Source organism: Agromyces sp. GXS1127, from assembly GCF_050565425.1.
Taxonomy (GTDB): Bacteria; Actinomycetota; Actinomycetes; order Actinomycetales; family Microbacteriaceae; genus Agromyces.
Genome location: NZ_JBOCIG010000004.1, coordinates 173,015 through 402,274 on the forward strand (window position 1 = coordinate 173,015; position 229,260 = coordinate 402,274).

211 protein-coding genes, 4 tRNA genes and 1 other RNA gene (1 of these 216 running past the window's edge) are annotated in these 229,260 nt (G+C 71.9%); 88 read left to right on the plus strand and 128 right to left on the minus strand.

The window, feature by feature from the left end:
* Both ACQ393_RS08795 and ACQ393_RS08800 read left to right on the plus strand, forming a co-directional pair.
* On the plus strand, positions 1-990 hold the 3' portion of the coding sequence (locus tag ACQ393_RS08795; protein ID WP_430646449.1) for a glycoside hydrolase family 3 N-terminal domain-containing protein. 210 nt of this gene lie to the left of the window's left edge; the window shows 990 of its 1,200 coding nt (coding positions 211-1,200); its start codon lies off the left edge, out of view; the stop codon is at positions 988-990.
* A 75-nt stretch (positions 991-1,065) separates the two neighbouring features.
* Positions 1,066-1,632 carry a YceI family protein gene (locus tag ACQ393_RS08800; protein WP_430646450.1) on the plus strand — a complete coding sequence of 189 codons (567 nt, stop codon included), beginning with the start codon at positions 1,066-1,068 and terminating at the stop codon, positions 1,630-1,632.
* A 108-nt stretch (positions 1,633-1,740) separates the two neighbouring features.
* Here ACQ393_RS08800 and ACQ393_RS08805 read toward each other — a convergent pair whose 3' ends face one another.
* Positions 1,741-2,859: a winged helix DNA-binding domain-containing protein gene (locus ACQ393_RS08805; protein WP_430646451.1), complete on the minus strand. Its 1,119-nt coding sequence runs from the start codon at positions 2,857-2,859 to the stop codon at positions 1,741-1,743.
* 110 nt (positions 2,860-2,969) lie between these two features.
* On the opposite strand from ACQ393_RS08805, the gene ACQ393_RS08810 reads away from it, so the two are divergent.
* Genes ACQ393_RS08810 through ACQ393_RS08820 form a run of 3 tightly spaced genes read left to right on the plus strand, consistent with a single transcriptional unit; the run spans position 2,970 to position 5,137 of the window.
* Positions 2,970-4,568 carry an ABC-F family ATP-binding cassette domain-containing protein gene (locus ACQ393_RS08810; protein WP_430646452.1) on the plus strand — a complete coding sequence of 533 codons (1,599 nt, stop codon included), beginning with the start codon at positions 2,970-2,972 and terminating at the stop codon, positions 4,566-4,568.
* Positions 4,569-4,613: 45 nt separating this feature from the next.
* Complete coding sequence (locus ACQ393_RS08815; protein ID WP_430646715.1) at positions 4,614-4,811, plus strand: hypothetical protein; 198 nt, start codon at positions 4,614-4,616, stop codon at positions 4,809-4,811.
* Complete coding sequence (locus ACQ393_RS08820) at positions 4,784-5,137, plus strand: DUF2200 domain-containing protein (RefSeq protein WP_430646453.1); 354 nt, start codon at positions 4,784-4,786, stop codon at positions 5,135-5,137. Before ACQ393_RS08815 ends, ACQ393_RS08820 begins: the two co-directional genes overlap by 28 nt.
* 51 nt (positions 5,138-5,188) lie before the next feature.
* Here the strand turns inward: ACQ393_RS08820 and ACQ393_RS08825 are convergent, their stop codons facing one another.
* The 3 genes from ACQ393_RS08825 to ACQ393_RS08835 are packed head-to-tail and all read right to left on the minus strand — an operon-like array spanning position 5,189 to position 6,764.
* Positions 5,189-6,097 (minus strand): SURF1 family cytochrome oxidase biogenesis protein, encoded by a 909-nt coding sequence (locus ACQ393_RS08825; RefSeq protein WP_430646454.1) that lies wholly within the window; start codon positions 6,095-6,097, stop codon positions 5,189-5,191.
* A complete protein-coding gene (locus ACQ393_RS08830; RefSeq protein ID WP_430646455.1) occupies positions 6,094-6,366 on the minus strand; it encodes a hypothetical protein in 273 nt (90 codons plus the stop codon). Before ACQ393_RS08830 ends, ACQ393_RS08825 begins: the two co-directional genes overlap by 4 nt.
* A complete protein-coding gene (locus ACQ393_RS08835; protein WP_430646456.1) occupies positions 6,363-6,764 on the minus strand; it encodes a DUF3099 domain-containing protein in 402 nt (133 codons plus the stop codon). The genes ACQ393_RS08830 and ACQ393_RS08835 overlap by 4 nt, the downstream gene beginning before the upstream one ends.
* A gap of 186 nt (positions 6,765-6,950) precedes the next feature.
* Here ACQ393_RS08835 and fabG point away from each other — a divergent pair, with 186 nt between their 5' ends.
* Complete coding sequence (gene fabG / locus ACQ393_RS08840) at positions 6,951-7,661, plus strand: 3-oxoacyl-ACP reductase FabG (protein WP_430646457.1); 711 nt, start codon at positions 6,951-6,953, stop codon at positions 7,659-7,661.
* A 16-nt stretch (positions 7,662-7,677) separates the two neighbouring features.
* On the opposite strand, the gene ACQ393_RS08845 is transcribed toward fabG, so the two are convergent.
* The 3 genes from ACQ393_RS08845 to glgC all read right to left on the minus strand — a co-directional run bounded on the left by ACQ393_RS08845 (position 7,678) and on the right by glgC (position 10,615).
* Positions 7,678-8,631 (minus strand): SMP-30/gluconolactonase/LRE family protein, encoded by a 954-nt coding sequence (locus tag ACQ393_RS08845; protein ID WP_430646458.1) that lies wholly within the window; start codon positions 8,629-8,631, stop codon positions 7,678-7,680.
* Positions 8,632-8,708: 77 nt separating this feature from the next.
* Positions 8,709-9,371, minus strand: coding sequence for a phosphoserine phosphatase SerB (gene serB / locus ACQ393_RS08850; protein WP_430646459.1), 663 nt, complete (start codon positions 9,369-9,371; stop codon positions 8,709-8,711).
* Positions 9,368-10,615, minus strand: a complete 1,248-nt coding sequence (gene glgC / locus ACQ393_RS08855) for a glucose-1-phosphate adenylyltransferase (RefSeq protein ID WP_430646460.1) — start codon at positions 10,613-10,615, stop codon at positions 9,368-9,370. The genes serB and glgC overlap by 4 nt, the downstream gene beginning before the upstream one ends.
* Positions 10,616-10,694: 79 nt before the next feature.
* On the opposite strand from glgC, the gene glgA reads away from it, so the two are divergent.
* From glgA to ACQ393_RS08870, 3 genes are all read left to right on the plus strand, one after another.
* Positions 10,695-11,885 carry a glycogen synthase gene (gene glgA / locus ACQ393_RS08860; RefSeq protein ID WP_430646461.1) on the plus strand — a complete coding sequence of 397 codons (1,191 nt, stop codon included), beginning with the start codon at positions 10,695-10,697 and terminating at the stop codon, positions 11,883-11,885.
* Between the two features lie 51 nt (positions 11,886-11,936).
* On the plus strand, positions 11,937-12,725 hold the full coding sequence (locus tag ACQ393_RS08865; protein ID WP_430646462.1) for an ABC transporter ATP-binding protein: 789 nt from the start codon (positions 11,937-11,939) through the stop codon (positions 12,723-12,725).
* A gap of 109 nt (positions 12,726-12,834) precedes the next feature.
* Positions 12,835-13,083, plus strand: a complete 249-nt coding sequence (locus tag ACQ393_RS08870) for a type B 50S ribosomal protein L31 (RefSeq protein WP_129233276.1) — start codon at positions 12,835-12,837, stop codon at positions 13,081-13,083.
* A 55-nt stretch (positions 13,084-13,138) separates the two neighbouring features.
* On the opposite strand, the gene ACQ393_RS08875 is transcribed toward ACQ393_RS08870, so the two are convergent.
* Together ACQ393_RS08875 and ACQ393_RS08880 are read right to left on the minus strand one after the other, a co-directional pair.
* Positions 13,139-13,621, minus strand: a complete 483-nt coding sequence (locus ACQ393_RS08875) for a hypothetical protein (protein WP_430646463.1) — start codon at positions 13,619-13,621, stop codon at positions 13,139-13,141.
* Positions 13,622-13,674: 53 nt separating this feature from the next.
* The gene (locus ACQ393_RS08880) at positions 13,675-14,376 is read right to left on the minus strand and encodes an exonuclease domain-containing protein (RefSeq protein WP_430646464.1); all 702 of its coding nucleotides are present in this window, start codon (positions 14,374-14,376) and stop codon (positions 13,675-13,677) included.
* A gap of 61 nt (positions 14,377-14,437) precedes the next feature.
* On the opposite strand from ACQ393_RS08880, the gene ACQ393_RS08885 reads away from it, so the two are divergent.
* Together ACQ393_RS08885 and ACQ393_RS08890 are read left to right on the plus strand one after the other, a co-directional pair.
* A complete protein-coding gene (locus ACQ393_RS08885) occupies positions 14,438-15,346 on the plus strand; it encodes an alpha/beta fold hydrolase (protein ID WP_430646465.1) in 909 nt (302 codons plus the stop codon).
* Positions 15,343-16,443 (plus strand): glycosyltransferase family 4 protein, encoded by a 1,101-nt coding sequence (locus ACQ393_RS08890; RefSeq protein ID WP_430646466.1) that lies wholly within the window; start codon positions 15,343-15,345, stop codon positions 16,441-16,443. The genes ACQ393_RS08885 and ACQ393_RS08890 overlap by 4 nt, the downstream gene beginning before the upstream one ends.
* Before the next feature lie 73 nt (positions 16,444-16,516).
* On the opposite strand, the gene ACQ393_RS08895 is transcribed toward ACQ393_RS08890, so the two are convergent.
* On the minus strand, positions 16,517-17,296 hold the full coding sequence (locus ACQ393_RS08895; RefSeq protein ID WP_430646716.1) for a Sir2 family NAD-dependent protein deacetylase: 780 nt from the start codon (positions 17,294-17,296) through the stop codon (positions 16,517-16,519).
* A gap of 151 nt (positions 17,297-17,447) precedes the next feature.
* Between ACQ393_RS08895 and ACQ393_RS08900 the strand changes: the two genes are divergently transcribed.
* Complete coding sequence (locus ACQ393_RS08900) at positions 17,448-18,245, plus strand: TrmH family RNA methyltransferase (RefSeq protein ID WP_430646467.1); 798 nt, start codon at positions 17,448-17,450, stop codon at positions 18,243-18,245.
* Between the two features lie 23 nt (positions 18,246-18,268).
* Positions 18,269-19,579: a D-alanyl-D-alanine carboxypeptidase family protein gene (locus ACQ393_RS08905; RefSeq protein WP_430646468.1), complete on the plus strand. Its 1,311-nt coding sequence runs from the start codon at positions 18,269-18,271 to the stop codon at positions 19,577-19,579.
* Positions 19,580-19,594: 15 nt separating this feature from the next.
* On the opposite strand, the gene ACQ393_RS08910 is transcribed toward ACQ393_RS08905, so the two are convergent.
* The gene (locus ACQ393_RS08910; RefSeq protein ID WP_430646469.1) at positions 19,595-20,404 is read right to left on the minus strand and encodes an SGNH/GDSL hydrolase family protein; all 810 of its coding nucleotides are present in this window, start codon (positions 20,402-20,404) and stop codon (positions 19,595-19,597) included.
* Positions 20,405-20,508: 104 nt separating this feature from the next.
* Here ACQ393_RS08910 and ACQ393_RS08915 point away from each other — a divergent pair, with 104 nt between their 5' ends.
* The 6 genes from ACQ393_RS08915 (at position 20,509) to ACQ393_RS08940 (ending at position 30,012) form a co-directional block, all read left to right on the plus strand.
* Complete coding sequence (locus tag ACQ393_RS08915; RefSeq protein WP_430646470.1) at positions 20,509-22,329, plus strand: DEAD/DEAH box helicase; 1,821 nt, start codon at positions 20,509-20,511, stop codon at positions 22,327-22,329.
* A 387-nt stretch (positions 22,330-22,716) separates the two neighbouring features.
* Complete coding sequence (locus tag ACQ393_RS08920; RefSeq protein ID WP_430646471.1) at positions 22,717-24,129, plus strand: glycosyltransferase; 1,413 nt, start codon at positions 22,717-22,719, stop codon at positions 24,127-24,129.
* Positions 24,126-25,967, plus strand: coding sequence for a right-handed parallel beta-helix repeat-containing protein (locus tag ACQ393_RS08925; RefSeq protein WP_430646472.1), 1,842 nt, complete (start codon positions 24,126-24,128; stop codon positions 25,965-25,967). Before ACQ393_RS08920 ends, ACQ393_RS08925 begins: the two co-directional genes overlap by 4 nt.
* The gene (locus ACQ393_RS08930) at positions 25,964-27,076 is read left to right on the plus strand and encodes a right-handed parallel beta-helix repeat-containing protein (protein WP_430646473.1); all 1,113 of its coding nucleotides are present in this window, start codon (positions 25,964-25,966) and stop codon (positions 27,074-27,076) included. The genes ACQ393_RS08925 and ACQ393_RS08930 overlap by 4 nt, the downstream gene beginning before the upstream one ends.
* 53 nt (positions 27,077-27,129) lie before the next feature.
* Positions 27,130-28,542 (plus strand): UDP-glucose dehydrogenase family protein, encoded by a 1,413-nt coding sequence (locus tag ACQ393_RS08935; protein ID WP_430646474.1) that lies wholly within the window; start codon positions 27,130-27,132, stop codon positions 28,540-28,542.
* 69 nt (positions 28,543-28,611) lie between these two features.
* The gene (locus ACQ393_RS08940) at positions 28,612-30,012 is read left to right on the plus strand and encodes an MFS transporter (protein ID WP_430646475.1); all 1,401 of its coding nucleotides are present in this window, start codon (positions 28,612-28,614) and stop codon (positions 30,010-30,012) included.
* On the opposite strand, the gene ACQ393_RS08945 is transcribed toward ACQ393_RS08940, so the two are convergent.
* Positions 29,958-31,193 (minus strand): trans-sulfuration enzyme family protein, encoded by a 1,236-nt coding sequence (locus ACQ393_RS08945; RefSeq protein ID WP_430646477.1) that lies wholly within the window; start codon positions 31,191-31,193, stop codon positions 29,958-29,960. The two genes, ACQ393_RS08940 and ACQ393_RS08945, sit on opposite strands and share 55 nt — an antisense overlap.
* A 108-nt stretch (positions 31,194-31,301) precedes the next feature.
* Between ACQ393_RS08945 and ACQ393_RS08950 the strand changes: the two genes are divergently transcribed.
* Together ACQ393_RS08950 and ACQ393_RS08955 are read left to right on the plus strand one after the other, a co-directional pair.
* Entirely contained in the window at positions 31,302-31,778 is a 477-nt protein-coding gene (locus tag ACQ393_RS08950) for an Lrp/AsnC family transcriptional regulator (RefSeq protein WP_430646478.1), read from the plus strand.
* A 217-nt stretch (positions 31,779-31,995) separates the two neighbouring features.
* Positions 31,996-33,090 carry a VIT1/CCC1 transporter family protein gene (locus ACQ393_RS08955; protein WP_430646479.1) on the plus strand — a complete coding sequence of 365 codons (1,095 nt, stop codon included), beginning with the start codon at positions 31,996-31,998 and terminating at the stop codon, positions 33,088-33,090.
* 66 nt (positions 33,091-33,156) lie between these two features.
* On the opposite strand, the gene ACQ393_RS08960 is transcribed toward ACQ393_RS08955, so the two are convergent.
* From ACQ393_RS08960 to ACQ393_RS08985, 6 genes are all read right to left on the minus strand, one after another.
* Positions 33,157-34,029: a DUF3097 domain-containing protein gene (locus ACQ393_RS08960; protein ID WP_430646480.1), complete on the minus strand. Its 873-nt coding sequence runs from the start codon at positions 34,027-34,029 to the stop codon at positions 33,157-33,159.
* Positions 34,030-34,109: 80 nt separating this feature from the next.
* A complete protein-coding gene (locus ACQ393_RS08965; protein WP_430646481.1) occupies positions 34,110-35,273 on the minus strand; it encodes an MFS transporter in 1,164 nt (387 codons plus the stop codon).
* 108 nt (positions 35,274-35,381) lie between these two features.
* The gene (locus tag ACQ393_RS08970; protein WP_430646482.1) at positions 35,382-38,882 is read right to left on the minus strand and encodes an error-prone DNA polymerase; all 3,501 of its coding nucleotides are present in this window, start codon (positions 38,880-38,882) and stop codon (positions 35,382-35,384) included.
* On the minus strand, positions 38,882-40,495 hold the full coding sequence (locus tag ACQ393_RS08975) for a DNA polymerase Y family protein (protein WP_430646483.1): 1,614 nt from the start codon (positions 40,493-40,495) through the stop codon (positions 38,882-38,884). Before ACQ393_RS08975 ends, ACQ393_RS08970 begins: the two co-directional genes overlap by 1 nt.
* Positions 40,496-40,503: 8 nt before the next feature.
* The gene (locus tag ACQ393_RS08980; protein WP_430646484.1) at positions 40,504-41,235 is read right to left on the minus strand and encodes a hypothetical protein; all 732 of its coding nucleotides are present in this window, start codon (positions 41,233-41,235) and stop codon (positions 40,504-40,506) included.
* A gap of 282 nt (positions 41,236-41,517) precedes the next feature.
* A tRNA-Leu gene (locus ACQ393_RS08985) sits at positions 41,518-41,602 on the minus strand.
* Between the two features lie 208 nt (positions 41,603-41,810).
* On the opposite strand from ACQ393_RS08985, the gene ACQ393_RS08990 reads away from it, so the two are divergent.
* Together ACQ393_RS08990 and ACQ393_RS08995 are read left to right on the plus strand one after the other, a co-directional pair.
* Positions 41,811-43,151, plus strand: a complete 1,341-nt coding sequence (locus ACQ393_RS08990) for a M20/M25/M40 family metallo-hydrolase (protein ID WP_430646485.1) — start codon at positions 41,811-41,813, stop codon at positions 43,149-43,151.
* A 73-nt stretch (positions 43,152-43,224) separates the two neighbouring features.
* Entirely contained in the window at positions 43,225-44,046 is an 822-nt protein-coding gene (locus ACQ393_RS08995) for an undecaprenyl-diphosphate phosphatase (RefSeq protein ID WP_430646486.1), read from the plus strand.
* 82 nt (positions 44,047-44,128) lie between these two features.
* Here the strand turns inward: ACQ393_RS08995 and ACQ393_RS09000 are convergent, their stop codons facing one another.
* On the minus strand, positions 44,129-45,037 hold the full coding sequence (locus ACQ393_RS09000; protein WP_430646487.1) for a PAC2 family protein: 909 nt from the start codon (positions 45,035-45,037) through the stop codon (positions 44,129-44,131).
* A 77-nt stretch (positions 45,038-45,114) separates the two neighbouring features.
* On the opposite strand from ACQ393_RS09000, the gene ACQ393_RS09005 reads away from it, so the two are divergent.
* From ACQ393_RS09005 to lnt, 9 genes are all read left to right on the plus strand, one after another.
* Positions 45,115-45,789 carry an HAD family hydrolase gene (locus ACQ393_RS09005; RefSeq protein ID WP_430646488.1) on the plus strand — a complete coding sequence of 225 codons (675 nt, stop codon included), beginning with the start codon at positions 45,115-45,117 and terminating at the stop codon, positions 45,787-45,789.
* A complete protein-coding gene (locus tag ACQ393_RS09010) occupies positions 45,786-46,805 on the plus strand; it encodes a tRNA (adenine-N1)-methyltransferase (protein WP_430646489.1) in 1,020 nt (339 codons plus the stop codon). The genes ACQ393_RS09005 and ACQ393_RS09010 overlap by 4 nt, the downstream gene beginning before the upstream one ends.
* 40 nt (positions 46,806-46,845) lie before the next feature.
* The gene (locus tag ACQ393_RS09015) at positions 46,846-47,787 is read left to right on the plus strand and encodes an FKBP-type peptidyl-prolyl cis-trans isomerase (protein WP_430646490.1); all 942 of its coding nucleotides are present in this window, start codon (positions 46,846-46,848) and stop codon (positions 47,785-47,787) included.
* Positions 47,788-47,836: 49 nt separating this feature from the next.
* Complete coding sequence (locus ACQ393_RS09020; RefSeq protein ID WP_430646491.1) at positions 47,837-48,856, plus strand: helix-turn-helix transcriptional regulator; 1,020 nt, start codon at positions 47,837-47,839, stop codon at positions 48,854-48,856.
* Entirely contained in the window at positions 48,853-49,872 is a 1,020-nt protein-coding gene (locus tag ACQ393_RS09025) for a helix-turn-helix transcriptional regulator (RefSeq protein WP_430646492.1), read from the plus strand. The genes ACQ393_RS09020 and ACQ393_RS09025 overlap by 4 nt, the downstream gene beginning before the upstream one ends.
* A 63-nt stretch (positions 49,873-49,935) precedes the next feature.
* Positions 49,936-50,217 carry a twin-arginine translocase TatA/TatE family subunit gene (gene tatA, locus ACQ393_RS09030; RefSeq protein WP_430646493.1) on the plus strand — a complete coding sequence of 94 codons (282 nt, stop codon included), beginning with the start codon at positions 49,936-49,938 and terminating at the stop codon, positions 50,215-50,217.
* Positions 50,218-50,267: 50 nt separating this feature from the next.
* Positions 50,268-51,032 (plus strand): twin-arginine translocase subunit TatC, encoded by a 765-nt coding sequence (gene tatC, locus ACQ393_RS09035; protein WP_430646717.1) that lies wholly within the window; start codon positions 50,268-50,270, stop codon positions 51,030-51,032.
* Between the two features lie 12 nt (positions 51,033-51,044).
* On the plus strand, positions 51,045-53,474 hold the full coding sequence (locus ACQ393_RS09040) for a DEAD/DEAH box helicase (RefSeq protein WP_430646494.1): 2,430 nt from the start codon (positions 51,045-51,047) through the stop codon (positions 53,472-53,474).
* Positions 53,471-55,096: an apolipoprotein N-acyltransferase gene (lnt, locus tag ACQ393_RS09045; protein ID WP_430646495.1), complete on the plus strand. Its 1,626-nt coding sequence runs from the start codon at positions 53,471-53,473 to the stop codon at positions 55,094-55,096. The genes ACQ393_RS09040 and lnt overlap by 4 nt, the downstream gene beginning before the upstream one ends.
* Here lnt and ACQ393_RS09050 read toward each other — a convergent pair.
* From ACQ393_RS09050 to ACQ393_RS09065, 4 genes are all read right to left on the minus strand, one after another.
* Positions 55,093-55,458 (minus strand): RNA polymerase-binding protein RbpA, encoded by a 366-nt coding sequence (locus ACQ393_RS09050; protein WP_129234554.1) that lies wholly within the window; start codon positions 55,456-55,458, stop codon positions 55,093-55,095. The two genes, lnt and ACQ393_RS09050, sit on opposite strands and share 4 nt — an antisense overlap.
* A gap of 85 nt (positions 55,459-55,543) precedes the next feature.
* The gene (locus tag ACQ393_RS09055) at positions 55,544-56,296 is read right to left on the minus strand and encodes a glycerophosphodiester phosphodiesterase family protein (protein WP_430646496.1); all 753 of its coding nucleotides are present in this window, start codon (positions 56,294-56,296) and stop codon (positions 55,544-55,546) included.
* A gap of 5 nt (positions 56,297-56,301) precedes the next feature.
* The gene (locus ACQ393_RS09060; RefSeq protein WP_430646497.1) at positions 56,302-57,267 is read right to left on the minus strand and encodes an SPFH domain-containing protein; all 966 of its coding nucleotides are present in this window, start codon (positions 57,265-57,267) and stop codon (positions 56,302-56,304) included.
* On the minus strand, positions 57,264-57,737 hold the full coding sequence (locus ACQ393_RS09065; protein ID WP_430646498.1) for an NfeD family protein: 474 nt from the start codon (positions 57,735-57,737) through the stop codon (positions 57,264-57,266). Before ACQ393_RS09065 ends, ACQ393_RS09060 begins: the two co-directional genes overlap by 4 nt.
* Before the next feature lie 124 nt (positions 57,738-57,861).
* Here ACQ393_RS09065 and ACQ393_RS09070 point away from each other — a divergent pair, with 124 nt between their 5' ends.
* Positions 57,862-58,629 (plus strand): SDR family oxidoreductase, encoded by a 768-nt coding sequence (locus tag ACQ393_RS09070; RefSeq protein ID WP_430646499.1) that lies wholly within the window; start codon positions 57,862-57,864, stop codon positions 58,627-58,629.
* 71 nt (positions 58,630-58,700) lie between these two features.
* On the opposite strand, the gene ACQ393_RS09075 is transcribed toward ACQ393_RS09070, so the two are convergent.
* Entirely contained in the window at positions 58,701-59,309 is a 609-nt protein-coding gene (locus tag ACQ393_RS09075; protein WP_430646500.1) for an HdeD family acid-resistance protein, read from the minus strand.
* A 203-nt stretch (positions 59,310-59,512) separates the two neighbouring features.
* On the opposite strand from ACQ393_RS09075, the gene ACQ393_RS09080 reads away from it, so the two are divergent.
* Positions 59,513-61,192, plus strand: coding sequence for a RecQ family ATP-dependent DNA helicase (locus tag ACQ393_RS09080; RefSeq protein WP_430646501.1), 1,680 nt, complete (start codon positions 59,513-59,515; stop codon positions 61,190-61,192).
* A gap of 18 nt (positions 61,193-61,210) precedes the next feature.
* Here ACQ393_RS09080 and ACQ393_RS09085 read toward each other — a convergent pair whose 3' ends face one another.
* Positions 61,211-62,275, minus strand: coding sequence for a 1-acyl-sn-glycerol-3-phosphate acyltransferase (locus ACQ393_RS09085; RefSeq protein ID WP_430646502.1), 1,065 nt, complete (start codon positions 62,273-62,275; stop codon positions 61,211-61,213).
* Positions 62,275-63,144, minus strand: coding sequence for a patatin-like phospholipase family protein (locus tag ACQ393_RS09090; protein ID WP_430646503.1), 870 nt, complete (start codon positions 63,142-63,144; stop codon positions 62,275-62,277). Before ACQ393_RS09090 ends, ACQ393_RS09085 begins: the two co-directional genes overlap by 1 nt.
* 101 nt (positions 63,145-63,245) lie before the next feature.
* Here ACQ393_RS09090 and ACQ393_RS09095 point away from each other — a divergent pair, with 101 nt between their 5' ends.
* The 4 genes from ACQ393_RS09095 to ACQ393_RS09110 all read left to right on the plus strand — a co-directional run bounded on the left by ACQ393_RS09095 (position 63,246) and on the right by ACQ393_RS09110 (position 67,677).
* The gene (locus tag ACQ393_RS09095) at positions 63,246-63,689 is read left to right on the plus strand and encodes a helix-turn-helix transcriptional regulator (RefSeq protein WP_430646504.1); all 444 of its coding nucleotides are present in this window, start codon (positions 63,246-63,248) and stop codon (positions 63,687-63,689) included.
* 10 nt (positions 63,690-63,699) lie between these two features.
* Positions 63,700-64,110, plus strand: a complete 411-nt coding sequence (locus tag ACQ393_RS09100) for a VOC family protein (protein WP_430646505.1) — start codon at positions 63,700-63,702, stop codon at positions 64,108-64,110.
* Between the two features lie 78 nt (positions 64,111-64,188).
* Positions 64,189-66,573 carry an ATP-binding cassette domain-containing protein gene (locus ACQ393_RS09105; protein ID WP_430646506.1) on the plus strand — a complete coding sequence of 795 codons (2,385 nt, stop codon included), beginning with the start codon at positions 64,189-64,191 and terminating at the stop codon, positions 66,571-66,573.
* Between the two features lie 258 nt (positions 66,574-66,831).
* The gene (locus ACQ393_RS09110; protein WP_430646507.1) at positions 66,832-67,677 is read left to right on the plus strand and encodes a LysM peptidoglycan-binding domain-containing protein; all 846 of its coding nucleotides are present in this window, start codon (positions 66,832-66,834) and stop codon (positions 67,675-67,677) included.
* A gap of 284 nt (positions 67,678-67,961) precedes the next feature.
* Here the strand turns inward: ACQ393_RS09110 and ACQ393_RS09115 are convergent, their stop codons facing one another.
* The 4 genes from ACQ393_RS09115 to dhaK all read right to left on the minus strand — a co-directional run bounded on the left by ACQ393_RS09115 (position 67,962) and on the right by dhaK (position 70,803).
* On the minus strand, positions 67,962-68,291 hold the full coding sequence (locus tag ACQ393_RS09115) for a hypothetical protein (protein WP_430646508.1): 330 nt from the start codon (positions 68,289-68,291) through the stop codon (positions 67,962-67,964).
* A gap of 136 nt (positions 68,292-68,427) precedes the next feature.
* Entirely contained in the window at positions 68,428-69,141 is a 714-nt protein-coding gene (dhaM, locus tag ACQ393_RS09120; RefSeq protein ID WP_430646509.1) for a dihydroxyacetone kinase phosphoryl donor subunit DhaM, read from the minus strand.
* Position 69,142: 1 nt separating this feature from the next.
* On the minus strand, positions 69,143-69,790 hold the full coding sequence (gene dhaL / locus ACQ393_RS09125; RefSeq protein ID WP_430646510.1) for a dihydroxyacetone kinase subunit DhaL: 648 nt from the start codon (positions 69,788-69,790) through the stop codon (positions 69,143-69,145).
* An 11-nt stretch (positions 69,791-69,801) separates the two neighbouring features.
* A complete protein-coding gene (dhaK, locus tag ACQ393_RS09130; RefSeq protein ID WP_430646511.1) occupies positions 69,802-70,803 on the minus strand; it encodes a dihydroxyacetone kinase subunit DhaK in 1,002 nt (333 codons plus the stop codon).
* A gap of 221 nt (positions 70,804-71,024) precedes the next feature.
* Here dhaK and ACQ393_RS09135 point away from each other — a divergent pair, with 221 nt between their 5' ends.
* Entirely contained in the window at positions 71,025-71,798 is a 774-nt protein-coding gene (locus tag ACQ393_RS09135) for an MIP/aquaporin family protein (RefSeq protein WP_430646512.1), read from the plus strand.
* A gap of 117 nt (positions 71,799-71,915) precedes the next feature.
* Positions 71,916-73,430, plus strand: coding sequence for a glycerol kinase GlpK (glpK, locus tag ACQ393_RS09140; protein WP_430646513.1), 1,515 nt, complete (start codon positions 71,916-71,918; stop codon positions 73,428-73,430).
* Between the two features lie 110 nt (positions 73,431-73,540).
* On the opposite strand, the gene trpD is transcribed toward glpK, so the two are convergent.
* Positions 73,541-74,593 (minus strand): anthranilate phosphoribosyltransferase, encoded by a 1,053-nt coding sequence (gene trpD / locus ACQ393_RS09145; RefSeq protein ID WP_430646514.1) that lies wholly within the window; start codon positions 74,591-74,593, stop codon positions 73,541-73,543.
* A gap of 131 nt (positions 74,594-74,724) precedes the next feature.
* On the opposite strand from trpD, the gene ctaE reads away from it, so the two are divergent.
* Genes ctaE through ACQ393_RS09175 form a run of 6 tightly spaced genes read left to right on the plus strand, consistent with a single transcriptional unit; the run spans position 74,725 to position 80,493 of the window.
* Positions 74,725-75,363 (plus strand): aa3-type cytochrome oxidase subunit III, encoded by a 639-nt coding sequence (gene ctaE, locus ACQ393_RS09150; protein WP_430646515.1) that lies wholly within the window; start codon positions 74,725-74,727, stop codon positions 75,361-75,363.
* A gap of 50 nt (positions 75,364-75,413) precedes the next feature.
* Positions 75,414-76,205 carry a cytochrome bc1 complex diheme cytochrome c subunit gene (gene qcrC / locus ACQ393_RS09155; protein ID WP_430646516.1) on the plus strand — a complete coding sequence of 264 codons (792 nt, stop codon included), beginning with the start codon at positions 75,414-75,416 and terminating at the stop codon, positions 76,203-76,205.
* Between the two features lie 32 nt (positions 76,206-76,237).
* The gene (gene qcrA / locus ACQ393_RS09160) at positions 76,238-77,314 is read left to right on the plus strand and encodes a cytochrome bc1 complex Rieske iron-sulfur subunit (protein ID WP_430646517.1); all 1,077 of its coding nucleotides are present in this window, start codon (positions 76,238-76,240) and stop codon (positions 77,312-77,314) included.
* On the plus strand, positions 77,311-78,915 hold the full coding sequence (gene qcrB, locus ACQ393_RS09165; protein WP_430646518.1) for a cytochrome bc1 complex cytochrome b subunit: 1,605 nt from the start codon (positions 77,311-77,313) through the stop codon (positions 78,913-78,915). Before qcrA ends, qcrB begins: the two co-directional genes overlap by 4 nt.
* Before the next feature lie 32 nt (positions 78,916-78,947).
* Positions 78,948-79,799, plus strand: a complete 852-nt coding sequence (locus ACQ393_RS09170; protein WP_430646519.1) for a methyltransferase domain-containing protein — start codon at positions 78,948-78,950, stop codon at positions 79,797-79,799.
* Positions 79,800-79,839: 40 nt separating this feature from the next.
* Positions 79,840-80,493: an SAM-dependent methyltransferase gene (locus tag ACQ393_RS09175; protein WP_430646520.1), complete on the plus strand. Its 654-nt coding sequence runs from the start codon at positions 79,840-79,842 to the stop codon at positions 80,491-80,493.
* 55 nt (positions 80,494-80,548) lie between these two features.
* Here the strand turns inward: ACQ393_RS09175 and ACQ393_RS09180 are convergent, their stop codons facing one another.
* From ACQ393_RS09180 to ACQ393_RS09200, 5 genes are all read right to left on the minus strand, one after another.
* Positions 80,549-80,971, minus strand: coding sequence for a cytochrome c oxidase subunit 4 (locus ACQ393_RS09180; RefSeq protein ID WP_430646521.1), 423 nt, complete (start codon positions 80,969-80,971; stop codon positions 80,549-80,551).
* Positions 80,972-82,708: an aa3-type cytochrome oxidase subunit I gene (gene ctaD / locus ACQ393_RS09185; RefSeq protein WP_430646522.1), complete on the minus strand. Its 1,737-nt coding sequence runs from the start codon at positions 82,706-82,708 to the stop codon at positions 80,972-80,974.
* Positions 82,705-83,607, minus strand: a complete 903-nt coding sequence (gene ctaC, locus ACQ393_RS09190) for an aa3-type cytochrome oxidase subunit II (RefSeq protein WP_430646523.1) — start codon at positions 83,605-83,607, stop codon at positions 82,705-82,707. The genes ctaD and ctaC overlap by 4 nt, the downstream gene beginning before the upstream one ends.
* A 197-nt stretch (positions 83,608-83,804) precedes the next feature.
* A complete protein-coding gene (erpA, locus tag ACQ393_RS09195; RefSeq protein ID WP_430646524.1) occupies positions 83,805-84,155 on the minus strand; it encodes an iron-sulfur cluster insertion protein ErpA in 351 nt (116 codons plus the stop codon).
* A 97-nt stretch (positions 84,156-84,252) separates the two neighbouring features.
* Positions 84,253-85,686, minus strand: a complete 1,434-nt coding sequence (locus tag ACQ393_RS09200) for a dipeptidase (RefSeq protein WP_430646525.1) — start codon at positions 85,684-85,686, stop codon at positions 84,253-84,255.
* A 42-nt stretch (positions 85,687-85,728) separates the two neighbouring features.
* Between ACQ393_RS09200 and ACQ393_RS09205 the strand changes: the two genes are divergently transcribed.
* A complete protein-coding gene (locus tag ACQ393_RS09205; RefSeq protein WP_430646526.1) occupies positions 85,729-86,310 on the plus strand; it encodes a DUF3043 domain-containing protein in 582 nt (193 codons plus the stop codon).
* 67 nt (positions 86,311-86,377) lie between these two features.
* Here ACQ393_RS09205 and ACQ393_RS09210 read toward each other — a convergent pair whose 3' ends face one another.
* Positions 86,378-87,523 (minus strand): alkaline phosphatase family protein, encoded by a 1,146-nt coding sequence (locus ACQ393_RS09210; protein WP_430646527.1) that lies wholly within the window; start codon positions 87,521-87,523, stop codon positions 86,378-86,380.
* Between the two features lie 79 nt (positions 87,524-87,602).
* Between ACQ393_RS09210 and ACQ393_RS09215 the strand changes: the two genes are divergently transcribed.
* On the plus strand, positions 87,603-90,071 hold the full coding sequence (locus ACQ393_RS09215; protein ID WP_430646528.1) for a DNA gyrase/topoisomerase IV subunit A: 2,469 nt from the start codon (positions 87,603-87,605) through the stop codon (positions 90,069-90,071).
* Positions 90,072-90,195: 124 nt separating this feature from the next.
* On the opposite strand, the gene ACQ393_RS09220 is transcribed toward ACQ393_RS09215, so the two are convergent.
* A complete protein-coding gene (locus ACQ393_RS09220) occupies positions 90,196-92,274 on the minus strand; it encodes a DNA gyrase/topoisomerase IV subunit B (protein WP_430646529.1) in 2,079 nt (692 codons plus the stop codon).
* 146 nt (positions 92,275-92,420) lie between these two features.
* Here ACQ393_RS09220 and ACQ393_RS09225 point away from each other — a divergent pair, with 146 nt between their 5' ends.
* Positions 92,421-92,654: a DUF7455 domain-containing protein gene (locus ACQ393_RS09225; RefSeq protein WP_430646530.1), complete on the plus strand. Its 234-nt coding sequence runs from the start codon at positions 92,421-92,423 to the stop codon at positions 92,652-92,654.
* 81 nt (positions 92,655-92,735) lie between these two features.
* Here the strand turns inward: ACQ393_RS09225 and ACQ393_RS09230 are convergent, their stop codons facing one another.
* The 4 genes from ACQ393_RS09230 to ACQ393_RS09245 form a co-directional block, all read right to left on the minus strand.
* On the minus strand, positions 92,736-93,479 hold the full coding sequence (locus ACQ393_RS09230) for a type 1 glutamine amidotransferase (protein ID WP_430646531.1): 744 nt from the start codon (positions 93,477-93,479) through the stop codon (positions 92,736-92,738).
* The gene (locus ACQ393_RS09235) at positions 93,476-94,732 is read right to left on the minus strand and encodes a Mur ligase family protein (RefSeq protein ID WP_430646532.1); all 1,257 of its coding nucleotides are present in this window, start codon (positions 94,730-94,732) and stop codon (positions 93,476-93,478) included. Before ACQ393_RS09235 ends, ACQ393_RS09230 begins: the two co-directional genes overlap by 4 nt.
* A 7-nt stretch (positions 94,733-94,739) precedes the next feature.
* Positions 94,740-96,107: an RNA polymerase sigma factor gene (locus ACQ393_RS09240; RefSeq protein ID WP_430646533.1), complete on the minus strand. Its 1,368-nt coding sequence runs from the start codon at positions 96,105-96,107 to the stop codon at positions 94,740-94,742.
* 284 nt (positions 96,108-96,391) lie between these two features.
* Positions 96,392-97,309, minus strand: coding sequence for a proteasome assembly chaperone family protein (locus tag ACQ393_RS09245; protein WP_430646534.1), 918 nt, complete (start codon positions 97,307-97,309; stop codon positions 96,392-96,394).
* A gap of 117 nt (positions 97,310-97,426) precedes the next feature.
* Here ACQ393_RS09245 and ACQ393_RS09250 point away from each other — a divergent pair, with 117 nt between their 5' ends.
* The 3 genes from ACQ393_RS09250 to sucB all read left to right on the plus strand — a co-directional run bounded on the left by ACQ393_RS09250 (position 97,427) and on the right by sucB (position 101,992).
* Positions 97,427-98,896 carry a leucyl aminopeptidase gene (locus tag ACQ393_RS09250; protein WP_430646535.1) on the plus strand — a complete coding sequence of 490 codons (1,470 nt, stop codon included), beginning with the start codon at positions 97,427-97,429 and terminating at the stop codon, positions 98,894-98,896.
* A gap of 92 nt (positions 98,897-98,988) precedes the next feature.
* Positions 98,989-100,362 (plus strand): dihydrolipoyl dehydrogenase, encoded by a 1,374-nt coding sequence (gene lpdA, locus ACQ393_RS09255; protein ID WP_430646536.1) that lies wholly within the window; start codon positions 98,989-98,991, stop codon positions 100,360-100,362.
* Between the two features lie 67 nt (positions 100,363-100,429).
* The gene (gene sucB, locus ACQ393_RS09260) at positions 100,430-101,992 is read left to right on the plus strand and encodes a 2-oxoglutarate dehydrogenase, E2 component, dihydrolipoamide succinyltransferase (protein ID WP_430646537.1); all 1,563 of its coding nucleotides are present in this window, start codon (positions 100,430-100,432) and stop codon (positions 101,990-101,992) included.
* Here the strand turns inward: sucB and ACQ393_RS09265 are convergent.
* Positions 101,989-103,620, minus strand: a complete 1,632-nt coding sequence (locus ACQ393_RS09265; protein ID WP_430646538.1) for a hypothetical protein — start codon at positions 103,618-103,620, stop codon at positions 101,989-101,991. The genes sucB and ACQ393_RS09265 overlap by 4 nt on opposite strands.
* Before the next feature lie 112 nt (positions 103,621-103,732).
* On the opposite strand from ACQ393_RS09265, the gene lipB reads away from it, so the two are divergent.
* From lipB to ACQ393_RS09280, 3 genes are all read left to right on the plus strand, one after another.
* Positions 103,733-104,374, plus strand: a complete 642-nt coding sequence (lipB, locus tag ACQ393_RS09270; protein WP_430646539.1) for a lipoyl(octanoyl) transferase LipB — start codon at positions 103,733-103,735, stop codon at positions 104,372-104,374.
* Positions 104,371-105,360 carry a lipoyl synthase gene (gene lipA, locus ACQ393_RS09275; RefSeq protein ID WP_430646540.1) on the plus strand — a complete coding sequence of 330 codons (990 nt, stop codon included), beginning with the start codon at positions 104,371-104,373 and terminating at the stop codon, positions 105,358-105,360. Before lipB ends, lipA begins: the two co-directional genes overlap by 4 nt.
* Before the next feature lie 89 nt (positions 105,361-105,449).
* Positions 105,450-106,172 carry a DUF4191 domain-containing protein gene (locus ACQ393_RS09280; protein WP_430646541.1) on the plus strand — a complete coding sequence of 241 codons (723 nt, stop codon included), beginning with the start codon at positions 105,450-105,452 and terminating at the stop codon, positions 106,170-106,172.
* A 104-nt stretch (positions 106,173-106,276) separates the two neighbouring features.
* On the opposite strand, the gene ACQ393_RS09285 is transcribed toward ACQ393_RS09280, so the two are convergent.
* Positions 106,277-106,708: an RDD family protein gene (locus tag ACQ393_RS09285; protein ID WP_430646542.1), complete on the minus strand. Its 432-nt coding sequence runs from the start codon at positions 106,706-106,708 to the stop codon at positions 106,277-106,279.
* A gap of 138 nt (positions 106,709-106,846) precedes the next feature.
* Between ACQ393_RS09285 and glnA the strand changes: the two genes are divergently transcribed.
* On the plus strand, positions 106,847-108,271 hold the full coding sequence (glnA, locus tag ACQ393_RS09290; protein WP_430646543.1) for a type I glutamate--ammonia ligase: 1,425 nt from the start codon (positions 106,847-106,849) through the stop codon (positions 108,269-108,271).
* A 133-nt stretch (positions 108,272-108,404) separates the two neighbouring features.
* On the opposite strand, the gene ACQ393_RS09295 is transcribed toward glnA, so the two are convergent.
* The gene (locus ACQ393_RS09295) at positions 108,405-111,419 is read right to left on the minus strand and encodes a bifunctional [glutamine synthetase] adenylyltransferase/[glutamine synthetase]-adenylyl-L-tyrosine phosphorylase (protein ID WP_430646544.1); all 3,015 of its coding nucleotides are present in this window, start codon (positions 111,417-111,419) and stop codon (positions 108,405-108,407) included.
* Between the two features lie 13 nt (positions 111,420-111,432).
* The gene (locus tag ACQ393_RS09300) at positions 111,433-112,770 is read right to left on the minus strand and encodes a glutamine synthetase family protein (RefSeq protein ID WP_430646545.1); all 1,338 of its coding nucleotides are present in this window, start codon (positions 112,768-112,770) and stop codon (positions 111,433-111,435) included.
* An 87-nt stretch (positions 112,771-112,857) separates the two neighbouring features.
* On the opposite strand from ACQ393_RS09300, the gene panB reads away from it, so the two are divergent.
* Positions 112,858-113,745, plus strand: coding sequence for a 3-methyl-2-oxobutanoate hydroxymethyltransferase (panB, locus tag ACQ393_RS09305; RefSeq protein WP_430646546.1), 888 nt, complete (start codon positions 112,858-112,860; stop codon positions 113,743-113,745).
* Between the two features lie 25 nt (positions 113,746-113,770).
* On the opposite strand, the gene ACQ393_RS09310 is transcribed toward panB, so the two are convergent.
* Entirely contained in the window at positions 113,771-113,956 is a 186-nt protein-coding gene (locus tag ACQ393_RS09310) for an SPOR domain-containing protein (protein ID WP_344368829.1), read from the minus strand.
* An 11-nt stretch (positions 113,957-113,967) separates the two neighbouring features.
* Between ACQ393_RS09310 and map the strand changes: the two genes are divergently transcribed.
* Entirely contained in the window at positions 113,968-114,831 is an 864-nt protein-coding gene (gene map / locus ACQ393_RS09315) for a type I methionyl aminopeptidase (RefSeq protein ID WP_430646547.1), read from the plus strand.
* A gap of 75 nt (positions 114,832-114,906) precedes the next feature.
* Complete coding sequence (ppgK, locus tag ACQ393_RS09320) at positions 114,907-115,662, plus strand: polyphosphate--glucose phosphotransferase (protein WP_430646548.1); 756 nt, start codon at positions 114,907-114,909, stop codon at positions 115,660-115,662.
* Between the two features lie 21 nt (positions 115,663-115,683).
* Here ppgK and rnpB read toward each other — a convergent pair.
* From rnpB to ACQ393_RS09335, 3 genes are all read right to left on the minus strand, one after another.
* An RNA gene (gene rnpB / locus ACQ393_RS09325) (RNase P RNA component class A) lies at positions 115,684-116,059 on the minus strand.
* 40 nt (positions 116,060-116,099) lie between these two features.
* Complete coding sequence (locus ACQ393_RS09330) at positions 116,100-116,837, minus strand: zinc ribbon domain-containing protein (RefSeq protein ID WP_430646549.1); 738 nt, start codon at positions 116,835-116,837, stop codon at positions 116,100-116,102.
* Between the two features lie 64 nt (positions 116,838-116,901).
* On the minus strand, positions 116,902-117,723 hold the full coding sequence (locus ACQ393_RS09335; RefSeq protein WP_430646550.1) for a Nif3-like dinuclear metal center hexameric protein: 822 nt from the start codon (positions 117,721-117,723) through the stop codon (positions 116,902-116,904).
* Between the two features lie 80 nt (positions 117,724-117,803).
* Here ACQ393_RS09335 and ACQ393_RS09340 point away from each other — a divergent pair, with 80 nt between their 5' ends.
* Positions 117,804-119,021 (plus strand): aminopeptidase, encoded by a 1,218-nt coding sequence (locus ACQ393_RS09340; RefSeq protein WP_430646551.1) that lies wholly within the window; start codon positions 117,804-117,806, stop codon positions 119,019-119,021.
* Positions 119,022-119,034: 13 nt separating this feature from the next.
* Here ACQ393_RS09340 and ACQ393_RS09345 read toward each other — a convergent pair.
* Positions 119,035-119,107, minus strand: a tRNA-Val gene (locus ACQ393_RS09345).
* Positions 119,108-119,171: 64 nt separating this feature from the next.
* Positions 119,172-119,633, minus strand: coding sequence for a redoxin domain-containing protein (locus ACQ393_RS09350; RefSeq protein ID WP_430646552.1), 462 nt, complete (start codon positions 119,631-119,633; stop codon positions 119,172-119,174).
* Positions 119,634-119,793: 160 nt separating this feature from the next.
* Between ACQ393_RS09350 and aceE the strand changes: the two genes are divergently transcribed.
* From aceE to ACQ393_RS09380, 6 genes are all read left to right on the plus strand, one after another.
* Positions 119,794-122,520, plus strand: a complete 2,727-nt coding sequence (gene aceE / locus ACQ393_RS09355) for a pyruvate dehydrogenase (acetyl-transferring), homodimeric type (RefSeq protein WP_430646553.1) — start codon at positions 119,794-119,796, stop codon at positions 122,518-122,520.
* Positions 122,521-122,534: 14 nt separating this feature from the next.
* The gene (locus ACQ393_RS09360) at positions 122,535-123,749 is read left to right on the plus strand and encodes a PucR family transcriptional regulator (RefSeq protein ID WP_430646554.1); all 1,215 of its coding nucleotides are present in this window, start codon (positions 122,535-122,537) and stop codon (positions 123,747-123,749) included.
* A gap of 91 nt (positions 123,750-123,840) precedes the next feature.
* A complete protein-coding gene (locus ACQ393_RS09365; RefSeq protein ID WP_430646555.1) occupies positions 123,841-124,761 on the plus strand; it encodes an ACP S-malonyltransferase in 921 nt (306 codons plus the stop codon).
* Between the two features lie 39 nt (positions 124,762-124,800).
* The gene (locus ACQ393_RS09370) at positions 124,801-125,805 is read left to right on the plus strand and encodes a beta-ketoacyl-ACP synthase III (RefSeq protein WP_430646556.1); all 1,005 of its coding nucleotides are present in this window, start codon (positions 124,801-124,803) and stop codon (positions 125,803-125,805) included.
* Between the two features lie 68 nt (positions 125,806-125,873).
* Positions 125,874-126,122, plus strand: coding sequence for an acyl carrier protein (locus ACQ393_RS09375; protein ID WP_129234072.1), 249 nt, complete (start codon positions 125,874-125,876; stop codon positions 126,120-126,122).
* A gap of 85 nt (positions 126,123-126,207) precedes the next feature.
* A complete protein-coding gene (locus tag ACQ393_RS09380; RefSeq protein ID WP_430646557.1) occupies positions 126,208-127,443 on the plus strand; it encodes a beta-ketoacyl-[acyl-carrier-protein] synthase family protein in 1,236 nt (411 codons plus the stop codon).
* A gap of 178 nt (positions 127,444-127,621) precedes the next feature.
* On the opposite strand, the gene ACQ393_RS09385 is transcribed toward ACQ393_RS09380, so the two are convergent.
* A complete protein-coding gene (locus ACQ393_RS09385) occupies positions 127,622-128,143 on the minus strand; it encodes a DUF3145 domain-containing protein (protein WP_430646558.1) in 522 nt (173 codons plus the stop codon).
* Positions 128,144-128,363: 220 nt separating this feature from the next.
* Here ACQ393_RS09385 and ACQ393_RS09390 point away from each other — a divergent pair, with 220 nt between their 5' ends.
* Complete coding sequence (locus ACQ393_RS09390) at positions 128,364-128,954, plus strand: PadR family transcriptional regulator (protein WP_430646559.1); 591 nt, start codon at positions 128,364-128,366, stop codon at positions 128,952-128,954.
* Here ACQ393_RS09390 and ACQ393_RS09395 read toward each other — a convergent pair.
* Positions 128,933-130,669 carry a bifunctional 3'-5' exonuclease/DNA polymerase gene (locus ACQ393_RS09395; protein ID WP_430646560.1) on the minus strand — a complete coding sequence of 579 codons (1,737 nt, stop codon included), beginning with the start codon at positions 130,667-130,669 and terminating at the stop codon, positions 128,933-128,935. The genes ACQ393_RS09390 and ACQ393_RS09395 overlap by 22 nt on opposite strands.
* Before the next feature lie 146 nt (positions 130,670-130,815).
* Here ACQ393_RS09395 and ACQ393_RS09400 point away from each other — a divergent pair, with 146 nt between their 5' ends.
* The 5 genes from ACQ393_RS09400 to ACQ393_RS09420 all read left to right on the plus strand — a co-directional run bounded on the left by ACQ393_RS09400 (position 130,816) and on the right by ACQ393_RS09420 (position 134,799).
* A complete protein-coding gene (locus ACQ393_RS09400; protein ID WP_430646561.1) occupies positions 130,816-131,577 on the plus strand; it encodes a hypothetical protein in 762 nt (253 codons plus the stop codon).
* Between the two features lie 158 nt (positions 131,578-131,735).
* The gene (locus tag ACQ393_RS09405; RefSeq protein ID WP_430646562.1) at positions 131,736-132,212 is read left to right on the plus strand and encodes an NfeD family protein; all 477 of its coding nucleotides are present in this window, start codon (positions 131,736-131,738) and stop codon (positions 132,210-132,212) included.
* Between the two features lie 90 nt (positions 132,213-132,302).
* Positions 132,303-133,763: a flotillin family protein gene (locus tag ACQ393_RS09410; RefSeq protein WP_430646563.1), complete on the plus strand. Its 1,461-nt coding sequence runs from the start codon at positions 132,303-132,305 to the stop codon at positions 133,761-133,763.
* A gap of 412 nt (positions 133,764-134,175) precedes the next feature.
* On the plus strand, positions 134,176-134,520 hold the full coding sequence (locus tag ACQ393_RS09415; RefSeq protein ID WP_430646564.1) for a hypothetical protein: 345 nt from the start codon (positions 134,176-134,178) through the stop codon (positions 134,518-134,520).
* Between the two features lie 150 nt (positions 134,521-134,670).
* Complete coding sequence (locus ACQ393_RS09420) at positions 134,671-134,799, plus strand: hypothetical protein (RefSeq protein WP_430646565.1); 129 nt, start codon at positions 134,671-134,673, stop codon at positions 134,797-134,799.
* Between the two features lie 22 nt (positions 134,800-134,821).
* Here ACQ393_RS09420 and ACQ393_RS09425 read toward each other — a convergent pair.
* The 3 genes from ACQ393_RS09425 to ACQ393_RS09435 all read right to left on the minus strand — a co-directional run bounded on the left by ACQ393_RS09425 (position 134,822) and on the right by ACQ393_RS09435 (position 137,249).
* Positions 134,822-134,895, minus strand: a tRNA-Ile gene (locus tag ACQ393_RS09425).
* Positions 134,896-134,905: 10 nt separating this feature from the next.
* Positions 134,906-136,147, minus strand: a complete 1,242-nt coding sequence (locus ACQ393_RS09430; protein ID WP_430646566.1) for a glycosyltransferase — start codon at positions 136,145-136,147, stop codon at positions 134,906-134,908.
* A 184-nt stretch (positions 136,148-136,331) separates the two neighbouring features.
* Positions 136,332-137,249, minus strand: a complete 918-nt coding sequence (locus tag ACQ393_RS09435) for a DMT family transporter (protein ID WP_430646567.1) — start codon at positions 137,247-137,249, stop codon at positions 136,332-136,334.
* Between the two features lie 40 nt (positions 137,250-137,289).
* On the opposite strand from ACQ393_RS09435, the gene def reads away from it, so the two are divergent.
* A complete protein-coding gene (gene def / locus ACQ393_RS09440) occupies positions 137,290-137,856 on the plus strand; it encodes a peptide deformylase (protein WP_430646568.1) in 567 nt (188 codons plus the stop codon).
* A 54-nt stretch (positions 137,857-137,910) separates the two neighbouring features.
* Here def and ACQ393_RS09445 read toward each other — a convergent pair whose 3' ends face one another.
* From ACQ393_RS09445 to dusB, 12 genes are all read right to left on the minus strand, one after another.
* Positions 137,911-138,216 (minus strand): AzlD domain-containing protein, encoded by a 306-nt coding sequence (locus ACQ393_RS09445; RefSeq protein WP_430646569.1) that lies wholly within the window; start codon positions 138,214-138,216, stop codon positions 137,911-137,913.
* Positions 138,213-138,929 carry an AzlC family ABC transporter permease gene (locus tag ACQ393_RS09450; RefSeq protein WP_430646570.1) on the minus strand — a complete coding sequence of 239 codons (717 nt, stop codon included), beginning with the start codon at positions 138,927-138,929 and terminating at the stop codon, positions 138,213-138,215. Before ACQ393_RS09450 ends, ACQ393_RS09445 begins: the two co-directional genes overlap by 4 nt.
* 83 nt (positions 138,930-139,012) lie before the next feature.
* A tRNA-Asn gene (locus tag ACQ393_RS09455) sits at positions 139,013-139,085 on the minus strand.
* Between the two features lie 83 nt (positions 139,086-139,168).
* On the minus strand, positions 139,169-140,083 hold the full coding sequence (locus ACQ393_RS09460) for a D-isomer specific 2-hydroxyacid dehydrogenase family protein (protein WP_430646718.1): 915 nt from the start codon (positions 140,081-140,083) through the stop codon (positions 139,169-139,171).
* A gap of 107 nt (positions 140,084-140,190) precedes the next feature.
* Complete coding sequence (locus tag ACQ393_RS09465; RefSeq protein WP_430646571.1) at positions 140,191-141,057, minus strand: ATP-binding cassette domain-containing protein; 867 nt, start codon at positions 141,055-141,057, stop codon at positions 140,191-140,193.
* Entirely contained in the window at positions 141,054-142,748 is a 1,695-nt protein-coding gene (locus tag ACQ393_RS09470) for an ABC transporter ATP-binding protein (protein WP_430646572.1), read from the minus strand. Before ACQ393_RS09470 ends, ACQ393_RS09465 begins: the two co-directional genes overlap by 4 nt.
* Positions 142,745-143,827 (minus strand): ABC transporter permease, encoded by a 1,083-nt coding sequence (locus tag ACQ393_RS09475; RefSeq protein WP_430646573.1) that lies wholly within the window; start codon positions 143,825-143,827, stop codon positions 142,745-142,747. The genes ACQ393_RS09470 and ACQ393_RS09475 overlap by 4 nt, the downstream gene beginning before the upstream one ends.
* 1 nt (position 143,828) lies before the next feature.
* On the minus strand, positions 143,829-144,923 hold the full coding sequence (locus tag ACQ393_RS09480; protein WP_430646574.1) for an ABC transporter permease: 1,095 nt from the start codon (positions 144,921-144,923) through the stop codon (positions 143,829-143,831).
* A gap of 94 nt (positions 144,924-145,017) precedes the next feature.
* The gene (locus ACQ393_RS09485) at positions 145,018-146,652 is read right to left on the minus strand and encodes an ABC transporter substrate-binding protein (RefSeq protein ID WP_430646575.1); all 1,635 of its coding nucleotides are present in this window, start codon (positions 146,650-146,652) and stop codon (positions 145,018-145,020) included.
* Between the two features lie 225 nt (positions 146,653-146,877).
* On the minus strand, positions 146,878-148,947 hold the full coding sequence (dnaG, locus tag ACQ393_RS09490; protein WP_430646576.1) for a DNA primase: 2,070 nt from the start codon (positions 148,945-148,947) through the stop codon (positions 146,878-146,880).
* A 48-nt stretch (positions 148,948-148,995) separates the two neighbouring features.
* Positions 148,996-150,255, minus strand: a complete 1,260-nt coding sequence (locus ACQ393_RS09495; protein ID WP_430646577.1) for a deoxyguanosinetriphosphate triphosphohydrolase — start codon at positions 150,253-150,255, stop codon at positions 148,996-148,998.
* Positions 150,256-150,259: 4 nt separating this feature from the next.
* Positions 150,260-151,414, minus strand: a complete 1,155-nt coding sequence (gene dusB / locus ACQ393_RS09500) for a tRNA dihydrouridine synthase DusB (protein WP_430646578.1) — start codon at positions 151,412-151,414, stop codon at positions 150,260-150,262.
* A 93-nt stretch (positions 151,415-151,507) separates the two neighbouring features.
* Between dusB and ACQ393_RS09505 the strand changes: the two genes are divergently transcribed.
* Positions 151,508-151,993 carry an aminoacyl-tRNA deacylase gene (locus ACQ393_RS09505; RefSeq protein ID WP_430646579.1) on the plus strand — a complete coding sequence of 162 codons (486 nt, stop codon included), beginning with the start codon at positions 151,508-151,510 and terminating at the stop codon, positions 151,991-151,993.
* A 77-nt stretch (positions 151,994-152,070) separates the two neighbouring features.
* On the opposite strand, the gene ACQ393_RS09510 is transcribed toward ACQ393_RS09505, so the two are convergent.
* From ACQ393_RS09510 to recO, 4 genes are all read right to left on the minus strand, one after another.
* On the minus strand, positions 152,071-152,196 hold the full coding sequence (locus ACQ393_RS09510; protein WP_430646580.1) for a hypothetical protein: 126 nt from the start codon (positions 152,194-152,196) through the stop codon (positions 152,071-152,073).
* Positions 152,193-152,858 (minus strand): DsbA family oxidoreductase, encoded by a 666-nt coding sequence (locus ACQ393_RS09515; protein WP_430646581.1) that lies wholly within the window; start codon positions 152,856-152,858, stop codon positions 152,193-152,195. Before ACQ393_RS09515 ends, ACQ393_RS09510 begins: the two co-directional genes overlap by 4 nt.
* An 83-nt stretch (positions 152,859-152,941) precedes the next feature.
* Positions 152,942-153,763 carry an isoprenyl transferase gene (locus ACQ393_RS09520; RefSeq protein WP_430646582.1) on the minus strand — a complete coding sequence of 274 codons (822 nt, stop codon included), beginning with the start codon at positions 153,761-153,763 and terminating at the stop codon, positions 152,942-152,944.
* Positions 153,760-154,497, minus strand: a complete 738-nt coding sequence (gene recO / locus ACQ393_RS09525) for a DNA repair protein RecO (RefSeq protein WP_430646583.1) — start codon at positions 154,495-154,497, stop codon at positions 153,760-153,762. Before recO ends, ACQ393_RS09520 begins: the two co-directional genes overlap by 4 nt.
* Positions 154,498-154,622: 125 nt before the next feature.
* Between recO and ACQ393_RS09530 the strand changes: the two genes are divergently transcribed.
* Both ACQ393_RS09530 and ACQ393_RS09535 read left to right on the plus strand, forming a co-directional pair.
* Positions 154,623-155,369, plus strand: coding sequence for an SDR family oxidoreductase (locus ACQ393_RS09530; protein WP_430646584.1), 747 nt, complete (start codon positions 154,623-154,625; stop codon positions 155,367-155,369).
* A 36-nt stretch (positions 155,370-155,405) separates the two neighbouring features.
* The gene (locus ACQ393_RS09535; RefSeq protein WP_430646585.1) at positions 155,406-156,065 is read left to right on the plus strand and encodes a trimeric intracellular cation channel family protein; all 660 of its coding nucleotides are present in this window, start codon (positions 155,406-155,408) and stop codon (positions 156,063-156,065) included.
* Positions 156,066-156,164: 99 nt separating this feature from the next.
* On the opposite strand, the gene leuA is transcribed toward ACQ393_RS09535, so the two are convergent.
* The 13 genes from leuA to hrcA all read right to left on the minus strand — a co-directional run bounded on the left by leuA (position 156,165) and on the right by hrcA (position 169,488).
* A complete protein-coding gene (leuA, locus tag ACQ393_RS09540) occupies positions 156,165-157,940 on the minus strand; it encodes a 2-isopropylmalate synthase (protein WP_430646586.1) in 1,776 nt (591 codons plus the stop codon).
* Between the two features lie 262 nt (positions 157,941-158,202).
* Positions 158,203-159,603: an FtsX-like permease family protein gene (locus tag ACQ393_RS09545; protein WP_430646587.1), complete on the minus strand. Its 1,401-nt coding sequence runs from the start codon at positions 159,601-159,603 to the stop codon at positions 158,203-158,205.
* Positions 159,600-160,361, minus strand: coding sequence for an ABC transporter ATP-binding protein (locus tag ACQ393_RS09550; RefSeq protein ID WP_430646588.1), 762 nt, complete (start codon positions 160,359-160,361; stop codon positions 159,600-159,602). The genes ACQ393_RS09545 and ACQ393_RS09550 overlap by 4 nt, the downstream gene beginning before the upstream one ends.
* A 91-nt stretch (positions 160,362-160,452) precedes the next feature.
* Positions 160,453-161,121: a response regulator gene (locus ACQ393_RS09555; RefSeq protein ID WP_430646589.1), complete on the minus strand. Its 669-nt coding sequence runs from the start codon at positions 161,119-161,121 to the stop codon at positions 160,453-160,455.
* Positions 161,118-162,308 (minus strand): sensor histidine kinase, encoded by a 1,191-nt coding sequence (locus ACQ393_RS09560; RefSeq protein WP_430646590.1) that lies wholly within the window; start codon positions 162,306-162,308, stop codon positions 161,118-161,120. Before ACQ393_RS09560 ends, ACQ393_RS09555 begins: the two co-directional genes overlap by 4 nt.
* An 82-nt stretch (positions 162,309-162,390) precedes the next feature.
* Positions 162,391-163,284: a GTPase Era gene (era, locus tag ACQ393_RS09565; RefSeq protein ID WP_430646591.1), complete on the minus strand. Its 894-nt coding sequence runs from the start codon at positions 163,282-163,284 to the stop codon at positions 162,391-162,393.
* Positions 163,281-164,600 (minus strand): hemolysin family protein, encoded by a 1,320-nt coding sequence (locus ACQ393_RS09570; protein ID WP_430646592.1) that lies wholly within the window; start codon positions 164,598-164,600, stop codon positions 163,281-163,283. Before ACQ393_RS09570 ends, era begins: the two co-directional genes overlap by 4 nt.
* A 2-nt stretch (positions 164,601-164,602) precedes the next feature.
* Entirely contained in the window at positions 164,603-165,064 is a 462-nt protein-coding gene (ybeY, locus tag ACQ393_RS09575; protein ID WP_430646593.1) for an rRNA maturation RNase YbeY, read from the minus strand.
* Positions 165,061-166,095, minus strand: a complete 1,035-nt coding sequence (locus tag ACQ393_RS09580; RefSeq protein ID WP_430646719.1) for a PhoH family protein — start codon at positions 166,093-166,095, stop codon at positions 165,061-165,063. Before ACQ393_RS09580 ends, ybeY begins: the two co-directional genes overlap by 4 nt.
* A gap of 76 nt (positions 166,096-166,171) precedes the next feature.
* Complete coding sequence (locus ACQ393_RS09585) at positions 166,172-166,528, minus strand: histidine triad nucleotide-binding protein (RefSeq protein WP_430646594.1); 357 nt, start codon at positions 166,526-166,528, stop codon at positions 166,172-166,174.
* Positions 166,529-166,552: 24 nt separating this feature from the next.
* On the minus strand, positions 166,553-167,287 hold the full coding sequence (locus tag ACQ393_RS09590; protein ID WP_430646595.1) for a 16S rRNA (uracil(1498)-N(3))-methyltransferase: 735 nt from the start codon (positions 167,285-167,287) through the stop codon (positions 166,553-166,555).
* Between the two features lie 19 nt (positions 167,288-167,306).
* Positions 167,307-168,410: a molecular chaperone DnaJ gene (dnaJ, locus tag ACQ393_RS09595; protein ID WP_430646596.1), complete on the minus strand. Its 1,104-nt coding sequence runs from the start codon at positions 168,408-168,410 to the stop codon at positions 167,307-167,309.
* Positions 168,411-168,468: 58 nt separating this feature from the next.
* A complete protein-coding gene (gene hrcA / locus ACQ393_RS09600; RefSeq protein WP_430646597.1) occupies positions 168,469-169,488 on the minus strand; it encodes a heat-inducible transcriptional repressor HrcA in 1,020 nt (339 codons plus the stop codon).
* 204 nt (positions 169,489-169,692) lie between these two features.
* On the opposite strand from hrcA, the gene ACQ393_RS09605 reads away from it, so the two are divergent.
* Together ACQ393_RS09605 and ACQ393_RS09610 are read left to right on the plus strand one after the other, a co-directional pair.
* A complete protein-coding gene (locus tag ACQ393_RS09605; protein WP_430646598.1) occupies positions 169,693-170,106 on the plus strand; it encodes a DUF4870 domain-containing protein in 414 nt (137 codons plus the stop codon).
* Between the two features lie 113 nt (positions 170,107-170,219).
* Positions 170,220-170,684, plus strand: coding sequence for a DUF4870 domain-containing protein (locus ACQ393_RS09610; protein WP_430646599.1), 465 nt, complete (start codon positions 170,220-170,222; stop codon positions 170,682-170,684).
* 19 nt (positions 170,685-170,703) lie between these two features.
* On the opposite strand, the gene hemW is transcribed toward ACQ393_RS09610, so the two are convergent.
* The 3 genes from hemW to lepA are packed head-to-tail and all read right to left on the minus strand — an operon-like array spanning position 170,704 to position 174,454.
* Positions 170,704-171,939, minus strand: a complete 1,236-nt coding sequence (gene hemW, locus ACQ393_RS09615; RefSeq protein ID WP_430646600.1) for a radical SAM family heme chaperone HemW — start codon at positions 171,937-171,939, stop codon at positions 170,704-170,706.
* Complete coding sequence (locus tag ACQ393_RS09620; protein WP_430646601.1) at positions 171,939-172,589, minus strand: DUF1990 family protein; 651 nt, start codon at positions 172,587-172,589, stop codon at positions 171,939-171,941. Before ACQ393_RS09620 ends, hemW begins: the two co-directional genes overlap by 1 nt.
* An 8-nt stretch (positions 172,590-172,597) precedes the next feature.
* The gene (lepA, locus tag ACQ393_RS09625; RefSeq protein ID WP_430646602.1) at positions 172,598-174,454 is read right to left on the minus strand and encodes a translation elongation factor 4; all 1,857 of its coding nucleotides are present in this window, start codon (positions 174,452-174,454) and stop codon (positions 172,598-172,600) included.
* Between the two features lie 79 nt (positions 174,455-174,533).
* Between lepA and ACQ393_RS09630 the strand changes: the two genes are divergently transcribed.
* The 4 genes from ACQ393_RS09630 (at position 174,534) to rpsT (ending at position 177,590) form a co-directional block, all read left to right on the plus strand.
* Complete coding sequence (locus ACQ393_RS09630; RefSeq protein WP_430646603.1) at positions 174,534-175,760, plus strand: sensor histidine kinase; 1,227 nt, start codon at positions 174,534-174,536, stop codon at positions 175,758-175,760.
* The gene (locus tag ACQ393_RS09635; protein WP_430646604.1) at positions 175,757-176,383 is read left to right on the plus strand and encodes a response regulator; all 627 of its coding nucleotides are present in this window, start codon (positions 175,757-175,759) and stop codon (positions 176,381-176,383) included. Before ACQ393_RS09630 ends, ACQ393_RS09635 begins: the two co-directional genes overlap by 4 nt.
* A 3-nt stretch (positions 176,384-176,386) precedes the next feature.
* Positions 176,387-177,169 carry an alpha/beta fold hydrolase gene (locus tag ACQ393_RS09640; protein WP_430646605.1) on the plus strand — a complete coding sequence of 261 codons (783 nt, stop codon included), beginning with the start codon at positions 176,387-176,389 and terminating at the stop codon, positions 177,167-177,169.
* Positions 177,170-177,329: 160 nt separating this feature from the next.
* Positions 177,330-177,590, plus strand: a complete 261-nt coding sequence (gene rpsT / locus ACQ393_RS09645) for a 30S ribosomal protein S20 (protein WP_129235614.1) — start codon at positions 177,330-177,332, stop codon at positions 177,588-177,590.
* A gap of 148 nt (positions 177,591-177,738) precedes the next feature.
* Here the strand turns inward: rpsT and holA are convergent, their stop codons facing one another.
* The 9 genes from holA to ACQ393_RS09690 form a co-directional block, all read right to left on the minus strand.
* Complete coding sequence (holA, locus tag ACQ393_RS09650; protein ID WP_430646606.1) at positions 177,739-178,755, minus strand: DNA polymerase III subunit delta; 1,017 nt, start codon at positions 178,753-178,755, stop codon at positions 177,739-177,741.
* Between the two features lie 28 nt (positions 178,756-178,783).
* Positions 178,784-181,189, minus strand: a complete 2,406-nt coding sequence (locus ACQ393_RS09655; RefSeq protein ID WP_430646607.1) for a ComEC/Rec2 family competence protein — start codon at positions 181,187-181,189, stop codon at positions 178,784-178,786.
* A complete protein-coding gene (locus ACQ393_RS09660) occupies positions 181,190-181,891 on the minus strand; it encodes a ComEA family DNA-binding protein (protein ID WP_430646608.1) in 702 nt (233 codons plus the stop codon).
* Positions 181,892-182,002: 111 nt separating this feature from the next.
* A complete protein-coding gene (gene leuS / locus ACQ393_RS09665; protein ID WP_430646609.1) occupies positions 182,003-184,576 on the minus strand; it encodes a leucine--tRNA ligase in 2,574 nt (857 codons plus the stop codon).
* An 81-nt stretch (positions 184,577-184,657) separates the two neighbouring features.
* Entirely contained in the window at positions 184,658-186,172 is a 1,515-nt protein-coding gene (gene pabB, locus ACQ393_RS09670; RefSeq protein ID WP_430646610.1) for an aminodeoxychorismate synthase component I, read from the minus strand.
* Positions 186,173-186,181: 9 nt separating this feature from the next.
* The gene (gene cydC / locus ACQ393_RS09675) at positions 186,182-187,903 is read right to left on the minus strand and encodes a thiol reductant ABC exporter subunit CydC (protein ID WP_430646611.1); all 1,722 of its coding nucleotides are present in this window, start codon (positions 187,901-187,903) and stop codon (positions 186,182-186,184) included.
* The gene (gene cydD, locus ACQ393_RS09680; protein ID WP_430646612.1) at positions 187,896-189,542 is read right to left on the minus strand and encodes a thiol reductant ABC exporter subunit CydD; all 1,647 of its coding nucleotides are present in this window, start codon (positions 189,540-189,542) and stop codon (positions 187,896-187,898) included. Before cydD ends, cydC begins: the two co-directional genes overlap by 8 nt.
* Position 189,543: 1 nt before the next feature.
* Positions 189,544-190,548: a cytochrome d ubiquinol oxidase subunit II gene (gene cydB / locus ACQ393_RS09685; RefSeq protein ID WP_430646613.1), complete on the minus strand. Its 1,005-nt coding sequence runs from the start codon at positions 190,546-190,548 to the stop codon at positions 189,544-189,546.
* A 12-nt stretch (positions 190,549-190,560) separates the two neighbouring features.
* Positions 190,561-191,973 carry a cytochrome ubiquinol oxidase subunit I gene (locus ACQ393_RS09690; RefSeq protein ID WP_430646614.1) on the minus strand — a complete coding sequence of 471 codons (1,413 nt, stop codon included), beginning with the start codon at positions 191,971-191,973 and terminating at the stop codon, positions 190,561-190,563.
* A 113-nt stretch (positions 191,974-192,086) separates the two neighbouring features.
* On the opposite strand from ACQ393_RS09690, the gene ACQ393_RS09695 reads away from it, so the two are divergent.
* The 3 genes from ACQ393_RS09695 (at position 192,087) to ACQ393_RS09705 (ending at position 194,198) form a co-directional block, all read left to right on the plus strand.
* The gene (locus ACQ393_RS09695; protein ID WP_430646615.1) at positions 192,087-192,458 is read left to right on the plus strand and encodes a BlaI/MecI/CopY family transcriptional regulator; all 372 of its coding nucleotides are present in this window, start codon (positions 192,087-192,089) and stop codon (positions 192,456-192,458) included.
* 1 nt (position 192,459) lies between these two features.
* The gene (locus ACQ393_RS09700) at positions 192,460-193,383 is read left to right on the plus strand and encodes a M56 family metallopeptidase (RefSeq protein ID WP_430646616.1); all 924 of its coding nucleotides are present in this window, start codon (positions 192,460-192,462) and stop codon (positions 193,381-193,383) included.
* Positions 193,384-193,448: 65 nt separating this feature from the next.
* A complete protein-coding gene (locus tag ACQ393_RS09705) occupies positions 193,449-194,198 on the plus strand; it encodes a DedA family protein (protein WP_430646617.1) in 750 nt (249 codons plus the stop codon).
* On the opposite strand, the gene ACQ393_RS09710 is transcribed toward ACQ393_RS09705, so the two are convergent.
* The 5 genes from ACQ393_RS09710 to ACQ393_RS09730 form a co-directional block, all read right to left on the minus strand.
* Positions 194,195-195,121 (minus strand): ABC transporter substrate-binding protein, encoded by a 927-nt coding sequence (locus ACQ393_RS09710; protein ID WP_430646618.1) that lies wholly within the window; start codon positions 195,119-195,121, stop codon positions 194,195-194,197. The genes ACQ393_RS09705 and ACQ393_RS09710 overlap by 4 nt on opposite strands.
* Positions 195,118-195,861 carry an ABC transporter permease gene (locus tag ACQ393_RS09715; RefSeq protein ID WP_430646619.1) on the minus strand — a complete coding sequence of 248 codons (744 nt, stop codon included), beginning with the start codon at positions 195,859-195,861 and terminating at the stop codon, positions 195,118-195,120. Before ACQ393_RS09715 ends, ACQ393_RS09710 begins: the two co-directional genes overlap by 4 nt.
* The gene (locus ACQ393_RS09720) at positions 195,858-196,544 is read right to left on the minus strand and encodes an ABC transporter permease (protein ID WP_430646620.1); all 687 of its coding nucleotides are present in this window, start codon (positions 196,542-196,544) and stop codon (positions 195,858-195,860) included. The genes ACQ393_RS09715 and ACQ393_RS09720 overlap by 4 nt, the downstream gene beginning before the upstream one ends.
* Positions 196,541-197,353: an ABC transporter ATP-binding protein gene (locus ACQ393_RS09725; RefSeq protein WP_430646621.1), complete on the minus strand. Its 813-nt coding sequence runs from the start codon at positions 197,351-197,353 to the stop codon at positions 196,541-196,543. The genes ACQ393_RS09720 and ACQ393_RS09725 overlap by 4 nt, the downstream gene beginning before the upstream one ends.
* A gap of 104 nt (positions 197,354-197,457) precedes the next feature.
* Positions 197,458-198,117 (minus strand): TetR family transcriptional regulator, encoded by a 660-nt coding sequence (locus ACQ393_RS09730; protein ID WP_430646622.1) that lies wholly within the window; start codon positions 198,115-198,117, stop codon positions 197,458-197,460.
* A 108-nt stretch (positions 198,118-198,225) separates the two neighbouring features.
* Here ACQ393_RS09730 and ACQ393_RS09735 point away from each other — a divergent pair, with 108 nt between their 5' ends.
* Positions 198,226-199,284, plus strand: coding sequence for an App1 family protein (locus ACQ393_RS09735; protein WP_430646623.1), 1,059 nt, complete (start codon positions 198,226-198,228; stop codon positions 199,282-199,284).
* A 27-nt stretch (positions 199,285-199,311) separates the two neighbouring features.
* Here ACQ393_RS09735 and ACQ393_RS09740 read toward each other — a convergent pair whose 3' ends face one another.
* The 24 genes from ACQ393_RS09740 to ACQ393_RS09855 form a co-directional block, all read right to left on the minus strand.
* Positions 199,312-200,367, minus strand: coding sequence for a quinone-dependent dihydroorotate dehydrogenase (locus ACQ393_RS09740; protein WP_430646624.1), 1,056 nt, complete (start codon positions 200,365-200,367; stop codon positions 199,312-199,314).
* Between the two features lie 44 nt (positions 200,368-200,411).
* Entirely contained in the window at positions 200,412-200,885 is a 474-nt protein-coding gene (gene nrdR, locus ACQ393_RS09745) for a transcriptional regulator NrdR (RefSeq protein WP_129233566.1), read from the minus strand.
* Positions 200,886-200,910: 25 nt separating this feature from the next.
* Entirely contained in the window at positions 200,911-202,224 is a 1,314-nt protein-coding gene (gene hisD / locus ACQ393_RS09750) for a histidinol dehydrogenase (protein WP_430646625.1), read from the minus strand.
* Positions 202,225-202,272: 48 nt separating this feature from the next.
* On the minus strand, positions 202,273-205,803 hold the full coding sequence (gene dnaE / locus ACQ393_RS09755) for a DNA polymerase III subunit alpha (RefSeq protein ID WP_430646626.1): 3,531 nt from the start codon (positions 205,801-205,803) through the stop codon (positions 202,273-202,275).
* Between the two features lie 88 nt (positions 205,804-205,891).
* Complete coding sequence (locus tag ACQ393_RS09760) at positions 205,892-206,812, minus strand: RluA family pseudouridine synthase (protein ID WP_430646627.1); 921 nt, start codon at positions 206,810-206,812, stop codon at positions 205,892-205,894.
* A 1-nt stretch (position 206,813) separates the two neighbouring features.
* A complete protein-coding gene (gene lspA, locus ACQ393_RS09765; RefSeq protein WP_430646628.1) occupies positions 206,814-207,425 on the minus strand; it encodes a signal peptidase II in 612 nt (203 codons plus the stop codon).
* On the minus strand, positions 207,415-208,083 hold the full coding sequence (locus ACQ393_RS09770; RefSeq protein ID WP_430646629.1) for a DivIVA domain-containing protein: 669 nt from the start codon (positions 208,081-208,083) through the stop codon (positions 207,415-207,417). The genes lspA and ACQ393_RS09770 overlap by 11 nt, the downstream gene beginning before the upstream one ends.
* Positions 208,084-208,198: 115 nt before the next feature.
* Complete coding sequence (locus ACQ393_RS09775; RefSeq protein ID WP_166548517.1) at positions 208,199-208,516, minus strand: YggT family protein; 318 nt, start codon at positions 208,514-208,516, stop codon at positions 208,199-208,201.
* Positions 208,517-208,526: 10 nt separating this feature from the next.
* The gene (locus tag ACQ393_RS09780; RefSeq protein ID WP_430646630.1) at positions 208,527-209,003 is read right to left on the minus strand and encodes a cell division protein SepF; all 477 of its coding nucleotides are present in this window, start codon (positions 209,001-209,003) and stop codon (positions 208,527-208,529) included.
* A gap of 39 nt (positions 209,004-209,042) precedes the next feature.
* A complete protein-coding gene (locus tag ACQ393_RS09785) occupies positions 209,043-209,708 on the minus strand; it encodes a YggS family pyridoxal phosphate-dependent enzyme (RefSeq protein ID WP_430646631.1) in 666 nt (221 codons plus the stop codon).
* 46 nt (positions 209,709-209,754) lie between these two features.
* Positions 209,755-210,963, minus strand: a complete 1,209-nt coding sequence (gene ftsZ, locus ACQ393_RS09790) for a cell division protein FtsZ (protein ID WP_430646632.1) — start codon at positions 210,961-210,963, stop codon at positions 209,755-209,757.
* A 147-nt stretch (positions 210,964-211,110) separates the two neighbouring features.
* Entirely contained in the window at positions 211,111-211,980 is an 870-nt protein-coding gene (locus tag ACQ393_RS09795; RefSeq protein WP_430646633.1) for an FtsQ-type POTRA domain-containing protein, read from the minus strand.
* A 211-nt stretch (positions 211,981-212,191) separates the two neighbouring features.
* Positions 212,192-213,598 (minus strand): UDP-N-acetylmuramate--L-alanine ligase, encoded by a 1,407-nt coding sequence (murC, locus tag ACQ393_RS09800; protein WP_430646634.1) that lies wholly within the window; start codon positions 213,596-213,598, stop codon positions 212,192-212,194.
* Positions 213,599-213,641: 43 nt separating this feature from the next.
* Positions 213,642-214,742, minus strand: a complete 1,101-nt coding sequence (gene murG / locus ACQ393_RS09805) for an undecaprenyldiphospho-muramoylpentapeptide beta-N-acetylglucosaminyltransferase (protein WP_430646635.1) — start codon at positions 214,740-214,742, stop codon at positions 213,642-213,644.
* A complete protein-coding gene (ftsW, locus tag ACQ393_RS09810; protein ID WP_430646636.1) occupies positions 214,739-215,986 on the minus strand; it encodes a putative lipid II flippase FtsW in 1,248 nt (415 codons plus the stop codon). The genes murG and ftsW overlap by 4 nt, the downstream gene beginning before the upstream one ends.
* Positions 215,952-217,499, minus strand: coding sequence for a UDP-N-acetylmuramoyl-L-alanine--D-glutamate ligase (murD, locus tag ACQ393_RS09815; RefSeq protein WP_430646637.1), 1,548 nt, complete (start codon positions 217,497-217,499; stop codon positions 215,952-215,954). The genes ftsW and murD overlap by 35 nt, the downstream gene beginning before the upstream one ends.
* Entirely contained in the window at positions 217,484-218,578 is a 1,095-nt protein-coding gene (gene mraY / locus ACQ393_RS09820; protein ID WP_430646638.1) for a phospho-N-acetylmuramoyl-pentapeptide-transferase, read from the minus strand. The genes murD and mraY overlap by 16 nt, the downstream gene beginning before the upstream one ends.
* The gene (locus tag ACQ393_RS09825) at positions 218,575-219,987 is read right to left on the minus strand and encodes a UDP-N-acetylmuramoyl-tripeptide--D-alanyl-D-alanine ligase (RefSeq protein ID WP_430646640.1); all 1,413 of its coding nucleotides are present in this window, start codon (positions 219,985-219,987) and stop codon (positions 218,575-218,577) included. Before ACQ393_RS09825 ends, mraY begins: the two co-directional genes overlap by 4 nt.
* Positions 219,984-221,528 (minus strand): Mur ligase family protein, encoded by a 1,545-nt coding sequence (locus ACQ393_RS09830; protein ID WP_430646641.1) that lies wholly within the window; start codon positions 221,526-221,528, stop codon positions 219,984-219,986. Before ACQ393_RS09830 ends, ACQ393_RS09825 begins: the two co-directional genes overlap by 4 nt.
* Before the next feature lie 13 nt (positions 221,529-221,541).
* Entirely contained in the window at positions 221,542-223,326 is a 1,785-nt protein-coding gene (locus ACQ393_RS09835) for a peptidoglycan D,D-transpeptidase FtsI family protein (protein WP_430646642.1), read from the minus strand.
* A 58-nt stretch (positions 223,327-223,384) separates the two neighbouring features.
* The gene (locus tag ACQ393_RS09840; protein ID WP_430646643.1) at positions 223,385-223,966 is read right to left on the minus strand and encodes a hypothetical protein; all 582 of its coding nucleotides are present in this window, start codon (positions 223,964-223,966) and stop codon (positions 223,385-223,387) included.
* Positions 223,963-224,916, minus strand: a complete 954-nt coding sequence (gene rsmH, locus ACQ393_RS09845; protein WP_430646644.1) for a 16S rRNA (cytosine(1402)-N(4))-methyltransferase RsmH — start codon at positions 224,914-224,916, stop codon at positions 223,963-223,965. Before rsmH ends, ACQ393_RS09840 begins: the two co-directional genes overlap by 4 nt.
* Positions 224,917-225,021: 105 nt before the next feature.
* Positions 225,022-225,453, minus strand: a complete 432-nt coding sequence (mraZ, locus tag ACQ393_RS09850; RefSeq protein WP_129233160.1) for a division/cell wall cluster transcriptional repressor MraZ — start codon at positions 225,451-225,453, stop codon at positions 225,022-225,024.
* A gap of 442 nt (positions 225,454-225,895) precedes the next feature.
* Positions 225,896-226,282: a DUF3040 domain-containing protein gene (locus ACQ393_RS09855; RefSeq protein WP_430646645.1), complete on the minus strand. Its 387-nt coding sequence runs from the start codon at positions 226,280-226,282 to the stop codon at positions 225,896-225,898.
* A 77-nt stretch (positions 226,283-226,359) separates the two neighbouring features.
* Between ACQ393_RS09855 and ACQ393_RS09860 the strand changes: the two genes are divergently transcribed.
* A complete protein-coding gene (locus tag ACQ393_RS09860; RefSeq protein WP_430646647.1) occupies positions 226,360-227,472 on the plus strand; it encodes a polyprenyl synthetase family protein in 1,113 nt (370 codons plus the stop codon).
* A 10-nt stretch (positions 227,473-227,482) separates the two neighbouring features.
* Here ACQ393_RS09860 and ACQ393_RS09865 read toward each other — a convergent pair whose 3' ends face one another.
* Positions 227,483-227,821, minus strand: a complete 339-nt coding sequence (locus tag ACQ393_RS09865; RefSeq protein ID WP_430646648.1) for an Rv2175c family DNA-binding protein — start codon at positions 227,819-227,821, stop codon at positions 227,483-227,485.
* A 134-nt stretch (positions 227,822-227,955) separates the two neighbouring features.
* Here ACQ393_RS09865 and ACQ393_RS09870 point away from each other — a divergent pair, with 134 nt between their 5' ends.
* Complete coding sequence (locus tag ACQ393_RS09870) at positions 227,956-229,191, plus strand: LysM peptidoglycan-binding domain-containing protein (RefSeq protein WP_430646649.1); 1,236 nt, start codon at positions 227,956-227,958, stop codon at positions 229,189-229,191.
* Positions 229,192-229,260: the final 69 nt, after the last annotated feature.

The following is a 229,260-nucleotide window of genomic DNA, read 5'->3' on the forward strand; positions in this document are numbered from 1 at the left end:
TCGCTGCTGATGCTCCACGCGCCGGGCACCGACCCCGACGCGATGCGCGCGCTGCTCGACCAGGGCATCGCCGGCGTCATCCTCATGGGCGACAACATCCCGGGCTCGGAGGCGGAGCTCGCCGCACTCACCGGCGCCCTCCAGGACGACCCCGAGGCGGCGACGCTCATCGGCATCGACCAGGAGGGCGGAATCGTCAGCCGCATCGCCTGGGATCCGGCGCCCGCGCCGTACGACCTGCGCGACGGGCCGGCCTCGGCGACGCGCGAGGCATACGCCGCGCGCGCGGCGGCCCTCGCGGCATCCGGGGTCAACATCAACTTCGGGATCGTGGCGGATGTCACGGACGACGCGGGGTCGTTCATCTACGACCGCGTCCTCGGCACGACCCCGCAGTCGTCGGCCGAGCACGTCGCCGCAGCCGTCGACGGCGAACGGGGGACCGTCGCCAGCACGGTCAAGCACTTCCCGGGGCACGGCGCGGCACCGGGCGACTCCCATGTGTCGGTTCCGTCGGCGCCGTTGACGCTCGACGAATGGCGTGCCGGCCCGGCGCTGCCGTTCGCAGCGGCGATCGACGCCGACGTCGAACTCGTGATGACCGGGCACCTCAGCTATCCCGCGGTGGACGACGCGCCGGCGTCGCTGTCGGCCGCATGGCACGACGTCCTCCGCGACGAACTCGGCTTCGAGGGCGTGCTCGTCACGGATGACATGCTGATGCTGCAGCACAACGGGCTCGCCGAGTACGCCGACCCCGGCGAGAACGCCATCCGGGCGGTCGCGGCCGGCAGCGACCTGCTGCTCTACGTCCTGCCGGCCGACCCGTCGGAGTTCGGGATCAGTGTCGAGGGCCTTGCGGCATCCATCGCCGGCGCGGTGGCCGACGGCCGGATCCCGTCGGATCGCCTCGAGGAGGCGGCGATCCGCGTGCTGGAACTCCGCCGCACGATCGCGTCGGCGCACGGTGAGGCGGCACTCAGGGAATAGATCGCGTCATTCGATACGTTTGCATTCATCGTGGCCATCCGGCCCGGCACCGCAACGACTGGGAGAGAGACCCGAATGACGACGACCGCGACGAACCTCGAGATCCCCGGCTACCGCGCCGGCACTTGGAAGGTCGACCCGACCCACAGCGAGGTGGCCTTCAGCGTCCGCCACCTGATGATCAGCAAGGTCAAGGGCAAGTTCGAGCGCTTCGACGCCAGCTTCGTGACCGGCGAGGACCCGCTCGACTCGCGCGTGACCGCCACGGCCGAGGTCGCGTCCATCAACACCAACGAGCCCAACCGCGACGCGCACCTGCGCACCAACGACTTCTTCCAGGCCGACCAGTACCCGACGATCGAGTTCGTCTCGACGGGCGTCCGGGTCGAGGGCGGCGAGTTCAAGGTGGACGGCGACCTGACGATCAAGGGCGTCACGAAGCCGGTCACGTTCGACTTCGACTTCGGCGGCTTCGGCACCGACCCGTACGGCAACTACAAGGGCGGCGCCACGGCGAAGACCGTGATCAACCGCGAGGACTTCGGCCTCACCTGGAACGCGACCCTCGAGACCGGCGGGGTCCTCGTCGGCGAGCAGGTCACGATCACCATCGACCTCCAGGCGGCGCTCGTCCAGGAGTGATCGCACGTCGCTCGGTTCGTCCGGGCGGATGACGCGACGAGGGGTCGCATCGGCGGACGCCGGTGCGGCCCCTCGGCCGCGTGTGCGGCCTGCTCGGGCGCCCCGCGGTCACGCGACGGTCGAGTCGATGCCCTGCAGGTCGGTGCCCTGGAACCTCGCCCACGCCCGGAGCGGGCGCTCGAACCGGCGTTCCGCCGACGCGGTCGGCGTCTCGAACCACCGCAGCCCGACACGCGGCTTCGCAGCGGTGCCGCTGCGCTTCCACGTGCCCACGACGCGCCCGTCGAGGACCAGCACCGGCTGGAACACGCCGTTGCCGCCGGGGATCACGAGGTCGCCGAATCGCGGGTCGCACACCGGGGAGCGGTCGGCGTAGCCGAGGTAGTACTCGTCGAACCCGGCGAGCGCGAGCGCGCCGCTCGGCCGGGATGCCGCGGCATCCGTCGCACCGGCGCCGACGTACCGGTCGGGCCCGTCATCGGCGGTGCCGTCCACGAAGCGCTCGACCCGCTCGCCCGCCGCATGGAGCGCGGTTCGCGTGTCGCGCACCGTCAGGCCGGTCCACCACGCGAAGTCGGCGAGCGTCGCCGGGCCGTGGCCGCGGAGGTACGCCGTGAACAGCTCGGCGAGCGTCTGCTCGGCCGTCTCGGGCTCGTCTGCCCCCGCGGGCGCCCACTCGTCGAGCAGCGCGAAGTGCTGCACGCGCCCGGCGACCGGGCCGCCGCAGAGCACGCCGTCGAGCGCGAGCCACCAGATCAGGTGGTAGGTTCGCGGACCGGTCGCCTCGATGCCCGCCTCGCTCCACAGCGAGGCGAGTTCGTCGCGCGTCGCGGTGCCGCCCCCGGCGAGCGCGCGCTCGACTGCGTCGCGCGCAGCGCGGTACTCGACGTCACCGAGCTCGAGCCGCTCGTGCCGGAGTCGCGCATTCGCGAGCACCCGGGGCGACGTCAACCGCAGCGTCGGACGCAACAGCCGGGTCGGCAGGATGTGCAGCGTTCCGCGCATCGGCCACGAACGGACGATGCGCCGCCCGGCGAGGGCGGCGTCGATCGACTCCGGCGCGGGCCGCGTCATCCGCGACCCGATCGCCCACTTCGCCGCGCCCAGGTCCTGCGCCTGGACCGCCCCGAGTCGCTCGACGACGCCCACGGCGTCGTCGGCCGGCGTGCGGAACCCGTGCGAGTGCAGGCGCACCGCACGCGTGAGCTGGGACGAACCGGTCGGCATGCGGCCAGTCTGCCGTGCACCGCCGACACGAGGCATCCGCCGCCCCGGCTAGACTGGAGGGCTGTGCCGCTCGGCACGCCACCCCACCCTGTTCCCGCCCGGAGGTCACCGTGCTCGCCGTCCACGATCTCGAGATCCGCGTCGGCGCGCGCGTGCTCATGGAGGACGTGAGCTTCCGCGTCACGGCCGGCGACAAGATCGGGCTCGTCGGGCGCAACGGCGCCGGCAAGACGACGCTCACGAAGACGCTCGCGGGGGAGACCCTGCCGACCGGCGGGCGGATCGACCGTTCGGGCGAGATCGGTTACCTGCCGCAGGACCCCCGCTCGGGCGACCCCGAGATGCTCGCGCGCACGCGCATCCTCGACGCGCGCGGGCTCGGCTCGATCGTCGTCGGCATGCGCGAGGCGTCCGAGAAGATGGGCTCGACCGACCCTGCGGTCGCGGAGAAGGCGATGAAGCGCTTCGGCACGCTGACCGACCGCTTCACCGCGCTCGGAGGCTACGCCGCTGAAGCCGAGGCCGCGTCGATCGCGTCGAACCTGAACCTGCCCGACCGGATCCTCGACCAGCCGCTGAAGACGCTGTCCGGCGGCCAGCGCCGCCGCATCGAGCTCGCGCGCATCCTCTTCTCCGACGCCGACACGATGATCCTCGACGAGCCCACCAACCACCTCGACGCCGACTCCGTCGTGTGGCTCCGCGAGTTCCTGAAGAACTACAGGGGCGGCGTCATCGTCATCAGCCACGACGTCGAGCTCGTCGGCGAGGTCGTGAACCGCGTGTTCTACCTCGACGCGAATCGGTCGCTCATCGACGTGTACAACATGGGCTGGAAGCACTACCTCCGCCAGCGCGCCGCCGACGAGGAGCGCCGCAAGAAGGAGCGTGCCAACGCCGAGAAGAAGGCGTCCGCCCTGCAGCAGCAGGCCGCGCGCTTCGGCGCGAAGGCGTCGAAGGCCGCCGCCGCCCACCAGATGGTCGCGCGCGCCGAGAAGCTGCTCGCCGGCCTCGACGAGGTGCGCGCGGTCGACCGGGTCGCGAAGCTCCGGTTCCCGACGCCCGCGCCCTGCGGCCGCACGCCGCTCACGGCGGCCGACCTGTCGAAGAGCTACGGCTCGCTCGAGATCTTCACCGCCGTCGACCTCGCGATCGACCGGGGCTCGAAGGTCGTCATCATCGGCCTGAACGGCGCGGGCAAGACGACCCTGCTGCGCATCCTCGCCGGCGTCGACCGGCCCGACAGCGGTGTCGTGGAGGCCGGCCACGGACTCCGGATCGGCTACTACGCGCAGGAGCACGAGACGCTCGACGTCTCGCGGACCGTGCTCCAGAACATGGTCAGCGCCTCGCCCAACCTCACCGAGACCGAGGCGCGCAAGGTGCTCGGCTCGTTCCTCTTCACCGGCGACGACGTGCACAAGCCCGCCGGCGTGCTCTCCGGCGGCGAGAAGACCCGCCTCGCGCTCGCGACCATCGTCGTCTCCGGGGCGAACGTGCTCCTCCTCGACGAGCCGACGAACAACCTCGACCCCGCCAGCCGCGAGGAGATCCTCGACGCGCTCGCGCACTACGAGGGCGCGGTCGTCCTCGTCTCCCACGACCCCGGCGCGGTCGAGTCGCTGAATCCCGAGCGCGTGCTCATCATGCCCGACGGCGTCGAGGACCACTGGAGTCGCGAGTACCAGGAGCTCATCGAGTTGGCGTAGGGCACGACGGTGGTCCGGCTCGCGGCGTCGTGACTCTCGACGCACCTGCACGCGGACCACTGCGGCGGGAACCTCCTCTTCGCCGGCACCCCGATCCACGTCCAGCGCCGCGAGCTCGTGGACGCGCGCACCCCGGACGAGTACGGACGACCCCTGGCAGCGCCCCGTAGGCTGACCGAGGCGGGGACCCCGCTTCGACGGAGGAGGAGTCGCACGTGGCCGGACACCGGATCTACGGCATGAGCTTCAGCAGCATCCACCCGCTGTACGTGCAGAAGGTCGAGCGCAAGCACCACAGCAGGGCGGAGGTCGACCAGGTGATCCGGTGGCTCACGGGGTACGACGAGGCCGGCCTCGATGAGGCGATCAGCGACGGGCGCACGCTCGAGCAGTTCTTCGCCGACGCGCCGGCCTTCAACCCCGACGCCGCGCTCATCACGGGGGTGATCTGCGGCATCCGCGTCGAGGAGATCGAGGATCCGCTCATGCAGAAGATCCGCTACATGGACAAGCTCGTCGACGAGGTCGCCCGCGGCAAGAAGATGGCCTCGATCCTGCGCGGTTCGTGAACGGATGCCGCGGCGCGCCTCCCGCGCGAGCGGCGGTGCCGGCGGGGCTCCCTACCGGCGGTCCAGGATCTCGTCTTCGACGTCGGCGTCGGAACGCGCGCGGGCCGGCTTCGCCGGGCGCGCACGCGGCGCGGAGGCCCGAGCCGGCCGGCGGGCCGTGGTGCGATCAGGACCCGAAGGACGCCCGGCGGTCGCATCCGCATCGGCCGACTCCGGTCCCGGGGCATCCGTCGCCAGCGCCCTGCGCTCCTGGTTCGCGAACCAGCCGAGCGCGATGAACGCGAGCAGCGCGAACACGAACCACTGCAGGGCGTAGGAGAGGTGCGGGCCCTCGTCGCGCACCGGCCGGGGGAGGGCGACGGGCGGTTCGCTCGCCTCGGCTCCCGACTGGATGAGGATGCCGTAGGCGCCCGTGTAGGCCGGGACGCCGACGCGGTCGGCGAGCTCGGCGAGGTCGATGGTCGCGAACTCGGCGCCCGACGAGGTGCGGCCCGCGATCCGCCCCTCGCCGGCCTTGAGCCGCGCGGAGATCTCGACCTCGCCGGCGGGCGGCGCAGGGACCTCGGAGGGGCGACCGTCGGAGTCCTGCGGAATCCAGCCCCGGTCGACCATGAAGACCGTGCCGTCCGCGAGCAGGAAGGGCGTGAGCACCTCGAAGCCCGTGCTGCCGCCGCACGGGCGGTTGCGCACCACGACCTCCTCGGAGAGGAGGTACTCGCCGGTCGCCGAGACCACCTGCCACCGCTGGTCGACGTCGAACCCGTCGAGTTCCGGGAGCGCCTCGTCGAGCGGCACCGGGTCGGCGTCGTAGTTGGCGTCGATGCGGGCGACCTCGGCGAGCGCCTCGGCGCGCCGGTTCAGCTGCCAGGTGCCGAGCGCCGAGCACGCGATCGCGAAGACGATCACGAGCGCGAGGTAGCCCGCCCACCGGGGCGAGGCGAGGAACCGCCACTCGGTCACGCGGGACCACCGCCCGCGGACGTGTCGCGGCCGAGTGGCGCCGACGGGGCGGCATCCGTCGTCTCGAACGGCTCGACCCGCACGGGGAACGAGCGGGAGCCGAGGAAGTCGCGCAGGTAGTCGACGTGCTCGTCGCACGCGAGCCAGGTCTTGACGCGATCCTCGGCGTGGATCTTCGGGTTCCGCCAGTCGATCCGCCAGGCGGCGGCCTCGCGACATCCCGCGCGGGAGCAGCCGCCCTGCGGGGCGGCCGAGGAGAGGCCGATCACCGGTCGCCCTCCGCATCGTGATGGCGCTCGGGGCGCTCCGCCCGGTCCGCAGGCGGGGCATCGGGGCCCGGCCCGGCGGCGTCGGCGGGCGGTCCGGCGGCATCCGCTTCGGTCCAGTCGGTGCCGCCGTCGGCGCGGCGCAGTGGGACGAGCCCGCCCGGGCGCTCCACGGCCGAGCCGCGGGTCGTCGCGACGTTGGCGACGACGACCGCGAAGTACGGCAGGAACACCGCGCCGAGTGCGAACACGAGCAGCCACCAGCCGTCCACGAACAGCAGCGCGACGATGCACGCGACACGGATCGACATCATCACCGTGTACTTGATCATCCGCGAGCGGCGCTCGTCGTCGGGCGACGGCGGCAGCGACGTGATCGACTGCAGGGGCTGGTGCTTCATGGTGGTCGCCGTGGACTGCGGCGCTCCTCACCTCAAGCCTACGTCCGCAGCGGGCGACGGATGCCGCGCACTCGGCAACCTCTATGCTGGGACGGTTCGCGCGGCACCGGCCGCGCACCCACCCCTGACGGCCGCGCTGGAATCACCCGCGCTCGCGTCCACCCCCGAGAGAGACGGAGTCACGTCATGACCACGAGCCGCACGGTGCTGGTGACCGGAGGCAACCGGGGGATCGGGTACGCGATCGCCGAGGAGTTCGTGGCGCAGGGCCACCGTGTCGCAGTCACCGCACGTTCGGGCGACGGCCCCACGGGCACGCTCACGGTGCGCGCCGACGTGACCGACGCCGAGTCGATCGACCGGGCGTTCACCGAGATCGAGGCCGAGCTCGGCCCGGTCGAGGTCGTCGTGGCGAACGCGGGCATCACGCGCGACACCCTCCTCATGCGCATGAGCGAGGAGGAGTTCACGAGCGTCGTCGACACCAACCTCACGGGCGCGTTCCGCGTCGTCAAGCGCGCCTCGAAGGGCATGCTGAAGGCGCGCTTCGGCCGCATCGTCCTCATCTCGAGCGTCGTCGGCCTCTACGGCGGCGCCGGTCAGGTCAACTACTCCTCGTCGAAGGCCGCGCTCGTCGGCATGGCCCGCTCGATCACGCGCGAGCTGGGCGCCCGGAACATCACCGCGAACGTCATCGCGCCGGGCTTCATCGAGACCGACATGACGGACGCGCTCCCGGAGGCGCAGCAGGCCGAGTACAAGAAGAGCATCCCCGCCGGCCGCTTCGCGACCCCGTCGGAGGTCGCCAAGGTCGTCTCGTGGGTCTCGGGCGACGACGCGGGCTACATCTCCGGCGCCGTCATCCCGGTCGACGGCGGCCTCGGCATGGGGCACTGACGCCAGCGGACTCGCCTCAGCGGTCGATGCGCACGGCCTGGTAGCTCGTCGACGGCGTCGGCGGCGTTCCGAACCGCGCATTCGGCAGGTACAGCCCGTCGCCGAAGGAGTCGACCGTCGTCGGGACGTCGAAGTCGGGGCTCGTCAGGGTGTCGACGACCTCGCCCGTCGTGCCTGCCGGGTCGAGACGGATCTCGGCGACCCGGTTCAGCTGGTTCTGCACGACGTACAGCGTGCGGCCGATGACGAGCATCCCGTCGCCGTTCGGGAGGCTCGCGCCGCCGAGGTCGACCGCGGTCGCATCGCCGGTGGCCGGGTCGACCCGGTACACCGTGGCCGTCGAGCTCTGCATCACGAGCAGCGCCCGGTGGTCGGGCGTCTCCACGATGCCGTTCGCATCGAAGCCGCCCTGCTGCACCCAGTCCCCGCCGAGCGTGACGGTCTCGACCTCCGAAGGGTCGGGGAGCGCCCCGCCCGGTCCGAGCGGAAGCCGGTACAGCTCGCCCGCGAAGCTGTTCGTGAACCACGCGGCATCCCGCGTCACGATGACGTCGTTGATGAAGGCGGACCCGCTCGTGAGCTGGTACGAGGCCAGGACGTCGCCGGTCGCCGGGTCGATCACGCGCGCATCGCCGGCCGGGCCGCCCGAGACGAACAGCCGCCCGCGCGCGTCGAGGTCGAGTCCGACGGACGGCGTGCCGGGACCCGCGCTGACCACAGCACCCTCGCCGGTCCGGAGGTCGGCCGCGTAGATGTCGCCGTCGGCGAGCGATCCGAAGTAGGCGGTGCCGCCCGGCGCGATCGCGATGCCCTCGGGCTGGAAGCCGTCGGGCAGGTCGATGATCGATTCGACCGCACCACCGCCCGCCGACGACGGCGGACTCGCCACGGCCGGCGATGCGACCGAGAAGAGGAGGAGCGCGGCGAACGCGCCCACGGCGGACGAGCGTGCGACGGTGCGGCCGGTCATGGGGTCAGGCTAGGCACAACCGGAGCGCGCCGCGAGGGGTTCGGATGCGACTCCCAGCCCCGCGCGGACAGCCGCGATCAGCCGCGGAGGCCCGCGAGTGCCAGGACGTCGCTCAGGTCGACGCGATCGATCGCGACATCCGCCTGCGCCCGCACGACCGGCTTCGCGCAGAACGCGACGCCGAGCGCCGCGCGATCGAGCATCCGCAGGTCGTTCGCGCCGTCGCCGACCGCAATCGTCCGCGAGTGCGGGGTGCCGGATGCCGCGGCCCACTCCTCGAGCGAACGGCGCTTCGCCTCCGCGTCCACGATGTCGCCGAGCACTCGCCCGGTGAGGCGCTCGTCGGCCACCTCGAGCCGGTTCGCGCGGCAGAAGTCGAGCCCGAGACGCTCGGCGAGCGGATCGAGGAGCTCGTGGAATCCTCCGGAGACGACCCCCACGCGCCCGCCCGCCGCGTGCACGCCGTCGATGAGTTCCTGCACCCCGGGAGTCGGCGTGAGCCGGTCGCGCGCGGCGAGCACCTCGGCGACGGGGAGCCCGGCGAGCGTCGCGACGCGTTCGCGCAGGCTCGCTGCGAAGTCGAGCTCGCCGCGCATCGCGCGCTCGGTCACCGCGGCCACGTGCTCGAGGCTGCCGGCCGCCTCGGCGAGCAGCTCGATGGCCTCCTCGCGGATCAGCGTCGAGTCGGCGTCGAGCACGACGAGCAGGCCGCCCTCGCGGCCGGTGGTGCCGCGACTCACGCGTGCTTCCGGACGTGGGAGCCCTTGCCCACGACGGTGATGCCGCTGTCGGTGACGACGAACCCTCGGGCGCGGTCCTCGGCGCGGTCGACGCCGATGTGGGCGCCGGCCTCGACGACGACCTCCTTGTCGAGGATGGCGCGACGCACCGTCGCACCCGCCTCGATGCGCGCGCGGTCGAACAGGATCGAGTCCGACACGTTGGCGCCCGACCCGACGATGGCCCAGGGCCCGAGCACGCTGCGCTCCACGTGCGCCCCCGAGATGACGGAGCCGAGGGAGACGATCGAGTCGATCACGGTGCCGAGCGACCCGCGCGCGTCGCGCGTGAACTTCGCGGGCGGCGAGTTCACCTGCTGACTGAAGATCGGCCACTCCTGGTTGTACAGGTTGAAGACGGGGAGCACCGAGATCAGGTCCTGGTGCGCTTCGAAGAACGAGTCGATCGTTCCCACGTCGCGCCAGTAGTACCGATCGCGGTCGGTCGAGCCCGGCACGTCGTTGCCCTTGAGGTCGTAGACGCCGGCCTTGCCCTGCGCCACGAAGGCGGGGATGATGTCGCCGCCCATGTCGTGGCTGGAGTCGGTGCGCTCGCCGTCACGGAGGACGGCGTCGATCAGCGCGTCGGCGTTGAAGACGTAGTTGCCCATCGAGGCGAGCACCTCGCCGGGGGAGTCGGGCAGCCCCTCGGGATCGCTCGGCTTCTCGAGGAAGCGGTGGATGCGCTCGGGCGACTTCGCGTCGACCTCGATCACGCCGAACTGGTTGGCCAGCGAGATCGGCTGGCGGATGGCGGCGACCGTCGCCTCGGCGCCCGAGTCGATGTGGGCCTGGATCATCTGGCTGAAGTCCATGCGGTAGACGTGGTCGGCGCCGACCACCACGATGATGTCGGGCTGCTCGTCGTAGATCAGGTTGAGGCTCTGCAGGATCGCGTCGGCCGAACCGGAGAACCAGCGCTTGCCGAGGCGCTGCTGCGCCGGCACGGATGCCACGTAGGAGCCGAGCATGCCGTCGAGGCGCCACGTCTGCGACACGTGACGGTCGAGGCTGTGGGACTTGTACTGCGTGAGGACGACGATCTGGCGGAGCCCCGAGTTGATGAGGTTCGAGAGCGCGAAGTCGATCAGCCGGTACTGCCCGCCGAACGGCACCGCGGGCTTGGCGCGGTCCTCCGTCAGGGGCATGAGGCGCTTGCCTTCGCCGCCGGCGAGCACGATGCCGAAGATCTTCCGCGTAGCCATGTGCCCCAGCGTAGTCAGCCGGATGCCGCCGCCGACAGGTGGTTGACGGCGCGTGACCGGGACGGGCTAACGTTGCCGCATGCGCGTCGACCTGCTCACCCGCGAGTACCCGCCCGAGATCTACGGAGGCGCCGGCGTCCACGTCGCCGAACTGGTCCGTGCGCTCCGCCGCGACATCGAGGTGCAGGTGCGCTGCTTCGGCGCGCTGCGCGACGAACCCGACACCACGGCGTATCCGACGCCGGCCGAGTTCGCGGCCGCCAACGCGGCGCTGTCGACGATGGGCGTCGACCTCCTGATGGCGCAGGATGCCGGGGGCGCCGACCTCGTGCACTCGCACACCTGGTACGCGAACTTCGCGGGCTTCACGGCGAAGGCGCTCCACGGCATCCCGCACGTCGTCACCGCCCACAGCCTCGAGCCGCTGCGTCCCTGGAAGGCCGAGCAGCTCGGCGGCGGATACCGGGTGTCGAGCTGGGTCGAACGCACTTCGTTCGAGGACGCCGACGCGGTGATCGCCGTCAGCGACGGGATGCGACGCGACATCCTGCGGTCCTACCCCGACATCGACCCGGCGAAGGTCTCGGTCGTCTACAACGGCATCGATCTCGCCGACTGGCGCCCGAACGACGACGCCGACCTCGCGCGGTCGCTCGGCCTCGACCCCGACCGGCCCTCGATCGTGTTCGTCGGACGGATCACGCGACAGAAGGGCCTGCCGTACCTGCTGCGCGCCGCCCGCGAGCTCCCGGCCGACGTGCAGCTCGTGCTCTGCGCGGGCGCGCCGGACACGCCCGAGATCATGGCCGAGGTCTCGGGGCTCGTCGACGAGCTGGCGGCGACCCGCGAGGGCGTGGTCTGGATCGATCGGCACCTGCCGCGGAACGAGCTCACGGCGCTCCTCACCGCGGCGACGGCCTTCGTCTGCCCGTCCGTGTACGAGCCGCTCGGCATCGTGAACCTCGAGGCGATGGCATGCGGCGCCGCGGTGGTCGGGACCGCAACGGGCGGCATCCCCGAGGTCGTCGACGACGGCGTCACCGGCGTCCTCGTGCCCATCGAGCAGGCCGACGACGGCACGGGAACGCCGCTCGACCCGGACCGCTTCGTGGCCGACCTCGCGGCGGCGCTCGAGCGCGTGGTCGCCGACCCCGCCCGCGCTCGCGAGATGGGCGCAGCAGGACGTCGGCGTGCGGAGGAGCGCTTCGCCTGGGACACGATCGCGGCCGAGACGCGAGCACTGTACGAGCGCGTGCTCGTGGGTCGCTGAGGGGTGCCGCCTGGGCGGTCCCGTCACCCGAGTCCCACTAGGCTGGAGACCATGGCGTCTACGGTTCTGCAGTTCCAGCATGTGTCGGTGGTTCGCGATGGCAACACGATCCTCGACGGCATCGACTGGAACGTGGCGTCCGACGAGCGCTGGGTGATCCTCGGGCCGAACGGCGCGGGCAAGACCACGCTGCTGCAGATCGCGGCGGCCGCGATGCACCCCACCAAGGGCTCCGTCGAGGTGCTGCAGGAGTCGCTCGGCAAGGTCGACGTCTTCGAGCTGCGTCCGATGATCGGCTTCGCCTCCACGGCGATGGCCCGGCTCATCCCGCGGAACGAGAGCGTCATCAACACCGTGCTCACCGCCGCCTACTCGGTCACCGGCCGGTGGAACGAGGAGTACGAGTCGATCGACGACCGACGCGCGCAGCGCGTGCTCAAGGAGTGGGGGCTCGACGGCTTCGCCGAGCGGCGCTTCGGCAGCCTCTCCGACGGTGAGCAGAAGCGCGTGCAGATCGCGCGCTCGGTCATGACCGACCCCGAGCTGCTGCTGCTCGACGAGCCGGCCGCGAGCCTCGACCTGGGCGCCCGGGAGGAGCTGGTGGCCCTCCTCGGCGGCTACGCCTCCTCGAAGTCGTCGCCGGCGATCGTCATGGTCACCCACCACGTCGAGGAGATCCCGGAGGGCTTCACGCATGCCCTGCTCCTCGCCGACGGGCAGGTCCGTGCCGCGGGGCCCATCGCCGAGGCGCTCACCTCGGAAACCCTGAGCGAGACGTTCGGCATGCCGATCGAGCTCTCCGAAGACGACGGGCGGTACACGGCGCGCGCTGCGCGGTGACGCACCGAGACGCTCGTCTCTGCTAGAATAGTGTTTTGGCCAACGGCCGACACGCTTCCCTGCCCTCGAGGCGGGGCGACCCCTCCATCCGACCAAGCAAGGATCCTCCATGAAGACCGACATCCACCCCGAGTACAACGCCGTCGTCTTCCGCGACCTCGCCTCGGGCGAGACGTTCCTCACGCGCTCGACGGTGACCAGCGACAAGACCATCGAGCTCGACGGCGAGACCTACCCGGTGATCGACGTCGAGATCTCGTCGGCCTCGCACCCGTTCTACACGGGCAAGCAGCGCATCATGGACTCGGCCGGCCGCGTCGAGAAGTTCAACAAGCGCTTCAAGGGCTTCGGCGCGTAAGACGCTTCACGAAGGGGCGGGCGACTCGGTCGTCCGCCCCTTCGTCATGCCCGGGTCATTCCCGGGTGAGCCCTGCCGCCCAGTCCAGCGCATCGAGCTGCGCCTGGTGCGCCGTGATCCGACCGGCGTCGAGCGCCTCGCCGGCGGCCAGGAGCGCCTCGGCCTCGTCGGGGGTGCCCATGCCCTCGTCGATCACCGACCGCGCACGGTCGACGAGTTCGCGAATCGAGATGCGCTCGTGCAGGAACTGCGCGGCGAGTTCGCGGAGCGCGAGCTGCAGCGTGGCGGGATCGCGCGGGTCGGGCACGCTCGCGCCGAGCTCGACGAGTGCGCGCCCGAGCGCCTCTCGGAGGTCCCACGGCGAATCGGCGTCGGACATGCCGGCGAGTTCGTGCAGCGCCGGCGAGTCGAGCCCTGCGACGGTCGCCTCGACGGCGGCATCGACGAGGAAGCCGGGCGGACTGTCGCCGAGGATCCAGAGCGCGCTCGCTTCGATGAGCGCGTCGGTCGCTGAGCGGACGGGCGGTCGTTCCGACATGGCACAAGGCTCCCACGTCGGACGCCCTCGCGCGACGGACTTCCGGCCCGAACTCAGCGCAGCGGCCACGCACCCGAGGTCGTGAACTCGGGCTCGCCGTTCATGCGACGCCACTCCTGGTAGCTCTCGGCCTGCTCGCGAGACCAGTCGACCTGGCTGGCGTGCAGCTCGGCGATGGTGCGCGCCGCGACCTCGGGGAACGCACGGGCGATGGCCTGTGCGACCCGACCCGCGGCGAGCGCGTCGGCGCCCGCGTCGTGGGCCGCGGTGAGTTCGACGCCGTAGTGCTCGCAGGCCGCCGTGAGCGTGCGCTTGCCGCGACGGAACCGGTCGACGGCCTTGTCGATGACGAGCGGGTCGATCACGAACCCGGGTCCCCGGAACGCCTCGTGGGCGTAGCGCTCGGCCTCGCGATGCAGCACCGACAGGTCGTAGGCCGCGTTGTACGCCACGATCGGGAAGCCCCTGGCCGCCGCGTCCCGCAGGGTGGCGATGATCTCGGCGACGGCCTGCGCCGCCGGCTGCCCCTCGAGACGCGCCCGTTCGGTGCTCACGCCGTGGATCAGGGTCGCCGCGGTCGGGATCTCGACGCCCGGATCGACGAGCCACTGCCGTTGCTCGAGCACCGCGCCATCCGCCCCGATCACGCCGACGTGGGCGGTGACGATGCGGCAGGTGTCGATGTCGATGCCGGTGGTCTCGAGGTCGAACACCGCGAGCGTGTCGGCCCAGGATGCGACGGGGGAGTGCTCCATGCCGGTCACGGTATCGGCGCCCTCCGACAGTGCTCAGGCGCCGCGCCGTAGGATGCTGGGGATGATCGCCTCACCGTACGCCGTCGACCTCGAGCGGATCCCCGTCCGCGAGCACCGTGCCCAGGTCCTGGGCAGTGAGACCGCGTGGTGGGAGTACGGACCGGCGGACGCGCCGGTGATCGTCGCGGTGCACGGCTTCCGCGGCGACCACCACGGGCTCGAGCCCATCGTCGCCAAGCTCCCCGGCTACCGCGTGATCATCCCCGACCTACCCGGGTTCGGCGCCTCGCCGACCTTCGACGGCCGACCGCACGACATCGACGCGTACGCAGACTGGCTCGTCGCGTTCGTCGAGGCCGTGGGGGTGACGGACGGCGAGGCCGCCGCCGACGGATGGACCCTCCTCGGCCACTCGTTCGGTTCGATCGTGACGACCGCCGCCGTGGCATCCGGCCTCGCCCCCGACCGGCTCGTCCTGCTGAACCCGATCGGCGCACCCGCCCTGGAGGGGCCGCGTGCGATCATGACCCGGCTCGCGGTCGCCTACTACCGCGCGGCCGCCGCGCTGCCCGAGCGCGCCGGCTTCGCGCTGCTGCGCAACCGCGCGATCGTGCGGGTCATGAGCGTCACGATGGCGAAGACCCGCGACCCCGAGCTGCGCCGGTTCATCCACGACCAGCACGACCGGTACTTCTCCGCGTTCGACGACCGCGACGCCGTACTGCAGGCGTTCGAGGCGTCCGTCGGGCACGACGTGCGGGAGTACGCGCCCGCCATCCCGACCCCGACGCTCCTCGTCGTCGCCGAACAGGACGACGTGACCCCCCTCGACGCGCAGTACCGGCTGCAGCCGCTCTTCGAGGACGCGACCCTCGCCGTCATCCCCGACGTCGGCCACCTGATCCACTACGAGACGCCCGGCGAGGCGGCGGGCCACATCCGCGTGTTCGTCGAGGGTGAGCGGGCGTGAGGCTCGTCGTCGACTGCCGGTACGTCCGGATCGACCATCACGACGGCATCAGCCGGTTCACGGCCGGCATCGTGGCCGAGCTCTCGAAGCGCCATCCGCTGACCATGCTCATCAGCGACCACCGCCAGCTCGACAAGCTGCCCGCGCTGCCCTGGGAGCTCGTCAGCGGGCCGACGAGCGTGCGCGAGCCGTGGGTCGCCCGGCAGGTCCGCAAGCTCCGGCCCGACGTCGTGTTCTCGCCGATGCAGACCATGGGGTCGTGGGGGCGCGACTACGGCCTCGTGCTCACCCTGCACGACCTCATCTACTACGAGAACCGCACGCCGCCGCGCGACCTGCCCGCGTTCGTGCGCGTGCTCTGGCGCCTGTACCACCTCATGTGGTGGCCGCAGCGGATGCTGCTGAACCGCGCCGACGCGGTCGTCACCGTGTCCGAGACGAGCGCCGGGCTCATCCGGAAGCACCGCCTCACCGCGCGGCCGCTCACGGTCGTGCAGAACGCGGCCGACGAGATCGGCACGCCCGACCTGCCGCGGGCCAGGCCCGAGGGCGGTCGGCTCGTCTACATGGGGTCGTTCATGTCGTACAAGGGCGTCGAGACGCTCGTGCGCGCCGTCGCGCAGCTGCCCGACCACGAGCTGCACCTGATGAGCCGGGTCACCGACGAGCGGCGGCGGGAGCTCACGCGCATCGCCCCCGAGGCGCGCCTGGTGTTCCACGACGGTGCGACCGACCAGGAGTACGCGGACGTGCTCGCCGGCGCGACGGCGCTCGTGACCGCGTCGAAGGCCGAGGGCTTCGGCATCCCGCTCGTCGAGGCCATGCGACTCGGGACGCCCGTCGTCGTGAGCGACATCCCCATCTTCCGCGAGATCGGCGGCGACGCCGCGACCTACTTCCCGGTCGACGATGCGGATGGCGCGGCTCGGGCCGTCCGCGCGCTCGACGCGCCGGGGGAGTGGGAGCGCCGGTCCGCGGCATCCGTCGACGTCGCGGAGCGGTTCACGTGGAGCGCCTCGGCCGAACGCCTGCTCGACGTGCTCACCGAGGTCGGCGGGACCAACCGGCGCGCGGCGCACGCTCGCGGACGGCGCTGAGCGATCCCCGCGATCCCGGTCCAGGGCGACGGACGGCGGCTCGGATGCGTCGGGCCCTGGTCGGGCCGGAACGTCAGGCGAGCGCCTCGGCCATCGCCGTGAGCGTCTCGGTCGCGCCGGCGTCGAGCTTCACCGTCGCCCGGCTGTCGCCCTTCGTGATGCCGCGGTTGACGACGACGATCGGCACCCGACGCCGCCGCGCGATCTCGAGGAGCCGCACGCCCGAGTTCACGACGAGCGACGAGCCCGCCACGAGCAGCACGTCGGCACGCTGGACGAGGGCGGCCGCCTGCCGGTACACGGGCGTCGGGACGAACTCGCCGAAGAACACCACGTCGGGCTTCAGGGTGCCGCCGCACACCGTGCACGCCGGGATCACCATCGACTCGACGTCGTCGACCTCGACGTCGCCGTCCGGTGCCGGCCGGATCGCGACATCCAGGTCGATGTGCGGATTCAGCTCGGCCAGCCGATCGGCGACCGATTCTCGCGCGAAGACCTGCCCGCAGGTCAGGCACACCACGCGATCGGAGGCGCCGTGCAGCTCGACGACGTGCGAGCTGCCCGCTCGCCGGTGCAGGCCGTCCACGTTCTGCGTCACGACCCCGGAGACCACGCCGCCGGCCTCCAGTCGGGCGAGCGCGCGGTGCCCGTCGTTCGGCCGCGCGGTGCCGAAGGTGCGCCAGCCGAGGTGGCTGCCCGCCCAGTAGCGCTTGCGCGCCGTCTCCGACGCGAGGAACGTCTGCACCGTCATCGGCGTGCGCACCGGTGCGCCCTCGCCGCGATAGTCGGGGATGCCCGAGTCGGTGCTGACGCCCGCGCCGGTCAGGACGGCCACGCGCGCGCCGCGCATGAGGCGGACGGCCTCATCGAGCAGCACGTCGGACGGTGCCGGCGCCTCGATCCCAGTGACCACGCGCGTCTCCCTTCGACGGTGCTGCGATTCTAGACGTGCGGCTTTTCCGGGATGTTTCCGGATGACGCGAACCGACCCGGGAGGACCCATGCGCATCGAACACGTCACCGACGCGGCATCCGACGCCGTCGCCGACTACGCGCGGCTCACCGACGTCGCCCTGCGCAGCATCACCGAGCCCGAGCGGGGCGTGTTCATCGCCGAGTCCGCCAAGGTGATCCGCCGGGCGATCGCCGCCGGGTGCAGGCCGCGCTCCGTGCTCATGGAGGAGAAGTGGCTCGCCGACCTCGAACCGGTCCTCGCCCCGTTCGACATCCCCGTGCACCTCGCCGACGCGGCCGGGCTCGAGGCGATCACCGGGTATCGCGTCCACCGCGGTGCGCTCGCCGCGTTCGAGCGGCCGGAGCTGCCCGATCCCGGCGAGCTGCTCGCGACGTCCCGGCGCGTGGTGATCCTCGAGGACATCGTCGACCACACGAACGTCGGCGCGATCCTGCGCTCCGTCGCCGGACTCGGCGCCGATGCGGTGCTCGTCACGCCGCGCTGCGCCGACCCGCTCTACCGGCGGAGCGTGCGCGTCAGCATGGGCACCGTGTTCCAGGTGCCGTGGACCCGCCTTCCCGAGTGGACCGAGGCGCGCGCGCTGCTCACGGCCCGCGGCTTCGAGGTCGCGGCACTCGCGCTGGCCGACGACGCGGTGACGCTCCGCGCGCTCGCCGCCGACCCGCCCGAGCGTCTCGCGCTCGTGCTCGGCGCCGAAGGGGACGGGCTCTCCCGGCAGGCGCTCGCCGCGGCCGACACGATCGTCACCATCCCGATGGCGCACGGCGTCGATTCGCTGAACGTCGCGGCCGCCGCGGCCGTGGCGCTGTACGCGCTCGCATAGGTCGGCTGGGTATCCTGCAACGGATGTCTCGCACGCTCGATCCGGCTCCGCCCGCGCCCCCGCGACCCTCCACGCCGTCACCCGCCGTGTATCGCCGGCGACGGATCGTCGCGTTCGGCATCCTCGCCGTCATCCTCGGCCTCCTGATCGGCGGCGGGGTCTACACGTCCTCGGCGCTGGGCGCCCCGATCCCGGCGGCCGCCCCCGCGATCGACGATCCCGCGCCCGTCGTGGCGGAGACCCAGGCCGTGGTCGAGCCCGGCTTCGGGACGTGGGCGGTCGGCGCGACCGACTTCGACGGGCTCATGGCCGCGGGCGGCGAGGACACGCCCATGCCGATGGCGAGCATCGCCAAGGTCGTCACGGCGCTGGTCGTGCTCGAGGAGCATCCGATCCCCGAAGGGGAGGGAGGCCCCGACATCGCGTACACCGAGGCCGACATCGACATCTACTGGGACATGGTCGCCCAGAACGGCTCGGTCGCGCCGGTCGTCGCCGGGTCGACGCTCTCGCTGAAGGAGAGCCTCGAGGCCATGATGCTGCCCTCGGGCAACAACTACAGCATCTCGATCGCGAACTGGGCGTTCGGCTCGGTGGACGCCTACGTCGACCGGGCCACGGCGTGGCTCGCGAAGCACGGGCTCACCGCGACCCGCGTCGTCGACACCAGCGGTCTCTCCCTCGACGACGTCAGCACGGCCGCCGACCTGGTCCGACTCGGCGGGATCGCGCTCGAGAATCCGACGCTCGCGGAGATCGTGGCGACGCAGTCCGTCGAGATCCCCGAGCTCGGCACGCTCGAGAACTCGAACCGGCTGCTCGGCACGCACGGGGTCGACGGCATCAAGACGGGCACGACGGATGACGCGGCGAACCTGCTGTTCTCCGCCGACGTCGCGGTGGGCGCGACCTCCGTGACCCTGGTCGGCGTCGTGCTCGGCGGCGACACGCACGCGATCGTGCGGGAGGCGGTCGCCGGGCTCATCGACTCGATCGCGCCCGGCTTCCACGAGGTCGTCGCCCTCGAGGCCGGGCGACCGCTGGTCGCGTACGCGACGCCGTGGGGCGATTCCGCCGAGGCCGTGGCCGGCGAGGGCGTGACGGTCGTCGTCTGGTCGGACACGCCCGTCGACGTCTCCGTGGAAGCCGGATCGGTGGGGCTCGTCGACGACGGCGACCGGGTCGGCACCGCGACGGTCACCGCCGGATCGCAGGTGGTCGAGGTGCCGCTCGTGGTGGACGGCACGCTCGACGACCCGGGCGCCTGGTGGCGGCTGTCGAACCCCGGCGGGCTCGACGCGGGCGTGGTCGCCGACGCCCCGGTCGCCGGCTGAGGTCGCGCGCGGACCTCAGTCCGGATCGCCCGGCGTCGCCTCCGGACGCGAGGCGTAGGGCCCGGCGGCCGGGCGCTTCGCCGTCACGGAATCGCCCGACGACTGATGCCGGATCCGACGGATGACCCAGGGCACGAGGTACTCGCGGGCCCATGACAGGTCTTCCGTGCGCGCTTCGCGCCAGGTGCGCTCGGGCAGCGGCTCCGGCTTCATCGGCTCGAGCTCGTTCTCGACGTTCAGGGCGTCGAGCACCATCCGCGCGACCGTGTGGTGGCCGAGCGCGTTGAGGTGCAGCCGGTCGCGGTCCCACATCCGCTGGTCCTGGATCTCGGCGAGGGCCCACTGGTCGGCGACCAGGCAGTCGTGCTTCTGCGCGATCGCGCGGAGGTTCTCGTTGTAGATCGCGACCTTGCCGCGGATGCCCCGGAACACGGGGGAGAAGCCGACGTCGACGCCGGTGAAGATGACGATGGTCGCCCGGTCCCGCGCGAGCCGTTCGATGGCGTACTCGAACCGGGCCGAGATCTCGTCGGGGTCGGTGCGCGGGCGGATGACGTCGTTGCCCCCCGCGGAGATCGTGATGAGGTCGGGCCGGAGCTCCAGCGCCGGCTCGACCTGCTCGTCGATGATCTGCTGGATCAGCCGGCCGCGGATCGCGAGGTTCGCGTAGGCGAAGTCGTCGGTCCCCCGCGAGAGCACCTCGGCGACGCGGTCGGCCCAGCCGCGGTGCCCGCCGGGCACGCCGGGCTCCGGGTCGCCGATGCCCTCCGTGAACGAGTCGCCGATCGCGACATATCTCGACCAGGGATGCTGCTGGGTGACCATCCCTCCATTCTGCACAGGCCGCACGGCCGCCGTGCGCCGTGTCCACCGCACGTGCGTGCGTCGCGGATCATCCGTGTCGGGCGACTCGACTACAGTGCTGCAGAGTGAGCAACGCGACCCCCACCGGCAGCCATCACCTGCCCGGCACCTCGGCCGCCGAGCATCTCTCGCCCTCGTTCCCCGCCCGGGCGCCCTGGGGAACCGCGTCGAAGCTCCGCGCCTGGCAGGCCGAGGCGCTCGAGCAGTACTTCGCCACCGAGCCGCGCGACTTCCTCGCCGCCGCGACGCCCGGTGCCGGCAAGACGACGTTCGCGCTCCGCCTCGCAGCGGAGCTGCGTGCCCGCCGGACCATCGACCGGATCACGGTGGTCGCGCCGACCGATCACCTGAAGCGCCAGTGGGCGGATGCCGCGGCGCGCGTCGGCATCCGGCTCGATCCCGGGTTCCGCAACGCCCACGGGCGCAGCGCCCGGCACTACCACGGCGTCGCGGTGACGTACGCGCAGGTCGCCGTGCGACCCGCGCTGCACCGCGAACTCACGCTCTCCGGCCGGTCGCTGATCATCCTCGACGAGGTGCACCACGGCGGCGACACGCTCTCGTGGGGCGACGCGATCCGCGAGGCCTTCGAGCCCGCCACGCGTCGGCTCTCGCTCACCGGCACCCCGTTCCGCAGCGACACCGCACCGATCCCGTTCGTCGACTACGCGCCCGACGAGCAGGGCATCCGCGTCTCCCGGACCGACTACGACTACGGCTACGGCCGCGCCCTCCAGGACGGCGTGGTCCGCCCGGTCCTCTTCATGGTCTACGCGGGGAGCATGCGCTGGCGCACGAAGGCCGGCGACGAGATGGAGGCGCGCCTCGGCGAGGACGCCACGAAGGACATCCACTCCGCGGCCTGGCGCACCGCGCTCGAGCCCACGGGCGAGTGGATCCCCGCCGTGCTGCAGGCCGCCGACCGGCGCCTCACCGAGGTCCGCCACGCGATCCCCGACGCCGGCGCACTCGTCATCGCGACCGACCAGTCCGTCGCCCGCGCCTACGCCGAGATCCTGGAGGGTGTCTGCGGCGAGAAGGTGACCGTCGTCCTCTCCGACGAGAAGGAGGCGTCGGGCCGCATCGAGGAGTTCTCGAACGGCACCAGCCGGTGGATGGTCGCCGTGCGCATGGTGTCCGAGGGCGTCGACGTGCCCCGGCTCGCGGTCGGCGTGTATGCGACGAGCTCGTCGACGCCGCTGTTCTTCGCCCAGGCGATCGGCCGCTTCGTGCGGGCCCGGCGCCGCGGCGAGACCGCGTCGGTGTTCCTGCCGAACGTGCCCGTGCTCATGGCGCTCGCGGGCGAGCTCGAGCGGCAGCGCGACCATGCGCTCGACCGGCGTTCGGGTGACGACGACGATCCGGGCCTCGACGACGGCCTGCTCGAGTCGGCCAACCGCGAGGAGAAGGGCTCCGATGAGCTTCAGGACGAGTTCACCTGGCAGGCCCTCGGCTCGGATGCCACGTTCGACCGCGTGGTCTACGACGGCACCGACTTCGGCACGTTCGCCGAGCCGGGCAGCGACGAGGAGCTCGACTTCATCGGACTGCCGGGCATCCTCGAACCCGAGCAGGTCCACGAGCTGCTGCGCCACCGCCAGGCCCGGCAGGCGCGACGCGCGTCCGACCGGCGCAAGCACGTGGCATCCACGGAGGACGACGGGCCCGGGCACGCCGAGCCGGTCGCGCTCTACCGCACGCTCAAGGAGCAGCGCTCGCTGCTGAACAGCCTCGTCGGGCTGTACGCACGACAGAGCGGCCAGGCGCACTCCCTCGTGCACGCCGACTTGCGCCGCGCGTGCGGTGGCCCGGATGTCGCCCACGCGACGGTCACGCAGCTGCAGTCGCGCATCGAGCTGCTGCGGAAGCGGCTCTCGGGTCGCTGAGTCCCGATCGCGCCGGCCGGTATCGAACGACGACCTCCGCAGACTCGGAGGATCCACGCAGGCGACGCGGTCCCGTCGAACGCCTCGTCCCGGCCCACCGGGGACCTCGGTCGCGTCGGACGGTCGGCCGGAGATCCCCGGTTACCTGGGCATCCGGAGCCCCGAGCGGGGTGGGCTCGCCATCGAGGCGGGGCACCGTAACGAGCCATCCGGCACGTGTAAACCCCGGGGTCGTTCTCCGGGTCGCAGGCGTAACGTGGCCGCCTTCCGGACGCCGGCGCCCGACCCGAAGGGGACGCCCAGGTCTCCGCCCAGGAAGACCGGCGCCGGATGGTGAACGGGTCGCCCTGACGGGTCGTGAGCCGCAAGCCACGAGCGAGGAACCCGATGAACATCACCCACACCGCGCCGTCGAGCGTGCCCGACGCCCATCCGGCGATGCACGCGGCGGGCACGACTGAGACGACTGCGCTCACGTCCCTCCTGGAGGACCTCGCGTCGTTCTGGGACACCGTCGCGCCGTACTTCCCGATCGCGATCGCCGGCACGATCGTCTGGGGGCTCTGGATCTACCGATTCGTGCTCTCGCGACGCGCCCGGCCCATCTGGAACGATCACCGGACGACCACGTCCGTGATCGTGCCGTCCTTCCACGAGGATCCGGACATCCTGATGCGATGCCTGGACTCCTGGCGGTCGCAGGACCCCGACGAGATCATCATCGTCCTGGATGTCGAGGACCTGATCGCCTACGACCGGATCACCGCGCTCGGCGACAGCCGGCTGCGCCCCATCCTGTTCGACCACGTCGGCAAGCGCTCGGCGCTCGGCGCCGGCATCCGACAGGCGCGCTTCGAGGTCCTCGTCCTGACCGACTCCGACACCTTCTGGCAGCCGGGGCTGCTGCGCCGGGTGCAGATGCCGTTCGTCGACCCGCTCGTTGGCGGTGTCGGCACCCAGCAGAACGTGTACCAGCGCAACAGCAGCATCTGGCGCAAGGTCGCGGACTGGCTGGTGAACCTGCGGTACTACGACTACGTGCCCGCGATGGGTCGGGCCGGCGCCGTGCCGATCCTCTCCGGACGGACGGCGGCCTACCGCCGCGAGGCCGTGCTCACGGTGCTCGACCATCTCGAGAACGAGTTCTTCCTCGGCAAGCGCTGCGTCGCCGGCGACGACGGACGCCTCACCTGGCTGGTCCTCGCGTCGGGTTACCGCACCGTGCACCAGTCCACGGCCCGCGCCACCTCGATGTTCCCGGCCACGTTCCGGGCGTTCGTGAAGCAGCGCGTGCGCTGGAGCCGGAACTCCTATCGGACCTACCTGACGGCGGCCGCCAAGGGCTGGCTCTGGCAGGTGCCGTTCGTGACCAAGGTGACGGTCCTCCAGATCCTGCTGACGCCCGTGACGATGGGCCTCACGCTCTTCTACCTGATCTTCGCCCGGCTCGAGCCGACACCGGTCGGCATCGCCGCCGCGGCCGCGTGGCTGTTGGTCGGCCGCGGCATCCGCGGGTACTCGAACCTGCGACGCAACCCGAAGGACCTGCTGATCCTGCCGGTGCTGACGCTGACGGTGATCTTCATCGCCCTGCCGGTCAAGCTGCTCGCCTTCGTCACGATGAACCGCCAGGGCTGGTTGACGCGCCGCGAGGGCCAGATCGGCGGCGACGGCCAGGACGCGGCGACCGTCACCGAGCGTGCCGCGCCCGCCGTCGTCACCGTGGACGAACGGAAGGTCGCGCCCGAAGGCGTGCCGCTCGACGACCGCGAGCCCGAGCCGAAGGGGGTGCCCGCATGACCCGCCTGCAACGACTGCTCGGCGCCATCCTCGTCGGCGTCTTCATCCTCGGCGTCGCCGTGCTCGGCGGAGTCGTCTCGAGCGATCGCAGCACGACCGAGGCCGTTGGCCGGAACGAGATCGCCGCGAACGGCACGGTGCAGGGCCGGCTCTACCCGGGCGACCCGGAGACGGAGGCGGGACTCGTCGATCGCGAGGCCGAGCGCGTCGGATTCGTCCGCTCGGTCGCCGCAACGGTGCCCTGGCGGATCCCGGGAGCCGACGGCGCCTACCGCGTCCCGACGACGCCGCTGTCCACGCTCGTGCTCCCCGCTCGGGAGGAGCCGTACACCCTCGACGACCTCCGCGCGCTCGCGCCGGACACCTTCGTCGACGAGGGCGACGGACGGTACCTGCTCAGCGAGCACGTGCTCGTGCTCCCCGGCGCCCGATTCAGCCTGGCGGCCGGGTCGCCCGTCACGATCGAGATGCAGAGCGACGCCGAGGGCTTCGCGTCCTTCGTCTCCCTCGGCGCGGACCTCGACATCGTCGGCACGGAGGAGGCGCCAGTCACCTTCATCAGCCGCGCGGGGGGCCCAGGCGCCCCGGACACCGACACGTCGGACGGCCGAGCGTACGTGCGTGTCATCGGTGGCCCGGTCGACGTGCGCTACGCCCGCTTCGCCGACCTCGGTTTCTGGAGCGGGAACACCGGAGGGTTCTCCCTCACCGGGCTCGATACGGAATCCGGGGCGGATGCGCTGCCAGAGCTCGCCGAACCGGCGGACGGTGCGGCGGGTGCGGCGGGTGCGACGATCCTCGCGCCCGATCAGCTCGAGGCGCTGGCCACGGACGAGGGCGATCCCGGTGGAGTGACCGGATCGCTGCAGCACGTCGAATCCGACGGCAATGCCTTCGGCCTCTTCGTCTCCCGTGCCAGTGAACTCGCCATCTCGGACTCGAACGTGCGCGCCGCGCTGGTCGACGGCATCGTGCTCCACCGATACGTGTCGGACACCTCGGTCAGCTCGACGGAGTCGACGGGGAACGCCGTCGACGGCCTCGCCGTCGAGCGTTCCAGCTCGCGGCTCGACCTGACCGGCCTCGTCGTCGGCGACAACGGCCGGAACGGGGTCTCCATCGACGGTCGACCGCTCGCGGACGGACCGAGCGCACAGGGCACCGACGTGTCCGCGTCCGGCGAGATCCGCCTGACCGACGCGAAGGTGACCGGCAACGCCCGCTACGGGGTCGAGGTGAACGGCGGCGAGCAGATCACGGTCGCCGACTCGACGATCGCCGGGAACGAGGTCGGCCTCGTGCTCGACCACCGCGCCCGAACCGTCGCGGTGCGGGAGAACGTGTTCGAGGACCAGCCCCGGGCGATCGCGGTCCGCCGAGCGGTCGACGACGCGCGCGTCGTCGGCAACGAGATCACCACGGCCGACACGGGCGTCCACGTCCGCTCGTCGTCGGTGCTGATCGAGGACAACCGCATCTCCGATGTCTCGAACCACGCCGTGACCGTCGCGGGTTCGGCCGAGGGGACCCGGGTGCACGCCAACGAGATCGCCGGGTACGGAACGACCGCCATCCACGTGGACGGATCCCGTGCGACCATCTCCGGCAATGACACGGAGGCGTGGTCGCCGCCTGTCACGACGACTTCGGTGGTCCAGACGCTGTCGCAGCCGCTCAGCCTGATCTGGGCCGCCCTGGGCCTGCTCCTCCTCTTCACCGCCCTGACCGGACGCCGCCGGCGGGGAACGCGGAACCCCTACGCGGAGCGCGTCCCCCTCACCGCACTCAGCCGAGGCATCGTGCCAGCGGAACAGCTGAAGAAGGGAACGAATCGATGAACGACCTCCGAACGACGCACGAGGACCGCCGACACCCGTGGCAGCGGCATCCGCTCGCCTTCGCGGCCCTCATCGTGGCCGCCGTACTCGCACTCGGGGCCGGCGCGACGGCGATCGCGTGGGCCGTGCAGCAGGATGACGCCCCAGCCGACGACGCGAGCGCCCCTCGCTCCGACGCGCGTGATGACGCCACGCCCGATGCGGACGCCGAACCGGGGGACTGCCCGGACCCCGATGTCACGGTGGGCGACGCAGCGGCACTGCAGGATGCGCTCGACGGCGCACAGCCGGGCGAGGTCATCCTCGTCGAGGCCGGCCGCTACGTCGGGGAGTTCACCGCGTCGGCGCAGGGCACGGCCGAGGAGCCGGTCACGCTGTGCGGGACCCACGAGTCGGTCCTCGACGGCGGCGGGATCGACCAGGGGTACGTGCTCCACCTCGACGGGGTCTCCCACTGGACCGTCCAGGGGCTGGCGCTCGAGAACGGCCAGAAGGGCCTGATGGCCGATGGCGCCACCCACACCGAGATCCGAGGCCTCTCGGTCTCGAAGATCGGCGACGAGGCCATCCACCTCCGTGCAGCCAGCACCGACAACCTGGTGACGGGCAACGTCGTGAGCGACACGGGGCAGCGCAAGCCGAAGTTCGGTGAGGGCATCTACGTCGGCACCGCCGAGAGCAACTGGTGCGACATCAGCGACTGCGAGCCCGACCCGAGCGACCGCAACGTGATCGAGGGCAACGAGATCTCGCGCACCACCGCGGAGAGCATCGACATCAAGGAGGGCACGAGCGAGGGCATCGTCCGCGACAACACGTTCGACGGTGCGAGCCTCGTGATCGACGACGCCGATTCGTGGGTCGACGTGAAGGGCAACGACTGGCTCATCGAGGGCAACTCGGGCGTCAGCTCGGCGGCCGACGGCTTCCAGACGCACGAGATCCTCGACGGCTGGGGCACCCGCAACGTCTTCCGCGACAACACCGCCGCGCTCGACGGCGCGGGGCTCGGCTTCGCACTGAAGCCGGCCCGGGAGAACGTCCTCGAGTGCTCGAACGAGGTGTCGGGACCCGGAGCCGAACTGAGCAACGTCGAGTGCCGCGACTGACGTCAGCGCGCCCACCCCACCCCCTGACCACCATCCGACCACCGGAGGAACCGATGACTTCCACCACCCGCACCCCCGATCGTCCCGAGATCGCCGAGCATCCGCGCATGAGCGTCGTCGGCGTCGGTTACCTCGGCGCGACGCACGCCGCCTGCATGGCCGCGCTCGGCTTCGAGGTCCTCGGCGTCGACATCGACGAGGTGAAGATCGCCGCGCTCCGTTCCGGGCGCGTGCCCTTCTTCGAGCCGGGCCTGCAGGAGCTGCTCGTCGAGCAGCTGGCGTCCGGGCGACTGCGGTTCTCGACCGACTTCGACGAGGCCGCCCGCTTCGGCGACGTCCACTTCATCTGCGTCGGCACGCCGCAGGCGGCCGATTCCCCGGCCGCCGACCTCACCTACGTGGATGCCGCGGTCGATGCCCTCGCGAGCCGCATCGACCGCCGCGCGCTCATCGTGGGCAAGTCGACCGTGCCGACCGGGACGGCCGAGCGACTCACGGAGCGCATCCGCGAGATCGCGCCCGCCGGCGCGGAGCTCGAGCTCGCATGGAACCCCGAGTTCCTCCGCGAGGGCTTCGCCGTAGACGACACACTCCACCCTGACCGACTGGTCTTCGGCGTCGCATCCGAGTGGGCCGAGCGCCAGCTGGCCGCGGCGTACGCACCGCTCTTCGCCGACGAGACCCCCCTCGTGGTGACCGATCTCGCCACCGCCGAGCTCGTGAAGGTCGCGGCGAACTCGTTCCTCGCGACGAAGATCTCCTACATCAACGCCATGGCGGAGGTCTGCGAGGCCACGGGCGCCGACGTCGACCACCTCGCGTCCGCCCTCTCGTTCGACTCGAGGATCGGCGGCCGCTTCCTCAAGCCGGGTCTCGGCTTCGGCGGCGGGTGCCTGCCCAAGGACATCCGAGCATTCACCCACCGTGCCGAGGAACTCGGGGTGGGGCAGGCCGTCGCGTTCCTCCATGAGGTCGACCACATCAACACCCGGCGTCGGCTGCGGACCGTCGACCTGGTGCGCGAAGCCGCAGGCGGAGAGCTCCGGGGCGCCGCCGTGGCGGCCCTCGGAGCCGCGTTCAAGCCGGACTCGGACGACGTCCGCGATGCTCCGGCACTCGATGTCGCGCGCATGCTGTGGCTCGAGGGCGCCGACGTGCGCGTCTACGATCCCCACGCGAACGAGAACGCCCACCGTGCGTACCCGGATCTCGTCTACGCCGACTCGATGGCCGATGCGGTGGAGGGGGCCGACGTGGTGGCCCTGCTCACGGAGTGGGCCGAGTTTGCCGAGGCGGACCCGGAGGAGCTCGGCGACCGGGTGGCGAACCGGCGGATCGTCGACGGGCGCCACGCGCTGGACGGCGACGCGTACCGTGCCGCGGGCTGGGAGGTGCGGTCGCTCGGTCGGCCCGCGGTGAGCGAGGAGCCCCGAGTCGAGGCATCGGTCCCGAGCCGGCGGCGCTGAGCACCGTGCGGCGACGGCTGCGACCGGTGGCGGTCGGGACCGTCGCACGTCCGGCGTAGCATGGCGCGCATGGACCGGCGGACGCGCGTACTCGTCATCGCCGTGGTCGTCGCGTTCATCGCGTTCCTCGACGGGGCGGTCATCAACATCGCGCTCCCCGCGATCGAGGCCGACCTCGGCGGCGGTCTCTCGCTGCAGCAGTGGGCCGTCGACGCGTACCTGCTCACCCTGGGGTCGCTCATCCTGCTCGCCGGGTCGCTCTCCGACTCGTTCGGGCGGCTCCGCATCCTGCGGTTCGGGCTGGTCGGGTTCGGCATCACCTCGATCGCGTGCGCCGTCGCGACGGGCGGCACGGTGCTGATCGTCGCGCGCGCCCTCCAGGGGGCCGCCGGCGCGCTCCTCGTCCCGAGCTCGCTCGCGCTCATCATCGCCACGTTCCCGTCGTCCGAGCAGGGCCGCGCGATCGGACGCTGGACCGCGTGGACGACGAGCGCGTTCCTCATCGGACCGATCCTCGGCGGTGCGTTCGTCGACCTGTTCTCGTGGCGACTGGTGTTCGCGATCAACGTGCTCCCGATCGCGGTGGCGCTCGTCATGATGCATCCGCTCGGCCGCGACGAACCGAACCCGGATCGGGCGCGCGTCGACTGGGTCGGGGCCGCGCTCGGCGTCGTCGGGCTCGGCGGCACGGTGTTCGCGCTGATCGAGCAGGGGAGACTCGGCTGGGGGCACCCGCTCGTGTTCGTGCCCGCAGCGCTCGGCGTCGCGGCGCTCGTGGCGTTCGTCCTGTGGGAGCGGCGCGCTCCCGCCCCCATGCTGCCCCTCACGTTGTTCCGTGCGCGGAATTTCGCCGCGGGCAACCTCGCGACGTGGTTCATCTACGCGGCGTTCAGCCTGGGGCTCTTCGCGCTGCCGATCTTCCTCCAGCAGGTCGGCGGATTCCCCGCGACCCTCGCCGGGCTCGCGACGCTGCCGCCGACGGTGATGCTCGTGATCCTCGGATCGTGGTTCGGCACCCTCGGGGGGCGGATCGGGCCGCGCGTGCTCATGACCGCCGGGCCGATCGTCGTCGCGGCCGGCTACCTGCTCACGCTGATGATCGACGTGCCGGTCGAGTACTGGTGGCAGGTGCTCCCCGGCATGCTCGTCGTCGGGCTCGGCATGGCGATGACCGTGGCGCCGCTCACCTCCGCGATCCTCGGCGCGGTCGATCCGTCGCGGGCCGGCATCGGCTCGGCCGTCAACAACGCGGTCTCGCGGATCGCGGGCCTGGTCTCCATCGCGTCGATCGGCGTGATCGTCGGAGACGCGCTCGACGTCGACGGCTATCACCGGGTCGCGGTGGTCACCGCCGTGCTGCTCGTCGTCGGCGGCATCGTGTCGTGGGTCGGCATCCGGAATCCGGCGCCGGCGGATCAGGTCGATGCGCCGCCCGAGGCCGCGAGCTCCGACGAGCGCCCGAGGTCCTGAGCGTCCGACGCGGCGTCGAGGGCCGCCATGAGGTCGGCCGTCAGGTCGTCGACGTGCTCGAGCCCGATCGAGAGCCGGACCACGCCCGCATCGGGCTTCGCGTGCGCCGCGACGGGCCGATGGGTGAGCGAGGCCGGGTGCTGCACGAGCGAGTCGACCCCGCCGAGCGAGACCGCGTGCGTCACGAGCCGGCACGCCTCGGTGAACCGGCACGCCGCGTCGTAGCCGCCCGCGAGCTCCAGCGCGATGATGGATCCGGCACCCGCCATCTGGCGACCGATCAGCCCCCGCGGGTCCTGGCCGGGCAGGCCGGGGTACCGCACCCGGGCGACGGCCGGGTGCGCCCCGAGGCGGCGCGCGAGTTCGCCCGCGGTCTCCTGTTGCGCGCGCACGCGCACCGGCAGCGTCCGGATGCCGCGGTGGAGCAGGTACGCGCCCATCGGGTGGAGCAGCCCGCCGGTCAGCGCACGCACCCGGCGCAGGCGTTCGACCCACTCGGTCGGGCCCGCCACCACGCCGCCCATCGCGTCGCCGTGACCCCCGAGGTACTTCGTCGCACTGTGCAGGACGAGGGTGGCGCCGTGCTCGACGGGGCGCTGGAGCACGGGGGTCGCGAAGGTGTTGTCGACCAGGAGCGGCACGGTGCCCGCGGCATCCGCGACCCGACGCAGGTCGAGCAGCTCGAGCGTCGGGTTCGCGGGCGTCTCGACGATGACGAGCCCGGTGTCGGGGCGGATGGCGGCGGCGATGCCGTCGACGTCGGTCCAGGTCACGGTCGTGCCGAGCAGGCCGCTCTCGAGCACGTGGTCGCTGCCGCCGTAGAGGGGCCGGACGGCGACGACGTGCGGCGTGCCCGCCGTCGTGGCCGCGATGAGCGTCGCGGCGAGCGCCGCCATGCCGGTCGCGAAGGCGACGGAGCCCTCGGCGCCCTCCAGGTCGGCGAGGGCGGTCTCGAACCGGGCGACGCCGGGGTGCCAGAGACGCTGGTAGACCGCCGAGCGACCCTCGGTCAGGCAGCCGCCGGTCGCGAGCTCCTCGTACGACATCCCGCCGTTCTCCACGTCGCCGAGGGGGTTCGTCGTGGAAAGATCGATGGTGGGAACGTGGGAGCCCTGCTCGCGCACCCCCTCCATCCCAGCGTGGACGGCACGGGTCTCGAAGTTCGACGACGGTGTCAACATGCGAGCAGGCTACAGAATCTGTGACCAATTCGGGTGTCTTGCGAAGATGCTTTCGATTCAGGCAAAATTCACGAAGAAGCTTCACGCTCGACCGGGAGGAATCCGACCATGGCGCAGAAAGCGGAACTCGATCGGGTCGACCGGGCCCTGCTCACGGCCCTCTCGAAGAATGCGCGCGCGTCGGGTGCGGCGCTCGCCGCGGAGGTCGGCGTCGCCGAGTCCACGGTCTCGCTCCGGCTGCGCCGGCTCCAGAGCCTCGGCACCATCCGCGGCTACCGCGTCGACGTCGACCTCGTCTCACTCGGGGTGTCCCTGCAGGCGCTCATCGCGATCCGGCTCGTCAAGCACGACCGGAGCGAGATCGACGCGTTCCGGAACGCGGTGCCGCACCTGCCGGGCGTGCTCGGCGTGTTCCACATGGCCGGCGCCGAGGACTACCTGCTGCACGTCGCGGCCCGCGACGCCGAGGAGCTGCGGGAGTTCGTGCTCGCGCACCTCACCGGTCACCCGGCCGTCGCGCACACCGAGACGAACCTGATCTTCGAGCACGCCGAGGGCGACGGCTGGCAGAAGCTCGTCGGCTGAGCCGCATCGAGCGGCTGCGACGCGGTCGGATTTCGGCCCGAGGCGGCGAGCGCCTGGTTCGGCGATCCGAAATGCTGCCAATCCGGGTCCACGGCGCGACGCGGCGGCAGCCGGCCCACTAGCCTTGCGGAGGCCCGGACGGGCCGATACGCGACGAGGCGGGCGACCGGCCCTCGAGGCATCCGATCGGGCGCTCGCGACCTTCGGATGGAGCAGGATGACCGCCGACGAGCCCCAGGGCACGCCAGCCGACCGCACGCGCTGGAAGCGCTACCTCGCCGACGAGCGCGCCGAGGCCGCGGTGTACCGCGAACTCGCGGCACGCCGGACCGGTGAGGAGCGCGAGATCCTGCTCGCGCTGGCCGCCGCCGAGGGCCGCCACGAGGCGCACTGGCTGCGCCTGCTCGACGGCGACGACGCCGGCATCCCGCGGGCCGACCTGCGCACCCGGATGCTCGCGGCGCTCGCGCGCCGGTTCGGCTCGATCTTCGTGCTCGCGCTCGCGCAGCGCGCCGAGGCGCGGTCGCCCTATGCCACGGACCCGCATGCGACCGCGGCGATGGCCGCCGATGAGCGCATCCACGGCGAGGTGGTGCGCGGCCTCGCGGCGCGCGGCCGACGCCGGCTCGCCGGGACCTTCCGTGCCGCGGTGTTCGGCGCGAACGACGGTCTCGTCTCGAACCTCGCGCTCGTCCTCGGCATCGGCGCGACGGGCGTCCCGGCGCCGGTGGTGCTGTTCACCGGCATCGCCGGGCTCCTCGCCGGCGCGCTGTCGATGGGTGCCGGCGAGTACGTCTCCGTCCGCTCGCAGCGCGAGCTCCTGGAGGCGTCCGCCCCCGACCCCGGCGCGCGCGACGCGCTCGGCGACCTCGACCTCGACGCGAACGAGCTCGCGCTCGTGTACCGCGCGAGGGGCATGGCCGAGGACGAGGCCGTCGACCAGGCCGCCCTCGTCCTCGCGCGCGTCCAGGCGGCCGAGCGACTGCAGGCGCCGACCGACGCCATCGGCACCATGGAGCACGACGACGAGGCGATCGGCACCGGCATGAGCGCGGCCGTGTCGAGCTTCGCGTTCTTCGCGTCGGGCGCGCTCATCCCCGTGCTGCCCTGGCTGATCGGGATGTCCGGGCTCGCTGCGACCATCACCGCGGCCGTGCTCGTCAGCATCGCGCTGCTCGCCACGGGCGCGACCGTGGGCCTGCTCTCGGGCGCGTCGCCGCTGAAGCGGGCGCTCCGCCAGCTCGGGATCGGCCTCGGCGCGGCCGCCGTCACGTACGTGCTGGGGCTCGCGTTCGGCACGACGATCGCCTAGCGGCGACGGGCGCATGTTCCGGGCGCGCCGGTCCGACGTCGCGGGCCGCCGGCGCGGCCGGCCGAGTCAGTCGACCGGCGCGGTCACGAAGTCGATGAGCTCCTCGACCCGGCCGAGCAGCGCGGGCTCGAGGTCGCCGTAGCCGCGGACCTGCCCGAGGATCCGCTGCCAGGCGTGCGCGATGTCGGCCTGGTCCTCGTGCGGCCAGCCGAACGCGGCGCACACCCCGTGCTTCCACGACGTGCCGCGCGGGATCACGGGCCACGCCTCACGGCCGACGCGAGCGGGCTTCACGCCCTGCCAGATGTCGATGAACGGGTGGCCCACGACGAGCACATGACCGCGGTGCCGGCCGCGCATGACGGCGTCGGCGATCCGCTGCTCCTTCGAGCCGGGGACGAGGTGGTCGACGAGCACGCCGACGCGCCGACCCGGCCCGGGAGCGAACTCGTCGAGGATCCCGTCGAGCACGTCGACGCCCTCGAGGTACTCCACGACGACGCCCTCGACCCGCAGGTCGGCGCCCCAGATCTTCTCGACGAGCTCGGCGTCGTGCCGCCCCTCGACGAAGATCCGGCTCGGCAGCGCGACCCTCGCCGGGCGTCCGGGCTCCACCGCGTAGGAGCCCGACGCCGTGCGCAGTCGGCCCTGCGGTGCGGCGGCCTTCGGTGCGACGAGGCGAACGGGCTCGCCTTCGACGAGGAAGCCGTGGCCCAGCGGGAACATGCGCGTCCGGCCGTGCCGGTCTTCGAGCGTCACGGTCTGCTTCTCGACGGCGACGACCGCCCCGCAGTAGCCGTCGGCCGCGAGTTCGACGACGAGGTCGCGCGTCGCGGGCACCTCGGGGATCGTGCGGCGGCCCGCCGCGCGCCAGTCGCCGGCGAGCACGTCCTGGCCGTAGCGGTCGGGTCCGAATCGGTCGTTCGAGGCAGGGGGCACCGCCTGAGATTAACGGATGTCGCGGCACGCCGCGTCGCGACACGAGCGGGTTCCGCGGACGATCCGACCGTCGTGGACGATCAGGCCGCCGTGGCGCGCGCCCGCAGCGCGAGCCCCGCCGTCCAGGCCGCACCCGCCCACGCGATCGCCGCCGCCGCGGCGAACGCCCACGGTATGCCGAGCGGGGCGGCGACGAATCCGAGCAGGATCGGCCCGATGCCGAGCCCGAGGTCGATCGCCGCGCTGCCGGTGCCCGAAGCGATCCCCCGCTCGGACGGCGAGGCCGTCGCGAAGATCGCCGAGAAGAAGGCCGGCGTGCTGAACGCGACACCGATGGCCATGACGACGGTCGCGACGACGAACCCCACGGGCTGCCGCCACACGGCGGCGATCACCGCGCCGATCCCGATCGCCGTGACCGCTGCCGTGCCGAGCACGAGCGATGGGACGCGATCCGGCACGCGGGCGAACGCGAGCCGGCACACCACGACCGTTCCGCCGTAGACCAGGAGGATCACGCTCGGCGTCTCGAACCCGATGCGGGTCGCGTGCAGGGAGGCGAACGCGAGGAGCCCGCCCATCGCGATGAGCGAGGTCAGGAAGCCGAGCGAGGCGGGGATCGCCGGTCGATGGATGATCCGCAGCGGCCCCTCCGTCGTCGGCGCGGCCGTTCGCGTCTCGCCGACGAGGAGGACCGTGGTCGCCGCGACCGCCGCGACCACGGCTGCACCGATCCACACGGCCGTGTACCCGCCGGCATCGAACACGACCTCGCCGATCGGCGGCCCGATCGCGAGCCCGAGGTAGAGCCCGAGCGAGTTGTACGACAGCGCCTCGCCCATGCGCTCCGGCGGGGCGATGTCGGCGAGCGCCGCGAAGCTCGCGACGAAGAACGCGGCCTCGGCGACCCCGGCGAGCAGGCGCAGGCCGATGACGGCGACGAGCGACTCGGCGACGGCGGTGAGCGCGAACGTCGACGCGAGGAGCAGCGCCCCGCCGACGAGCAGCGGTCGACGACCGTACCGGTCGGCGAGGCGCCCGGAGATCGGCCGCAGCACCAGCGCGGAGACGGCGAACGCCCCGAATGCGATGCCGGCGGCGGCCTCGTCGCCGGCGATCGGCCCGACGACGTAGAGGGGCAGCGCGAAGATCGCCATGCCGTGTGCCGTGAAGTAGGCGAGGTCGGCGGCCGCGAGGGCGATGAACGCCGTCGTGATGAGCGGTGCACGTGTCGGCTCGGCCACGGGAGACTCCGTCAGCCGGCCGCCGCGGCGATGGACACGGCCATGCTCCAGCGTATCGCCGCCGGTCGGGGCAGTGCACGGGAGGTCGGCCCGCCGTCGGGCCGCGGGTCAGCGGAAGTCGCGCGACCGGTTCGTCGTCGACACCGTGAGCGGCTCGAACCGGTCGGCGACGAGGTTGACGACGCCCTCACGCGAGCGCTCGAGGATGCCCCGCACGACCATCGCGGGCGCCTCGCGCGCGATGCGGCGATACCTCGTCCAGACGCCGACGCTCGCGATCACGTTGAGCGTGCCCGACTCGTCCTCGAGGTTCATGAACGTGATGCCGCTCGCGGTCGCCGGTCGCTGCCGATGCGTCACCACGCCGCCGACCTCGATGCGCCGACCCGATTCGGCGCCGTGCAGGCGGTCGATGCGCACGACCCCGCGCTCGTCGAGCCGGTCGCGTACGTGCCGGATCGGATGGTCGTCGGGGGAGATGCCCGTCGCCCACAGGTCGTACACGACCTGCTCGGCGTCGTTCAGCATCGGCAGCAGCGGCGGCTGCACCACGACGACCGCGCCGGGCAGGTAGTCGGCACGATCCTGCGCCGCCTCGCCCGCGAGCCAGAGCGCCTGCCGCGGCCGCAGGTCGAAGCACTCGAACGCGCCCGCCGCGGCGAGCGCCTCGAGCTGCGCCGCGTCGAGGTCGGCGCGCCGTGACAGGTCGGCCATGTCGCGATACGGCCCGTGCGCGTCGCGTTCGGCGACGATCCGCTCGGCGACCGTCGCACCGATCGAGGTCACGTCGGCGAGCCCGAGACGCACCGCGAACGCACCGTCGCGGCGGTGCTCGGCCGAACGGTCGGGTGCCGTGCGGTCGAACGGCCCGACGGGGGGCTGGTGCCCGTCCGTGCAGGCCGGCATGCCGGTGGGTCGACGGATGCCGCGGGCCCCCGCCGCGGCATCCGTCGCCTCGATGCCCGCCTCGCCTGCCGGACGGAACGCCTCGAGCGCCTCGAGCCCGGCGTGCACGCCCGAGCGCGCGAGGTCGGGCCGCAGCAGCTCGACGCCGTGCCGGCGCGCGTCGGCCGTGAGCGTGTGCGGCGAGTAGAACCCCATCGGCTGCGCGCGCAGCAGCGCGGCCAGGAACGCCGCCGGGTAGTGCAGCTTCAGCCACGAACTCGCGTAGACGAGCAGGCCGAAGCTGATGGCGTGGCTCTCGGCGAAGCCGAAGTTCGCGAACGCCTCGATCTTCTCGTAGATCGCGTCGGCGGTCTCGGGGTCGATGCCGTTGCGCTCCATGCCCGCGTAGAGCTTCGCCCGCAGCCGCTCGATCTTCTCCACCCCGCGCTTCGAGCCCATCGCGCGCCGCAGCAGGTCGGCGTCGGCCGCGTCGCAGTCGCCGACCGCGACGGCCATCTGCATGAGCTGCTCCTGGAAGAGCGGCACCCCGAGGGTGCGCCGCAGCACGGGCTCGAGCTTCGGGTGCAGGTAGCTCACCTGCTCCTCGCCCGTGCGGCGCCGGATGTAGGGATGCACCGCGCCGCCCTGCACCGGGCCGGGGCGGATGAGCGCGATCTCGACGACGAGGTCGTAGAAGCAGCGCGGCTGGAGGCGGGGGAGCGTGCCCATCTGAGCGCGCGACTCGACCTGGAACACCCCGATCGAGTCGGCGCGGCACAGCATGTCGTAGACCGCGGGCTCCTCCTTCGGGATGGTCGCGAGCTCCCACTCCTCGCCGGCGTGCTCGCGCACGAGGTCGAACGTGTACTGCAGTGCGGCGAGCATGCCGAGCCCGAGCAGGTCGAACTTCACGAGGCCCATCCACGCGCAGTCGTCCTTGTCCCACTGCAGCACGGTCCGGTGCTCCATGCGGGCGTGCTCGATCGGGCACACCTCGCCCACGGGACGGTCGGTGAGCACCATGCCGCCCGAGTGGATGCCGAGGTGGCGTGGGAAGGTCAGCAGCTGCTCGGCGAGTTCGATCACCGAGTCGGGGATGTCGTGATCGTCGGTCTCGACGACCGAGCCCCAGCGCTCGACCTGCCGCGACCACGCATCCTGCTGCCCGGTCGAGTAGCCGAGGGCCTTCGCCATGTCGCGCACCGCGCCCTTCGGCCGGTAGCTGATGACGTTCGCGACCTGCGCCGCGTTGTGCCGACCGTACCTGCCGTAGACGTACTGGATGATCTCCTCGCGCCGGTCGGAGTCGAAATCGACGTCGATGTCGGGCTCCTCGTCGCGCAGCGCCGACAGGAACCGCTCGAACGGCAGCTCGTAGTAGATCGAGTCGACCCCGGTGATGTCGAGCACGTAGCAGACCGCCGAGTTCGCCGCCGAGCCGCGTCCCTGGCAGAGGATGCCGCGGCGGCGCGCCTCCTGCACGAGGTCGTGCACGATGAGGAAGTACCCGGGGAAGTCCTTCTGCTCGATCACGTCGAGCTCCTTCGCGAGCCGCTCGCGCACGTGGTCGGGCAGGCCGGGGTAGCGCCGCTCGGCGCCGCGCCACGTGAGCTCGCGCAGCCACGACATGGGCGTGTGCCCCTCGGGCACCTCCTGTCTCGGCAGCCTCGGGCGGGCGCTCCGCAGCCGGAACGACAGGTCGTGCGCGAGCGTCACCGAGTGCTCGACGGCGCCGGGGTACCGTTCGAACCGGGCGAGCATCTCGGCGCCGGAGCGCAGGTGCAGTCCGTCGGTCGCCGGCAGCCACCCGTCGAGCTCGTCGAGGCTGCGCCGCGCCCGGACCGCCGCGAGCGCCGAGGCGAGTCGGTGCTCGCCCGGGGTCGCGTAGTGCACGGCGTTCGTCGCGAGCACCGGCACGCGGGCGCGGGCCGCGAGCTCGGCGAGCGCGTCGTTGCGAACCTGGTCGAGCGGGTCGCCGTGGTCGGTGAGCTCGACCACGACGTGGTCGCGGCCGAACAGGGCGACGAGGCGGTCGAGCTCGCGCCACGCGGCATCCGCCCCGCCCTCGCCCGCGAGCGCACGGCGCACCGCACCCTTGCGGCACCCGGTCGAGACCACCCAGTGGCCGTCGGCGCGCGCCGCCAGGTCGTCGAGGTCGTAGACCGGCCGGCCCTTCTCGCCGCCCGCGAGCTGGGCCGCCGTGATCGCCGAGGCGAGCCGGTGGTAGCCCTCTTCCCGTGCGGCGAGCACGAGCAGGTGGTCGCCCTCGGGATCGGCCGCGCCCATCTGCGGCTCGGTGAGGCCGAACGAGAGCTCGGCGCCGTAGACGGTCTCGAGCTCGGGGTACGCCTCGGCCGCCTCGGCGAAGCGCACGATGCCGTAGAAGCCGTCGTGGTCGGTGATGGCGAGGCCGGTGAGCCCGAGCCGGTGCGCCTCCTCGACGAGCCGCTCAGGGCCCGACGCCCCGTCGAGGAAGCTGAACGTCGAGTGCGCGTGCAGCTCGGCGTACGGCACGACCGGCCTTGCCGGCGAGTCAGTCGGCGGCTCGTCGGCCTCCGGCGGGCGGTACGGATGCCGCTTCCGGCTCCAGGCGGGACTGTCGCCGCCGTCGCCCAGCACCTTCGAGCGCCCGCCCGTCGCCCCGGATCCGCTGCCCGGCCGCTGCCGATCGGAGAGCCGCCGCTCGAGCTCGGACCATGGGATCTCGGGGTTGTTCCAGCCCATCAGTCGTACCTCGCCTCGGCCCACCAGCCCTCGTCGTCGCGCACGAGCAGCCACGCGCACCCGTCGTGGTCGACCACCTGGAACCGGTGCACGCGGCGCGCGCGTTCGGCGTCCCACCAGCGTTCGACGACGGGCCACGGCCCGGCCCACGCGCGCACGGGCGCCGGCCGGCCGCCGCCGACCGCGAACGACGCCGGCGCCGCGGAGATCGCCCCGCGCGCGTCGACCGCCACGGAGGCCGTCTCGGCGTCGACGAGCGCCACCGGCAGCCGCTCGCGGAACACGCTCGCGGGCGCGAGCGCGGGCAGGCTGCCCGGCCAGGGCGCCTCGGGCGCGACGCGCTCGGGCGCCCGATCGCCCCACGGCACGAGCACCTGCCGATCGGCGAGCATGCGCCCGCCGCCGATCGTCGCCGTGACCACGCCCTCGTGCCCGAGCATGCTCTGCACGCGCGTGAGCCCGTGGTGCACGCGCTCGTCGGGACCGCCGCCCCAGAGCCCCTCCTCGTGATTGCCCGTCGAGTCGACGCGTTCGGGCGCGACCCGCAGGCGCACGATGGCGGCCTCGAGCCCCGCGTCGGCCGTGCCCGACCCCTGCAGCTGCCAGCGCACCCGGTCGACCACGTCGGCCGGGGTGAACCAGTGCGGGTGCAGCCAGCTGCGGCTCGAGTGCCCGCCTCGGTCGTCGTCGAGCTCGACCCGGATGCCGGTGCACACGAGCCGCACGGACCGCATCCGCTCGATGAACTCCTCGGCCCGCACGCGGAACGCGAATGCGAGCTGGTCGATGCGCTCGAGCGGCGGCTCGAAGTGCTGCTCCACCTCGAATTCGGGCGGGGGAGTGCGCGGCGCCACGCGCGACTGCTCGCGCCCCGCGGCCCGGTCGTGCGCGAACGCGCCGGCCGCGCCGAAGCGCCGCCGCACGTCCTCCTCGGGGAGGGCCGCGAACTCCCCGAGGGTCCGGACGCCGAGCCGGTGAAGCAGCGTCGTGGTGCGGGCGTCGGCCACGAGCGAGACCGGCAGCGGTGCGAGGAACCGCGCCGACTCGCCCGGCGGCACCGCGAACGCCCGCGGGGGCGTGCCCGCCGCGGCCGCGGCATCCGCTGCACCGGCCGTGGTGGCCGCCGTGGCGACGGCACCCCCGGTGGTGCCCGCCGTGCCCGCCGTCCGCGCCGCCTGCTCGGCGGCGAACGGCCCGTCGGCGACGCCCACGCGTGCGCCCGCGATGCCGAGCCCCGCCGCGGCCGCGAGCAGCGCCCGCGCCGCGGCATCCTCACCGCCGTAGTAGCGCACCGGACCGCGCGCCCGCATGGCGAGCGTGCCGGGCCGCAGCACCTGCACGCCCGGGACGATCGCCTCGACGCCGCGCACCACGGGCTCGAACGCGCGGTGGTCGAGCGCGGCGTCGTACTCGAGCACCGCCAGCGCGGTCGAGCGGTACTGCGCCTCGCGGAGCCGGAGCCCGCGCGTCACCCCGTCGCGCCGGGCCGCGGCCGAGCACGAGTGCACGAGCCCCTTCTCGGTGAGGGCGACGGGCAGCGCGGGGTCGATGCCGTGCTCGCGGCACGCGGCGAGCACCGGCCAGTCCGGGCACCAGAGGACGATGGTGCGCACGGCCGCGCTCACGAGGCCCTCGCGGCGAGGTCGGGTCGGTGCCGGGGAAGGTCGTCGACCGCGGCGAACCCGAGGTCGCCGGCGGGCAGCCGAAGGCGTCGTCGATCGCCCCGCCCGACCTCGCCGCGACCGGTGACCCGCACGACGACCTCGCGCTCGGCGAGATGCCCGTGCCCGTGGTCGAGTCCGGTCCAGTCGCTCCGCTCGAGTTCGAGCCGGGCGTCGCTGCCGGGCCAGTCGCCGTCGACGAGGAGCAGGGCGCCCCGCTGGCGCAGCCGCGCGGCGAATCGCGACGCCTCGGCGGGCGCGAGCCGCCCGTCGGGCCGCACGGCGACCACGGGGATCACATCGGCGAGGGCGGCCGCCACCGTCAGCCACTGCCGGCCGGGGTCGGGCACGAGCACGAGCCGCTCCAGGTCGATGCCGAATCGCGCCGCGGCCTCGACGCCGAACTCGGGGATGCCCGAGACCGCGACCCAGCGGCCGCTCCGCGACGGCCCGGCCAGGGCGGCCATGAGCAGCGTGATCGACCCCTCGACCTGCACGACCGCGCCCTCGCGGAGCGCGCCGCCGGGCAGCACGCTCGCGAGCGCGGGGTGCGTGGGGACCGTGCGCGTGTCGAGCCTCGTCGCCTGCATGCCGCGGATGCGCGCCTGGAGTTCCCCGACCCGCTCGAGCCGCGCCGCCGACGCCGTCTCGGCTGCGACCGGGACGGCCGGGGCGGGTCGGGGAGCGGTCATCGTCACTCGTCCATGTTCGAACACATGTTCGAATGTGGCAAGTCGTGGATGCCACGCGTCCACACACCACCGGGGGCGTCGCGCGCCCCCGGGTGGTGCCGACGGGCGCTGCCGCCCGCAGCAGTTCTCAGGAGCCAGGCGCCGAATGCAGCGCTTCTCAGGAAGACACGCCGTCGGAAACGGCGACACGCCGGAGAACTCCTGAGAACGGCATGCCGCACGCGCGGGGGAGGTGAAACGCAAGAAGGCCGGATCCGAAGATCCGGCCTTCTCGACAACGCGTGCGCGAGGGGGGACTTGAACCCCCACGCCCTATACGGGCACTAGCACCTCAAGCTAGCGCGTCTGCCAATTCCGCCACCCGCGCGTTGTCTCGGCCCTGATCGCTCAGCGGCCGTAGAAGAGATTAGCACGGTTTCGGAGGCCCTCCGACCACGCCCAGGCCGCCCGGGCCGTCCGCGCCGCAGAGACGCCGATCAGCCGTGGAAAGCACGTTTCCGACCGTCCGCCGGGGGAGCGGATGCCGCGGCAGCGCGCCGACGGCGGTCGCCGCGGCGCACGCTAGCGTGGACCGCATGGCCGAGACGCTCCCGACGACCCCCGCGCCCGAACCCGCGCCCGAGCCGGTGCTCGACGAGACCGCGGTCATCGCGCGCGACCTCATCCGGTTCGACACCACGAACCACGGCGAGGGCCGGTCGAACGGCGAGCGCGAGGCCGCCGAGTACGTCGAGGCACGGCTGCGCGCGATGGGCCTCGACCCGGTCATGCTCGAGTCGGCGCCGGGCCGCGCGAACGTGGTCGCCCGTATCCCGGGTGCGAACCCCGACAAGCCCGCGCTCGTCCTCCACGGTCACCTCGACGTCGTGCCGGCCGACCCGCGCAACTGGAGCGTCGACCCGTTCGCGGGCGAGATCCGCGACGGCATGCTGTGGGGGCGCGGCGCGGTCGACATGAAGGACATGGACGCCATGATCCTCACCGCCGTCGGCGACATCCTCGCCGACGACCGGCTGCCGGAGCGGGAGCTGATCCTCGGGTTCTTCGCCGACGAGGAGGCCGGCGGGCTCTACGGCGCGAGCTGGCTCGTCGACGAGCACCCGGCGCTCTTCGCCGGCGCGACCGAGGCGATCAGCGAGGTCGGCGGCTACTCGATCACGGTCGGCGGGCAGCGCGCCTACCTCCTGCAGACGGGGGAGAAGTCGCTCGTCTGGATCCGCCTCGTCGCCCACGGCACGGCCGCCCACGGGTCGCGCCGGGTGGGCGACAACGCCGTCACCAAGCTCGCCGAGGCGATCGCCCGCATCGGCCGGCGCGAGTGGCCGCTGCGGCTCACGGGCACCACGCGCGAGCTGCTCGCGGCGATCGCGGGCGCGCTCGGCGTCGACCCCGAGCAGGTCTCGCCCGACGAGCTCGCGCTCGCGACGGGGTCCGCGTCGGGGTTCATCACCGCGACGCTCCGCACGACATCGAACCCGACGCTCCTGCAGGCCGGCTACAAGCACAACGTCATCCCCGACCGCGCGGAGGCGCTCGTCGACGTCCGCACCCTGCCGGGCGAGGAGGATGCGGTGCTCGCCGAGCTCGCCGACCTCGTCGGTCCCGACGTCGACATCGAGATCGTGCACCGCGACGTCGGCCTCGAGGCTCCGACGCGCGGCCCGCTGGTCGACGCCGTCACGAACGCCCTGCACGCGCACGATCCCGAGGCGACGGTCTTCCCGTACCTGCTGAGCGGAGGCACCGACAACAAGTCGCTGTCGCGCCTCGGCATCGCGGGCTACGGCTTCGCGCCGCTGCGCCTGCCCGACACGATCGACTTCCCGGCGATGTTCCACGGCGTGGACGAGCGCGTGCCGCTCGACGCACTAGTCTTCGGTAGGCAGGTCCTGAGGGACCTGCTGCTGGCGTACTGACGGCGTCGGCGCTCGTTTCCCGACCACGACGGTCCCGTGCCCTTCGCGCGTCGAGGGGCGGAAGGATGCCCCCTTGCTCGAAGCCCTGATCCTCGGCCTCGTGCAGGGACTCACCGAGTTCCTGCCGATCTCCTCGAGCGCGCACCTGCGCATCCTGGGGGAGTTCCTGCCCAACGCGGCCGACCCGGGGGCGGCGTTCACCGCGATCACGCAGCTCGGCACCGAGGCGGCGGTCGTCGTGTTCTTCTGGCGCGACATCGTGCGCATCATCCGCCAGTGGTTCGGGGCGCTGCGCGGCAGCGTGCCCCGCAGCGACCCCGACGCGCGCATGGGCTGGCTCATCATCGTCGGCTCGATCCCGATCGTCGTGCTCGGGTTGCTGTTCCAGGACCAGATCGAGACCGTGTTCCGATCGCTGTACGTCGTCGCGACCATGCTCATCGTGTTCGGCATCGTCCTCGGCCTCGCCGACTGGGCCGGCGCGAAGCGCCGCAAGCTCGACGAGCTGACCTACCCGCACGGCATCTACTTCGGCCTCGCGCAGTCGCTCGCGCTGATCCCCGGCGTGTCGCGGTCGGGCGGCACGATCACCATGGGCCTGCTGCTCGGCTACGAGCGTGCCGCCGCCGCGCGCTACGCGTTCCTCCTCGCCATTCCCGCCGTGTTCGGCTCGGGCTTCTACCAGCTGTTCAAGAGCTGGGGCGAGCCGGCGGTGTACGGCCCGCTCGAGACGGCGCTCGCCACGGCGGTCGCGTTCGTGGTCGCCATCCTCGTGATCGCCTTCTTCATGCGCTGGATCTCCCGGCACAGCTTCCTACCGTTCGTGATCTACCGCATCGCGCTCGGCGCGACGGTGTTCGTACTGCTCGGCACGGGCGTGCTCGAGCCGTTCTGATCGGACCGTCGGCGCCCGCGGGCGCGCCACCCGGGCCGCCCTGCGGCCGTGCGCCCGGCGGTGAATGCGAGCGGATGCCTCGTCAGGCCCCGTCGCGCGGCCGCCACGGGCCGCCGCCCGGCTGGTCGCCGCGGCGGCGCAGGTACCGCTCGAACTCCTGGGCGATGGCCTCGCCGGATGCCTCGGGCGCGTCGACCGCGTCGCGGGCCTGCTCGAGCTGGGTGATGTACCCGGCCATCTCCTCGTCGTCGGCGGCGAGCGCGTCGACGCTGGACTCCCACGCCTTCGCCTCGTCCTCGAGCGAACCGCGCGGGATGCTGAGGCCCGTGAGCTCCTCGACCTTGCCGAGGAGGGCGAGCACCGCCTTCGGCGACGGCGCGTTGTGCACGTAGTGCGGGACCGAGGCCCAGAGCGACACCGTCGGGATGCCGACGCGCTCGGCCTGGTCGGCGATCACGCTGAGGATGCCGACGGGTCCCTCGTAGCTCGATCGCTCGACGCCGAGCGCCGCCCGCACCTCGGGGTTCTCGCTCGAGGCGAAGACCGAGAGCGGACGCGTGTGCGGGGCGTCGGCGAGCATGGCGCCGAGCAGGACGATGCCCTCGATGTCGGCGGTGAGCGCGGCGTCGATGAGCTCGGCGGCGAAGCCCTTCCAGGTGCGTGCCGGTTCCGCGCCGAGGAGGACGTGCAGCCGGTCGGCGCCCGGGCCGGTGACGACCTCGTCGTCCTCGGGGAGGGGCTCGCCGCTCGGCCCGAGGATGGCGGCGCCGGGCCAGCTGAGCCGGCGGGTGCCGTCGGCCGCGGTCTCGATCGTCGGGCGCGTGAACTGGTAGTCGAAGTAGAGCTCGGGGTCGACCGCGGCGATCTCGACGAGGCCGAGCCGTTCGGCCAGGAGCCGGGCGGCTCCCGTGGCGGCCTCGCCCGCGTCGTTCCATCCCTCGAACGCCACGACGAGGAGTCGTCCGCCCTCGAACCCGGTCGGCTGCTGCACTCGGTCCGCCCCGCTTCCCGAGCCCGGAACCTCCGGACTCACCTCCACAATAGGCCGTGCCGATAGAATCGCCCGTTGTGACCAAGCGCCTCCCCGCCGCCGTCCTCTGGGACATGGACGGCACCCTCGTCGACACCGAGCCGTACTGGATGCGAGCCGAGATCGAGCTCGTCGAATCGTTCGGCCGCACCTGGACCCACGACGATGCGCTGCGGATGGTCGGCATGGGCCTGTGGGACGCGGCGGAGGTGTTCCGCGCCGCGGGCGTCGACCTGCCCGCCGACGCGATCGTGGAGCGGCTCACCGAGCGCGTCCGCGAGCAGCTCGCGCAGCACGGCGTGCCGTGGCAGCCGGGCGCCCAGGCGCTACTGAAGGAGCTGCGCGAGGCCGGCATCCCGACCGCGCTCGTGACGATGTCGATCCGCTCGATGGCCGAGGACGTCGTGGGCGCCATCCCGTTCGCCGCCTTCGACGAGCTCGTCACGGGCGACGAGGTCGCCGCCCCCAAGCCGCACCCCGAGCCGTACCTGGCGGCCGCGGGCCGCCTCGGCGTCGACATCGCCGACTGCGTGGCGATCGAGGACTCGCCGACCGGGCTCGCCTCGGCCGCCTCCGCGGGGGCGGTGACGATCGGCGTGCCGCACATGCTCCCGCTCGACGAGGCGCCCTCCGACGTCGTCTGGGAGACCCTCGCCGGCCGCACCCTCCACGACCTGGTCGAGGTCGCGACGACGAAGCGGGCGGGCGCATGAGCCGCGGCGAGGCGAGCGGTCCGTTCCGCGCCGGCGATCGGGTGCAGCTCACCGGCCCCAAGGGGCGCATGCACACGATCACCCTCGAGCCCGGCAAGCTCTTCCACTCGCACAAGGGCGCGATCGCGCACGACGAGATCATCGGCCTGCCCGACGGCTCGGTGGTCGCGAACGCGGTCGGCGTCGAGTACCTCGCGCTCCGGCCGCTGCTCAGCGACTTCGTGATGTCGATGCCGCGCGGTGCGGCGATCGTCTACCCGAAGGACGCGGTGCAGATCCTCGCGCAGGCCGACGTCTTCCCCGGTGCGACGGTCGTCGAGGCGGGGGTCGGCTCGGGCGCGCTCTCGCTGTGGCTGCTGCGCGCCCTCGGCCCGACGGGCCGGCTCATGTCGTTCGAGCGTCGCGAGGAGTTCGCCGCCGTCGCACGGGGCAACGTCGCGACGTTCCACGGCGAGGAGCCGGCGAACTGGTCGATCACGCTCGGCGACCTCGCCGAGGCCCTGCCCGAGCAGGCGCCCGCGGCATCCGTCGACCGCGTCGTGCTCGACATGCTCGCGCCCTGGGAGTGCCTCGACGCGGTGTCCACCGCGCTGAAGCCCGGCGGGGTGCTGCTGTGCTACGTCGCGACCGTCACGCAGCTCTCCCGGGTCGCCGAGTCCATCCGGGCGACGGGGTGGTACACCGAGCCTGTCGCGAACGAGACCATGGTGCGCGGATGGCACGTGCAGGGACTCGCCGTCCGTCCCGACCACCGCATGATCGCGCACACCGGGTTCCTCATCACGGCGCGCCGGCTCGCGCCCGACACGGTCCTCCCGGAGCTCAAGCGCCGACCGTCGAAGACCGAGTTCAGCGACGAGGACGTCGAGGCGTGGACGCCGGGCGCGCTCGGCGAGCGCAACGTCAGCGACAAGGTCCTGCGCAAGCGCGCGAGGGCAGCGGATGCCGCGGCACGGAGTTCGCGCGTCGGCGACGACGAGTCGCCTGCCGACACCGACCCCGCCGACGCCGACTAGGCTGTCTGCGCCCCGTTCACCCGATACGAAACGAGGATCCGTGCGCCTCCCGCTCGCACTCACCGTCACCGCGACCGCCGTCGCCCTCGCCCTGACCGGCTGCGCGTCGGCGCCCGAGCCGCAGGCCGGGGCCGGCGCCTCCTCCGACCTCGTCGAGGTGCGCGGCGACTTCGGCGACACGCCCCGCGTCGACTTCCCGACGCCGCTCGTGCCCGGCGAGACCCAGTGCACCGAGCTCGTCGAGGGCTCGGGCGACCACCTGGTCGACGGCCAGCAGGCCCTCGTCGGCCTCGCGGTGTACAACGGCACGACGGGCGACGAGATCCAGGTCACCGGATTCGGCGACGAGGAGGCGGTTCCCGTCGTGCTCGGCGCGAACACGCTGACCGGGCTGCGCACGGGCCTCAGCTGCGCGCGCGAGGGCTCGCGCGTCGCGGTCGTGATCCCGCCGGCCGACGGCTTCGGCGAGGAGGGCAACGCGTCGCTCGGCATCGGACCCGACGACAGCCTGGTCGTGATCTTCGACGTCCAGGAGGCGTTCCTGCCGAAGACGAACGGCTCGCCGCGCATCACGCGCGACGGGTTCCCCGCCGTCGTCACCGCGCCCGACGGCCGCCCCGGCATCACCGTGCCCGACGAGGAGCCCTTCGAGACCACCGAGGTCGAGGTCCTGAAGCAGGGGTCGGGCGAGACCGTGGAGTCGGGCGACCGCGTGGTCGTGCACTACACCGGCGTCCTCTGGGACGGTGGCGACGTCTTCGACTCCAGCTGGGAGAACGGCGCCCCGGCCTCCTTCGTGGTGAGCGACGGCGCGGACTCGCAGGTCATCCCGGGCTTCTCCGAAGCGCTCATCGGGCAGCAGGTCGGGTCGCAGGTGGGCGTCGTGATCCCCCCGGAGGACGGCTACGGCGACGCCGAGCAGGCGGGGATCCCGGCGGGATCGACGCTGTTCTTCGTCATCGACATCCTCGGCGTGGTGTGAGGTCGGGCGGCCGCCGTGCCGCCCCGGGCGCTTCAGTATGATCGCTGACGTGGCGTCATCCAAGCCCGCGGGGGAGTCCCGGATCCCGGTCGAGGACCGGCTGTTCAGCCTCGTGCTCGCGCTCCTCGCGACCGAGACCGGCCTGCTGAAGTCCGAGATCCTCTCGACCGTCCGCGGCTACGCCGAGCGCTACGACCCGCGCGGCGGGAACGCGAACCTCGAGCGCCAGTTCGAGCGCGACAAGGACGACATCCGCGATCTCGGCATCCCGCTCGAGACGGTGGAGTCCCCGGATCGGCCGGGCGACAACCAGTCGCTCCGGTACCGCATCCCGAAGGGCGAGTACGACCTGCCGGTCGACGTCCGGTTCACGCCCGACGAGCTCGCCCTGCTGGGGCTCGCGGCCGAGGTGTGGCGCGAGGCGTCGCTGTCGGCCGACTCGCAGCGCGCCCTCACCAAGCTCCGCTCGCTCGGCATCGAGCCGCGCGAGCCGGTCATCGGCTACGCGCCGAGGCTGCGCGTGCGGGATGCCGCGTTCGAACCGATCCGCCAGGCCCTCGACAAACGGCAGCGCGTGCGCTTCCACTACCTCAAGCCGGGGGAGCGGGCTCCGCGCCTGCGCACGGTCGAGCCGTACGCGGTCGTGCTCCACGAGGGGCGCTGGCACCTGCACGGGCGCGACGTCGACGCGGCCGGCACGCGGACCTTCCTCCTCTCGCGCATCGTGGGCGACGTGAAGACGCTCACCGGTGCGCCGTTCGACGCGCCGCCGGCCGACGTGCAGGACCGGGTCCTCGCCGACCTGCAGGCGCTGCGACTCTCGAACTCGGCCGACCTCGCCGTGAGCGCCGGATCCGACGCCGAGGTGCGTCTGGGCAAGCGCGCGGCCGAATCCGACGAGGACGCCGGCGTCATCCGCCTCCATTACACCGACGAGGCCGTCTTCGCCGACGAGCTCGCCTCCTACGGGCCGGAGGTCCGCGTGATCGCGCCCGATTCGCTGCGGCGCGCCGTGCGCGACCGCCTCGCCGCCGTGGCTGCGGCGCACCGCGCGGGAGGCGCCGCATGAGCGCTCGCCCGCCTCGGCGGCCCGCGGGGCTCCGCGCGCCCGACAAGCTGGTCTTCCTGCTGTCGCTCGTCCCGTACCTGCTCGAGCAGCGCGTCGTCGACGTGCCGGATGCCGCCGCCCACTTCGGCGTCGGCGAGCAGGAGATCCGCGACGCCGTCATGCTCATCGCGACCTCCGGCCTGCCCGGCGCGACCGGCACGTACCAGCCGAACGACCTGTTCGACATCGACTGGGACGCATTCGAGGAGGACGACGTCATCGTGATCGTCCACCACGTCGCGATCGACGACGCCCCGCGGCTCTCCGCGCGCGAGGCGGCTGCGCTGATCGCCGGGCTCCGCTACCTGTCTGCGGCACCGGAGAACGAGGGCAGCGCGTCGCTCGCGGCACTCACGGAGAAGCTCCGCGCGGGTGCCTCGGGAGAACCCAGCCGGATCGCGGTGGCCGAGGAGGCCGTCGATCAGACCCTCGCCGAGGTGCGGCACGCCGTGGCATCCGGTCACCGCCTCGAGTTCGACTACCTGAACGCCCGCGGCGAGCACCGGCGTCGCCGTGCGGACCCGCTCCGCATCGCCTCGCTCGGGGCCGACTGGTACGTGCAGGCGTACGACCTGCTCCGCGAGGACGTGCGCAACTTCCGCATCGACCGGATGAGCGGCCTGCGCGTCACGGACGAGCCGATCGGCGACCACTCCGGGCGGGCCATCCCCGAGACCCTCTTCCAGGCGTCGCCCGACGACCTCGAGGTCGCGGTCGACGTCGCGCCGGAGAGCCTGCCGCTCCTCGCCGACTACCTCGCCGACGCCACGTCCTCTGAGGTCGACGGCCGGCTGCGCGTCACGCTCCGGCTCGCCCACGTGCACGGACTGAAGCGCCTCGTCGCGGGCCTCCCCGGGCTGGTCACCGTGGTGGCTCCCGACGAGGCCCGGGAGGTCGTCGCCGCGTGGGCGGAGGCTGGCCTCGCCGGGTACCCGGACGACCTGTCCGATCGTGATCCGATCGAAGCAGAGGTGTGAGTCCACCGCCTCACGGGAGCAGGTAGACTGGCCGCACCATCCCGCCAGAATGGACGCATACCTATGTTTGGAAACGCCTTCACCGGTTGGCACGCGCTGATCATCCTCCTGGTGATCCTGCTGCTGTTCGGTGCCCCGAAGCTTCCCGCACTCGCGCGGAGCCTGGGCCAGTCGATGAAGATCCTCAAGAACGAGGTCCGTTCCGAGGGTGACGACGCCGAGGCCAAGGACGGCACTGCGGCGAACGTCGAGGCTCCCGCCTCGTCGACCACGTCGGCCCCCGCGTCGACGACTCCCGCCCCGGTCGAGCAGCCGAAGCGCGCGGACTCCGGCCCGAGCGCCTGAACCGCATGACCGCGGTGAAGGATCGCGGGGAGAAGAACCGCGAGAAGCGGATGTCGCTCGGTGCGCATCTCATCGAGCTGCGCAAGCGCCTCTTCCGGTCCGCGATCGCCATCGTCGTCGGCATGGCCGTCGGCTGGTGGCTGACGGACGCGTTCGTGTGGCAGGCCATCCAGGACCCCGTCAACCTCGTCGTCGAGGCGCAGCAGGGCACGGACGCCGCGTCAGCCGGCATCATCTTCCCGACGATCTCCAGTGCCTTCGACCTGCGGCTGCAGATCGCGTTCACCCTCGGCATCGTCATCTCGGCGCCGGTCTGGCTCTACCAGGTGTTCGCGTTCCTCGTCCCCGGGCTCAACACGCGGGAGAAGAAGTACACGTTCGCCTTCTTCGCCACCGCGATCCCGCTGTTCTTCGCCGGGTGCGCGGCCGGCTGGTTCGTGCTGCCGAACATCGTCAAGCTCATGACGAGCTTCGTGCCCGAGGGGGCCGAGACCCTGCTCACCGCGAAGGAGTACATCGACTTCGTCCTGAAGCTCGTCGTCGCGATCGGCATCGCCTTCGTCGTGCCGGTCTTCATCGTCCTGCTGAACTTCGCGGGCATCCTGAGCGCCGCATCGATCATCAAGTCGTGGCGCATCGCGATCCTCGTGATCGTCCTCTTCACCGCGTTCGCGACGCCGTCGGCCGACGTGGTCTCGATGTTCATGCTGGCGATCCCGATGATCGGCCTCTACTTCGCGGCGTACGGCATCGCCTATTTCCACGACCGTCGAGTGGCCAAGCGCAATCAGTTGGAGTTCGGCGACGCTGTCTAGGCTGGAGGGGTGATGAGCCTCTCGCCGGCGGAACGCTACGCACTGTCGCGACAGCAGCGCCGACAGCCTCGACTGCAGGAGTTCGCCGCGAACCTCGCGTTCGACCTCGACCCCTTCCAGCGCGCGGCGTGCGCATCCCTCGACGAGGGTCGCAGCGTGCTCGTGGCCGCGCCGACCGGTGCCGGGAAGACCGCCGTCGCCGAGTTCGCGGTGCATCTCGCGATGCACGGCGCCGACGAGAAGGTCTTCTACACGACGCCCATCAAGGCGCTGTCGAACCAGAAGTACCAGGAGTTCGTCGAGGCCTGGGGCGCGGCGAACGTCGGCCTGCTCACCGGCGACACCAACATCAACTCCGGCGCCCGGATCGTGGTCATGACCACCGAGGTCCTGCGCAACATGCTCTATGCGGACTCGCCCCTCCTGGAGCGCCTGGCATTCGTGGTCATGGACGAGGTGCACTACCTCGCCGACCGGTTCCGCGGGGCGGTGTGGGAGGAGGTCATCATCCACCTGCCCGAGCACGTGCGACTGGTCTCGCTGAGTGCGACGGTCTCGAACGCCGAGGAGTTCGGCGACTGGTTGCAGGCCGTCCGCGGCGACACCGACGTGATCGTCTCCGAGCAGCGACCCGTACCGCTCGAGCAGCACGTGCTCGTCGGATCCAAGCTCGTGGACCTGTTCGACTCGTCCGGCCAGGCCGCGACACACCGGGTCAATCCCGAACTGCAGCGCCTGGCCCGTGCCGGCGGCCGCTCGATCGGGGGACGGTCGCAGCGGGGCAGGCGCGAAAGCGATCGCGGCCGCTACCACAAGCCGGCTCCCGGTTCGGGCCGCGCGGATCGGCCCGAGGTCGTCGAGCTCCTGAGCGGCAAGCACCTGCTCCCGGCGATCTTCTTCATCTTCTCGCGCGCCGGATGCGACCAGGCCGTGCGCCAGATGCTGCGCAGCGGCATCCGACTCACCGATGCGGAGGAGCGCGCGGAGATCCGCGAGATCGTCGAGGAGCGCGTGCGGCTGCTGCGCGACGACGACCTCGCCGTGCTCGGCTACTGGGAGTGGGTGGAGGGGCTGCAGCGCGGCGTCGCCGCGCACCACGCCGGCATGCTCCCGACCTTCAAGGAGGTCGTCGAGGATCTCTTCCAGCGCAAGCTCCTGAAGGTCGTGTTCGCGACCGAGACGCTCGCGCTCGGAGTGAACATGCCGGCGCGCTCGGTCGTGCTCGAGAAGCTCGAGAAGTTCAACGGCGAGGCCCGGGTACCGATCACCCCGGGCGAGTACACGCAGCTCACCGGCCGCGCGGGGCGGCGGGGGATCGACATCGAGGGGCATTCGGTCATCCAGTGGGTCGACGGGCTCGACCCCGAGGCGGTCGCCTCGCTCGCGTCGCGCCGCAGCTACCCGCTGAACTCGAGCTTCACTCCGACGTACAACATGGCCGTGAACCTCGTCGACCAGTTCGGCCGCGAACGGACCCGGCAGATCCTGGAGCTCTCGTTCGCCCAGTTCCAGGCCGACCGGGCCGTCGTCGACCTCGCGCGCACGCTGCGCAAGCAGGAGGAGTCGATGGCCGGCTACGAGGAGGCCATGCGCTGCCACCTCGGCGACTTCGGCGAGTACGCCGGCATCCGCCGCCGCATCGCGGACCTCGAACGACAGACCTCGAAGGGCAACCCGACGCACGCCCAGCGCGAGCGGATGCAGCGGGAGCTCGCCGCGGAGCGCAAGCGGCTCCGCGCCCACCCGTGCCACGGCTGCGCCGAGCGCGAGCAGCATGCGCGCTGGGCCGAGCGCTGGTGGCGGTTGAAGCGCGACCACGACGACCTCTCGCGACAGATCCGCACCCGCACCGGCCAGGTGGCCAAGCGGTTCGATCGCGTCGCCGAGGTCCTCGAGGAGCTCGGCTACCTCGAACGGGACGGCGGCGGCGGGATGACCTCGACGGCCGCCGGACGGACGCTGAAGCGCATCTACGGCGAGCGGGACCTCCTCGTGGCCGAGGCGCTCCGTCGCGGACTCTGGGACGGCCTCGACGTCCCGTCGGTCGCGGCGATGGCCGCCGCCCTCGTCTACGAGCCGCGCCGCGACGACCGCGGCGTGCAGTACCGCCTCCCGAAGGGCGGGTTCCGGAACGCCTTCGAACTCACCCTCGATGCATGGAGCGAACTCGACGACGTGGAACGCGATCACCGGCTCGCGGGGACCGAGCAGCCCTCGCCCGCCCTCGCCTCGGCGATGCACGCGTGGGCGCGAGGTGCGGGGCTCGCGCAGGTCCTCGCGGACACCGAGCTGGCCGCCGGCGACTTCGTGCGGCTGTCCAAGCAGGTGATCGACCTGCTCGACCAGGTGTCGATCGTCGCCGACGCCGAACTCGGCGCGACGGCGCGCGCCGCGATCGATGCGGTGCGCCGTGGCGTCGTCGCGTACGGGGCGGCGGCGTGACCGCCAAAGCGCCGGTGTCCACGCCGACGGTCCCGTCCACGGATGCCGCGCGCGCGCCGGCGCCGATCCTGCCCCTCTGGGCCGCCCTCATCGTCTCCGCCCTCGGCGGGTTCGTCTACGACCTCGGCTTCCCGGGGGCGAGCGTCTGGCCGCTCGCCTTCGTCGGCATCGCGATGGCGCTCGTCCCGCTCATCGGGCGTTCCCTGCTGTCGTCGTTCCATGTCGGACTGGCGTTCGGCCTCGCCTTCTACCTCTCGCACGTGTCGTGGACCTCGCTCTACCTCGGCCCGATCCCGTGGCTCGCCCTGTCGATCCTCGAATCCCTCTTCGTCGCCGGCGGGGCCGTGCTCGTCACGCTCGCCTATCGCTGGGTGCCGCAGGCGGGACGGTCGCGCTGGCTGCAGCTCATCGCGCTCCCGGCGCTCGTCGCCGGGCTCTGGATCGTCCGCGAGACGGTGACCGGCACGTTCCCGTACGGCGGCTTCCCCTGGGGCCGTGCCGCGCTCAGCCAGTCCAAGAGCCCGTTCGCGCCCGTGGTGTCGTGGGTCGGGTCGACCGGCCTCGGGTTCGCGATGGTCGCGATGACCGCGGGCGCGATCGAATGGGTGCGGGCACGCGGATGGCGCGACCTCCGCACCGCGATCCCGGTCGCCGCGCTCCTCGCCATGGCCGTGGCGGTCCCGGCGTTCCCGACGGCGCCGACGGGCGAACTCCGCGTCGCGAGCGTGCAGGGCAACGGTCCGGCGGGCTACTTCGACGAGCGCGAGCAGGGCGACGTGCTTCGGGCGCAGCTCGAGGCGACCGAGCCGGTGCTCGACGAGGACGTCGACGTGCTGCTCTGGCCCGAGGGCGGTTCCGACATCGACCCGACCCGCAGCGACGCCGTTGCCGGCGTCTTCGACCGGCTGTCGGCGGACCTCGACGCGCCGGTCATCCTGAACACGGTCACCGTCGAGGGAGACGAGGGCGACGAACGCTTCTACAACACCTCGCTCCTCTGGCGGGCGGGGGAGGGCGCCGTCGACCGCTTCGCGAAGCGCAACCCGGTCCCGTTCGGCGAGTACATCCCCGATCGCTGGTTCTACGACGCCCTCGCGCCCGAGCTGACCGGCCTCATCCAACGCGGCTATTCGCCCGGGACGCAGGCGCCCGTGTTCGACGTCGGCGGGACCGTCGCCGGACTCGCCATCTGCTTCGACGTGATCTACGACGGCCTCATCTGGGAGGGCGCGCGTGACGGCGCCGAGCTCTACATGCTGCAGACGAACAACGCCGACTTCCGCGGCACCGACGAGAACCAGCAGCAGCTCGCGATCGCACGGCTGCGCGCGATCGAGACCGGCCGCTCGGTCGTGAACATCTCGACGGTCGGCACGAGCCAGGTGATCGATCCGTCCGGTCGGACGATCGACGCCCTCCCGGCGTACGAGGCGGGTGCGATGGTGACCGACGTCGAGCTCCGCACGGGCCTCACCCCGTCGGTCGTGCTCGGCGCGATCCTCCCGATCACCGTCGTCGTGCTCTCCCTCGCCGGGCTCGCCTGGGCGGGCGCATCCGCACAGCGCAACGCCCGGCGCCGGATGGGGTCCGGGGCCGGGCGTGAGGCTGCGTCGGGGGCTTAGGCGCCGATCTTCTGCTGGCCGCGACGGGCGCGCAGGTACTGGAGGCGCTCCTCGAGGATCTCCTCGAGCTCGGCCCGCGTACGGCGCTCGAGCAGCATGTCCCAGTGGGTCCGGGCGACCTTCTCGCCCGAGCGATCGATCTCGACGGGCTTGGAGTCGACGAGGAGCACGGCGGAGTTGCCGCAGTGACGGCACTCCCACTCCTCGGGAAGCTCGGCCTCGGTCGAGAAGGTCATCACGGTGTCACGCCCGCACGTCTCGCAACGGTACGTGTAGTCCGCGCGGTCGGCGAAGATCACGCCGTCCTCGCTCTGCAGGCTCTGGGCGCCGATACGCATGCCCCGAAGGCTCCGGTCCGCCATGGCGTACTCCTCTCGATCGTCAACAGGTATAGACGATCAAGCTGGGCATCTTCTTTCCGCACCCTGAGGTTTTGCCGGGGAACTCTCAGGTCTGGGCGACGACGCGCAGCGCCAGGTCGGCGCGATCGGTGACGATGCCGTCGACGCCGAGCGCCAGGAGCCGCCGCATCTCGGACTCGTCGTTCACGGTCCAGACGTGCACCTCGAGACCCGCGGCGTGCGCCGTCTCGAGCAGCGCGGGGGAGAGGAGCCGGAGCCGTCCGACTCGCTCAGGGATCTGCAGCGCCCGCGCGCCGACGACGGCCCGGCGCATGGCCGCGGCACTCCGGGTGCGGGCCGCGGCCGCGGCGCGCAGCACCGACGCGCGGCCCGCCGACGTGACCGCCTCCGGGAGCGCGGCCGCGAGCCGGCGGCGCCGGGCGTCCGAGAACGCGGTGAGCAGGACCCGGTCGACGGCGTCGGCGCGACGGATCGCCTCGATCGCCGCCGGCACCGCGGCATCCGTCTTCACGTCGATGTTGAGGCGCGCCTCGGGGAACGCGTGCAGGAGCTCGTCGAGCGTTCCGAATCCGTGGCCGCCGCCGAGGTCGACCCGCCGGAGCGCGTCGCGTGACAGGTCGGCCACCGCCTCGGGCCGCGCGGCGACGCGCCGCAGCGTCGGATCATGCGCGAGCACCGCCGCGCCGTCGGCGCTCGAGTGGACGTCGGTCTCGAGGTAGCGCGCCCCCGCCCGCAGCGCCGCCTCGAAGGCGGCGAGCGTGTTCTCGGGAACCGCGAGGGCGAGCCCGCGATGCGCGAGCACGCGCGGTGCGGGCGGCGCGAACCAGCCGCCGGCCACCCGGGTCAGCCGGGGAAGCCTGGCCGCGGGGCCGGGCCCCCGGTCGACGCCGTGCCCGAGGCGCCCGCGCCACCGGCGTCGCCGCGGCCGTTCGGCGTGAACGCGCTGCCGATGCCCTTCAGCGCCTCGGTCAGCTCGCTCGGCACGATCCACAGCTTGTTCGCCGCGCCCTCCGCCAGCTGGGGGAGCATCTGCAGGTACTGGTAGCCGAGCAGCTTCGGGTCGGGGTCGCCCTTGTGGATGGCGTCGAACACGGTGAGGATCGCCTCGGCCTCGCCCTGGGCCCGGAGCACCGCGGCCTTGGCGTCGCCCTCGGCCTTGAGGATCGCGGCCTGCCGCGAACCCTCCGCCTCGAGGATCGCGGACTGCTTCGTACCCTCGGCGGTGAGGATCGCCGCGCGCCGGTCGCGCTCGGCGCGCATCTGCTTCTCCATCGAGTCCTGGATGGAGAGGGGCGGGTCGATCGCCTTGAGCTCGACGCGGGACACGCGGATGCCCCACTTGCCGGTGGCCTCGTCGAGCACGATGCGCAGCTGGCCGTTGATGTTGTCGCGGCTGGTCAGCGCCTCCTCGAGATTGAGGCCGCCGACGACGTTGCGCAGCGTGGTGGTGGTCAGCTGCTCGACCGCGCCGAGGTAGTTGTTGATCTCATACGTCGCTGCACGCGCATCGGTGACCTGGAAGTAGACGACCGTGTCGATCGACACGACGAGGTTGTCCTCCGTGATGACCGGCTGCGGCGGGAACGAGACGACCTGCTCGCGCATGTCGACGAGCGGGAGAAGCCGATCGATGAACGGGATCAGGATGTTCAGGCCCGGCGTGAGGGTCTTGTGGTACCGCCCCAGCCGTTCGACCACGCCCGCGTAGGCCTGCGGGATGATCCGGATCGACTTCGCGATCACCACGATCGCGAAGATCGCGATCGCGACGACGACGATCAGGGCGATGATGGGTCCGACGTCGTTCACGCCTGGGTGCTCCTCTCCATCGGGACGACGACCGCCGTCGCCCCGTCGATGCCGGTCACGAGCACGTGCTCGCCCACGGCGACATCGGCCTGCTCGGTCACCGGCGAGAGCCGCGCCGTCCAGACCTCTCCGTTCTGCAGGCGGACCTGGCCGCCCGCCGGGCCGACCGTCCGGACCACGGTGCCCGATGCGCCGATCAGGGCGTCCACGTTGCTCCTCGCCGGGTCGGCGCCGCGGCGCAGGAGCCGCAGCAGCGATGGCCGGAGCGTCAGGATGAGCGCGATCGCGACGACCGCAGCGACGATGAACTGCGCCCACCACGGGATGCCGAGGAGTCCGGAGAGCAGGCCGGCCACGCTGCCGAGGGCGAGCATCAGGAAGGTCATCTCGAGGGTGAACACCTCGATGGTCGCGAACACCAGGATCAGGACGAGCCAGGCGATCCACGCGTACTGGGTCAGAACATCCACTTGGTCTCCTTCGGGCCCCCGCTTGTCAACCTAGCAGCGCGAGGGCGCCCGGTGGGGGAGTTGGTAGTCTCGGTGCGGCGTGCAGCGCGCGCCCGCGACATCCGCACCACACGAGGAGCCCACCGTGACCAACCCGCTCGCCCCCGGATCGCTCGACGGCCGCGTCGCCCTCGTCACGGGCTCGTCCCGCGGCATCGGCGCGGACACCGCCCGCTACCTCGCGGAGGCCGGCGCCGCGGTCGTGATCAACTACCGCAGCAAGGCGCCGCGTGCGGAGAAGATCGCGAACGAGATCGTCACTGCCGGGGGCCGCGCGATCGCGGTCGGTGCCGACCTGACGGATGCCGCGTCGGTGCAGTCGATGTTCGAGCTGGCGGTCGCCGAGCTCGGCTCCGTCGACCTGCTCGTCCTCAACGCCTCGGGCGGCATGGAGACCGGCATGGGCGAGGACTACGCCATGCGCCTGAACCGCGATGCGCAGGTCAACGTCGTCGACAACGCGCTGCCGCACCTCGCTCAGGGCGCGCGCATCGTGTTCGTGACGAGCCACCAGGCGCACTTCATCCGCACCACGCCGACCATGCCCGAGTACGAGCCCGTCGCGCTGTCGAAGCGCGCGGGGGAGGATGCCCTGCGCGCCAAGCTCCCCGAGTTCGACGCGAAGGGCGTCGAGTTCGTCGTCGTGTCGGGCGACATGATCGAGGGCACCATCACCGCGACGCTGCTCGAACGAGCCAACCCGGGCGCCATCGCCGCGCGCAAGGAGGACGCCGGCAAGCTCTACAACGTCGCCGAGTTCGCCGCCGAGGTCGCCTCGGCCGCCGTCGACCCGATCCCCGCCGACCACACGCGCTACGTCGGCGACGTCTCGGGCTTCGCGCCCGAGCGCTGAGCGAGCGTCGCCGCACGACGAGGGCGGGACCGGTCCACCGGTCCCGCCCTCGCGCGTCTGCGGTCAGCGCGTCACGACGACAGCTGCATGCCGCGTCCGAAGGTGAACGCGCGCACGATCTGCACGATGCCGAGGACGATGAGGGCGATGCCGGTCACCCAGAACAGGATGGCGATGCCCCAGAGCGGCGAGAAGAGCAGGACGATGCCGGCGATGATGCTCAGGATGCCGAAGAAGATGCTCCATGCCCTCGACGACGAGTTGCCGGACTGCGCGAGCGCGACCGCGCCCTCGATGATCCAGAGGACGCCGACGAGGATGCCCAGGAAGATGCCGATGACGACGGCGCTCTCGGTCGGGTTGGCGAACATGACGATCGCGCCGATCAGGAACAGCACGCCGAGGATGATGTCGAGCGCCCTGGCGCCGCCCGAGATCGACTTCGAGAAGATGCCGATGCCGAGGTAGGCGAGACCGGCGACCAGGAAGTAGATCGCGAGCATCACCGTCAGCACGACGGCGGACTTCTCGGGCCAGAACGTGATGAACACGCCGATGATCAGGGCGATGACCCCCGTCACGCCGAGGGCGACGCGGATGGTGTTCACCGCCGACTTCGTCATCTCGGCCGAGTCGAAGGCGAACGCCGCGAACACGCTGTTGGACTGCGGGGAGGACATTGCGACTCCTTCCGGCGCGCCCGGAGTGGCGCGCTCGGGTTCAGGCTATTCCCAGAGAGCCGCGTGACGGGGGAGCCGATGGTCCCGCGCTCGGCGTGTCGCGCGTGCCCGCGGCGCGCATGCCGCGAGATCGGCGCGCGCGCAAGCCGTTGCCCCGCCGCGTCGGCGACGGCGAGGCTGTCCGGACCGTCGAGAGGAGCGAGATGCCGACGACCGACACGACCGACGCGCGAGCGATCCGGGAACTGGCCGCCCGGACCATCGGGATCGCGGACCTGCGCCCGGGTCAGGAGCGCGCCATTCGCGAGGTCGCGACCGGGCGCGACACGCTCGTCGTCATGCCGACCGGCTACGGCAAGTCGGCGGTCTACCAGATCGCCGGGCACCTCATCGACGGGCCGACCGTCGTGGTCTCGCCCCTCATCGCCCTCCAGCTCGACCAGCTGCGCCAGGTCGCGGAGGCACCGGGTGCCCACGCCGCCGTCGCGATCAACTCGGGCGGGACCGAGGCCGATCGCCGTCAGGGCTGGGAGTCCCTCCGCGCGGGCGACGCCGAGTTCCTGTTCCTCGCGCCCGAGCAGTTCGGCGTGCCGGAGGTGGTCGAGCGGCTCGGCGCGCTCGAGGTCGGGCTGTTCGTCGTCGACGAGGCGCACTGCGTCTCGGCGTGGGGGCACGACTTCCGGCCGGACTACCTGCGGCTCGGCGCCGTGATCGAGGCCCTCGGTTCGCCCACCGTCCTGGCGCTGACCGCGACGGGCTCCGCACCGGTGCGCGAGGAGATCGTCGACCGGCTCGGCATGCGCGATGCCTGCGTCCTCGTGGGCGGCTTCGACCGTCCGAACCTGCACCTCGAGGTCGTGCGCCACGAGACGAAGGAGGAGAAGGACGCGGCCGTGCTCGAGGAGGCGATGCAGGCGGCGCACCCCGGACTCGTCTACGTCGCCACGCGGGCGCAGGCCGAACGCATGGCGGACGCCCTCGGGGAGCGCGGACTGCGCGCGGCGCACTACCACGGCGGGCTCTCGGCCCGACGCAGGGCGGCCGTGCAGGACGACTTCCAGGCCGACCGCCTGGACGTGGTGGTCGCGACGAACGCCTTCGGCATGGGCATCGACAAGCCGAACGTGCGGTTCGTGCTGCACGGCGACGTCCCGGAGTCCCTCGACGCGTACGCGCAGGAGACGGGCCGGGCCGGGCGCGACGGCGACCCAGCGTCCGTCGTGCTGCACTACCGTCCCGAGGACCTCGGCCTCCGTCGGCTCTTCAGCGCCGGTCGGCCGGATCCCGACCGGGTGCGGCGCGTGGCCGCGGCGTTGACGGATGCCACGGACCCCGTGTCGGTGCGCGACCTCGCCCGGGCGGCCGATGTGCCGACCCGATCGGCCGGGGCGATCGCGAACCTGCTGGTGGAGGCCGGCTTCGCCCGTGACGACCGGGCCCACGTCGTCGCGGACGCCTCGATCGACGCGGAGGCCGCCGACGCCGCCGTCGACGAGCTGATCGGCCGCCGGCGCCGGGTGGCGGAGTCGCGGCTGGCGATGATCCGCGGCTACGCGGAGACCCGGCGGTGCCGGCGCATGGTGCTCCTCGAGTACTTCGGCGACGATCCGGGGGCGCCGTGCGGCAACTGCGACACGTGCGACTCGGGTGCGGCGACGGTCGTCCACGGCGAGTCGGAGGCTGAGGCCGCAGCCGGCTCGAGCGGCGGACCCGGACGTTCCGGCGCGTTCGACGTCGACGAGCAGGTCCGGCACGCGGAATGGGGCGAGGGCCGGGTCATGAGCGTGGAGGTCGACCGGATCACGGTGTTCTTCGGGGACGAGGGCTACCGGGTGCTCGCGCTCGACGCGGTCGAGCGCGGCGGCCTGCTCGCGCGCGTCTGAGGGTCGCACGAGCGGGGGTCAGGCGGGAGACCCGCGCGATCCGATCCAGCGGTCGATCCGTTCCCACTCGGCCATGAGCCAGTCCGAGCGGGCGTCGTGCTCGTCGGGGATCTCGGTGCGCGGAACGTTCCACACCTGCATGGTGATCGTCTTGTCGGTGGGCAGCTCCCGCCAGACGTCGCCGACGGTGCGGATGCGGTCGAGCCCGGTGTGCGCGACGAGGAACACGTCGGCGTCCGGCGCGGCGTCGAGTGCGGCGAACAGGCCGGCGGGTCGCGGCGCCATGACGTTCATCAGGCGTGCGGCGCGCTCAGCCGCTGCCGCGAGGCCGGCGGTCCTCAGCCGCTCGATGGCCCGCGCACGACGGGCCGGGGTGAAGTTCCCGCCCTCCGGGAAGATCACGAGGGCGTCGCGACGCCCCATGTCGGCGGCGAGGTCGGCGATGCGGGCGGTCAGGGGCACCGCCGGTCGGATGCGATCACGGCGAGGACCGCGACGACGCGGTCGACCGGCCTCGCCCGCGACCGGCGGTGGGGCGATGAACCGGTTCGGCAGGCGGTTGAGGACCACGTCCACCGCCGGATCCCACTGCATCGTGTCCTTGAGGATGATGCGCGGCGACCGGTCGAACCAGTTCAGCACCGCGTGGATGAGGATGAAGGAGTCGCCGGGGCCGGCATGCCGACTCGCGATCACCCGCGGTCGTTCGTCGTCGTGGAAGCCCTCCGGCACGCGGACGTCGATCTCGAGGCGGAGGATCCAGTGCGCATTCCAGAACAGGACGCCGAGCATGCGGGCGACGAAGCGGTAGTGCGCCTGCCGGAAGCGAGGCGAGTGGATGCGCCACCCGAAGCCCGAGGCGACCCAGAGGGCGAAGAGCACGACCACGGCCGAGGCATCCCACAGCAGGTAGACGGCGACCATGAGGAGCAGCCGCGGCGTCCGCAGTCGGGGCTCGACGAAGACCGACACGATCAGGGCGATCGTGAGCCATGCCGGCAGCAGCACGACGACGAGGAGCGCCAGCAGGACGACGAGGGGTGCGAGGATTCCCCGGCGCACCCACGGCGGCGGAAGTCGCATCAGTGCCCGGCCCGGTCGACGGGGCCGGCGCCCGCGCCGAGGTCGGGTTCGCGGCGCCGTGCCTCCTCGCGGTCGAGATAGGCGGACGCCGCGCCGTGCGCGGTCGCCATCCGGCGCCGCACGGCCGCGGGGGAGAGGTTGCGGGAGATGCGGTTCTCCCTGGCCGATGCCGTGCCGGTCGGGAGCACGTGCAGCCGCGTGCCCTCGCCGAGTCCCGCCGTGTCGCGCGCGAACCGGTGCCGCCTCGAGATCTCGAACGCGACGCGCGCGTTCTCGAACTGGTTGCGCGGCGGGGTCAGGGCGTGCTCGATGCGGCCCACCTGCATCACGTAGAGGTCCGTCGCGCCGGCGTCGGCGGCCTGCCCGACGGGGATCGAGTTCACGATGCCGCCGTCGACGAAGTGCTCGTCGCCGATCCGCACCGCCGGGAAGAGCCCGGGCAGGGCCGCCGACGCCAGGACGGCGGGCACGAGCGGGCCCGCGTCGAACCAGTGCTCCGCCGCGCGCTCGACGCTCGCGGCGCAGCACCGGAACTCGACCTCGAGGTCCTCGAAGTCGGCCGCTCCGCCGAGTCCGTACGCGAGCATCCGGCGAAGCGGCTCCGGCGACATCACGTGGGCGCGGCCCGGCCGGAGGCCCATCCCCGTGGTGAGGGTCCGCGCGTCCTTCGAACTCCACGCCTCCTCGAGGCGCTCGAGGCTCCGGTCGACATCGGCGGCGATGATCGCGCCGTTGATCGCGCCGATCGAAGTGCCGACGACGAGGTCGGGCCGGATGCCGCGTTCGAGCACCGCACGGAGCATCCCGACCTGCACGGCACCGAGCACGCCGCCGCCGCCGAGGACGAACGCCACCTTCCGGGAGCCCATGGCGCCATTCTGGCACCGGGTCGGGGCCCGACGCGGGCAGGAGGACCCACCCGGTTCGCCGCTGCTGGACTTCGTCGCGGAGAGGTGCGAGCATCACGCTCGTGAGCAGCCGACCCATCGACGCGGACGACCTGCGAGACCTCGCGGTGCTGCGACGCGTGCGCGACCGCATCGATCGCGAGTACGCGCAGCCGCTCGACGTCGAGGCGCTCGCGCGCGGCGCGAACCTGTCCGCCGGGCACCTGAGCCGGCGGTTCCGCGCGGCGTTCGGCGAGTCGCCGTACTCGTACCTGATGACGCGTCGCGTCGAGCGGGCGATGGCGTTGCTCCGGCGCGGCGACCTCTCCGTGACCGAGGTGGGCATCGCCGTGGGCTGCTCGTCGCTCGGCACCTTCAGCACGCGGTTCGCCGAGCTCGTCGGCGTGCCCCCGAGCGTGTACCGGGAGCGCTACGCCGGTGCCACGCTCGGCATGCTCCCGTGCGTGGCGAAGCAGGTCACCAAGCCGGTCAGGAATCGAGAAGCGGCCGTCGGCGGCGGCGGATAGCGTGGCCGACATGAGCCTCTCCATCCACTCCAGCTTCCTGCCGCACCTCGACCCCGACGCGTCCCTCGCGTTCTACCGCGACGTGCTCGGCTTCGAGGTGCGCAACGACGTGGGCTACGAGGGCCTGCGCTGGATCACGGTCGGGCCCGCCGACCAGCCCGACACCGCGATCGTGCTCCACCCGCCCGGCGTCGGACCGGGCATGACCGATGACGATCGGGCGGCGCTGCTCGAGATCATCGCCAAGGGCAGCTACTTCGGCGTGAACCTCGCCGCCACCGACCTCGACGCGGCGTTCGCGTCGCTCGAGGCGGCCGGTGCCGAGATCGTGCAGGAGCCGGTCGACCAGCCGTACGGGCTGCGCGACTGCGCCGTTCGCGACCCTGCGGGCAACCTGATCCGGATCCAGCAGGTGAGCTGAGCCGGCCCGCCGCGTGCCGACGACGCCCCCGTCGAGGCATCCGCGGTGCTTGGATCGAACCGACCCCATGGAGGCACGATGACCACGACCCCCGCCGGTGCGACCGCGACATCCGCGCTGCCGGCCGCCGACGCCCACGACCGGATCCGGGTGCAGGGCGCCCGCGAGAACAACCTGAAGGACGTCTCGGTCGAGCTGCCGAAGCGCCGGCTCACCGTGTTCACCGGCGTGTCCGGCTCCGGCAAGAGCTCGCTCGTCTTCGACACGATCGCCGCCGAGTCGCGGCGCCTCATCGACGAGACGTACAGCGCGTTCGTGCAGGGGTTCATGCCCTCGGTGCCGCGCCCCGACGTCGACGTGCTCGACGGGCTGACGACCGCGATCATCGTCGACCAGGAGCGGTTGGGAGCGAATCCGCGCTCGACGGTCGGCACGGTGACCGACGCGAACGCGATGCTGCGCATCCTGTTCAGCCGGTTCGGCGAACCGCACATCGGCGGTCCGACGGCGTTCTCGTTCAACATCCCGACGCAGAAGGCCAGCGGCGTGATGACCTCCGCAACGGGCGAGAAGACGATCGTCCGCGATGTCGTGTACCTCGGCGGCATGTGCCCGCGCTGCGAGGGGCGCGGCTCGGTGTCCGACCTCGACCTCTCGCAGGTGATCGACGAGCGCCGCTCGTTGAACGAGGGCGCGATCATGGTGCCCGGCTACACCGCCGACGGCTGGATGGTGCGCGGCTTCGCCGAGTCCGGGTTCTACGACCCCGACAAGCCCGTCGCGGAGTTCACGGAGACGGAACGGCACGCGCTGCTGTACAGCGAGCCGAAGAAGGTCCGCATCCAGAACATCAACATGACGTACGAGGGACTGATCCCGAAGATCACGAAGTCCATGCTCTCGAAGGACCTCGATGCGCTGCAGCCCCATATCCGCGCCTTCGTCGAGCGCGTGGCGACGTTCGCCCGCTGCCCGGAGTGCGACGGCACGCGCCTGACCGAGGCGGCGCGGTCGTCGACCATCGACGGCGTGAGCATCGCCGATGCCTGCCGGATGCAGGTGACCGACCTCGCGGAATGGGTGCGTTCGCTCGACCGTCCCGACGCGGGTCCGCTGCTCGCGGCGCTCGTGGCCAACCTCGACGCCTTCGTCACCCTCGGGCTCGGGTACCTCAGCCTGGAGCGGCCGTCGGGCACGCTCTCGGGCGGCGAAGCGCAGCGCATCAAGATGCTGCGGCACCTCGGGTCGTCGCTGACCGATGTCACGTACGTGTTCGACGAGCCGACGATCGGGTTGCACCCGCACGACATCCAGCGCATGAACGCGCTGCTGCTCCGCTTGCGCGACAAGGGGAACACCGTGCTCGTCGTCGAGCACAAGCCCGAGACGATCGCCATCGCCGACCACGTCGTCGACCTCGGGCCCGGAGCGGGGCGCGACGGCGGCGAGATCGGGTTCGAGGGCACGGTCGACGGGCTGAAGCGGAGCGGCACGGTCACGGGTCGGCACCTCGACGATCGCGCCTCGATCAAGCCGTCGGTGCGTGCGCCGAGGGGCACGATCCAGGTGCGCGGCGCCGACGAGAACAACCTCCGCGACGTCGATGTCGATGTTCCGCTCGGGGTGCTGACCGTCGTGACGGGGGTCGCCGGCTCCGGCAAGAGCTCGTTGATCCACGGCTCGATCGCGCCCCGCGCGGGCGTCGTCTCGATCGACCAGGGGGCGATCAAGGGGTCTCGTCGCAGCAGCCCCGCGACCTACACGGGCCTGCTCGACCCCATCCGCAAGGCCTTCGCCAAGGCGAACGGAGTGAAGCCCGCCTTCTTCAGCGCCAACTCCGAGGGGGCGTGTCCGACGTGCAAGGGCGCGGGGGTGATCATCACCGAGCTCGGGTTCATGGACACCATCGAGACGCCCTGCGAGGACTGCGGCGGAAAGCGCTTCCAGGCGGGCGTGCTGCAGTACACGCTCGGGGGACTGGACATCACGGAGGTGCTCGACCTGCCCGTCGCCAAGGCGCGCGAGTTCTTCTCGTCCGGCGCGTCCAGGATCCCGGCGGCGGCGGCCATCCTCGGTCGGCTCGCCGACGTCGGGCTCGGGTACCTCAGCCTGGGTCAGCCGTTGTCGACGCTGTCCGGCGGCGAGCGGCAGCGGCTGAAGTTGGCCATCGCGATGGGGGAGGCCGGCGACGTCTACGTCCTGGACGAACCGACCACCGGTCTGCACCTCGCCGACGTCGACACCCTGCTGCGCCTGCTCGATGGCCTCGTGGACTCGGGCAAGACGGTGATCGTCATCGAGCACCATCAGGCCGTCATGGCGCACGCCGACTGGATCATCGACCTCGGGCCGGGCGCCGGTCACGACGGGGGACGCGTCGTCTTCGAGGGGACGCCCGCCGACCTCGTCGCGAGTCGGGCGACGCTCACGGGCGAGCACCTGGCGGAGTACGTCGGCGCCTGACGCCCGGTCGCACGGAAAGAGAGGAGGAACGCTCATGTGCCTGCATTCGGCGTACGAGGTCGGGGGAGTCGTCCACTCGCGCGACCTGTCGGCCGTGGCCCCGCGTGTTCCCGAGCGGGTGCCGGCGGCGGTGCCGGCGCCGCCGGCACCCGGCGTCCCGGTCGTCGGACGGCCACGATGAGTTCCGACAGCGGAGGAACTTCTCCACATCGCGGTCGCGCCGTCCCTCCGCGCGCCGGGGCGGGCTAGAGTTCGGCCATGACGGACGTCTCGGCACGACGGTGGATCGCGGCCTTCGGGCTCGTGGCGGCGCTCGCGATGGCGGCCACGGGGTGCAGCTCGCGCGGCGTCGCGCCGTCGACGACCGTGATGACGGCGCCGGCCGAGCCGTCGGCCGAGCCCGCCGACGCCAGTCCGGCAGTCGAGACGAGCGACGAGCGGATGCCGCGGCTCTCGGATCTCCGGCCGGGCACGGTGATCGCGACCGGCGAGTTCGACCGCGGCGCCGTCGGCCGGATCGAGATCCTGGCGAACGGCGACGACCGCGGTTTCGACGTGCGGCTGTCCGGACTGGATCCGGCCCCGCCCCAAGGGGCATCGCTCGAACTCAACGCATTCGAGCCCACCGCGAGTGACGACGAACTGCGGGGCGGGTACAGCTATTACCGGTACGACGCACTCGCGCCCGCGAGCGACCAGACGCTCACAACCCCGGGTGAGGGCTACGGCGGGTTCGAGACGAATGACCCGAGCTACCTGCGCACAGCCGTCGTCTGGCAGGCCCTCGACGGCACTCCGATCGGCCTCGGCAGCGTCGTCGCCACCGCTGCGCTCACCTGGAGCCTTCCCGACATGAACCCCGGCCTGGCCGAGGTGGCGGACCGCGGCAGCACCGCGGGCGCCCGCGGCGACGTCATCACCGTGGACGGCCGAGCGCAGGGATACCGCGTCGCCTACGGAGACACCGCGAGCGCCGTCACGGCACGGTTCGGCATCGACGAGCGCGACCTCGAATGGCTGAACCCGGATCGGGACCGCGGACGACTGCTCCTGGCGGACGTGACCCTCAACCTGTCACGCGAGGCACGCGGCCTGCGGGGCTGAATCGCTCGGACGGGTGATCGACGCGGGACGTCGGAGCGGGCCGGCCGACGGGCCATGCCTGCCTCTAGCCGAGCGCCGATAATGCACATTATGTCCGTTCGGTCTGGCTGAGCGCGATGGCAGGCGCTCCCCTGACCAACGTGGCGACGCGGTTGATCCGAGCTCCGCGGGCCGGGACATTCCGATCAGCCGCTTCATCGTGAAGATCCTTCACGAACCGCGGAGTCCAGCTCGAGGGCACGACCACCCCGAGACGGCCGTCCCGCCCCGTCGGCGTCCCGTGGTCAGGCGCGTTCGTGTCGCCTCAGCTTCTCCAGGCGTTTCTCGCTCGCCGGCATGCCGAACTCGTTGAGCGGTTCGTTCGCGGCCGGCTCCGGCAGCCGTACGTCGGTCGGGCATTCGAGCAGCACGTTCGACGTCGACTCGTCGACGCGGTGCTCGAACATCGGGTGCCCGCAGAGCGGACACGGCTTCTCGCCCGACTGACTGCGGTCGTCGGGGTCTTCAGGGGCCATCCGCGGTGATTCGAACGCCGGGGTCATGACCCGGTCCACCCGGTCGAAGAACCGGGTGAAGGCGTTCCCATCGCCGTGGCCCGCCTCGTCGCGTGCCATGGCGCCGATGGTACTCCCGGCGCCACGCCGACGCGAGAGCACCGCGGGGGTCGCGCCCATGCTGCGGGGCGCGCTGCGCCCCGACGACGGCCCGGATGTCGCGCGCGCGTCGCGACGCCCGCGCCGTCGCCCAGGGTCAGTGCTCGCCGAATCCGGACGATGCGAGCTCGGCGAGGGCCTGCACGGCAGGACCGCCCTCGGCGTCGTCGGTCGCGATCTCGACCTCGTCGCCCTTCACCAGGCCGAGCGCCATGATCGCGAGCAGGCTCTTCGCGTCGATGCCGTTCACCGTGACCCGCTGCGGGAACGTGCTCGCCAGCTTCACCAGCTCGGCCGCGGGACGAGCGTGCAGTCCGTCCGCGTTCGTGAGCGTGACGCGTCGGCTGACGCGACCCGGCGTCGCGGCCGTATCGGGCGGCGTCGCGGCCGCCGGAAGGGAGGACGACTCGGCGGCCGCTCCCCCGCCGGCCGACTCGGCGGCGCGCACGACCGTCTCGAGCGGGTCGCCCGATTCGGCGGCGACGGATGCCGCGACCGCGCCCTCCACGAGGGGAGCATCCGCGATGCGGACCCGCTCGCGCTGGTCGTCGTCGAGGAAGTCCATCGCCGTCTCGGCGGTGAGGATCGCAGAGCCGAGGTCGCACAGGACGACGACCCCGACTCCGGTGTCCGCCGCTCCGATCGCCGCCGTGACGCGCTCGAAGCTCGTGCCGATGCGACCGTCGTCGGTGCCGCCCGCCGGTTCGATGCGCACGTTCGGTGCCATCTGGTGTGCGAGCTCCACCACGCCCGCGGCGAGCTGCTCGGAGTGCGAGACGACGACGATCCCGATGCGGTCCCCGTCCGCCATCTCAGGCACTGGTCCCGTTGGACGCCGCCGCCGCCGCCGCCTCGAGGAGGTAGGCCGTCGACTGCGCGCCCGGGTCCCGGTGACCCGCCGAGCGCTCGCCGAGGTAGCTCGCGCGACCCTTCCGCGCGACGAGCGGGATCGTCGCGTCGGAACCCGCTGCCGCGGCATCCGCTGCAGCCCGAAGCGTCTCGGCCGCGCTGGCGCCGCCGTCGGCCGCAGCCCTGGCCGCATCGACCGCCGGGGTCCAGGCATCCACCATCGTCTTGTCGCCCGACTCGGCCTTCCCCCTGGCGACGATCCCGTCACGTGAGGCCTCGAGGAACGATGCGACGGCCGCCGCGTCGATCGACGACTCCCCCGCGATCGCGCCGGAGCCCTTGAGGTACGCCGTGCCGTACAGCGGTCCTGCCGCGCCGCCCACCGTGGAGATGAGTGTCGTCGCGACCAGCTTCAGCACGTCGGCCGGCGTCGATCCCGCCGGGAGGTCGTCGAGCTTGGGCAGGATCGCCTGGAATCCGCGATCCATGTTCTCCCCGTGGTCGCCGTCACCGATCTCCCGGTCGAGCGTGATCAACTCGACGCGGTGCTCCGACATCGAGTCCGCGCTGCGCCTGACCCAGTCCACCGCCCAGGTGATGTCCAATCCCACCGCGGCCGCCCCTATCGGCCCCACCGCAGCGCAGCGGTGTGCACGGGGGCGTCCCAGAGCCCGACCATCTCGTCGTCGAGCTTGAGCAGGGTGATCGAGAAGCCCTGCATCTCGAGCGACGTGATGTAGTTGCCGACGAGCGAGCGCTCGATCGTGATCCCGCGCTCCGCGAGCACCGCGGCGGCACGGCGGTAGGCGATGTACAGCTCGATCTGCGGCGTGCCGCCCATGCCGTTGACGAAGAGCAGCACGCGGTCGCCGGACGAGTACGGCAGGTCCTCGATGATCGGTCCGATCAGGCGATCGACGATCGCGTCCGCCGGCTCGAGCTTGATCCGCTCGCGCCCGGGCTCGCCGTGGATGCCGATGCCGATCTCGACCTCGTCCTCGGCCAGCGTGAAGCTGGGCTCGCCGGCGTGCGGGACGATGCACGGCGTGAGCGCCATGCCCATCGACCGGGCGTTCGCGTTCACGCGCTCGGCGATCTCGGCCACCTCGTCGAGCGTGTCGCCGCGCTCCGCCGCTGCGCCGGCGATCTTCTCGACGAGCACCGTGCCGCCGACGCCACGGCGGCCCGCCGTGTAGAGGGAGTCCTTGACGGCCACGTCGTCGTTCGTGACGACGGCTCGCACCTGGATGTCGTCGGCGGCCGCGAGGTCGGCGGCCGTCTCGAAGTTCAGCACGTCGCCGGTGTAGTTCTTCACGATGTGGAGGACGCCCTTGCCCCCGTCGACCGCCTTCGTGGCCGCCAGGATGGGGTCCGGGGTCGGCGAGGTGAACACCGCGCCGGGCACGGCGGCATCGAGCATTCCCGGGCCGACGAACCCGGCGTGCAACGGCTCGTGCCCGCTGCCGCCGCCCGACACGAGCCCGACCTTGCCCGCGACGGGCGCGTCCGCGCGCACGACGTGGATGGGATCCGTCTCGATCCTGACGAGATCGGCGTGCGCCAGGCCGAAGCCCGCGACTGATTCGTCGACCACGTGCTTGGGATCGTTGATGATCTTCTTCACGGAAACGTCCCTTTCCCCTCGACCGCACCCGCCCGGCCCGTCGCCTGTCGACGTCGACGCGGCACTCCCCCGCAAAACTACTCCCGCGGCGCCCGCGGATGAAAGGGCTCTCCGGCGAAACCTGCGCGCCCTTCCGCGGATCTCCTCGACGCGAGTATGGTGGGCGCTGATCCGCCCTGGGGCGCGGCCCCTCGGGCACGGCGAAAGGATGGAAGGTCAACGTGGACAATCTCGGAGTGCTGTTCCTCTCCGAACTCGTCGGCACGGCGATGCTCGTGCTGCTCGGTTGCGGAGTCGTGGCGAACGTCGCCCTGGTGAAGACGAAGGGCTACAACGGCGGGTTCCTGTTGGTGAACATCGGCTGGGGCCTGGCGGTCTTCTCCGGCGTCGTCGTGGCCTATGCGTCCGGTGCGCACATCAACCCCGCCGTCACCCTCGGCCTCGTCGCCAACGGTGCGACCGAGTTCGGCAATCCCGCATTCGGCACGACGGTGCCCGTCGACGCGCTGTCGGTGCTCACCTTCATCGGTGCGCAGCTCATCGGTGCGATCCTCGGTGCGATCATCGTCTGGCTGGCCTACAAGCAGCACTTCGACGAGGAGCCCGAGGCCGCCAACAAGCTCGGCGTGTTCTCGACCGGTCCCGCGATCCGCTCGTACGGGTGGAACCTCGTGACCGAGATCATCGGCACGTTCGTGCTGGTCTTCGTCGTCATCGGCTTCGGCCGCAACGGCGACGCCTCGGGCCTCGCGGCGCTCGGCGCACTGCCGGTGGCCCTCCTGGTGATCGGTATCGGCGCCTCGCTCGGTGGCCCGACCGGCTACGCGATCAACCCGGCCCGCGACCTCGGACCGCGCATCGCGCACGCCGTGCTGCCCATCGCCGGCAAGGGCTCGAGCGACTGGGGCTACTCCTGGGTCCCGGTCGTCGGCCCGATCATCGGCGGCGTGCTCGCCGGGTGGGCCGCGCTCGTCGCGCTCCCGATCCTGGGCTGATCACCGAGGGGCCGGTCGTCCGCACGACCGGCCCCTCGTCCGTCCGCGCGCCGCGACGCGAACCGTCGCCCGCGGACTGGCACATTCCATCACTGCGACAGAGAGGACGCATCGGACATGGCCGACTACATCCTGGCGATCGACCAGGGAACCACGAGCACGCGAGCGATCATCTTCGACCACTCGGGCTCCATCGTCTCCACGGGGCAGCTCGAGCACGAGCAGATCTTCCCGAAGGCCGGCTGGGTCGAGCACGACCCGATGGAGATCTGGAAGAACACCCGCGAGGTGATCGGCCAGGCCCTCGGCAAGGCCGACCTGACCCGTCACGACATCGCCGCGGTGGGCATCACCAACCAGCGCGAGACCGCCGTGGTGTGGGATCGGAACACCGGCGAGCCCGTCTACAACGCGATCGTCTGGCAGGACACCCGCACGCAGCCGATCGTCGACCGCCTCGCCGCCGACGGCGGCGTCGAGCGGTTCAAGCAGGACGTCGGGCTGCCGCTCGCGACGTACTTCTCGGGCACGAAGATCGTCTGGATCCTCGAGAACGTCGACGGCGCGCGCGAGAAGGCCGAGGCCGGCGACCTGATCTTCGGCACCACCGACTGCTGGGTGTTGTGGAACCTGACCGGCGGCGTCGACGGCGGCGTGCACGCGACGGATGTCACGAACGCGAGCCGCACGCTCTTCATGGACCTGGAGAGCCTCTCGTGGCGCGACGACATCCTCGAGATCTTCGGCGTTCCGCGCTCGATGATGCCCGAGATCAAGTCGTCGTCCGAGGTCTACGGCACGGTCGAGTCGTCGAGCCTCCTGCGCGAGGTGCCCGTCGCGGGCATCCTCGGCGACCAGCAGGCGGCCACCTTCGGGCAGGCGGCGTTCGACCAGGGAGAGTCGAAGAACACCTACGGCACGGGCAACTTCCTGATCTTCAACACGGACACCGAGATCGTCCACTCGAAGAACGGGCTGCTCACCACGCTCGGGTACAAGCTCGGCGACCAGCCGGCCCACTACGCACTCGAGGGCGCCATCGCGGTGACCGGGTCGCTCGTGCAGTGGCTGCGCGACAACCTCGGCCTCATCTCGTCGGCTCCCGAGATCGAGGAGCTGGCGAAGTCCGTCGAGGACAACGGCGGCGCGTACTTCGTGCCCGCCTTCTCGGGGCTCTTCGCCCCCTACTGGCGTCCGGACGCACGCGGTGCGCTCGTGGGCCTGACCCGCTACGTGAACAAGGGGCACATCGCGCGGGCGGCACTCGAGGCCACCGCGTTCCAGACGCGCGAGGTGCTCGACGCGGTGAACGCGGATTCCGGCGTCGAGCTCACCGAGCTCAAGGTCGACGGCGGCATGATCGCGAACAACACGCTCATGCAGTTCCAGGCCGACATCCTCGGCGTGCCCGTCGTGCGCCCGGTCGTCGCCGAGACGACCGCGCTCGGCGCGGCCTACGCCGCGGGACTCGCGACCGGGTTCTGGTCGGGACTGGACGACCTCCGTGCCAACTGGCAGGAGGACCGTCGCTGGGAGCCGCAGATGGATGCCGACGAGCGGGAGCGCCAGCTCCGGCTCTGGAAGAAGGCCGTCACGAAGACCTTCGACTGGGTCGACGAGGACGTCAGCTGATCCTGCTGGTCCATGCGACGGGGTCCCGCTTCGGCGGGGCCCCGTCCGTCGTCCCGGGGCGGACGGTCGAGCGGGCCGCGGATCCGCCGCGCATCGTGCCGCGTCGCGACTCAGCGCCGGGTCGCCGCCACCCAGTCCTCCAGCTTCCGGGCCGCCGCCCCGCTGTCGATCGCGCCCTCCGCGACCGCCATCTTCTCGTGGAACCGCTCGAGGATGGTCCGCTGGAACTGGCTCGGGTCGTTCGCGAGCTCGAACGACACGAGCCCGGCGGCGGCGTTCAGCACCACGATGTCCCGGACCGGACCGCGAGCGCCGGCGAAGACCTCGTGCACGATCTCGGCGTTGTGCGCCGCGTCGCCGCCCTGGAGCTGGTCGATCGAGGCGCGCGGGATCCCCAGGTCGCGCGGGTCGAGGTCGTGCTCCTTGACCGTGCCGCGCGACACCTCCCAGATGTGGCTGTGCCCGGTCGTGGTGAGCTCGTCGAGCCCGTCGTCGCCGCGGAAGACGAGTGCGGTCGCACCGCGCGTCTGGAACACGCCGACGATGAGCGGCACCCGGTCGAGGTGGGCGACGCCGACGGCGGATGCCTCGGGGCGGGCCGGATTGCACAGCGGACCGAGGAAGTTGAAGACGGTCGGCACGCCGAGCTGCGAGCGCACGGGGCCGGCGTGCCGGAAGCCGGGGTGGAAGGCGGCGGCGAAGGCGAAGGTGATGCCCGTCTCGCCGAGCACCTCGGCCACCCGGTGTGCCGGCATGGTGAGGTCGATGCCGAGCGCGCCCAGGACGTCGGACGAGCCCGACGCCGAACTCGCGGCCTTGTTGCCGTGCTTGACGACCGGCACGCCGGCGGCCGCGCACACCACGGAGGCCATGGTCGAGACGTTGACGGTCCCGAAGCGGTCCCCGCCCGTGCCGACGATGTCGAGTGCCATGGCGTCGACCGGAAGCTCGACCGCGTGGTCGAGGATGGCGTCGCGGAAGCCGACGATCTCGTCGACGGTCTCGCCCTTGACGCGCAGCGCGACGAGGAATGCCGCCAGCTGCGCGTCGGTCGCGGCGCCCGTCATGACCTGCTCCATGCACCACGCGGCATCCGACACGCTGAGGTCGTCGCCCGCGAGGAGCGCGTTCAGGACTTCCGGCCAGGTCTGCATGGAGGGCATGCGATCGATCCTATCCGCGCGGATTCGCGGCGGATTCACGGCGTTCGACCAGCGCGATCCGGGGCTCGTCGGAGAAAATCGCCCGTATCCGGACCCGCCCCGTCCGAAAACACGTCCGAGGATCAGCCATAATGGTGAGCGTGACGAGCACCTCAATGACGTTTCAGACGAGCGCGCCCGCGATCAAGCGGCCGAACACCGTCGCGGTCGGTACCATCGTGTGGCTTGGCAGCGAGGTCATGTTCTTCGCGGGCCTCTTCGCGATCTACTTCACGCTGCGATCGACGTCCCCGGAGCTGTGGGACTTCGAGGCCGGCCGGCTGAACGTCCCGTTCGCCCTCGTCAACACGCTGATCCTCGTGGCGTCCTCCTTCACGTGCCAGTTCGGCGTGTTCGCCGCCGAGCGGATGCAGCCCTACCGCACCAGCTGGAAGCTGCGCGACTGGGGCATGGTCGAGTGGTTCTTCGTCACGTACGTGATGGGTGCGATCTTCGTCGCGGGCCAGTCGCTCGAGTACGCCCAGCTCGTGTCCGAGGGCATCGCGCTCGACTCGAACGCCTACGGCTCGGCCTTCTACCTGACGACCGGCTTCCACGCGCTGCACGTCACCGGCGGCCTCATCGCGTTCCTCCTCGTCATCGGTCGCGTCTTCGCCGTCAAGAACTTCGGCCACAAGGAGGCCACCAGCGCGATCGTCGTGTCGTACTACTGGCACTTCGTCGACGTGGTCTGGATCGGCCTCTTCCTCGTCATCTACGTCCTCAAGTAGCCCGAGCCAGGAGCGATCACCCCGCAATGCCCGTGAACAGGAAGAGATCAATGAACCGCTCGAAGCGACGCACCGGCCGCCGGCATCCGCTCGCCACCGCCGCGCTGCTCGCGCTCGGCCTCGTGTTCACCGGAGGCGCCTACGCCGCCTTCAGCACGACGACGGCCCAGGCCGAGCCCTCCCCCACGTCGCAGGAGACGATCGAAGAGGGTTCGAAGCTCTTCCAGGCCAACTGCGCGACCTGCCACGGCCTCGAGGCGCAGGGCACCGACGAGGGACCGAGCCTCATCGGCGTCGGCGCGGCGGCCGTCGACTTCCAGGTCGGCACCGGTCGCATGCCCATGCAGATGCAGGGCCCGCAGGCCGAGCAGAAGCCCGTCCAGTTCGCCGATGAGCAGGTCAAGCAACTCGCCTACTACGTCGGCTCGCTCGGGCCCGGCCCCGACATCCCCGCCGACAGCCTCGTCAACGGCGGCGGCGACGCGGCGAACGGTGCGGAGCTGTTCCGCATCAACTGCGCCATGTGCCACAACGTGGCCGGCGCCGGCGGCGCCCTGACCGAGGGCAAGTTCGCTCCCCCGCTGACGGATGTCTCGGGCGTGCACATCTACGAGGCCATGGTCACCGGGCCGCAGAACATGCCGGTGTTCAACGACCTGAACATCTCGCCGGAAGACAAGCGCGACATCATCACCTACCTGCAGTACGTGCAGGACAACCGTTCGCCCGGTGGCTTCGAGCTCGGCTCGCTCGGCCCGGTCGCGGAGGGTCTGTTCATCTGGATCTTCGGTCTCGGCGCCATCGTCGCGATCACCGTGTGGATCACGGCGAAGTCCAACTAGGGCCCGCACCGAAGAAGCGAAGAAGGAGAACCATGGCACAGGACGACCACAGCGGCACGGAACTCGCCGCTGCCGACTCGTCGCACGCCGAGACCGTCCCCGCCGTGAAGACGGGCACCGCCCTCATCCAGTCGGACGCGTTCGAGAACCCCGGCTTCCCGCCGCACCGGCCGCGCGTCACGGATGAGGACCCGCAGAAGGAGAAGCGTGCGCAGCGCACGGTGTACACGCTCTTCTACCTGTCGATCCTCGGCAGCATCTGGGCGATCGCGGCGTACATGCTCTTCCCGATGGAGGGCAACGACGTCGGCGACGTCCGGCTGAACAACCTCTTCATCGGCCTCGGCGCCGCCCTCGCACTCCTCGGCATCGGCTTCGGCGCGGTGCACTGGGCGAAGGCCGTCATGACCGACGTCGAGATCGCCGACGAGCGCCACAAGGTCGGCGGCAACGTGGCGTCCCGCGAGGGCGCGGTCAAGGTGTTCCAGGACGCCGACCGTGAGTCGGGCTTCACCCGTCGTTCGGTCATCCGGAACAGCCTCATCGGCGCGCTCCTGGTCTTCCCGCTCCCCGCCGTCGTGCTCTTCCGCGGCCTCGCTCCGCAAGACGAGAACCCCGTCGAGCTCCTCAGCCACACCATGTGGAAGGAGGGCACGCGACTCACGCTCGACCCGTCGGGCGTGCCCATCAAGGCCTCCGACGTCACCATCGGCAGCGCCTTCCACGTGATCCCCGAGGGCCTCAGCGAGCTGCATCACGGCAAGCTCGAGGAGAAGGCCAAGGCCGCGGTCCTGCTCATGCGCCTGAACCCCGATGAGCTCAACGAGCTCCCGGACCGCGCATCCTGGTCCTACGACGGCATCGTCGCCTACTCGAAGATCTGCACGCACGTCGGCTGCCCCGTCGCCCTGTACGAGCAGCACACGCACCACCTGCTCTGCCCGTGCCACCAGTCGCAGTTCGACGTGGCCAACCACTGCGAGGTCATCTTCGGACCGGCCGCCCGGCCGCTGCCGCAGCTGCCGATCATGGTGGACGACGAGGGCTACCTCGTCGCGCAGAGCGATTTCACCGAACCCGTGGGCCCGAGCTTCTGGGAGCGTCATTGAGCACCGCAACCACCCGCGCGCCGCAGCGTCGTACCTTCACGGCGGCCGCCTCGAACTACATCGATGAGCGGACGAGCGTCTCGACGTTCGTCAAGGAGCTCGGCCGCAAGGCCTTCCCCGACCACTGGTCGTTCCTCCTCGGCGAGGTGGCGTTGTTCAGCTTCCTCGTCATCCTCATCACGGGCACCTTCCTGACGTTCTTCTTCCAGGCCTCGATGGCCGAGGTGGAGTACGACGGCTCCTACGTGCCGCTCAAGGGCGTCGAGATGTCGGTCGCGATGGCCTCGACGCTCGACATCTCGTTCGACCTCCGCGGAGGGCTCTTCGTCCGGCAGATGCACCACTGGGCCGCGCTCATGTTCGTCGCCGCCATCGGCCTGCACATGCTGCGCATCTTCTTCACCGGTGCGTTCCGCAAGCCGCGCGAGCTGAACTGGGTCATCGGCTTCGTGATGTTCATCCTCGCCATGGGCGAGGGCTTCACCGGCTACTCGCTCCCGGACGACCTGCTCTCCGGCAACGGCCTCCGGATCATCGACGGCATGATCAAGGGCATCCCGCTGATCGGCACGTGGACCTCGTTCCTCCTCTTCGGCGGCGAGTTCCCCGGCACCGCGATCGTCGGACGCCTCTACACGCTGCACATCCTGCTGCTGCCCGTGATCCTGCTCGCGCTCATCGCGCTGCACCTCCTCTTCGTCGTCGTGCACAAGCACACCCAGTACGCGGCGCCCGGGCGCACGCAGCAGAACGCGGTCGGCCCTCCCATCCTGCCGATCTACGCGGCCAAGGCCGGCGGCTTCTTCTTCCTGGTGTTCGGCGTGCTGGCGCTCATCGCGTCGCTGTTCACGATCAACCCGATCTGGAACTACGGACCGTACGACCCCTCCCCCGTCTCCGCCGGTACCCAGCCCGACTGGTACATCGGCTTCGCGGACGGTGCGCTGCGCCTGATCCCGCCGGGCTGGGAGTTCGTGCTGTTCGAGCGGACGTGGTCGTTCAACATCCTGGTTCCGCTGATCGGGCTCGGCCTGTTCATCGTGACCGTGCTGATCTACCCGTTCATCGAGGCCTGGGTCACCGGCGACAAGCGCGAGCACCACATCGCCGACCGTCCGCGCAACAACCCGACCCGCACCGCGATCGGCGCCGCCGGCGTGACCTTCTACGCCGTGCTGTGGGCCGCCGCGAGCTCCGACATCATCGCCACGCACTTCAAGCTGACGATGGAGGGCGTGATCCACTCGCTGCAGGCGCTGCTCTTCCTCGGTCCGATCGTCGCGTACTTCGTCGCGAAGCGCGTCTGCATCGCGCTGCAGAAGAAGGACCGCGAGATCGTGCTGCACGGCTACGAGTCCGGCCGCATCGTCAAGCTGCCCGGCGGCGAGTTCATCGAGGTGCACCAGCCGCTCGACGAGTACGAGCGCTGGAAGCTCGTGAGCTACGAGTCGTACGAGCCGCTGATGATCCGACCCAACGCCCGCGGGAAGATCACCGTCGGCCAGCGCCTCCGTGCCGGCATGTCCCGCTGGTTCTTCGAGGACCGCATCGCGCCGGTCACGAAGGGCGAGCTGGAGGCCGCGCACCACGATCACCACTGATCGCCGCAGCACCTGAGTTCGGGCACCGGACCATGTCGATCGACTCGACCTGGCTCCGGTGCCCGAACTGCGTCTCCGACCTCTCGGAGGTCTCCGATCGCGTGTACGGCTGTGCGAACGGTCATCGCTTCGACCGCTCGAAGCACGGGTTCCTGACGCTCCTCCCGCCGCGCGCGCCGCGGACGGTGGGCGACGACCGTCGGATGCTGGCGGCACGAGCGCAGCTGCTCGACGGCGGCGCGTTCGCACCGATCTCCGACGCCGTGATCGCCGCGGCCGGAACGGCGTCGCCGACCGGACAGGCCGCCCGTGCGCTCCGCATCGCCGACCTCGGCTGCGGAACCGGCTACTACTCCGCCCGGCTGGCCGCCGCGCTGCCCGGTACCGACGTGCTGCTCGCCGATCGTTCCCCGGATGCCGTCCGGATGGCGCTCCGGGCGATGCCCGGCGCGACCGGGGTCGTCCTCGACATCTGGCGCCCGCTCCCCATCCGCGACGCGACCGCCGACGTGATCCTCGACGTGTTCGCGCCCCGGAACCCGGCCGAGTTCGCGAGGATCCTGCGTCCCGGCGGACGACTGGTCGTCGTCGTCCCGAGTGCCGCGCACCTCGGTGAGCTGCGCGAACGCGGCATGATACTCGACATCCCACCGGAGAAGGCGGCGACGGTCACCGAGCAGCTCGCGCCGACGGGGCTCGCTCGCGCGGCGGCGCGCCGCGTCGAGTACTCGATCGAGACGGATGCCACCCACCGGGCTCTGCTGGCCGGCATGGGGCCCTCGGCGCACCACGAGAGCGCACGCGCCGCCTCGGAGGACGGCACCGGCGTCCGCTCCGTCACGGTGTCGGTGGACGTGCTGGAGTTCCGCCACACCGACGCCTGACCCGCGACGGCGCGTCCTGCCGCGGGTGCATACTGGGCGCATGGACGACTGCTGCGGTCGGGGGCAGGCGCGATACGACGACGTGTTCGACGATCGGTTCGCCGCCGACCTCGCGCGGCGGTACCGTCGTCGCGGCCTGACTCGTCCGGAGCGCCGGATCGCGGAACGTCTCGAGTCCGACGGCGTGGCAGGCCGGTCCGTCCTCGAGGTGGGTGGCGGCATCGGCGCGATCCAGCTCGAGCTGCTCCGACGCGGCGCGTCGAGCACGACCAACCTCGAGCTGTCCGGGGCCTACGAAGCCCGGGCCCGCGCGCTGCTCGCCGAGGAGGGATTCGTCGGACGGGCGCGGCGGCTGATCGGCGTGGACATCGCGACCGACGGCGCGCACGTGCCGACCGCCGACCACGTGGTGCTGCACCGCGTCGTGTGCTGCTACCCGAACGCCGGGGCGCTGTTGACGGCGTCCGCGACGCACGCCCGCCGCACCGTGGTGTTCAGTCACCCGCCGGACACGTGGCTTCGACGCGCGCTCGTGAACACCGTGAACCTGGCGATGCGACTCCGCGGCCGCGAGTACCGGGGCTACGTGCACTCCCCTGACGCGATGTACGAGGCGCTCCGCGTCGCGGGGTTCACCCTGGAGGACGTCGTGCGGGTCGGGCCGTGGCGCATCGCGAGCGCGCGGCGGGCGTGAGAACGACGACGTCCCCGGCGCCGAAGGGCCGGGGACGTCGTGGTGCGGGAGTGGCTCAGCGCGCGAAGTTCCCGCGGTAGTACTCGTAGACCCAGCCGACGAGGCTGATCAGGACCGGGCCCAGCGCGAGGAAGGTGATCCAGACGCCGACCGCGAGGCCGAGGAAGGCGAGCGCAGCCGAGCCGGCGAGCATGATGGGCCACCAGCTCCACGGGCTGAAGAAGCCGAGCTCCGCGTCGCCGTCATCGATGTTCGCGTCGAGACGGTCCTCGGGCAGCTCCCCGCCCTGCTCCTTGTGCACGCGACCCAGGTAGAACGCGATGAACGCGCTGAGCACGCCGCTCAGGGAGATCGCGACGAGGCCGACCCACTCGACCCCCGGCTCGTTCTCGTCGATCGCCGTCCAGAAGATGTAGACGGCGGCCGAGAGGGCGAAGAAGCCGGTCAGGATCCAGAACAGGATGACATTGGCGCGCATCTACTTGACTTCCTTGGTCTCTGCGTCGACGACGGGGGCATTCGGGGCATCCTTCGCCGGGCCGATGCCGACCGGGATGCCTGCCTCCGGGTGGTTCAGGTCGAACGCCGGGCGCTCCGAGCGGATGCGGGGGATCGACGTGAAGTTGTGCCGCGGCGGCGGGCAGCTCGTCGCCCACTCGAGCGATCCGCCGTAGCCCCACGGGTCGTTGACGGTCACCTTGGGGGCACGCCGTGCCGTGATGTACACGTTCAGGAAGAACGGCAGCAGCGAGACCGCGAGGATGAAGGCGCCGACGGTCGACAGCTGGTTCATCCAGGTGATGTTGTCTTCCGGCAGGTAGGAGTAGTACCGGCGCGGCATGGCCACGACGCCCAGCCAGTGCTGGATGAGGAAGGTCGTGTGGAAGCCGATGAACAGCAGCCAGAAGTGCCACTTGCCGAGCGTCTCGTTCAGCATCTTGCCGGTCCACTTCGGCCACCAGAAGTAGAAGCCGGCGAACATGGCGAACACGACCGTGCCGAAGACGACGTAGTGGAAGTGCGCGACGACGAAGTAGGTGTCGGACACGTGGAAGTCGAGCGGCGGCGACGCCAGGATGACTCCCGTCAGGCCACCGAACACGAACGTGATGAGGAAGCCGAGCGACCAGATCAGCGGGGTCTCGAACGTTATCGAGCCGCGCCACATCGTGCCGATCCAGTTGAAGATCTTCACGCCGGTCGGCACCGCGATGAGCATCGTCATCAGTGCGAACCAGGGCAGGAGCACCGAGCCGGTCACATACATGTGGTGCGCCCACACGGTGACCGACAGCGCGGCGATGGCGATCGTCGCGTAGATCAGCGTCTTGTAGCCGAAGATCGGCTTGCGGCTGAAGACCGGGAAGATCTCCGAGACGATGCCGAAGAACGGCAGCGCGATGATGTAGACCTCGGGGTGGCCGAAGAACCAGAACAGGTGCTGCCAGAGGATCACGCCCCCGTTCTCGGGGTCGTAGATGTGGGCATTGAACACGCGGTCGGCTGCGGCGGCGAGGATCGCGGCGGCGAGCACCGGGAACGCCATGAGGATGAGGATCGAGGTCACGAGGGTGTTCCACGTGAAGATCGGCATCCGGAACATGGTCATGCCGGGCGCGCGCATCGTGACGATGGTGGTGATGAAGTTCACCGCGCCGAGGATGGTGCCGAAGCCCGAGAGGCCGAGTCCGAGCATCCAGAGATTGCCGCCGATGCCCGGCGAGAAGGTCGTCGACGCGAGCGGCTGGTAGGCGAACCAGCCGAACGACGCGGCGCCCTGGGGCGTGAAGAAGCCGGCGACGGCCATCAGCGAACCGAAGTTGAACGCCCAGTACGCGAACGCGTTGAGGCGCGGGAACGCGACGTCGGGCGCGCCGATCTGCAGCGGCATGAGCACGTTGGCGAAGCCCGCGAAGAGCGGCGTCGCGAACATGAGCAGCATGATCGTGCCGTGCATCGTGAAGAGCTGGTTGTACTGCTCACGCGTCTGGATGATCTCGAGGCCGGGCTCGAAGAGCTGGGCGCGGATGATCAGCGCCATCACGCCGCCCACGCAGAAGTAGATGAACGACGTGATCAGGTACAGGTACCCGATGGTCTTGTGGTCGGTGGAGGTGATCCACTTGACGAGGACGTTGCCCTTGCGCTCGACCTTGGGGGCGCCGAACGGCTGCGACGAGGCCGTCGGGCGAGCCGGTGCGGTGGTGGTGCTCATTCGCCTTCGTGCTCCTCACTCAGTTCGGGCGCGCCCGTTCCGGGCAGGTTCTGGTTCCGGTCGTACTCGGTCGAGAGCTGGCCCTCGTTGCCCGAGTCGCGGAGCTCCTCGATGTAGCTGTCGTACTCGGCCTGGGAGACGACCTCGACGTTGAAGAGCATGAGCGAGTGGTACTCGCCGCAGAGCTCGGCGCACTTGCCGGCGTACGTGCCCTCGCGCTCGGGGACGAACGACATGTAGTTCGTCTTCCCCGGGAACATGTCCTTCTTGTAGAGGAAGTCGACCACCCAGAACGAGTGGATGACATCGCGCGACTCGAGCGCGATCTCGACGTTGGCGCCGACGGGCAGCACGAGCGTCGGCAGTTCGTCCTGCTTCACCGATCCGGGGTCGCCCTCGTCGTCGAGCTGGCCTTGGATGCCGGCGGTGTAGACGTCTTCGTTGACGTAGTTGAAGTCCCACGCCCACTGCTTGGCGATCGCCTCGATCTTGACGTCGATCTCGCCCTCCGCGAAGCGCTGCTCGATGGCCTGCTGGTCGCGAGCGGTGAAGGCGAAGAAGCCGAGCACCAGGATCAACGGGACGATCGTGTAGAACACCTCGATCGGCATGTTGTACCGGAGCTGCACCGGCAGGCCGGTCTGGCCCTTGCGGCGGCGGTACGCGACGACGGCCCAGATGGTGAGCCCCCAGGTGACGACGCCGACCACGAGCAGCACGATCCACGACGTGACCCACAGGCCCGAGACGCGCTCGGTGTGGTTCGTCACGGGCGACTCGCCCTCGACGAAGCCGGGGAGGAACCCGTTCAGCTGAGCAGTCGTGCATCCGGCGAGGACGAGGCTGAGCGTCGCTGCGATCGGAACAGCAGCCCATCGGAGACGGCGATTGTGGCGCACCGGTGACCTTTCGGGAGATTCGAAGGCGCTTCTCAGCGAAGCGCATTGATCAGCCCTAGCCTACTCCGAGTCGGCGGCCCGCTCGTGCACCATCAGCGCGCGTTCAGCCCGATGTGCATCCGATCTGCCCCGTGACGGCCGGAAACGCGACGAGGGAGACCGCCGTGGCGGTCTCCCTCGTGCGAGGTCGGGGCGGTTCAGTGGAACGAGTCACCGCACGCGCAGCTGCCCTGCGCGTTGGGGTTGTCGATCGTGAATCCCTGCTTCTGGATGGTGTCCTCGAAGTCGATCGTCGAGCCGTCGAGGTACGGGACGCTCATCTTGTCGACGACGACCTCGACGCCCTCGAAGTCCACGACCGCGTCGCCGTCGAGCAGGCGCTCGTCGAAGTACAGCTGGTAGATGAGGCCGGAGCATCCGCCGGGCTGGACGGCCACACGCAGGCGCAGGTCGTCGCGACCCTCCTGCGAGAGCAGGCTGCGCACCTTGTCGGCAGCCGGATCGCTCAGCTTCACGCCGTGGCGGGCGTCGGTGATCGTGTCGCTCATATCGCTCCTCGATGAAGGTCGGTCAGCCCGATTGTACCCGCGCAGGATGCGGATCCGCCCGGAGGCGGCATCCGTCGCGCGACCGGGCGCGCCGGCGTCACTCGCCCGCGCGCGCCTCGAGACGCGCGAGCAGCAGCGCCTCGGTGAGCACCGCACGGCGGAAGACGCCGAGGTGGAGCGATTCGTTGGGACTGTGCGCGCGCGAGTCCGGGTCCTCGACGCCCGTCACGAGGATCTGCGCGTCCGGGAACTCCTCGACGAGTTCGGCGATGAACGGGATGGAACCGCCCACGCCGATGTCGACGGGCTCGGCCTGCCACGCGTCGGCCATCGCTGCCTTGGCCTCGGCGACCGCCCACCCGTCCGTGTCCACGAGGAACGGCTGCCCGGTGTCGATGTCGTCGATGTCGACGCGGGCGCCGAACGGCGCGTTCGCGGCCAGGTGGGCGCGCAGCGCCTCGAGGGCGTCGGCGGCGTCCTGTCCTGGGGCGATGCGCGCGCTGACGCGCACCGCGACGCTCGGGCTGAGCGTGTTCGACGCGTTGGCGACGGTGGGCGCGTCGATGCCCGTGACGGTGATCGACGGCTGGGCCCAGATGCGCGAGAGGATGCTGCCGCGCCCGATGGGCGTCACGCCGTCGAGGAGGCCGGCCTCGGCCCGCAGCTGCGCCTCGTCGTACTCGGGCGTCTCGAGGTCGGCCGACGCGAGTCCGTCGACGGCGACGGCCCCGTCGGCGTCGTGGAGGGTGGCGAGCAGCCGGATGGCGGCGAGCATCGCGTCGGGGACGGCCCCGCCGAACATGCCCGAGTGCGAGGCGTGCGCGAGGGTCGAGACCGTGAGGCGGAAGGTCACGTTGCCGCGGAGCGCGACGGTGAGCGCCGGCGTGTCGACGTTCCAGTTGTTCGAGTCCGCGACGACGATCGCGTCGGCCTCCAGCAGGTCGCGGTTCTCCCTGAGGAAGGCGGAGAACGACCGGGACCCGAACTCCTCCTCGCCCTCGATGAACAGCGCGATGCCGAGGTCGAGGTCGCTGCCGAGCACGTCGACCAGCGCCCGGACGGCGCCGACGTGGGCCATGACGCCGGCCTTGTCGTCGGCGGCGCCGCGTCCGTACAGGCGGTCGCCGCGCAGGGTCGGCTCAAAGGGCGCGGAGTCCCAGTCCTCGTCGCGCCCTGGCGGCTGCACGTCGTGGTGGGCGTAGAGGAGCACCGTGGGCCGTCCGTTCCGCGCCGAACGTCGCGCGACGACGGCCGGCTGGCCGAGCTCGTCGCCCTCGCCGATCGGCGCCCGGCGGATGTCGACGACGTCGAACACCCCGAGCCCGCGCACGAGTTCGGCGACCGCCTCGGCGCTCCGCGCGACGTGCTCGGGATCGAAGGCCGCCCACGACACCGACGGGATCCGCACGAGGTCGGTCAGGTCGGCGACGGTCGAGGGGAAGCCCGCCTCCACGGCGTCGCGGAGGCGCTGCACGATCGATGCGGCGTCGGCGCCGTTTCCTGCGGAGGGGTCGGTTCGGGTCTGGCTCATGCGGCTAATCTTAAGAGGAACCGATTCGACGAGGACTCCCCCGTGGCCAAGCACCCCAAGACCGAGACGCCCGCTCCCGCACCCGACGACGCCGCACCCGCGACGCCGAAGGTCGGCAAGGGCGCACCCACCCCGACCCGTGCCGAGCGCGAGGCCGCGAACCGGCGCCCGCTGGTGCCGAACGACCGCAAGGAGGCCGCGCGCCAGGCGCGCGCGAAGGCGGCCGAGGCGCGCGAGCGCGCGCGGATCGGCATGGCGGCCGGCGACGAGAAGTACCTGCCGGCACGCGATCGCGGGCCGCAGAAGAAGTTCGTGCGCGACTACGTCGACGCGCGCTTCAGCATCGGCGAGATCCTCATCCCGGTCATGTTCGCGGTGATCGTGCTGACGTTCATCCCGAGCTACGAGGTGCAGACCATCGGCATCTTCGCGCTCTGGGGCTTCTTCCTCATCTCCGTGGTCGACGTCATCATCCTCGGCTTCACCCTGCAGCGGAAGCTCGCCGCGAAGTTCGGCGCGACCAAGGTCGAGCGCTTCCGCTGGTACGCCGCGATGCGCGCCCTGCAGCTGCGCCCGCTCCGCCTGCCGAAGCCGCAGGTCAAGCGGGGCCAGTACCCGGCCTGACGAACGACACGACGGATGCCGCGGCCTCGCGCCGCGGCATCCGTCGTCTCCGGCCGGACCTGCCGCGTCAGCCGCGCCGGTACGCCCCAAGCCGGATGAGCGGGATCCGCGTCTCCTCGTCGGTGAGCGATCCGTGCTGACCGACCATGTCCTCGCCGCGCCGGTCGGCCTCCCGGCGGTCGTAGTACGCCACGCCCGACCGGGCGGCGATGAGGATATCGGCGATGCGGTCGACGTTCCGCGCCTCGACGTCGCCGTAGAGCCCTGCGGCGATCGCCTCGTCGCGCGAGAGGACCCACGCGCGCTCGCCCTCGGCGTCGCGCCACCGGTCGAGCACGTCCGCCCGCGCCGGCTCGTCGAGTCCGGGCTCGAGCACGAGGCCGAGGCACCGCGGCTCGCCGGCGACATGGCGGACGCCGGCGACGAGGCCGGGCACCGCGTCGATGAAGACGTGCCGGTGCGGCGGCACGTCGAGCACGCCGTGATCGGCGGTCACCAGCAGTCCCGTGCCCCGAGGCATCCGTCGTTCGAAGTCGACGATCTCGGCGTCGAGCGACTCGAGCGCGGCGAGCCACCGGTCGGACTCCCAGCCCCGCGCATGGGCGATCTGGTCGAGTTCCGACACGTACACGTACACGAGGGCCGGGCCCTCCTGCAGCACGTCGAGCGCCGCGGCGAACCGGTCGTGGATCTTCGCACCCGCACGGTACTCGGCGCCGCGCAGCACCGCACGGGTGAACCCGGAGGTGGCGTAGCGCGTGCCGCCGACGGCGACCGCCCGCAGCCCCCGCTCGACGGCACGGTCGAACACGGTGTCGTGCGGCTGCCAAGCCTCCGGGACCATCCGGTCGTCCCACCCGCTCAGCTGGTTCACCACGCGGTCGTTCGCGCGGTCGGGGACCCGGTAGCCCATGAGCCCGTGCGCCCCCGGCATGAGCCCGGTGGCGAAGCTCGCGATCGCGGCGGCCGTCGTCGAGGGGAACACCGTTCGGATCACGTCGCGCCGGCCCATCGCGGCGGAGAGGAACCGCGCGTGACCCGAGCGGGAGCGCAGGTTCCCGGCACCGAGTCCGTCGACGAGCACCACGACGGCCGAGTCCACGGCCGGCAGGTCGAAGGGGCCCGCTCCCCCGCCGATCGAGGCGAGCGCGGCGGGCAGCACGCCGGTGAGCCGCGGGGCTCCGTCGGCGGGCACCGGTAGCATTGCTGGCATCGCGCCCAGTCTGGCACAGGCCGGGCGCGGCCCCGTTCCCCGCGCGTGCTCCCCGGCGCGCCCTGCGTAGAGACGACGAATGACCCCAGCCACGAGCGATTCCCCCTCATCACCGATCGCCGAGCGCATCGACGAGATCGACGTCGCGGAGGAGATGCAGGGGTCCTTCCTCGAGTACGCGTACTCCGTCATCTACTCGCGCGCCCTGCCCGACGCGCGCGACGGCCTCAAGCCCGTGCAGCGCCGCATCCTCTACATGATGAGCGACATGGGGCTGCGACCCGACCGCGGCCACGTGAAGTCGGCGCGCGTCGTCGGCGAGGTCATGGGCAAGCTGCACCCGCACGGGGACAGTGCGATCTACGACGCCCTCGTCCGCCTCGCGCAGGCGTTCACGCTGCGGGTGCCGCTCGTCGACGGCCACGGCAACTTCGGCTCGCTCGACGACGGGCCGGCCGCCGCGCGGTACACCGAGGCGAGGATGGCGCCCGCCGCCGTGTCGATGACGGAGGACCTCGACGAGGACGTCGTCGACTTCGTGCCCAACTACGACAACTCGCACCAGCAGCCCGAGGTGCTGCCCGCCGCGATCCCGAACCTCCTGGTGAACGGTGCGAGCGGTATCGCGGTCGGCATGGCGACGAACATGGCGCCGCACAACCTCGTCGAGGTCGTCGCCGCCGCCCGCCACCTGCTCCTGCACCCCGAGGCGACGCTCGACGAGCTCATGGAGTTCGTGCCGGGCCCCGACTTCCCCTCCGGCGGCACGATCGTCGGCCTCTCGGGCGTCCGCGACGCCTATGCGACCGGGCGCGGCTCCTTCAAGACCCGCGCGAAGGTGTCGGTGGAGCAGCTCACGCCGCGCAAGGCCGGCCTCGTCGTCACCGAGCTGCCCTACCTCGTGGGGCCCGAGAAGGTCATCGAGAAGATCAAGGACGGCGTCACCGCCAAGAAGATCACGGGCATCGCGGATGTCGCCGACCTCACCGACCGCACGAAGGGCCTCCGACTCGTCATCGGCGTGAAGACCGGCTTCAACCCGCAGGCCGTCCTCGAGCAGCTGTACCGGATGACTCCGCTCGAGGACTCCTTCAACATCAACAACGTCGCACTCGTCGACGGCCAGCCGCAGACGCTCGGGCTCCGAGAGCTGCTCGACGTCTACCTCGCCCACCGGATCCGCGTGATCACGCGGCGCTCGGAGTACCGGCTGGCACGGCGTCGCGAGCGGCTCCACCTCGTCGAGGGCCTGCTCATCGCCATCCTCGACATCGACGAGGTCATCCAGGTCATCCGCTCGAGCGACGACGCCGAGGCGGCCCGCACGCGCCTGGAGGAGGTCTTCGACCTCAGCCGCCTGCAGGCCGAGTACATCCTCGAGCTCCGCCTCCGACGGCTCACCAAGTTCTCCCGCATCGAGCTCGAGGCCGAGCGCGACCAGTTGCTCGCCGAGATCGCCGCGCTCGAGGAGCTTCTCGCGAGCGACGCGCGCATCCGTGCCCAGGTCGCCGAGGAACTCGACCGCGCGGCCGATCTGTTCGGCACCCCCCGGCGCACGATGCTCACCGAGGCGCGCGTGCAGCCGAAGACCCGCAAGGCGGTCGACCCCGCCACCCTCGAGCACGCGGATGTGCCGTGCCGCGTGATCCTCGGCGCGACGGGCCGGATCGCCCGCGTCGACGCCCCGGAGGGCGAGGCCGTCGTCGCGATCACTCCCCCGAGCCGTCGCTCCAAGCACGACGCGGTGCGGTCGGAGGTCGTCACCACGAGCCGCACCGAGATCGGCGCCGTCACGTCGAAGGGCCGGCTGGTCCGCTTCTCCCCGATGGACCTGCCCGCGCTGCCCCCGAACTCGGTGCAGCTCGGCGCCGGGGTGCGCGTCGCGGACTACCTGGCGCTCCCCGACCGCAGCGAGCAGGTGCTCGCGGTGGTGTCACTCGATTCCCAGCAACCGATCGTGCTCGGCACCGAGCAGGGCGTGGTCAAGCGCGTCGCCCCCGGGAACTACCCGAACCGGCCCGACTTCGAGGTGATCGCGCTGAAGCCCGGCGATCGGGTCGTGGGCGTCGCGCAGGGCGGCGACGACGACGAGCTCGTCTTCGTCACGAGCGACGCGCAACTCCTCCACTTCCCCGCGTCCACCGTGCGCCCGCAGGGCTGCCCGGCGGGCGGCATGGCCGGCGTGAAGCTCGACGCCGGTGCCCGCGTCATCTCGTTCACGGTGCTCCGGCGGGCCGACGTCGAGTCGGCCGTCGTCGTGACGGTCGCGGCGACCGGCGACACGCTCCTCGGCGCCGACCCGGGAGCAGCGAAGGTGTCCGACTTCGCGGAGTTCCCCGGCAAGGGGCGCGCCACCGGCGGCGTCCGCGCGCACCGCTTCCTCAAGGGCCAGGACGGCCTCTCGGTCGCGTGGGTCGGACCCGGACCGGCGCACGCGCTCGGCACCGACGGTGCCGTCCGGCCGCTGCCGGAGGGCGGCGCGAAGCGCGACGGCTCCGGCCAGACGCTGGACGCCGTGGTCGCCGTCATCGGCCGCGCCATCCGCTGAACCTCGCTTCGCCGCGATGCGCGGCGGCGTCACGACGGAGGCCCCGTCCACCCTCGGTGGGCGGGGCCTCCGTCGGCGGTCGCGTCCCTCGCCGCGCGTCGTCAGGTCGCCCCGGCCGGCGCGCTCAGGCGTCGATGCGGTCGCGCGTGAGCGCGGCGGCGCTGTCGACGATGAACTCCTTTCGCGGCGCGACCTCGTTGCCCATGAGCAGCTCGAACACCCGGCCGGCGTTCTCGGCGTCGGCCACGCCCACGCGGCGCAGCGTGCGGTGACGGCGGTCCATCGTGGTCGAGGCGAGCTGGTCGGCGTCCATCTCGCCGAGGCCCTTGTAGCGCTGGATCGGGTCCTGGTACCGCTTGCCCTGCTTCCGGAGGGTCGCGAGCACGCCTGCGAGCTCCTTCTCGGAGTAGGTGTAGATCACGTCGTTCGGCTTCGAGCCCGGGTTCATGACGACCACGCGATGCAGCGGCGGCACCGCGGCGAAGACGCGGCCGTCCTCGATCATCGGTCGCATGTATCGGAAGAAGAGCGTGAGCAGCAGGGTGCGGATGTGGGCGCCGTCGACGTCGGCGTCGCTCATGATGATGACCTTGCCGTAGCGCGCGGCCGACAGGTCGAAGCTGCGCCCGGAGCCGGCGCCGATCACCTGGATGATCGACGCGCACTCGGCGTTGCCGAGCATGTCGGCGATCGATGCCTTCTGCACGTTGAGGATCTTGCCTCGGATGGGCAGGAGGGCCTGGTGCTCGCTGTCGCGGGCGAGCTTGGCCGTGCCCAGGGCCGAGTCGCCCTCGACGATGAACAGCTCGCTCTGCGCGACATCCGTCGACCGGCAGTCGACCAGCTTCGCCGGCAGGGACGAGGTCTCGAGCGCGTTCTTGCGCCGCTGGGTCTCCTTGTGGGTGCGCGCCGAGATGCGCGCCTTCATCTCGGAGACGACCTTCTCGAGCAGCATGGACGTCTGCGCCTTGTCGTCGCGCTTGGTGGACGCGAACCGCTCGCCGAGCGCCTTCTGCACGACGGAGGCCACGATCGAGCGCACCGCGGGCGTGCCGAGCACCTCCTTGGTCTGGCCCTCGAACTGCGGCTCCGGCAGGCGGACCGTGAGCACCGCCGTGAGCCCGGCGAGCACGTCGTCCTTGTCGAGCTTGTCGTTGCCGACCTTCAGGCGGCGGGCGTTCTGCTCGACCTGCTGGCGGACGAACTTCAGGAGCCCCTGCTCGAAGCCGGACTGATGGGTGCCGCCCTTCGGCGTCGCGATGATGTTCACGAAGCTCCGCACGACCGTGTCGTAGCCGGTGCCCCAGCGGAGCGCGATGTCGACGTGGCAGTGCCGCTCGACGTCGGTGGGGATCATGGCCCCGTGGTCGTTCAGCACGGGCACCGTCTCGGTGAAGCGCCCGTCGCCCGTCAGCCGCCAGACGTCGGTCACCGGCCCGTCGACGGAAAGGTGCTCGGCGAACTCCGAGATCCCGCCCTCGAAGTGGAACCGGTGCGTCTCCGGCTCTTCGCCGCGCTCGTCGGAGACCGTGATCGCGAGCCCCGGCACGAGGAAGGCGGTCTGCCTGGCGCGGTTCAGCAGGTCCTCCAGCTGGAAGGTCGCACCGCGCGTGAAGATCTGCGGGTCGGCCCAGTAGCGAACCCGGGTGCCGGTCACGGCCTTCGCGACACGCCCGACCTTGCGCAGCTCGCTGGACTGCTCGAAGGGCCGGAAGGCGGCACTCGGCGACCGCGAGCCGTCGTCGTCGAAGATGCCGGGCTCGCCGCGGTGGAAGGACATCGCCCAGGTCGCGCCGCCGCGGTCGACCTCGACGTCGAGGCGCTCCGACAGCGCGTTCACGACCGAGGCGCCGACGCCGTGCAGGCCGCCCGAGGCCGAGTACGATCCCGACCCGAACTTGCCGCCCGCGTGCAGTTTCGTGAACACCACCTCGACGCCGGTGAGTCCCGTCTTCGGTTCGACGTCGACGGGGATGCCCCGCGCACGGTCGCGGACCTCGACGCTGTGGTCGGCGTGCAGCACCACGTCGATCTCGGTGCCGTGACCCGCGAGGGCCTCGTCGACGGAGTTGTCGATGATCTCCCAGAGGCAGTGCATGAGGCCGCGGGAATCGGTCGAACCGATGTACATGCCCGGTCGCTTGCGGACCGCCTCGAGGCCCTCGAGGACGGAGAGGTGGCGGGCGGAATAGTCGGAGCTCACGTCGCACAAGCCTACTGAGGGCCACCCCCATGACCGGCTCAGGCGCTTCGCGTAGAGCGAAATGCGGGGTCGCACGGAAGGTTCGCAGGCGGAGTCGTGTTTTCATTGAGTGACGGAAACGGCTCGTGATCTACGGAGGAGGCGCCATGAACCAGACCACCGACACCGGTGCGGTCGACGAACTCGACACCCCGCACGAGCTCACGGCCCTCGATCGCTGCGACGCCTGCGGAGCGCAGGCCTACATCCGCGTGGTCGTCGCGAGCGGCGAACTCCTCTTCTGCGCCCACCACGGCCGCAAGCACCAGGAGAAGCTCTCGCAGATCGCCCACAGCTGGCACGACGAGTCGAGCCGGCTGCTCACCGACACGCGCAACTGACGCGGTCCCACAGACGCCACGAACGCCCCCGGAGGAATCCGGGGGCGTTCGTCGTCTGCAGGGGCGTCCGGCCCGGCGACGTCAGGCGCTGTCGGATGCCGCGACACCCGCTGCGCGCAGCTGCCGCGCCCGCGCGCCCTCCGCGTACCGGTCGACCTCGGCCGTCCGCTCCCCCGGCGTGTACTCGAGCCCGGCGCGCTCGCACGCGCGCGCCAGCATGGCATCGGCGAGTCGCGGGTTCTTCGCGAGCACGGGCCCGTGCAGATGGGTGCCGATGACGTCGCCCATGCGGACGCCCTCCTGCCCGGATCCGCGACCGTTGCCGGACCCGACCTGGACGCGCCCGACCAGGGACGCCTCGGCGCCGACGTAGTCGCGGGCGTGGTTCTCGAAGCCCACCAGGAGCCCCAGCCCGCCGCCGGCCTTCACGACGAGGTCGCCCGCCACGCGCGCATCGCGCGGCACCGCACGGCCGGCCACGATGCCGAGGCCCTCGACGCTCGCGCCGTCCGCGAGCTCGATGCCCCAGCTGAGCAGCTCCCAGCCCGTGCCGACCGCCAGGATCGGGACGCCCTCGGTGCCCCAGCGACGCAGCTCGTCGTGGAGACCCAGCAGCATCCGCCTGCTCCGCTCGAGCGACGCGTCGCTGCCCGAGCCGAGCACGACCGCGTCGACGCGGTCCGGCAGGTCGGACGCGGACTCGACCGCGACGACGCGCGCGTCGAGGCCCGCCCAGCGTGCGCGCGCGGCGAGGACCGCCGCGTTCTCGGCGTCGCCGTTGGTGTTCTGCAGCGACGGCAGCAGGGAGACGATCGTGAGGGTCATTCCGCTCCCGTGAGTCCGAGGTGCGCGCGAGTCCGGCGCATCGAATCGGCCGAGAAGACGATGGTCTTCACGCCGTTCTCCGGCGCCGGCGCGGCGAGGAAGTCGTCGAGCGCGCGTCCGAGGTCGTGCTCGACGCGGTCGATCCGGACGCCGTCGTAGGCGAGCATGAGCGCCGCCTCGTCGGCCTTGGAACCGCTCACGATCGAGACCCGGCCGAGCGACGAGGCATCCGTCGGCCAGAAGTACGACGGGTCGCGCACGTCGGATCCGATGGCGAAGAGGACCTGCTCGGTCCCGGGCGCGATGCTGTCGACGTTGAGCTGGTAGCTCGCGGGATTCTGCACGAGGACGAAGTCGACCTCCTGCCCGCGGACCGTGACCCGCTCACCGCGGCCGAACACCGCGGGGATTGCGCTCAGCGACTGCGCCGCGACGTCGGCCTCGAAGCGCTCCCCGAGCACCGTCTTCGCGGTGGCATACGCTGCCGCCGCGTCGACGGCGTAGTGGGTTCCGCGTGCGGGCAGGCCGATCGCGACCTCGCGGCCGGCGTCGGAGAGGACGGCGGAGGCGCCGTCGACGGACGCCACGACGACGCCGCCCGCCGGGTCGAGGCGGTGCCGGCTCGTCTCCGTGTGGCCGAGCCCGCGCGGCGCCGCCGCGAGCACCTCGGCGGACACGCCGAAGCGCCGCACCGAAACGCCGTCGGCGACGTCCGACGCGATGCGCTCGAGGAACGCGTCGTCGGCGTTCACCACGACCGCCCCGTGTGCGCTCGCCGCGATCTTCGCCAGCATCCCGGCGACCATCTCGGAGTCGTGGAACCGGTCGATCTGGTCGACCATCACGTTCGTGAGGGTCACCACGCGGGCATCGACGCCCTCCATCACGAGCGCGCCATGGCCCTCGTCCATCTCGAGCACGGCGACGTCGCCGGGCACTCGGCCCCGCCAGTCGGCCTGCTCGAGCAGCGCCGACGTCAGCCCCTGGCTGATGTTCGCGGTCGACGGGTTCGTGAACACCCGCTCGCCGTGGGCGCGCAGGATCGCCACGAGCATCTTCGTCGTCGTCGACTTGCCGCTCGAGCCGGAGACGACGACGAGCCCCTGCGGGAACCCGGACAGCGTCGTGCGGAGGTAGCCTGGCGCGATCGTGTTGACGACGAGGCCGGGCACCGCGGAACCGCCGCCCGGCTTGCGCAGCCGAGCGGCGATCCTGGTCAGCCGGCCGACGAGGATCGCCGGCGCGTACTTCACGGGCGGCCTACTCGAGGTAGTCGCGCAGCGACTGCGACCGCGACGGGTGGCGCAGCTTCGCCATCGTCTTCGACTCGATCTGGCGGATGCGCTCACGCGTGACGCCGAACGTGTCGCCGATCTGGTCGAGCGTCTTCGGCATGCCGTCGCCGAGGCCGAACCGCATGCGGATCACGCCCGCCTCGCGCTCGCTCAGCGAGTCGAGCAGCGACTCCAGCTGCTTCTGCAGCATCGTGAAGCCCACTGCGTCGGCCGGCACGACCGCCTCGGTGTCCTCGATCAGGTCGCCGAATTCGCTGTCGCCGTCCTCGCCGAGCGGGGTGTGCAGCGAGATCGGCTCGCGGCCGTACTTCTGCACCTCGATGACCTTCTCCGGGGTCATGTCGAGTTCCTTCGACAGCTCCTCGGGCGTGGGCTCGCGGCCCAGGTCCTGCAGCATCTGGCGCTGCACCCGGGCGAGCTTGTTGATGACCTCGACCATGTGCACGGGGATGCGGATGGTGCGGGCCTGGTCGGCCATCGCGCGGGTGATCGCCTGCCGGATCCACCACGTCGCGTACGTCGAGAACTTGAAGCCCTTCGTGTAGTCGAACTTCTCGACCGCACGGATGAGCCCGAGGTTGCCCTCCTGGATCAGGTCGAGGAACTGCATGCCGCGACCCGTGTAGCGCTTGGCGAGCGAGACCACGAGGCGCAGGTTCGCACCGAGCAGGTGGCTCTTGGCGCGCTGGCCGTCGCGGGCGACCCACTGCAGCTCGCGACCGAGCTGCGAGCGCTTCTCGGCGTCGGACATGTGCGAGAGCTTCTCCTCGGCGAAGAGGCCCGCCTCGATGCGCATCGCGAGCTCGACCTCTTCGGCCGCGTTGAGGAGCGCGACCTTTCCGATCTGCTTCAGGTAGTCCTTGACCGGGTCGGCCGTCGCACCGGTGATGGTCGTGGAGTAGACGGGGATCTCGTCCTCGTCGTCGGACGCCCGGAGGACGATCGCACCGGTCGGGTGCGGTTCGACGGGAGCGGGCTTGGCCTCCTCGTCGTCGCCGGCATCCTCAGTCGTCGCCTCGTCGGCGGCCGTCTCCTCGACCGCGACCTCCTCGATCCCGGCGTCGTCGTCGAGCTCGTCGTCGGCCGACTTCTTCGCGCCGGCCTTGGCCGACTTCGCCTTGCCGCCCTTCGCGGTGGACGTGCGCGGCGTCTTGGAGGCGGTCGTGCTGCGCTTGCCTCCGGTCGCGCCGTCGGCCTTCGCGCTCGCGGCGGCCTTCGTGGTCGCGGCCTTCGCCGCCGTCGACGTGGCCGTCGACTTCGACGTGGCGCGCTTGGTCGCGCCGGCGGCGCGGGGCGCCTCGTCGGTCGCTGCCGTGCTGGTCTTGGCTGCCATGTGTACTGAACCTCTTCCTCACCGTCGCACCGCACGGCCCCTGGGCGGGCCTGCGGAGATGCCTGACTGCGTCGCGACCCGGTGATTTCGGACACGATGAGGACCCATGTCAAGTCCGCAGCAGCGGCGACGGGAGTCGCACGGCGGACCAGAACGGGTCCTTCCCCCTATTATACAGGCCGCAGCACGTCGACCGCCCGCGGCAACGCGGGTTCGGGATGCGATCCGACCTGTACGTGGTGCAACGTCCCCGGTGATGCCGGAATTCCCGGCAGCGGGTGGAATCAGCGCTCGTCGGCGTCGCGATTCCGGCGCCGCGCGAGGAACTTCTCGAGCTCGGCGCCGATCTCGTCGGCCGAGGGCAGTTCGCCGTCCTCGTCGGTGAGCGGCGAACGCAGCGTCGTGCCCGCCATGTAGTCGTCGTGCCGTTCCTCGAGCGTGTGCACGAGCTTGGCGAGCTCGCCGTTCTCCGCGACCTGTTCGTCGATGCGCGCCGTGAACTCCCGGCCCTGCTCGCGGAGCGCGTCGGTCGGGAAGATCCGACCCGTCGAGGCGCTCACCGACTCGAGGGCGGCGACCGCCGCCGACGGGAACTCCGCGTCGGAGAGGTAGTGCGGCACCAGCAGCACGAATCCCGTCGTGGGGTGACCCTGCGCCTGCAGCCGGTACTCGACGAGGTGCAGCGCATTCGCCGGAACCTGGGTGGTCGGGCGCCAGATCGACATGGCCTCGATGAGGTCCTCGCGGTTGCCGCTCACCGTCACCCCGATCGGCCGCGTGTGCGGCACCGGCATCGGGATCGAGTTGATCCAGGTGGTGGAGCCCACCTCGAACCGCTCGATCAGGCCCAGGACCGCCGCGCCGAACCGCTCCCACTGGAAGTCCGGCTCGAACCCGGTGAGGAGCAGGAACGGCTGCCCGATCTCGTCGCGTGCGAGGTCGAGCGAGAGCCGGGGCGGGCGGTAGTCGGTGAGGTGGTCGCCCTCGAACAGGATGACCGGGCGACGCGCCCGGTAGTCGAGCAGCTCGTCGGCGTCGAAGGTCGCGACGACCTCGGTGTCGAGCGTGGACCGCAGGTACTCGGTGGTCTGCGCCACCGCCGACCCCGCGTCGGCGAACCCGGTCAGGCCGGCGACGAGCGGGAGTCCGCGCGGGACCTCGACGTCGGCATCGAGCTCGTACAGGGAGCGGGGGTCGCGCATACCTCAAGGGTACCGAGCGGCGTGCGCGGCCCCGCCGTCCCGGCGGCTCGGCGGGCATGCCCAGAGCGAACAGGGCCGATGCGGACCCAGGGCGAGCGAAGACCTACGATCGAACGCATGTCCGTTCCCACGATCGAACTCGCGACCTCACCCGCAGCCACGACCGACGCCGATGCCGTCGTCGTGCCCGTCCGGCGCACGGGCGACGGGCCCGCGCCGATCGTCGACGACGGGTTCGAGTGGCTCGGCGCCGCCCTCGAGCGCCTCGGTGCGAAGGGCGGACTCGACGAGGTGACGAAGCTGACGGCGCCCGATCGCGACGTCCTCGTCGTCGCGACCGGCGTCGGCGAGACGACGGATGCCGCGTCCCTGCGCCACGCGGGCGGCGCCGCGCTCCGCGCCCTGGCGTCCGCCTCGGCGGTCGCCCTCGCGGCCGGCGGCCTCGACGCAGGGCTCGCCTCGGCGTTCGTCGAGGGCGCCGCGCTCGGCGCGTACACCTTCACCGAGTACCGCGAGGGCCCGACCGGGGCCGAGCGGATCGTCCTGCACGCCGCCGAGGACGAGACGACGATCGGCCTCGACCGCGTGCGCGCCGTCGTGTCCGCCGTCGCCCGCACAAAGGACCTCGTCAACACCGCGCCGAACGACCTGCCTCCTGCCGCGCTGGCCGAGATCGCCGTGCAGGCCGCCGAGGCCGTCGGCGTCGACGTCCGCGTCTACGACGAGGCGGCGCTCGCCGAGGGCGGGTTCAACGGCATCCTGGCCGTCGGAGGGGGCTCGTCGCGCCCGCCGCGACTCGTCCGCCTGGACTACGCGCCCGCCGAGGCATCCGCTCACCTCGCCCTGGTCGGGAAGGGCATCACCTTCGATTCCGGCGGGCTCTCCCTGAAGCCCGGCGCCTCGATGGTCGGCATGAAGTCCGACATGGCCGGCGCCGCCGCCGTGCTCTCCGCGATCGTCGCGCTCGCGGAGCTGCAGGTGCCGGTGCGGGCGACCGGATGGCTCTGCCTCGCCGAGAACATGCCGTCGGGCACCGCCGCCCGACCGAACGACGTCATCCGGATGAAGGGCGGCACGACCGTCGAGGTGCTGAACACCGACGCGGAAGGTCGCCTCGTCATGGCCGACGCGCTCGCCGCCGCGAGCGAGGAGCAGCCCGACGCGATCGTCGACGTCGCGACGCTCACCGGCGCGCAGGTGGTGGCGCTCGGCAATCGCATCACCGGCCTCATGGGCGAGGCGGACCTCGTCGAGCGCGTCCGTGACGCCGCGGATGCCGCGGGCGAACCGACCTGGCCCATGCCGCTGCCCGAGGATCTGCTCCCACTGCTGAAGTCCGACGTCGCCGACCTCGCGAACACCAAGCTCGGGACCGTCGTGCCCGGGATGCTCCTCGCCGGCGTGTTCCTTCAGCAGTTCGTCGGCCGCCGCGAGGGCGACGACGCGCCGCGCATCCCGTGGGCGCACCTCGACATCGCGGGGCCGTCGTACAACACCGCGGCGCCCTGGGGATTCACCGGCGCGGGCGGCACGGGCGCCGCGGTCCGGACCCTCATCGCGCTGGGCGAGCGGGCCTCCGCCAGGTAGTACAGTCGTGTGGGGCGATCCTCGCCCGGACGTTCCCCGGCCACGAAACCGGGTGACTCGCGCCGCAGATCCGATGCGCAAGGGAGATCCGTTTGTCCGAGCAGAACTTTGACCTCGTCATCCTCGGAGGCGGCAGCGGAGGGTACGCAGCGGCGCTGCGCGCCGTCCAGCTCGGCCTCAGCGTGGCACTCGTCGAGAAGGACAAGCTCGGCGGGACGTGCCTGCACCGGGGCTGCATTCCGACGAAGGCGCTGCTGCACGCGGCCGAGGTCGCGGACAGCTCGAAGGAGTCGGCGAAGTTCGGCGTGCGCTCGACGTTCGAGGGCATCGACGTCGCCGCGGTGACGCGCTACCGCGAGGGCATCGTCGCGAGCAAGTTCAAGGGCCTGCAGGGACTCGTCAAGGCCCGCGGCATCACGGTCGTCGAGGGCGAGGGCCGCCTCGACGGTGCGAACGCCGTGGTCGTCGGCGACCAGCGCCTCGTCGGAAGGAACGTGGTGCTCGCCACCGGTTCGTACTCGCGCACGCTGCCCGGGCTCGAGCTCGGCGGCCGCGTCATCACGAGCGAGCAGGCGCTCGAGCTCGACTTCGTCCCCAAGAAGGTCGCGATCCTCGGGGGCGGCGTCATCGGCGTCGAGTTCGCGAGCGTGTGGCGTTCCTTCGGCTCCGACGTCACGATCATCGAGGCGCTCCCCCACCTCGTCCCGAACGAGGAGGAGTCGATCTCCAAGCAGCTCGAGCGCGCCTTCCGCAAGCGGGGCATCGACTACAAGCTCGGGGTGCGCTTCCAGGGCGTCACCCAGCACGACGACGGCGTGGTCGTCACGCTCGAGAACGGCGAGACCGTCGAGGCCGAGCTCCTCCTGGTCGCCGTCGGCCGCGGCCCGGTCACGCAGAACCTCGGCTACGAGGAGGCGGGCGTGACGATCGACCGCGGCTTCGTGATCACGAACGAGCACCTCGAGACCAGCGTCCCCGGCGTGTACGCCGTCGGCGACATCGTCCCCGGCCTCCAGCTCGCGCACCGCGGCTTCCAGCAGGGCATCTTCGTCGCCGAGGAGATCGCGGGCCTGAACCCGATCATCGTCGAGGACGTGAACATCCCCAAGGTGACCTACTGCGAGCCCGAGGTCGCCTCGATCGGCTACACCGAGGCCCGCGCCGCCGAGAAGTACGGCGCCGACCAGGTCTCCTCGTACGAATACAACCTCGCGGGCAACGGCAAGAGCCACATCCTCGAGACGAGCGGCTCGATCAAGGTCGTCCGCGTCAACGACGGCCCCGTGGTCGGCGTGCACATGATCGGCGCCCGCGTCGGCGAGCTGATCGGCGAGGCGCAGCTCGCGGTGAACTGGGAGGCCTACCCCGAGGACATCGCACCGCTGATCCACGCGCACCCGACGCAGAACGAGGCACTCGGCGAGGCGTTCCTGAAGCTCGCGGGCAAGCCGCTCCACGCGCTCTGACCCCGTCGCGCCGAAATACGACTGCAATAAGCTAGAACGCGTCACACGCTGTGAAGGAGACAAGCGAATGAGCGAATCCGTCAGCCTCCCGGCACTCGGCGAGAGTGTCACCGAGGGCACGGTCACCCGCTGGCTGAAGAACGTGGGAGACCGGGTCGAGGTCGACGAGCCGCTGCTCGAGGTGTCGACCGACAAGGTCGACACCGAGATCCCGTCGCCCGTCGCGGGCGTCATCGAGGCGATCCTCGTCCAGGAGGACGAGACCGTCGAAGTCGGCACCGCGCTCGTCACGATCGGCGACGGCTCGGGCGCCGAGGCGCCCGCCGCCGAGGCGCCGCAGGCCGAGGCGGCACCCGCACCCGCGCAGGAGGCTCCCGCACCCGCGCAGGAGGCTCCCGCACCCGCGCAGGAGGCTCCCGCACCCGCGCAGGAGGCTCCCGCACCCGCGCAGGAGGCTCCCGCACCCGCGCAGGAGGCTCCCGCACCCGCGCAGGAGGCTCCCGCACCCGCGCAGGAGGCTGCCCCGGCCCCGCAGGCCGCACCGGCACCGCAGGCCGCGCCCGCGCCCGCGCAGGAGGCTCCCGCCGCTCCGGCGCAGCAGCCGGCTCCGGCCGCCCCCGAGGCTCCCGCTGCTCCCACCCAGGAGGCTCCCGCCGCTCCGGCGCAGCAGCCGGCTCCCGCCGCACAGGCGGCTCCCGCCGCTCCGAGCGGCGGCTCGCACGCCGGTCCGTCGGGGTACGTGACCCCGATCGTCCGCAAGCTCGCGAACGAGCAGGGCGTCGACCTCGCGTCGGTCACCGGTACCGGCGTAGGCGGCCGCATCCGCAAGCAGGACGTGATGTCGGCCGGCGCTCCTGCGGCCTCGGGCGAGGCGCCGGCCGCCAAGCCCGAGCGGCAGCCGCTGGAGACGTCGCCCCTGCGCGGGACGACGCAGCCGATGACGCGCCTTCGCAAGGTCGTCGCCGAGCGCGCGGTGGTCTCGATGCAGTCGACCGCCCAGCTCACCTCGGTCGTCGAGGTCGACGTCACGCGCGTCGCCCGGCTTCGCGACCGCGTCAAGGGGACCTTCCAGGAGAAGACCGGGACGAAGCTCTCGTTCCTGCCGTTCTTCGCGCTCGCCGCCGTCGAGGCGCTGCGTGCCTACCCGATCATCAACTCCACGGTCGACGGCGACGCCATCGTCTACCCGGAGCGCGAGAACCTGAGCATCGCCGTCGACACCGAGCGCGGCCTGCTCACCCCGGTGGTCCGCGACGCCGGCGAGCTCGACATCGCGGGCCTCGCCGGGCAGATCGCCGACCTCGCCGAGCGCACGCGCAACAACCAGCTCAAGCCCGACGAGCTCGCCGGCGGCACGTTCACGCTGACCAACACGGGCTCGCGCGGCGCGCTGTTCGACACTCCGGTGGTGTTCCTGCCGCAGACCGCGATCCTCGGCACCGGCGTGGTCGTCAAGCGCCCGGTCGTGATCTCCGAGGACGGCTCCGACGCGATCGCGATCCGCTCGATGGTGTACCTCGCCCTGTCGTACGACCACCGCATCATCGACGGTGCCGACGCCGCGCGCTTCCTCACCGCGGTCAAGGCCCGCCTCGAGGAGGGCGACTTCGAGGGCGACCTCGGCATCTAGTCGAACCACTCACGCAGACGCCAACCGGCCTCGCTCCGCATCATGAGGAGCGAGGCCGGTTCGCGTCCGCCCGCGTCCGGGACCTTCATGACGACCGCGTCGCCGAGGTCGGCGGCGAGCGAGATCGACGTGAGGTCGGGCTGCGAGGCGCTTCCGACGGTCTCCGACGCCATCGCGGAGAGGTCGCGCGCCTCCAGCGGCGATCCCGGCTGCGCGTACGCCGCCACGCAAGCGAGGTCCCGGCTCGCCAGGCACCCCGCCCGGATCTCGAGGAGGGCCGCGGCCGCTTGGACCGGGTCTGTCGGGTTCGATCCGGCTCCGCCGCCGACCTGCTCGGGTTCTCCTTGGAGCCCGCTCCCGTCCGGCTGATCCTGCGCCGGCGCCGGCGACGGTCGATCGATGGGGTCGCCCGGCGGGTCGAGGTGCTCCACCGACCCCATGGCCTCGGCCGCGGGGTCGCCCGCGCGTGCGGGCGGCACGGCGGTCAACAGGAGGACGAGGGCGCCCGCCCCGATGAGCCCGCCCGTCGCCAGCACCGCGCGCCGCCCCGCGACCCACCGGCGCACCCGACGACGCACGGCCGCCGCGGGGACGCCGTCGAGCACTCCCGAGACCCCGTCGACGAGTCCCGGCAACTGGGCGAGTTCCCCGAGCCGACGTGCGGCGGACCTCGTCGACGCGGCGTGCGGCTCTTCCGCGCCGGTCGTGCCCGCCGTCGGCGCCCTTCCGCCGCCCACGGCGGGGCGGAGGGACGGCCCGGCGACGGCCGGTTCGGGCATCGCGATCGACACTCGGGACGGCACCGGTCCGACGAGTCGCGGCGATCGCGCACGGGCGACGAGCGGAGCCGGATCGGCGGCGGCGAACAGGGCGCGCTCGATCGCCGCGTGGTCCGGTGTGAACGGGCGCTGGAGCAGCATCCGACGAGCGAGGTCGGTCACCCCCGCGAACCGCGACGGTGCGGTGGACGCCGCGGCGAGCTCCTCGAGGAGGGCGATCAGCGCGCCGTGTGCGGTCCTCGCCCGCTCGACGCGCTCGGCCGCCGGCACCGACGCATCCGTCCGCCGCAGGGCGCCCAGGCCGATCAACCGGGGCCGGCCGGTGTCGTCGACGAGGACATCGGACGGTGCGAGCCGGGAGTGCACCAGCCCTCGGCGGGCGAGCTCGCGGACCGCCACCACGAGCGGGGCGAGCGCGGTCACCACCTGGCCGGGGCCGAGCGCCCCCTCGACGAGGAGCGACGCGAGCGACCCGCCGCCGATGCGCTCGACGACGACGCAGGCGCGGCCGTCCGGCAGCGTGGCGACGTCGACCAGCCCCGGCAGCGTGCCGGTCGTGTCGTGCTCCATGGCGTCGATCTCGACGGCGATCGGATCATCGTCGGCGGCCGGGTCATAGGTGCGCAGGACGACCAGCTCGGGCTCGGGGTCCGGCAGGTCCGGCGACGGATTCGGCTCCCGTCGTGCGACCGCCAGGTGCACGTCCGCGCGGTCGCCGGCGGCGAGGCGCCGAAGGAGCCGGTATCCGCCGAGGATCGCCTCCGTGGTGGGGACGGACTCCGGCCGCGACGGTTCGGCCTCGTCGGGCGCGGTGACAGCGGGACGGCGGCGTCGGAGTGGGAAGGCCATGCCCGCGACGCTCCCCGATCCCCCCGGTGCAGCATGTCGATCGCCCGCCCCGGTGGACGGCAGCGGCCTGCGGCGTGCGGTGGAGGACGGGACCGCGCCTAGACTTGACGCCATGCTCGACTACGTCGACGCGGGGCTAAGCGCCAACTCCGTGCCGTACAACGAGGGCCTCTCCCTCCAGCGCGCCGTCCATCAGGCGGTGGTCTCCGGTCAGCGGCCGGACACCGTCATCCTCCTCGAACACGAGCCGGTCTACACCGCGGGCAAGCGGACCGCTCCCGACGAACGTCCCACCGACGGCACGCCCGTCGTCGACGTCGATCGGGGCGGGAAGATCACCTGGCACGGTCCGGGCCAGCTCGTGGGCTACCCCATCCTCCGGCTCGCCGAACCGATCGACGTCGTCGGCTACGTCCGCCGGCTCGAGGGCGTCCTCATCGACGTCCTCACCGAATACGGCATCGACGGCCGCCGCGTCGACGGTCGGTCGGGCGTCTGGATCGTCCGCGACGGCGTCGAGGAGAAGATCGCCGCGATCGGCATCCGCGTGGCCGAGGGCGTCACGATGCACGGGTTCGCGCTGAACTGCTCGAACCCGCTCGAACCGTACGGGAAGATCGTGGCCTGCGGCATCCGCGACGCCGGCGTCACCACGATGTCCCGCGAGCTCGGGCGCACCGTCACTCCCGCCGACGTCGCCGGAGCGGTGCGCGCCCGGCTCGACGCCGAGTTCGCCACGGCGGTGGCCGCATGAGCGCCGATCCGGGCGGGCGGCGGATGCTGCGGCTCGAGGTCAGGAACGCCGAGACCCCGATCGAGCGCAAGCCCGAATGGATCAAGACCCGTGCGAAGATGGGACCGGAGTACCGCCAGCTGCACGAGCTCGTCAAGGGCGAGGACCTGCACACGGTATGCCAGGAGGCGGGCTGCCCCAACATCTACGAGTGCTGGGAGGACCGCGAGGCGACCTTCCTCATCGGCGGTTCGCAGTGCACCCGGCGGTGCGACTTCTGCCAGATCGACACCGGCAAGCCCGCGGACTACGACGTCGACGAGCCGCGTCGCGTCGCCGAGTCCGTGGTCCGGATGCAGCTGCGCTACTCGACCGTCACGGGCGTCGCGCGCGACGACCTTCCCGACGAGGGCGCATGGCTGTACGCCGAGACCATCCGGCAGATCCACGCGCAGTCCCCCGGGACCGGCGTGGAGATCCTCGTGCCCGACTTCTCGGGGAACCCGGAGCTGCTCGGCGAGGTCTTCTCCGCGCGGCCCGAGGTCTTCGCGCACAACGTCGAGACGGTCCCGCGCATCTTCAAGCGCATCCGGCCGGCGTTCCGCTACGAGCGGTCCCTCGACGTCATCACGCAGGGCCGGGACGCGGGCCTCATCACGAAGTCGAACCTGATCCTCGGCATGGGCGAGGATCGTGCAGAGATCACCCAGGCACTCCACGACCTGCACGACGCCGGCACCGACATCATCACCATCACGCAGTACCTCCGGCCGAGTCCGCGGCACCTCCCCGTCGCGCGGTGGGTGCGACCGGAGGAGTTCGTGGAGATGAAGGCCGAGGCCGAGGAGATCGGCTTCCTCGGGGTGCTCGCCGGCCCCCTCGTCCGCTCGTCGTACCGCGCCGGACGGCTCTGGGCGCAGTCGATGCGCGCGAAGGGTCGCGACGTCCCACCGGAACTCGCGCACCTCGCCGACGCCACGCTCGGGTTCGCCCAGGCCGTCGGCTGAACGGCGACGGAACGGCAGTCGGCCGGGGGCCGTTCGGACCGCTTCGCCGGCGGTCCGAACGGCCCGCTCGCCGCCGGTATCCTTGACCCATGGCACGCACCAAGGACGCCGGGTCCGCTCCCAAGCCCCCGAAGGAGCCCGGCCGCATGAAGCAGATGTGGCAGGTCTTCCAGATGACCCGCCGCTACGACTCGAGCGCCCAGTGGCTCATGCTCCTCGGTTTCCTGGCGCCCATCGCGGTGGGTCTCGGGCTCGCGCTCTGGCTGAGCGGCGGCAACGGCTTCACGATCGCGCTGTGGATCATCGCGGGCGTGCTCGCGGGACTCCTCATCGCCCTCATCATCCTCGGCCGTCGCGCCGAACGCGCCGCGTACTCGCAGATCGACGGCCAGCCGGGCGCCGTCGGCGCCGTGCTCCGCAGCGGCCTGCGCGGCAACTGGGTCGGCAACGAGATGCCCGTCGCCGTGAACGGCAAGACACAGGACGCCGTCTACCGCGCGGTCGGTCGCGGCGGCGTGGTGCTGATCAGCGAGGGTCCGCGTTCACGCACCCAGCGCATGCTCGACGACGAGAAGCGCAAGGTCGCCCGCGTGCTCCCGAACGTCCCCGTGACGACGCTCTCGGTCGGCCACGAGGAGGGCTCAATCGAGCTGCATCGCCTCGCCGCGACGCTTCGGAAGACGAAGCGGACGCTGACCAAGCCCGAGGTGCTCGCCGTGACGAACCGACTCAACTCGCTCCAGGCGCCGCTTCCCATCCCGAAGGGCGTCGACCCCATGCGGGTCCGCCCGCAGCGCGGTCGCATGCGCTGACCCGCGACGCGTCCCTGCGGCATCCGTTCACGAGAGCGGATGCCGCAGCAGTCTCGGGACCCGCTCCGCCGGTCGCCCGGCACGGGGCCCCAGCCGTTCGGACGTCAGGCCCGGATCAGCACCGTGCCTGCGACCTTGTCATGGAAACCGCGCTGGTCCGAGTCCCAGACGAGCGCGGGGACGACGATCACGAGCAGCAGGGTGCGGACCACCGGTCGCCAGAGGCCGACCCATCCCCCGCGGATCGGCGCGACCCGCATGCCGAGGAGGCGGTGCCCGACGCTCCCGCCGATGGTGGGGATGAAGAGCACCTGCATGAGCGCGAAGATGCCGAGCGTCGCCCACGAGTGCTCGTTCGTGGCGTACGGACCGACGAGCAGCGCGATGACGTTGGCGATCGCCCAGTCGACGAGGAGCGCCACGATGCGCCGACCGACGCGGCCGACGGAGCCGACGCCCTCCTCGGGCAGCCCGAGCCGTTCGCCGGGATAGGTGCTGGGAGGGATGTCGCCGGTCGGGTTCACGGGGTCGGGCACCGCACGAGTCTACCGAGCGCTCGCCGTGTAACACGGTGGAAACATCGGTGTCATGGCAGGGAAACCCCGTCCGGATAGCGTCGCAACCGGTCGAACGACTGCGTCCTCGCCCTCTACCTGCCCTTGGAGCACCGTCACATGTTCAGTGATTCTTCCGAAGTCCTCAAGTTCATCAAGGAGACGGACGTCAAGTTCCTCGACATCCGTTTCACCGACCTCCCGGGTGTGCAGCAGCACTTCAACATCCCGGCCTCCACCGTCGACGAGGACTTCTTCACCGTCGGCCAGCTGTTCGACGGCTCGTCCATCCGCGGCTTCGCGTCGATCCACGAGTCCGACATGCAGCTCATCCCCGACGTCTCGACGGCCTACGTCGATCCGTTCCGCGCCGAGCGGACGCTCATCATGGTCTTCGACATCTACAACCCGCGCAACGGCGAGATCTACGGCAAGGACCCGCGCCAGGTCGCCAAGAAGGCGGAGAAGTACCTCGCCTCGACCGGCATCGCCGACACCGCGTTCTTCGCGCCCGAGGCCGAGTTCTACATCTTCGACGACGTCCGCTACGAGGTGAAGCAGAACTCGAGCTTCTTCTCGGTCGACTCGAGCGAGGGCGCCTGGAACTCCGGCCGCGAGGAGGAGGGCGGCAACCTCGCCAACAAGACCGCCTACAAGGGCGGCTACTTCCCCGTGTCGCCGGTCGACCAGCACGCCGACCTCCGCGACGACATCGTGCTGAAGCTCATCGAGGCGGGCCTCGAGGTCGAGCGCTCGCACCACGAGGTCGGCACCGCCGGCCAGGGCGAGATCAACTACAAGTTCGACACGATGGTCCACGCGGCCGACGACATCCTGAAGTTCAAGTACATCGTCAAGAACACGGCGAACGAGTGGGGCAAGACGGCGACGTTCATGCCGAAGCCGCTCTTCGGCGACAACGGCTCGGGCATGCACACCCACCAGTCGCTCTGGAACGACGGCAAGCCGCTGTTCTACGACGAGGCCGGCTACGGCGGCCTCTCCGACGTCGCGCGCTGGTACATCGGCGGCATCCTCAGGCACGCCCCGGCGATCCTCGCGTTCACGAACCCCACGGTGAACTCCTACCACCGCCTGGTCCCGGGCTTCGAGGCCCCGGTCAACCTCGTGTACTCGGCCGGCAACCGCTCGGCCGCGATCCGCATCCCGATCACGGGCACGAACCCGAAGGCCAAGCGCATCGAGTTCCGTGCGCCGGATGCCTCGGGCAACCCCTACCTCGCCTTCGCCGCGCAGCTCATGGCCGGCCTCGACGGCATCAAGAACCGCATCGAGCCGCACGAGCCGGTCGACAAGGACCTCTACGAGCTGCCGCCCGAGGAGGCCAAGGCCATCCCGCAGGTGCCGGGCTCGCTCGACGCCGTGCTCGACGCGCTCGAGGCCGACCACGACTTCCTCCTCGAGGGCGGCGTGTTCACCAAGGAGCTCATCGAGACCTGGATCGACTACAAGCGCGAGAAGGAGCTGAAGCCGCTGGCCCAGCGTCCGCACCCGTTCGAGTACGAGCTGTACTACGGCGTCTGATCTCCCTCCCCCATCCCCCAGAGAGCCGAGGGCCCGTGTCGCACGCGACACGGGCCCTCGTGTCGTTCCCGGTGACGGAACGCCGAGGCACGCGACACCTCCCGCGGGTCGAGCGGGTGCGCGTGCCGACGGGTCAGCCGACGGTGGGATCGCGCCGCGGCTCGACGCCGTAGAATCCGCGCTCGAACACGGCGCGGGCACGGCGGGTGACGGCGAGGTAGTCGTGCTCGAGGGCCGTGGCCGAGCCCGGCGGGTAGCCCATCAGCCGGGCCACGCCCTCGAGTTGGGTGCGCTCCACCGGCAGCACGTCGGTCGTGCGGTCGAGCCAGAGGGTGAGCGCCGACCGGGCGCGCGAGGCGAGCACCCACGCGGCCCGGAGTGTCTCGGCGTCGTCGCCGGCGACGAGGTGGGCATCCACCGACGCCGCGAGCGCCTCGAGCGTCGAGGGCGTCCGCAGCTCGGGCACCCGGGCGGCGTGCTCGAGCTGGATCAGCTGGACGAACCACTCGACGTCGCTCAGCGACCCGCGCCCGAGCTTGAGATGGCGCGTGGGATCGGCGCCCTGCGGCAGGCGCTCGTTCTCGACGCGCGCCTTGATCCGCTTCACCTCGCGGACCTCCCGGTCGGCGATGCCGCTCGGATACCGCACGCGGTCGGCGAGCTCGGTGAAGTCCTCGATCAGGACGCGGTCGCCCGCGACGCCACGCGCTCGGAGGAGCGCCTGCGCCTCCCAGGTGAGCGACCAGCGGGCGTAGTACGCCCGGTAGGCCTCGAGCGATCGCGCGACGACACCGTTGCGCCCTTCCGGACGGAGCCCGGCGTCGAGCTCGAACGGCAACCGCGCGTCCTCGCTCGTGCGGACGAGTTCGGACACGATCTTCAGCGCGCGCGTGTGCGCGGCATCCGGTTCCGCGGTCGTCGGCCGGTAGACGTAGAGGATGTCCGTGTCCGACCCGAGGCCGAGTTCGCGGCCTCCGAAGCGGCCCATGCCGATGACGGCGAACTCGATCCCGTCGCCGCCGCGACGGATGGCGCGGAGCAGCGACTCGAGGTGGGCCTCGACGACGTCGCTCAGGCCGTGGCCGAGTTCCTCGACGGTGCAGACGTCGAGGATCGCGGCGAGGGCCAGCCGGAGCACCTCACGCCGTCGCATGGCGCGGAGCACCTTCGCTGCGGCGTCCAGCTCGCCGTGCCGGGCGAGCACGGCGTCGCCCTCGTCGCGGAGCGCCGCGAGGGGCCTCGGCCGGAGCTCGTCGACGTCCTCGAGCCACGCGACCGCCTCGGGGATCCGCTCCAGCAGCTCGCCCGCGAAGCGGGATCCGGAGAGCACGCGCGTGAGCCGCAGCGCGGCGTCCGAGGAGTCGCGGAGCAGGCGGAGGTACCAGTGCGTGGTGCCCAGACCGTCGCTGATCCGGCGGAACGCGAGCAGCCCGTAGTCGGGGTCGGAGCCGCCGGCGAACCACGAGATCAGCACGGGCATGAGGTGCCGTTGGATGGTCGCGCGCCGCGACACGCCGGCGGTCAGCGCGGCGATGTGGGCGAGCGCTCCCCGCGGATCGGTGAAGCCGATCGCCGCCAGGCGGGCCTCGGCCTGCGCGCTCGTGAGCTCGAGGCCGTCCGCGGGCAGCGCGGCGACGGCCGAGAGCAGCGGACGGTAGAAGAGTCGCTCGTGCAGTCCGCGCACCCGGCGACGCGTGGCCTGCCAGGCCTCGGTGAGTTCGGCGCCGGTGCGGGCGAGCCCCGAGGCGCGAGCGAGCACGCGCCGCTCGGCGTCCTCGCGGGGCATCAGGTGCGTGCGTCGGAGCCGGGCGAGCTGCAGCCGGTGCTCGAGGACGCGCAGCACGCGGTAGTCGCGCGAGAACTCGGCGGCCTCCTCGCGGCCGACGTAGCCGTGCTCGGCGAGGGCCGCGAGGGCGGGCAGGGTGCCCGGCTGGTGGATCAGGTCGTCGCTCGCACCGTGCACGAGCTGCAGCAGCTGGACGGTGAACTCGATGTCGCGGAGGCCGCCCGGCCCGAGCTTCAGCTGGACGTCGACCTCGTCGGACGGGATGTGGTCGGTGACGCGCTCGCGCATGCGCTGCACGGACTCGACGAACCCCTCCCGGGACGAGCTCGACCAGACCTTCGGCGCGACGCCGGCCGCGTACCGCGCCCCGAGCCCGGCGTCGCCGGCCAGTGGTCGGGCCTTCAGCAGCGCCTGGAACTCCCAGCTCTTCGCCCACCGGTCGTAGTACTGCAGGTGCGAGTCGAGCGTGCGGACGAGCGCGCCGTCCTTGCCCTCCGGCCGGAGGTTCGGGTCCACCTCCCACAACGGGGGCTCGATGCCGGGCTCGCCGATCGCGCGCATCACGGTCATGGCGAGCTTGGTGGCGATCTCGAGCGCGCGCGACGTGCCGACCGTCGCCTCGTCGGCGGACTCCGCCACGAAGATGACGTCGACGTCGCTGACGTAGTTGAGCTCCCGGGCCCCGGCCTTGCCCATTCCGATCACCGCGAGCCGCGTGCCGTCGACCTCGGCCGCCGGGTACCGGCCGGGCGCCGCGGCCTCGCCCTCGCCGCGGGCGGCGAGGCGGCGCGCGAGGTGCAGCGCGGCCTCGATCGCCGCGCCCGCGAGATCGGCGAGGCCCGCGGCGACGGCATCGAGCGCCTCGACGGCGTCGGGGCGCGTCAGGTCCCAGATCGCGACCCTCGCCAGCAGGCGCCGGTAGCGCACGCGGAGCGCCCGGGCGCCGGCGTCGGACAGCCGCGCCGTCGGGACGTCGACCGCGGCGACGGCGTCGATGAGTTCCGCCGTGGCAACAGCCGCGGTCGGCGGCGCGACGGGTCGATCGTGCAGGAGCGCGAGCTCGTCGAGGTTCCGGAGGAAGAACTCGGCGAAGCCCCGCGAGGCGCCGAGGAGCCGTGCCGCGCGATCGAGCGACGCGGCCTCGCGCAGGATCGCGCCGACGGCATCCGGTGCCCGTTCGTGCAGCCGACGGAGCTCGGCGAGGGCCTGGTCGGGGTCCGCGGCGGCGGCGAGCGCCTCGACGAGGGCCTCCGGCTCGACGCCGCCCGCCTCGGCCAGCTCGGCGGACTGCGCCGCCGCGTGGTCGAGGTCGTCGAAGCCGGCGCGCGCGAGCGCGCCGAGGGTCGGGGCGGTGCGCGTCATCCGGTGCCGGCCGTCAGAGGATCTCGAGGTTGCGCTGCAGCTCGAACGGGGTGACCTGCGTGCGGTAGTCGCGCCATTCGGCGCGCTTGTTCGCGAGCACGTAGTTGAAGACGTGCTCGCCGAGCGTGTCGGCGACGAGCTCGGACGTCTCCATGTACTCGATCGCGTGGTCGAGGCTGGCGGGCAGCGGCCGGTAGCCGAGCGCCCGGCGCTCGCTGTCCGTCAGCGCCCACACGTCGTCCTCGGCCTCCGACGGGAGCTCGTAGCCCTCCTCGATGCCCTTGAGGCCGGCGGCGAGCAGCAGCGAGAACGCCAGGTACGGGTTCGCGGCGGAGTCGATCGCGCGGTACTCGACGCGCGCGCTCTGCCCCTTGTTCGGCTTGTAGAGCGGGACGCGCACGAGCGCGGAGCGGTTGTTGTGGCCCCAGCAGATGAAGCTCGGGGCCTCATCGCCGCCCCAGAGTCGCTTGTAGGAGTTCACGAACTGGTTCGTGACCGCCGAGATCTCGTTCGCATGGCGGAGCAGGCCCGCGATGAACTGGCGGCCGATCTTGGAGAGCTGGTACTGCGCGCCGGGCTCGTAGAACGCGTTCGCATCGCCCTCGAACAGCGAGAGGTGCGTGTGCATGCCCGAGCCGGGCTTATCGGAGAACGGCTTCGGCATGAACGTCGCGTAGACGCCCTGCTCGATCGCGACCTCCTTCACGACGGTGCGGAAGGTCATGATGTTGTCGGCAGTCGTGAGTGCGTCGGCGTAGCGGAGGTCGATCTCGTTCTGGCCGGGTCCGGCCTCGTGGTGGCTGAACTCGACGGAGATGCCGAGGTCCTCGAGCATCCGGACCGAACGACGGCGGAAGTCGTGCGCGGTGCCGCCGGGCACGTTGTCGAAGTAGCCCGCGGAGTCCACCGGCTGCGGCCCCTCGGGGCCGTACTTCGACGACTTGAGCAGGTAGAACTCGATCTCGGGGTGCGTGTAGAAGGTGAACCCGGCGTCGGCCGCGCGGGCGAGCGTGCGCTTCAGCACATTGCGCGGGTCGGCGACGGCCGGCTCGCCGTCGGGCGTCGTGATGTCGCAGAACATCCGCGCCGTGGGGTCGATGTCGCCGCGCCACGGCAGGGTCTGGAAGGTCGTCGGGTCGGGGTACGCGAGCAGGTCGGACTCGAAGGTCCGGCTGAGGCCCTCGATCGCGGAGCCGTCGAAGCCGATGCCCTCGGTGAAGGCGCCCTCGACCTCCGCCGGGGCGATCGCGACCGACTTCAGCGTCCCCACGACGTCGGTGAACCAGAGCCTGACGAACTTGACTCCTCGTTCCTCGATGGTCCGGAGAACGAAGTCGCGCTGCTTGTCCATGCACACCCTTCCTCGATGCTCTCAGCGTAGTCGGTCGGTCTCCCCCGTCCCGTCCGGATGACGCCCCTGCTATGCAAGACTGGCGCCATGTCCGACCACGCATCCGACGGCGCAGCGATCCCCTCAGAGGCCCCCGTGGCCGAGAACCCCTACGGCGGTGCCTCGAGGACCCCGAGCGGTCCGAAGCGCGTGCGGACCCGGCACTTCCAGACGGCCAAGCGCGACGGCATCAAGATCACCGGACTCACGAGCTACGACCAGCTCACCGCGCGGATCTTCGACGAGGCCGGCATCGACTTCCTCCTCGTCGGCGACTCGGCCGGCAACAACGTCCTCGGCTACGAGACCACGCTCCCCGTCACGGTCGACGAGCTCATCCCGCTCACGCGCGCCGTGGCGGGCGCGGTGGAGCGTGCGTTCGTCATCGCCGACATGCCGTTCGGATCGTACGAGAACGGCCCCGACGAGGCGCTGCACACCGCCATCCGGTTCATGAAGGAGGCCGGCGCCCACGCGGTCAAGCTCGAGGGCGGCGAGCGCAGCCAGAAGCAGATCCGCCGCATCGTCGGCGCCGGCATCCCGGTCATGGCTCATATCGGCTACACGCCCCAGAGCGAGCACGGGCTCGGCGGGCACATCATCCAGGGCCGCGGCGAGGGTGTGAAGCAGCTGCTCGCCGACGCGCAGGCCATCCAGGACGCCGGGGCGTTCGCCGTGGTGCTCGAGATGGTGCCGGCCGACGCCGCGCGCCAGGTCACCGAGCTGCTGCACATCCCGACGATCTCCGTCGGCGGGGGCCCGCACTGCGACGGCCAGCTGCTCGTCTGGACCGACTGGGCGGGCCTGACCACGGGACGCATCCCTCGCTTCGTGAAGCAGTACGCGAACCTGGCGGGCGTCCTCGGCGACGCGGCCCGCGAATGGGCGGCGGATGTCGCGTCCGGCGCCTACCCGACGGAGGAGCACTCGTACTGACGGGGGCGGCGCGCGGCGCCGGGGTTCACTCCTCGGCGGCGTCCTCCTCGGCCCACTTCGCGCTGTTCGCACGCAGGATCTCGAGGGCCTGCTCGGCCTCGGCGCGCGTCTCGAACGGACCGACCCGCTCGACCGCCGGCGAGACGAGCCCCTCCTCGACCTCGCCGGTGTTCAGGTTGTACCAGAACTGATGCTCGACGTCCCTCGACATAGGCTGATCCTATGCCCAAGGACTCCGCCGGCCACCTGATCCCCGGCCGCCTGTCACCCCTGCGCGCCGTGCCGGCGTCCGTCGCCCGCCCGGAGTATGTGGGCCGCCCGGCGCCTTCCCCGAACACGGGCGGCGATCGCTACTCCCCCGACGAGGTCGAGCGCATCCGCGCCGCGGGGCGCGTGGCCGCCGGTGCGATCGAGGCCGCCGCCGAGGCGATCCGTCCCGGCGTCACGACCGACGAACTCGACCGCATCGCGCACGAGTACGTCGTCGCGCACGGCGCCTACCCCTCGACGCTCGGCTACCGCGGCTTCCCCAAGTCGTCGTGCACGTCGGTGAACGAGGTCGTCTGCCACGGCATCCCCGACGACACCGTGCTCGCCGACGGCGACCTCGTGAACCTCGACGTGACCGCCTATCTCGACGGCATGCACGGCGACCTCAACGCGACCTTCCCGGTCGGCGAGCCCGACGAGGCGGCGCGGTTGCTCGTCGAGCGCACGCGCGAGGCGCTGGCCCGAGGCATCCGTGCGGTCGCCCCCGGCCGTCAGGTGAACGTGATCGGACGCGCGATCGAGTCGTACGCGAAGCGGTTCGGCTACGGCGTCGTGCGCGACTACACCGGTCACGGCGTGGGCCGTGCGTTCCACACGGGGCTCGTCATCCCGCACTTCGACGACCCGGCCGCGACGACCGTGATCGAACCCGGGATGGTCTTCACGATCGAGCCCATGCTGACCCTCGGCACCACCGAGTGGGACCTCTGGGACGACGACTGGACGGTCGTCACCCGCGATCGATCGCTCACGGCCCAGTTCGAGCACACCCTCGTCGTCACCGAGCGCGGCGCGGAGATCCTCACGCTGCCGTAGTCGCAGCGCCTCGTCCGGGCCCCACGACGACGCCCGGCGACGGTCGGTCGCCCGCCGGACGGTATCGTGGCGCCTATGGCGACTGGACGGGCGATCGGCATCGACATCGGCGGCACCGGGATCAAGGGCGCGGTGGTCGACCTCGGCACCGGGGAACTCGTCACCGAGCGGATCAAGGTCAAGACCCCTCCCGGCGGCCGCCCCGCCGATATCCTGCGGGCGACCGGCGAACTGCTCGCGGAGGTCGCAGCTCGCGGCCACACCGGCCTCCCCCTCGGCGTGTGCTTCCCGGCGATCGTCAAGCACGGCCGCACGCTCTCCGCGGCGAACGTCTCCGACGAGTGGATCGACCTGGAGGCGGAGCGGCTGTTCGAGACGGAGCTGCGGAGCGAGATCCACTTCATCAACGACGCGGATGCCGCCGGCTACGCCGAGGCCCGGTTCGGCGCCGCGAAGGGCGAGGACGGCCTCGTGATCCTCACCACGCTCGGCACCGGGATCGGCTCGGCGCTGATCTTCGACGGCGTGGTCGTGCCGAACAGCGAGCTCGGGCATCTCGAGGTCGACGGCCACGACGCCGAGTCCCGCGCGGCGTACTCGGCGATGGAGCGCGAGGACCTCTCCTGGGACCAGTGGACGGAGCGCCTGCAGCGCTACTACTCCCACGTCGAGTTCCTCTTCTCGCCCGACCTGTTCGTCGTCGGCGGCGGCGTGTCGAAGCACCACGAGCGGTTCCTGCCGCTGCTCGACCTGACGACCCCCATCGTGCCCGCCGTGCACCGCAACAACGCGGGCATCCTCGGCGCGGCGGCGCTCGCCGCGAGGTTCTGAGCGCGCCCGTCGGGCGAGATGCGAGCGGGCCGGCTGATACGCCGGGTTCTGTTCACCGGGCGCTTGCGCGACACCGGCTGGACGGCCATCTCTCTCGGAGTCGCGTTGCCGCGACCCTCCAGCGGTCCACCCGGGAACGGGACGGGCCGCCCCATCGTTCCCTGTCTGACCTTGCTCCGGACGAGGTTTACCGAGCCGACCGCGTCACCGCGGCCGCTGGTGGGCTCTTACCCCACCGTTTCACCCTTACCGCCCGCTCGCGCGGGAGGCGGTCTGCTTTCTGTGGCACTGTCTCGCGGGTCACCCCGGGTGGGCGTTACCCACCGTCCTGCCCTGCGGAGCCCGGACGTTCCTCGGCGCCCGATCGCTCGGGCGACGCGACCGTCTTGCCGACCCGCTCGCCCCTCAAGGCTACCGCGTGCGACGCGCGGAACGGCTCAGAGGCCGGACTCGGCCGTGCGGACCAGGATCCGGTCGCACTCGGGGCACTGCACGACCTCGTCGTCGGCCGCACGGCGCACCGCCTCGAGGTCGGACCCCGTCAGCGTGATCGTGCAGCCGCCGCAGGTGCGCTGGCGCAGGAGCGCCGCGCCGATGCCGCCGCCGCGGACCCGGCGGTCCTCGTAGAACCGCAGGAGGTCATCCGGCACCGTGCCCGCGATGGTCGCGCGGTCGCGCTCGGCCTGCTCGCGCTCGGTCCCCAGGCCGCCGGCCGCCTCGTCGCGAGCCGCCTCGAGCGCCGCCACCGACTCGGCGAGCTCCGCGCGCTCACGGTCGATCCCGGCGACGCGACCCTCGGCCGCCTCGACCTTCTCCATCACGACGAGCTCGGCGTCCTCGAGGTCGCTGAGGCGCTTGCGCAACGACACGAGCTCGGCCTCGAGCGCCTGCACGTCCTTCATCGACGAGGTGTGCGTCAGCCGATCGGCATCGCGGGCGATGCGCTTCTCGACCACCTCCACGTCCGACTCGATCCGGCCGAGCTCGGCGCGCGCGTCCTCGAGCGCGCCGATCGCCTCCGCCCGACGACCGCGGACGGCCGTGTCGCGCTCGCCGAGGGCGGCGAGCTCGGCGGTCTGCGGCAGCGAACGGAGCCGGTGCGCGAGCTGCTGCAACCGAGTGTCGATGGCCTGGAGGCGGAGCAGCTGCTCCTGGTCGGCGGGGCTGGCCTTCACGTGGTGCTCCTCGTCGGGATCTGGTCGGTCGTGGGCAGGGTCGGGGAGATCGTCGCGGGACCGGTCACTGGACGACCTGGAAGTCCCACGGATCGGTTCGGAGGTCGCTGACCACGACCTCGAGAGCGGGGTGCGCGTCGCGCAGCTCGCGAGCCGCGGCATCCAGCCACAGCCATTCGCTCGCCCAGTGCGACACGTCGAGCAGCCCGGGACCGCCGCCGAGCATCGCCTGCTCGCGCGCCTCCGACGCCGGGTGGTGCCGGAGGTCCGCGGTGACGTACGCGTCCGCCGAACGGACCGCCTCGTGGGCCAGCAGCGAATCGCCGGCGCCGCCGCACACCGCGACGACCTCCACCGCGTCCTCGAACCCGCCAGCGGCACGCACGCCGGTCGCGGTCGGCGGCAGGAGCTCGGCCAGCCGGCGCGCGAGCCGTCCGAGCGTGGTCGGCTCGGCGAGTCGCCCGACGCGGCCGAGCCCGCGCGCGGCATCCGTCGCATCCGGCACGATCGGGACCGCGTCGACCAGGCCGAGCCGCTCGGCGAGCACCGCTGAGGTGCCGGACTCGACGACGTCGGCGTTCGTGTGCGCCCCCACGAGGGCGCAGTCGGCACGGATGAGCCGCGCGAGCAGGGCGCCCTTGTAGCGGTCCTCGGCGATCGACGTGACGCCGCGGAGCAGGAGGGGGTGATGCGCGATCATCAGGTCTGAGCCCGACGTCACGGCCTCGTCGACCGTCGCCGCGACCGCATCGACCGCGAGGAGGACGCGCGACACCTCGCGGGACGGGTCGCCGGTCACAAGGCCCGGCGCATCCCACGGCTCCGCGCCGGCGACGGGCCACAGGCGCTCCACGGTCGAGAGGACGTCGGCGAGGGTGGCTGGCACGCGCCCCAGCCTACGCCGAACCGGCGCGCACGCCCGGACCGCGGTTGCCGCGCCGGCGGGCCCTCAGTAGCATCCGCCGCATGGCCGACCTGACGACCACGGACCTGCTTGCACGCTACTCGGACGTCGTCGTCCGGGGCGGGCTCAACCTCAGGCCGGGGCAGACGCTGGTCCTCCGGGCCCTCGTCGAGCACGCCGCGCTCGTGCGCGCCATCGTCGATGCCGCCTACGACGCCGGTGCGGGCTTCGTCGACGTCGAGTACCAGGACGACCACGTCCGCCGCTCGGGCATCGTGCACGGTGCCGGGCCGGCGCTCGCCGCGGGGACGTCCCGCGACCGCGCCGCGGCCGAGCGCCTCGAGCAGCCCGGCGTCGCGTTCCTCCGCATCACCGGCAACCCCGACCCGCACCTGATGGACGACGTCGACGCGGCCGCCGTGGTCGGGGCGCTCCCCGTCGAGCTCGCCGCGCGCGAGCGCGCCGCCCTCATGGCCGGCGGCCTGCAGTGGTGCATCGTCGCCGCACCGAACGCGGGGTGGGCGCGGGCCGTGTTCGGGGAACCCGACGTCGACCGGCTCTGGCGGGCGGTAGGCACCGCGGTCGGGCTCGACTCCGACGATCCGGTCGCCGAGTGGCTGGCGCACACCGCACGGCTGCGCCGCCGTGCGGCCGCGGTGGACGCGCTCGACCTCGCCGCCGTCAGGTACTCGGGCCCGGGCACCGACCTCGAGATCGGGCTCATGCCGTCATGGCGGTGGATGGCCGCCACCATGCAGACGACGGACGGCGTGGAGTTCAGCCCCAACGTCCCCACCGAGGAGGTGTTCACCTCCCCGGATCCGGCACGCGCCGAGGGCACGATCGCGACGACCCGTCCGTTCCTGCTGCTGCCGAGCGGCGTGCTGGTCGAGGGGCTGGCGCTCACCTTCGAGGGCGGTCGGATCGTCGACGCCGCCGCCGACCGCGGCCTCGACGCCGTGCTCGCGCAACTCGACTCGGATCCGAACGCGCGACGGCTCGGCGAGGTCGCGCTCGTCGACGGCGGTTCCCGGGTCCGTCGCGCGGGGGTGCTGTTCCACGACATGCTCTACGACGAGAACGCGGGCTCGCACATCGCCTGGGGCCAGGGCTTCCCGATGGTCGTGCCCGACGGCGACGAGACGGGCGGGGTGAACCGCGTGGCCGCGGTTCACACGGACGTGGTGGTCGGCGGCCCGGGGGTCTCGATCGCCGGCGTGACGGCCGATGGCCGAGTGGTCCCGCTGATCACGGACGACGTCTGGGTGCTGCCGGTCTGAGCGGCGGAACGGGTGGGCCCTGCCGGGCTCGAACCGACGACATCCACGGTGTAAGCGTGGCGCTCTACCAACTGAGCTAAAGGCCCTCGCCGCGTGCGGCGGCACTTCGATCGTAGCGTCGCGCGGATGCGGCATCCGCTCGCCCTCGGTTCACGCGAGCGTCTCGAGGGCCTCGCGGTACGCCTCGAGGGGGCGTGCCTCGCCCGGCGCCGCCTCGAACGACGCGCGGATGACGCCGTCCGCGCCGATCACGAAGGAAGCACGCCGTGCGAACCCCGCGCGCTCGTCGAACGCGCCGTAGGCGCGCGCCACCGCGCCGTGGGGCCAGAAGTCGGACAGCATGCCGAGGCCGACGCCCTCGTCCTCGGCCCAGGCCTGCAGCGCGTGCTTCGAATCGATCGAGACGACGAAGAGCTCGGCGCCGGCGTCCCGGAAGACGGGCGCCGCGGCATCCAGCTCGCCGATCTCCCGTGTGCACACGCGCGAGAAGGCGAACGGCACGAACGCCAGCACCACGGGTCGGACCCCTCGCCGGTCCGCGAGGCGCTGCGGAGCACCGTGCCGGTCCGGCAGCTCGAACTCGGGCGCGATCGCGCCGGGACCGAGGATCACGGGGCTCCTCACGGTCGGGGTCTGGACGCGCGCCAGCCTAGCCCGCCATGCGTCGCCGTAGAATCACTAGGATGGCGTGGTGCCCCCCGACCGTGACCCGGTCTTCGTCGTGCGCAACGCACGGACCAGAGGCACGATCTGCTGAAGAGAGAGGTCGAGTGTGACTGTCAACGACCAGGACCCGTACTCGGTCGAGGCGATGGACTCCGATCCGGAGGAGACCAACGAGTGGGCGGAGTCGCTCGACTCCCTCGTCGCCGAGAAGGGCCACCAGCGCGGGCGCGAGATCATGCTCAGCCTGCTCAAGCGCTCGAAGGAGCTCCACCTCGGCGTCCCGATGGTGCCGACGACGGACTACCTGAACACGATCGCCCCCGAGAACGAGCCCGAGTTCCCCGGCGATGAGGACATCGAGCGCCGCTATCGTGCGTGGATCCGCTGGAACGCGGCGATGCTCGTGCATCGCGCTCAGCGCCCCGGCATCGCCGTCGGCGGTCACATCTCCACCTACGCGTCGTCGGCCGCGCTCTACGAGGTGGGCTTCAACCACTTCTTCCGCGGCCAGGACCACCCGGGCGGCGGCGACCAGATCTTCATCCAGGGCCACGCCTCCCCCGGCACCTACGCCCGCGCGTTCCTCGAGGGCCGGCTCTCGACCGACCAGCTCGACGGGTTCCGCCAGGAGAAGTCGCACGCGCCGAACGGCCTCTCGTCGTATCCGCACCCGCGCCTCATGCCGGAGTTCTGGCAGTTCCCGACGGTGTCGATGGGCCTCGGCCCGATCAACGCGATCTACCAGGCCCAGGCGAACAAGTACCTCACCAACCGCGGCATCAAGGACGCCTCCGACCAGCACGTCTGGGCCTTCCTCGGCGACGGCGAGATGGACGAGGTCGAGAGCCGCGGACAGCTCCAGGTCGCGGCCAACGAGGGGCTCGACAACCTCACGTTCGTCATCAACGCGAACCTGCAGCGCCTCGACGGCCCGGTCCGCGGCAACGGCAAGATCATCCAGGAGCTCGAGAGCTTCTTCCGCGGCGCGGGCTGGAACGTCATCAAGGTCGTCTGGGGCCGCGAGTGGGACGACCTCCTCGCGCGCGACCACGACGGCGCGCTGCGCAACCTCATGAACGTCACGCCCGACGGCGACTACCAGACCTACAAGGCCGAGTCCGGCGCGTACGTGCGAGAGAACTTCTTCGGTCGCGACCCTCGCGCGCTCGAGCTGGTGAAGGACCTCAGCGACGACCAGGTGTGGGGCCTCAAGCGCGGCGGTCACGACTACCGCAAGGTGTACGCGGCCTTCAAGGCCGCGGTCGAGCACAAGGGCCAGCCGACCGTCATCATCGCGAAGACCATCAAGGGCTACGGCCTCGGTCCCGCCTTCGAGGGCCGCAACGCGACCCACCAGATGAAGAAGATGACGCTCGACAACCTGAAGACCTTCAGGGACACCATGCGCATCCCGATCTCCGATGCGCAGCTCGAGGAGAACCCGTACCTCCCGCCGTACTACCACCCCGGGAACGACGACGAGGCGATCCAGTACCTGCACGAGCGCCGCCGCGAGCTCGGCGGCTACCTGCCCGAGCGCCGGGCCGCCCACACGGCGATCTCGCTCCCCGACGACTCGGCGTACGCGATCGCGAAGAAGGGCTCCGGCACGCAGGAGGTCGCCACCACGATGGCGTTCGTCCGGCTGCTGAAGGACCTCATGCGCTCGAAGGACTTCGGCCACCGCATCGTGCCGATCATCCCCGACGAGGCCCGTACGTTCGGCATGGACGCGTTCTTCCCGAACGCCAAGATCTACAACCCGATGGGCCAGCACTACACGTCCGTCGACCGTGAGCTGCTCCTCGCCTACAAGGAGAGCCCGCAGGGCCAGATCATCCACGTCGGCATCAACGAGGCCGGCGCGCTGGCCGCGTTCACCGCCGTCGGCACGTCGTACTCGACGCAGGGCGAGCCGCTCATCCCGATCTACGTCTTCTACTCGATGTTCGGGTTCCAGCGCACGGGCGACGCGATGTGGGCGGCCGGCGACCAGATGGCGCGCGGCTTCATCATCGGCGCGACCGCCGGGCGCACCACGCTCACCGGCGAGGGCCTCCAGCACGCCGACGGGCACTCGCCCCTGCTCGCGTCGACGAACCCGGCCGTCGTGTCCTACGACCCGGCGTACGGCTACGAGACCGGCCACATCGTGCGGTCGGGCCTGCAGCGCATGTACGGCGGCGACCACGAGGACCCGAACGTCATGTACTACTTGACGGTCTACAACGAGCCGCTCGTCCAGCCGGCCGAGCCGGACGGCGTCGACGTCGAGGGCATCGTCAAGGGCATCCACCGCGTCGCCGAGGGATCGGGCGACGGGCCGAAGGCCCAGCTGCTCGCCTCGGGCGTCGCGGTGCCGTGGATCCTCGAGGCGCAGCACCTGCTCGCGCAGGACTGGGGCGTGTCGGCCGACGTCTGGTCGGTGACCAGCTGGTCGGAGCTCGCGCGCGACGGCCTGGCCGCCGAGGAGCACAACTTCCTGCACCCCGAGGCCGACCGCCACGTGCCGTACCTCACGCAGAAGCTCGCCGGGGCGCGCGGCCCGTTCGTCGCCGTGTCCGACTACATGCACGCGGTGCAGGAGCAGGTCCGCCCGTACGTCCCCGGTCAGTACGCGACGCTCGGGGCCGACGGCTTCGGCTTCTCGGACACCCGCCCGGCGGCACGTCGCTTCTTCAAGATCGACGGTCCCTCGGTCGTGGTCCGGACGCTGCAGATGCTCGCCGAGCGCGGTGAGGTCGACCGGTCGCTGCCGACCCAGGCGATCGAGCGCTACCGGCTCCACGACGTCAACGCGGGCACGACCGGCAACGCCGGCGGCGAGAGCTAGCAGGCGTCGAGACGGTGGCAGCGAAGCCCAGGACCAAGGCGGAGACCCTCGCGTGGTTGCGAACCATCTCGGGTGAGCTCTCGACTCAGACGCTGAAGCGCCTGGAGGACACGCTGCCCTGGTACGGCGAGATGCCGCCGAGCCGCCGGTCGGCGGTGGGCCTCGTGGCCCAGGCGGGCATCTCGTCGTTCATCGCCTGGTTCGACGACCCGAAGTCGACACCGTGGATCGCGGCGGACGTCTTCGGCGCGGCGCCGCGCGAACTCCTGCGCTCGGTGAGCCTGCAGCAGACGCTGCAGCTGATCCGCGTGACCGTCGAGGTCGTCGAGGAGCGCGTGAAGGACGGCGGGGAGCCGCTGCGGGAGGCGATCCTGCTCTACTCGCGCGAGATCGCCTTCGCCGCCGCCGACGTGTACGCCCGCGCCGCCGAGGCGCGCGGCCTCTGGGACGCGCGGCTCGAGGCGCTCGTCGTCGACTCGATCCTCTCGGGCGAGTACGACGACGAGCTCCCGAGCCGCATCGCGGCGCTCGGCTGGCACGGTCACGGCGAGGTCGCGGTGCTCGTGGGCACGGCCCCGAAGCTCTTCGACGTCGACCAGGTGCGCCGGGCCGCCCGGCACATGCACGCGGACGTCCTCATCGGCGTCCAGGGCAATCGCCTCGTCGTGGTCATCGGGCGCGCCGAGCCGCGCGGCGGCGAGTCGGAGGATGCGGTCGGCACCGCGCCCGCGCTGTCGTTCATGGAGATCGCGACCCAGCTCGAGGCGAACTTCGGGCCGGGCCACCTCGTGCTCGGGCACGAGGTGCCGAACCTCGTCGATGCGTCGAAGAGCGCGAAGGCGGCGCTCGCGGGCTTCGCCGTCGCCCGCTCGTGGCGGCACGCGCCGCGGCCGGTGCACGCCGACGACCTGCTGCCCGAGCGTGCGCTCGCCGGCGACCCGCTCGCCCGGGCGACCCTCGTCCACCGCATCTACCGCCCGTTGCAGGCGCACTCGACCGAGTTGCTCACGACGCTCTGGAGCTACCTCGACAACGGCCGGTCGCTCGAGGCGACGGCCCGCGAGCTGTTCGTGCACCCGAACACGGTGCGCTATCGCCTGAAGCGCGTCTCCGACGTGATCGGCTGGGATGCCACCGGCGCTCGCGAGGCCCTGATCCTGCAGTCCGCGCTCATCATCGGTTCCATGAGCGACCACGAGTCGACCCCGCGTCGTCGACCGTCGAGCTGATCGACGGTATGTGCCGCCGAGACAAGGGTCCGACGAATACCTTGTGGCGAGTGCACACACATCGCCCGGCCGTGATTGGCAGACTGAGACGGTGATCGTCGTCGTCTGCCCTGGTCAGGGCTCCCAGACCCCCGGTTTCCTCGCTCCCTGGCTCGCCGAGCCCGCCTTCGCCGAGCGCCTCGCCGGCCTCTCCGAGGCGGCGGGCGTCGACCTCGCGCTGCACGGGACCGAGAGCGACGCCGACACGATCCGCGACACCGCGATCGCCCAGCCGCTCATCGTCGCGGCCGGCATCCTCGCCTTCGACGCCCTGACGGCCGACGGCCGTGGCGCCCGGGTGGGCGGGGTGGCGGGCCACTCCGTTGGCGAGATCACCGCGGCGGCCGCCACGGGCGTCCTGGGCGACGCCGACGCGATGCGCTTCGTCGGTGAGCGCGGTCGCGCGATGGCGGATGCCGCGGCGCTCGTCGCGACGGGCATGAGCGCCGTCATCGGCGCCGACGAGGCCGAGCTGCTCTCGCGCCTCGACGAGCTCGGACTGGAGCCCGCGAACTTCAACGGGGGCGGCCAGATCGTCGTCGCGGGCGCCCTCGACGCGCTCGAGCAACTGAAGGCCGAGCCGCCCGCAGGGGCCCGCGTCATCCCGCTGCAGGTCGCCGGCGCCTTCCACACCCGGTACATGCAGCCGGCCCGCGACCGCCTCGCCGGCGTCGCCGCCGCATTCTCGCCGGCCGACCCCGCGCTCACGCTGTGGACGAACCGCGACGGCGCAGCCGTGGCATCCGGAACCGAGTTCGTCGACCTGCTCGTCGGCCAGGTCGCCTCGCCCGTCCGCTGGGACGCGTGCATGGCGTCCTTCGCCGACGCCGGCGTCACGGGGATCATCGAGCTCGCGCCGGCCGGCGCCCTCGTCGGCCTCGCCAAGCGCGCGCTGAAGGGCGTGCCGACGGTCGCCGTGAAGACCCCCGCCGACCTGCCGGCCGCGATCGACCTCCTCGCGCAGACCGCCTGACCCCCGCCCACGACACGAGAGCACGACACGAGAGAACGCATGACGCATCCCACGCTCAGCCAGTCGACCGGACCCGCCTACACCCGCCTCTACTCGGTGGGCGCCGCGCGGGGTGAGAACGCCGTGCCGAACGACGACCTCGTCGGACCGATCGACTCCTCCGACGAGTGGATCCGCCAGCGGACGGGGATCGTCACGCGCGTCCGGGCCGGCGCCGACGTGCTCGCGGTCGACCTGGCGACGGATGCCGCGCGCGAGGCGATCGAGCGCTCCGGCCTGCCCGCCGACCGGATCGACCTCGTGATCGTCGCGACCATCTCGAACGTGCAGCAGACGCCGTCGATCGCGGCGGTCGTCGCCGACCGGGTCGGCGCGAACCCGGCGGCCGCGTACGACATGAACGCCGCGTGCGCCGGCTACGCCTACGCGGTCGCGCAGGCCGACGCCCTCATCCGAGCGGGCGCCGCCCACTACGCGCTCGTGATCGGCGCCGAGAAGCTCTCCGACGTCGTCGACCCGACCGACCGCACGATCTCGTTCCTCCTCGGCGACGGCGCGGGCGCCGTCGTCGTCGGTCCGAGCGACGAGCCGGCGATCGCTCCCACCGTCTGGGGTTCCGACGGCTCGAAGGCGGGCGCCGTCGGCATGAACCACACGCTCGTCGAGTTCCGCGACGGTGCCGCCGAGTGGCCGACGCTCCGCCAGGAGGGCCAGACGGTCTTCCGCTGGGCCGTGTGGGACATGGCGAAGGTCGCCAAGCAGGCGCTGGACGCCGCGGGCGTCACGGCCGACGACCTCGCCGCCTTCATCCCGCACCAGGCGAACATGCGCATCATCGACGAGTTCGCCAAGCAGCTGAAGCTCCCCGACTCGGTCGTGATCGGGCGCGACATCGCGACGACCGGCAACACGTCGGCCGCGTCGATACCGCTCGCGATGCACCGCCTGCTCGAGGAGCACCCCGAGCTCTCCGGAGGCCTCGCCCTCCAGATCGGCTTCGGCGCCGGACTCGTGTTCGGAGCCCAAGTGGTGGTTCTGCCCTGAGCCGCCGACCCCCGTCCATCTAGACTGTGTCTCGGTCATACGAGACACCCCCTGCAAGGAGAAGAACCATGGCATCGACCCGCGAAGAAGTGCTTGCCGGCCTGGCCGAGCTCATCAACGACGAGACCGGCATCGCCACCGACACGGTCGAGGCGGACAAGTCGTTCACCGACGACCTCGACATCGACTCCATCTCGATGATGACGATCGTCGTCAACGCCGAGGAGAAGTTCGACGTCAAGATCCCCGACGAAGAGGTCAAGAACCTCAAGACCGTCGGCGACGCCGTCGACTTCATCGTCAACGCGCAGGCCTAGTGACGTGCGGACGGGCCGGCGTCCGCCGGCCCGTCCGTTCCGTTCTACCCTGGCGTTCCCATCGCCCCAATCGGAGTGACTTCGTATGACCAAGAAGATCGTGATCACGGGCATCGGTGCGACCACGCCGATCGGCGGCACCGCCCGTGACAGTTGGAAGGCCCTGCTCGCCGGCGAGTCCGGTGCGCGTACGCTCGAGCAGGAGTGGGTCGGGCAGTACGACCTGCCCGTGACCTTCGCGGCGTCGGCGAAGGTGAAGCCGGCCGACGTGCTCGAGCGCCACGAGATCAAGCGGCTCGACCCGTCCAGCCAGTTCGCCCTCATCGCCGGGCGCGAGGCCTGGGCCGACGCCGGCGCGCCCGAGGTCGCCCCCGAACGGCTCGCCATCGACTGGGCGACCGGCATCGGCGGCGTCTGGACGCTGCTCGACGCATGGGACACCCTGCGCGAGCGCGGCCCGCGCCGCGTGCTGCCCATGACCGTGCCCATGCTCATGCCGAACGGCCCCGGCGCCGCGGTCGGCATGGACCTGCACGCCCGCGCGGGCATCCGCACCGTCGTGTCGGCCTGTGCCTCGAGCACCGAGTCGCTCGTCAACGCATGGGAGCACCTGCAGGACGGCGTCGCCGACGTCGTCATCGCCGGCGGCTCCGAGGCGGCGATCCACCCCGTCACCATCGCGTCGTTCTCGTCGATGCAGGCGCTCTCGCGCCGGAACGACGACCCGGCGGTCGCGTCGCGACCCTACGACGTGGGCCGCGACGGCTTCGTCATGGGCGAGGGTGCGGCCGCGCTCGTACTCGAGACCGAGGAACACGCGAAGGCGCGCGGCGCACGCATCTACGCCGAACTGCTCGGCGGAGCGATCACGAGCGACGCGTACCACATCACCGCACCCGATCCCGAGGGGTCGGCGGCAGCGCGCGCGATGAAGGCCGCGATCGAGGGCGCCGGCGCGAGCCTCTCCGACGTGCGGCACGTCAACGCGCACGCGACGAGCACGCCAGTCGGCGACATCGCCGAGTACAACGCGCTCCGTCGCGTGTTCGGCGACGCGCTCGACGGCATCGCCGTGACCGCGACGAAGGCATCGACCGGGCACCTCCTCGGCGGTGCGGGCGCGATCGAGTCGATCTTCACGGTGCTCGCGCTCCACGAGCGCACCGCTCCCCCGACGATCAACCTCGACGAGCAGGACCCCGAGATCGCGCTCGACGTGGTGACCTCGCCGCGTCCGCTCGGCGAGGGCGACCTCATCGCGATCAGCAACTCGTTCGGGTTCGGCGGGCACAACGCGGTCGCCGCGTTCCGCGCCGTCTGAGGAGTCGTCTCGCCGACCGTCCGGCGACGAGCGGATGCCGCGGCATCCGTCGCACGCATCGGGCCCCGCACGCCTCTCGGCGTCGGGGCCCGATCCGGTTCACCGCCAGCAGTTTCGCTCGTACGCCTCCGGGACCTCGGTCGACCGGTCGACGCGTCACGCCACCGCGCGGTGCGCGTCAGCCCACGCGATGCAGCCAGACGACAGGCGCGAAGTCGCTCGCATGCCGGAACGGCTCGAGCTCGTCGTCCCACGCCTGGCCCAGCGCAAGCCGGAGTTCGCGGTGGAGCTCGCCGGCGTCGAACGCGGCGACCTCCATCGCGTAGCGGATCCGGTCCTCGGGGATCACGACGTTGCCCGCCGAGTCGGTCTGCGCGTAGTGGACGCCGAGGTCCGGGGTGTGCATCCAGCGGGCGCCGTCGGAGCCGGGCCCCGGGTCCTCGCTGACCTCGAAGCGCAGCTGCTCCCAGCCGCGCAGGGCTGAGGCGATCCGGGCGCCCGAGCCGGGCTCGCCGCTCCACGAGAACTCGGTGCGAAGCGTGCCCGGCAGCACCGGCTGATCGGTCCACTCGAAGTTCACGGGCGTGCCGAGGGCGCGACCGACCGCCCACTCGACGTGCGGACCGACGGCCCGCGGGGACGAGTGCACGAACAGCATGCCTCGCGCGGCGCGCTGGGCCCGCGTGACCTGTTCCGCCATCTCCTGCTCCGTTCTCCTGAGGTGCGTCTTCCCCTACGACCTCTGGAACGATGCGCGATGGCTCGGCGTGTTCGGTTGCGACGAGCGAGTCGTCGAGTCGAGTATGCCCCGCTTCCCGCGTGCTGACAAGGGAGTCCGCGGCGATCCGCGCCTCGGGCGACCGGCGTGCCGCTAAACTCCCTACTCGGTGAGTGGTTCCGACCGACGGTGAGGAGGCGACGTGGCCGTCCGCGATGCCCTGCTCGTGCTGCTGATGAACGGACCCGCCTACGGATTCCAGCTGCACGGCGACCTCGCCGCGCGCACCGGCGGCCGGCGCGAGGTGAACGTCGGCCAGACCTACGCGACGCTCGATCGGCTCACGACCCAGCGACTCGTGGAGTCGGCGGGCTCCACCGACGACGGACTCCCCCTGCACCGGCTCACGGCGGCGGGGCGGAAGGCCGCCGACGCCTGGCTGCAGGGCGCCGACGGCGCCGGGACCGACCCGTGGCACGAGAGCGTCGACCGGGTGCTCATCGCGATGTCGCTGCCCTCGGTCGACGCCCGTCCGGTGCTCGACGCCGAGCGGGTGCGGTGGCGCGAACAGCGCGACGTTGCGGAGGCATCCGGCTCGGACCTGGTCGACGCGCGCGCGCGGCTCGCCCGCGGCGCCGCAGCTGCGGAGATCGCCCGCGCCGACGCGATGCTGACGTGGCTCGACGACCTGGCGGCATCCGATCTCGACTCCGCGGCGTTCGCACCGAGCACCGAGCGACCGAAGCGCGGCCGCCGTCCGTCGCGGCCGCCTCAGGCCCCGTCCGACGCATAGCTCGGGGCCACGACGAGGTCGAGCGGGAACTCCACGGGCGCGTCGCCGAAGAGGAGGCGGCCCGCCTCGGTTGCGGACTCCCGGACGGCCTCCGCGACGGCGTCGGCGAGCCCGGCCGGTGCGTGCACGATGAGCTCGTCGTGGAGGAAGTAGACGAGGTGCGGCGCGCTCCGGAAGACGGGCCCGGACGCCTCGGCGATCGCGCCGGTCTCCTCCATCGCTGCGATCCGCGTCCGCACGCCCGCGAGCCAGCAGAGCGCCCACTCGGCGGCGGTGCCCTGCACCACGAAGTTGCGCGTGAAGCGACCCCAGTCGCGGGCGGACGAGCGGGCCCGCCGCTCCTCGGCTTCGGTGGCATCCGGTTGCGATGCGGCGGCCTGCGCGGCGTGCCACGACGGGGGCGGCTGCGGCGACGACCGACCGAGCAACGTGGTCACCTGCCGGCCCGCTTCACCGTCGCGCGCGGCCCGATCGACGAGGCCCATCGCGAGAGGATAGGCCCGGGCGAGCTGCGGCACCAGTCGCCCGCTGTCGCCCGTGGTCGCGCCGTACATCGCGCCGAGCAGCGCGACCTTCGCCTCGTCGCGGGTGGCGACGACGCCGGCGTCGACGATCGAGCCGTACAGGTCGCGCCCGCGGCCGGCCGCCGCCATCGCCGGGTCGCGCGCGAGCGCGGCGAGGATGCGGGGCTCCAGCTGCGAGGCATCCGCGACGACCAGGCGCCACCCGGGGTCGGCGACGACCGCGGCGCGCACGGCCTTCGGGAGCTGCAGCGCCCCACCGCCCGACGTCGCCCAGCGACCGGTCGCGGTGCCACCCGCGACGTACTCGGCGCGGAAGCGACCGTCGAGGACCCACTCGTCGAGCCAGGCCCACCCGTTCGCCGACAGCAGGCGCGCGAGCCGCTTGTAGGCCAGCAACGGCTCCACGGCGGGATGACGGTGCTCGCGAAGCTCCCACTTGGCCGTCGAGTCCACGCCGATCCCCGCCGCCCGGAGGGCCCGGAGCAGGTCGGCCTGCGAGTCGAGGCGGAGCGCCGGCGCGTCGAGCTCGCGCCGCACCGCCGCCGCGAGCTCCTCCATGCGCGCAGGCTTGCGCCCGACCGCCGGGCGCGGTCCGAGCGCCGCCTCGAGCACGCCCTCGTGGACGACGCGGCGCCAGGGCAGGCCGGCGGCGTGCAGTTCGGCGGCGATGAGCGCACCGGCGGACTCCGCGGCGAGCAGCAGCCGCATCGCCGAGGGCCGGTCGGATGCCGCGGCCAGCGCGACCTGCCGGTCGTGCTCGCCGACCAGCTCTGCGGCCGTGGCCGGCTCGCCCCGTACGGCGGGCGTGACGTCGAGGTCGAACAGCGCGGGTCCTCGGTCGACGGCCGGCACGGACGTGGCGTCGAGGTCGACGCCGCCCTCTGCGGGACCCTCAGGCAGCCACGCGGGGCGGTCGCGCACGATCGACCCGACGGCGGCCACCGCGGTCGACGAGGCGAGGACCGCCCCGCACAGCCGCAGGTCGTGGCAGCGAGCCACCCGGACACCCGCGGCGAGGAGGATCGGCGCCCACTCGCGTGTGTCGCGCCACACCCAGCGCGGCGAGGCCTCGCGCTCGAGCCGGGCGACCTCGCGCGGCGCCTCGCCGGCCGGGACCACGACGCGCAGGTCGCCGTCGGGGTCGAGCAGCTCCACGCGCCCCGCGCCCGTCGTCGCGATCGCGATCCGCACGACTCGATTGTGCCTCGGGCCGCCGACAGCGGCCTCGCCGGCCCCGGTGCGCGATGCACGAGGCGCCATCGGCGGCACGGGTGCCGGCCGGGATCGGGTGTCGGTGGCATCCGACACCATGACCTCATGCGAGGACGGCGGGCGACATGGTCGCGGTGAGATTCGGGTGCGGCCACGGCGCGGAGGCCGGCGACCCCGGCGCGGTCGAGCTGCGGCGCGCGTGCCCGGTGTGCATGCTCGTGCACGAGACGCAGCGCAGCCGCGGCGAGCTGCTGGGGCGGGTCGCACCCGCGCAACGACGCCGCCTCGCGGCCGAGACGCGCATCGGCGCCGAGTACGACTGGAGCTGCATCCGCGGCCACGACCGGTACCGGGCGAGCGTGGTCGACGTGCTGACGGGGACGGGGTGCGCGAAGTGCCGCGCGAACGCCGCGGCTCCCGGCGCCGCACGCGAAGCGGGCATGCCGTTCATGAAGCACGGGCTGCGGGTCGGCACCTCGATGACCGAGCAGCGGCTGCGGGTGCTGCTCGGCGAGCGGATCCGACTGCACCATCGCGCGAACGCGGTGCGCACCGCGCGCATGTTCCACGGCCGGCAGGAGGTCTGGCCCGACATCCTCGTCGCCGAGCTCCGCGTCGCCATCGAGTACGACGACCCGGGTCGGTCCGGGCGTGCGCACCGCGGACTCAAGGAGGGCTCGGACGTCGAGAAGGACGAGGCGCTCCGCGAAGTGGGATGGGAGGTCATCCGGATCCGCGGCGGCGGGCTCGAGCCGTTGGGGCCGTACAGCATCCCGGCCCGCGGCATCACCCCGGCCGTCGCCGACGAGGTCGTGCGACTGCTTCGCCGCATCCGGGGCGACGCCGCCGTCGACGCGCTGCTCGTCCGTCCCGCGGCGGCGACCTGACCGTTGCCGGCGCGCCATCCTGACCCGTGCCGACCCGGCGTCCCGACCGTTGCCGGGTCGTGATGCGGCACACTGGCGCCCGAACACGGGCCGCCGATAGGGTGAGGACCGTCTCCGCTTGACCCGGGTGGAGACGTCGTCGTGCAGAGAGGCCCTCGGTGCTGCTCCCCTTCCTCATCGTCGGAGGCCTCGGCCTCGCCCTGCTCCTGATCTCGCTCGTCATCGGCGACGTGCTCGATCACTTCGAGATCGGCGACGGCGCGATCTCCGGCACGGCACTCGCCATCGGCATGACCGTGTTCGGCGCCGCCGGGGCGCTCACCGCCAGCAGCGGCCTCGAGCTCGTCTGGGCGTACGTCGTCGCCGGCGTGCTCGCCGTCGCCGCGTACGTCGTCGCGGTGCTCACCGTGCGCTCGCTCGCCCGGAGCTCGGACGGCGTGCCCGCATCCGCGGTCGGCCTCACGGGAGTCGCGACGGCGTCGATCTCGCCCGCCGGCGGGGAGGTGAGCCTCGACGGCCCCGGCGAGATCGAGCGGCGCCTGGCCTATGCCGACGCGGCGATCGAGGAGGGCGCGCGCATCCGCGTGATCGCCCACGCCGGGAGCCGCGTGAAGGTCGTGGCCGACCGGCCCTGACCCTCGGCGTCGCGCCCGAGACATCCGTCGCCCTGCACCATCGCACCAGCATCGCTGCACCCCGCACCATCGACCCGAATCGGAAGAACCATGACCCCTGAGATCATCCAGATCGGCGCGATCCTCGCGATCGTCGTCGCGTTCCTCGGCCTGCTCGGCTTCATCGCCGGCCGCATCCGTCGCGTGCCGCCGAACGAGGCGCTCGTCATCGTCGGGCGCGCCGGCGGCCGCGCCACCCCCGAGTCGGCCGGACAGCGCGTCGTCATCGGCGGGCGCACCTTCGTGTGGCCGATCCTGCAGCAGGGCTTTCCGATCTCGCTGGAGCAGCGGCAGATCGGCATCACGGTCGAGGGCGTCGACCGCAACCGCATCAAGATCGCCATCAAGGCGTCGATCAACTTCAAGGTCAGCGGCACCGAGGAGGGCGTGCGCCGCGCGGCCCAGCGCTTCCTGTCGCAGCAGGACCTGCTGACCGAGATCATCTCGGAGTCGCTCGAGGGCTCGCTGCGGTCCATCGTGGGCGACATGACCATCGAGCAGATCATCTCCGACCGCAAGTCGCTCTCCGACCGCGTCGTCGCCGAGACGAAGGCCGACCTCGCCGAGCAGGGCCTCCAGGTCGACCTGCTCAACATCAGCGACATCTCGACGCCGGGCAGCGACTACCTCGCGAACCTCGGCCGCGCCGAGGCCGCCCGTGCCCGCCAGGTCGCCGAGGTCAGCGAGGCCGAGGCCGCACGCGCGAGCGAGTTCGCGCGCATCGAGGCCGCCGAGCAGATCGCCGAGCGCCAAAAGGCCCTGAGCCTCAAGCAGGCCACGATCAAGGCCGAGACGGATCGTGCCAACGCCGAGGCCGAGGCCGCGGGCCAGCTCGCGAAGGCCGAACAGGACAAGCTCGTCGCCGTCGAGGAGCGCGATGCGCTCTCCGAGCAGGCGCTCGTCACGCAGGAGCGTCTCGACATCGAGATCCGCAAGCCCGCGGAGGCCGAGGCCTACGCCGAGGTGCAGCGCGCAACCGCGAAGCGCGACGCGGCGAACGCGAGCACCGAGGCCGAGGCGTTCAAGCGCACGAAGATCGCCGAGGCGAACAAGGTCGCCGCCGTCCAGGACGCCGAGGCGGCCGCGACCGCCGTCCGCTTCGCCGGTGAGGCCGAGCGCGACCGCCAGGTGGCGCTCGCCGCGGGTATCCGCGCCGAGGGCGAGGCGCGCGCCGACGCCATCCAGGCCGAGGGAGTCGCCGAGGCCGCGGCGACCGACGCGAAGGCCGAAGCGCTGAAGAAGTACGGCGAGGCCGCGCTCGCCCAGGAGATCATCTCGCGCCTACCCGAGATCGTCCGCGCCGCGGCCGAGCCGATCGCGAACATCGACACGCTCACCGTCGTCTCGACCGACGGTGCGAGCGCAATGACGAAGACCGTGGGCCAGGTGCTCGGCGAGGGCACCGAGGTGGTGAAGTCGCTCACCGGGCTCGACGTCGGCTCGATCCTGGCGGGGCTCGCGGGCGGTTCGATCGTCGCGGCCAACGACGGGACGAAGCAGAGCGCGAGCTGATCGGGGTTCGAGCGACGACGCACACGTGGGCCGATCCGGTGCTCCGGATCGGCCCACGTGCGGTTCAGCCGGTGCCCGCCACCGGGCGCATCGAACCTCGAGGCGGATCGAGTCGTACCCTGTCTCGTTCCAGGGGTGCTCCGCCCCGGCGGTGATCCGCAGGTGCGCGATCGCCGCGAACTCGAGCCGGATCGTGTTCGACGGCGGCACGTTCATCGAGCTGCGCGAACAACGGACGGGATCGACACCGTCGTCCCGTCGGACGGAGCCATGCAGACTCCGGGGCCGAGCACAAGTCCCGCCCGCATCCCTTGACGATCGCAAGAATCGATTCGTAGGTTCGAAGCATCCGACGGCCGGTCCGACCGGGTGCCGTCACGCGTCGTTCAGGCAGCGGTGATTGGAGGCCCCCATGGGGAATCTGCACTACGACGGCAAGTCGTTCGAGATGGACGACCGGCTCCTCGCGCACCTTCAACTCATCATCGGCGTGAAACTCCGGCGAGGCGAGAACTTCCTCATGAGCTGGAAGGCGCCGGCCTCGAGCGGCGACGGTCGCTACGCACTCTGGATCGACAACGGGGTGCCCCTCTACTGCGAGTACCACGGCGGCCGGATGCCGAAGCTGAACATGGCGTGGGCGGAGAAGCTCGCCGATTCGGCCTCGAAGGGCGGGGGCCTGGTCATCATGGCCGAGGACGTTCCGCTCATGCCCGAGGGGCCGGAACTCGAGGCCCACCCGGACAGCCGCGCCTGAACCGAGCATGAGCGGGTCCCGTCCCGATGGAGACGGTCGCGCACGCCCCACGATGACGCGTCGCCGGCCCGGTGTCCCCGGTGCATGCGAAGATCCGCTCGACGGACGAGCGGTGGGAGGGCGGCATGCGGGGCGAGGCGACCGTGCTCCGTGCGGGCACGCCTCGACACGGTGCTCGACGAGGTGCGCGATCGGTTCGGCGCGACGTCCGTGGCCCGAGCGGCACAACTCGGTCGCGACCCGGGCTGGTCGACGCCGGTGCTGCGCGAGCACGAGTGACCGGCGCGCGGGCGGTTCGAGGTAGGGCGGACGGGACTTGAACCCGTGACCGATGGATTATGAGTCCACTGCTCTAACCGGCTGAGCTACCGCCCCGTGAGCGACCTCAGTCGGGCAGGATGACCGGGATCGACTCGGTGACCGGATCGGTCACGCGCTCACCACGATACAGACTCTCGAACGTGTCGAGCGTGCGGGTGATGTCGTGCGCCTTGATGAGCTTCAACGATTGCGACTTCATCGCGTTGTACTCGTCGGGCGACGCCTCGAGGACGAGGCGCAGCTTCTCGGCCAGGTCGTGCGGGTTGCTCGGCTCGAAGAGGTAGCCGTTCTGCCCGTCGTGGACGAGGTGCGGCAGCGCCATCGCGTTGGCCGCGACCACGGGGAGCGCCGAGGCCATGGCCTCCATGGTGACGATGCTCTGGAGCTCGGCGATCGAGGGCATGGCGAGCACGGAGGCGCGGTGGTAGGCCTCGCGCAGCTCTTCGTCGGTGACGTAGCCGGTGAAGGTCACGCGGTCGGCGATGCCCAGCTCGACGGCGAGGTGCTCGAGGTTGCGCTTCTGGTCGCCGCCGCCGACGATGTCGACCTTCGCGTCGAGCTCGGCGGGCAGCAGCGTCACGGCGCGCAGCAGCACGTCGATCTGCTTCTCACCGGTCACGCGGCCGACGAAGACGATGCGGTTCTCGGTGCGGGGCTCCCAGTTGGGCGAGTACTTGTGGGCGTCGATGCCGCACGAGATGGCGTGCACGCCGCGCAGGCCCGTGTAGCGCTCGAGGAAGTCGGCGGCGCGGCGAGTGGGCGTCGTGACCGATTCGGCGCGTCCGAACGTCCGGCGAGCCGCCTTCCAGGCGAGCCCGACGGCCCAGTCCTGCCATGCCTTCGGGATGAGCGTGAACTCGAGCATGTTCTCGGGCATGAAGTGGTTGGTGCCGACGATGCGGATGCCGCGCTTCGCGGCCTCGATCGACAGTCCGCGACCGACGACGATGTGCGACTGGAAGTGCACGACATCGGGCTTCACCTCGTCGAGGATGCGCGCGCTGTTCTGCTTGATCCGCCACGGCAGCGCGAAGCGGAGCCAGTCGTGCGGGTACCAGCGCCAGCTGAGGAGCCGGTGCGCCGTGAGCTCCTGTCCCTCGTGGACCTCCTTCCACGTGCCGTGCTTGCGGCTCGCGGCGGGGGCGACGATGTGCACGTCGTGACCGCGCTCGACGAGTCCGGCGGCCAACCGCTCGGCGAACCGGGCGGCGCCGTTGACGTCGGGCGCGAAGGTGTCGGCGCCGATCAGGATCCGGAGCGGTCGCTCCGAGCCGGGACCGGCGGTCACGCTCGATGAGTCGGACACGTGGTGCTGTACCTCGCTGTTCGTGGAACGGGGTGGTGGGCCGGGCGCCGGGCCCGGAAGTGAGGGGGCGGGCCGCGCGGGCTGGGTTCATCCGACCCTAGTCTACGAGAGCGGGTCCCGCAGCGACGATCCCGCGCGCCGCTGCGTGCTCGGATGAGCAGCCCCGGCGCCGCGGCCGGCGTGGTCAGAGTCTCGTTTGGGGGTGGTTCTTCGCGAGCAGGAACACGCCCCAGATCGCGACGGCGCCCGTCACCGCGAACGTGACCATCGCCCACGGCGGCGCCTGCGACGCCTCGTCGAGCACGACGATGCCGATGAGCACGGCGACCATCGGGTCGACGACGGTGAGACCGGCGATGACGAGGTCGGGTGGCCCGCTCGCGTAGGCGTTCTGCACGAAGTACGCGCCGAGCCCTGTGGCCGCGAGCAGCGCGACCACGCAGAGCAGCGTCAGCCAGTCGAACTCGCCCTGCTGGACGCGGGAGAGCACGACCTTGGCGAGCGTCGCCACGAACCCGTAGATGACGCCGGCCATGATCACGTAGAACACCGCCCGGATGCGCCGGCGGAAGAGCGCGAACGTGATGCCGGCCAGGGCGAGCACGACGGCGAGGACGATGAGGATCGTGACGAGCTGCCGCGTCTGCACCGGCTTGTCGACCGCCGTGAACGCGGCCACGCCCACGAAGACGAACACGCCGCCGACGCACATGACGATCGCGGTGATCGACTTGGAGTTGAGTCGCACCTGGTTGATGCGCGAGTTCAGGATCGACGTGATGACGAGCGCCAGTGCGCCGAGCGGCTGCACCACGATGAGCGGCGCGAAGTAGAGGCTCGAGAGCTGGAAGACGATCGCGAGGCCCAGCATGAGGGTGCCGAGCACCCAGGAGGGCCGCGCGAGCAGCAGCGCGAGCTGCCTGCCGTTCAGCCCCTTGCCGAGCGTGTCGGCGGTGTTCGCCTCGACCTTGACCACGCCGCGGTGCTGGAACTGGGCCCCGAGCGACAGGAAGACCGCCCCGACGAGCGCGAGCGGGATGCCGATGAACTGCGTCGGATCGAGCGGGATCAGCTCGGTGAGTTCGCTGAGGTCCGGATCCACCCCTCGACCCTACCGGCTCGCCCGTCGATATCCTTGGCGAATGGCCGTGCTCCCGATCCGAATCACGGGCGACCCCGTGCTCCACGCACCGGCGTCGCCGGTCGAGACCATCGACGAGGAGATCCGCACCCTGGTGCGAGACATGTTCGAGACGATGGATGCCGCGCCCGGCGTGGGTCTCGCCGGCCCGCAGGTCGGCGTCCCGCTCCGGCTGTTCACCTTCGGCTGGACGGACGAGGACGACCGCGAGTGGCGCGGCGTCGCCATCAACCCCGAGCTGTGGATCTCGCCGCCCGTGCCCGGCATGCCCGACGAGGACGACGAGTCCGAGGGGTGCCTCTCGTTCCCGGGCGAGCGCTTCGCGCTGCGGCGCGCGGAACGCGCCATCCTGCGCGCAACCGACCTCGAGGGCGACCCGTTCGAGATCGTCGCCGACGGATGGCTCGCGCGCATCTTCCAGCACGAGTACGACCACCTCGACGGCGTGCTCTACCTGGACCGGCTCGACGACCACGACCAGCGCATCGTGCAGAAGATCACGCGCAAGCGCGGCTGGGGTCGGCCGGGGTCGAGCTGGACGCCGGGGGTCGACGACCTCGAGGGGTGAGCCGCGGCGTCCGGTCGGCCCGGCATGCGGGCGCGGACACCGGCACCGGCCTGATCAGGCGAAGAAGCGGATGCCGGCCGCCACCGCGGCGGCCACCGCGACCACGACGATGAACGGGGTGCGCACCGCGTAGAGCGCGGCGGCGACCACGAGCGCCGGGACGCGCGCATCGACGACGAGCCCCTGGCCGACCGCGAGCGTCTGCACGGCGATCAGCGCCGCGAGGAGGGCGACCGTGAGCAGGTCGGCGATGCGCGCCGGCCGCTCGCGTTCGAGGAACGACGCCGGCACGAGATGCCCGGCGAGCTTCAGGGCGAGCGTCGCCGCGGTCGCCAGCAGGATGACGTGCCAGACCGTCACCGGGCGGCCTCCCGCCTGCGGAACAGGTCGAACCAGCCGACGACGAGCGCGACGACGGCCGCGACGAGCACCGGGAGGCCGGGCGTGAGGACCGGGGTCGTGACGGTGGCCACGACCGCCGCGAGCACGGCGGTGGCGCCGGCCTGCACGCGCTCGAGCCGCGGCCAGAGCAGCCCGAGGAACGCGGCGGCGGCCGCGGCGTCGAGCCCGTACGCACGGGTGTCGCCGAGCGCGTCGCCGATGAGCGCGCCGAGCAGCGTCGTGAGGTTCCAGCCGACGAAGATCGCGAGGCCGGTCACCCAGAAGCCGACGCGCGCCGCGCGCTCGTTCGTCTGCGCGAGCGCGACGGCCGTCGACTCGTCGATCGTGAGCCAGGCGGCGGCGATCCGGTGCAACCGGCCGTGGTCGCCGACGACCGGCCGCATCCGCATGCCGTAGACGACGTTCCGGACGCCGAGGAGCGCCGACGCGGCGATCGCCGAGCCGCCCGCGGCGACCCCGCCGGCCCCGATCACGCCGACGAGTGCGAACTGCGAGCCGCCCGTGAACATCACGAGGCTGAGGAAGGACGTCTGCCAGACGTCGAGGCCCGAGGCGACCGACAGGGCGCCGAACGAGATGCCGTACGCGGCGGTCGCGAGCCCCACCGCGACGCCGTCGCGTCGCGCACCGCGGATCGAGGCGTCGACGTCGGATTCGGGCACGACCCCCATTCGACCCGCCGACGGCGGGTGCGCGCAAATCGGAGGACACCGGAACGAGAACGGCCCGGACCTGTCGGTCCGGGCCGGGGAAGCTCCCCCACTTGGACTCGAACCAAGAACCTATCGGTTAACAGCCGATTGCTCTGCCAATTGAGCTATGGAGGATCGCGCTGGGCGCAGAGATACTGTAGCAAAGCGAGCGCCGGACTCCCAATCCGAGCGGGCCTCAGCTCGCCTCGGTCGCGGCCTCAGTACCCGGCGTCGAGGTCGATGCATCCCTCGAACGCGGACCCGTCGACGAAGGCGGCGACGTTGTGCGCGATCCGGCTCGCGAAGAGCGGCACCGTCATCGCCTCGGTGTCGGCGACGTGGGGTGTCACGAGGCAGTTCGGCGCGTTCCAGAGCGGATGACCCGGCGGCAGCGGTTCCGGATCGGTCACGTCGAGCCCCGCTCCCCCGAGGCGTCCGGACTCGAGCGCCGCGAGCAGCGCATCCGTGTCGACCAGTCCGCCGCGGGCCACGTTGACGAGCACCGCACCGGGTGGCAGCGCCGCCAGCTCGGCCGAGCCGATCAGTCCGCGCGTCTCCTCGGTGAGGGCGGCGACGACGAAGACGATCTCGGCGGTGCCGAGGACGTCGACGAGCCGGTCGGTCGTCACGGTCCGCTCGGCGCCCGGCACCGCGGCATCCGCACGTCGCACCACCGTCGCCCGGACTCGGAACGGTTCGAGCAGGCGCAGCAGCTCGACCGCGATGCCGCCGGCGCCGACGATGACGACGTCGCTGCCGTACAGGCTGCGGCCGCGCTCGTCGACGTCCCAGGACGTCGCCTGAGCGCGTCGCGGGAACTCCCGGAGCACCGCGAGGGCGAGCGCGAGCGCGTGCTCGGCGACGGGTTGCGCGTAGGCGCCCTTCGCGCTGGTCCACTGCCGCCCGTCGCCGCGGTGCCGACGGAGGAGGCCGTCGAACGCGTCGACGCCCGCCCACGGCAGCTGCACCCAGGAGATCGACGGATGCGCCGCGAGCACCGCCTCGAGGCCGTCCTCGCCGGACGAGCTGGTCCAGACGAGGCCCCGCGTCGCGCTCGAGAGCGGGGCGACCCGTCCGCCTCCGACGGCGACGGCCCGGACGAACGCGGGATCGGCGTCGGGCAGGACCGCGATCGGCCCGACCTCGGGCGCGGCCGTCGGCGGGAGCGCCGCGACGCCCGGCCCGCTGCGCGTCGCACCCCGGACCGGTTCGTGACGCGGGCGGGGAACGTCGGCGGGGGTCACCGCGTTCCGTCGGTGGAGACGTCGTCCGTCACGGCGTGCCCGTCGTCGATCGCACCCGCGAGCGCCTTGACGTACGGGTGCACGGGGTCGTGCAGCACGTCCTCCATGGTGCCGTCGGCGACGAGCTCGCCGCGGTCGAGCACGGCGATGCGATCCGCCACGCGGCGCAGCACCGGCAGGTCGTGCGAGATCACGATCGCCGAGAACGTCTGGCCCGCGCGGAGCTCGGTGAGGAGTCCCGCGACGGCGTCCCGCACGGTCAGGTCGATGCCGGCGGTCGGCTGGTCGGCGATGAGGAGCCTCGGGCCGAGCACGAGGGCGCGTGCGAGCGCGACGCGCTGCCGCTGGCCGCCGCTCAATTCGTACGGGAACTTCTCGAGCATCCCGAGCGGGAGCCGCACGGAGTCGAGCATGGTCGCCACACGGGTCGCGAGCGCGGCGCGGTTGTAGCGGTGGTCGCGTTCCAGGATCGGCTCGCCGATGATCTCGGCGACGGTCCGGTCCGCGGGCAGCCGAACGGCCGCGTCCTGCGCGAGGTAGCCGACGTGGAAGCGCAGCGCGTTGAGCTTCCGCCGCGAGACGCGGCGGAGCGGCGTCCCGAGCACCATCGCCTCACCGCCGGTGATCACGGGCCGCACCTCGCCGCTCGCGAGCGCCGGCTCGAACGCGGCACCGGAGAGCACCCGGGCGAGCGTGGACGCCCCGCTTCCGGCGGAGCCGATGAGGCCCACGACCTCGCCGGGCGCGACCCGGAGGTTCACGCCGTGCAGGGCGACGTGGGCGGCGCTCGGACCGCGCCCCGGGTACTCGACCGACAGGTCGCTGACCACCACGGGATAGCCGTGCGCCGCGTCGCGGCTCATCGTGCCTCCTCCTCGCGGAGGCGTCGAAGCTGCTCCCGCCGGTCGGCCTGGGCGACCGGGTCGGGCACGGGCAGCGAGGCGAGCAGGCGCTGCGTGTACGGGTCGCGCGGCGTGCCGAGGACCTCGGCACCCGTGCCCTCCTCGACGAGCCGGCCGTGGTAGAGCACTGCGATGCGGTCGGCCAGCAGGTCGACGACGGCGAGGTCGTGGCTGATGAACAGCGATGCGAACCCGAACTCGCGCTGGAGCTCGGCGAACAGGTCGAGCACACGTGCCTGCACGGACACGTCGAGTGCGGACGTGGGCTCGTCGGCGATGAGCAGCTCGGGCTCGAGCGCGATGGCCCGGGCGAGGCTGGCGCGCTGCCGCTGGCCGCCGGAGAGCTCGTGCGGGTACCGATCCCCGTAGGACGCGGGAAGCTGCACGGCCTCGAGCAGTTCGTTGACGCGCGGCCGCGCATCGCGCGCGTCGACCGCCCGGTCGTGGATCACGAGCGGCTCGGCGACGCACTCGGCGATCGTGAGCAGCGGGTTGAAGCTCGAGGCGGGGTCCTGGAACACGAAGCCGATCCGGCTTCGGGTCGGCCGGAACCGCCGCTCCCGGATGCCGAGCATCTCGTGACCGAGCACCTGCAGCGACCCGCCCGTGACCTTCGTCAGGCCGGCGATCGCGCGTCCGATGGTGGTCTTGCCTGACCCGGACTCGCCGACGAGGCCGAGCACCTCGCCGGGGCGGATCACGAGGTCGACGCCGTCGACCGCGCGGAACGCCGGACGGCCGAACCGGCCCGGGTACTCGATCTCGAGCCCGCGCGCCTCCACGACCGGCGCCTGCTCGGCCCAGTCGGCGGGGCGGGCCGCGGCACGCTCGGCCGCGCGCGCGACGCCGTGGCCGACGTACGGCACCGCGGCGAGCAGCGCCTTGGTGTAGTCGTCCTTCGGGTCGGCGAACAGCGCGCGCGCGGCAGCCTCCTCGACGACCTGGCCCTGGTACATGACCGCGACGCGGTCGGCGAGGTCGGCGACGACGCCCATGTTGTGCGTGATGAGCACGATCGCGGTGCCGAACTCGTCCCGCACGCGGCGCAGGAGGTCGAGGATCTCGGCCTGGACCGTCACGTCGAGCGCCGTCGTGGGCTCGTCGGCGACGATGAGGCCCGGCTCGAGCACGAGCGCCATGGCGATGACGATGCGCTGCTTCTGGCCGCCCGAGAACTGGTGGGGGTAGTAGTCGACCCGATGCTCGGGGTCGGGGATGCCGACCCGACCGAGGATCTCGATCGCCCGCTTGCGCGCCTCCGCCTTGGAGAGCTTTCCGTGGGCGCGCAGGCCCTCCATGATCTGCCACCCGACGGTGTAGACCGGATTCAGCGCCGTCGACGGTTCCTGGAAGACCATGGCGACGTCGGTGCCGCGGATCGCCCGGAGCTGGGCACCCGTCAGTGAGATGACGTCGTGCTCACCCGTTCCCGCCCGGTTCGAGAGCACGACCGCGCCGCTCGTCGTCGCGGTCTCGGGCAGCAGCCCGAGGATCGTCTTCGCCGTCACGGTCTTGCCCGAACCGGACTCCCCCACGATCGCGAGGACCTCGCCGCGCTCGACGGACAGGCTCACGTCGTCGACGGCCTTGACCGCACCGGCATCCGTCGAGAACGAGACGCCGAGGTTCCTGATGTCGACCACCGTGCTCATCGCTTGACCTCGATCCCGTGCTCGTCGAACGTCTCCCCGTCCTCGAGGCCCGCGAGCCCTCCCGGACCCGCGTCGAGGGTGCCGCCCGGGACGACCGAGGTCTCGGCGACCTCGCCGGCCGCCTGCGCGACGCGCCGTCGTCCGCGCAGGCGCGGGTCGGCCAGGTCGTTGAGGCTCTCGCCGACGAGCGTGATGCCGAGCACCGTGAACACGATCGCGAGGCCCGGGAAGAGTGCCGTCCACCAGATGCCGCTCGTGACGTCGGACAGCGCCTTGTTGAGGTCGTAGCCCCACTCCGCCGCCGCCGTCGGCTCGATGCCGAAGCCGAGGAAGCCCAGGCCCGCGAGGGTGAGGATCGCCTCGGACGAGTTCAGCGTGAAGATGAGCGGGAGGGTCCGCGTGGCGTTCCGCAGGATGTGGCGGAAGATGATGCGCGGATTGGATGCGCCGAGCACCTTCGCCGACTCGACGAACGCCTCGGCCTTCATGCGCACGGTCTCCGCGCGGATGACGCGGAAGTACTGCGGGATGAACACGACGGTGATCGAGATCGCCGCGGCCAGGATGCCGCCCCAGAGGCTCGACTGGCCTCCCGAGATGACGATCGCCATGACGATCGCGAGCAGCAGGGACGGGAACGCGTAGATCGCGTCCGAGAGGACGACGAGCACGCGGTCGAGCCATCCGCCCAGGTAGCCGGAGATGAGCCCGAGGAACACGCCCACGAAGAGGGACAGGGTGACCGCGACGATGATCACGAGCAACGCCGTCTGCGTGCCCCAGATCACGCGCGAGAGCACGTCGTACCCGCCCACGGTCGTACCGAGCAGGTGCTCGGCCGACGGCGGCTGCTGGGCGCCGAACGGACCGTCCGGTCCGCGCAGCTGGTTGTACCCGTACGGTGCGATGAGCGGCGCGAAGATCGCCGTCAGCACGAAGACGCCCGTGATCAGCAGGCCCGCGACGAGCATGCCGCGCTGGAGGCCGACGCTCTGGCGCAGCTGGTGGACGACGGGGATCCGGTCGCGCCAGCGGTGGCCGGGACGTGCCGCGCCGGGAGTGGTGGCGGTCTCGGTCATGTCAGTACCTCACCCTCGGGTCGATGAGCGCCGCGAGGATGTCGACGATGAAGTTGGTGATCGCGACGATGACGGCGAGCAGCACGACGATGCCCTGCACGGCGACGAAGTCGCGGGCCTGCAGGTACTCCGCGAGCTGGAAGCCGAGGCCCTTCCACTCGAAGGTCGTCTCGGTCAGGACCGCACCGCCGAGCAGCAGCGCGATCTGCAGGCCGATGACGGTGATGATCGGGATGAGCGCGGGGCGGTACGCGTGCTTGCGCACCAGTCGGAGCTCGCTGACGCCCCGCGATCGGGCGGCGTCGACGTAGTCGGTCGCGAGGGTGCCGATGACGTTCGTCCGCACGAGGCGGAGGAACACGCCGGCGGTGAGCAGTCCGAGTGCGATGGACGGCAGCACGGCGTGCTGGAGCACGTCGGCCAGCACCTCCGGGTTGCCGGTGCGGATGGCGTCGACCGTGTACAGCCCCGTCGGGTTCGGGAGCAGCTGCATCTGGAGCTCCGCGCTCGTCGACGCCCGGCCGGCGACCGGCAGCCACTTGAGCCACACCGCGAAGACGAGCTTCAGGAGCATGCCGGCGAAGAACACCGGCGTGGCGTAGCAGAGGATCGCGAACACCCGGAGCAGCGCGTCCTGGCCGCGGTCGCGGAAGTAGGCGGCGACCATGCCGAGCGGGATGCCGACGATGAACGCGACGATGAGCGAGTAGAACACGAGCTCGAGGGTCGCCGTGCCGTAGGTCAGCAGGACCTCGAGCACGGGACGGTTGTCGCTGATCGTGGTGCCGAAGTCGCCGGTGAAGACCTGGCCGAGGTACTCGAGGTACTGCACGATGATCGGGCGGTCGTACCCGGCTGCATGGATGCGCTCCTGGAGCTGGGCTGCGGTGAGCCGGTCGCCGAGCGCCGCGGTGATCGGGTCGCCGGTCGCGCGCATCGCGACGAAGACGATCGTCACGAGGATGAAGACGGTGGGGATGATGAGCAGGGCGCGGACCAGGATGTAGCGCCCGAGTCCACCCCCCGCGGGTCGTTTCGTGCGCCGGGTGGGCGCGATGCCGCCGGAAGCCGGCGGCGCGGTCGCCGTTGAAGCCATGTTCGCCATTCTGGACTCGAATGCGGGCGGCCCGCTCCGTGAGAAGCGGGCCGCCCGTTCCTGTTCGTCTACGAGACTCTAGTGCCTCGTCGGATCAGCCCTTCGAGATGGCGCCGTAGCGGAACTTGAACGACGCGTCGAGCGTGTTCTCGGTTCCGTCCACGTCGGCGCCGACGACGGCCACCTGGGCGCCCTGGAGGTACGGGACCGTCGACAGGTCGGCGGCGACCTTCTCCTGGATCTCCTCGATGAGCGCGGTGCGGGCGTCCGCGTCCTCGGTGACCGACTGCTCGAGGATGAGGTCGTTGACCTCCTGGTTCGAGTAGTGGTTGCCGAGGAAGTTCTCGTTGAGGAAGAACGGGCTGAGGTAGTTGTCGGCGTCGGAGTAGTCCGGGAACCAACCCAGCTGGTAGGCCGGGTAGACGTCGGCGGTGCGGTCCTTCGAGTACTGCACCCACTCGGTGGTCTGCAGGTTCACGGTGAAGAGGCCGGATGCCTCGAGCTGGTCCTTGATCAGGGCGTACTCGTCGCCCGACGACGGGCCGTAGTGGTCGTTCGAGTACTGCAGGTTCAGCTCGACCGGGACCTCGACGCCGGCGTCCTCGAGGGTCTGCGTCGCCTTGTCGACGTCGGCACCGCCGTCGCCGTCGCCGTAGAGCTCCTTCAGCGGCTGGATGGCGCCCGTGAGGCCGTCCGGCACGTAGGAGTACAGCGGCGTGTAGGTGCCCTTGTAGACCTGGTCGGCGATCTCCTCGCGGTCGATGAGGTCGGCGACGGCCTGGCGGACCGCGAGCGCCTTGGCCTCGTCGGCCTCGGGGGTCTCGGCGCCGTAGGGCTGCGTGTTGAAGTTGAACACGACGTACCGGATCTCACCGCCGGGGCCCTCGACGACCTTCACGGCGTCGTTCCCGCGGAGGTCGTCGATGTCGGTCGCGGAGAGGCTCCGGAACGCGACGTCGATGTTGCCCTCCTGGACGTCGAGCTTCATGTTCGACGCGTCGGCGTAGTACTTGACGTTCACGACGTCGGTCTCGGGCGCGCCGAGGATGCCCTGGTACTCGGGATTGGCCTTGTACGCGACGAGGTTGTTGAAGTCGTAGCTCGTGATCGTGTACTGGCCGGCGAACGCCTCGCCCGCGACGATGTCGTCGTCGGAGGTGAGCGCGTCGGCCGCGAAGACCTCCTCGTCCACGATCGGGCCAGCGGGGCTGGAGAGGATCTGCGGGAAGATCTGGTCGTTCTCGCTCTTCAGCTTGAAGACGACGGTCGTGTCGTCGGGCGTCTCGATCGAATCGAGGTTGTAGAGCAGGGCCGACGGGCCGTTCTCGTCGGCGATCGCGACCTGGCGGTCGAAGCTGAACTTCACGTCCGAGCTGGTGAGGTCGTTGCCGTTCGCGAAGGTCAGGCCCTCCTTGAGGGTCACCGTGTACTCCGTCGGCGAGGTGAACTCGGCCGACTCCGCGATGTCGGGCTCGACGTCGGACGTGCCGTACGGCGAGTTCATCAGGAACGGGAACACCTGGTTCATGACCGCGAAGGAGCCGTTGTCGTACGAGCCCGCGGGGTCGAGGGTCGTCACCTTGTCGGTGGTGCCGATGGTGAGCGTGCCGCCGCCGGTCGAGCCCTCGTCTTCGCCCCCTGCGGAGCAGCCCGCGAGCGCGAGCGCCGCGGCGGAGAAGCCCGCTGCGAGCGCGAGGCCGCGCCGGCGGTTCGTGGATGCGGATGCCATATCCGTCTACCTCTTCCTGTCGGTGAGCGCGCGCGGGTTCGCCGCGTCGCGATCGTGTATCTCTCAGAGATAGCACCCGCCGCTGGACGCCGTGCCCGCCACGGGTGCCTTCGCGGCCCGAATGTGATCGATCTGCAACCTTGCCGGCCGGACGGCGCGAACAGGGTGAGCAGTCCTCGGCTCAGGATGGCGCCGATCGGCTGGATCGGTGCCGCGCTCCCGGGGTCAGTCGCCGCGCAGCGTGCGGCGCTCGCGCTCGATGTCGACGAGCGCGCGCTGGATCATCGCGTAGGTCGCCGTGTCGGCCCGGTCGGTCCGCTGCAGCCGGCCCAGCAGTTCCTGCTTCTGCCGGAGCAGCTCCCGGTCGACGAGGGCGCCGACGACGCCCTGCACGTAGGCAGTGAGCTCGGTCCCGTCGCGCTGCGGCACCGGGAGCACTGCGAGCTGCTGCACGATCGACGCGAACGGCGGCGGCACCTCGGCGATCACGCGGTCGACGATCACCGAGCGCGTCGCGACGGCCGCCGGCATCGCCGCATCCGGCGACGCGGCGGGCGCGACGGATGCCGCGGCGAGCACCGACGCGATGCCGTCGCGCACGACCGCGAGCGTGCCGTTGCCGAACCGGCAGTCCACGCCGTGGCGAAGCAGGTCGTCGCCCACCAGCTCGGGGTACTGCAGCATCACCTGCAGCGCGTCGCGCTCGAGTCGCGTCGCGGGGTCGTTGGGCAGCATCGTGATCGAGAAGGGCCGATCGGATGCCGCGGGGTCGCCCGGCTGCGCCGCATGCGCCGCAGTGGCCTCCCGCGGCGGCTCGGGGGCGCCGCCGGCGGGCCGACCGCCCGCTCCCCCGCCTGCACCGACCGGTCCGCGCGGCTCGACCTGGCGGCTGCGCGCATCGGGTCGGCCATCTCCCGGCGACCGGTCGCCGCGCCGCTCGCGCTCCGTGTCGCGCCCGCGCTCGCCGTCACGAGCCCGAGCGCCCGCCGACCGCACCGCCCGCCCCACCTCGTCGAGCTCCATGCCGAGCATGCGCGCGAGCTCGCGGGTGTACCCGGGCCGCAGCGCCGGATCGCGGATGTCCGCCACGACGGGTGCCGCCGCCCGGAGCGCCGCGACGCGACCCTCGACGGTCTCGAGGTCGAACCGCGCGAGCGTCGTGCGGATGACGAACTCGAACATCGGGGTCTTCGTCTCGACCAGCGAGCGCACCGCGGCGTCGCCGCGCGCGAGCCGCAGGTCGCACGGGTCGAGCCCGTCGGGCGCGACGGCGACGAAGGTCTGGGCCGCGAAGCGGCGCTCCTCGGCGAACGCGCGCATCGCAGCCTTCTGGCCGGCAGCATCGCCGTCGAACGTGAACACGACCTCGCCGATGCCCGAGTCGTCGCCGAGCACGCGCCGGAGCACCTTGATGTGGTCGACGCCGAACGAGGTGCCGCACGTGGCGATCGCGGTCGTCACGCCCGCGAGGTGGCACGCCATGACGTCGGTGTACCCCTCGACGACGACGACGCGGTGCGTCTTCGAGATCTCGCGCTTGGCCAGGTCGAGCCCGTAGAGCACCTGCGCCTTGTGGTACACCGCGGTCTCCGGCGTGTTCAGGTACTTCGGGCCCGGATCGTCGTCGAGCAGCTTCCGCGCCCCGAAGCCGACCGTCTGCCCCGTGACATCCCGGATCGGCCAGATGAGGCGGCCGCGGAACCGGTCGTACACGCCCCGGTCGCCCTGCGAGACGAGGCCGGATGCCGTGAGCTCCTCCGTCGTGAAGCCCTTGCCCCGCAGGTGCTTCGTGAGCGTCTCCCAGCTCTTCGGCGCGAAGCCGACACCGAAGTGCCGGGCGGCCTCGGCGTCGAAGCCGCGCTCGCCGAGGAAGCGTCGCCCGACCTCGGCCTCGGGGGTGCCGAGCTGCTCGAGGAAGAACTCCTCGGCGGCGCGGTTCGCGGCGAGCAGGCGCGCCCGGTTGCCGGCGCCCTCGGCGGGCCCGCCGCCGTCCTCGTAGTGCAGCTCGTAGCCGATGCGGCCGGCGAGGCGCTCGACGGCCTCGGTGAAGGTCACGTGGTCCATGCGCTGCAGGAACGTGTAGACGTCGCCCGATTCGCCGCACCCGAAGCAGTGGTAGAACCCGAGCTGGGGCCGCACGTGGAAGCTCGGGCTGCGCTCGTCATGGAAGGGGCAGAGGCCCTTCATCGAGCCGACGCCGGCCGACTTCAGCGAGACGTGCTCGCCGACGATGTCGGCGATGTTCGTGCGGGCCTTGACCTCCTCGACATCGCTCTGTCGAATGCGGCCCGCCATGTCGTCAATCCTATTCCGCGGATGCAGCGCGACGGCCCCGTATGCGCGTCATCGCTGCACGAGCCGTTCGTGCCACGACAGCGCGGACTGGTCGGTGAGGCTCGCGACCTGGTCGACGACGACCCGGCGACGCGCCGCGTCATCGGTCGCCGCCCGCCAGTCCTCGGCGAAGCCGGCGTCGAGGTGGGCGTCGCCGGTCGCCCAGAGCACGTCGGCGAGGTCGGCGAGCACCTCGCGCTGCTGCGAGTAGATCGGCTGTCGCGTGTTCCGCGACATCACGAACGCCGCCACGATGCCCTTGAGCACCGCGATCTCGGCCTGGATCGAACGCGGCACGACGACGTCGGCATCGAACCGGATGAGGCTCGCGACGGGGTGGTGGGCGCGGGTCGCCTCGGTCGCAGCGTGCGCGAAGCGGCCGATGAGCTGGCTCGTGAGGTTCTTCAGCGCGGCCTGGTCGCGACGGCTGCCCGTCCACTCCGAGATCCAGACGTCGAGCGAGTCGAGCCGGTCGAACGCGGCGATGAGCTCGTCGTGGCCGAACGCGCCGCCGATCCACTCGACCATCGCGTCGACGAGGTCGTCGTGGTCGACGCGTCGGCCCAGGGCGTGGACGTCGATGTACCCGCCGACGACGGCGTCCTCGAAGTCGTGCACCGAGTAGGCGATGTCGTCGGAGAGGTCCATGACCTGCGCCTCGATGCAGAGCCGGCGTTCGGGTGCGCCGCGACGCATCCACTCGAAGACGGCGACGTCGTCGGCGTAGAAGCCGAACTTCGTTCGCCCGCTCGGATCGCCCACCCCCGCGTCCTCGGGCCACGGGTACTTGCAGCTCGCGTCGAGGCTCGCTCGCGTGAGGTTGAGTCCGACGGAGCGCCCGTCGGGCGAGAAGACCTTCGGTTCGAGGCGCGTGAGGATCCGCAGCGTCTGGGCATTGCCCTCGAACCCGCCGATGTCGGCCGCCCACGCGTTCATGGCCTTCTCGCCGTTGTGGCCGAAGGGCGGGTGGCCGAGGTCGTGCGCGAGGCAGGCGGTGTCGACGACGTCGGGGTCGAGGCCGATGCTCGTGGCGAGCTCGCGACCGACCTGCGCGACCTCGAGCGAGTGGGTGAGCCGGTTGCGCGCGAAGTCGAGCCCCGAGGTGGGGCTCAGCACCTGCGTCTTCGCGGCGAGCCGGCGCAGCGCGCTCGAGTGCAGGAGGCGCGCGCGGTCTCGCGCGAAGTCGCTGCGGCGCCGGTTCTCGTGCTGCTCGGGCAGGAAGCGATCGGCGTCGCCCTCGTCGTAGCCGCCGAAGAGTCGGTCGCGCACGCGGTCAGCCGCCGCTCGTGTCGAGCTCGGCGTCGACGAGCGTCGCCCGGTCGTGGCCCGCGAGGTCCTGCGAGTCGAGCCAGCCGTCGGGCAGCGCGGGGTTCTTCGGCGTGCCCGCTCGGCCGCGCGGACCCTCGGCGCCCTCGCCCGGGTACGGCGTCGACCAGTCGAGCGTGCCGAGGAGGTCGTCGAGCTGCGCGAGCGACTCGACGGTCGCGAGCCTCGCGCGCAGGTCGCCGCCGACCGGGTAGCCCTTGAAGTACCACGCGACGTGCTTGCGGATGTCGCGGCAGCCGCGCTCCTCGCTGTCGAAGAACTCCGTCAGCAGCTCGGCGTGCCGCCGGAAGGTCCGCGCGACCTCGCCGAGCGTCGGCTCGGCCTTGGCCTGCTCGCCGCGGAAGGCCGCCGCGAGGTCGCCGAAGAGCCACGGGCGCCCGAGGCATCCGCGCCCCACCACGACGCCGTCGCACCCCGTCTCGTCGACCATGCGAAGCGCATCGTCGGCCGACCAGATGTCGCCGTTGCCGAGCACGGGGACGCTCGTGACGGTCTCCTTGAGCTTCGCGATCGCCGGCCAATCGGCATGGCCGGAGTAGAACTCGGACGCGGTGCGCGCGTGCAGCGCGATCGACGCGACCCCGGCGCCCTCGGCGATGCGACCGGCGTCGAGGTAGGTGAGGTGGTCGGCGTCGATGCCCTTGCGCATCTTCACCGTGAGGGGAACGTCGCCCGCAGCCTTCACGGCGCCCTCGACGATGTCGCGGAACAGGCCCGACTTCCACGGCAGCGCCGCTCCCCCGCCCTTGCGGGTGACCTTCGGCACGGGGCAGCCGAAGTTCAGGTCGATGTGATCGGCGCGGTCCTCCGCGACGAGCATCGTCACCGCTTCGGCGACCGTCTTCGGGTCGACGCCGTACAGCTGGATCGAGCGGGGCGTCTCGGACTCGTGATGCGTGATGAGCCGCATCGACTCGGGCGTGCGCTCGACGAGCGCGCGGCTCGTGATCATCTCGGAGACGTAGAGCCCGGCGCCGAACTCGCGGCACAGTCGGCGGAACGCCGTGTTGGTGATGCCCGCCATGGGCGCGAGCACGACCGGCACCTCGAGGTCGAGGCCGCCGATCGTGAGCGTGGGGGCGGGGGTCGTGGTCGTTGGCATCGTCATCGATTCTCCCAGACCGCGGGCCGGTTCCGCCCGGGCGCGCGGCGACCGCGCATAGGATTCGGGCATGGTGGCAGTGGGGAGGACGGTATGACGCGCTTCGCCGGGTTGGACGGGGTCGAGCGGGTTCAGGCGGATGCCCGAAACCGCGGCCTCGAGGTCGAGGTGATCGAGCGCCCCGCGGCGAGGAGCCTCGAGGAGGCCGCCGCGCTGATGGGCATCGAACCCGGCGACATCGTCAAGTCGCTCGTCGTCAAGCGCAGCGACGACACGTACGTGTTCGCGCTCGTCCCCGGCGGCCGAAAGATCAGCTGGCCGAAGCTCCGCGCCCTGCTCGCGGTGAACAAGCTCCAGCTGCCCGACGCCTCGCTCGCGCTCGCCGCGACCGGATACGAACGCGGCACGATCACGCCGCTCGGCTCGAGCATCGAGTGGCCGGTCGTCGCCGACGAGACCATCATCGGCCGCCGCGTCTCGATGGGCGCCGGCGAGCACGGACGCAGCGTGTTCGTCGATGCCGACGCGCTGATCGCCGCATTCGACGCGACCGTCGCCGACATCAGCGACCCCGAGTGACCGACGGCCCGGAAGGGTCTCGGAACGCGCTGCGCGCACTCGATCGCCGGGCAACGGGTCGCGAACCGCGCTGCGCGCTACTCGACCACCGGTGCCGCGGAGCCGGGCACGAGGCACACGTCGCCCTCGCACACCATGCCCGGACCGGTGCCGACCATCGTGAACGGCGAGGGCGCGACATCCGTCTCGGTCTCGGGGTTCACGCCGCGGCCCCGTCGCGTTCGCCGTCGACCTGCTGGAGCACCTGGGCGAAGACCTCGGGCGGCTGCGCGCCCGAGACGCCGTACTTGCCCTCGAACACGAAGAACGGCACCCCCTGGATGCCGTATGCGCGGGCCTGCGCGATGTCGGCCTGCACGTCGTCCCCGTAGCGACCCGTCTCGAGCACCTCGCGCGCCTCGTCGGCATCGATGCCGAGCTCGACCGCCCAGCCGACGAGCTCGTCGATGCGGTTCACGCGGCCGCCCTCGGTGAAGTACGCCTTGAGCAGGCGCTCCTTCATCTCGAGCTGCACGCCGTGCGCCTTCGCGAGGTGGAGCAGCTCGTGGCCCTTCAGCGTCTTGGTGTGCGCGACGGTCTCGAAGTGGTACTCGAGCCCGGCCTGCGCGGCGACGCCGGTCACGTGCTCGAGCATCTGCTCGACGCGGTCGAGCGGCATGCCCTTGGCCTTCGAGAGGTACTCGGTCGTCGAGCCCTCGAAGTCGAGCGGGGTGTCCGGCGAGAGCTCGAACGAGTGGTACTCGATCTCGACCTCCGGCGCGTCGTCGCCGAGGGCGGCGATGCCCGCCTCGAGGTGGCGCTTGCCGATGTAGCACCAGGGGCAGGCGATGTCGGACCAGATGTCGATCTTGATGGGGGAACTCACGATGTATGCGAACGGATGCTTCGGCGCGCGTATTCCCGCACCGGCACGAATCGGCTGCAGCCCGTGCCGGCCGCGTCGACCGCCTACACGCCCTCGGGCGCCACGGCGGTCGGCGCGTCGACCGCGCCGCCGAAGCGGCGGTTGCGCGAGGCGTAGAGCTCGATCGCCGTCCAGAGCTCGATGCGGCTGAAGTCGGGCCAGAGCGTGTCGAGGAACACCATCTCGGCGTACGCCGACTGCCAGAGCAGGAAGTTCGAGGTGCGCTGCTCCCCCGAGCTGCGGACGAACAGGTCGACGTCGGGCATGTCGGGCACGTAGAGATGCCGCTCGATGAGCTTCTCCGACACCGCCGACGGACGGATGCGGCCGGCCGCGACGTCGTCGGCGATCGCGCGGACCGCGTCGACGAGCTCGTTGCGTCCCCCGTAGTTCACGCACATCGTGAACTGCAGACCGGTGTTGCCCGCGGTGAGCCGCTCGGCGACCTGCAGCTCGTCGATGACCGACTTCCAGAGGCGCGGCCGGCGACCCGCCCACTTGATGCGCACGTTCCACTCGTTGAGCTGGTCGCGGCGGCGGTGCAGCACGTCGCGGTTGTAGCCCATGAGGAAGCGCACCTCGTCGGGCGACCGCTTCCAGTTCTCGGTCGAGAACGCGTAGACCGAGAGGTGCTTCACGCCCGCCTGGATGGCGCCGGCGACGACATCGAGCAGCACCTCCTCGCCGGCCTTGTGGCCCTCGATGCGCGTGAGGCCCTGCCGGTTCGCCCAGCGGCCGTTGCCGTCCATGACGATCGCGACGTGCTCCGGCACCGCGCCCTTGGGGAACGCGGGCGGGGTGAGGCCGGTCCAGTCGAGCGGGCGGTAGGGCACCGCGTCCTTGTGGGTGTAGGGCTTGGGGGTCACTCTGGAGCCGTTCCTCGGGAGACGTGGGAGAGGGAGCGCAGTCCGCGCTCGAGATGCCATTGGGCGTACGCGGCGACGATACCGCTCGCCTGCCCGCGGTCGCGTTGCGACGACGCCTCGGCGATCGCCCAGTCGCCCGCGAGGAGCGCGCCGAGCAGGTGAACGGTGCTCGGCGCGATGCGCGCCGTGCCGGGCGGGGCGCACGCCTCGCACACGACGCCGCCGAGCTGGACGACGACCGCCGTGTGCGGCCCGGGGGCCCCGCAGCGCGAGCAGTCCTCGAAGCTCGGCGCCCACCCGGCGATCGACAGCGCGCGCAGCAGGTAGGAGTCGAGCGTGAGATCGGGTCCGTGCTCGCGTCGCGACAGGGAGCGGAGCGCGCCGACGAGCAGCAGGTACTGCTGCAGCGACCCCTCGGCCTCGGTGAGGCGATCCGCGGCCTCGACCATGGCGTTCGCTGCGGTGTACGCGGCGTAGTCCTGGCTGATCTCGGCGCCGTACGCGCCGATCGACTCGGCCTGCGTGATCACGTCGAGGGTCCGGCCCTCGTAGAGCTGGAGGTCGGCGACCATGAAGGGTTCGAGCCGTGAGCCGAACTTCGACGCCGTGCGCCGGACGCCGCGCGCGACCGCGCGGATCTTGCCGTGGCGTCGCGTGAGCAACGTGACGATCCGGTCGGCCTCGCCCAGCTTGTGCGTGCGCAGCACGACGGCGTCATCTCGGTACACGGGCACCCGTCGATTCTCCCACCGACCGCCCCCGCGCGGCCCGTGCGCGCGCCGACCGTCGGTCCGTCGATGACGGATGCCGCCCGGCCGGCTCGGCGCACCGCGCGCCGCGGGAACGGCAGAATGGTCGGGTGACCACGTCGTCCGCACCCGTCCTCGTCACCGGCGGCACCGGCACGCTCGGCCGCGCCGTCGTGCGGCGGCTGCGCGACCGCGGCGACGACGTGCGCGTGCTCAGCCGCTCGGGCGCGCCGGGCACCCTGCGCGGCGACCTCGAGACCGGCGAGGGGCTCCGTGCCGCGCTGGACGGCGTCGTCGCCGTGCTGCACCTCGCCACGACGAGCCGCGACGACACCGAGATCACCCGTCGGCTCGTGGACGCGGCAGAGCACGAGGGCCGGCCGCGCATCCTGTACTCCTCGATCGTCGGGATCGATCGGATCCCGCTCGCCTACTACGGCGGCAAGCGCGCCTCGGAGCGGATCATCGCGGAGTCCCGCCTGCGTTGGACCACGCTGCGCGCGACGCAGTTCCACGACCTCGTCGCGACGCTGTTCCGCGCGCAGCGGTTCTCGCCGGTGGTGTTCGCGCCGGCGTTCTCGTTCCAGCCGATCTCGGTCGACGACGTCGCGACCCGCCTGATCGAGCTCCTCGACGACGACGTGCTGGGCATCGCACCCGACATCGGCGGACCCGAGGTGCGCACCGCACGCGACCTCGCACGCGCGTGGCTCGCCGCGCGCGGCTCACGCCGACCGACGGTCGCGTTCCGGCTCCCCGGCTCGCGTTTCGAGGCGTTCGCATCGGGCGCCAACCTGGTTCCGGGAGAGCCGTACGGGCGCATCGGATTCGAGGAGCACCTCGCCCGCGCGCGCTGACGCGAGCCGCGGCATCCGTCGTGGTAGAACCGGTGCATGACGGTCGCGCCCTTCACGATCCCGCTCTGGGCCGACCTCGCGGCGGTCGGCATCGGCGCCCTGCAGGGCGCGATGTTCGCCTCGCGGATCAAGGAGCACCGAATAGACCTGCTCGGCGTCGCGCTCATCGGCATCATCGTCGGACTCGGCGGCGGCCTGCTGCGCGACCTGCTGCTGAACCAGCTGCCGGCCGCGATGCGGAGCAACTGGTACCTCGTCGTCGCGACGGCCGCGGCGCTCGTCGGGATGCTCCTCATCCGGATCTTCGATCGGCTGAACTCGCTCATCATCGCCCTCGACGCGGTCACGATCGGCCTGTTCGCGGCGATCGGCACCACGAAGGCGCTCGCGTACGGCGTGCCCGAGGTGCCGGCGGTCTTCGTCGGCGTGGTCGCGGCCGTCGGCGGGTCGATCCTCCGCGACGTGACGCTGAACCTGCCCATCGCGCTCATGCACGTCGGCTCGCTCTACGCGGTCGCCGCCGCGGGCGGGACGGTCCTCCTCGTGACGATGGTGCTCGTCGGCGCCAACATCCTGGTCGCGGCGATCGCGTGCGTGGTCGTGACGACCGTCATCCGCCTGCTGTCGGTCCGGTTCGGGTGGAGCCTGCCCGAGCAGCGGGCGATCGGCAGCTGGCGCGTGTGGCGCCGGGCCTGACGCCGGCCCGCGATGCCTCCGTCGTGCGATGCGTCGACGGCGCCGCGTGATCGCGGGCGGGCGACGACGGATGCTGCAGCCCGCCCGCGCACGCATCGATCAGGCCAGCGCGGGCTCCTGGGCCTCCTCGCGCACGCGCACCGCGCGGAGCGCACGATTCACGGCCGACACGACGGCCTTGAGCGACGCCGTCGAGATGTCGGCGTCGATGCCGACGCCCCAGAGCGTGCGGCCCTCGACCTGGCACTCGACGTAGGCCGCCGCGATCGCGTCGCCACCGGCCGACATCGCGTGCTCGCTGTAGTCGAGCACGCGGACGTCGACGCCCTCGGCCGCGAGCACGGAGAGGAACGCGGCCACCGGCCCGTTGCCCGATCCGTCGGCGTCGACGCGCTCGTCGCCGTCGCGCAGGCCGACCCGGACCCGGACCTCACCGGTCAGGTCGCTCTCGCTGCGCATCGACAGCAGCTCGAAGCGGCCCCACTTCTCGTCGGGGCGCTCCTGCGGCGCGGGCAGGTACTCGTCGGTGAAGATCGACCAGATCTCGTCGCTCGTGACCTCGCCGCCCTCGGCATCCGTCTTCGCCTGCACGACCCCGGAGAACTCGATCTGCAGGCGGCGCGGCAGGTCGAGCGAGTGGTCGGTCTTCAGGAGGTACGCGACGCCGCCCTTGCCCGACTGCGAGTTCACGCGGATCACGGCCTCGTAGTTGCGGCCGATGTCCTTCGGGTCGACGGGCAGGTACGGAACGGCCCAGACCAGGTCGTCGACCGAGCCGCCTCGTTCGGCGGCCTTGGCCTCCATGGCCTCGAAGCCCTTCTTGATCGCGTCCTGGTGCGATCCGGAGAACGCGGTGTAGACCAGGTCGCCGGCCCACGGGCTGCGCTCGGGAACGGGCAGCTGGTTGCAGTACTCCGCGGTGCGCTTGATCTCGTCCATGTCGGACAGGTCGACCTGCGGGTCGATGCCCTGCGTGAAGAGGTTCATCGCGAGTGCGACGAGGTCGACGTTGCCGGTGCGCTCGCCGTTGCCGAACAGGCAGCCCTCGATGCGGTCGGCGCCGGCCAGGTAACCGAGCTCGGCGGCCGCGATCGCGGTGCCCCGGTCGTTGTGCGGGTGCAGCGACAGGAGGACGTTCTCACGGTACGCCAGGTGCCGGCTCATCCACTCGATCGAATCGGCGTAGACGTTGGGGGTCGCCATCTCCACGGTCGCGGGCAGGTTGATGATGACCTTCCGCTCCGGCGTGGGCTCGAAGATCTCGAGGACCTGGTTGCAGACGTCGACCGCGAACTCGAGCTCGGTGCCGGTGTAGCTCTCGGGCGAGTACTCGTAGTAGACGGTCGTGCCGGGCACGGTCGCCTCCATCTCGCGGCACTTGCGCGCACCGTGCAGGGCGATGTCGACGACCCCCTGCCGGTCGGTGCGGAACACGACCTCGCGCTGCAGCACGCTCGTCGAGTTGTAGAGGTGCACGATGGCCTGCTTCGCGCCGCGGATCGCCTCGTAGGTGCGTTCGATAAGGTGGTCGCGGGCCTGGGTGAGCACCTGGATCGTGACGTCCTCGGGGATCGCGTCCTCCTCGATGAGGCTGCGCACGAAGTCGAAGTCGGTCTGGCTCGCGCTCGGGAAGCCGACCTCGATCTCCTTGTAGCCCATCCTGACGAGCAGGTCGAACATGATGCGCTTGCGCTCGGGGCTCATCGGGTCGATGAGCGCCTGGTTGCCGTCGCGCAGGTCGACGGCGCACCAGCGCGGTGCCGTCTCGATGCGCTTGGACGGCCATGTGCGATCGGGCAGGTCGACGCGGATCTGCTCATGGAAGGGGCGATACCGATGGACGGGCATCGCCGACGGCTTCTGGTGGTTCTGCATTGGGTGCTCTTCTCGCTCTTCGGGGGTTTCAGCCGACGACGAACTCCGCAGCGAGGGAGGCCTGTGACTAGGACTCGCTGCGGCAGCTAAGGAGAAGCAGGCCGTGAAGCACGGACCTAGGCTAACACCGCCCGGGCCGGCGAGCGCAACCATGACGGCGAGGGATGCCGCGGGGCGGCGTCGCACCGGGGGCGGAGACGGGGCGGACGACGGTCCCCCACGGCCCGGCACCCGCCCCGCGGCATCCGCCCCGGTCAGCCGGTCATTCGATCGCGAGGGCCGCGACGGGCGAGACCGACGTCGCGCGCCGCGACGGCGCGAGCGAGGCCGCGAGGGTCAGCACGCCGGCCGCGACGACCAGCACGCCCACCACGCCCCACGGGATCGATGGCGCGATCACGAGCGGCTCGCCCTGCACGCTGCCGAGCAACGACTGCGCGCCCGCCCAGCCGTAGAAGATGCCGAGCACGAGGCCCGTGACCGTCGCGGCGGCGGTGAGCGCGGCCGCCTCGGCGAGCACCATCGTCCGCAGCTGACGGCGCTCGAAGCCGAGCGCACGGAGGAGACCCAGCTCGCGGGTGCGCTGCAGCACGCTGAGCGAGAGCGTGTTCACGAGCCCCACGGCGGCGATGAGCGCGCTGAAGCCCACGAGGACCCCGAACACGGTGACCGTCGCCGAGACCGTCTGCTCGATGCCGGCGCGGATCTCGGGCCGGTCCTCCGTCGCCGCGAAGAGCAGGTCGCGGTACGACTCCATGGCGACCGCGAACATCGTGACGAGCGTCACCCCGATGACGAGGCCGATCGTCATGCGCGAGCTCCGCTCGGGGTGGCGGACGGCGTTCTCGGCGGCGAGCCGCGCCGACGGAGCGGAGCCCAGGGCGCGGCCGACCAGGCGCAGGACCGGCGGCATGATCACGTGGGCGCCCAGCACGATGCCCGTGAACGAGAGCACGCCGCCGGCGAGCCCGACGAGCACGCCGAGCGGCGTCATGAGGCCGAGCGCGACGCCGGCCAGGAGGAGCAGCGTGCCGACGATCGCGAGCGTCGCCGCGGTCGCGGTGCGCCCGCGCCGGGCGGCGAGGTCCTCCTGGGAGCGGGCCGCCGCGTTGCCGAGCGCCTCGGAGGGGCGCACGGCGAGCACGCGGCGGGAGCCCGCCCATGCGGCGAGCCAGGTCGTCAGGATCGCGACGATCGCGGGCGGCAGCACGGCCGGATCGGCCCACGCGTACCCGGTCCTCGGCAGCACGTCCGCTGCAGCGGCCCACTCCGCGAGCCCGATCGCGACGAGGGTGCCGATCACGACGCCCAGCACGGCGCCGATCGCGCCGATCGCGAGTCCCTCCCCGGCGATCGCGCGGCGCTGCGCGCGAGCCGTCGAGCCCAGCAGGCGCAGCAGCGCGATCCGGCGGGTGCGGCCGGCGACGACCGTGGCGACGGTGTTCGCCGTCACGACGCCGCTGACGTAGACCGCGATGACGACGAACACCCAGGCGATGATCGTGAGCATCAGCGCGACGGTGCCGCTCGACCCGGTGACGTCGTCGGCGCGCATCGCCGAGCCGAGGTAGCCGGTGATCTGCAGCAGTGCCACGCCGAAGGTCGAGGCGAGCGTCGCGACGACCAGCGTCGGGCCGTGCTCGCGGCGGAGGCGGGCGATCACGCCGCACGCTCCATCGAGAGCATGTACGTGGCGATCTCCTCCGCGCCGGTTCGCTGCGCGTCGCGGACGATCCGCCCGTCGGCGAGGAACAGGATGCGGTCGGCGTGGCCGGCGGCGATGGGATCGTGCGTGACCATGGCGATCGACTGGCCGCGTTCGCGGCTCGCGTCCGCGAGGATCGTGAGCACCTCCCGGCCGGTCCGCGAGTCGAGGTTGCCCGTCGGCTCGTCGGCGAACACGAGGTCGGGCCTCGTGGCGAGCGCCCGCGCGATCGCGACCCGCTGCTGCTGTCCGCCCGAGAGCTCGTGCGGCCGGTGCCCGAGCCGATCGGCGAGCCCCAGGCGCTCGATCAGCGCGTCGATCTCGACGCGCTCCTCCCGGCTCGGTCGGCGCCCGTCGAGTTCGAACGGCAGCAGGATGTTCCCCTCGACGTCGAGCGTCGGCACGAGGTTGAACGCCTGGAAGACGAAACCGACGCGCCGTCGGCGGAGCACGGTGAGCGCGCCGTCCGGGAGCTCGGTGATGTCGGTGTCGCCGAGCCAGACCCGGCCGCCGGTCGGCGAGTCGAGCCCGGCCATGATGTGCATCAGCGTCGACTTGCCCGAGCCGGACGGGCCCATGATCGCGGTGAACTCGCCACGACGCAGGCCGAGCGAGACGTTCTCGAGTGCGGTGACCGTGCCGGCGCCCGTACCGTAGCGTTTGCCGAGGCCGGCGACGCGGGCGACGAGTCCGAGGTCTGAGGGTTGGATCTCCATATCGCCGACGCTACGGACACGCCCGGCCCGGTCGCGTCCGCCGATGGTCGCGAGGGCGTCATCCGCTCGGATGATGCCCGGTCGGCGCGGCTCAGCCGGTCGGCAGGTCGTGCTCGTATGCGAAGACCACGAGCTGCACGCGGTCGCGGAGGCCGAGCTTGCCGAGCACGCGGCTGAGGTGCGTCTTGACCGTCGCCTCGCTGAGGAACTCGGTCGCCGCGATCTCGGCGTTGGACAGGCCCTTCGCGGCGAGGGCGAAGATGTCGCGCTCCCGGGCGGTGAGGTCGGCCCACGCTGCGGGGGCGGGGCGGCGGCCGCTGCCCCGCGACGCGTGCGCGATGAGGTCCCGTGTCGCGTTGGCCGCCATGACCGCGTTGCCGCGGTGCACGGTCCGGATGGCGGCGAGCAGGAACTCGGGATCCGCGTCCTTCAGGACGAATCCGCTCGCACCCGCACGGATCGCTCGGGCGGCGTTCTCGTCGAGGTCGAACGTGGTCAGCACGAGGATGCGGGGCGCCGGCCGGCCGTCCCGCTCGGCGTCGGCGAGGATGCGCTCGGTCGCCGCGATGCCGTCGAGCTGCGGCATCCGCACGTCCATGAGCATCACGTCCGGTCGGCTCCGCTCGGCCAGGGCGATCGCCGCCCGCCCGTCGGCGGCGTCGCCGGCGAACACGAGGTCGGCCTGCGACTCGACGAGCATGCGGATGCCGGCGCGGAACAGGGCCTGGTCGTCGACCAGCGCGACACGGATGCCGGTCATGCGGCGGCCTGCGCGGGGATGCGCGCGGTGATGCGGAAGCGCCCGTCGTCGCGGAGGTCGGCGGCGAACGTGCCGCCCGCGAGTTCCGCTCGCTCGCGCATTCCGGGGATGCCGTGGCGGGGGCCGGGTGCCGCATCATGCATGGGCTCGACCCCGCCGGCCTGCGCCACGGCGTTCTCGACCTGCACGGAGACGCCGGCGGGGCTCCAGTCGAGCGTCAGGTGGACCGGAGCCGCGGTGTCGCCGTGGCGCAGCGCGTTCGTGAGCCCTTCCTGCACGATGCGGTACACGGCGATCTGGTGGCCCGCGCCGAGCGGCACCGGCTCGCCGCGGTCCGTGCGCCGCACGTCGAGCCCGGCGCCGCGCACCTGTTCGAGGAGGTCGTCGAGCGCGGGCTGCGGCGACTCGCCCTCGCGGTGCCTGAGCTCGCCGAGGAGGAGCCGGACGTCGCCGAGCGCGTCGCGCGCGACCGACGAGATGGTCTCGAGCGCGTCGAGCGCCGCCTCGGGCCTGGTCGGCGCGGCGAAACGCGCGCCGTCGGACTGCGCGATGACCACCGCGAGCGAGTGCGCGACCACGTCGTGCATGTCGCGCGCGATGCGCGAGCGCTCCTGCTCGACGACGTAGCGGTACTCGGCGTGCTCGCGCTCCCGCCGGTCGAGCTCGGCGCGACGACGCTGCGCACGGGAGTCGCGCACCGTGCGGACGAGCAGGCCGATCGTCCAGGCGAGCACGAGGCCCGCCAGCGCGGCACCGAAGAGGAGGCCGCCCCACAGCAGCCGTCCGAGGGGGTCCGCGGCCGGAGCGATGCCGGTCCCGCTCGCGATCGGCATCACCACGGAGAGGTACGCGGAGGCGAGCACCGCGCCCGCGCCGGCCGAACCGAGCCCCCACCAGCGCACCGCGGCGGAACCGTGCGCCGAGCTGGAGTAGACGATCGCGAACACGGCGGCATCCGCCGGCTGGAGCTCGCGCAGCATCAGCATCTGCGCGCACGCCGCGACCCAGGCCACGACCAGCGCGGCTCCGGGCGCCGCACGGCGGAGGACGAGGGCGGCCGAGAACAGCACGACCACGACGAGGTCGGGCCAGCCGCCCACGAGGGCGTACAGCGCGCAGACCGCGAAGAACAGCGCCGCGAGGATGCCGTCGACGATGAGCGCGCCGCGCCGGTTCGAGATGCTCACCGCCCCACGGTACGCCCTGTCCTCCGGCCGACCGCGGCGGCGGAGGCGGAATCATCCGCTCGGTTGACGCGGCCGTTCGGCGTCAGAACCCGAGGCGCCCGAGCTGCTTCGGGTCGCGCTGCCAGTCCTTCGCGACCTTCACGTGCAGCGCGAGGTAGACCTTCCGTCCGAGCAGCGCCTCGATCTGTGCGCGGGCCCGCTCGCCCACCTCGCGGAGGCGCGCGCCGCCCTTGCCGATGATGATGCCCTTCTGGCTGTCGCGCTCGACGTACAGGTTCGCGTACACCTCGAGGAGGTCCTTGTCCTCGCGCTCGATCAGGTCGTCGACCGTGACCGCGATCGAGTGCGGCAGCTCGTCGGAGACGCCCTCGAGCGCGGCCTCGCGCACGAACTCCGCGATCCGCTCCTCGGTGTCCTCATCGGTCGTGGTCTCGGCCGGGTAGAGCGGATGCTCCGACTGGGGCATCAACTGCAGCAGCTCGTCGACGAGCACGTCGAGCTGCTCCGCCTTCGGCGCCGAGACGGGGATGATCGCGTCCCACTCGCGCAGCTGCGAGACCGCGAGCAGCTGCTCGGCGACCTTCGCCTTGCCCGCGGCATCCGTCTTCGTGACGATCGCGACCTTCCTCGCGCGCGGGTACTGCTCGAGCTGCTCGTTGATGAACCGGTCCCCCGGACCGATCGCCTCGTTCGCCGGCACGCAGAACCCGATGACGTCGACGTCGCCGAGCGTCGACTGCACGAGCGAGTTCAGGCGCTCGCCGAGGAGCGTGCGCGGCCGGTGCAGCCCCGGGGTGTCGACCACGATGAGCTGGCCGTAGGGGCGGTGCACGATGCCCCGGATGGCGCGGCGCGTCGTCTGCGGCTTCGAGCTCGTGATGGCGACCTTCTCGCCGACGAGCGCGTTCGTGAGCGTGGACTTGCCGACGTTGGGGCGCCCCACGAAGGAGACGAATCCGGCACGGTAATCGGTCATGGGTGCATCCCCTCGTGGGTGGCCGGCTCCTCGTCGGCGAATGCCGCGCGGACGTCGATCAGGGCCTGGTCGGCCTCGACGAGGATCGTCGCGATGCGCTTGCGACGCCCCTCGGTGCGCTCGGCCTCGAGCAGCAGGCCGCTCACGCTCGCCCGATCGCCGCGGACCGGGAGCCGGCCGAGCTCCTTGGCGAGCAGGCCGCCGACGGAGTCCACGTCCTCGTCCTCGAGGTCGAGGCCGAACAGCTCGCCCAACTCGTCGACGGGCAGGCGCGCATTCACGCGGAATCGCCCCTCCGCGAGTTCCTCGACCTGCGCGGCCTCGCGGTCGTACTCGTCGGAGATGTCGCCGACGAGTTCCTCGATGAGGTCCTCGAGGGTCGCGAGGCCCGCGATCCCGCCGTACTCGTCGACGACCATCGCGAGGTGGTTCGACTCGAGCTGCATCTGTCGGAGCAGCGCATCGGCGCGCATCGACTCCGGCACGAACGCCGCCGGGCGTGCGAGGTCGGCGACGGTCAGCGCCGCGGCGTCGAGCGGGCGCTCGAAGCCGAGCCGGGCGAGGTCGCGGAGGTACAGCACGCCGACGATGTCGTCGACCTCGCGGTCGATCACCGGGATCCGCGAGTAGCCCTCCTTGAGGAACAGCGCCATCGCCTGGGGCAGGTGCGCCGTCGACTCGATCGTGACCATGTCGGTGCGCGGCACCATGACCTCGCGCACGAGCGTGTCGCTGAACTCGAAGATCGAGTGGATGAGCTCGCGGTCGCCCTGCTCGAGCACCTCGAGCTCGGTGGCCTCGTCGACCATGCTGAGCAACTGCTCCTCGCTGGAGACGCCGGCGAAGCGGATGCGGCTCGGCGTCACGCGGTTCCCGAGCGAGACCAGCGCGTTCGCGAACGGCCCGAGCAGGGCGCGGACGAAGCGGATGAGCGGGGCCGAGAGGCGCAGCACGGTGCCCGGGTGCGCGCGTCCGACGCTGCGGGGGCTCGCACCGACGAGGACGAACGAGACCGCGGTCATGACCGCGGCGGAGACGAGCAGGACCAGCCACACCTCGTCGATGAAGAACGTGAAGGCGAGCGTCACGAGCACGGCGGCCGTCGTCTCCGCCAGGATGCGCATGAAGTTCACCGCGTTCACGTGCGCGCCGGTGTCCTCGGCGATCGCGAGGAGCGAGCGGCGGGCGCGGGCGCCGATCGCGAGGTCGACGATGTCGGCGCGCGACATGACGCCGATCGCGGAGTCGACCGCGGCCATGAGACCGCCGAACGCGACGAGGACGAGCGCGGCCGCGAGGAAGAGCCAGGGCAGCATGGTCAGCGGCGGCGCTCCTGCATCGAGAAGCCGACGAGGATGTCGCGCTGGATCCCGAACATCTCCTTCTCCTCGTCGGGCTCGGCGTGGTCGAAGCCGAGCAGGTGCAGGATGCCGTGGGTCGTGAGCAGCAGCAGCTCGTCGAGCAGCGCGTGCCCGGCCGCCTTGGCCTGGGTCTCGGCGACCTGCGGGCAGAGCACGACGTCGCCGAGGAGGCCCGGCGGTGCCGGCTCCTCGGCCGTGCCCGGGCGCAGCTCGTCCATCGGGAAGCTCAGCACGTCGGTCGGCCCGGGCTCGTCCATCCACTGCACGTGCAGCTGCTCCATCGCGCCCTCGTCGACGAGCACGATCGCGAGCTCGGCGTCGGCGTGCACGTGCATCGCGTCGAGCGCGTAGACCGCGAGGCGCTGGAGGGCCGACTCGTCGACCTCGACGGACGACTCGTTGTTGATCTCGATGCTCACGGCTGCCTCTTCCTCGGGAGGTGGTCACGGGGGCCCGGCGCGCCGCGCCGCTCGGCGCCGCGGCGCTCGGCGCGGTTGGCGAACTCGCGCGCCTGCTCGCGTTCGTAGCGCTGCGCCTGCGTGCGCTGGTCGTACTCGGTGTATGCGTCGACGATGCGGCCGACGAGCGTGTGCCGCACGACGTCATCGCTCGTGAGCCGCGCGAAGTGGATGTCCTCGACGCCGTCGAGGATCCGCGTGACGAGGCGGAGCCCGCTCGAACCGCCCGGCAGGTCGATCTGGGTGATGTCGCCGGTGACGACCATCTTCGAGCCGAAGCCGAGGCGCGTGAGGAACATCTTCATCTGCTCGGGCGTCGTGTTCTGCGCCTCGTCGAGCACCACGAACGAGTCGTTCAACGTGCGGCCGCGCATGTACGCGAGCGGCGCGACCTCGACCGTGCCCGTCGCGAGCAGCTTCGGCACGACCTCGGGGTCCATCATCTCGTTCAGCGCGTCGTAGAGCGGTCGCAGGTACGGATCGATCTTCTCGGTGAGCGTGCCGGGCAGGAAGCCGAGGCGCTCCCCCGCCTCCACGGCGGGCCGGGTCAGGATGATCCGGTTGACCTCCTTGCGCTGCAGCGCCTGGACCGCCTTCGCCATCGCGAGGTAGGTCTTGCCGGTGCCGGCCGGCCCGATGCCGAACACGATGGTGTGCTCGTCGATGGCATCGACGTAGGCGCGCTGGCCCTCGGTCTTCGGCCGGATGGACTTGCCCCGGCTGGAGACGATGACCTGGCCGAGCTGTTCGGACGGTCGGGCATTCGGATCGGCGTCGAGCATGCGGGCCGAGCTCCTCACTTCGATGGGTGTCGGGTCGCCGCCGCCGCGGACGAGCTCGAGGAGCTCCTCGACGAGGCGGCGGACGCGGAGCCGCTCCTCGGCCTCTCCGCGGATGGCGATCTCGTTGCCGCGCACGTGCACGTCGACGCCGGGGTACTCCCGTTCGATCGTCGTGAGGAGGCGGTCCTGCGGCCCGAGGAGCCGCACCATGGCGATGCCGTCGATCTGCAGTCGCTCCTCGTCGGAGCGGGTCTCGGATCCGGTCGGCGGGAGGTCTCCCGCGTCGTCAGCCGCCAAGCGATCCCTCCCTGAGGCCGCCCCCGAGGACGTGGGCGTGCACGTGGAACACGGTCTGGCCCGCGTCGGGGCCGGTGTTGAAGACGAGCCGGAACTGCCCGTCGGCGAGCTCGTCGGCGATGCCCTTGGCCACCGAGACGAGTTCGGCGAGCAGCTCGGGGTCGTCGGCGGCGAGCTCGACGACGTCGCGATGCCGTCCGATGCGAGGCGTCACGATCACGTGGACCGGCGCCTGCGGCGCGATGTCGTGGAACGCGATGACGCGATCGGTCTCGGCGACCATCTTCGCCGGGATCTCGCCGGCCGCGATGCGCTCGAAGACCGTGGGCTCAGCCGTTCCGCTCATCCCTCCATCGTAGCGACGGATGGCTCACCACCGCCCGAGCGCGACCGAGAGGACCGCGATCGCGGCTGGGCCGGCGGTCGAGGTGCGGAGCACGGAGTCGCCGAGCCGCACGGGCTCGGCGCCCGCAGCCCGCAGCCGCTCGATCTCGGCCGGATCCATGCCGCCCTCGGGCCCGACGACGAGCGCGAGGTCGCGACCGTCGGAGCGGATGTCGGACAGCGGCGTCTCCGCGCCGGGCACGAGCAGCAGCATCCGCTCGCCCTCGAGTCGCGCCGGGAGCTCGCGCGTCGACGCGACCGGCTCGACCGCGGGGATGCGCGCCCGGAGCGACTGCTTCACGGCCTCGCGCACGATGGTCGCCCACCGTGCGCGGCCCTTCTCGGCCTTCGGCCCCTCCCACCGGGACACCGATCGGGTCGCGGACCACGGCACGATGCGGTCCGCGCCGAGCTCGGTCGCGGCCTGGATCGCGAGCTCGTCGCGGTCGCCCTTCGCGAGCGCCTGCACGAGCGTGATCCCGGGCGACGCCTCCGGCTCGTCGTCGACGGCCTCGACCTCGATCTCGAGCCGGCGCGCCTCGGCGACCGTGACCGGCCCGTGCACGACGCGACCCCGGCCGTCGCCGATGGACACCGACTCGCCCACGCGGAGCCGCGAGACCGTCACCGCGTGCCGCGCCTCGTCGCCGTCGAGCCCGACGGTATCGCCGGGCGCGACCGCCGCGAGGTCGAGCGATTCGTCGAGGTAGAGGTGGCTCATCGCGGCATCCGCTCGACGCTCAGCCCAGGAACCGGTCGCGCAGGCGGGCGAACAGACCCTGCTGGAAGTGGCCGAGCTGCGGCGGCTGCGCCTTGCGGTGCTTCGCCAGCTGCTCGACGAGTTCGCGCTCCTTGTGGCTGAGCTTCGTCGGCGTCACGACGTGCACGGCGACCTTGAGGTCGCCGCGACCGCTGCCCCGCAGGTGCGTGATGCCGCGATCCTTCACCGTCAGGATCTCGCCCGACTGCACCCCGGGCTTGAGCTCGAGGTCGACGTCGCCGTCGAGCGCGGCGACCTTCGCGGACGTGCCGAGCACGGCATCCGTCATCTGCACCTCCAGGGTGCAGAGCAGGTCGTCGCCGTTGCGGCTGAAGACCTCGTGGTTCCCGACCTTGATCTCGAGGTAGAGGTCGCCGTTCGGCCCTCCCGCGGGGCCGGCTTCGCCGGAGCCCGGCATCTGGAGGCGCACGCCGGTGTCGACGCCGGCCGGCACGTCGACCGGGACCGTGCGGCGGGCGCGCACGCGCCCCTGGCCCTGGCACGTCACGCACGGCGTGGCGATGATCGTGCCGTGGCCGCGGCACGACCCGCAGGGGCTCGACGTCATCACGTTGCCGAGCAGCGAGCGCACGGCGCGCTGGATGTGGCCGGAACCGCCGCAGATGTCGCACGTCACGGGCGAGGTGCCCGGCCGGCAGCACGACCCGTGGCAGGTCTCGCACACGACGGCCGTGTCGACCTCGATGTCGCGGTGGGTGCCGAAGATCACGTCGTCGAGCCCGACCTCGAGGCGGATCAGCGCGTCCTGGCCGCGCTCGCGACGGGACCGCGGGCCGCGGCTGGTCTGGCCGGCGCCGAAGAACGTCTCGAAGATGTCGCCGAATCCGCCGAACCCGCCGCCGGCGCCGCCGAAGCCGGCCTGGCCGCCCAGGTCGTACTGCTGGCGCTGCTTCGGGTCGGAGAGCACGTCGTACGCGTGCGTGACCTCCTTGAACCGCTCGGACGCCTCGGCGCCCGGGTTCACGTCGGGATGGAGCTCGCGAGCGAGCCGGCGGTACGCCTTCTTGATCTCGTCCGGGGAGGCGTCGCGAGCGACGCCGAGGACCTCGTAGTGGTCGGCCACGTGAGGCGGGTTCCTTTCGATTGCCGGTGACGGATGCCGCGTGGCGGCGCCGTGCGGTTCAGCTCTCGCCGAGCGTGCGGGAGAGGTAGCGGGCGACCGCGCGGACGGCGGCCATGCTCTGGGAGTAGTCCATGCGGGTGGGGCCGACGATGCCGAGCCGCGACACGTCGCGGCCGGGAACGGCGAACGACGTGGACACCACGGAGGTGTCGCCGAGCCCGTAGGCGGCGTTCTCGCGGCCGATGCGCACGGCGATGCCGTCGTCGGCGGCCATCTCGCCGAAGAGGCGGAGGATGACGACCTGCTCCTCGATCGCCTCCATGACGCCGAGGATGTTCCCTGCGAAGTCCTGTTCGGTGCGGACCAGGTTCGCGGCGCCAGCGACGACGAGCCGGTCGGCGCGCGTGATGTTCGCCTGGTCGGCGAGCGTCGCCGCGAGCGTGTGCAGCACCTCGGCGTGGGCGCGGTCGGCGTGCTCGGTCTCGGCGGACAGCGCCGCAGCGGCATCCGCCATCGTGAGGCCGGCGGCGACCTCGTTCAGCCGGTCGCGGAGGCGCGCGAGCGTGCCCTCGTCGACCGGTTGGTCGAGCTCGGCGAGACGCTGCTCGACCTGCCCGCTGTCGGAGATCAGGATGCAGAGCACGCGCGTCGGCGCGAGCGAGACGAGCTCGACGTGGCGCACGCGCGCCCGGGCGAAGCTCGGGTACTGCACGACGGCGAGCTGGCGGGTCAGCTGCGAGACGAGGCGGACCGTGCGGCCGAGCAGCTCGTCGAGGTCGTTGGACTCGCCGAGGAAGGTCTCGATCGCGTGCCGCTGGGTGGCCGAGAGCGGGCGGATGTCGGCCAGCCGGTCGACGAACACCCGGTAGCCCTTGTCGGTCGGGATCCGGCCCGAGGACGTGTGCGGGGCTGCGATCAGCTCCTCCTCCTCGAGGAGGGCCATGTCGTTGCGGATGGTCGCGGCCGAGACCCCGAAGTGATGGCGCTCGACGATCGTCTTCGAACCGACCGGCTCGCGCGACTCGACGTAGTCCTGCACGATCGCGCGGAGGACCGCGAGACTGCGTTCGGAGACCATGACCCTCGCTTCCCTCGACCGATCGGACCCGGACGACGCGTGCTTGGCACTCCGCCCACGTGACTGCTAATCATATCGCGGAAATCAGGGTCACCACCGTTGCCGCCCGGTCCGCCGCGCCGATAGCGTGTGCATCGTCCCGCACCCCGCACGGCCGCCCACGGCCGCGGCGAGTGCGCCTCCCCGTATCGAAAGGCTCCCGACATGACCGACTCCAACCTCCCGCCGCGTGATCCGAACGCCGCCCCGCAGCCGGCTTCCGCCGCTCCGCTCTCGCACGAGCAGGACGTGCAGTGGGGATCGTTCGCGCACCTCGGCGGCATCCTCGGCATCCTGCCGTCGCTCATCATCTGGCTCGTGTTCAAGGACCGCGGCTCGTTCACGAACACCGAGGGCAAGGAGGCGCTGAACTTCCAGATCACGCTCGTGCTCGCCACGATCGCCCTCTGGGTGCTGACCACGATCATCACCGTGGTGACCTTCGGGTTCGGCGCGTTCGTGGCCTTCCTGACCTACATCCCCTGGATCCTCGGCGTCGTCTTCTCGATCGTCGCGTTCCTCCAGGCCAAGGACGGCAACCACTACCGCTACCCCTTCGCGCTGCGCCTCATCAAGTAGCCGCGACGAGCCTTCCGACGCGCCGGTCGAGCCTCCCTCGACCGGCGCGTCGTCGTGTGCCAGCATGAGTGGACGTCCCCCGTTCCGGGCGCGATCACAGAGGAGCACGCATCATGTCCGACGCACCACCTCCCACCCCGCCCACGCCGCCCGCCGGCGGTCCGCCGCCGCCCCCGCCGGGCGGGCCGACGCCGCCGCCTCCGGGCGGGCCGACGCCGCCGCCCCCGGGCGACGCGTACCAGCAGAGCCAGTCGCTGAGCCCCGCCGACGAGAAGCTGTGGGCGACGCTCATCCACATCGGCGGCATCCTGTTCGGGTTCCTGCCCGCGCTGATCGGCTACCTGATCCTGAAGGACAAGGGCCCGTTCATCCGCGAGCACACCGCGACCGCGCTGAACTTCCAGATCACGCTGCTCATCGCGTACGTCGTCGGCTCGATCCTCACGTTCGTGATCATCGGCATCTTCATCCTGATCGCCGCCTGGATCGCGGCGATCGTGTTCGGCATCATCGCCGCGATCAAGGCGAACAACGGGGAGTACTACGTGTACCCCGTGGCCATCAAGTTCGTCAGCTGATCTCGGTACGCGCTCCGCGCTACTCGATCACCGTCTCGAGCAGGCGCCGCACCACGGCGTCCGCCAGCAACCGCCCTCGTCGGGTCAGCGTGAGCTTCCCGGCGAGGGCGGTTCGTGCGTCCACGAGCCCGTCGGCGATGAGACCGGCGACCGCCTGCCGACCGCCGGCGTGCAGGCTCGAGACCTCCATGCCCTCCCGGATGCGCGTCGCGAGGAGCACGCGCTCGGTCTCGCGGGTCGCATGGTCGAGGGTCTCCCGCCCGACCGCCGGCGAGATCCCGGACGCGAGGCGCTCCGCGTACGCCGCCGGATGCTTGGCGTTCCACCAGCGGACGCCGCCGACATGGCTGTGCGCACCCGGGCCGATGCCCCACCAGTCGTCGCCCCGCCAGTAGCCGAGGTTGTGCCGGGAGCGGTGCGCGGCATCCGTCGCCCAGTTCGAGACCTCGTACCACTCGTAGCCCGCCCGCCCGAGCAGGTCGTCGGCGAGCTCGTACATGTCCGCCTCGAGGTCCTCGTCGGGTGTCGCGAGCTCGCCCCGGCGGATCTGCCGAGCGAGCTTCGTGCCGTCCTCGACGATGAGCGCGTAGGCGCTCACGTGGTCGGGCCGCTCGGCCAGCACGGCCTCGAGGCTCGTGCGCCAGTCGGCGAGCGTCTCGCCGGGGGTGCCGTAGATGAGGTCGAGGCTCACGTCGAGTCCTGCCTTGCGCGCCCACCCGACGACGAGCGGGACCCGCGCCGGGTCGTGGGTCCGGTCGAGCGCGGCGAGGACGTGCGGCACGGCGGACTGCATGCCGAACGAGACGCGCGTGAAGCCGCCGTCCGCGAGCCGCCGCAGGTCGTCGGCGTCGACCGAGTCGGGGTTCGCCTCGGTCGTCACCTCGGCGCCGTCGGCGATGCCGAACGCGTCGCGCACGGCGTCGAGCATCCGGACGAGGTCGTTCGCCGGCAGCAGGGTCGGCGTGCCGCCGCCGAAGAAGACCGTCGACGCCGCGCGATCCGGGGCGCCGGATGTCTCGAGCACGTCCCGGGCGAACCGCGCCTCCGCCGCGGCCTGGTCGGCGAAGTCCTCCTGCCGGGCGCCGCGGAGCTCCCCCGACGTGTACGTGTTGAAGTCGCAGTAGCCGCAGCGCACGCGGCAGAACGGCACGTGCAGGTAGACCCCGAACGCGCGGGACGCGGCATCCGTCGTCGCACTCGCCGGCAGCAGGCCGTCAGCGGGCGCGGGATCGGCGAGCGGGAGGGGCCCCGCCATCAGACCGGGAAGGCGGGGTGCAGCGCTCGGAGCTCCCGCGTGGTGAGCTCGCGCCGGCGCCGCCGGACGAGCGGGCCGAACACGCGCCGCACGCCGCCGTTCGGCTCGAACGCCGAACGGATGGTGAGCCACACCGAGTCGTCGTCCCGGTGCTCGAGGATGAACGACTCCTCGCCGTTCTCCGACGCGTCGCCGGTCGTGCCGTACGCGAAGCCGATCCGGTTCGGCTCGTCGACGACGTACACGACGAGGACCGGCGTCGAGCGCGTGCGCAAGCGCCCGCGGCGCTGCAGCGTCGCCGTCATGCCCGCGCTGATGTACGGCGTGCCGTCGGGGCCGAAGCGCTGCTCGACGCGCGGCGTCGGCTGGTCAGCGAGGGGCGCGCCCGACTCGTCGTAGGCGATGCCGGTGTACTGCGCTCCCGTGCCGGGCGACGCGTCGACCACGGTGAACCCGGCACCCTGCTGGATGCCCCACGTCATGAGCGCCTCGGCCGAGGCCTCGAAGCGCTCGCGACCGGACCCCAGCCGTACCGAGTCCTCGGAGGGCGTGAAGCCCGCGGGCGGATAGCGCAGCAGGTCGGGGTCGAGCGTCGCGCCGATCGCGCCATAGGTGACGGACTGGTCGGTGAACGTGCTTCGCCGGGTCATCGCTCCCCCTACTTCTTGGCGTCCTTCTTCTCGGTCTCCCCGCTCAGCGCGGCGATGAACGCCTCCTGGGGCACCTCGACGCGGCCGACCATCTTCATGCGCTTCTTGCCCTCCTTCTGCTTCTCGAGCAGCTTGCGCTTGCGGGTGATGTCACCGCCGTAGCACTTCGCGAGGACGTCCTTGCGGATGGCGCGGATCGACTCGCGCGCGATGATGCGGGCGCCGATCGCGGCCTGGATCGGGACCTCGAACTGCTGTCGCGGGATGAGTTCGCGCAGGCGCCCGGTCATCAGCACGCCGTAGGCGTACGCCTTGTCGCGATGCACGATCGCGCTGAACGCGTCGACCTGCTCGCCCTGCAGCAGGATGTCGACCTTCACGAGGTCGGCGGCCTGGTCTCCCGCGGGCTCGTAGTCGAGCGACGCGTACCCGGCGGTCTTCGACTTGAGGTTGTCGAAGAAGTCGAACACGATCTCGCCGAGCGGCATGTTGTAGCGGATCTCGACGCGGTCCTCGCCGAGGTACTCCATGCCGAGCAGGGTGCCGCGACGCGACTGGCAGAGCTCCATGATCGTGCCGACGTAGTCCTTGGGGGCGAGGATCGCGGCCTTCACGATGGGCTCGCGGACCTCGGCGATCTTGCCGCCGGTCGGGAACTCGCTCGGGTTGGTGACCGTGACGGTCTTCTTGTCCTCGGTGGTCACCTCGTAGACCACGGACGGCGCGGTGGCGATGATGTCGAGGTCGAACTCGCGGCGAAGCCGCTCGGTGACGATTTCGAGGTGGAGCAGGCCGAGGAACCCGCAGCGGAAGCCGAAGCCGAGCGCGACCGACGTCTCGGGCTCGTACACGAGTGCGGCGTCGGAGAGCTTCAGCTTGTCGAGCGCCTCGCGGAGCTCGGGATAGTCGCTGCCGTCGATCGGGTAGAGCCCGGAGAAGACCATGGGCAGCGGCTCGGTGTACCCGGCGAGCGGCTCGGCCGCGGGCTTCGCCGCGCTCGTGACGGTGTCGCCGACCTTGGACTGCCGGACGTCCTTCACGCCCGTGATGAGGTAGCCGACCTCGCCGACGCCGAGCCCCTTCGTAGGCGTCGGCTCAGGCGCGCTCACGCCGATCTCCAGGATGTCGTGCGTCGCCTTCGTCGACATCATCTGGATCCGCTCGCGCGGGTTCAGCTGGCCGTCGACCATGCGGACGTACGTCACGACGCCGCGGTAGCTGTCGTAGACCGAGTCGAAGATCATCGCCCGCGCCGGCGCGTCGGCGTCGCCCGTCGGGGCAGGGATGCGCTCGACGACGCGGTCGAGCAGGTCTTCCACCCCCATGCCGGTCTTGCCCGACACGCGGAGCACGTCGTCGGGCGAGCCGCCGATGAGGTCGGCGAGCTCGCGCGCGTACTTCTCCGGCTCGGCCGCCGGCAGGTCGATCTTGTTCAGCACGGGGATGATCTCGAGGTCGTTCTCGAGGGCGAGGTAGAGGTTCGCGAGGGTCTGCGCCTCGATGCCCTGCGCGGCATCGACCAGCAGGATCGCGCCCTCGCAGGCCGCGAGCGACCGGGACACCTCGTAGCTGAAGTCGACGTGGCCGGGGGTGTCGATCATGTTGAGCGCGTAGCCCGTGCCGCCGAGCTCCCACGGCATGCGCACGGCCTGGCTCTTGATCGTGATGCCGCGCTCGCGCTCGATGTCCATGCGGTCGAGGTACTGCGCGCGCATGTCGCGGTCGGCGACGACGCCCGTGATCTGCAGCATGCGGTCGGCCAGCGTCGACTTGCCGTGGTCGATGTGCGCGATGATGCAGAAGTTGCGGATCAGCGCGGGATCGGTGGCGGCGGGCACCGGTGGGTGGGCGGCTCTCGGAGACATCCCGTCGATTCTCCCATGCGGGCGATCCCACTTTCGACGGATGCCGCCCGGAGGCCCCCGCACTACGCTGAGTCGCACCATGACCGTGCTCGATGCCCCACTCGTCGGACGGGTCCAGCCGTCCGCGCTCCGACCCGTCTTCGTCTCCCTGCGGGTCGGCCTCCACGTCCTCGTCGTCGGCCTGACGGTCTTCGTGCTCGCCCGGGCGGTCATCGTCGGCGGCGAGCAGCTCGTCGCGATCGCGATCCTCTCGATCGCCTTCATCGGCGCCTACCTCGTCGGGGTCGTGACGGCGCACTCCGTCGTGACGCCGTGGATGCGAGCCGCGTGGCTGGTCATCCTGCTGGGGCTCTGGCTCGGCCTCAGCGCCCTGACCCCGGATGCCGCCTTCCTGGCGTTCCCGCTGTTCTTCCTCGAGCTGCACGTCCTGCCCGCCCGCTGGGCGGTGCCGCTCGTCGGCGTGACCTTCCTCATCAGCGTGTGGAGCTCCACGTCGCAGCTCGGCTTGGAGGTCGGCAGCGTGCTCGGCCCCCTGATCTCCGCGGGCGTCGCGGTCATCATCGGGCTCGGCTACCGCGCCATGGCGGTCGAGACGCGCGAGCGGCAGTCGCTGATCCTCGACCTGCTCGCGACGCGGGAGGAGCTCGCCGCGGCGAGCCGCGAGGCCGGCACGCTCGCGGAGCGCGAGCGCATCGCCCGCGAGATCCACGACACCGTCGCGCAGGGCCTGTCGAGCATCCAGATGCTGCTGCACGCCGCCGAGCGCGACATCGCCGACGCGGGCACGCGCGACAAGCTGCGCCTGGCACGCGAGACGGCCGCCGACAACCTGCAGGAGACACGGCGCTTCATCCGCGAGCTCACTCCCCCGGCGCTCGACGAGCAGACGCTGCCCGGCGCGCTCCGCCGACTGGCGGACGCCACGAACGAGCAGGCGACGCAGTCGGGCACGCGCACGCGGATCGCGTTCTCGATGAGCGGCGACCCCGTCGCGCTGCCCATGTCGATCGAGGCGACGCTCCTGCGCATCGCCCAGGGGTCGCTGTCGAACGTCGTGAAGCACGCCGACGCCGGCCGTGCCGAGCTCACCCTCACCTACCTGGGCGACGAGGTCGCGCTCGACGTGGTGGACGACGGCGTCGGGTTCGACCCCTCCGTGCTCTCGGGCGCCGACGAGTCGGCGCCCTCGTTCGGGCTGCGCGCCATCCGCCGCCGTGCGGAGAGCCTCGGCGGCACGGTCGACGTGGAGTCGACGCCCGGGGGCGGCACCGCGCTCTCCGTGCGCATCCCGGTGGTGCCGGCATGATCCGGCTCCTGCTCAGCGATGACCACCCCATCGTGCGCGCGGGCATGCGCGCGCTGCTCGAGGCGGAGGAGGACCTGCACGTCGTGGGTGAGGCGTCCAGCGCCGAGGAGGCCGTCCGGCTCGCCGCCGAGCCCGGCATCGACCTCGTCCTCATGGACCTCCAGTTCCCGGGCGCCCTCCAGGGGGTCGACGCGACCCGCCGCATCCGGTCGCAGCCGGACGCCCCGCGCGTGCTCGTGCTCACGAACTACGACACCGACGCCGACATCCTCGGCGCCATCGAGGCTGGCGCGAGCGGGTACCTCCTGAAGGACGCCCCGCCGAACGAGCTCGTCGCCGCGATCCGGGCCGCCGCGGCGGGCGAATCGGCACTCGCACCGGCCGTCGCCTCACGGCTCGACGAGTCGCAGCGCGCGGCCGACCAGCGGCTGACGGTGCGCGAGGCCGAGGTGCTCGCACTCGTCGCCGTCGGCCGCACCAACCGGGAGATCGGCCAGTCGCTGTTCCTCAGCGAGGCGACCGTGAAATCCCACCTCGTGCACATCTTCACCAAGCTGGGCGTGGGCTCCCGCACCGCCGCCGTGGCGCGGGCGCGCGAGCTCGGGGCCATCCGGGCGGGCTGACGGATGCCGCGCGCACGAGTGGTGCTCGTCCACGGCATCCGCACGTCGGCGACGATGTGGCGCGGCCAGCTGGCGCGCTTGGCCCGCCACGACCTCGACGTCGTCGCGGTCGACCTGCCCGGCCACGGCGCCCGGCTCGGCGATCGGTTCGCCCTCGAGGACGCCATGGCGACCATCGGGGAGGCCCTCGGCGGACCGGTGCGGGGTGTGCCGCGCCTGCTCGTGGGCCTGAGCCTCGGCGGCTACCTCTCCATCGAGTTCGCGGCGCGGCATCCGGACGCCCTCGAGGGGCTCGTCGCCGCCTCGTGCGGAACCCGGCCGCGCGGCGTCGGCCTGCACGGCTACCTGCGCCTCGCCGACGCGATCGGGCGCCTGCCCGACCGGGGCCTGGCCCTCAACGACCGGATGGCGCGGCTCTTCCTCCCGGCTGACGCGGTCGACGACATCATCGCGGGCGGCGTCGCGCTCGACGTCATGCGGCCCGCGATCAGCGCGGTCCGGGAACTCGACCTCGAGGCCTCGATCGCGGCGATCGAGGTGCCGATCTGGTTCGTCAACGGTCGTCTCGATCACTTCCGGCTCGAGGAACGACGGATGCTGCGGGCCGCCGCCGACGCCCGGCTCGTGCACATCGAGGGCGCCACCCACCTCGTGAGCCTCGCCCGGCCCGACGCCTTCACCGCCGCCGTGCTCGGCGCGGTCGCCGAACTCGAGCTCCGCGAACTGCGGCGCACCGCCGCGCCACCGGCCCCTGCCGCTCCGATGCCCGCGTCGGCACCCCGCTGACGGGTCCGGCGCCATCCGGCGCTTTGGTGCCGCACGGGCGTTGCTGGTATCGTTGCCTGTTGGCTTGCGTGTGGGTCCCACCCCGCACGATGCGCCGCGACGGCCCCTCTACCGATTGCGGCAACTCCGGTACCCGCAGAACACACGAAAGACGAACCACGTGGCAAACATCAAGTCGCAGATCAAGCGCATCCGCACCAACCTGAAGGCGCAGGAGCGCAACAAGGCCGTGAAGAGCGAGCTCAAGACCGTCATCACCGCCACCCGCAAGGCCGTCGCCGAGGGCGACAAGGAGAAGGCGACCGCCGCCCTCCGCGTCGCGACCCGCAAGCTCGACAAGGCCGTGAGCAAGGGCGTGATCCACAAGAACCAGGCCGCGAACCGCAAGTCGGCCATCGCGAAGCAGGTCGCCGCGCTCTGATCCGAGTGTCGTTCGAGGGCCCCGTACCGGATGGTGCGGGGCCCTCGTCGTTCCCGGGGTGGGCGGTCCCGGGCGGGCGTCCCGGGCGGACGCTCCCGGGGCGCGTTCCCGGGAGCGGGCGTTCCTGGTCAGGCGTACCCGGCCGAGGTCAGGCGAGGGCGCGACCGCGTGCGGCGATGATGCCGACGAGTCGCTCGAGGGCGAAGACCGGGTCGCGCTCGGCGCCCTTCACGGCGGCATCGGCGGCGGCGAGCGCCTGCACCGCCGCGCCGAGGCCCTCGTCGCTCCAGCCGCCGAGATCACGGCGGGCGCGGTCGACCTGCCACGGGGCGAGGCCCAGCGACGAGGCGGACGCGCCGCGGGAGCCCGCGACCTTGGCCATCGTCCGGATCTTCATCGCGAACGCGGCGACGATCGGCACCGGGTCGGCACCGGAGTCGAGGGCGTGGCGCAGCGCGATGAGTGCGTCGCCGTGCCGCCCTGCGATCGCGGCGTCGGCGACCTCGAACGCGTTGGTCTCGACGCGGCCGCCGTAGTACTGCCGGACGGTCGCCTCGTCGATGTCGCCGGGAGCGTCGGCGATGAGCTGGCGGCACGCGGCGGCGAGCTCGCCGAGGTCGTCGCTGAAGGCGCCGACGAGCGCGCGCAGCGCCGCGGGCGCGATCCGCCGGCCCGAGAGGCGGAACTCGGCCGCCGCGAACTCCTGCTTGTCGGCGTCGCGCTTGAGCTCGGCGCAGACCACCTCGATCCCGCCGCCCTCGCCGCCGCGGAGCGCGTCGAGGAGCTTCTTGCCACGGTTGCCGCCGCGATGGCGGAGCACCACGGTCGTGCCCTCGGCGGGCGCGGCGAGGTACTCGAGCGCGTCGAGCAGGAACTCGTCGCTCGACTTCTCGACGCCGGTGACGCGGATGAGGCGCGGCTCGCCGAAGAGCGACGGGCTCGCGAGCGTGAGGAGGGTGCCGCGCGTGTAGCCGTCGGCCTCGAGGTCGCTGACCTCGAGCGACGGGTCCTCGGAGCGGAGCGTCTCGCGCAGCATGGTGAGCGCGCGCTCCGCGAGCACGTCCTCTCCGCCGGAGACGAGCACGATCGGCGCCGGCCGGACCTCGCTCCACCCCAGCTGCGGGATCGTGGTCGTCGACCTGCGGGTGCCCGGACGTGCCGCCACGGCTCTCCTTCCGTCGTGCCGTTCCAGTCTACGGAGCCTCGGCGACACCCGCGGCCCGCTCGCTCCACAGCTCGAACCCGCCCGGCACGGCCCGGAGTGCCGACGCTCCGGAGAGATCGCTGCGGACGGCCGCCGTGCGTGCATCCCGGAGCAGGTCGAGCAGTCCCGCGGTCGGGTGCCCGTAGCCGTTGTCCGCGCCCACGCCGATCAGGCCGACGGATGCCGCGAGCTCGCCGTAGAGCTCGGCGCTCTGGTCGGCGCTGCCGTGATGCGCGACCTTCACCAGGTCGACCCGGCCGAGGTCCGTCGTGCGCCGCAGCGCGTCCTGCGCCTCACGGCCGAGGTCGCCGAGCAGGAGCGCCCGGTAGTCGGGGGTCACGAGGTCGAGCACGACGCTCGCGTCGTTGCCGGGCACGGCGCCGGGGCGCGGCCACATCACGCGCCACCTGCCATCGCCGATCGCACCGGCGGAGCCCGCCGCGACCTCCGCGTGCGCGGCGCCGCCCGCGACGAGCGGGTCGAGCGCCCGCGCGGAGCGCGCTCCGTCGAGCGGGCCGTGGAGGACGCTCGCCACGCGCCCGGCGAGCGCCGGGGTGCCGGCCACGTGGTCGGCGTCCCAGTGGGTGAGGACGAGGAGGTCGATCCGCTCGACCCCGGCGCCCGACAGGCAGCGCTCGAGCGCGACAGGGTCGGGGCCGGCGTCGACGAGGAGCACCGCGTCGCCGATGCGGACGAGGACCGCGTCCCCCTGCCCGACGTCGCACTGCCAGACGTCCCAGTCGCTCGGTCGTGATGCGCTCGCGACCATCGGCGGGCCCGCGGCGAGGCCGATCGGAATCCCCAGGCTCAGGCAGAGCACGGCCGTCGCGGCGCGCCGCACCACTCGCGGACGGGCGCCGGACGGCGCCCGCCCGCCGATCGCGAGCACGAGGCCCGCGGCGATGGCGACCGCCGCGAGCGTCGCCCCCGGCACGTCGGCGGGCCAGGGCACGCTCGTGAGCGGCATCCGCTCGACCCCGCGGGCGAGGAGCGCGATCCAGGCCGCGGGCACCCACGCCACCTGCAGCGCAGCGACGCCCGCGGACGGGAGCAGTGGGAGCAGCAGGCACCCGACGAGCCCGGACATCGTCGCGATCGGCGCCGCGGGGGCGGCGAGGAGGTTGGCCGGCACGCCGTACACGGGGATCACCGGCTCGAGGAGCACGAGGACGGGCTGGCAGGCGAGCTGGGCGGCCAGCGGGATCGCGACGACCGCGGCGAGCGGGCGCGGCATCCACCTCGCGAGCGCGCGCGCCAGCGGTCCCGACAGCAGGACGAGGCCGGCCGTCGCGCACGCGGACAGCGCGAACCCGGCGTCGGCCGAGTACCACGGATCGATCGCGAGCAGCGCGATCACCGCGAGGCCGAGCGCCGGCGTCCCGCCGGCGGCACGAGCGGTGGCGCAGGAGGCGAGCACGACCACCGCCATGACGGACGCGCGGACGACGCTCGCCTCGGGGGTCACGAGCGCGACGAACGCCCCCAGCGCGACGAGGGCGGCGACCACGCGCGCCGCACGCGGGAGCCCGGCGATCCCGGCCGCCCAGAACGCCGCGGCCGTGATGATCGCGCAGTTCGCGCCCGAGACGGCGGTGAGGTGCGTGAGGGACGCGGTCGTCATCGCGGCCTGCAGCTCCTCGGAGACCCGCGAGGTGTCGCCGATCGCGAGGCCCGGCACGAGCGCGCCGCCGTCCCCGCCCAGGCGAGCGGATGCCTCGGCGAGCTGCTCGCGGAGCGGATGCGTCCAGGCGAGCCAGGGCGACGCCGGCGCCGATCCGACGATCGCGCTGGCCGTCAGGCGGAAGGCGCTCCGCGACGCGGACGGCAGCTCGGCCAGCCGCCCCTCCACGACGACCGTCGACCCGAATCCGAGCGCGACGCCCGTGTCGGGGAACGAGAGGTCGAGCCGGACCGCTCCTCCGGCGATGGCGATCGCTCGCGCATCGGAGGCGTCGGACAGCTCGACGAGGGTGGCCGCCGCACGGAGTCGCCCCTCGTCCGACCAGGGTCCGGGGCTCGTCCGACGCGGCGCGGCATCGAGTCGCACGGTCGCCCGGACGACCTCGCGCGAGGCCGCCGCGGACGCGACGGCCTCAGGCGATCGCCGCTCGAGCGCCGACCAGACGGAGCCGGCGACGAGGCCTCCGGCGGTCGAGGCGAGGAGCACCGCAGCAACCGCCGGCCGAAGGTCGTGCCTCGACCGCCCCGAGGCCGGGCCGTCGGCGCCTCGAGCACGGAGCAGCACGGCGACGACGAGCGCCGCACCGGCCACGCCCCAGCACGCGGCGGGCACGACCCACGGCGCCACGCCGGCGCCGGGCGCCGTCGTGGCGGCCCACGCGGCGGCCCACGCCGCGACGGCGGGCGGAAGCAGGCGGAGGTCGTGTCCGTGCACTCAGAGGCTCACGAGGTCCACGAGCCCGGAGTACACGGCGTCGCCGATGCCGGACACCTCCATCAGCTGGGAGACGTCGGTGAACGGGCCGTTCGACTCGCGCCAGTCGATGATGCGCTGCGCGAGTGCGGGTCCGATCCGTGGCAGCGTGTCGAGCGCCGCGACATCCGCCCGGTTGATGCTCACCCGACCTCCGTCGGCCGTGCCACCGGTGCCGGAGGCGACGGCTCCGGCGGGCGGCGGCGGCACCTCGCCCTCGCGAGGCACGACGAGCTGCTCACCGTCGACGAGGAGCCGAGCCAGGTTCACGCCCGCCGGATCGGCGTCGGCCGCGAGTCCGCCGGCGGCCGCGATCGCGTCGACGACGCGCGCCCCGACCGCGAGCTCGACGATGCCGGGCTCGGCGACCGCGCCCAGCACGTGGACGAGGAGCGCCGGCGTCGCGACCGGTCCGGCGGCGCCGGGGTCGGGGGCGCCCGCACCAGTGTCGCCGGCGGCGGCCGCAACGCCGTCGACGGTTCGCACGATGTCGCCCTGGACTCCCCCACCGCCCGAGCCGAACGAGAGCAGCGCCGAGACCGCGACCGCCGCGAGGAAGAGCACCACGGCCGCGCCGACCGCCACGCGAGACCTCGGCCGGGCCCGCCCTCCCGCGATCGCGGTGAGCGGGTCACGCGGCTCCGCACGGCGTTCGTCGGTCACGTCGCGACGCTACGGGGCGGCGGCGGCCGCCCCGGGCCTCGCGCGGGCGCGAGCACCCGCCGACCGAGGCCGCCGTCATGTGGAGGACGGCTCGCCGGCCGGAGTCGCGGATTACCCGCGCGTGGCGATGTTGACGAGCTTCGGCGCCCGCACGATCACGTTGACGATCTCGCGGTCGCCGACCGAGCGGGTCACCGCCGCCGACGCGCGCGCGAGCGCCTCGAGCTCGTCGGCGCCGATCTTCGGCGAGACCTCGAGGCGATCGCGCACCTTGCCGTCGACCTGCACGATCGCCGTGACCGACTCCTCCACGAGGAGCGCGGGGTCGGCCTTGCGCCACGCGACGTTCGCCACGGTCGGCTCGTAGCCGAGCCGCTCCCACATGTCCTCGGCCGTGTAGGGCGCGAACAGGTCGAGGATCATCGCCGTGACCTCGGCCGCCTCGCGCACCGCCGCGTCACCCGCCCCGGGACCCGAGTCGATCGCCTTGCGGGTGGCGTTCACGAGTTCCATGAGCCGCGCGACGATGACGTTGAACTTGAACGACTCCGCCAGGCCGGGCGCGTCGGCGAGCAGACGGTGCGTCACGCGACGGAGCGCCGCGTCGCCCGACTTCCACTCGACGTCGGGGCTCGAGGTGACCTCGCCCGAGATGCGCCAGGCGCGGGCGAGGAACTTCGCGGCGCCGACCGGCGAGACGTCCGCCCAGTCGATGTCGTCCTCCGGCGGACCGGCGAAGGCCATGGTCACGCGCAGCGCGTCGGCACCGTGCGCCGAGAGCTCGGACGCGAACTCGACCAGGTTGCCCTTCGACTTGGACATCTTGGTGCCGTCCATGATGACCATGCCCTGGTTGAGCAGGGACGTGAACGGCTCGGTGAATCCGAGGTAGCCGAGGTCGAAGAGCACCTTCGTCACGAAGCGCGAGTAGAGCAGGTGCAGGATGGCGTGCTCGACGCCGCCGACGTACTGGTCGACGGGCATCCACTTCTCGGCCTCGGCCGGGTCGAACGCCTTCGCGTCGTCGGTCGGGTCGAGGTAGCGCAGGTAGTACCACGAGCTGTCGACGAACGTGTCCATGGTGTCCGAGTCGCGGCGCGCCTCGCGACCGCACTGCGGGCAGGCGACCCGCGCCCACTCCTCGGCCGCCCCGAGCGGGCTCGCGCCCTTCGGGCTGAGGTCCAGCCCCGCGGCATCCGGAAGCCGCACCGGCAGGTCGGCCTCGGGGACCGGCACCTCGCCGCAGTGCTCGCAGTGGATGATCGGGATCGGCGTGCCCCAGTAGCGCTGTCGGGAGATGAGCCAGTCGCGGAGGCGGAAGTTCTTGGCCGCGCGCCCGACGCCCCGCTCCTCGAGGATCTCGATCGCGCGCCGGATGGCGTTGGACTTGCTGAGCCCGTTGAGCGGACCCGAGTTCATGAGGCGACCCTCGCCGGCCAGCGCCGTGCCCGTGCTCGCCGGGTCGAGCGGGGGCAGGTCGTCGAGCGGCAGCGGCACGCCGTGCTCGTCGACCGGGATCACGGGGATCACGCCCGTGACCGGCGCGTTCGTGTCGACCACGACGCGTACCGGCAGCTCGAAGGCGCGGGCGAAGTCGAGGTCGCGCTGGTCGTGGGCGGGGACCGCCATGATCGCGCCGTGCCCGTAGTCGGCGAGGACGTAGTCGGCCGCCCAGATCGGCAGGCGCTCCCCGTTCAGCGGGTTGGTCGCGTACCGCTCGAGGAAGACGCCGGTCTTCGGCCGGTCGGTCGAGAGCCGGTCGATGTCGCTCTCGGCGCGCACCGACTCCATGTAGTCCTCGAAGCGCGTCCGGACCTCGTCGGAGGCGCCGGCCGCGAGCTCCTCGGCCAGCGCCGAGTCGGGCGCGACGACCATGAAGGTGGCGCCGTAGAGCGTGTCGGGACGCGTCGTGAAGACCGTCACGGGCTCGTCGCGGCCCTCGATCGCGAAGTCGACGTCGGCGCCCGAGGATCGGCCGATCCAGTTGCGCTGCATGGTGAGGACCTTGTTCGGCCACTTGCCCTCGAGCTGGTTGAGGTCGTCGAGCAGGCGATCGGCGTAGTCGGTGACGCGGAAGTACCACTGCGTCAGCGCCTTCTTCGTCACGAGGAACCCGCAGCGCTCGCAGTGCCCGTCGACGACCTGCTCGTTGGCGAGCACCGTCTGGTCGTTCGGGCACCAGTTGACCTGGCCGTCCTTGCGGTAGGCGATGCCCTTCTCGTACAGCTTCAGGAACAGCCACTGGTTCCACTTGTAGTACTCGGGGTCGCTCGTGTGCAGCTCGCGGGACCAGTCGAACGACGGCGCGTACTGCTTGAACGAGCGCTTCTGCTGCTCGATGTTCGCGTACGTCCACGCCTTCGGGTCGGCGCCGCGCTTGATCGCCGCGTTCTCCGCGGGCAGGCCGAACGAGTCCCAGCCGATCGGGTGCAGCACGTCGAAGCCCTGGTGCCGCCAGTAGCGGGCCGCGGCGTCGCCGAAGCCGAACGCCTCGGCGTGGCCCATGTGCAGGTCCCCCGACGGGTACGGGAACATGTCGAGGATGTACTTGCGGGGGCGCGTGTCCCCCGGCTTCGCCGCGCGGAACGGCTCGAGCTCCTCCCACACCGGAAGCCACTTCGCCTGGATCGTCGCGAAGTCGTAGGTGCCTGCCTCGGCCTGGGTGGTGTCCTGCTCGTGTGCCACGTGACTCTCAATCGTGATGCGCGGGGGGTCGGGCGAGTCGCCCGGATGCGGGCGCGCGCGACGGGCGCCCGGGGACCAAGCCTACTCAATGCCCGGAGGCGTGCGTCGGGCGTTCGCGTCGGGCGCAGCGGCGGCACGGTCGCCGTCGGTGCCACCCGTCCAGGCGCCCGGCGCCTCGCCGCCGAGCGCCGCGATGAGCGCCCGCGCCTTGATGCGGGTCTCCTCGACCTCCTCGTCGGGATCGGAGAGCGCCGTGATCCCGCCGCCCGTGCCGATCGACGCCCCGTCGGGCGTCAGCACGATCGAGCGGATCACCATCGCGAGGTCCGCGGTGCCGTCCACCCCGAGGCATCCGAACGCCCCCGAGTACACCCCGCGGGGCCCGCGTTCGAGCCCGTGCAGGATCGACATGGCCGACAGCTTCGGCGCGCCCGTCATCGACCCGGCCGGGAAGGCCGAGCGCACGGCGTCGAGGGCGGTGAGCGGATGCCGCAGCCGCGCCGTGACCGTCGAGACGAGCTGGTGCACGTGCGGGTACTCCTCGACCTCGAGCAGGTGCGGCACCCGGACGGTGCCGAGCTCGGCGATGCGACCGAGGTCGTTGCGCATGAGGTCGACGATCATGAGGTTCTCCGCGCGCTCCTTCTCGCTCGCGTGGAGTTCGGCGCGGAGCGCGGCATCCGTCGCCGGATCTGCCGATCTCGGACGCGTGCCCTTCATGGGCTTCGTCGCGACCGTGCCGTCGGGCTCGACGAGGAGGAACTGCTCGGGCGACGCGCTGAGGAGGGCCACGTCGTCGATCCGGACGAATCCGCCGTGGTGGCTCGGGCTCGAGGCGCGGAGCGCGAGGTAGGCGGCGACCGGGTCGGGACGCACGTCGACGTCGACCCGGTTGGTGAGGCACAGCTGGTAGGCGTCGCCGCGCATGATCGCGGCCCGGCACTCGGCGATCATGCGGCGGTACTCGTCGGGCGAGTGGCGCCATCGGGTCGGGGCGGGTGCGCGGCGCGGGTCATCGGCCGCGACCTCGAGGGTCGAGGCGGCCGCGGTCGGGGCGGCGCCCTCGGCGGCGGGTGCATCGAGCGGGTCGATGTGCGGCTCCGTCCGCGCGATCGCCGCAGCCGTCTCCTGCACCCACTCGTCGGTTCCCGCCGCGGCCCGGTCGTCGTCCTCGATCCACTCGAGTCGGATGCGACGAGCGTCGTGCTCGAACACGATCACGCGGTCGGCGAGGAAGAACGCGACCTCGGGCGTGGCGGCGACCGCGGACGGGACGCCGAGCGTGCGCCCGCCGAACTCGTACCCGAACCAGCCGTGCCAGCCGACGGCCGCACGACGGCCCGACCGATCGGGTTCGGGTTCGAGGCCGCCGACCTGCTCGGCCAGCGCGGCGTAGACCGCGTCCGGCTCGGCGTCGGCGCCCGCGCGAACCACCGGTGCGTCGCCATCGGCCACCGCGATCACGCTGCGACCCGTCGTCGCGTCGTCGCCGCCGTCGAGCCACGCCACGCGTGGCGCGTGCGCCGCCAGCGCGGCGAACACGTCGGCCGGGCTGCGCCACGAGGGCAGCGCGAGACTCCGGATCCGACGCGGCATCCCCCAAGCCTAGGACTGCGCCGGCCGCATCCGGACCTCGCGGTCGACGAGGCCGGCAGGCGCCCCCGTATGCGAGATCAGCAGCACCGACCGCGCGTCGCCGGCGGCCGCGCCGAGCAGGTCTCGGAGCAGCGCGTCGGCCTGTTGCGGGTCGACGCTCGCCGTCGGCTCGTCGAGCACGAGCACCGGGAAGTCCGCGAGCATCGCCCGCGCCAGCGCCATCCGCTGCGCCTGGCCGCCGGAGACGAGCACGCCGCGCTCGCCGACGCGGGCATCGAGCCCCCCGCGCTCCGCCGCCCAGGGCCCGAGGCCGACGCGATCGAGCACCTCCAGCAGTTCTGCATCGGTCGCCGTGTCGCGCGCGAAGGCCAGGTTCTGGCGCAGGTCCTCGTCGAAGAGCCACGGGCGCTGCTCGACGAGGCCGACCACGCGCCGCACCGCGCTCGGATCGAGGTCGCGCGCCTCGACGCCGTCCAACCGGTAGGACCCGCCGTACTCGAGGAACCGGACGAGCACGTGCGCGAGCGTCGTCTTGCCCGCGCCCGACGGCCCGGTGACGAGCAGTCGCTCCCCCGGTTCGAGGTCGAGATCGAACGGCGCGAGCGAGGGTCGGGCGGATGCCTCGGCGGCATCCCGCACGTCGTCGACCGCGATCGCGGGCCAGCGCGCGCTCGCCCCGCGCAGGCTGATCGAGGGGACCCGCCGCCCGGCTCGCGACGCGGCCTCCGATGCCTCGCCGTGGGCACCGGACCACCGCGCCGGGATCTCCGCCGGGACGGCCGCCGAGACCGCATCGGCCACCCGGCGCGCGCTCGCCCGCACCACGCGGAGCGAGCCCACGGCCACGGGGATCGCGGCGGCGACCTCGGCGATCGCGAGCGGAACGAGGCAGAGCACGGCGAACGTCGGGCCGTCGATGCGCCCGCCCTCCAGGAGCGGCTGCGCCGCGCCGAGGCTCGCCGCCGCCGCGAAGGCACCCACGGCGCTCATCGCGGCCGCCGCGAGCCCCACCGCCGACGCACGGGCCCGGGTCGCGCGTTCGAGCCGACGGCCGAGCGACCGGATCCTCCGGCGACCGGCGTCGGCCGCGTCGTACGCGACGAGCACGTCGAGAGCCTGCACGTGCTCGACGATCGCCGCCTGCAGCTCGCCGCGGAGCGGCGCGAGCCGTTCGTCCGCGCGCGCGGCGAGCAGTGCCTGCGCGACCACGGCGCCGCCGACGCCGAGCACGAGGACCACGCCGACGGCTGCCGCGGCGCCGGGCGCGAGCCATGCGAGGCCCGCGAGTGCCGCGGCGAGCACCACGATCGCGCTGGCGACCGGCTGCACGATCCGGAGCGACACGTGCTGCAGCTCGTCGACGTCGACCACGAACCGCGAGAGGAGATCGCCGCGCCGCGAGGAGGCGAGCCCGTCGGGCGCGAGCGGCAGCATGCGTTCGAAGACCCCGACCCGGATGTCGGCGAGCTGGCGGAAGGCGGCGTCGTGGCCGGCGAGCCGCTCGAGGTACCGGAACACCGCCCGCCCGATCGCGAAGGCGCGCACACCGACCACGCCGAGCGAGAGGAACAGGATCGGCGGCTGCTCGGCGGCGCGTGCGATGAGCCACGCACTGGCGGCGAGCAGCGCGACGCTCGAGAGGCCGGCGAGCGCCCCGAGCAGCACCGACGGCAGGAGGCGGCGCAGCGGCGGGACGGCCTGCCGGAGGACGGAACGGGAACGGTCAGGCACGGACGACCTCCGGGATCCGGACGACGCGATCGGCCGCGTCGCCCAGTCCGCCCCGGTGCGTCGTGACGATCACGATCCGGCCTGACCGGGCGAGCTCCCGGAGCGCTGCGGCCATCGCGCGCTCGCGGTCGGGGTCGAGCGCCGACGTGGGCTCGTCGAGGAGGACGAGCGGCGCGTCGGTCGCGAGTGCACGATGGACGGCCCGCGCGACGGCGACACGCTGCGCCTGCCCGCCGGAGAGCCCCGCACCGGAGGGGCCGAGGCGCATCGACGCATCGACATCGACGCCCCCCACGGCGATCGCCCGCGCGAGCACGTCCGGATCGGCATCCTCCGAGCCGAGGCGGATGTTCTCCGCGACCGTGCCCTCCACGAGCTGCGGCGACTGCCCAGCCCAGGCGACGAGCCGGCGCGTCCCGGAGCCGAGCGCGACCCCGTCGAGCGCGAGCTGGCCCGTGCGGTCGGCGAAGCCGAGCATCGCGGCGAGCACCGAGGACTTCCCCGACCCGCTCGCGCCGGTCAGTGCGACGAGCTCGCCGCGCGCGGCGTCGAGGTCGAGCGGCGCGGAGACGGGCGCCCCGTCCCGGAGCACGACGAGGTCGCGGACATGCAGGCCCTTCCCCGCGTCCAATGCGCTCCGGCCGGCGTCGACGGATGCCGCGGCATCCGTCCGCGGCTCCGACGCACCCGCCGTCGCGCCGTCGAGCAGGTCGAGCGCATCCCGGGAGGCCTCGAGCCCCGCCGTCGCGGAGTGGAACGCGGCGCCGACGTTCCGCACGGGCAGGAAGACGTCGGGCGCGAGGATCAGCACGAAGAGGCCGGGCGCGAACGACATGTCGCCGGCGACCAGCCGCAGCCCGATCGAGACCGCGACGAGCGCGACCGAGAGGCTCCCGGCGAGTTCGAGCGTGAACCCGGAGAGGAAGGTCACCCGCAGCACCTTCATCGTGCTCGACCGATAGTCGTCGGTCACGGTGCGGATCCGACGCGCCTGCCGCTCGGCGCGGCCGAACACCATGAGCGTCGAGAGCCCGCCGAGCACCTCGAGGAACCCGCGGGAGAGCGCCTGCAGTCGGTCCCACTGGCGCCGCTGCACGACCTCGGTCGCCATGCCGATGAGCGCCATGAAGACCGGGATGAGCGGCAGCACGATGACGAGGATCAGGCCGGAGACCCAGTCGGCGGCCCAGACGGCCACGACGAGCACCGGCGTCGCGATCGCCGTCAGCACGAGCTGCGGAAGGTAGCGCCCGAAGTACTCGTCGAGCGCGTCGAGCCCCGGGCCCAGCAGCGTCGCGGCGCGCGCGGTCGACACGCCCCGCCGCCCGGTCCGGTCCTCGAGTCGAGCCAGCAGTGCGTCGCGCAGCTCGGCCTTGACGCGCATCGCCCCAGCGGAGCCCAACCATTCCCACAACCAGCCCGAGAGCGCGCGAACGGATGCCGCGGCCAGCAGCACGAGCACGATCGTGCTCGCGCCGCCCGGCAGCGGGCCCTCGATCAGGCCGACGACGAGGGTGGACAGGGCCCAGGCGAACGCGACGGTCGAGCCCGCCTGGAGCAGCGCGAGCGCGCCGCCCGCGGCCATGAACCCGCGCGCGGCGCGCGAGCGCCCGAGCAGCCTCGGATCGAGGGGTCGCACGTCAGTGCGCCGCGGCGTCGATCGTCTGCCGCGTCACGCGCTTGCGGAACACCCAGTAGGTCCAGCCCTGGTAGGCGAGGATCAGCGGCAGGAAGATCAGCGCCGTCCAGCTCATGACGGTCAGGGTGTACGGCGTGCTCGACGCGTTCTCGATCGTGAGGCTGTTCGCGGGGTCGTTCGAGGCGGGCATGACGTCCGGGAACAGCGCCGCGAACAGCGCGAGCACGGCCGCGCCGATGGTCACGGCCATGAGCGTGAACGCGACCCGCTCGGTTCCGCGGCCGTTCGCGAGCCACGAGCCGACCAGCGCCAGCGCCGCGACGGCCGCCAGGCCCCAGAACCACGCCGTGCCGTGCGCGAGGCCGGTCCACACCAGGAACGACGCCGCGACCACGATCGTGACGGCGCCGGCGCGCGCCGCGAGGCGGCGGGCACGATGACGGATGTCGCCGTCGGTCTTGAGCGCGACGAACACCGCGCCGTGCGTGAAGAACAGCAGCAGCGTCGTGAGGCCGCCGAGCAGGGCGTACGGGTTCAGCAGGTCGAACAACGTTCCCGTGTAGTTGTGGTCGGCGTCGAGCGGCACGCCCTGGACGATGTTCGCGAACGCGACGCCCCAGAGGAGCGCCGGCACGGCCGAGCCGACGATGATCATCCAGTCGAAGCGTCGCTTCCACGCGGCTTCGGGCCGCTGGTGGCGGTACTCGAACGAGACGCCGCGGGCGATGAGCGCCAGCAGGATGAGCAGCAGCGCGAGGTAGAACCCGGAGAAGAGGGTCGCGTACCACTCGGGGAACGCCGCGAACAGGGCCGCGCCGGCGACGATGACCCACGTCTCGTTGAGGTCCCACACGGGGCCGATGGTGTTGATGAGCACCCGGCGATCGGTGTCGTCCCTCCCGAGGAAGGGCAGCGACATCCCGACGCCGAAGTCGAAGCCGTCGAGCACGAAGTAGCCGACGAAGAAGGCGGCGACGATCCAGAACCAGAGCACTGCGAGATCCATGTCCGTCTCCTCCTAGTAGACCGTTGCCGCGTGTTCGACCTCACCCGTCTCCGGGTCGGGCGGCGCGACCTCGGGCGGGCCTGTCCGCACTGCCCGGATGATGAGCTTCACCTCGACGACGGCCAGGATGCCGTAGATCAGCGTGAAGGCGGTGAGGGAGATCAGCACGTCGAGGCCCGTGACGTTCGGCGAGACCGCCGACTCGGTGGGCAGGAGGCTGAACACGATCCACGGCTGCCGTCCCATCTCGGTGAAGACCCAGCCGACGATCATCGCGGCGAGCGAGAGCGGGAAGCTCCAGACGGCGACGGTCCAGATCCAGCGCTGCCGCGGCATCCGGCCCTTGCGGGTCAGCCACAGGCCGACGAGCGCGACCAGCACGTGCAGCATGCCGAGGCCGATCATCCAGCGGAAGGCCCAGTAGGTGACCCAGATGATCGGCGTGTAGTCGCCCGGGCCGTACAGCTCCGTGTACTCCGCCTGCAGGTCGTTGATGCCCTCGACGCAGCCGTCGAGCGAGTGCGTCGAGAGCAGTGAGAGCAGGTACGGCACGCGGATGGAGAACAGCTCGCTGCTGCCGTCCGGCGTGCCGAGCGTGAACAGCGAGAAGGAGGCGTCCGCGCCGCAGACCGAGTCGTAGGTCGCCTCGGCGGCCGCCATCTTCATGGGCTGCGTGGCGACCATCGCGAGGCTCAGCTGGTCGCCGAAGAACGTGGTGAGTGCGCCGGCGATCAACATGCCCCAGAGACCGAACTTCAGCGCGGGCCGCATGGTGTCGAGGTGCTGGTTGCGCGCCAGGTGCCAGGCGGCGGCGCTGATGATCAGGCCGGAGCTCACCATGAAGCACGCGGCGATCGTGTGCGGGAACGCGGCCAGGGCGACCGGGTTGGTCAGGAGCGCCCAGATGTCGACGAGCTCGGCCCGCCCGCGCTCGACGTTCATCTCGTAGCCGACCGGGTTCTGCATGAACGCGTTGGCGGCGATGATGAAGTACGCGGAGAGGATGGTGCCGATCGCCGTCGCCCAGATGGTGGCGAGGTGCAGCTTCTGCGGGAGGCGGTTCCAGCCGAAGATCCAGAGGCCGATGAACGTGGCCTCGAGGAAGAACGCGAGCAGACCCTCGAGCGCGAGGGGCGCGCCGAACACGTCGCCCACGAACCGGGAGTACTCCGACCAGTTCATGCCGAACTGGAACTCCTGCACGATGCCCGTGACGACGCCCATCGCGAAGTTGATGAGGAAGATCGTGCCGAAGAACCGCGTGATGCGGAGGAACTCGGCCTTTCCCGTGCGGACCCACGCGGTCTGGAAGATCGCCGCGGAGGTGGCGAGTCCGATCGTGATCGGGACGAAGAGGAAGTGGTAGACCGTCGTGAGACCGAACTGCCACCTGGCGAGCAGGAGCGGATCGAGCAACTCGTTCACTGTGCGGGGCCCCTTTCATGGGAACGATCGGCGACGAGATTCTTCTACAGAGCGTAGAGCATTTTTTCTACGCTATGTAGAACCCAGGCCCTCGTGCGCGGTATCCTCGACATATGGCAGGTCTCGGAGAGTTGGAGCGTTCCGTCATGGAGCAGCTCTGGGTGACCGATTCCGCGCTCACCGCCAATGAGTTGCGCGACCGACTCGCCCTCGTGTCGGCGCCCGGCAGGGCGCCTGCGACGACCACGGTCCTCACCGTCCTCTCGCGCCTCGAGCGCAAGGGCTTCGTCGGGCGGAGCCGCGACACCAGGCCGCATCGCTACGCGGCCCTGCTCTCCCGCGCGGAGCACACCGCCGAACTCATGCACGAGGTCCTCTCCGCGTCGTCCGACCGCGACGCCGCCCTCGCGCGGTTCGTCGGAACCGTGAGCGACGGCGAGGCGAACACCCTGCGACGCCTGCTCGACGACCTCGTGCGCCACTGACGTGATCGCCGTCGCCGCGGCGCTCGGCGCCCTCGCACTGGCGCTCGCCTGGCCGGTCCCCGTCGCGCTCGCGCGGGCGGAATGGCCGAGCCGCTCGCCCGCCACCGCGCTGGTGCTCTGGCAGGGCATCGCGCTCGGCGGCGGCCTCGCGATGATCGGCTCGCTCCTCGCCTTCGCCGCCGCTCCCGGCGGCTCGCTCCTCAGGGCTGCGACCGACCTCCTCCCGGCCGTGTTCCAGGGCCCGATCCCGGCCGCGTACGCGGTCGTGCAGATCGCCGCCTTCACGCTCGCCGTGGGGCTCGCGGTGCACCTCGCGCTGAACCTCGTCACGACCGCCGTGCGCGCCGAACGAGCGCGGCGCCGCCTGCACCACCTCGTCGACCTCCTCGCCGAGCCGGCGGATGCCTCGGGCGCCCGCGTGCTCTCCCACCCCGTCCCGGTCGCGTACTGCATCCCCGGCATCCGGACCGCCACCGTGGTCACCGAGGGACTCGTGGAGCTGCTCGACGAGGCTGAACTGCGATCGGTGCTCGCGCACGAGCGCGCGCACCTGGACCAGCTCCACCACCTCGTGCTGCTCTCGTTCCGGGCCTGGCACGCGGCGCTGCCGTGGTTCCCGATCGCCAACCGCGCCGAACGCGCGGTCGCCGTCCTGACCGAGATGCTCGCCGACGACGCCGCGCGTCGACGCGCCGGGGCCGACCCGCTCCGCCACGCACTCGAACGGCTCGGCGCGGTCGCCGAGCCGGGTCCCTACGCCGAGGCCGGCGGCGTCGCACCCGACGGCGAGATGCTCGCGGCGCGCCTCGAGCGGCTGACGCAGCCGGTCCCCCCGCTGCCCGGCACGGCCCGCGCCGCGGGATGGGCGGCGGCTGCGGCGCTGGTCTCACTGCCCGTGGGACTGCTCGCGGCCGTGGCGGCCTGACGCGGACCCCACCCCGCACGGCGACGGCCGCCCCCGGTCCCCGGGCAGCGCATAGGCTCGTGATCGTGAACGAGCTGCTCGACGGCATCCTCGACACCGTCGCGAGTGTCGACCCGGTCCTGCGCACGCTGCTCGCCACGCTCGGCGTCATGCTCGAGACCTCCGTCCTGGTCGGCCTCATCGTTCCCGGCGACACCATCGTGATCGTCGCGGCCACGGCGGTCGAGACGCCGACCGGCTTCTTCGCGCTCGCGTTCGGCATCATCATCGGCGCGCTCATCGGCGAGAGCATCGGATTCGCGCTCGGCCGCTGGTTCGGCCCGCACATCGAGCACTCGCGCCTCGGCCGGCGCATCGGCGCGCACAACTGGCGGCGTGCCAAGCGGTACCTCGCCCGCCGAGGCGGCCCGGCCGTGTTCATCTCGCGGTTCCTGCCCGTGCTGCACTCGCTCGTGCCCCTGACGGTCGGCATGAGCGACATGACCTACCGTCGCTTCCTCGCCTGGACGGTGCCGGCGTGCGTGATCTGGTCGTTCGCGTACGTGAGCGTCGGGTCCGCCGCGGCCGAGGGGTACCGCGAGCTCAGCGACGAGCTGCATTGGGCGGGCTACCTGTTCGTCGGGGCGATCGTCCTGTTCCTCGTGCTCGTCTGGGCCGCGAAGAAGGTGCTCCTCCGGTTCGAGGCGCGGCACATGGCGGACGCCGCCGCGCCGACCGTGCGCCCGGCGATCCCGCCGCACATCGCTCCCGACGAGCGGCGCGAGGGGCCCGCCGCCGAAGCGACGGACCCCTCGCCCGAGGATCCCCCGGCCTAGAACAGGGACTGCTCTGCGAGCCAGTCGCTCGCGATCTGCTCCGCCGACTGCTGCTCGTTCACGCTCAGCGAGTTGAGGGCGACGAGGTCCTCAGCGGTGAGCGCCGCGCTCACCGTATCGATGATCTCCGCGATCTCGTCGGTCACCTTGTCGCTCACGACGGGCACCACGTTCGAGGCGAGGAAGAGCCCCTCGGGGTCCTCGAGCGTCACGAGGTCGTTCGCGGCGATGTTCGGGTCGGCGCTGTAGATGTTCACCATCTGCACCTGGTCGTCGACCAGCGCCTTGAGGGTGAGCGGACCGCCGCTGTCCTCGATCGGGGTGAACGCCACGTCGACGCCGTACACCTCCTTCAGGCCCTCGGGGCCGTACGGACGGGTCTCGAGCTCGGAGTTGCCGCCGAGCGTGATGGACGCGTCGACGTCGGCGAGGTCGGCGAGACTCGTGACGCCGTACTCGTCGGAGAACGCCTGCGTCACGTTGTACGAGTCCTGGTCGGTCGCGGACGACTGCTCGAGGACGCGCAGCCCGTCGGGCAGCGAGGTCGACAGCTCCTCGTACACGTCGTCGCTCGTGGTCGCCGTGGTGTCGGGCACGTAGTACTGGAGCAGGTTGCCCGTGTACTCCGGGAACACGTCGATCGCACCCGACTCGATCTCGGGGATGTAGACCTCCCGCTGGCCGATGCGGAACTGCCGATCGACCGTGTAGCCGTTCTCCTCCAGCGCCTGGGCGTACAGCTCGGCGATGATCTCGTTCGAGTAGTAGTCCTGCGAGCCGACGACGATGGTCTCGCCCGTCGCCTCGCCCTCACCCGATCCGCTGTCGAGCGGATCGCCCGACGCACACCCTGCCAGGGCCACTGTCGCCCCGACCGCGACCGCTGCCAGTGCAACGAGCCGGCCTTTTCCTGCTGTGATCATTGTCGATTCCCTTCGGTGTCGGGTCGCCCCGTGGCCGCTCGCGACCGGGTCGGTCGCGAACGGAGATCTGCGGCCCGCGTCATGCGGACGCCGGCCGGGACCACGACGCGCTGCGTGAGCGCGAAGCATCCGTCGATGACGAGCGCCAGGAGGATCACGAGGATCGATCCGCCGAGCATCTCGCCGTAGTCGCGGGTCTTGAGGCCCGCGAAGATGAAGCGGCCGAGTCCCTCGTCGGCGATGTACGCCGCGAGGGTCGCGGTCGCGATGATCTGCAGCGTCGCCGATCGGATCCCGCCCACCACGATCGGCAGCCCGAGCGGGAGCTCGACCTTGCCGACGACCTGCAGTTCGCGCATGCCCATGGCCCGGGCCGCGTCGATCGTCCGCCGGTCGACCGACTCGAACCCCGCGTACGCACCCGCGAGGAGCGGCGGGATCGCGAGGATCACGAGCGCGATGACCGGAGCCGCGAGGCCGATGCCGATCCAGATGCCGAAGAGCGTCAGCACGCCGAGCGTCGGCAGTGCGCGGAGCCCGCCGGAGACCATCACGGCCGGCTCCCGGCCCCGACCGGTGTGACCCACGATCGCGCCGAGGGGCAGGGCGATGACCGAGGCGATCACGAGCACGAGCGCCGACACCCAGAGGTGCTCCCACGTGCGCTGCGGAATGCTGCCCGGCCCGGTCCAGTTGGCCGGGTCGACGAGCCACGCGAGGGCGTCGAGGAAGAGGTTCACGCCGGCTCCCCCACCGCGCGGCGCGCGGCCGCGGCGCGGCCGTTCACCCGGCCGGAGCGCGTCCACGGCATCAGCAGGCGGCCGGCGAGCACGCTCAGCGCATCGAGCCCGAGTGCCAGGACGATCGTCGCGACGATGCCCGTGATGATCTCGACCTGGATGCCGCGCTGGAACCCGTCGGTGAACAGGCTGCCGAGGCTCTGCACGCCGATGACGGCGCCGACGGTCGCGAGGCTCACGGTGCTCACGATGACGACCCGGAGCCCCGAGAGCAGCACGGGCCCGGCGAGCGGGAGCTCGACACCCCAGAACCGCCCGGTCGCCGAGTACCCCACGGCCGTGGCCGACTGCCGGATGTCGCGCTCGACCGAGTCGAACGCGTCGGCGGACGTGCGGACGATGACGGCGATGCCGTACAGCGTCAGGGCGATGACGAGGTTCACCGGCGAGCGGAGGCTGAGCCCCGTGAAGGCCGGAAGGGCGATGAACAGTGCGAGCGACGGGATGGCGTACAGCAGGCCGCAGATGGACAGCAGCACGCCCCTCGACCACCGGTAGCGGTGGGCGAGCCATCCGATCGGCACGGAGACCACGAAGCTCAGTATGATCGCCGGCACCGACAGTGCGAGGTGGACGAGCATGAGCTCGCCGACCAGGTCGAGGTTCGACCAGAGCCAGTTCACGAGGCCAGGACCCCTGCCGCCCTGCCGTCCGCGTCGACGACGATCCGGCGCCCGTCGACCTCGGTCACGTGGAGTGACCGCTTGCCGCGATCCGCGCCGACGAAGTCCGCGACGAACGCGTCCGCGGGGTGGGCGAGGATCTCGGCCGGCGACGCGGCCTGCGAGATCAGTCCGCCCTGCTGCATGATGACGACCTGGTCGCCGAGCAGGAACGCCTCGTCGATGTCGTGGGTGACGAACACGACCGTCTTGTCGAGCTCGCCCTGGAGCCGCAGCAGCTCCTGCTGGAGCTCGGCGCGGACGATCGGATCGACCGCGCCGAACGGCTCGTCCATGAGCAGGATGTTCGGGTCGACGGCCAGGCCGCGGGCGACGCCGACACGCTGCTGCTGGCCCCCCGACAGCTGCGCCGGGTACTTGTCGGCCAGCGAGCGATCGAGCCCGACGGTGTCGAGGAGCTCGAGCGCCCGGGCGTGCGCCGCCCGCCGCGACTCGCCGCGGAGCAGCGGCACGGTCGCGACGTTGTCGATCACCTTCCGATGCGGCAGGAGCCCCGAGTTCTGCATGACGTAGCCGATGCCGCGCCGCAGCCTCACCGGGTCGACGGTCGCGACATCCGTGCCGTCGATGAGCACCTGACCCGCGGTCGGGTCGACCATGCGGTTGATCATCCGCAGGAGCGTGGTCTTGCCGGAGCCCGAGGAACCGACGAGCACGGTGGTCTTGTGCGGTGGGATGACGATGTCGACGTCGCGCACGGCGACCGTGCCGTCGGGGAACTGCTTCGTGACGCCGCGGAACTCGATCATGCTGCCTCTCCGTCGGTGCCGTGCGCCGACCGGCGCTTGGGACTCCAGCCAAACACCTCCGACGCGGCGGGGCAACGGGTGACGCGGCGGTTCGCCGCGGATCGTCAGGCGGCGGGCGAGGCGACGAGCCGGTCCGCCAGGTGCCGGTCGAGGTAATCGCGCACGACGTGGCGGGCCTCGTCGAGGTAGCGCGCGTCGCCCGCGGCATCGCGCACGAACGCGCGGTGGATGAGCGTCGCGCCGATCTCGAGCGCGACGCCGAGCCGGAGTCGCACCTCGGCGTCGTCGACCACGCCGAAGTCGTGCTCGAGCAGCTTCGCGACGCGGTGCGCGATCTCGGGCTCGCCGTCGACCTCGGACGCCTCGCGGGGCGCCGCGTACACGACCGCGAACCCGGGCTCGTCGCGATAGAGCGACGTGCAGACGTCGAGCGCGACGTCGATCACGTCCCACCACGCCGCGAGCTCGGCACGCTCCACCGCCTCCGCGAGACGCTCGCGGTAGCGGCGCACGCTGCGTTCGCGCAGCGCGTGCAGGACCGCGACGCGGTCCGGGAAGTATCGGTAGACCGTGCCGATCGAGGCACCCGCCCGCTCGGCGACCATCTGGGTCGTCAACCGCTCGAATCCGAGTTCGTCGACGATCTCGGCGGCGGCGTCCAGCAGCGCGTCGAGCCGCTGGGAGCTGCGTCGCTGCGTGGGCTCGGTTCGCACCGAGCGCCTCCGCCCGTGATCGGCCCCCAGGATCAGGTCGATGTTCGGCACGGGTCCTCCTTGTTCGCCGCACCACTCTACCGGGCTCCCGGCGGAAGTCCCGACTCCGGTGGTCGGTGCGTTTGGCGTCCGTCCACCGGTCCATGAAAGACTGACGGGATGCCGGTGAGTTCCCCCGACCCGGCCGGCCCCCGGCTTCGACCGACCCGGCACGGTGCTGCACGCGTCGAGGACTGGATCCACGACGTGCGCGAGCGGTGGGCGCGCGGTCGGGGTCACGTGCCGACCGTCGTCCCCTACACCGGCTACGGATCGACCGAGTGGGTCCGGGTGTTCTGCCGGGTGCTCCTGTCCAAGCCGATCCGCCCCGACGAGACGTCGCGCCGACGCCGTCGTCGCCGCGAGCAGGGCATCCGCGGCTGGCGCAGCTTCACGAGCGTGCCCGTGGGCGACGTGCCCGTGTCGATCGAGGTCGGCGGCCAGCGCATCGAGGTGCTGTCCGATCGCGGCGGGGTCGTGGACACGAAGGTCCCGGTCCGCCTCGAGCCGGGCTGGACCCACGTCGTCATCAGCACCCACGGCGCCGAGCCCGTCGAGGCGCCGATCCGCGTCGTCGGGCCCGACGTCGACTTCGGCGTCATCTCCGACGTCGACGACACGGTGATGGTCACCGCGCTCCCCCGGCCCTTCGTGGCCGCCTGGAACACGTTCGTCCTCGACGAGCACGCGCGCAACCCGACGCCCGGGATGGCGGTGCTCTACGAGCGCCTCGCGCGGCGCCATCCCGGCTCTCCGGTCATCTACCTCTCCACCGGCGCGTGGAACGTCGCGCCGACGCTGACCCGCTTCCTCTCGCGCAACCTCTACCCGGCGGGCCCCCTGCTCCTCACCGACTGGGGTCCGACGCACGACCGGTGGTTCCGCAGCGGTCGCGAGCACAAGAGCGACAACCTCCGTCGCCTCGCCGAGGAGTTCCCCGACATCCGCTGGCTCCTCATCGGCGACGACGGGCAGCACGACGAGGACCTCTACGCCGCGTTCGCCGCCGAGCATCCCGACCAGGTCGCGGCGGTCGCGATCCGCGAGCTCTCCCCCGGCGAGGCGGTCCTCGCGGGCGGGCGCTCGAAGTCGGAGCAGCACGGCGCCGACGTCCCGTGGGTGTCCGCGAGCGACGGCGCGACGCTCGCCGACCGGCTCAGCGACGTCGGCATGCTCTGACGCCCGGGCCGGCGACCCGGAGCAGTCTCAGGCGACGGATGCCGCGGCGCGCCGGTCGCGTCGGATGCGCTCGAGCCCCCGGTTCACCTCGCGCGCCCAGAGGGGCCCGCGGTAGATGAAGGCCGTGTAGCCCTGCACGAGGGTCGCGCCGGCGTCGAGCCGCTCCTGGACGTCCTCCGCGGTATCGACGCCGCCGACCGACACCACGCACAGCTCGGCCGGCACGTTCCGGCGGATGAGCCGCAGCACGGCGAGCGAGCGGGCGGCGAGCGGGGCGCCGGACAGCCCGCCGGCGCCGATCGCCTCGACCTCGGCCCTCGGCGTGACGAGCCCGTCGCGCGAGATCGTCGTGTTGGTCGCGATGATGCCGTCGAGTCGGAGCCGGACGACCAGCTCGCAGATGCGCACGACCTCGGGGTCCTCGAGGTCGGGCGCGATCTTCACGAGGAGCGGCGTCCGGCCTGCCGCCGCACGCACGGCCTCGAGCAGGGGCGCCAGCGAGTCCAGCTCCTGCAGTCCGCGGAGGCCCGGGGTGTTCGGCGAGCTGACGTTCACGACGAGATAGTCGGCGTGCGGCGCGAGCACCTTCGTGCTCCGCACGTAGTCCTCGGTCGCCTGCTCGACCGGCGTCACCCGGCTCTTGCCGATGTTGACGCCCAGCACCGGCCGGTGCCGCAGGCGCGACAGCCGCGAGACGCGGCCGGCCGCGGCATCCGCCCCGCCGTTGTTGAAGCCCATGCGGTTGACCAGGGCGCGGTCGGGAACGAGGCGGAAGAGCCGAGGCCGCTCGTTGCCCGGCTGCGGGAGTGCCGTGATGGTGCCGACCTCGACGTGCCCGAAGCCGAGGTTGCCGAGGCCGACGACCGCGAGCGCGTCCTTGTCGAAGCCGGCGGCGACCCCGAACGGTGACGGGAAGCGCAGGCCGAGCGCCTCGACCGCGAGCTCGGGAGCCGGGCCCGTGACCCGCTCGACGAGCCTGCCGACGCCGAGCGTCGGGATGGCGCGGATGACGCGGAACGCGAGGTGGTGGGCGCGCTCGGGGTCCATGCGCGAGAAGCCGAGGGAGAAGAGGATGCGATACATGCCGGGATCAGGCTACCGGAGGGCACCGGCCGACCGGACCCGCGTCACTCGGCCGGACGTGCCGGAAGCCGCCCGTGCTCCTCGCGAAGCGCCTCGATCGCCGACTCGAAGTCGTCGAGCGACTCGAACGCCTGGTACACGCTCGCGAACCGCAGGTAGGCGACCTCGTCGAGCTCGCGGAGCGGCGGCAGGATCGCCAGCCCGATGTCGTTCGCCTCGATCTGGGACGCACCCGTCGACCGGATGGTCTCCTCGACCTTCTGCGCGAGCACCGCGAGGTCGGAATCGGTGACCGGCCGACCCTGGCAGGCCTTCTTGACGCCGAGCACGACCTTCTCGCGGCTGAACGGCTCGATCACGCCGGAGCGCTTGATGACCGCGAGGCTCGCGGTCTCGGTCGTCGAGAACCGGCGCCCGCACTCGGGACACTGGCGGCGGCGCCGGATCGAGAGGCCGTCGTCGCTCGTCCTCGAGTCGATGACGCGGGAATCGGGGTGGCGGCAGAAGGGGCAGTACATGGTGCTCCCAGCGTAGCGTCGCCGATCAGGACCGTTCGCCGAAGCGTGCCGTCACCGCCTCGCCGTGCGCCGGCAGGTCCTCCTCCTCGGAGAGCGTGGCGATCACGTGCGCGACCTCGCGGAGCGCCGCCTCGTCGTACCGGACGACCTGCTGCGGGCGGAGGAACGTCGCGGCCGAGAGCCCGGCGGCGTATCGGGACTGGCCGCCCGTGGGGAGCACGTGGTTCGAGCCCGCCGCGTAGTCGCCGAGGCTCACGGGCGAGTACGGTCCGATGAAGATCGCCCCGGCGTTGTCGATGCGGGCGAGCACGGCCTCGGCGTCGCGCACCTGGATCTCGAGGTGCTCGGCGCCGAACGCATTCGCGAAGTCGGCCGCCTGCTCGAGGTCGTCCACGAGGACCACGGCCGACTGGGCGCCCTCGAGCGCGACCCGAACGCGTTCGGAGTGCCGTGTCTCGGTGGCGCGCACGGCGAGGCGCTCGAGCACCCGCTCGGCGAAGTCGGCCGAATCGGTGACGAGCACGGCCGCGGCCAGTTCGTCGTGCTCGGCCTGGCTGACGAGGTCGGATGCCACGTAGTCGGCGTCGGCCGCATCGTCGGCGATGACCAGGATGTCCGTCGGCCCGGCCTCCGCATCGATGCCCGTGACGCCCTGCACGACGCGCTTGGCGGCCGCGACGAACACGTTGCCCGGACCGGTCACCCGCTGCACGGGCTCCAGCCCGAGGTCGGGCACGCCGTACGCGAACGCGCCGATCGCCCCGGCGCCGCCCATCGCGTACACCTCGTCGATGCCGAGGAGCGCGGCGACGCCCGCGATCGTCGGGTGGATGCGGCCGCCGTGTGCGGCCTGCGCGGGCGACGCGAGGGCGATGGAGCGGACGCCGGCCGCCTGCGCGGGCACGACGTTCATCACGACGCTCGAGGGGTACACCGCCTTGCCGCCGGGCACGTAGAGCCCGACGCGGCCGACCGGCTGCCACCGCTGCTCGACGACCGCGCCCGTCGCGAGCACGGTGCGCTCGGGGTCGGGCACCTGGGCCGCGCTCGCGGCGCGGACGCGTTCGACGGTGGACTCGACGGCGCGCCGCACGTCCGGGCGGAGCGCATCGCGCGCGGCCGCGAGCTCGTCGGCGCCGACGCGCACGGCCGCGGGCCGTACCCGGTCGAAGCGCTCGGCCTGGTCGAGCAGTGCGGCCTCGCCGCGTGCCCGGACGTCGTCGATGAGGGCGCGAGCGGGCTCGAGCGCGGCGGCGACATCGGTCGCCGCCCGCGGGACGAGGGCGAGCATCTCGATGGGAGACGGGCGGGTGCCGCGGAGGTCGATCGTGCGAAGCATGGTCCGCTCAGCGTACCGAGCGGATCCGGTCGACCGCTGGGAGCCGCGTCACGCGAGGCAGTTCGGACCCAGCAGGCTCTTCAGCTCGCCGTAGAAGTCCGCGCTCACCGCGACCGGGTACGGCAGCTCGAACACGCGCGCGGTGCGCCCCTTCGTGAGCTTCAGCCGGACCTCGGTGTCGCCGCGATGCCGGATCAGCACGTCGCCGAGCGCGGTGATCGTGTCGGTCGTCGCCCGCACGTCGGGCAGGGAGATCACGACCGGACCGGTGCCGTCGTCCTGGCCGACCTCGGGCTCGAAGACGCTGTACGCGTGCAGGTTCATGCCGTCGTCGCGCATGCTGACCCGGCCCCGGACGACGACGATCGAGTCGCCCTTCAGCGCCGGCGCGAACTCCTGGTACGCCTTGCCCATGAACATCACGGTGATCTCGCCCGAGAAGTCCTCGACCTGGATCATGCCGTACTGGTTGCCCGACTGCCGAGCCACGCGGTGCTGCACGCTCGTGACGAGCCCGGCGATCGTCGCGACGTCGCCGTCCTGCGTGCCATCCGAGCTCATCAGGTCGGTGATCGTGGTCGAGGCGTGCTTCGCGAGCGTCGCCTCGAGCCCGGCGAGCGGGTGGTCGGAGACGTAGAGCCCGAGCATCTCGCGCTCGAACGCGAGCTTGTCGCGCTTCGCCCACTCGGGACGGTCGGGCACGGGCGAGGGCGCCGCCTCCTTCTCGTGCTCCTCGAACAGGCTGTCGAAGTCGAAGCCGACGTCGCCGTTCTCCTCCGCGCGCTTCTCCTTCACGGCCGCCTCGACGGCTCCCTCGTGGATCTCGACGAGCGCGCGCCGCGTGTGCCCGAGCGAGTCGAACGCGCCCGCCTTCACGAGCGACTCGACCGTGCGCTTGTTCGCGACCTGCGTCGGCACCTTCTTCAGGAAGTCGTGGAACGTCTCGAAGCGGCCCTTCGCGTCGCGCGACGCGCGGATCGCGTCGACCACGTTGAAGCCGACGTTCCGCACCGCCCCGAGGCCGAACCGGATGTCGTCGCCGACGGCCGCGAAGAAGCCGATCGACTCGTTGACGTCGGGCGGCAGCACCTTGATGCCCATGCGGCGGCACTCGTTGAGGTAGAGCGCGAGCTTGTCGCGCGCGTCGCCGACGCTCGTGAGGAGGGCCGCCATGTACTCGGCCGGGTAGTGCGCCTTGAGGTACGCCGTCCAGTAGCTGAGCACGCCGTACGCCGCCGAGTGCGCCTTGTTGAACGCGTAGTCGGAGAACGGCAGCAGGATGTCCCAGAGGGTCTTGATCGCGGCATCCGAGTAGCCGTTGGCCTTCATCCCGCCGGAGAAGCCCTCGTACTGCTTGTCGAGCTCGGACTTCTTCTTCTTGCCCATCGCGCGGCGCAGGATGTCGGCCTGGCCGAGGCTGAACCCCGCGACCCGCTGCGCGATGGCCATGACCTGCTCCTGGTAGATGATCAGGCCGTAGCTCGTGTCGAGGATGTCGCGCAGCGGCTCCTCGAGCTCGGGGTGGATCGGCGTGATCGGCTGCAGGCCGTTCTTGCGGAGCGCGTAGTTGATGTGCGAGTTCGCCCCCATCGGCCCGGGGCGGTAGAGCGCGATGACGGCCGAGATGTCCTCGAAGTTGTCGGGCTTCATCTGCCGCAGGAGCGACCGCATGGGCCCGCCGTCGAGCTGGAACACCCCGAGCGTGTCGCCGCGCGACAGCAGGGCGTACGCGTCGGGGTCGTCGAGCGCGAGGTCCTCCAGCACCGGACGGAACCCGCGGTTGGCCTCGATGTTGTCGAGCGCGTCGTCGATGATCGTGAGGTTCCTGAGCCCCAGGAAGTCCATCTTGATCAGGCCGAGCGATTCGCACGCGGGGTAGTCGAACTGCGTGACGATCTGGCCGTCCTGTTCCCGCTTCATGATCGGGATGATGTCGATCAGGGGCTCGCTCGACATGATGACGCCCGCCGCGTGCACTCCCCACTGCCGCTTGAGGTTCTCGAGCCCGAGGGCCGTCTCGAAGACCGTCTTCGCCTCGGCGTCCGTCTCGATGAGGGCGCGGATGTCGCCGGCCTCCTTGTAGCGCGGGTGGTCCTTGTCGAGGATTCCCGAGAGCGGGATGTCCTTGCCCATGACCGCCGGCGGCATCGCCTTGGTGAGCTTCTCCCCCATTCCGAACGGGAAGCCGAGGACCCGGCTCGAGTCCTTCAGCGCCTGCTTGGCCTTGATCGTGCCGTACGTGACGATCTGCGCGACGCGCTCGTCGCCGTACTTGTCCGTGACGTACTTGATGACCTCGCCGCGCCGGCGCTCGTCGAAGTCGACGTCGAAGTCGGGCATCGAGACGCGGTCGGGGTTGAGGAACCGCTCGAAGATCAGGCCGTGCTGCAGCGGGTCGAGGTCGGTGATCCGCATGGCGTACGCCGCCATCGAGCCCGCACCGGAACCTCGACCGGGGCCGACGCGGATGCCGTTGTCCTTCGACCAGTTGATGAAGTCGGCGACGACCAGGAAGTAGCCGGGGAAGCCCATCTGCGAGATGACGCCGACCTCGTAGTCGGCCTGGCGTCGCACCTCGTCGGGGATGCCGCCCGGGTAGCGCTCGTGCAGGCCCTTCTCGACCTCCTTGACGAACCAGCTCTGCTCGTCCTCGCCCTCCGGCACCGGGTAGCGCGGCATGTAGTTGGCGCTCGTGTTGAACTGCACGTCGCAGCGCTCGGCGATGAGCAGCGTGTTGTCGCACGCCTCGGGGTGGTCGCGGAACAGGTGCCGCATCTCGGCGGCGGACTTCAGGTAGAACTCGTCGGCGTCGAACTTGAACCGGTTCGGGTCGTCGAGGGTCGATCCGGACTGCACGCAGAGCAGCGCCGCGTGGCTCTTCGCGTCGTGCGCGTGCGTGTAGTGCAGGTCGTTCGTCGCGACGAGCGGCAGGTCGAGCTGCTTCGCGAGGCGGAGCAGGTCGTCCATGATCCGCTTCTCGATGCCGAGGCCGTGGTCCATGATCTCGGCGAAGTAGTTCTCTCGGCCGAAGATGTCGCGGAACTCCGCGGCCGCCTGCACCGCCTCGTCGTACTGGCCGAGCCGCAGCCGGGTCTGCACCTCGCCCGAGGGGCACCCCGTCGTGGCGATGAGTCCCTTCGAGTACGTCTGCAGCAGCTCGCGGTCCATGCGGGGCTTGAAGTAGTAGCCCTCGATCGACGCCCGGCTCGAGAGCCGGAACAGGTTGTGCATGCCCTCGGTGGTCTCCGAAAGCAGGGTCATGTGCGTGTACGCACCGGAGCCCGACACGTCGTCGCCGCCGCCGTTGCCCCAGCGCACGCGCGTCTTGTCGCTGCGGTGCGTGCCGGGCGTGAGGTAGGCCTCGGTGCCGATGATCGGCTTCACGCCGGCATCCGTCGCCTGCTTCCAGAAGTCGTAGGCGCCGAAGACGTTGCCGTGGTCGGTCATCGCCACGGCGGGCATGCCCTCGGCCGCGGCGGCCTTCATCAGCTCGCCGACCCGGGCCGCCCCGTCGAGCATCGAGTACTCGGAGTGCACGTGCAGGTGGACGAAGGAATCGGCGGCCACAGGGCTCCTCATCGGTGGTGCTGCGAGGCGTGTCGGGGGGTCTTCACAGTGTAGGGCGGCCCGGCGACGTACGGTCCCCGGGCGCGCGGCATCCGCTGGCTCAGTCGCCGCCGAGCACGTCGAGCGCGTGCTGGAGGTCGGCCGGATACGCCGACTCGTACGTCGACCAGGCGCCGGTGCCGGGGTGCACGAACGACAGCTCCTTCGCGTGCAGCCACTGCCGGGTGAGTCCGAGGCGGGCGCTCAGCGTCGGGTCGGCGCCGTACATGGCGTCGCCGGCGCACGGATGCCGCTGGGCGGACATGTGCACGCGGATCTGGTGGGTCCGACCGGTCTCGAGGTGGATCTCGAGCAGCGACGCGTACGGGAACGCCTCGATGGTCTCGTAGTGGGTGATCGCGTGCTTGCCGTCGCTCGTGACCGCGAACTTCCACTCGGACCGGGGATGACGCCCGACCGGCGCGTCGATCGTCCCGGCGAGCGGGTCGGGATGCCCCTGGACCACGGCGTGGTAGATCTTCTCGACCTCGCGATCGTGGAACGCGCGCTTGAGCGCCGTGTACGCCGACTCCGACTTCGCGACGACCATCAGTCCGCTCGTGCCCGCGTCGAGGCGGTGCACGACGCCCTGCCGCTCGGGCGCGCCGGAGGTCGAGATGCGGTAGCCGGATGCCGCGAGGGCGCCGACCACGGTCGGTCCCTCCCACCCGAGCGACGGGTGCGCGGCGACGCCGGCGGGCTTGTCGACGACGACGAGGTGCTCGTCGTCGTGCACGATGCCGAGGTCGGGCACCGCCATCGGCACCACCTCGAGCGTCCGGGGCGGCGCCCAGCTCACCTCGAGCCAGGCCCCGGCCCGCAGCCGATCGGCCTTGTCGACCGGACGCCCGTCGAGGCTCGCCCCACCGGACTCGGCGATCTCGGCGGCCTGCGTGCGCGAGAAGCCGAGGAGCTTCGCCAGCCCCGCGTCCACGCGGACGCCCTCCAGCCCGTCGGGAACGGGCAGCGCGCGGTGCTCCACGTCAGGACTCGTGCGCCAGCTCGGCGGGCGCCCCGCCGCCTCGCGCCGTGCGCCGGGGCTCGCCGTCCGGGCGCGGCGCCTCCGCGGCCTCGCCCTCGCGGACGGGTCGCGACCCGTCGAGGCCGATGCCGCGGATCGTGAGGATCATGAACAGGATCATGCTCGACACGATCGCGATGTCGGCGACGTTGTAGATGGCCGGGAGCATCCACGGCGTCGAGATGAAGTCGATCACGTGCCCGATGCCGAAGCCCGGCTCGCGGAACAGGCGGTCGGTGAGGTTGCCGAGCACGCCGCCGAGGAGGAGGCCGAACACGAGCGCCCAGGCGACCGAGCGGATGCGTCGGGCGAACCAGATGATGAAGGTGATCACACCCGCGGCCAGGATCGTGAAGACCCACGTCATGCCGCTCGCGAACGAGAAGGCGGCGCCCGGGTTCCGGACGAACTGCCAGTGCAGCACGTCGCCGAGCACCTGGACCGTCTCGCCCTCGGCGAGGGTGGTCACGACGAAGTGCTTGCTGACCTGGTCGACGGCGTAGACCGTGAGCGCGACGCCGACCAGGATCAGCAGTGCGGTGACGCCGAGCCTGGCCCGCCGCTCAGCCGCCAAAGCCCTGGAAGGTCGGCGCGGGCTGCTCGCCGGACACGGTCTGGCCTCCGAAGCCGGCGCCGCCGACCTGGACCGGCTGCGCCGTGTCGAGGTCGCGCAGCTGGCCCTCGATGTAGCTCTTCAGCTTGGCGCGGTAGTCGCGCTCGAACACGCGGAGCTCGTCGACGCGCTTCTCGAGTGCGACGCGCTCCTGGTCGAGGATGCCCATCTGGGCGCGCTGCTTGGCCTCGGCCTCGGCGACGATGCGCGCGGCGGTCGCGTGCCCCTCGGCGATGAGCGCGTCGCGCTTCTCGACGCCCTCCCGCACGTGCTCCTCGTGGAGGCGACGGGCCAGCTGCAGCAGGTTGGTGGTACTCGTCTGCTCGTCGATCTCGGACTGCGGCACCGCGGTCTGGGTCGGTACCGCGACCGTCGGAGCGGACGTGACGGGCTCCGCGTACGTCGGCGCCGGTGCGGCCGCGGCGGCTCCGGCTCCCTCAGCGGCCCGGGACTCGGCGGCGTTCAGACGCTGGCGCAGCTCCTCGTTCTCCTGGTTCAGCCGGCGCAGTTCGACGACCACCTCATCGAGGAAGTCGTCGACCTCGTCCTGGTCGTAGCCCTCCCGGAACTTCGTCGCCTGGAAGCGCTTGTTGACCACATCTTCCGGAGTTAGCGCCATGGCTTCCCATCCCTCGAATCTGTCGAACTGTCGATCACGTTCAGCTAACGGTAGCAAAGAGAACCTGCGTGAGGCAGTGCGCCGGCTGCACGGCGCGCCCCGTCCGCGCTCGGGTTCACGCCGCCGCGGCAGCGCCCGCGGCGAGCCACGACACGACGGTCATGGCGATGATCACCACGAGCATCGCCACGCTCCATCCGAGGTCCAGCGCGACCTGCCCGAGGCGGATCGGCGGGATCAGTCGACGGAAGAACCGCACGAGCGGATCCGTGACCGTGTAGACGGCCTCGACGAGCACGAGCACGACGCCTCGAGGGCGCCACGACCGGTTGAACGTCCGCACCAGGTCGAGCACGAACCGCGCCCACATCACGAAGAAGTAGATGAGGAGGAGGGTGTAGACGAGGTTCCAGACGACGGCGAGTGCGCTCACGTCCGGGAGTCTACGCGTGGGTGAAGAACGAGGCGTCCACGTCGCCGTCGACCTCGCCCGCCTCGCCCGAGACGACGACATGCGCCGGCGAGAGCAGGAAGACCTTGCTCGTCACGCGCTCGATCTTGCCGTAGAGACCCTGCGAGAGGCCGCTGGCGAAGTCGATGAGCCGGCGCGCGTCGGCGTCCGACATCTGCGAGAGGTTGATGATGACCGGCACGCCCTCGCGGAAGGACTCGGCGATCACCTGGGCGTCTCGGTACTGGCGCGGGTGCACCGTGAGGATCTCGTTCATCTCCGCCTGCGGTGGTGTCGGTTGCACGTGGTGCTTTCGGAGCGGTGTGACGGGGGCCCCGCCCTTGGGAGCCGGCGTGGGCGCGGCGTGCACGACCGGCGCGGGAGCGGCGGCCGCCGGGGCGGGCTCGGGTTCGAGCTCCTCGTCGGCGAGTCCCAGGTAGACCATGGTCTTCTTGAGCGGGTTCGACATCGCTGCCTCCGTCAGTGGTTCCGTGTTTCGAGGCTAGCCTCAGGCCGGCCGGTTCCCCGTGATTGCGGTGCCGATGCGAAGGTGTGTCGCACCCTCGAGGATCGCGTCGGCGTAGTCGTGGGACATGCCCATGGACAGCGCGGTCGCCTCCGGAGCGACGGCGCGGATGCGCTCGGACAGCTCGCGGACGCGTGCGAACGCGGCGCGCGCGGGCTCGTCGAGGGGAGCGACGGCCATGAGGCCGAGCAGCCGGATGCCCGGCGTGCCGAGTACGCGCTCGACCATGGGGTCGAGCGCGTCGGGGGCGACTCCGCCGCGACCCGGATCGTCGGTCAGGTTGACCTGGATGAAGCCGTCGACCTCGGCCTCGTCGGAGCGGAGCGCCTCGACGAGCGAGTCGCGGTCGATCGAGTGGATCACCGAGGCGTACGAGCGCACCTGCCGGGCCTTCTTGCTCTGCAACTGGCCGATGAAGTGCCACGTGAGGTCGAGGTCCGCCAGCGCGCGGGCCTTGGCCTGCGCCTCCTGGTGCCGGTTCTCGCCGATGTCGCGGACCCCGTGACCCGCCAGGTCGCGGATGAGCGATTCGGGGTGGAACTTCGTGACGACGATCGTGGTGACCTCCGCCGGGTCGCGGCCCGCGAGGCGGGCTGCGTCCGCGACGCCGCCGCGGACCGCCTCCAGGCGCTCGGCGAGCCCGCTCACGCGGCGTCGTCCGAACGGGTCGGACGACGCCGCCGCACGTGAGCCGTCACTTCAGGAAGTCGGGGATGTCGAGGTCGTCCGAGTCGTCGCCGAACGCGGGGTCGGACACGATCTGGTCGGCAGTCGTGCTGGCCTCTCCCCAGTTCGCGGTCTCGACGAGCTCCTCGATGTCGATCTCGGTGATGCCCTCGACGGCGTCGCCGCCGAGGCCGCTGCCGGTCGCGCCGCCGACGACCCCGGCTCCCGCCCCCACCGCCGCCGGCACCGCCGCACTCGGCTGGCGGACCTCGGCCGGCCTCGGCGTCGGGTCGCCGCCGTCGAACCCGGCGGCGATGACGGTCACCCGCACCTCGTCGCCGAGGGTGTCGTCGATGACCGCGCCGAAGATGATGTTCGCCTCGGGGTGGACGGCCTCCTGCACGAGGCGCGCCGCATCGTTGATCTCGAAGATGCCGAGGTTCGAGCCGCCCTGGATCGACAGCAGCACGCCGTGCGCCCCGTCGATCGAGGCCTCCAGCAGCGGACTCGCGACGGCGAGTTCCGCGGCCTTGATGGCCCGGTCCGCGCCGCGCGACGAGCCGATGCCCATGAGCGCGGACCCTGCTCCCTGCATGACCGACTTCACGTCGGCGAAGTCGAGGTTGATCAGGCCCGGGGTCGTGATGAGGTCCGTGATCCCCTGGACACCGGCCAGGAGGACCTGGTCGGCCGTGGCGAACGCCTCGAGCATCGAGATGCCGCGATCGCTGATCTCGAGGAGGCGGTCGTTCGGCACCACGATGAGGGTGTCGACCTCCTCCTTCAGGCGTGCGACGCCCTGCTCGGCCTGCGTCTGGCGACGCTTGCCCTCGAAGCTGAACGGCTTCGTCACCACACCGATCGTGAGCGCACCGATCGACTTGGCGATGCGCGCGACGACGGGCGCTCCGCCCGTACCGGTGCCGCCGCCCTCGCCCGCCGTGACGAAGACCATGTCGGCGCCCGCGAGCGCTTCCTCGATCTCCTCCGCGTGGTCCTCCGCTGCACGGCGACCGACTTCGGGGTCGGCGCCCGCGCCGAGGCCGCGCGTCAGGTCGCGGCCGACGTCGAGCTTGACGTCGGCGTCCGACATCAGCAGCGCCTGGGCGTCGGTGTTGATCGCGATGAACTCGACGCCGCGTAGGCCGAGCTCGATCATGCGGTTGACGGCGTTGACGCCGCCACCGCCGATGCCGACCACCTTGATGACGGCGAGGTAGTTCTGGTTTGTCGACATGTCCGGCCCTCTCTGCGAACTCTGAACCCTGAACCTCTACTCGAAGGTTAAAGTTTTGCCGAGTATGCAATTCCTGAGTCGAAGGTAGGCGGCTCGCGGCGTCGGCCCGCACGGCGTCTCCGGCGTGTCGCGATCCGGCCCGTCGGATCAGCCGGTGACCGGATTGAGCGGCGCCGAGACGTCGTAACGGTCGACCTGCTCGGGCGGCACCGCCGCCATGAGGTCCTGCAGCACCGACGTCTTCAGCGCCGCGTCGTCGGCGCTGCCCCAGATCACGGTCGCACCGCTGTCGAGGACGAAGCGGACGTCGTCGGCCGACTCCGCGGACGCGGACGCGATCGCGGCACGCAGCTCCGCAGGGAGGCTCCGGAGCGCGAGGCCGGCGGCGCGGAACGCGGGCTCGTCGACGCCGCCCTCGACCTCGATCAGCGGGAGGTCGTCGGGCTGCGCGCCGAGGCGTTCGACGACGACGCCGGCCGCATCGACGGAGACGAGCCCGCCCGACCGGTCGAGGACGCCGACCGGCGTGCGCTCCACGATGCGGACCACGAGCGTGCCCGGCGGGACCGTCTCGGTCGAGTACGTCTCGATGAGGGGGAACTCCGAGAGCGCGCGCTGCACCTCGTCCGGGGCGATCAGCGGCAGCGGCGTGCCGACCCGGTCGCCGAAGGCGGCCTCGACCTCGGCGGCGTCGATCCGCGCGGTGCCCTCGACGCGGACCTCGCGGAGTGCCATGAGCGGCGAGTAGGCGATCGCGACGGCGGCCGCCGCGAGGCCGACCACGGAGGCCAGCACCGCGATCCAGGTGGCGCGGCGCAGGCGACTGCGCTTGGTGAACCGTCGCACCTCCTGCCGCTCGTATCGACGTCGCGAACGCTCGGCGGCCGCGAGCGCGCGGCGTGCCGCGCGCTCGTCGCGTCGCGTCGCGGGATCGGCATCACCGGCCCGCGGGCCGGCTCCGGTCGGGCCGCCGTCCTCCCGGATGCCGTCGACCGGCAACCGGATCGGCTCGGTCACGTTCCGGTCCCGGTCCGCCGCCGGCCGATCCGGCACCTCGCCGTGCCTCGGCCGCTCGGCTCGGGTCGTCGTGGCGACCGATCCCGGCGACCGCGACGCGGTCGATGCGGGCACGGACGCGGACGCGGGCGCGGAACGGTCGGCGGGCGCCGGCCGCGCCCGCGAGGCGCCGGCCCCGTCGAATCCCTGCGGCCGCTTCACGTGGGCCCGATCAGGCGTCGCGTCCGCGCTCGAGGGACCCGAGCAGTTGCGGGACGATCCGGTAGACGTCGCCGCAGCCGAGGGTGATGACGAAGTCCCCGGGTCGCGCGATGGACGCCGTGTGGTCCGCGGCCGCCTGCCAGTCGGCGATGAACGCGACCCGCTCGGGGTGCTCGAAGCGCTCGCTGACGAGCGCGCCGGTCACGCCGGGCTCCGGGTCCTCGCGAGCGCCGTAGACGTCGAGCACGACGGTCTCGTCCGCGTAGCGCTCGAGCACCTCGGCGAACTCCTTCGCGAAGAGCCGGGTCCGGCTGTACAGGTGCGGCTGGTGGACGGCGATGATGCGGCCGTCGCCGACGACCGTGCGCGCCGCGGAGAGCGCCGCGGCGACCTCGGTCGGATGGTGCGCGTAGTCGTCGTACACGCTGACGCCGTCGACCACGCCGTGCAGCTCGAACCGCCGACCGGTGCCCGCGAAGCGCGCGATGCCGTCGAGCGAGGCGGCCGGGTCGAAGCCGAGTCCGACGAGCACCGCGAACGCCCCCGCGGCGTTGATCGCGTTGTGCCGGCCCGGGATGCGCAGCGTCGCGCGGTACGTCTCGCCCGCGTGGTCGACGGCGAACGAGACGGGACCGTCGGTCTCGATCGAGTGCACGCGCACCGTGGCATCCGCGGCCTCGCCGAAGGTGAGCACTCGCTCGTGCGAGAGCCGCTCGCGCACCCGCGTCGCACCGGCGTCGTCGGACGAGATGACGACGAACTCGTTCGCGCGGTCGGCGAAGTCGACGAACGCCTGCTCGAATGCGTCGAGCGAGCCGTAGTGGTCGAGGTGGTCGGGGTCGACGTTCGTGATGAGCGCGACCGACGTGTCGTAGAGCAGGAAGGAGCCGTCGGACTCGTCGGCCTCGACGACGAACAGCTCCCCCGAGCCGGATGCCGCGCTGACCCCGAGCTCCTCGATGACCCCGCCGTTGACGAAGCTCGGGTCCTCGCCGAGCGCGAGCAGCCCGGTGATGATCATGCCGGTCGAGGTGGTCTTGCCGTGGGCGCCGGCGACCGACACGAGGCGCTGCCCGGAGATCACGGACGCGAGCGCCTGCGACCGGTGCAGCACCGGCAACCCGCGCTCCAGCGCGAGCTGGTACTCCGGGTTGTCCTGCCAGAGCGCGCCGGTCACCACGACGGTGTCGACGTCGTCGGGCAGGTTCTCGGCCGAGTGGCCGATCGCGATCGTCGCGCCGAGGTCGCGCAGCGCCTGGACGTTCGCGGAGTCGCGGGCGTCGGAGCCGGTGACACGGTGGCCCGCGCCGAGTGCGAGGCGCGCGATGCCGCTCATGCCCGAGCCGCCGATGCCGACGAAGTGCACGGCGCCGAGGTCGGCGGGGATCTCGATGGAGGGGTCGGGCTTGATCGTCACGGTGTCGCGATGCTTCCTGGAGAGGGGTTCGGTCGGTTCAACGTTACGCGCCCGCGGCGGCGGAGCCGCCGTCGGGGCGCAGCGCGCCGTCGACGAGCGCGATCATGCGGTCGGTGCCGTCGAGGGCGCCGACGGATGCCGCGGCCCGCGCCATCCGGTCGAGGCGGTCCCGGTCGGCGAGCAGGGGAACGAGCTCGTGCGCGACCCAGGCCGGCAGGAAGTCGGCGTCGTCCACGAGGATCCCTCCCCCGGTGCCGACGACCCCCGCCGCGTTGAAGCGCTGCTCGCCGTTGCCGACGGGGTAGGGGACGTAGACGGCCGGAATCCCGAGCGCCGAGAGCTCGCTCACCGTGGCGGCGCCCGCGCGGGAGACCGCGGCATCGGCGATCGCGAGAGCGAGGTCCATGCGGTCGGCGTACTCGACCATGCGGTAGTCGGCGAGGCCGGGGTCGGAGACCTCGGACTTCGCCCCGGTCACGTGCAGCACCTGCCAGCCGGTGGCCGTCAGTGACTCGGCGCTGTCGACCGTCGTGCGGTTGATGCGGCGCGCGCCGAGCGAGCCTCCCGTGACGAGCAGCACCGGTCGCGTCGGGTCGAGGCCGAACGATTCGGCGGCCTCGGCGCGGCGACCGGCTCGGTCGAGGGTCTCGATCTCGCGCCGCAGCGGCATCCCGACCACCTCGGCGCGCGGGAGCGGGGTGCCCTCGAAGGCGACGCCCACCCGCGCCGCGAACCGTGCGCCCAGGCGGTTGGCGAGACCCGGCCGGGCGTTCGCCTCGTGGATGACGACGGGGATGCCGGCGCCGCGTGCCGCGAGGTACGCGGGCGTCGCGACGTAGCCGCCGAACCCGACCACGACGTCGACGCCGCGAGCGGCGATCATCTCGCGCACGTCGGCGATCGACCGCCGGAAGCGCGACGGGAACCGCAGCGCCGCTCCGTTCGGCCGCCGCGGGAACGGCACCTTCTCGATCGTCAGCAATTCGTAGCCGCGAGCCGGGACGAGCCGCGATTCGAGCCCCTCCGCGGTGCCGAGCACGAGCACGACCGCTTCGGGATCGCGCTCGCGGATGCGGTCGGCCACGGCGAGCAGGGGGTTCACGTGACCGGCGGTGCCGCCGCCGGCGAGCAGGTACGTCGTCATCGCGTGCGGGTCGCGTTCGACGTGCGACGCGCCGATGCCCTCGCCGCGGCGCGCGCCGGCGCGCCGGGGTCGCGCGCGACCGAGAGCACCACGCCGATCGCGAAGAGCGTCGTGAGCAGGGCGGTGCCGCCGGCCGAGACGAGCGGCAGCGGGACACCGAGGACGGGAAAGACGCCGAGCACGACACCGATATTGACACACGCCTGGCCGACGACCCAGACGAGCACGGCCGCGGAGACCGTGCGCCCGAACGGCGTCGTCGCCGATCGCATGACCCGCGCGAGGGCGATCGCGAGCACGACGAACAGCCCGATCACGACCACCGCGCCGATCAGTCCGAGTTCCTCGCCGATGATGGCGAAGATGAAGTCGTTGTCGGCCGCGGGCAGCCACGACCACTTGGCCGCGGAGTTGCCGAGCCCCACGCCGAAGATCCCGCCGTTCGCCATCGCGAAGGTGCCGTGCTGGATCTGCCAGCAGTCGCCGAGGTTGTACTTCGCGCAGTCCTCCTCGAGGAACGCGCTGATCCGGCGCATCCGGCTCTCGCTGGAGACCGCCACCAGCGCGAACGCCGTCGCGCCGAAGAGCACGGGCACCGCGAGCAGCCGCAGCGGGACGCCGATGAGGAACAGGGTGCCGAGGAGCATCGCGGCCATCACCATGACCGTGCCGAGGTCGCCGCCGAGCAGCACCAGCCCGATCGCCGCGCCGCCGACGAGCAGGATCGGCAGGATCCCGGTGCCGAAGTCGCCCAGATGATCCTGCTTCTTCGTGACGATGAGCCCGAGCCAGAGCACGAGCGCGACCTTGATCAGCTCGGACGGCTGGAACTGCACGGGTCCGAGGTTCAGCCAGTTCGTGTTCCCCCCGACCTCGACGCCGAGCGGGGTCGCCACGACGAGCAGCTGCAGCACGCACGAGACGCCGAGCGCGAGCCAGGCGATGCGCATCCAGAACCGCTCCGGCATGCGGCTGGCGAGCAGCATGACCGGGACGCCGATCAGGGCGTACGTCGCCTGCTGCGCGGCACGCGACATGAAGTCGCCGTCGTTCGCGAGCGCGGACTCGACCTGCGACGACGAGAGCACCATCACGAGGCCGAGCACGACGAGGAAGAGCACCGTGCCGAGCAGCAGGAAGTAGTCCTTGGACTCCGGGCGGAACGCGCCGAGTCGGATCCGGGCCGCAAGCCCGGTCGGTTCGGTCCGCTCAGCCGGCCGGGTCGTCCGAGGCGGGCTGGTCATGCCCCTCCCCTCCGAGCCGATCGCGGACGGCGTCGTGGAAGCGCCGGCCGCGGTCGGCGTAGTCCGCGAACTGGTCCATGGATGCCGCCGCGGGCGCGAGGAGCACGGTGTCCCCCTCCTCTGCGACCGAGGCCGCGAGGGCGACCGCGTCGGGCATCACGCTCTCAGTGTCATCCGCGACGACCTCGAAGAGGGGCAGTCCGGGCGCGTGTCGGCGGAACGCCTCGACGAGCTCGGTGCGCTCGAGGCCGATGACCACCGCCGCGCGCAGGCGCGCGACGTGCCGCGCCACGAGGTCGTCGGCGTCGACGCCCTTGAGCAGGCCGCCGACGATCCACACCACGGGGCTGAATGCCCGCAGCGACGCCTCGGCCGCGTGCGGGTTCGTCGCCTTCGAGTCGTCGATCCAGCGGACGCCGCCGGACGTCGCGACCGTCTGGATCCGGTGCGCGTCGAGGTGGAAGCCCGCGAGCGCGTCGTGGATCGCGGCCACCGGCACGTCGATCGACCTCGCCAGCGCCGAGGCCGCGAGGATGTTGGCGACGACGTGCGGGACGGCGAGGCCGAGCGGCTCCAGCTCCTCGAGCGTCGTGAGCTCGAGTGCGGCCGTCCGGCGGTCCTCGAGGAAGGCCCGGTCGCACAGGATGCCGTCGACGACGCCGAAGTCGCTCGGGCCGGGCGTGTCCAGGCCGAAGCCGATCGCCCGGGCGCCCTCCTCGACCTCGGCCTCCTCGACCATCGACCGCGTCGCCTCGTCGGCGCGGTTGTAGACGCACGCGACCTTCGTGTTCGCGTACACCTTGGCCTTGGCGTCGCGATACGCCTCGGGCGAGCCGTGCCAGTCGTAGTGGTCGTCGGCGAGGTTGAGGCAGACGCTCGCGACTGGGTGCACCGCTCCGGGGCCGGTCGTGGGCAGGTGGTGCAGCTGGAAGCTCGAGAGCTCCACGACGAGCACGTCGTAGCCGATCGGATCGCGCACGGCGTCGAGCACGGGCACGCCGATGTTGCCGCACGGCGCGACGCGAGCTCCGCCGCCGGCGATGAGCGTCGCCGCCAGCTGCACGGTCGTGGTCTTGCCGTTGGTGCCGGTGACGAGCATCCACTCGGACGTGGTGACCTTGTCGCGGACGCGCCACGCGAGCTCGATGTCGCCCCAGACCGGCACGCCGGCCTCGGCGGCCCAGCGGAGCATCGGGTGCTCGGGCCGGAAGCCGGGCGAGACGACGACCAGGTCGGGGGCGGATGTCGCGAGCTCGTCGGGCACCCGATCGAGCGGATGCACGACGAAGCCGACCCCGATGACGTCGAGGATTCGGGCCCGCTCGTCGTCGGGCGCCGCCGCGTAGACGGTCACCCGGGAGCCGAGCTCGGCGAGCGTGTCGGCAACGGCGAAGCCGGTGACCCCGAGGCCGAGGACGGCGACGCGCAGGCCCTGCCACCCCTCGGAGTGCCAGCTGGTCAGCCCGTCCAGGCGTGCGGCGCCGGCCGCGGCATCCGTCACCGCTGCAGCCACTCGAAGTAGAAGGCGCCGACGCCCGCGGCGACGAAGAGGCCGCCGATGATCCAGAACCGGACCACGATCGTGACCTCGGCCCACCCCTTGAGCTCGAAGTGGTGGTGGATGGGGCTCATCAGGAAGATGCGCTTGCCGCCCGTGACCTTGAAGTACGCGCGCTGCACGATCACCGAACCGGCCTCGATGACGAACAGGCCGCCGATGATGAGCAGCAGCAGCTCGGTCTGGCTCGTCACCGCGAGCGCCGCGAGCGCGCCGCCGAGCGCGAGCGAGCCCGTGTCGCCCATGTAGATGTGCGCCGGATTGGTGTTCCACCACAGGAACCCGACCACGGCCCCGACGATCGCGGTGGCCACGATCGCGAGGTCGAGCGGGTCGCGCACGTCGTAGCTGCGGTACAGGTCGCTGGGGTTCAGGTTCTCGCTGAACCGCGACTGGTTGAACTGCCAGAAGCCGATGATGATGAACGATCCGATGGCGAGGATCGACGCACCCGAGGCGAGGCCGTCGAGTCCGTCGGTGACGTTCACGCCGTTCGACGCCGCTGCCGTGATGAGCACGATCCAGACGACGTACGCGATGATGCCGACCACGGTGCCGAGCACCATGAAGTCGAGTGGCAGGTCGCGGATGAAGGAGATCTTGGTCGAGGCCGGCGTCGCGCCCTCGGCGTTCGGGAACTGGAGCGCGAGCAGCGCGAACAGGGCCGCGACGATCGTCTGGCCGGCGATCTTCGCCCAGCCGCCGAGCCCGAGGCTCTGCTTCTTGCGCGTCTTCAGGAAGTCGTCGAGGAATCCGACGACGCCGAGGCCGACCATCATGAACAGCACGAGGAGCCCGGATGCCGTCGGCCCGTCCCCCACGAGCGTCGTCGCGACGAAGTACCCGAACAGGGTGCCGAGGATGAAGATGATGCCGCCCATCGTGGGCGTGCCGCGCTTGACGTGATGGGTCTTCGGACCGTCGTCGCGGATGAACTGGCCCCACCCGAGTCGCGTGAACAGCCGGATGAAGAGCGGCGTCAGGAACAGGGTGAACGAGAGCGACAGGGCTCCGGCGGTCAGAAGTGCTCTCACGCGAACCATTCTCCCAGTCGGTCGCCGAGGTGGCGGAGGCCCGCCGAGTTCGACGATTTCACGAGCACGGTGTCGCCCGGACGAGCCGACGCCGTCACGAGGTCGAACGCCTCGTCCGCCGACTCGACGTACGCCGACTCGCCATCCCACGACCCCTCGTTGATCGCCGTGATGTGCAGGCGCCTGGCGTTCTCGCCCACGACGACGAGCTGCGAGATCCCGAGCCGGACGGCGAGCAGCCCGATGCGGTCGTGCTCCTCGCCGGAGAACTCGCCGAGCTCGCTCATCTCGCCGAGCACCGCGATCGTCCGCGCGTCGGGCCGCTTGACCTGCGCGAGCGTCTTCAGCGCGGCCGCCATCGAGTCGGGGCTGGCGTTGTACGCGTCGTTGATGACCGTGATGCCGTCGCGCCCGCCCATGACCTGCATGCGCCACTGCTCGGCGAGGGTGACGCGCTCGAGTCCGGCCACGATCGTCGGCAGCGGCACGCCGAGTTCGAGGGCGGCGGATGTCGCGGCCAGCGCGTTCATGACGTGGTGTTCGCCGAGCACCGCGAACCGCACGCGGGCGGACTCCCCGCCGGGCACGGTGATCGTGAACTCGGTGCCCTGCGGGTGCACGACGATGTCCGTCGCCCGGACGTCGGCGCGATCGCCGAGCCCGAACCACACGACACGGGCAGCCGTGCGATCGGCCATCGGGACGACCCGCGGGTCGTCGGCGTTCAGCACCGCGACGTCCGTCGGGAGCAGGTCGGTGACCATCTCGGACTTCGCCTGGACGGTCTTCTCGATGCCGCCGAACTCGCCGGCGTGCGCCAGGCCGACCTTCAGCACGATGCCCACGTCGGGCCGCGCCATCCGGATCAGGCGCGCGATCTCGCCGACGCCCGACGCCCCCATCTCGGCGACCAGGAACTCGGTCTCGTCGGTCAGCTCGAGCATGGTCGTCGGCGCGCCGACCTCGTTGTTGTAGCTCTTGCGCGCGGCGACCGTCGGCCCGACCTGCTCGAGCACGGTGCGCAGCAGGTTCTTGGTGGTGGTCTTGCCGTTCGAGCCCGTGACCCCCACGATCTTCAGCCGGCCGAACGCGCGCACGCGCGCGACGACCTCGGTCGCGAGGGCGCCGAGGGCGTCGACGGAGTCGTCCACCACGATCTGCGCGACGGGCAGGTCGAGCACGTGCTCGACGATGAGGAGCACCGCCCCCTGCTCGACCGCCGCGGGTGCGAACCGGTGCCCGTCGTCGAACTCGCCGGGCTTGGCGACGAAGACGCCGCCCGGCTCGACCTCGCGCGAGTCGGTCGTCACGGCGCCCGTGACGACGGTGTCGGGCGTGGCCCCCGTCTCGCCGGGCTCGAATCTCCCGGAGGTCGCCGCGGCGATCTCCGCCATGGTCAGGGCGATCATCCGAGCCACCCCGCTTCCTGCAGTGCGAGCCGGGCGTCGTCCCTGGCCGAGTACGGATGCTTCACTCCCGCGACCTCCTGATAGTCCTCGTGTCCGGGGCCGGCGTACAGGATCGCGTCGCCCTCGCCCGCCAGGGCGAGCGCGTGCCGGAAGGCGGCACGCTGGTCGGCGATCTCGTGGATCTCGCGATCCGGGACGGCGGCCCGGGCTCCGGCGATGAGGGCGGCACGGATGGCCGCCGGATCCTCCCAGCGGGGGTGGAAGTCGGTGACGACCAGCACGTCGGCGCCGCGCGCGGCGATCGCGCCCATGTCGGCGCGCTTCGTGGTGTCGCGGTCGCCGTCGGCGCCGAACACCATCACGACGCGCCCGTCGGTCGTCCGACGGATCGCCTCGAGCGCCTGGGCGAACGCGTCCGGCGTGTGCCCGTAGTCGATGTACACGACGGGCCCGCGGTCGCCGGACACGCGCTCGGTGCGTCCGGGGATGTAGGCGTCGATCCCGTGCTCGGCGACGGCCGCGGCGATCAGGTCGACGTCATGGCCCGCCTCGACGAGCATGACGATCGCGAGCGCCGCGTTCGCGGCGTTGTACCGGCCGATGAGCGGGATGGCCGTCTCGATCGAACGCCCGTCGGGCGCGTCGAGCCGGAAGCTCGTGCGGGTCGGCGTCTCCTCGAGCACCTCGAGGTGCCAGTCGGCGTCGACGCCCGGCTCGGTGGCGAGCGTCGCGACCGGAATGCGAGACTCCGCGACGAGACGCTCGCCCCATTCGGAGTCGACGGTCACCACGCCGCGCCTGGCCCGCTCGGGCGTGAACAGCTCCCGCTTGGCGTCGAAGTAGTCGGGCATCGACGCGTAGTCGTCGAGGTGGTCGTGGGAGAGGTTCGTGAAGCCGACGACGTCGAACACGATGCCGTCGACGCGGTGACGAGTGAGCGCCTGGGCGGAGACCTCGATGCCCACGGCACGGACCTCGACCTCGCGCATGCGAGCGAGCAGCGCATGGAGCTCGCTCGCCTCGGGGGTCGTGAGCGAGCTCGTCACGGCCTCGTCGCCGATCCGCCGCTCCGCGGTCGAGGTGAGCCCGGCGACGACGCCGAGCTGTCGGAGGATCGCGTACAGGAGGTAGACGACGCTCGTCTTGCCGTTGGTGCCGGTGACGCCGAACAGGGTCGCAGGGTTCTCGGCGGTGCGGTGGATCCATGCCGCGACCTCGCCGAGGGCGGCCCTCGCATCGGGGGTCACGAGCACGGGCAGGCCCGCGTCGCCCGCGCGCTCCGCGCCCGCGGCATCCGTCAGCAGGGCCACGGCGCCGTTCGCCGCCGCCTGCGCGGCGTAGTCGGCGCCGTGCGCGTTGCGGCCCGGGACGCCGACGTACAGGTCGCCGCCGTGCACCGCGCCCGACGCGATCGCGACGCCGGTCACGTCGAGGTCGTCGATCCCGCCGCGCACCTCGAATCCGAACGCGTCCGCGAGGCCGCGGAGCGATCGAGGACTCGGGTGCTGCGGCCGGAGTGCCGTGGGAGGCGATCCGGTCACGAACCCAACTTTCTCACCAGGTTGCTGGCAGCTCGGGCGCCTGGGCGCCGGACGGAACGGTCCGATACTTCTTCAGCACCTGGCTCATCACCTGCTGGAAGACGGGAGCCGATGCGGCGGACGAGTTCATCTTAACGGGGTTCATGATGCTGACCGAAACGACGAACTCGGGGTCGTCCGCCGGTGCGAAGCCGGACACCGAGACGAGGTAGCCCGACTGGTAGCCGCCGTTGCCGTCCGGGACCTGCGCCGTGCCCGTCTTCGCGGCGACACGGTACCCCGGGATCTCCCATTGGTCGGCGAGCCAGCCGTCGCGGTACACCTGCTCGAGCATCCGGCTCGTCTCGTCGGCGGCCTGCTCCGACACCACGCGACGCCCCTCGTCGGAGGGCTCCTCGGTGAGCGTGCCGTCGTCCTGGCGACAGCCCTCGACGAGCGTCACCGGCATCCGCACCCCGCCGTTGGCGAGGGCCTGATAGGCGCTCGTGATCTGGATGGCGGTCGTCGTCAGGCCCTGGCCGAACATGGTCGCGTACTTGGTCTGGTTGTCCCACGTGTCTGGCCCGCCGTGCAGGTCGCCCGGCTCCTCCCCCGCGAAGCCCACCTCGGAGACCGCCCCGAGCCCGAAGTCGAGCATGTCCTGGTACCGGCGCTCATCGCTGACCTTCTCGCCGAACATCGACATGGCGGTGTTCGACGAGTCGATGAGCATGCCCGTCATCGTGTAGTTCGTCGGCCCGTGGTAGTGGCTGTCGTTGATGTTCGCGCCGTTGGCGGGGAGGTATCGGTAGTCGGCGGTCACGCCGCTCGTGGGCGACCCCTTCCCGGCGTCGATCACGGAGGCCGAGGTGAGCGCCTTGAACGTCGAGCCCGGCTCGAACGGCGCCGAGAACGCCCGCGACCCGCGGTCGTCGGCGTCGACCGAGCTCGGCGAGTTGGGGTCGACCGTGGGGACGTCGGCGACCGCGAGGAGCTTGCCCGTCTTCGCCTCCATCACCGTGACCGTCGCCCAGTCGGCGCCGGTCTCGGCCACGCGTGCGGCGGCGATCCGCTGCACGAAGTACTGCAGGTCGGCGTCGATCGTGAGCTGCAGGTCTCCGCCGTCGTGGGCGGCCGAGTTCACGACCTCGGACCCCGGGATCGCGACCCAGTCCTTGAGGCTGTGCAGCCAGGTCATCTCGCCGTCCTCGCTCGCGAGGCAGGCGTTCTCGGAGTACTCCAGGCCGGCGCCGGCCTCGCCCTCGTCGGTCACGAAGCCGAGCAGGTTTCCCCCGACCGCACCGTTCGGGTACCGGCGACTCGGCACCTCGGCGGAGTAGACGAACGGGATGCCCAGCGCCTTGACCCGCTCGTACGTCTCGGTGTCGACCCGCTTGGCGACGTACGAGAAGTCCGCACCCGGGTCGGCGGCGAGCTCCTCCTCGATCTGCGCGCGCAGCTCGGCTCCGGGACGGCCGATGACCTCGCCGAGCTCGCCGAGGGCGTCGTCGAGCGTCACGTCGACCTCCTCGCCGTCGTCGCCCTCGCGCTCGAACGTCTGGGTGGCCATCGCCTGCTTCGGCGAGATCGTGATGTGGTAGCGCATGACGCTCTCCGCGAGCACGGTGCCGTTCGCGTCGACGATCGCGCCGCGCTCCCCGTAGATCACGCGCGTCTCCGATCGGACGTCCTCGGAGGCCTCGTTCAGCTCGGCCGCCCGGACGACCTGGATGTCGACGAGCCGGACGACGAACCAGCCGACGATCAGCACCAGCGCGAGCCCTGCGGCGACGACGCGTCGCATCGGGTGGCGGCTCACGCGGTTCATCGGCTGGTTCGCTCCGTCCGGTCTCGGGTCGTGGTCGGGTCGGGCGACGTCAATGCGTCGCGGGAGTCGGCAGGCCGCCGGTCAGCGCGGGCGGCGCGGCGGGCGTGCCGTCCGCGGGCGTCGCGGGCTTGCCGCCTCCCTTCTCTCCGGCAGTCTCCCCCGCGGCCTGCTCGGTCACGAGCGGCACGCCGTCGATGAGCGCATTGGGCACGAGTGCTGCGGACGAGGTCGCGGTGCCCGCGGCGGCCGTCGGGTCGCCGACCACCGCGCCGTCGGAGAGGCGGAGGTAGACGGGCGCCCCGTTCGGGACCATGCCGAGCGCCTCGGCGTTCGCCGCGAGGAACTGCGGCGACTCGAGGCGATCGAGGTCGTCCGAGAGCTTCTGCTGCTCCCGCTGCAGCTGCGCCTGCCGGAGGAGCTGCTCGTCCATCTCGTAGGCGCCCTGCGTCATCGCGATCGACAGCAGCAGCTGGACGACCGCGATCGCCCCGATGGAGGCGAGCGCGACGACGGCGTAGGCGAGCCTCGGCCGGGCGCGCCGCGCGCCGGGCTCGGGTGCCGGGCGGAGCCGCGGCGTCGCCGCGGGAGCCCAGCGCCGGGCGGGTCTGGTCAGGGCCGGCAGTGCGCTCACGACGGCCTCCTCACTCGTTCTGCGGCGCGCAGGCGCACCGGCTTCGCACGCGGGTTCTCCGCCTGCTCGGACTCGCTCGCGAGCTCGGCCCCCCTGACGAGGAGCCGGAACTGCGGGCGATGCTCCGGAAGCTCCATCGGCAGCCCGCGGGGCGCCGTGGAGGAGGATGCCGCGGCGAGGACCCGCTTGACGAGCCGGTCCTCGAGCGACTGGTAGGACAGCACGACGATGCGGCCGCCCACGGCGACGAGATCGAGCGCGGCGGGCAGGGCCCGCTCGAGCACCGAGAGCTCCTCGTTGACCTCGATCCGCAGTGCCTGGAACACGCGCTTGGCCGGATGGCCGGCGCGCTGCACCGCGGCGGGCGTGGCGTCGTGCAGCACCTCGACGAGTCGCCCCGACCGCGTGATCGGCGCCTCGGCGCGCGCCCGGACGATGGCCCGGGCGTACCGCGCCGCGAGCTTCTCCTCGCCGTAGTCGCGGAAGATGCGCCGGAGGTCCTCCTCGGGGTATTCGGCGATGACGTCCGCGGCCGTCCGTCCACGGGTCGAGTCCATGCGCATGTCGAGCGGCGCGTCCTTCGCGTAGGCGAACCCGCGCTCCGCCCGGTCGAGCTGCAGCGAGGAGACGCCGAGGTCGAAGAGGATCGCGTCGACCTCGTCGAACCCCTCGCCGCGGACCGCCTCGGCGATGCCGTCGTAGACGGTGTGGACGAAGCGGGCGCGATCGCCGAACTCCGCGAGGCGTTCCCTCGCGATCCCGATCGCGTCGGTGTCGCGATCGAGTCCGATCGCGGTCGCGTTCGGGAACCGTTCGAGTACGGCCCGGGAGTGTCCGCCCATGCCGAGGGTCGCGTCGACGTACACCGCATCGTCGCGTTCCAGAGCCGGCGCCAGGAGCTCGAGCGTCCGCTCGAGCATCACGGGCGTGTGGATCCGTTCGATGTCCATGAAATCTCCCTCGTTCCCGGGCCTCCGGGTCCCGATCCCCATCCGTTCGTCCTGCTGCGGGGAAGTGCAGCAGGCTCGCACGGCTGGGAGTCGGGGCCCGGAGACTCAGAAGAGTCCGGGGATCACCTCCTCCGCCGTCTCTGCGAAGGCCGCCTCCTGCTCGGCGAGGTACGTCTGCCACGCCGCCGCATCCCAGATCTCCACCCGGCTCCCCGCACCGATGACCGTGAGGTCCCGGTCGAGCCCCGCGTATGCGCGGAGATTGGCGGGGATGGTGACCCGATGCTGCTTGTCGGGGGTCTCCGCAGAGGCCCCGGAGAGGAAGACGCGCATGTAATCGCGCGCCTGCTTGCTCGTGACGGGGGCTTGGCGGATCTTCTCGCTCATGTCCTCGAACTCCCGCGCGCTGAACACGTAGATGCAGCGCTCCTGACCTCGTGTGAGCACGAGGCCGTTCGACAACTCATCCCGGAACTTCGCCGGAAGAATGACGCGACCCTTCTCGTCGAGCTTCGGTTCGTAGCTTCCGAGGAACATCCCGTCACCCCCATCCTCCGGCCAGGAACCAGGTGCGGTCCCCACTTTACTCCACTCCCCTCCACGAAACAACGACATCGCTCCGTTTCCGGCGCGATCTGCTCAGTGGAAGCCCGTATTCTCAGCGTTCTCGGAGGTGGAGGGAAGTGGATGCCGCGTGGGCGCGCCCGCATGGAGAACGGCGCTGAGCGGGCTCGAGCGCCGGCTCAGCGGGGACGGATGGCCGCACGATGACGCGCATCGGGCGCTGGTCGATGCGACTCGCCCGCCGTCCGATCGCACGGTGGTGGGAAGTGGAGGGGTGCGGGTTCTGGGGTCGAATGGCTTCGGGTCGGCACGTCTCTCGGCAGCGCCGGCGCCGGACGCGCAGGAAAAACGGGCCGATCTCCGATCGGCCCGTCAGTCGGGTGTGGTCAGTCGGCCGCGTACGACCGACGACGCGTCAGTCGCGGCCCTCTTGGCGCCGGTCCCACCGCTCGTTCAGTCGGTCCATGAAGCCCGCCTGCGGCCTGGCGGCCCTGGTCGACCCACCGCCGGACGGCATCGACGTCGACGCGGTTCCGCGGCGCTTCGACGGCGTGATCGCGACGAGGACGCCGACGAACATCAGCGCGAAGCCGAGCACGCCGACGACGGTCAGCTGCGAGGCGACGCCGCCGATGAGCGCACCGGCGCCGGCGACGGCGAGGAGGACGCCGAGCACGATGGCCCGGTAGTTGGGGCGCCCGCGCCCGCCACCTCCGACGGTCGCGACGAAGTCGGCGTCGTTCTTGTAGAGGTTCCGCTCCATCTCCTCGAGAAGGCGTTGCTCCTGCTCCGAAAGCGGCATCTCATTCCCCTCAGTTCTCGGGACCGACGCTTCGTGACGCTCATTCTAGTCCTCCGCGCCCTCGCTAGGCTAGGCGGGTGGCCCATGCTCCCCGACTCGTCGATGCGGTGAACGAACGCCTCGAGGAGTTCCTCGTCGACCGTGCATCCATTCTCCGCTCGATCAGCGACGACCTCGACCCGCTCGCCGCATTCTCGAAGCGGTTTCTCAGCGGCGGCAAGCGGTTCAGGGCACGATTCTGCGGCCTCGGCTTCGACGCCGTCCGGGGTCCGGCCCGCGACCGCACCGGGCCCGACGCCGCCGCCGAGCGGTACGCCGTGGTCTCGGCATGCGCCTCGCTCGAGGTGTTCCACGCCGCCGCCCTGGTCCACGACGACCTGATCGACCACTCCGACACACGCCGCGGCGCGCCGTCCGCGCACCGCGTGTACGAGGCGCAGCACCGTGCGGGAGGCTGGTCCGGCAGCGCGGAGGACTACGGCGGCGCGACCGCGGTGCTCCTCGGCGACCTGCTGCTCGGGTGGAGCGACGAGCTCCTCGACGAGGGGCTCGCGTCGCTCCGCGACATCGGCGCGGCGCGCGCTGCGCGACTGGAGTTCAACCGCATGCGCACCGAGGTCACGGTCGGCCAGTACCTCGACATCCTCGAGGAGCGTGCGTGGCTCACGAGGGCCGAATCCGAGCAGCGGGCGCGTGCCGAGCGGGTCGTCGTGCACAAGTCCGCGAGGTACAGCATCGAGGCCCCCCTGACCATCGGCGGTGCGATCGCCGGCGGCTCGACGCGGCAGCTCGAGGCGCTGCGCGCGTTCGGCCTCCCGCTCGGCATCGCCTTCCAGCTCCGCGACGACCTGCTCGGCGTGTACGGCGACCCCGAGGTCACGGGCAAGCCCGCCGGCGACGACCTGCGCGAGGGGAAGCGCACGGTGCTCGTCGCGATCGCGCGGGAGCGACTGTCCGCCGGTCAGCGGCGGCTGCTCGACGAGCTGCTGGGCGATCCGGAACTCGGCGCCGAGCAGATCCGGATGCTGCAGGACACCATCCGCGACTGCGGCGCCGTCGACGAGGTGGAGGCGGTGATCGCCGGCAACACGGTCCTCGCCATGGAGGCCCTGGAGTCGCCCGACCTCGACCGCGAGGCCGCCCGCGACCTGGCCGAACTCGCGCGCGCCGTCACGCGACGCGAGAGCTGACGCGCTCGGATCAGGCGAGCGCCTGGGCGACCCGGCGGACCTCGGCCTTGCGGCCGGCGCGGAGCGCTGCGATCGGCGTGGTCCCGAGGCTGTCCTCCTCCGCGAGGAACCATTCGAGGGCCTCGTCGTCGGAGAAGCCCGCATCGGCGAGGACGATCGCCGTGCCGTGGAGCTCCGGCAGCGGGGCGTCGTCGCGGAGGAAGGACGCGGGGACCTTGAGCACGCCGTCGATCCGTGCCGCGAGCAGGTGGCGGTCGTCGATGAGGCGCCGGATGCGCCCGGGACTCTGCCCCAGTCGTTCGACCAGCTCGGGAACGGTCAGCCACTCGGTCTGCTCGACGTCGGTCACAGTCCAAGACTGCCACGCGGCGCGGCCTCCCCGGAACCCGAGACGCCCGCGCGTCGCGACGCGCGCCGATGAGTTTGACTCGACTCCCCCGCCATGAGACGGTGACCGCATCCGCGATCATGCGGAGGGGGAACATGACGCAGTACTCGGGCAGCACGCCCATCGGGGACGACGAAGGGCCGGGCGACCGGTCTCCGGCACGGCGACGCGGCGGCGTGCGTCGACTGCTCACCATCCCCGTCGCCGTCGTCGGCGCGGTCGCCGTGAGCCTCGGCATCGCCCAGCCCGCCGACGCCGCCCCGCAGCCGGTGAAGCGCCAGCCGAAGGCCAAGGAGACGCGCGGCCCGGCGATGCCCCGGATCGCGACGCCCGCCGTCGCGTCGGTGCCTCGGGAGGTCGTCGTCGCGCAGGGCGACACGGTGAGCACGATCGCCGCGCGCTACGGCCTCTCCACGGCGGAGGTGCTCGCCGAGAACGGCCTGAGCTGGTCCAGCCTGATCTTCCCGGGCCAGCGGCTCGCACTCCCCGGCGGGTCGCCGCCCGCGGCCCCGGAGCCGGACGCCGGGATCGCGCGCCACATCGTCGCACCGGGCGACACCGTGAGCGCCATCGCGGCGGAGTACGGACTCCAGGCCCGGGTCGTCCTGAGCGCCAACGGGCTGGGCCCGTCGAGTCTGATCTTCCCCGGCCAAGCGCTCACCATCCCCCCGTCCGATCGGGCCGCGGCATCCGTCGACGCACCGGACGCGGCCGGGCCCGCCCCGGGCGCGCCGACCACGGAGGTCTCGCATGTCGTCGTGCCGGGCGACACGCTCATCGGGATCGGCGAACGCTACGGCGTGGGACTGGACCGCCTGCTCGAGCTCAACGACCTGACCGCCGGCAGCGTGATCCTCCCGGGCCAGCGGATCGTCGTGGGGGCGGCGGTCGTCGAGGCCGCCGGCGTCGCCGCGCTCGACGTCCGACTGGACGAGGAGATGCGGGCCAACGCCCGGGTCATCGTGGACGTGGGCCGCTCGCTCGGGGTGCCGGATCGCGGCATCGTGATCGCCCTGGCGGCCGCGGCGCAGGAGTCCGGGCTCCGCAACGTGCGGCACGGCGACCGCGACTCGCTCGGCCTGTTCCAGCAGCGCCCGAGCCAGGGCTGGGGCACGCCCGAGCAGGTGCTCGATCCGGTGCGCGCGGCGACCGCGTTCTACGGCGGGCCTGCGACGCCCAACGAGGGTCGCACCCCCGGCCTGCTCGACATCGATGGATGGACCGGGATGACGGTGACCGAGGCGGCGCAGGCCGTGCAGCAGAGCGCACATCCGAAGCACTACGCGAAATGGGAGGAATCGGCCCGCCGCTGGCTCGACGAACTCCGCTGAGCGGAGAGGATCATGCGATCGTCACGATGCCGTCTCGTTTCGCGGCGGTCCCGGCGTTTGTTCACCGAA

Excerpts from the sequence above, each read along its gene's own strand:
- qcrA (WP_430646517.1), top strand. The coding sequence starts at position 76,238 with ATGGCACAGGACGACCACAGCGGCACGGAACTCGCCGCTGCCGACTCG.
- lepA (WP_430646602.1), bottom strand. The coding sequence starts at position 174,454 with ATGTCTCCGAGAGCCGCCCACCCACCGGTGCCCGCCGCCACCGATCCC.
- ACQ393_RS09550 (WP_430646588.1), bottom strand. The coding sequence starts at position 160,361 with ATGGAGATCCAACCCTCAGACCTCGGACTCGTCGCCCGCGTCGCCGGC.
- cydB (WP_430646613.1), bottom strand. The coding sequence starts at position 190,548 with ATGGATCTCGCAGTGCTCTGGTTCTGGATCGTCGCCGCCTTCTTCGTC.
- ACQ393_RS09280 (WP_430646541.1), top strand. The coding sequence starts at position 105,450 with ATGGCACGCACCAAGGACGCCGGGTCCGCTCCCAAGCCCCCGAAGGAG.
- ACQ393_RS09375 (WP_129234072.1), top strand. The coding sequence starts at position 125,874 with ATGGCATCGACCCGCGAAGAAGTGCTTGCCGGCCTGGCCGAGCTCATC.
- ACQ393_RS09470 (WP_430646572.1), bottom strand. The coding sequence starts at position 142,748 with ATGAGCACGGTGGTCGACATCAGGAACCTCGGCGTCTCGTTCTCGACG.
- ACQ393_RS08865 (WP_430646462.1), top strand. The coding sequence starts at position 11,937 with ATGGCGTCTACGGTTCTGCAGTTCCAGCATGTGTCGGTGGTTCGCGAT.
- ACQ393_RS09580 (WP_430646719.1), bottom strand. The coding sequence starts at position 166,095 with ATGGTGCGGCTCCTCGGGCCGCAGGACCGCCTCCTCACGACGATCGAA.
- ACQ393_RS08970 (WP_430646482.1), bottom strand. The coding sequence starts at position 38,882 with ATGGGCTGGAACAACCCCGAGATCCCATGGTCCGAGCTCGAGCGGCGG.
- glgC (WP_430646460.1), bottom strand. The coding sequence starts at position 10,615 with ATGGCTACGCGGAAGATCTTCGGCATCGTGCTCGCCGGCGGCGAAGGC.
- ACQ393_RS09535 (WP_430646585.1), top strand. The coding sequence starts at position 155,406 with ATGACGGTCGCGCCCTTCACGATCCCGCTCTGGGCCGACCTCGCGGCG.
- ACQ393_RS09090 (WP_430646503.1), bottom strand. The coding sequence starts at position 63,144 with ATGGGCTCCCGGAAGGTGGCGTTCGTCCTCGGCGGCGGCGGCGTGCTC.
- dnaG (WP_430646576.1), bottom strand. The coding sequence starts at position 148,947 with ATGGCGGGCCGCATTCGACAGAGCGATGTCGAGGAGGTCAAGGCCCGC.
- ACQ393_RS09105 (WP_430646506.1), top strand. The coding sequence starts at position 64,189 with ATGACCACGACCCCCGCCGGTGCGACCGCGACATCCGCGCTGCCGGCC.
- ACQ393_RS09770 (WP_430646629.1), bottom strand. The coding sequence starts at position 208,083 with ATGGCGCTAACTCCGGAAGATGTGGTCAACAAGCGCTTCCAGGCGACG.
- ACQ393_RS09610 (WP_430646599.1), top strand. The coding sequence starts at position 170,220 with ATGTCCGACGCACCACCTCCCACCCCGCCCACGCCGCCCGCCGGCGGT.
- leuA (WP_430646586.1), bottom strand. The coding sequence starts at position 157,940 with ATGCAGAACCACCAGAAGCCGTCGGCGATGCCCGTCCATCGGTATCGC.
- ACQ393_RS08990 (WP_430646485.1), top strand. The coding sequence starts at position 41,811 with ATGGCCGAGACGCTCCCGACGACCCCCGCGCCCGAACCCGCGCCCGAG.
- ACQ393_RS09605 (WP_430646598.1), top strand. The coding sequence starts at position 169,693 with ATGACCGACTCCAACCTCCCGCCGCGTGATCCGAACGCCGCCCCGCAG.
- era (WP_430646591.1), bottom strand. The coding sequence starts at position 163,284 with ATGACCGATTACCGTGCCGGATTCGTCTCCTTCGTGGGGCGCCCCAAC.
- ACQ393_RS09215 (WP_430646528.1), top strand. The coding sequence starts at position 87,603 with ATGACCCCAGCCACGAGCGATTCCCCCTCATCACCGATCGCCGAGCGC.
- tatA (WP_430646493.1), top strand. The coding sequence starts at position 49,936 with ATGTTTGGAAACGCCTTCACCGGTTGGCACGCGCTGATCATCCTCCTG.
- ACQ393_RS09230 (WP_430646531.1), bottom strand. The coding sequence starts at position 93,479 with ATGACCCTCACGATCGTCTCCCTGCTGCCGTCGCTGCAGAACACCAAC.
- glnA (WP_430646543.1), top strand. The coding sequence starts at position 106,847 with ATGTTCAGTGATTCTTCCGAAGTCCTCAAGTTCATCAAGGAGACGGAC.
- ACQ393_RS09635 (WP_430646604.1), top strand. The coding sequence starts at position 175,757 with ATGATCCGGCTCCTGCTCAGCGATGACCACCCCATCGTGCGCGCGGGC.
- ACQ393_RS08895 (WP_430646716.1), bottom strand. The coding sequence starts at position 17,296 with ATGCGCGGCGCGCGCGTGGCCGTCCTGACCGGCGCGGGCGTCAGCACC.
- ACQ393_RS09415 (WP_430646564.1), top strand. The coding sequence starts at position 134,176 with ATGGGGAATCTGCACTACGACGGCAAGTCGTTCGAGATGGACGACCGG.
- ACQ393_RS09725 (WP_430646621.1), bottom strand. The coding sequence starts at position 197,353 with ATGATCGAGTTCCGCGGCGTCACGAAGCAGTTCCCCGACGGCACGGTC.
- ACQ393_RS09480 (WP_430646574.1), bottom strand. The coding sequence starts at position 144,923 with ATGGCTTCAACGGCGACCGCGCCGCCGGCTTCCGGCGGCATCGCGCCC.
- ACQ393_RS08910 (WP_430646469.1), bottom strand. The coding sequence starts at position 20,404 with ATGGTCACCCAGCAGCATCCCTGGTCGAGATATGTCGCGATCGGCGAC.
- ACQ393_RS09855 (WP_430646645.1), bottom strand. The coding sequence starts at position 226,282 with ATGCCGCTTTCGGAGCAGGAGCAACGCCTTCTCGAGGAGATGGAGCGG.
- ACQ393_RS09210 (WP_430646527.1), bottom strand. The coding sequence starts at position 87,523 with ATGCCAGCAATGCTACCGGTGCCCGCCGACGGAGCCCCGCGGCTCACC.
- hrcA (WP_430646597.1), bottom strand. The coding sequence starts at position 169,488 with ATGGTCTCCGAACGCAGTCTCGCGGTCCTCCGCGCGATCGTGCAGGAC.
- ACQ393_RS08925 (WP_430646472.1), top strand. The coding sequence starts at position 24,126 with ATGACCCGCCTGCAACGACTGCTCGGCGCCATCCTCGTCGGCGTCTTC.
- ACQ393_RS08845 (WP_430646458.1), bottom strand. The coding sequence starts at position 8,631 with ATGACCGGCCGCACCGTCGCACGCTCGTCCGCCGTGGGCGCGTTCGCC.
- dhaM (WP_430646509.1), bottom strand. The coding sequence starts at position 69,141 with ATGGCGGACGGGGACCGCATCGGGATCGTCGTCGTCTCGCACTCCGAG.
- ACQ393_RS09050 (WP_129234554.1), bottom strand. The coding sequence starts at position 55,458 with ATGGCGGACCGGAGCCTTCGGGGCATGCGTATCGGCGCCCAGAGCCTG.
- ACQ393_RS09040 (WP_430646494.1), top strand. The coding sequence starts at position 51,045 with ATGAGCCTCTCGCCGGCGGAACGCTACGCACTGTCGCGACAGCAGCGC.
- ACQ393_RS09380 (WP_430646557.1), top strand. The coding sequence starts at position 126,208 with ATGACCAAGAAGATCGTGATCACGGGCATCGGTGCGACCACGCCGATC.
- ACQ393_RS08950 (WP_430646478.1), top strand. The coding sequence starts at position 31,302 with ATGGCGCAGAAAGCGGAACTCGATCGGGTCGACCGGGCCCTGCTCACG.
- def (WP_430646568.1), top strand. The coding sequence starts at position 137,290 with ATGGCCGTGCTCCCGATCCGAATCACGGGCGACCCCGTGCTCCACGCA.
- glgA (WP_430646461.1), top strand. The coding sequence starts at position 10,695 with ATGCGCGTCGACCTGCTCACCCGCGAGTACCCGCCCGAGATCTACGGA.
- ppgK (WP_430646548.1), top strand. The coding sequence starts at position 114,907 with ATGGCGACTGGACGGGCGATCGGCATCGACATCGGCGGCACCGGGATC.
- ACQ393_RS09825 (WP_430646640.1), bottom strand. The coding sequence starts at position 219,987 with ATGATCGCCCTGACCATGGCGGAGATCGCCGCGGCGACCTCCGGGAGA.
- ACQ393_RS09740 (WP_430646624.1), bottom strand. The coding sequence starts at position 200,367 with ATGTATCGCATCCTCTTCTCCCTCGGCTTCTCGCGCATGGACCCCGAG.
- nrdR (WP_129233566.1), bottom strand. The coding sequence starts at position 200,885 with ATGTACTGCCCCTTCTGCCGCCACCCCGATTCCCGCGTCATCGACTCG.
- ACQ393_RS09410 (WP_430646563.1), top strand. The coding sequence starts at position 132,303 with ATGACCCCTGAGATCATCCAGATCGGCGCGATCCTCGCGATCGTCGTC.
- ctaE (WP_430646515.1), top strand. The coding sequence starts at position 74,725 with ATGGTGAGCGTGACGAGCACCTCAATGACGTTTCAGACGAGCGCGCCC.
- ACQ393_RS09590 (WP_430646595.1), bottom strand. The coding sequence starts at position 167,287 with ATGAGCCACCTCTACCTCGACGAATCGCTCGACCTCGCGGCGGTCGCG.
- ACQ393_RS08835 (WP_430646456.1), bottom strand. The coding sequence starts at position 6,764 with ATGAAGCACCAGCCCCTGCAGTCGATCACGTCGCTGCCGCCGTCGCCC.
- ACQ393_RS09010 (WP_430646489.1), top strand. The coding sequence starts at position 45,786 with ATGAGCCGCGGCGAGGCGAGCGGTCCGTTCCGCGCCGGCGATCGGGTG.
- ACQ393_RS09710 (WP_430646618.1), bottom strand. The coding sequence starts at position 195,121 with ATGATCACAGCAGGAAAAGGCCGGCTCGTTGCACTGGCAGCGGTCGCG.
- ACQ393_RS08930 (WP_430646473.1), top strand. The coding sequence starts at position 25,964 with ATGAACGACCTCCGAACGACGCACGAGGACCGCCGACACCCGTGGCAG.
- map (WP_430646547.1), top strand. The coding sequence starts at position 113,968 with ATGCCCAAGGACTCCGCCGGCCACCTGATCCCCGGCCGCCTGTCACCC.
- dusB (WP_430646578.1), bottom strand. The coding sequence starts at position 151,414 with ATGCCAACGACCACGACCCCCGCCCCCACGCTCACGATCGGCGGCCTC.
- murG (WP_430646635.1), bottom strand. The coding sequence starts at position 214,742 with ATGACGACGTACCTGCTCGCCGGCGGCGGCACCGCCGGTCACGTGAAC.
- ACQ393_RS08875 (WP_430646463.1), bottom strand. The coding sequence starts at position 13,621 with ATGTCGGAACGACCGCCCGTCCGCTCAGCGACCGACGCGCTCATCGAA.
- ACQ393_RS09620 (WP_430646601.1), bottom strand. The coding sequence starts at position 172,589 with ATGACCCGGCGAAGCACGTTCACCGACCAGTCCGTCACCTATGGCGCG.
- ACQ393_RS09075 (WP_430646500.1), bottom strand. The coding sequence starts at position 59,309 with ATGTCCTCCCCGCAGTCCAACAGCGTGTTCGCGGCGTTCGCCTTCGAC.
- ACQ393_RS09695 (WP_430646615.1), top strand. The coding sequence starts at position 192,087 with ATGGCAGGTCTCGGAGAGTTGGAGCGTTCCGTCATGGAGCAGCTCTGG.
- ACQ393_RS09485 (WP_430646575.1), bottom strand. The coding sequence starts at position 146,652 with ATGGCATCCGCATCCACGAACCGCCGGCGCGGCCTCGCGCTCGCAGCG.
- ACQ393_RS09340 (WP_430646551.1), top strand. The coding sequence starts at position 117,804 with ATGGCCGACCTGACGACCACGGACCTGCTTGCACGCTACTCGGACGTC.
- ACQ393_RS09570 (WP_430646592.1), bottom strand. The coding sequence starts at position 164,600 with ATGCTGCCCTGGCTCTTCCTCGCGGCCGCGCTCGTCCTCGTCGCGTTC.
- hisD (WP_430646625.1), bottom strand. The coding sequence starts at position 202,224 with ATGCTTCGCACGATCGACCTCCGCGGCACCCGCCCGTCTCCCATCGAG.
- ACQ393_RS08955 (WP_430646479.1), top strand. The coding sequence starts at position 31,996 with ATGACCGCCGACGAGCCCCAGGGCACGCCAGCCGACCGCACGCGCTGG.
- ACQ393_RS09465 (WP_430646571.1), bottom strand. The coding sequence starts at position 141,057 with ATGAGCCGCGACGCGGCGCACGGCTATCCCGTGGTGGTCAGCGACCTG.
- ACQ393_RS08805 (WP_430646451.1), bottom strand. The coding sequence starts at position 2,859 with ATGCCGACCGGTTCGTCCCAGCTCACGCGTGCGGTGCGCCTGCACTCG.
- ACQ393_RS09225 (WP_430646530.1), top strand. The coding sequence starts at position 92,421 with ATGAACCAGACCACCGACACCGGTGCGGTCGACGAACTCGACACCCCG.
- ACQ393_RS09300 (WP_430646545.1), bottom strand. The coding sequence starts at position 112,770 with ATGGACAAGCAGCGCGACTTCGTTCTCCGGACCATCGAGGAACGAGGA.
- ACQ393_RS08980 (WP_430646484.1), bottom strand. The coding sequence starts at position 41,235 with ATGACCGCTCCCCGACCCGCCCCGGCCGTCCCGGTCGCAGCCGAGACG.
- ACQ393_RS08880 (WP_430646464.1), bottom strand. The coding sequence starts at position 14,376 with ATGGAGCACTCCCCCGTCGCATCCTGGGCCGACACGCTCGCGGTGTTC.
- ftsW (WP_430646636.1), bottom strand. The coding sequence starts at position 215,986 with ATGACCAGCCCGCCTCGGACGACCCGGCCGGCTGAGCGGACCGAACCG.
- ACQ393_RS09240 (WP_430646533.1), bottom strand. The coding sequence starts at position 96,107 with ATGGCAGCCAAGACCAGCACGGCAGCGACCGACGAGGCGCCCCGCGCC.
- qcrC (WP_430646516.1), top strand. The coding sequence starts at position 75,414 with ATGAACCGCTCGAAGCGACGCACCGGCCGCCGGCATCCGCTCGCCACC.
- ACQ393_RS09400 (WP_430646561.1), top strand. The coding sequence starts at position 130,816 with ATGGTCGCGGTGAGATTCGGGTGCGGCCACGGCGCGGAGGCCGGCGAC.
- hemW (WP_430646600.1), bottom strand. The coding sequence starts at position 171,939 with ATGGCGGGGCCCCTCCCGCTCGCCGATCCCGCGCCCGCTGACGGCCTG.
- ACQ393_RS08920 (WP_430646471.1), top strand. The coding sequence starts at position 22,717 with ATGAACATCACCCACACCGCGCCGTCGAGCGTGCCCGACGCCCATCCG.
- ACQ393_RS09250 (WP_430646535.1), top strand. The coding sequence starts at position 97,427 with ATGTCCGTTCCCACGATCGAACTCGCGACCTCACCCGCAGCCACGACC.
- ctaD (WP_430646522.1), bottom strand. The coding sequence starts at position 82,708 with ATGAGCACCACCACCGCACCGGCTCGCCCGACGGCCTCGTCGCAGCCG.
- ACQ393_RS08940 (WP_430646475.1), top strand. The coding sequence starts at position 28,612 with ATGGACCGGCGGACGCGCGTACTCGTCATCGCCGTGGTCGTCGCGTTC.
- ACQ393_RS09780 (WP_430646630.1), bottom strand. The coding sequence starts at position 209,003 with ATGTCGAACCCGCTCAAGAAGACCATGGTCTACCTGGGACTCGCCGAC.
- ACQ393_RS09735 (WP_430646623.1), top strand. The coding sequence starts at position 198,226 with ATGCCGGTGAGTTCCCCCGACCCGGCCGGCCCCCGGCTTCGACCGACC.
- dnaE (WP_430646626.1), bottom strand. The coding sequence starts at position 205,803 with ATGAGGAGCCCTGTGGCCGCCGATTCCTTCGTCCACCTGCACGTGCAC.
- mraZ (WP_129233160.1), bottom strand. The coding sequence starts at position 225,453 with ATGTTCCTCGGAAGCTACGAACCGAAGCTCGACGAGAAGGGTCGCGTC.
- panB (WP_430646546.1), top strand. The coding sequence starts at position 112,858 with ATGTCCGACCACGCATCCGACGGCGCAGCGATCCCCTCAGAGGCCCCC.
- ACQ393_RS09585 (WP_430646594.1), bottom strand. The coding sequence starts at position 166,528 with ATGAGCGGAACGGCTGAGCCCACGGTCTTCGAGCGCATCGCGGCCGGC.
- ACQ393_RS09265 (WP_430646538.1), bottom strand. The coding sequence starts at position 103,620 with ATGGCCTTCCCACTCCGACGCCGCCGTCCCGCTGTCACCGCGCCCGAC.
- ACQ393_RS08800 (WP_430646450.1), top strand. The coding sequence starts at position 1,066 with ATGACGACGACCGCGACGAACCTCGAGATCCCCGGCTACCGCGCCGGC.
- ACQ393_RS09555 (WP_430646589.1), bottom strand. The coding sequence starts at position 161,121 with ATGACCGGCATCCGTGTCGCGCTGGTCGACGACCAGGCCCTGTTCCGC.
- ACQ393_RS09310 (WP_344368829.1), bottom strand. The coding sequence starts at position 113,956 with ATGTCGAGGGACGTCGAGCATCAGTTCTGGTACAACCTGAACACCGGC.
- ACQ393_RS09100 (WP_430646505.1), top strand. The coding sequence starts at position 63,700 with ATGAGCCTCTCCATCCACTCCAGCTTCCTGCCGCACCTCGACCCCGAC.
- erpA (WP_430646524.1), bottom strand. The coding sequence starts at position 84,155 with ATGAGCGACACGATCACCGACGCCCGCCACGGCGTGAAGCTGAGCGAT.
- sucB (WP_430646537.1), top strand. The coding sequence starts at position 100,430 with ATGAGCGAATCCGTCAGCCTCCCGGCACTCGGCGAGAGTGTCACCGAG.
- ACQ393_RS09085 (WP_430646502.1), bottom strand. The coding sequence starts at position 62,275 with ATGCGACTTCCGCCGCCGTGGGTGCGCCGGGGAATCCTCGCACCCCTC.
- ACQ393_RS09370 (WP_430646556.1), top strand. The coding sequence starts at position 124,801 with ATGACGCATCCCACGCTCAGCCAGTCGACCGGACCCGCCTACACCCGC.
- ACQ393_RS09295 (WP_430646544.1), bottom strand. The coding sequence starts at position 111,419 with ATGACGCGCACCGCCCCGACCCTCGGCGCGCTCGCGCGCGCCGGCTTC.
- ACQ393_RS08945 (WP_430646477.1), bottom strand. The coding sequence starts at position 31,193 with ATGTTGACACCGTCGTCGAACTTCGAGACCCGTGCCGTCCACGCTGGG.
- tatC (WP_430646717.1), top strand. The coding sequence starts at position 50,268 with ATGTCGCTCGGTGCGCATCTCATCGAGCTGCGCAAGCGCCTCTTCCGG.
- ACQ393_RS09025 (WP_430646492.1), top strand. The coding sequence starts at position 48,853 with ATGAGCGCTCGCCCGCCTCGGCGGCCCGCGGGGCTCCGCGCGCCCGAC.
- ACQ393_RS09200 (WP_430646525.1), bottom strand. The coding sequence starts at position 85,686 with ATGAGCCAGACCCGAACCGACCCCTCCGCAGGAAACGGCGCCGACGCC.
- ACQ393_RS08870 (WP_129233276.1), top strand. The coding sequence starts at position 12,835 with ATGAAGACCGACATCCACCCCGAGTACAACGCCGTCGTCTTCCGCGAC.
- glpK (WP_430646513.1), top strand. The coding sequence starts at position 71,916 with ATGGCCGACTACATCCTGGCGATCGACCAGGGAACCACGAGCACGCGA.
- ACQ393_RS09870 (WP_430646649.1), top strand. The coding sequence starts at position 227,956 with ATGACGCAGTACTCGGGCAGCACGCCCATCGGGGACGACGAAGGGCCG.
- ACQ393_RS09630 (WP_430646603.1), top strand. The coding sequence starts at position 174,534 with ATGACCGTGCTCGATGCCCCACTCGTCGGACGGGTCCAGCCGTCCGCG.
- ACQ393_RS09475 (WP_430646573.1), bottom strand. The coding sequence starts at position 143,827 with ATGACCGAGACCGCCACCACTCCCGGCGCGGCACGTCCCGGCCACCGC.
- ACQ393_RS08935 (WP_430646474.1), top strand. The coding sequence starts at position 27,130 with ATGACTTCCACCACCCGCACCCCCGATCGTCCCGAGATCGCCGAGCAT.
- ACQ393_RS09450 (WP_430646570.1), bottom strand. The coding sequence starts at position 138,929 with ATGGGGGTCGTGCCCGAATCCGACGTCGACGCCTCGATCCGCGGTGCG.
- pabB (WP_430646610.1), bottom strand. The coding sequence starts at position 186,172 with ATGCCGCGTCGGATCCGGAGTCTCGCGCTGCCCTCGTGGCGCAGCCCG.
- ACQ393_RS09505 (WP_430646579.1), top strand. The coding sequence starts at position 151,508 with ATGACGCGCTTCGCCGGGTTGGACGGGGTCGAGCGGGTTCAGGCGGAT.
- ftsZ (WP_430646632.1), bottom strand. The coding sequence starts at position 210,963 with ATGTCGACAAACCAGAACTACCTCGCCGTCATCAAGGTGGTCGGCATC.
- ACQ393_RS08900 (WP_430646467.1), top strand. The coding sequence starts at position 17,448 with ATGCGCATCGAACACGTCACCGACGCGGCATCCGACGCCGTCGCCGAC.
- ACQ393_RS09110 (WP_430646507.1), top strand. The coding sequence starts at position 66,832 with ATGACGGACGTCTCGGCACGACGGTGGATCGCGGCCTTCGGGCTCGTG.
- ACQ393_RS09640 (WP_430646605.1), top strand. The coding sequence starts at position 176,387 with ATGCCGCGCGCACGAGTGGTGCTCGTCCACGGCATCCGCACGTCGGCG.
- fabG (WP_430646457.1), top strand. The coding sequence starts at position 6,951 with ATGACCACGAGCCGCACGGTGCTGGTGACCGGAGGCAACCGGGGGATC.
- lipB (WP_430646539.1), top strand. The coding sequence starts at position 103,733 with ATGCTCGACTACGTCGACGCGGGGCTAAGCGCCAACTCCGTGCCGTAC.
- ACQ393_RS09080 (WP_430646501.1), top strand. The coding sequence starts at position 59,513 with ATGCCGACGACCGACACGACCGACGCGCGAGCGATCCGGGAACTGGCC.
- ACQ393_RS09245 (WP_430646534.1), bottom strand. The coding sequence starts at position 97,309 with ATGCGCGACCCCCGCTCCCTGTACGAGCTCGATGCCGACGTCGAGGTC.
- ACQ393_RS09170 (WP_430646519.1), top strand. The coding sequence starts at position 78,948 with ATGTCGATCGACTCGACCTGGCTCCGGTGCCCGAACTGCGTCTCCGAC.
- rsmH (WP_430646644.1), bottom strand. The coding sequence starts at position 224,916 with ATGGACATCGAACGGATCCACACGCCCGTGATGCTCGAGCGGACGCTC.
- ACQ393_RS09385 (WP_430646558.1), bottom strand. The coding sequence starts at position 128,143 with ATGGCGGAACAGGTCACGCGGGCCCAGCGCGCCGCGCGAGGCATGCTG.
- ACQ393_RS09180 (WP_430646521.1), bottom strand. The coding sequence starts at position 80,971 with ATGCGCGCCAATGTCATCCTGTTCTGGATCCTGACCGGCTTCTTCGCC.
- ACQ393_RS09175 (WP_430646520.1), top strand. The coding sequence starts at position 79,840 with ATGGACGACTGCTGCGGTCGGGGGCAGGCGCGATACGACGACGTGTTC.
- lipA (WP_430646540.1), top strand. The coding sequence starts at position 104,371 with ATGAGCGCCGATCCGGGCGGGCGGCGGATGCTGCGGCTCGAGGTCAGG.
- ACQ393_RS08905 (WP_430646468.1), top strand. The coding sequence starts at position 18,269 with ATGTCTCGCACGCTCGATCCGGCTCCGCCCGCGCCCCCGCGACCCTCC.
- ACQ393_RS08885 (WP_430646465.1), top strand. The coding sequence starts at position 14,438 with ATGATCGCCTCACCGTACGCCGTCGACCTCGAGCGGATCCCCGTCCGC.
- trpD (WP_430646514.1), bottom strand. The coding sequence starts at position 74,593 with ATGCCCTCCATGCAGACCTGGCCGGAAGTCCTGAACGCGCTCCTCGCG.
- ACQ393_RS09115 (WP_430646508.1), bottom strand. The coding sequence starts at position 68,291 with ATGGCACGCGACGAGGCGGGCCACGGCGATGGGAACGCCTTCACCCGG.